The 227,946-nt window shown below is 64.7% G+C and carries 207 protein-coding genes, 5 tRNA genes and 1 pseudogene (2 of these 213 cut by a window edge); 132 read left to right on the forward strand and 81 right to left on the reverse strand.

All coding sequences use genetic code 11. The features are described 5' to 3' along the window. A protein-coding gene (locus M2337_RS07140) for a protein-L-isoaspartate O-methyltransferase family protein (protein WP_264569651.1) crosses the window boundary here: on the reverse strand, positions 1–502 show its 5' portion. The gene continues 152 nt to the left of window position 1, outside the view; the window shows 502 of its 654 coding nt (coding positions 1–502); it begins with the start codon at positions 500–502; its stop codon lies off the left edge, out of view. Positions 503–702: 200 nt separating this feature from the next. On the opposite strand from M2337_RS07140, the gene M2337_RS07145 reads away from it, so the two are divergent. Then, positions 703–776, forward strand: a tRNA-Cys gene (locus tag M2337_RS07145). Positions 777–807: 31 nt separating this feature from the next. Here the strand turns inward: M2337_RS07145 and M2337_RS07150 are convergent. Genes M2337_RS07150 through M2337_RS07160 form a run of 3 tightly spaced genes read right to left on the reverse strand, consistent with a single transcriptional unit; the run spans position 808 to position 6,273 of the window. After that, complete coding sequence (locus tag M2337_RS07150; protein WP_264569652.1) at positions 808–4,047, reverse strand: error-prone DNA polymerase; 3,240 nt, start codon at positions 4,045–4,047, stop codon at positions 808–810. Next, a complete protein-coding gene (locus tag M2337_RS07155; RefSeq protein WP_264569653.1) occupies positions 4,044–5,618 on the reverse strand; it encodes a Y-family DNA polymerase in 1,575 nt (524 codons plus the stop codon). Before M2337_RS07155 ends, M2337_RS07150 begins: the two co-directional genes overlap by 4 nt. Beyond that, positions 5,500–6,273: an ImuA family protein gene (locus tag M2337_RS07160; protein WP_264569654.1), complete on the reverse strand. Its 774-nt coding sequence runs from the start codon at positions 6,271–6,273 to the stop codon at positions 5,500–5,502. The genes M2337_RS07155 and M2337_RS07160 overlap by 119 nt, the downstream gene beginning before the upstream one ends. A 283-nt stretch (positions 6,274–6,556) precedes the next feature. On the opposite strand from M2337_RS07160, the gene M2337_RS07165 reads away from it, so the two are divergent. From M2337_RS07165 to M2337_RS07175, 3 genes are read left to right on the forward strand one after another with little or no spacing between them, the layout of a single operon-like run. After that, on the forward strand, positions 6,557–7,012 hold the full coding sequence (locus M2337_RS07165; protein WP_264569655.1) for a nuclear transport factor 2 family protein: 456 nt from the start codon (positions 6,557–6,559) through the stop codon (positions 7,010–7,012). A 26-nt stretch (positions 7,013–7,038) separates the two neighbouring features. Then, positions 7,039–7,992 carry a hypothetical protein gene (locus M2337_RS07170; RefSeq protein ID WP_264569656.1) on the forward strand — a complete coding sequence of 318 codons (954 nt, stop codon included), beginning with the start codon at positions 7,039–7,041 and terminating at the stop codon, positions 7,990–7,992. Between the two features lie 3 nt (positions 7,993–7,995). Further along, positions 7,996–8,955 (forward strand): hypothetical protein, encoded by a 960-nt coding sequence (locus tag M2337_RS07175; RefSeq protein WP_264569657.1) that lies wholly within the window; start codon positions 7,996–7,998, stop codon positions 8,953–8,955. A gap of 48 nt (positions 8,956–9,003) precedes the next feature. Here M2337_RS07175 and M2337_RS07180 read toward each other — a convergent pair whose 3' ends face one another. Continuing rightward, positions 9,004–10,464: a sulfatase gene (locus tag M2337_RS07180; RefSeq protein WP_264569658.1), complete on the reverse strand. Its 1,461-nt coding sequence runs from the start codon at positions 10,462–10,464 to the stop codon at positions 9,004–9,006. A 100-nt stretch (positions 10,465–10,564) separates the two neighbouring features. On the opposite strand from M2337_RS07180, the gene M2337_RS07185 reads away from it, so the two are divergent. Further along, complete coding sequence (locus tag M2337_RS07185) at positions 10,565–11,509, forward strand: LysR family transcriptional regulator (RefSeq protein WP_264588591.1); 945 nt, start codon at positions 10,565–10,567, stop codon at positions 11,507–11,509. 66 nt (positions 11,510–11,575) lie between these two features. Here M2337_RS07185 and M2337_RS07190 read toward each other — a convergent pair whose 3' ends face one another. Further along, positions 11,576–12,274, reverse strand: a complete 699-nt coding sequence (locus tag M2337_RS07190) for a pirin family protein (RefSeq protein WP_264569660.1) — start codon at positions 12,272–12,274, stop codon at positions 11,576–11,578. 125 nt (positions 12,275–12,399) lie between these two features. On the opposite strand from M2337_RS07190, the gene M2337_RS07195 reads away from it, so the two are divergent. The 3 genes from M2337_RS07195 (at position 12,400) to M2337_RS07205 (ending at position 15,117) form a co-directional block, all read left to right on the forward strand. Beyond that, complete coding sequence (locus M2337_RS07195; protein ID WP_264569661.1) at positions 12,400–13,329, forward strand: LysR family transcriptional regulator; 930 nt, start codon at positions 12,400–12,402, stop codon at positions 13,327–13,329. Between the two features lie 124 nt (positions 13,330–13,453). Further along, positions 13,454–14,341: a hypothetical protein gene (locus M2337_RS07200; RefSeq protein ID WP_264569662.1), complete on the forward strand. Its 888-nt coding sequence runs from the start codon at positions 13,454–13,456 to the stop codon at positions 14,339–14,341. Positions 14,342–14,496: 155 nt separating this feature from the next. Then, positions 14,497–15,117, forward strand: a complete 621-nt coding sequence (locus M2337_RS07205; protein WP_264569663.1) for a nuclear transport factor 2 family protein — start codon at positions 14,497–14,499, stop codon at positions 15,115–15,117. 36 nt (positions 15,118–15,153) lie between these two features. Here M2337_RS07205 and M2337_RS07210 read toward each other — a convergent pair whose 3' ends face one another. The 3 genes from M2337_RS07210 to M2337_RS07220 all read right to left on the reverse strand — a co-directional run bounded on the left by M2337_RS07210 (position 15,154) and on the right by M2337_RS07220 (position 18,069). Next, positions 15,154–15,624, reverse strand: a complete 471-nt coding sequence (locus M2337_RS07210) for a nuclear transport factor 2 family protein (protein ID WP_264569664.1) — start codon at positions 15,622–15,624, stop codon at positions 15,154–15,156. 30 nt (positions 15,625–15,654) lie between these two features. Next, a complete protein-coding gene (locus tag M2337_RS07215; protein ID WP_264569665.1) occupies positions 15,655–16,989 on the reverse strand; it encodes a spinster family MFS transporter in 1,335 nt (444 codons plus the stop codon). A gap of 150 nt (positions 16,990–17,139) precedes the next feature. Further along, positions 17,140–18,069 carry a helix-turn-helix domain-containing protein gene (locus M2337_RS07220; protein WP_264569666.1) on the reverse strand — a complete coding sequence of 310 codons (930 nt, stop codon included), beginning with the start codon at positions 18,067–18,069 and terminating at the stop codon, positions 17,140–17,142. A 206-nt stretch (positions 18,070–18,275) separates the two neighbouring features. Here M2337_RS07220 and M2337_RS07225 point away from each other — a divergent pair, with 206 nt between their 5' ends. Genes M2337_RS07225 through M2337_RS07240 form a run of 4 tightly spaced genes read left to right on the forward strand, consistent with a single transcriptional unit; the run spans position 18,276 to position 22,252 of the window. After that, the gene (locus M2337_RS07225; protein WP_264569667.1) at positions 18,276–19,769 is read left to right on the forward strand and encodes an aldehyde dehydrogenase family protein; all 1,494 of its coding nucleotides are present in this window, start codon (positions 18,276–18,278) and stop codon (positions 19,767–19,769) included. Further along, positions 19,762–20,193 (forward strand): DUF3237 family protein, encoded by a 432-nt coding sequence (locus M2337_RS07230; protein WP_181558938.1) that lies wholly within the window; start codon positions 19,762–19,764, stop codon positions 20,191–20,193. The genes M2337_RS07225 and M2337_RS07230 overlap by 8 nt, the downstream gene beginning before the upstream one ends. A gap of 2 nt (positions 20,194–20,195) precedes the next feature. Next, positions 20,196–20,648: a DUF3237 domain-containing protein gene (locus M2337_RS07235; protein WP_264569668.1), complete on the forward strand. Its 453-nt coding sequence runs from the start codon at positions 20,196–20,198 to the stop codon at positions 20,646–20,648. Positions 20,649–20,650: 2 nt separating this feature from the next. Further along, positions 20,651–22,252 (forward strand): GMC family oxidoreductase, encoded by a 1,602-nt coding sequence (locus tag M2337_RS07240; RefSeq protein ID WP_264569669.1) that lies wholly within the window; start codon positions 20,651–20,653, stop codon positions 22,250–22,252. A gap of 15 nt (positions 22,253–22,267) precedes the next feature. On the opposite strand, the gene M2337_RS07245 is transcribed toward M2337_RS07240, so the two are convergent. Both M2337_RS07245 and M2337_RS07250 read right to left on the reverse strand, forming a co-directional pair. Further along, positions 22,268–23,941: an FAD-dependent oxidoreductase gene (locus M2337_RS07245; RefSeq protein WP_264569670.1), complete on the reverse strand. Its 1,674-nt coding sequence runs from the start codon at positions 23,939–23,941 to the stop codon at positions 22,268–22,270. 91 nt (positions 23,942–24,032) lie between these two features. Then, positions 24,033–26,120, reverse strand: coding sequence for a TonB-dependent receptor plug domain-containing protein (locus tag M2337_RS07250; RefSeq protein ID WP_264569671.1), 2,088 nt, complete (start codon positions 26,118–26,120; stop codon positions 24,033–24,035). Between the two features lie 85 nt (positions 26,121–26,205). On the opposite strand from M2337_RS07250, the gene M2337_RS07255 reads away from it, so the two are divergent. After that, the gene (locus M2337_RS07255; protein WP_264569672.1) at positions 26,206–26,715 is read left to right on the forward strand and encodes a homogentisate 1,2-dioxygenase; all 510 of its coding nucleotides are present in this window, start codon (positions 26,206–26,208) and stop codon (positions 26,713–26,715) included. A 95-nt stretch (positions 26,716–26,810) separates the two neighbouring features. Then, positions 26,811–27,503: a VIT family protein gene (locus M2337_RS07260; RefSeq protein WP_264569673.1), complete on the forward strand. Its 693-nt coding sequence runs from the start codon at positions 26,811–26,813 to the stop codon at positions 27,501–27,503. Between the two features lie 18 nt (positions 27,504–27,521). Here the strand turns inward: M2337_RS07260 and M2337_RS07265 are convergent, their stop codons facing one another. Further along, entirely contained in the window at positions 27,522–28,277 is a 756-nt protein-coding gene (locus tag M2337_RS07265) for a FadR/GntR family transcriptional regulator (protein ID WP_264569674.1), read from the reverse strand. 171 nt (positions 28,278–28,448) lie between these two features. On the opposite strand from M2337_RS07265, the gene M2337_RS07270 reads away from it, so the two are divergent. From M2337_RS07270 to M2337_RS07280, 3 genes are read left to right on the forward strand one after another with little or no spacing between them, the layout of a single operon-like run. Next, positions 28,449–29,786, forward strand: a complete 1,338-nt coding sequence (locus M2337_RS07270; RefSeq protein WP_264569675.1) for a Rieske 2Fe-2S domain-containing protein — start codon at positions 28,449–28,451, stop codon at positions 29,784–29,786. A gap of 9 nt (positions 29,787–29,795) precedes the next feature. After that, on the forward strand, positions 29,796–31,004 hold the full coding sequence (locus M2337_RS07275; protein WP_264569676.1) for a pyridoxal-phosphate-dependent aminotransferase family protein: 1,209 nt from the start codon (positions 29,796–29,798) through the stop codon (positions 31,002–31,004). Positions 31,005–31,043: 39 nt separating this feature from the next. Further along, a complete protein-coding gene (locus M2337_RS07280; protein ID WP_264569677.1) occupies positions 31,044–32,357 on the forward strand; it encodes an MFS transporter in 1,314 nt (437 codons plus the stop codon). A 119-nt stretch (positions 32,358–32,476) separates the two neighbouring features. On the opposite strand, the gene M2337_RS07285 is transcribed toward M2337_RS07280, so the two are convergent. Beyond that, positions 32,477–32,659, reverse strand: a complete 183-nt coding sequence (locus tag M2337_RS07285) for a hypothetical protein (RefSeq protein WP_319799427.1) — start codon at positions 32,657–32,659, stop codon at positions 32,477–32,479. Positions 32,660–32,838: 179 nt separating this feature from the next. After that, complete coding sequence (locus M2337_RS07290) at positions 32,839–34,296, reverse strand: aldehyde dehydrogenase family protein (protein ID WP_264569678.1); 1,458 nt, start codon at positions 34,294–34,296, stop codon at positions 32,839–32,841. A gap of 89 nt (positions 34,297–34,385) precedes the next feature. On the opposite strand from M2337_RS07290, the gene M2337_RS07295 reads away from it, so the two are divergent. Beyond that, positions 34,386–35,465: an aldo/keto reductase gene (locus tag M2337_RS07295; protein ID WP_264569679.1), complete on the forward strand. Its 1,080-nt coding sequence runs from the start codon at positions 34,386–34,388 to the stop codon at positions 35,463–35,465. Between the two features lie 17 nt (positions 35,466–35,482). Here the strand turns inward: M2337_RS07295 and M2337_RS07300 are convergent, their stop codons facing one another. Both M2337_RS07300 and M2337_RS07305 read right to left on the reverse strand, forming a co-directional pair. Next, positions 35,483–36,613, reverse strand: coding sequence for an acyl-CoA dehydrogenase family protein (locus M2337_RS07300; RefSeq protein ID WP_264569680.1), 1,131 nt, complete (start codon positions 36,611–36,613; stop codon positions 35,483–35,485). Then, a complete protein-coding gene (locus tag M2337_RS07305) occupies positions 36,610–37,785 on the reverse strand; it encodes an acyl-CoA dehydrogenase family protein (RefSeq protein WP_264569681.1) in 1,176 nt (391 codons plus the stop codon). The genes M2337_RS07300 and M2337_RS07305 overlap by 4 nt, the downstream gene beginning before the upstream one ends. Before the next feature lie 341 nt (positions 37,786–38,126). Here M2337_RS07305 and M2337_RS07310 point away from each other — a divergent pair, with 341 nt between their 5' ends. From M2337_RS07310 to M2337_RS07370, 13 genes are all read left to right on the forward strand, one after another. Continuing rightward, complete coding sequence (locus M2337_RS07310) at positions 38,127–41,033, forward strand: TonB-dependent receptor plug domain-containing protein (RefSeq protein WP_264569682.1); 2,907 nt, start codon at positions 38,127–38,129, stop codon at positions 41,031–41,033. 108 nt (positions 41,034–41,141) lie between these two features. Then, positions 41,142–43,295: an acetate--CoA ligase family protein gene (locus M2337_RS07315; protein ID WP_264569683.1), complete on the forward strand. Its 2,154-nt coding sequence runs from the start codon at positions 41,142–41,144 to the stop codon at positions 43,293–43,295. A gap of 3 nt (positions 43,296–43,298) precedes the next feature. Then, entirely contained in the window at positions 43,299–44,099 is an 801-nt protein-coding gene (locus M2337_RS07320; RefSeq protein WP_264569684.1) for a crotonase/enoyl-CoA hydratase family protein, read from the forward strand. 3 nt (positions 44,100–44,102) lie between these two features. Next, positions 44,103–45,275, forward strand: coding sequence for a thiolase family protein (locus M2337_RS07325; protein WP_264569685.1), 1,173 nt, complete (start codon positions 44,103–44,105; stop codon positions 45,273–45,275). Positions 45,276–45,280: 5 nt separating this feature from the next. Further along, positions 45,281–45,706 (forward strand): Zn-ribbon domain-containing OB-fold protein, encoded by a 426-nt coding sequence (locus M2337_RS07330; protein WP_264569686.1) that lies wholly within the window; start codon positions 45,281–45,283, stop codon positions 45,704–45,706. A gap of 238 nt (positions 45,707–45,944) precedes the next feature. Continuing rightward, on the forward strand, positions 45,945–46,673 hold the full coding sequence (locus tag M2337_RS07335; RefSeq protein WP_264569687.1) for an SDR family oxidoreductase: 729 nt from the start codon (positions 45,945–45,947) through the stop codon (positions 46,671–46,673). 119 nt (positions 46,674–46,792) lie between these two features. Further along, on the forward strand, positions 46,793–48,133 hold the full coding sequence (locus M2337_RS07340) for an MFS transporter (protein ID WP_264569688.1): 1,341 nt from the start codon (positions 46,793–46,795) through the stop codon (positions 48,131–48,133). Beyond that, positions 48,130–48,888 carry an HD domain-containing protein gene (locus M2337_RS07345; protein WP_264569689.1) on the forward strand — a complete coding sequence of 253 codons (759 nt, stop codon included), beginning with the start codon at positions 48,130–48,132 and terminating at the stop codon, positions 48,886–48,888. Before M2337_RS07340 ends, M2337_RS07345 begins: the two co-directional genes overlap by 4 nt. 108 nt (positions 48,889–48,996) lie before the next feature. After that, positions 48,997–50,007: a protocatechuate 3,4-dioxygenase gene (locus M2337_RS07350; RefSeq protein ID WP_264569690.1), complete on the forward strand. Its 1,011-nt coding sequence runs from the start codon at positions 48,997–48,999 to the stop codon at positions 50,005–50,007. A gap of 25 nt (positions 50,008–50,032) precedes the next feature. Further along, complete coding sequence (locus M2337_RS07355; protein ID WP_264569691.1) at positions 50,033–50,707, forward strand: RraA family protein; 675 nt, start codon at positions 50,033–50,035, stop codon at positions 50,705–50,707. Continuing rightward, complete coding sequence (locus M2337_RS07360; RefSeq protein WP_264569692.1) at positions 50,704–51,360, forward strand: RraA family protein; 657 nt, start codon at positions 50,704–50,706, stop codon at positions 51,358–51,360. Before M2337_RS07355 ends, M2337_RS07360 begins: the two co-directional genes overlap by 4 nt. A 12-nt stretch (positions 51,361–51,372) precedes the next feature. After that, entirely contained in the window at positions 51,373–52,371 is a 999-nt protein-coding gene (locus M2337_RS07365) for an amidohydrolase family protein (RefSeq protein ID WP_181558959.1), read from the forward strand. A gap of 445 nt (positions 52,372–52,816) precedes the next feature. Next, positions 52,817–54,613, forward strand: coding sequence for a hypothetical protein (locus M2337_RS07370; protein WP_264569693.1), 1,797 nt, complete (start codon positions 52,817–52,819; stop codon positions 54,611–54,613). A 431-nt stretch (positions 54,614–55,044) separates the two neighbouring features. Here the strand turns inward: M2337_RS07370 and M2337_RS07375 are convergent, their stop codons facing one another. From M2337_RS07375 to M2337_RS07385, 3 genes are all read right to left on the reverse strand, one after another. Continuing rightward, positions 55,045–55,269: a hypothetical protein gene (locus M2337_RS07375; protein WP_264569694.1), complete on the reverse strand. Its 225-nt coding sequence runs from the start codon at positions 55,267–55,269 to the stop codon at positions 55,045–55,047. Between the two features lie 10 nt (positions 55,270–55,279). After that, the gene (locus M2337_RS07380) at positions 55,280–56,398 is read right to left on the reverse strand and encodes a sensor domain-containing diguanylate cyclase (RefSeq protein ID WP_264569695.1); all 1,119 of its coding nucleotides are present in this window, start codon (positions 56,396–56,398) and stop codon (positions 55,280–55,282) included. A gap of 416 nt (positions 56,399–56,814) precedes the next feature. Further along, positions 56,815–58,089: an aromatic ring-hydroxylating dioxygenase subunit alpha gene (locus M2337_RS07385; RefSeq protein ID WP_264569696.1), complete on the reverse strand. Its 1,275-nt coding sequence runs from the start codon at positions 58,087–58,089 to the stop codon at positions 56,815–56,817. A 189-nt stretch (positions 58,090–58,278) separates the two neighbouring features. Between M2337_RS07385 and M2337_RS07390 the strand changes: the two genes are divergently transcribed. The 3 genes from M2337_RS07390 to M2337_RS07400 all read left to right on the forward strand — a co-directional run bounded on the left by M2337_RS07390 (position 58,279) and on the right by M2337_RS07400 (position 60,944). Continuing rightward, positions 58,279–58,899 (forward strand): MarR family winged helix-turn-helix transcriptional regulator, encoded by a 621-nt coding sequence (locus M2337_RS07390; RefSeq protein ID WP_181558965.1) that lies wholly within the window; start codon positions 58,279–58,281, stop codon positions 58,897–58,899. Positions 58,900–58,982: 83 nt separating this feature from the next. After that, entirely contained in the window at positions 58,983–60,473 is a 1,491-nt protein-coding gene (locus M2337_RS07395) for an aldehyde dehydrogenase family protein (protein WP_264569697.1), read from the forward strand. A 225-nt stretch (positions 60,474–60,698) separates the two neighbouring features. Continuing rightward, positions 60,699–60,944, forward strand: coding sequence for a toxin-antitoxin system HicB family antitoxin (locus tag M2337_RS07400; RefSeq protein ID WP_264569698.1), 246 nt, complete (start codon positions 60,699–60,701; stop codon positions 60,942–60,944). Between the two features lie 61 nt (positions 60,945–61,005). On the opposite strand, the gene M2337_RS07405 is transcribed toward M2337_RS07400, so the two are convergent. Together M2337_RS07405 and M2337_RS07410 are read right to left on the reverse strand one after the other, a co-directional pair. Continuing rightward, positions 61,006–62,424: a reverse transcriptase domain-containing protein gene (locus tag M2337_RS07405; RefSeq protein ID WP_264569699.1), complete on the reverse strand. Its 1,419-nt coding sequence runs from the start codon at positions 62,422–62,424 to the stop codon at positions 61,006–61,008. A 368-nt stretch (positions 62,425–62,792) separates the two neighbouring features. After that, the gene (locus M2337_RS07410) at positions 62,793–64,544 is read right to left on the reverse strand and encodes a thiamine pyrophosphate-requiring protein (protein WP_264569700.1); all 1,752 of its coding nucleotides are present in this window, start codon (positions 64,542–64,544) and stop codon (positions 62,793–62,795) included. Positions 64,545–64,696: 152 nt separating this feature from the next. Between M2337_RS07410 and M2337_RS07415 the strand changes: the two genes are divergently transcribed. The 3 genes from M2337_RS07415 (at position 64,697) to M2337_RS07425 (ending at position 67,279) form a co-directional block, all read left to right on the forward strand. Beyond that, positions 64,697–65,806: a 5-methyltetrahydropteroyltriglutamate--homocysteine S-methyltransferase gene (locus M2337_RS07415; protein WP_264569701.1), complete on the forward strand. Its 1,110-nt coding sequence runs from the start codon at positions 64,697–64,699 to the stop codon at positions 65,804–65,806. Positions 65,807–65,985: 179 nt separating this feature from the next. Then, complete coding sequence (locus M2337_RS07420) at positions 65,986–66,456, forward strand: MarR family winged helix-turn-helix transcriptional regulator (protein WP_264569702.1); 471 nt, start codon at positions 65,986–65,988, stop codon at positions 66,454–66,456. Then, on the forward strand, positions 66,446–67,279 hold the full coding sequence (locus M2337_RS07425) for a p-hydroxycinnamoyl CoA hydratase/lyase (protein ID WP_264569703.1): 834 nt from the start codon (positions 66,446–66,448) through the stop codon (positions 67,277–67,279). The genes M2337_RS07420 and M2337_RS07425 overlap by 11 nt, the downstream gene beginning before the upstream one ends. Before the next feature lie 79 nt (positions 67,280–67,358). On the opposite strand, the gene M2337_RS07430 is transcribed toward M2337_RS07425, so the two are convergent. After that, positions 67,359–68,852, reverse strand: a complete 1,494-nt coding sequence (locus tag M2337_RS07430; RefSeq protein WP_264569704.1) for an FAD-dependent oxidoreductase — start codon at positions 68,850–68,852, stop codon at positions 67,359–67,361. 104 nt (positions 68,853–68,956) lie between these two features. Here M2337_RS07430 and M2337_RS07435 point away from each other — a divergent pair, with 104 nt between their 5' ends. From M2337_RS07435 to M2337_RS07445, 3 genes are all read left to right on the forward strand, one after another. After that, positions 68,957–70,348, forward strand: coding sequence for an FAD-dependent oxidoreductase (locus M2337_RS07435; RefSeq protein ID WP_264569705.1), 1,392 nt, complete (start codon positions 68,957–68,959; stop codon positions 70,346–70,348). A 4-nt stretch (positions 70,349–70,352) separates the two neighbouring features. After that, positions 70,353–71,504, forward strand: a complete 1,152-nt coding sequence (locus tag M2337_RS07440; protein ID WP_264569706.1) for an FAD-dependent oxidoreductase — start codon at positions 70,353–70,355, stop codon at positions 71,502–71,504. 95 nt (positions 71,505–71,599) lie between these two features. Then, on the forward strand, positions 71,600–72,382 hold the full coding sequence (locus M2337_RS07445) for an IclR family transcriptional regulator (protein ID WP_264569707.1): 783 nt from the start codon (positions 71,600–71,602) through the stop codon (positions 72,380–72,382). Between the two features lie 45 nt (positions 72,383–72,427). Here the strand turns inward: M2337_RS07445 and M2337_RS07450 are convergent, their stop codons facing one another. Next, positions 72,428–73,540 (reverse strand): amidohydrolase family protein, encoded by a 1,113-nt coding sequence (locus M2337_RS07450; RefSeq protein ID WP_264569708.1) that lies wholly within the window; start codon positions 73,538–73,540, stop codon positions 72,428–72,430. Between the two features lie 184 nt (positions 73,541–73,724). Here M2337_RS07450 and M2337_RS07455 point away from each other — a divergent pair, with 184 nt between their 5' ends. The 7 genes from M2337_RS07455 to M2337_RS07485 all read left to right on the forward strand — a co-directional run bounded on the left by M2337_RS07455 (position 73,725) and on the right by M2337_RS07485 (position 84,376). Further along, positions 73,725–76,127, forward strand: coding sequence for a TonB-dependent receptor (locus M2337_RS07455; protein WP_264569709.1), 2,403 nt, complete (start codon positions 73,725–73,727; stop codon positions 76,125–76,127). 54 nt (positions 76,128–76,181) lie between these two features. Further along, positions 76,182–77,141, forward strand: coding sequence for a TauD/TfdA dioxygenase family protein (locus M2337_RS07460; protein ID WP_181558976.1), 960 nt, complete (start codon positions 76,182–76,184; stop codon positions 77,139–77,141). A gap of 9 nt (positions 77,142–77,150) precedes the next feature. Then, positions 77,151–78,779 (forward strand): thiamine pyrophosphate-requiring protein, encoded by a 1,629-nt coding sequence (locus M2337_RS07465; protein WP_264569710.1) that lies wholly within the window; start codon positions 77,151–77,153, stop codon positions 78,777–78,779. A 47-nt stretch (positions 78,780–78,826) separates the two neighbouring features. Further along, the gene (locus M2337_RS07470; protein WP_264569711.1) at positions 78,827–80,152 is read left to right on the forward strand and encodes a spinster family MFS transporter; all 1,326 of its coding nucleotides are present in this window, start codon (positions 78,827–78,829) and stop codon (positions 80,150–80,152) included. A gap of 330 nt (positions 80,153–80,482) precedes the next feature. Next, complete coding sequence (locus M2337_RS07475) at positions 80,483–82,858, forward strand: TonB-dependent receptor (RefSeq protein WP_264569712.1); 2,376 nt, start codon at positions 80,483–80,485, stop codon at positions 82,856–82,858. A 100-nt stretch (positions 82,859–82,958) separates the two neighbouring features. Next, positions 82,959–83,684, forward strand: coding sequence for an energy transducer TonB (locus tag M2337_RS07480; protein WP_264569713.1), 726 nt, complete (start codon positions 82,959–82,961; stop codon positions 83,682–83,684). An 8-nt stretch (positions 83,685–83,692) separates the two neighbouring features. After that, complete coding sequence (locus M2337_RS07485) at positions 83,693–84,376, forward strand: Fe2+-dependent dioxygenase (protein WP_264569714.1); 684 nt, start codon at positions 83,693–83,695, stop codon at positions 84,374–84,376. A gap of 25 nt (positions 84,377–84,401) precedes the next feature. Here M2337_RS07485 and M2337_RS07490 read toward each other — a convergent pair whose 3' ends face one another. The 3 genes from M2337_RS07490 to M2337_RS07500 form a co-directional block, all read right to left on the reverse strand. Further along, a complete protein-coding gene (locus tag M2337_RS07490; RefSeq protein WP_264569715.1) occupies positions 84,402–85,562 on the reverse strand; it encodes a PQQ-dependent sugar dehydrogenase in 1,161 nt (386 codons plus the stop codon). A gap of 116 nt (positions 85,563–85,678) precedes the next feature. Then, positions 85,679–86,806, reverse strand: coding sequence for a PQQ-dependent sugar dehydrogenase (locus M2337_RS07495; RefSeq protein WP_264569716.1), 1,128 nt, complete (start codon positions 86,804–86,806; stop codon positions 85,679–85,681). Between the two features lie 199 nt (positions 86,807–87,005). After that, complete coding sequence (locus tag M2337_RS07500) at positions 87,006–87,740, reverse strand: PEPxxWA-CTERM sorting domain-containing protein (protein WP_181558984.1); 735 nt, start codon at positions 87,738–87,740, stop codon at positions 87,006–87,008. A 566-nt stretch (positions 87,741–88,306) separates the two neighbouring features. Here M2337_RS07500 and rimP point away from each other — a divergent pair. From rimP to M2337_RS07535, 7 genes are all read left to right on the forward strand, one after another. Beyond that, positions 88,307–88,858: a ribosome maturation protein RimP gene (rimP, locus tag M2337_RS07505; RefSeq protein WP_181558985.1), complete on the forward strand. Its 552-nt coding sequence runs from the start codon at positions 88,307–88,309 to the stop codon at positions 88,856–88,858. A 5-nt stretch (positions 88,859–88,863) separates the two neighbouring features. Next, entirely contained in the window at positions 88,864–90,471 is a 1,608-nt protein-coding gene (gene nusA / locus M2337_RS07510; protein ID WP_264569717.1) for a transcription termination factor NusA, read from the forward strand. Beyond that, entirely contained in the window at positions 90,471–90,701 is a 231-nt protein-coding gene (locus M2337_RS07515) for a tautomerase family protein (RefSeq protein WP_181558987.1), read from the forward strand. The genes nusA and M2337_RS07515 overlap by 1 nt, the downstream gene beginning before the upstream one ends. A gap of 263 nt (positions 90,702–90,964) precedes the next feature. Continuing rightward, positions 90,965–91,636, forward strand: a complete 672-nt coding sequence (locus M2337_RS07520; RefSeq protein ID WP_264569718.1) for a DUF448 domain-containing protein — start codon at positions 90,965–90,967, stop codon at positions 91,634–91,636. A 67-nt stretch (positions 91,637–91,703) separates the two neighbouring features. Continuing rightward, positions 91,704–94,283, forward strand: a complete 2,580-nt coding sequence (gene infB / locus M2337_RS07525; protein ID WP_264569719.1) for a translation initiation factor IF-2 — start codon at positions 91,704–91,706, stop codon at positions 94,281–94,283. A 29-nt stretch (positions 94,284–94,312) separates the two neighbouring features. Then, positions 94,313–94,702, forward strand: a complete 390-nt coding sequence (rbfA, locus tag M2337_RS07530; RefSeq protein WP_264569720.1) for a 30S ribosome-binding factor RbfA — start codon at positions 94,313–94,315, stop codon at positions 94,700–94,702. A gap of 106 nt (positions 94,703–94,808) precedes the next feature. Further along, the gene (locus M2337_RS07535) at positions 94,809–95,462 is read left to right on the forward strand and encodes a glutathione S-transferase family protein (protein ID WP_264569721.1); all 654 of its coding nucleotides are present in this window, start codon (positions 94,809–94,811) and stop codon (positions 95,460–95,462) included. Positions 95,463–95,476: 14 nt separating this feature from the next. Here M2337_RS07535 and M2337_RS07540 read toward each other — a convergent pair whose 3' ends face one another. The 3 genes from M2337_RS07540 to M2337_RS07550 all read right to left on the reverse strand — a co-directional run bounded on the left by M2337_RS07540 (position 95,477) and on the right by M2337_RS07550 (position 96,400). Next, positions 95,477–95,686 (reverse strand): hypothetical protein, encoded by a 210-nt coding sequence (locus M2337_RS07540; RefSeq protein WP_181558992.1) that lies wholly within the window; start codon positions 95,684–95,686, stop codon positions 95,477–95,479. 67 nt (positions 95,687–95,753) lie between these two features. Further along, positions 95,754–96,089 (reverse strand): DUF6481 family protein, encoded by a 336-nt coding sequence (locus M2337_RS07545; RefSeq protein ID WP_181558993.1) that lies wholly within the window; start codon positions 96,087–96,089, stop codon positions 95,754–95,756. Positions 96,090–96,193: 104 nt separating this feature from the next. Then, a complete protein-coding gene (locus tag M2337_RS07550) occupies positions 96,194–96,400 on the reverse strand; it encodes a cold-shock protein (protein WP_181558994.1) in 207 nt (68 codons plus the stop codon). 250 nt (positions 96,401–96,650) lie between these two features. Between M2337_RS07550 and M2337_RS07555 the strand changes: the two genes are divergently transcribed. Both M2337_RS07555 and M2337_RS07560 read left to right on the forward strand, forming a co-directional pair. Continuing rightward, on the forward strand, positions 96,651–97,244 hold the full coding sequence (locus tag M2337_RS07555; RefSeq protein ID WP_264572207.1) for a thymidine kinase: 594 nt from the start codon (positions 96,651–96,653) through the stop codon (positions 97,242–97,244). A gap of 114 nt (positions 97,245–97,358) precedes the next feature. Then, positions 97,359–97,721: a DUF6491 family protein gene (locus tag M2337_RS07560; protein WP_264569722.1), complete on the forward strand. Its 363-nt coding sequence runs from the start codon at positions 97,359–97,361 to the stop codon at positions 97,719–97,721. A gap of 79 nt (positions 97,722–97,800) precedes the next feature. Here M2337_RS07560 and M2337_RS07565 read toward each other — a convergent pair whose 3' ends face one another. Continuing rightward, positions 97,801–99,156: an aldehyde dehydrogenase family protein gene (locus M2337_RS07565; RefSeq protein ID WP_264569723.1), complete on the reverse strand. Its 1,356-nt coding sequence runs from the start codon at positions 99,154–99,156 to the stop codon at positions 97,801–97,803. A 118-nt stretch (positions 99,157–99,274) separates the two neighbouring features. After that, positions 99,275–100,129, reverse strand: coding sequence for a hypothetical protein (locus M2337_RS07570; protein ID WP_264569724.1), 855 nt, complete (start codon positions 100,127–100,129; stop codon positions 99,275–99,277). Positions 100,130–100,341: 212 nt separating this feature from the next. Here M2337_RS07570 and truB point away from each other — a divergent pair, with 212 nt between their 5' ends. From truB to M2337_RS07590, 4 genes are all read left to right on the forward strand, one after another. Then, entirely contained in the window at positions 100,342–101,328 is a 987-nt protein-coding gene (gene truB, locus M2337_RS07575) for a tRNA pseudouridine(55) synthase TruB (RefSeq protein WP_264572208.1), read from the forward strand. A gap of 18 nt (positions 101,329–101,346) precedes the next feature. After that, entirely contained in the window at positions 101,347–101,616 is a 270-nt protein-coding gene (gene rpsO / locus M2337_RS07580) for a 30S ribosomal protein S15 (RefSeq protein ID WP_181558998.1), read from the forward strand. 268 nt (positions 101,617–101,884) lie between these two features. Then, a complete protein-coding gene (gene pnp / locus M2337_RS07585) occupies positions 101,885–104,215 on the forward strand; it encodes a polyribonucleotide nucleotidyltransferase (protein ID WP_181558999.1) in 2,331 nt (776 codons plus the stop codon). A gap of 180 nt (positions 104,216–104,395) precedes the next feature. Beyond that, a complete protein-coding gene (locus M2337_RS07590; RefSeq protein ID WP_264569725.1) occupies positions 104,396–105,169 on the forward strand; it encodes an HpcH/HpaI aldolase family protein in 774 nt (257 codons plus the stop codon). 27 nt (positions 105,170–105,196) lie between these two features. Here the strand turns inward: M2337_RS07590 and M2337_RS07595 are convergent, their stop codons facing one another. Continuing rightward, entirely contained in the window at positions 105,197–105,370 is a 174-nt protein-coding gene (locus M2337_RS07595; protein WP_264569726.1) for a hypothetical protein, read from the reverse strand. On the opposite strand from M2337_RS07595, the gene M2337_RS07600 reads away from it, so the two are divergent. The 8 genes from M2337_RS07600 (at position 105,360) to M2337_RS07635 (ending at position 117,288) form a co-directional block, all read left to right on the forward strand. Further along, entirely contained in the window at positions 105,360–106,337 is a 978-nt protein-coding gene (locus tag M2337_RS07600; RefSeq protein ID WP_264569727.1) for an ABC transporter substrate-binding protein, read from the forward strand. The genes M2337_RS07595 and M2337_RS07600 overlap by 11 nt on opposite strands. After that, the gene (locus tag M2337_RS07605; RefSeq protein WP_264569728.1) at positions 106,334–108,292 is read left to right on the forward strand and encodes a nuclear transport factor 2 family protein; all 1,959 of its coding nucleotides are present in this window, start codon (positions 106,334–106,336) and stop codon (positions 108,290–108,292) included. Before M2337_RS07600 ends, M2337_RS07605 begins: the two co-directional genes overlap by 4 nt. Before the next feature lie 3 nt (positions 108,293–108,295). Beyond that, on the forward strand, positions 108,296–109,198 hold the full coding sequence (locus M2337_RS07610) for a hypothetical protein (protein ID WP_264569729.1): 903 nt from the start codon (positions 108,296–108,298) through the stop codon (positions 109,196–109,198). A gap of 22 nt (positions 109,199–109,220) precedes the next feature. Continuing rightward, positions 109,221–110,075 (forward strand): amidohydrolase family protein, encoded by an 855-nt coding sequence (locus tag M2337_RS07615; RefSeq protein WP_181559003.1) that lies wholly within the window; start codon positions 109,221–109,223, stop codon positions 110,073–110,075. Positions 110,076–110,084: 9 nt separating this feature from the next. Beyond that, on the forward strand, positions 110,085–110,447 hold the full coding sequence (locus tag M2337_RS07620; protein ID WP_264569730.1) for a twin-arginine translocation signal domain-containing protein: 363 nt from the start codon (positions 110,085–110,087) through the stop codon (positions 110,445–110,447). A gap of 135 nt (positions 110,448–110,582) precedes the next feature. Continuing rightward, on the forward strand, positions 110,583–113,147 hold the full coding sequence (locus M2337_RS07625; protein ID WP_264569731.1) for a TonB-dependent receptor: 2,565 nt from the start codon (positions 110,583–110,585) through the stop codon (positions 113,145–113,147). A 60-nt stretch (positions 113,148–113,207) separates the two neighbouring features. Then, positions 113,208–114,113 carry an amidohydrolase family protein gene (locus M2337_RS07630; RefSeq protein WP_181559006.1) on the forward strand — a complete coding sequence of 302 codons (906 nt, stop codon included), beginning with the start codon at positions 113,208–113,210 and terminating at the stop codon, positions 114,111–114,113. 190 nt (positions 114,114–114,303) lie between these two features. After that, positions 114,304–117,288: a TonB-dependent receptor plug domain-containing protein gene (locus M2337_RS07635; protein ID WP_264569732.1), complete on the forward strand. Its 2,985-nt coding sequence runs from the start codon at positions 114,304–114,306 to the stop codon at positions 117,286–117,288. A gap of 138 nt (positions 117,289–117,426) precedes the next feature. Here M2337_RS07635 and M2337_RS07640 read toward each other — a convergent pair whose 3' ends face one another. The 7 genes from M2337_RS07640 to M2337_RS07670 all read right to left on the reverse strand — a co-directional run bounded on the left by M2337_RS07640 (position 117,427) and on the right by M2337_RS07670 (position 124,689). Then, the gene (locus M2337_RS07640) at positions 117,427–118,362 is read right to left on the reverse strand and encodes a 3-keto-5-aminohexanoate cleavage protein (protein ID WP_264569733.1); all 936 of its coding nucleotides are present in this window, start codon (positions 118,360–118,362) and stop codon (positions 117,427–117,429) included. Positions 118,363–118,370: 8 nt separating this feature from the next. Beyond that, positions 118,371–119,828, reverse strand: coding sequence for an NAD-dependent succinate-semialdehyde dehydrogenase (locus M2337_RS07645; protein ID WP_264569734.1), 1,458 nt, complete (start codon positions 119,826–119,828; stop codon positions 118,371–118,373). 8 nt (positions 119,829–119,836) lie between these two features. Beyond that, complete coding sequence (locus M2337_RS07650) at positions 119,837–120,304, reverse strand: nuclear transport factor 2 family protein (RefSeq protein WP_264569735.1); 468 nt, start codon at positions 120,302–120,304, stop codon at positions 119,837–119,839. Positions 120,305–120,424: 120 nt separating this feature from the next. Beyond that, positions 120,425–121,375: a helix-turn-helix domain-containing protein gene (locus M2337_RS07655; protein WP_181559011.1), complete on the reverse strand. Its 951-nt coding sequence runs from the start codon at positions 121,373–121,375 to the stop codon at positions 120,425–120,427. Positions 121,376–121,474: 99 nt separating this feature from the next. Further along, entirely contained in the window at positions 121,475–122,212 is a 738-nt protein-coding gene (locus M2337_RS07660) for an SDR family NAD(P)-dependent oxidoreductase (protein ID WP_264569736.1), read from the reverse strand. Beyond that, entirely contained in the window at positions 122,209–123,522 is a 1,314-nt protein-coding gene (locus M2337_RS07665) for an MFS transporter (RefSeq protein WP_264569737.1), read from the reverse strand. The genes M2337_RS07660 and M2337_RS07665 overlap by 4 nt, the downstream gene beginning before the upstream one ends. Positions 123,523–123,534: 12 nt before the next feature. Next, the gene (locus M2337_RS07670; RefSeq protein ID WP_264569738.1) at positions 123,535–124,689 is read right to left on the reverse strand and encodes an iron-containing alcohol dehydrogenase; all 1,155 of its coding nucleotides are present in this window, start codon (positions 124,687–124,689) and stop codon (positions 123,535–123,537) included. A 377-nt stretch (positions 124,690–125,066) separates the two neighbouring features. Here M2337_RS07670 and M2337_RS07675 point away from each other — a divergent pair, with 377 nt between their 5' ends. The 7 genes from M2337_RS07675 (at position 125,067) to ligA (ending at position 132,329) form a co-directional block, all read left to right on the forward strand. Beyond that, entirely contained in the window at positions 125,067–125,594 is a 528-nt protein-coding gene (locus M2337_RS07675) for a helix-turn-helix domain-containing protein (RefSeq protein ID WP_264569739.1), read from the forward strand. Between the two features lie 273 nt (positions 125,595–125,867). Continuing rightward, positions 125,868–126,287: a hypothetical protein gene (locus M2337_RS07680; protein ID WP_264569740.1), complete on the forward strand. Its 420-nt coding sequence runs from the start codon at positions 125,868–125,870 to the stop codon at positions 126,285–126,287. 209 nt (positions 126,288–126,496) lie between these two features. Next, on the forward strand, positions 126,497–126,922 hold the full coding sequence (locus M2337_RS07685) for a hypothetical protein (RefSeq protein WP_264569741.1): 426 nt from the start codon (positions 126,497–126,499) through the stop codon (positions 126,920–126,922). A gap of 342 nt (positions 126,923–127,264) precedes the next feature. Then, positions 127,265–128,050 carry an outer membrane protein assembly factor BamD gene (locus M2337_RS07690; protein ID WP_181559017.1) on the forward strand — a complete coding sequence of 262 codons (786 nt, stop codon included), beginning with the start codon at positions 127,265–127,267 and terminating at the stop codon, positions 128,048–128,050. A 72-nt stretch (positions 128,051–128,122) separates the two neighbouring features. Then, positions 128,123–129,787, forward strand: a complete 1,665-nt coding sequence (gene recN, locus M2337_RS07695) for a DNA repair protein RecN (RefSeq protein ID WP_264569742.1) — start codon at positions 128,123–128,125, stop codon at positions 129,785–129,787. Positions 129,788–129,870: 83 nt separating this feature from the next. After that, positions 129,871–130,119, forward strand: coding sequence for a hypothetical protein (locus M2337_RS07700; RefSeq protein WP_264569743.1), 249 nt, complete (start codon positions 129,871–129,873; stop codon positions 130,117–130,119). Between the two features lie 56 nt (positions 130,120–130,175). Then, complete coding sequence (gene ligA / locus M2337_RS07705) at positions 130,176–132,329, forward strand: NAD-dependent DNA ligase LigA (RefSeq protein WP_413716230.1); 2,154 nt, start codon at positions 130,176–130,178, stop codon at positions 132,327–132,329. Positions 132,330–132,341: 12 nt separating this feature from the next. On the opposite strand, the gene M2337_RS07710 is transcribed toward ligA, so the two are convergent. From M2337_RS07710 to M2337_RS07720, 3 genes are all read right to left on the reverse strand, one after another. Next, positions 132,342–133,205, reverse strand: coding sequence for a dienelactone hydrolase family protein (locus M2337_RS07710; protein WP_264569745.1), 864 nt, complete (start codon positions 133,203–133,205; stop codon positions 132,342–132,344). A gap of 74 nt (positions 133,206–133,279) precedes the next feature. Further along, positions 133,280–134,293, reverse strand: a complete 1,014-nt coding sequence (locus M2337_RS07715; RefSeq protein ID WP_264569746.1) for a 50S ribosomal protein L11 methyltransferase — start codon at positions 134,291–134,293, stop codon at positions 133,280–133,282. A 72-nt stretch (positions 134,294–134,365) separates the two neighbouring features. After that, entirely contained in the window at positions 134,366–135,724 is a 1,359-nt protein-coding gene (locus tag M2337_RS07720; protein ID WP_264569747.1) for a methyl-accepting chemotaxis protein, read from the reverse strand. 240 nt (positions 135,725–135,964) lie between these two features. On the opposite strand from M2337_RS07720, the gene sdhC reads away from it, so the two are divergent. The 3 genes from sdhC to sdhA are packed head-to-tail and all read left to right on the forward strand — an operon-like array spanning position 135,965 to position 138,605. Continuing rightward, positions 135,965–136,399, forward strand: a complete 435-nt coding sequence (gene sdhC, locus M2337_RS07725) for a succinate dehydrogenase, cytochrome b556 subunit (RefSeq protein WP_264569748.1) — start codon at positions 135,965–135,967, stop codon at positions 136,397–136,399. Next, positions 136,399–136,788 (forward strand): succinate dehydrogenase, hydrophobic membrane anchor protein, encoded by a 390-nt coding sequence (sdhD, locus tag M2337_RS07730; RefSeq protein WP_181559024.1) that lies wholly within the window; start codon positions 136,399–136,401, stop codon positions 136,786–136,788. The genes sdhC and sdhD overlap by 1 nt, the downstream gene beginning before the upstream one ends. A gap of 2 nt (positions 136,789–136,790) precedes the next feature. After that, positions 136,791–138,605 (forward strand): succinate dehydrogenase flavoprotein subunit, encoded by a 1,815-nt coding sequence (sdhA, locus tag M2337_RS07735; RefSeq protein ID WP_264569749.1) that lies wholly within the window; start codon positions 136,791–136,793, stop codon positions 138,603–138,605. A gap of 163 nt (positions 138,606–138,768) precedes the next feature. On the opposite strand, the gene M2337_RS07740 is transcribed toward sdhA, so the two are convergent. Continuing rightward, positions 138,769–138,930 (reverse strand): YdcH family protein, encoded by a 162-nt coding sequence (locus tag M2337_RS07740; protein ID WP_181561349.1) that lies wholly within the window; start codon positions 138,928–138,930, stop codon positions 138,769–138,771. A gap of 269 nt (positions 138,931–139,199) precedes the next feature. Here M2337_RS07740 and M2337_RS07745 point away from each other — a divergent pair, with 269 nt between their 5' ends. The 4 genes from M2337_RS07745 to M2337_RS07760 all read left to right on the forward strand — a co-directional run bounded on the left by M2337_RS07745 (position 139,200) and on the right by M2337_RS07760 (position 146,395). Beyond that, the gene (locus M2337_RS07745) at positions 139,200–139,400 is read left to right on the forward strand and encodes a YdcH family protein (RefSeq protein ID WP_181559026.1); all 201 of its coding nucleotides are present in this window, start codon (positions 139,200–139,202) and stop codon (positions 139,398–139,400) included. A gap of 108 nt (positions 139,401–139,508) precedes the next feature. Further along, on the forward strand, positions 139,509–139,985 hold the full coding sequence (locus tag M2337_RS07750; RefSeq protein WP_264569750.1) for a DUF1465 family protein: 477 nt from the start codon (positions 139,509–139,511) through the stop codon (positions 139,983–139,985). Positions 139,986–140,123: 138 nt separating this feature from the next. Beyond that, entirely contained in the window at positions 140,124–142,196 is a 2,073-nt protein-coding gene (locus M2337_RS07755) for an autotransporter assembly complex protein TamA (protein WP_264569751.1), read from the forward strand. Then, entirely contained in the window at positions 142,196–146,395 is a 4,200-nt protein-coding gene (locus M2337_RS07760; RefSeq protein ID WP_264569752.1) for a translocation/assembly module TamB domain-containing protein, read from the forward strand. The genes M2337_RS07755 and M2337_RS07760 overlap by 1 nt, the downstream gene beginning before the upstream one ends. Here the strand turns inward: M2337_RS07760 and M2337_RS07765 are convergent. From M2337_RS07765 to map, 4 genes are all read right to left on the reverse strand, one after another. After that, entirely contained in the window at positions 146,389–147,762 is a 1,374-nt protein-coding gene (locus tag M2337_RS07765; RefSeq protein ID WP_264569753.1) for an MATE family efflux transporter, read from the reverse strand. The genes M2337_RS07760 and M2337_RS07765 overlap by 7 nt on opposite strands. Positions 147,763–147,938: 176 nt before the next feature. Further along, positions 147,939–149,351 carry a type I glutamate--ammonia ligase gene (glnA, locus tag M2337_RS07770; RefSeq protein WP_181559031.1) on the reverse strand — a complete coding sequence of 471 codons (1,413 nt, stop codon included), beginning with the start codon at positions 149,349–149,351 and terminating at the stop codon, positions 147,939–147,941. A 62-nt stretch (positions 149,352–149,413) separates the two neighbouring features. Then, positions 149,414–149,752 carry a P-II family nitrogen regulator gene (locus M2337_RS07775; protein ID WP_181559032.1) on the reverse strand — a complete coding sequence of 113 codons (339 nt, stop codon included), beginning with the start codon at positions 149,750–149,752 and terminating at the stop codon, positions 149,414–149,416. A 259-nt stretch (positions 149,753–150,011) separates the two neighbouring features. Then, positions 150,012–150,836: a type I methionyl aminopeptidase gene (gene map / locus M2337_RS07780; protein ID WP_181559033.1), complete on the reverse strand. Its 825-nt coding sequence runs from the start codon at positions 150,834–150,836 to the stop codon at positions 150,012–150,014. A 63-nt stretch (positions 150,837–150,899) separates the two neighbouring features. On the opposite strand from map, the gene M2337_RS07785 reads away from it, so the two are divergent. Both M2337_RS07785 and M2337_RS07790 read left to right on the forward strand, forming a co-directional pair. Then, positions 150,900–151,412 carry a GFA family protein gene (locus M2337_RS07785; protein WP_264569754.1) on the forward strand — a complete coding sequence of 171 codons (513 nt, stop codon included), beginning with the start codon at positions 150,900–150,902 and terminating at the stop codon, positions 151,410–151,412. A 65-nt stretch (positions 151,413–151,477) separates the two neighbouring features. Beyond that, positions 151,478–152,233 carry a competence/damage-inducible protein A gene (locus M2337_RS07790; protein ID WP_264569755.1) on the forward strand — a complete coding sequence of 252 codons (756 nt, stop codon included), beginning with the start codon at positions 151,478–151,480 and terminating at the stop codon, positions 152,231–152,233. 45 nt (positions 152,234–152,278) lie between these two features. On the opposite strand, the gene M2337_RS07795 is transcribed toward M2337_RS07790, so the two are convergent. From M2337_RS07795 to M2337_RS07805, 3 genes are all read right to left on the reverse strand, one after another. Next, positions 152,279–153,097 carry a hypothetical protein gene (locus M2337_RS07795; RefSeq protein WP_264569756.1) on the reverse strand — a complete coding sequence of 273 codons (819 nt, stop codon included), beginning with the start codon at positions 153,095–153,097 and terminating at the stop codon, positions 152,279–152,281. 180 nt (positions 153,098–153,277) lie between these two features. Next, positions 153,278–153,351, reverse strand: a tRNA-Gly gene (locus tag M2337_RS07800). A 190-nt stretch (positions 153,352–153,541) separates the two neighbouring features. Continuing rightward, positions 153,542–153,895, reverse strand: coding sequence for a hypothetical protein (locus M2337_RS07805; protein ID WP_264569757.1), 354 nt, complete (start codon positions 153,893–153,895; stop codon positions 153,542–153,544). A gap of 266 nt (positions 153,896–154,161) precedes the next feature. On the opposite strand from M2337_RS07805, the gene M2337_RS07810 reads away from it, so the two are divergent. Together M2337_RS07810 and M2337_RS07815 are read left to right on the forward strand one after the other, a co-directional pair. Continuing rightward, positions 154,162–154,809 (forward strand): cytochrome c oxidase assembly protein, encoded by a 648-nt coding sequence (locus M2337_RS07810; RefSeq protein ID WP_264588592.1) that lies wholly within the window; start codon positions 154,162–154,164, stop codon positions 154,807–154,809. Then, positions 154,806–155,303, forward strand: coding sequence for a CopD family protein (locus tag M2337_RS07815; RefSeq protein ID WP_264569758.1), 498 nt, complete (start codon positions 154,806–154,808; stop codon positions 155,301–155,303). The genes M2337_RS07810 and M2337_RS07815 overlap by 4 nt, the downstream gene beginning before the upstream one ends. Here the strand turns inward: M2337_RS07815 and M2337_RS07820 are convergent. Continuing rightward, positions 155,273–155,785 (reverse strand): DUF2231 domain-containing protein, encoded by a 513-nt coding sequence (locus M2337_RS07820; protein ID WP_220128507.1) that lies wholly within the window; start codon positions 155,783–155,785, stop codon positions 155,273–155,275. The two genes, M2337_RS07815 and M2337_RS07820, sit on opposite strands and share 31 nt — an antisense overlap. A gap of 36 nt (positions 155,786–155,821) precedes the next feature. On the opposite strand from M2337_RS07820, the gene coxB reads away from it, so the two are divergent. From coxB to M2337_RS07865, 9 genes are all read left to right on the forward strand, one after another. Next, positions 155,822–156,478, forward strand: coding sequence for a cytochrome c oxidase subunit II (coxB, locus tag M2337_RS07825; RefSeq protein WP_264569759.1), 657 nt, complete (start codon positions 155,822–155,824; stop codon positions 156,476–156,478). Further along, a complete protein-coding gene (ctaD, locus tag M2337_RS07830) occupies positions 156,475–158,928 on the forward strand; it encodes a cytochrome c oxidase subunit I (protein ID WP_264569760.1) in 2,454 nt (817 codons plus the stop codon). The genes coxB and ctaD overlap by 4 nt, the downstream gene beginning before the upstream one ends. Next, entirely contained in the window at positions 158,925–159,257 is a 333-nt protein-coding gene (locus M2337_RS07835) for a hypothetical protein (protein WP_264569761.1), read from the forward strand. Before ctaD ends, M2337_RS07835 begins: the two co-directional genes overlap by 4 nt. 226 nt (positions 159,258–159,483) lie before the next feature. Continuing rightward, the gene (locus M2337_RS07840; RefSeq protein ID WP_264569762.1) at positions 159,484–160,521 is read left to right on the forward strand and encodes a hypothetical protein; all 1,038 of its coding nucleotides are present in this window, start codon (positions 159,484–159,486) and stop codon (positions 160,519–160,521) included. After that, entirely contained in the window at positions 160,518–162,308 is a 1,791-nt protein-coding gene (locus tag M2337_RS07845) for an SMP-30/gluconolactonase/LRE family protein (RefSeq protein WP_264569763.1), read from the forward strand. The genes M2337_RS07840 and M2337_RS07845 overlap by 4 nt, the downstream gene beginning before the upstream one ends. Next, complete coding sequence (locus M2337_RS07850; RefSeq protein ID WP_264569764.1) at positions 162,305–163,027, forward strand: nuclear transport factor 2 family protein; 723 nt, start codon at positions 162,305–162,307, stop codon at positions 163,025–163,027. The genes M2337_RS07845 and M2337_RS07850 overlap by 4 nt, the downstream gene beginning before the upstream one ends. Next, positions 163,024–163,821, forward strand: a complete 798-nt coding sequence (locus M2337_RS07855) for a nuclear transport factor 2 family protein (RefSeq protein WP_264569765.1) — start codon at positions 163,024–163,026, stop codon at positions 163,819–163,821. Before M2337_RS07850 ends, M2337_RS07855 begins: the two co-directional genes overlap by 4 nt. Next, positions 163,818–164,612 (forward strand): nuclear transport factor 2 family protein, encoded by a 795-nt coding sequence (locus M2337_RS07860; protein ID WP_264569766.1) that lies wholly within the window; start codon positions 163,818–163,820, stop codon positions 164,610–164,612. Before M2337_RS07855 ends, M2337_RS07860 begins: the two co-directional genes overlap by 4 nt. Positions 164,613–164,617: 5 nt before the next feature. After that, a complete protein-coding gene (locus M2337_RS07865; RefSeq protein WP_264569767.1) occupies positions 164,618–166,756 on the forward strand; it encodes a PQQ-dependent dehydrogenase, methanol/ethanol family in 2,139 nt (712 codons plus the stop codon). 83 nt (positions 166,757–166,839) lie between these two features. Here the strand turns inward: M2337_RS07865 and M2337_RS07870 are convergent, their stop codons facing one another. The 6 genes from M2337_RS07870 to hslV form a co-directional block, all read right to left on the reverse strand. Continuing rightward, the gene (locus M2337_RS07870) at positions 166,840–167,151 is read right to left on the reverse strand and encodes a hypothetical protein (protein WP_264569768.1); all 312 of its coding nucleotides are present in this window, start codon (positions 167,149–167,151) and stop codon (positions 166,840–166,842) included. 132 nt (positions 167,152–167,283) lie between these two features. Then, positions 167,284–169,386, reverse strand: coding sequence for a PQQ-dependent dehydrogenase, methanol/ethanol family (locus tag M2337_RS07875; RefSeq protein WP_264569769.1), 2,103 nt, complete (start codon positions 169,384–169,386; stop codon positions 167,284–167,286). Positions 169,387–169,549: 163 nt separating this feature from the next. Continuing rightward, complete coding sequence (locus M2337_RS07880; RefSeq protein WP_184117242.1) at positions 169,550–170,695, reverse strand: GGDEF domain-containing protein; 1,146 nt, start codon at positions 170,693–170,695, stop codon at positions 169,550–169,552. A gap of 174 nt (positions 170,696–170,869) precedes the next feature. Further along, positions 170,870–171,646: an enoyl-CoA hydratase-related protein gene (locus M2337_RS07885; RefSeq protein WP_264569770.1), complete on the reverse strand. Its 777-nt coding sequence runs from the start codon at positions 171,644–171,646 to the stop codon at positions 170,870–170,872. Positions 171,647–171,674: 28 nt separating this feature from the next. After that, entirely contained in the window at positions 171,675–172,976 is a 1,302-nt protein-coding gene (gene hslU / locus M2337_RS07890; protein ID WP_264569771.1) for an ATP-dependent protease ATPase subunit HslU, read from the reverse strand. A 109-nt stretch (positions 172,977–173,085) separates the two neighbouring features. After that, positions 173,086–173,628, reverse strand: a complete 543-nt coding sequence (gene hslV / locus M2337_RS07895; RefSeq protein WP_264572210.1) for an ATP-dependent protease subunit HslV — start codon at positions 173,626–173,628, stop codon at positions 173,086–173,088. Between the two features lie 162 nt (positions 173,629–173,790). Between hslV and M2337_RS07900 the strand changes: the two genes are divergently transcribed. Continuing rightward, entirely contained in the window at positions 173,791–174,330 is a 540-nt protein-coding gene (locus tag M2337_RS07900; RefSeq protein WP_181559050.1) for a TIGR00645 family protein, read from the forward strand. A gap of 114 nt (positions 174,331–174,444) precedes the next feature. Then, positions 174,445–174,519: transfer RNA gene (locus M2337_RS07905), tRNA-Val, on the forward strand. Positions 174,520–174,814: 295 nt separating this feature from the next. Here M2337_RS07905 and M2337_RS07910 read toward each other — a convergent pair. Together M2337_RS07910 and M2337_RS07915 are read right to left on the reverse strand one after the other, a co-directional pair. Continuing rightward, entirely contained in the window at positions 174,815–176,128 is a 1,314-nt protein-coding gene (locus M2337_RS07910) for a glycosyltransferase family 4 protein (RefSeq protein ID WP_264569772.1), read from the reverse strand. 212 nt (positions 176,129–176,340) lie between these two features. Next, complete coding sequence (locus tag M2337_RS07915) at positions 176,341–176,814, reverse strand: copper chaperone PCu(A)C (RefSeq protein WP_264569773.1); 474 nt, start codon at positions 176,812–176,814, stop codon at positions 176,341–176,343. Between the two features lie 282 nt (positions 176,815–177,096). Here M2337_RS07915 and dnaK point away from each other — a divergent pair, with 282 nt between their 5' ends. After that, the gene (dnaK, locus tag M2337_RS07920) at positions 177,097–179,004 is read left to right on the forward strand and encodes a molecular chaperone DnaK (RefSeq protein WP_181559100.1); all 1,908 of its coding nucleotides are present in this window, start codon (positions 177,097–177,099) and stop codon (positions 179,002–179,004) included. A 71-nt stretch (positions 179,005–179,075) separates the two neighbouring features. Further along, complete coding sequence (gene dnaJ / locus M2337_RS07925; protein WP_264569774.1) at positions 179,076–180,203, forward strand: molecular chaperone DnaJ; 1,128 nt, start codon at positions 179,076–179,078, stop codon at positions 180,201–180,203. A 259-nt stretch (positions 180,204–180,462) separates the two neighbouring features. Here dnaJ and M2337_RS07930 read toward each other — a convergent pair whose 3' ends face one another. Then, positions 180,463–181,188, reverse strand: coding sequence for an SDR family NAD(P)-dependent oxidoreductase (locus M2337_RS07930; protein ID WP_264569775.1), 726 nt, complete (start codon positions 181,186–181,188; stop codon positions 180,463–180,465). A 17-nt stretch (positions 181,189–181,205) separates the two neighbouring features. Next, entirely contained in the window at positions 181,206–182,669 is a 1,464-nt protein-coding gene (purF, locus tag M2337_RS07935) for an amidophosphoribosyltransferase (RefSeq protein WP_264569776.1), read from the reverse strand. Between the two features lie 235 nt (positions 182,670–182,904). On the opposite strand from purF, the gene M2337_RS07940 reads away from it, so the two are divergent. From M2337_RS07940 to M2337_RS07985, 10 genes are all read left to right on the forward strand, one after another. After that, entirely contained in the window at positions 182,905–185,328 is a 2,424-nt protein-coding gene (locus M2337_RS07940) for a membrane-bound PQQ-dependent dehydrogenase, glucose/quinate/shikimate family (RefSeq protein ID WP_264569777.1), read from the forward strand. 169 nt (positions 185,329–185,497) lie between these two features. Next, positions 185,498–186,613 (forward strand): rod shape-determining protein RodA, encoded by a 1,116-nt coding sequence (rodA, locus tag M2337_RS07945; RefSeq protein ID WP_264569778.1) that lies wholly within the window; start codon positions 185,498–185,500, stop codon positions 186,611–186,613. An 83-nt stretch (positions 186,614–186,696) separates the two neighbouring features. Further along, a complete protein-coding gene (gene ccmC, locus M2337_RS07950; protein WP_264569779.1) occupies positions 186,697–187,428 on the forward strand; it encodes a heme ABC transporter permease CcmC in 732 nt (243 codons plus the stop codon). 11 nt (positions 187,429–187,439) lie between these two features. Beyond that, positions 187,440–187,571, forward strand: a complete 132-nt coding sequence (gene ccmD / locus M2337_RS07955; protein ID WP_264569780.1) for a heme exporter protein CcmD — start codon at positions 187,440–187,442, stop codon at positions 187,569–187,571. 1 nt (position 187,572) lies between these two features. After that, positions 187,573–188,064, forward strand: a complete 492-nt coding sequence (ccmE, locus tag M2337_RS07960; RefSeq protein ID WP_264569781.1) for a cytochrome c maturation protein CcmE — start codon at positions 187,573–187,575, stop codon at positions 188,062–188,064. Further along, positions 188,061–190,022 (forward strand): heme lyase CcmF/NrfE family subunit, encoded by a 1,962-nt coding sequence (locus M2337_RS07965; RefSeq protein ID WP_264569782.1) that lies wholly within the window; start codon positions 188,061–188,063, stop codon positions 190,020–190,022. Before ccmE ends, M2337_RS07965 begins: the two co-directional genes overlap by 4 nt. Then, entirely contained in the window at positions 190,019–190,561 is a 543-nt protein-coding gene (locus M2337_RS07970) for a DsbE family thiol:disulfide interchange protein (protein WP_264569783.1), read from the forward strand. The genes M2337_RS07965 and M2337_RS07970 overlap by 4 nt, the downstream gene beginning before the upstream one ends. Then, positions 190,558–190,980 carry a cytochrome c-type biogenesis protein CcmH gene (locus tag M2337_RS07975; RefSeq protein WP_264569784.1) on the forward strand — a complete coding sequence of 141 codons (423 nt, stop codon included), beginning with the start codon at positions 190,558–190,560 and terminating at the stop codon, positions 190,978–190,980. The genes M2337_RS07970 and M2337_RS07975 overlap by 4 nt, the downstream gene beginning before the upstream one ends. Next, positions 190,977–191,681 carry a tetratricopeptide repeat protein gene (locus M2337_RS07980; protein WP_264569785.1) on the forward strand — a complete coding sequence of 235 codons (705 nt, stop codon included), beginning with the start codon at positions 190,977–190,979 and terminating at the stop codon, positions 191,679–191,681. Before M2337_RS07975 ends, M2337_RS07980 begins: the two co-directional genes overlap by 4 nt. A gap of 102 nt (positions 191,682–191,783) precedes the next feature. Next, positions 191,784–193,721 (forward strand): potassium transporter Kup, encoded by a 1,938-nt coding sequence (locus M2337_RS07985; RefSeq protein ID WP_264569786.1) that lies wholly within the window; start codon positions 191,784–191,786, stop codon positions 193,719–193,721. Between the two features lie 233 nt (positions 193,722–193,954). Here M2337_RS07985 and M2337_RS07990 read toward each other — a convergent pair whose 3' ends face one another. Continuing rightward, the gene (locus M2337_RS07990; protein ID WP_264569787.1) at positions 193,955–194,563 is read right to left on the reverse strand and encodes an NTP transferase domain-containing protein; all 609 of its coding nucleotides are present in this window, start codon (positions 194,561–194,563) and stop codon (positions 193,955–193,957) included. After that, complete coding sequence (locus M2337_RS07995) at positions 194,563–195,480, reverse strand: XdhC family protein (protein ID WP_264569788.1); 918 nt, start codon at positions 195,478–195,480, stop codon at positions 194,563–194,565. Before M2337_RS07995 ends, M2337_RS07990 begins: the two co-directional genes overlap by 1 nt. 145 nt (positions 195,481–195,625) lie before the next feature. On the opposite strand from M2337_RS07995, the gene M2337_RS08000 reads away from it, so the two are divergent. The 4 genes from M2337_RS08000 to M2337_RS08015 all read left to right on the forward strand — a co-directional run bounded on the left by M2337_RS08000 (position 195,626) and on the right by M2337_RS08015 (position 199,037). Continuing rightward, a complete protein-coding gene (locus tag M2337_RS08000) occupies positions 195,626–196,099 on the forward strand; it encodes a (2Fe-2S)-binding protein (RefSeq protein ID WP_264569789.1) in 474 nt (157 codons plus the stop codon). After that, on the forward strand, positions 196,096–198,333 hold the full coding sequence (locus tag M2337_RS08005; RefSeq protein WP_264569790.1) for a xanthine dehydrogenase family protein molybdopterin-binding subunit: 2,238 nt from the start codon (positions 196,096–196,098) through the stop codon (positions 198,331–198,333). The genes M2337_RS08000 and M2337_RS08005 overlap by 4 nt, the downstream gene beginning before the upstream one ends. A gap of 75 nt (positions 198,334–198,408) precedes the next feature. Then, positions 198,409–198,684, forward strand: coding sequence for a hypothetical protein (locus M2337_RS08010; RefSeq protein WP_264569791.1), 276 nt, complete (start codon positions 198,409–198,411; stop codon positions 198,682–198,684). Positions 198,685–198,755: 71 nt separating this feature from the next. Then, a complete protein-coding gene (locus M2337_RS08015) occupies positions 198,756–199,037 on the forward strand; it encodes a DUF427 domain-containing protein (RefSeq protein ID WP_264569792.1) in 282 nt (93 codons plus the stop codon). A gap of 9 nt (positions 199,038–199,046) precedes the next feature. On the opposite strand, the gene arsC is transcribed toward M2337_RS08015, so the two are convergent. The 5 genes from arsC to aroQ all read right to left on the reverse strand — a co-directional run bounded on the left by arsC (position 199,047) and on the right by aroQ (position 202,337). Continuing rightward, positions 199,047–199,385: an arsenate reductase (glutaredoxin) gene (arsC, locus tag M2337_RS08020; RefSeq protein WP_264569793.1), complete on the reverse strand. Its 339-nt coding sequence runs from the start codon at positions 199,383–199,385 to the stop codon at positions 199,047–199,049. A gap of 28 nt (positions 199,386–199,413) precedes the next feature. Beyond that, positions 199,414–199,944 carry a GNAT family N-acetyltransferase gene (locus M2337_RS08025; protein WP_264569794.1) on the reverse strand — a complete coding sequence of 177 codons (531 nt, stop codon included), beginning with the start codon at positions 199,942–199,944 and terminating at the stop codon, positions 199,414–199,416. Next, positions 199,941–201,293, reverse strand: coding sequence for an acetyl-CoA carboxylase biotin carboxylase subunit (accC, locus tag M2337_RS08030; RefSeq protein WP_181559119.1), 1,353 nt, complete (start codon positions 201,291–201,293; stop codon positions 199,941–199,943). The genes M2337_RS08025 and accC overlap by 4 nt, the downstream gene beginning before the upstream one ends. Before the next feature lie 13 nt (positions 201,294–201,306). Next, positions 201,307–201,795: an acetyl-CoA carboxylase biotin carboxyl carrier protein gene (gene accB, locus M2337_RS08035; protein ID WP_264569795.1), complete on the reverse strand. Its 489-nt coding sequence runs from the start codon at positions 201,793–201,795 to the stop codon at positions 201,307–201,309. Positions 201,796–201,893: 98 nt separating this feature from the next. Further along, entirely contained in the window at positions 201,894–202,337 is a 444-nt protein-coding gene (gene aroQ, locus M2337_RS08040) for a type II 3-dehydroquinate dehydratase (protein WP_264569796.1), read from the reverse strand. A gap of 91 nt (positions 202,338–202,428) precedes the next feature. Between aroQ and thiS the strand changes: the two genes are divergently transcribed. The 7 genes and pseudogenes from thiS (at position 202,429) to leuC (ending at position 207,388) form a co-directional block, all read left to right on the forward strand. Beyond that, positions 202,429–202,647, forward strand: coding sequence for a sulfur carrier protein ThiS (gene thiS / locus M2337_RS08045; protein WP_413716268.1), 219 nt, complete (start codon positions 202,429–202,431; stop codon positions 202,645–202,647). Further along, positions 202,647–203,042: a hypothetical protein gene (locus M2337_RS08050; RefSeq protein ID WP_264569797.1), complete on the forward strand. Its 396-nt coding sequence runs from the start codon at positions 202,647–202,649 to the stop codon at positions 203,040–203,042. Before thiS ends, M2337_RS08050 begins: the two co-directional genes overlap by 1 nt. A 14-nt stretch (positions 203,043–203,056) precedes the next feature. After that, positions 203,057–203,830, forward strand: a pseudogene (locus M2337_RS08055) (bifunctional sulfur carrier protein/thiazole synthase protein); the annotation flags it as partial. Between the two features lie 117 nt (positions 203,831–203,947). Then, positions 203,948–204,130 carry a CsbD family protein gene (locus tag M2337_RS08060; protein ID WP_264569799.1) on the forward strand — a complete coding sequence of 61 codons (183 nt, stop codon included), beginning with the start codon at positions 203,948–203,950 and terminating at the stop codon, positions 204,128–204,130. Between the two features lie 207 nt (positions 204,131–204,337). After that, positions 204,338–205,045, forward strand: a complete 708-nt coding sequence (locus M2337_RS08065; RefSeq protein WP_264569800.1) for a CoA transferase subunit A — start codon at positions 204,338–204,340, stop codon at positions 205,043–205,045. Next, positions 205,045–205,680 (forward strand): CoA transferase subunit B, encoded by a 636-nt coding sequence (locus M2337_RS08070; protein WP_264569801.1) that lies wholly within the window; start codon positions 205,045–205,047, stop codon positions 205,678–205,680. The genes M2337_RS08065 and M2337_RS08070 overlap by 1 nt, the downstream gene beginning before the upstream one ends. Positions 205,681–205,945: 265 nt before the next feature. Beyond that, positions 205,946–207,388, forward strand: coding sequence for a 3-isopropylmalate dehydratase large subunit (leuC, locus tag M2337_RS08075; RefSeq protein WP_264569802.1), 1,443 nt, complete (start codon positions 205,946–205,948; stop codon positions 207,386–207,388). 171 nt (positions 207,389–207,559) lie between these two features. On the opposite strand, the gene M2337_RS08080 is transcribed toward leuC, so the two are convergent. Beyond that, positions 207,560–208,057 (reverse strand): GNAT family N-acetyltransferase, encoded by a 498-nt coding sequence (locus M2337_RS08080; RefSeq protein WP_264569803.1) that lies wholly within the window; start codon positions 208,055–208,057, stop codon positions 207,560–207,562. Positions 208,058–208,174: 117 nt separating this feature from the next. Here M2337_RS08080 and leuD point away from each other — a divergent pair, with 117 nt between their 5' ends. The 9 genes from leuD (at position 208,175) to nadC (ending at position 215,072) form a co-directional block, all read left to right on the forward strand. Next, positions 208,175–208,768, forward strand: coding sequence for a 3-isopropylmalate dehydratase small subunit (leuD, locus tag M2337_RS08085; protein ID WP_264569804.1), 594 nt, complete (start codon positions 208,175–208,177; stop codon positions 208,766–208,768). 97 nt (positions 208,769–208,865) lie between these two features. Further along, entirely contained in the window at positions 208,866–209,192 is a 327-nt protein-coding gene (locus M2337_RS08090; protein WP_264569805.1) for a DUF1476 domain-containing protein, read from the forward strand. Positions 209,193–209,204: 12 nt separating this feature from the next. Further along, positions 209,205–209,438: a BolA/IbaG family iron-sulfur metabolism protein gene (locus M2337_RS08095; RefSeq protein WP_181559130.1), complete on the forward strand. Its 234-nt coding sequence runs from the start codon at positions 209,205–209,207 to the stop codon at positions 209,436–209,438. 46 nt (positions 209,439–209,484) lie between these two features. Continuing rightward, positions 209,485–209,814, forward strand: coding sequence for a Grx4 family monothiol glutaredoxin (grxD, locus tag M2337_RS08100; protein WP_264569806.1), 330 nt, complete (start codon positions 209,485–209,487; stop codon positions 209,812–209,814). A gap of 304 nt (positions 209,815–210,118) precedes the next feature. Further along, the gene (locus tag M2337_RS08105) at positions 210,119–211,003 is read left to right on the forward strand and encodes an MBL fold metallo-hydrolase (protein WP_413716192.1); all 885 of its coding nucleotides are present in this window, start codon (positions 210,119–210,121) and stop codon (positions 211,001–211,003) included. A 66-nt stretch (positions 211,004–211,069) separates the two neighbouring features. After that, positions 211,070–211,834: a hypothetical protein gene (locus M2337_RS08110; RefSeq protein WP_264569808.1), complete on the forward strand. Its 765-nt coding sequence runs from the start codon at positions 211,070–211,072 to the stop codon at positions 211,832–211,834. A 68-nt stretch (positions 211,835–211,902) separates the two neighbouring features. Further along, positions 211,903–212,898 (forward strand): quinolinate synthase NadA, encoded by a 996-nt coding sequence (gene nadA, locus M2337_RS08115; RefSeq protein WP_264572211.1) that lies wholly within the window; start codon positions 211,903–211,905, stop codon positions 212,896–212,898. A 16-nt stretch (positions 212,899–212,914) separates the two neighbouring features. Then, positions 212,915–214,228, forward strand: a complete 1,314-nt coding sequence (locus M2337_RS08120) for a DUF2254 domain-containing protein (protein WP_264569809.1) — start codon at positions 212,915–212,917, stop codon at positions 214,226–214,228. Next, entirely contained in the window at positions 214,212–215,072 is an 861-nt protein-coding gene (gene nadC, locus M2337_RS08125) for a carboxylating nicotinate-nucleotide diphosphorylase (RefSeq protein WP_264569810.1), read from the forward strand. Before M2337_RS08120 ends, nadC begins: the two co-directional genes overlap by 17 nt. Before the next feature lie 32 nt (positions 215,073–215,104). On the opposite strand, the gene M2337_RS08130 is transcribed toward nadC, so the two are convergent. The 7 genes from M2337_RS08130 to aroA form a co-directional block, all read right to left on the reverse strand. Continuing rightward, on the reverse strand, positions 215,105–215,512 hold the full coding sequence (locus M2337_RS08130; protein WP_264569811.1) for a DUF4112 domain-containing protein: 408 nt from the start codon (positions 215,510–215,512) through the stop codon (positions 215,105–215,107). 77 nt (positions 215,513–215,589) lie between these two features. Beyond that, complete coding sequence (locus tag M2337_RS08135; protein WP_264569812.1) at positions 215,590–217,080, reverse strand: ABC transporter substrate-binding protein; 1,491 nt, start codon at positions 217,078–217,080, stop codon at positions 215,590–215,592. Positions 217,081–217,196: 116 nt separating this feature from the next. Next, positions 217,197–217,283, reverse strand: a tRNA-Leu gene (locus M2337_RS08140). Positions 217,284–217,448: 165 nt separating this feature from the next. After that, entirely contained in the window at positions 217,449–217,733 is a 285-nt protein-coding gene (locus M2337_RS08145; protein WP_181559138.1) for an integration host factor subunit beta, read from the reverse strand. A 213-nt stretch (positions 217,734–217,946) separates the two neighbouring features. Then, the gene (gene rpsA, locus M2337_RS08150; protein WP_181559139.1) at positions 217,947–219,647 is read right to left on the reverse strand and encodes a 30S ribosomal protein S1; all 1,701 of its coding nucleotides are present in this window, start codon (positions 219,645–219,647) and stop codon (positions 217,947–217,949) included. A 176-nt stretch (positions 219,648–219,823) separates the two neighbouring features. Next, entirely contained in the window at positions 219,824–220,453 is a 630-nt protein-coding gene (locus tag M2337_RS08155) for a (d)CMP kinase (protein ID WP_264569813.1), read from the reverse strand. Next, positions 220,450–221,790 (reverse strand): 3-phosphoshikimate 1-carboxyvinyltransferase, encoded by a 1,341-nt coding sequence (aroA, locus tag M2337_RS08160; RefSeq protein WP_264569814.1) that lies wholly within the window; start codon positions 221,788–221,790, stop codon positions 220,450–220,452. The genes M2337_RS08155 and aroA overlap by 4 nt, the downstream gene beginning before the upstream one ends. 172 nt (positions 221,791–221,962) lie before the next feature. On the opposite strand from aroA, the gene M2337_RS08165 reads away from it, so the two are divergent. The 3 genes from M2337_RS08165 (at position 221,963) to M2337_RS08175 (ending at position 224,107) form a co-directional block, all read left to right on the forward strand. Then, on the forward strand, positions 221,963–222,292 hold the full coding sequence (locus tag M2337_RS08165; protein WP_181559142.1) for a TIGR02300 family protein: 330 nt from the start codon (positions 221,963–221,965) through the stop codon (positions 222,290–222,292). A gap of 109 nt (positions 222,293–222,401) precedes the next feature. Beyond that, a tRNA-Ala gene (locus M2337_RS08170) sits at positions 222,402–222,477 on the forward strand. An 88-nt stretch (positions 222,478–222,565) separates the two neighbouring features. Next, positions 222,566–224,107 carry a site-specific integrase gene (locus M2337_RS08175; RefSeq protein ID WP_319799428.1) on the forward strand — a complete coding sequence of 514 codons (1,542 nt, stop codon included), beginning with the start codon at positions 222,566–222,568 and terminating at the stop codon, positions 224,105–224,107. Positions 224,108–224,672: 565 nt separating this feature from the next. Here M2337_RS08175 and M2337_RS08180 read toward each other — a convergent pair. The 5 genes from M2337_RS08180 to M2337_RS08200 all read right to left on the reverse strand — a co-directional run. Further along, entirely contained in the window at positions 224,673–225,410 is a 738-nt protein-coding gene (locus M2337_RS08180) for a hypothetical protein (protein ID WP_264569816.1), read from the reverse strand. A gap of 16 nt (positions 225,411–225,426) precedes the next feature. Continuing rightward, a complete protein-coding gene (locus M2337_RS08185; RefSeq protein WP_264569817.1) occupies positions 225,427–226,098 on the reverse strand; it encodes a hypothetical protein in 672 nt (223 codons plus the stop codon). A gap of 2 nt (positions 226,099–226,100) precedes the next feature. Beyond that, complete coding sequence (locus M2337_RS08190; protein ID WP_264569818.1) at positions 226,101–226,658, reverse strand: hypothetical protein; 558 nt, start codon at positions 226,656–226,658, stop codon at positions 226,101–226,103. A 31-nt stretch (positions 226,659–226,689) separates the two neighbouring features. Continuing rightward, positions 226,690–226,956, reverse strand: a complete 267-nt coding sequence (locus M2337_RS08195) for a hypothetical protein (protein WP_264569819.1) — start codon at positions 226,954–226,956, stop codon at positions 226,690–226,692. 938 nt (positions 226,957–227,894) lie between these two features. After that, positions 227,895–227,946: the final stretch of a recombinase family protein gene (locus M2337_RS08200; protein WP_264569820.1), read on the reverse strand. The gene runs 539 nt beyond the window's last position; only the last 52 of its 591 coding nucleotides appear in the window; its start codon lies beyond the right edge, outside the window; its stop codon occupies positions 227,895–227,897.

Below are 227,946 nucleotides of genomic sequence, written 5' to 3' on the forward strand. Positions count from 1 at the left end.
CGATGCGCAATTGCGCAATGAGCGCCTTGTCCAGCTCCTCGATGGCACCATCGACGAACAGCAGATCATAGGGCGCGCCTTGCGCGAAGCCGGCGGCCAGCGGTCCCTGCTGCAACGTAACGCCGGCATGACCGGCCAAAGCAGCCTTGGCGTGGGCGAACAGCGCGTCATCGTCCTCGATCGCCACCACAGTGCAGCCAAGCCGCGCCAGCAGCGCCGCCGCATAGCCTGTCGCCGCGCCGACCAGCAGCACCTTCTCGCCCGCGCGCGGGGCGGCTTCGACCAGCAGGCGCGCGGTGGCAAGCGGCGGGTTGAGCGCCCGGCCATTGGCCAGCGGCACGGCCCGATCGATATAGGCCGCGCTGCGCCGCTCCTGCGGCACGTAAAGTTCGCGCGGTTCGGCGAGGATCGCTTCGAGGATCACAGGATCGTTGACGTCGCTCGTGCGCAACTGGCTTTCCACCATCGCACGGCGCATCGCCTTGAAAGTCTGCTCGGTCATAAGCTCCCTGATGACATGGCTGTATTGTATGAGCAATACAGTAATTGGCTTTGCCAGCCTCTCTAGCTTTTTTGCACCGCACAGTGAAAAGTTTTTTAATGCCCCTACGCAGTCTGCGCACCTGTCCCGTCCGTCATGGCGCAAAGCAAGTTGCGTTGCCGAATGAATTGAGCTAGCCGCGCTCCCTCGACCACCCCCGAGGCCCGATGGCGGAGTGGTGACGCAGCGGACTGCAAATCCGTATACGCCGGTTCGATTCCGGCTCGGGCCTCCAGGACTTCACACGCACATCCCCAGACGGGCCCTCAGTGGAAGTCGCGCGATTTTGGCAGAATCCTGACATTGCGGGGATGGCCATTGAGGCGGGGGCGCTGGGGGTTGCGGGCTTCGTCGCCGCGCGCGGTTTGCGGGGCCATGGGGGGATGATCGGCGAGGTCATCGAGCATGGCCGTGCGATCGATCACCCGCCGGACCATCAGGTGGACCACGCCTTCCTTGCTCTTCTGAATTTCACCCTCGATCAGCATCAGGCGCGCGGCCATCACGGCGCGGCGCTGCTTGTCGAGATCCCGCGCCCAGAGCAGCGCGTTGACGATCCCCGTTTCGTCCTCGATCGTGATGAACACGGCATTGCCCTTGCCGGGCCGCTGCCGGGTCAGGACCACGCCGGCGACGCGCGCCCTGCGGCCATCGGGCAGCGCATTGGCGGCCGCGCAGGATCGCACGCCTTCGCGGGTCAGCGCAGCGCGCAGAAACTGCATCGGATGCCCCTTCAATGACAGGCGCGCGGTCTGGTAATCGGCCACCACTTCCTCGGAGAGCGGCATGGCGGGCAGGCGCGGATCGGCTTCGCGGCCAAGTTCCGGCGCATCGGCAAAGGCGAACAGCGGCAGCTGGGTTGGCGGCGTGCGGCGCACCTCCCACAAGGCATCGCGGCGCGACTCCGCCAGCGTGCCAAAAGCATCGGCATCGGCCAGCTTGCGCAAGGCCTGGGGAGGCAGGCTGGCCCGCCGGGCGAGATCTTCGATAGAGACGAACGCGCCGTCCTGCCGGGCCTGTGCGATCGTCTCGGCCCATCCTTGCCGGAAGCCGTCGATGCGTGAAAATCCCAGCCGCAGCGCCAGCGCACTGCCGGCCGGTCCTTCCAGCGTGCTATCCCATTCGCTGGCATTCACGTCGACCGCACGGATCTCCACGCCATGCTCCTGCGCATCGCGCACCAGTTGCGCGGGCGCATAGAAGCCCATTGGCTGGCTGTTGAGCAGGGCGCAGGTGAACGCGGCCGGGTGGCGGCATTTCAGCCATGATGAGACATAAGCGAGCCATCCAAAGGCCTGGGCATGGCTTTCGGGAAAGCCATATTCGCCAAAACCCTCAATCTGTTGATAGCAGCGTTCGGCAAAGTCCCGCTCATAGCCGCGCGCGACCATGCCTTCGACCAGCAGGCTCTGGTAATTATGCACCGTCCCGTGATGGCGGAAGGTGGCCATGGCGCGCCGCAACCCATCGGCCTGGGGCGGCGTGAACTTGGCGGCGACGATGGCCAGCTTCATCGCCTGTTCCTGGAATAGCGGCACGCCCAATGTCTTGCCCAGCACCTCGCGCAGCTCGTTGGGATCGTTCGGCGGGGCAGGGCTGGGGAAGACCACGGCCTCCTCCTTGTTGCGGCGGCGCAAATAGGGATGGACCATGCCGCCCTGGATCGGCCCGGGACGGACGATCGCCACCTGAATGACCAGATCGTACAGCTCCTTCGGCCTCATCCTTGGCAGCATGGCGATCTGCGCGCGACTTTCGACCTGAAAGGTGCCGATGCTGTCGCCGCGCTGAAGCATCGCGTAGGTCGCCTTGTCCTCGCGCGGCACCGTGGCCAGCGTCAGGTCCGCCAGGCCATGCGTGCGCAGCAGGTCGAAGCTCTTGCGGATGCAGGTCAGCATCCCGAGCGCCAGCACATCCACCTTCATCAGGCCGAGCGCGTCGATATCGTCCTTGTCCCATTCGATGAAGGTGCGATCGGGCATGGCGCCATTGTGAATGGGCACCAGTTCGTCGAGCCGGCTCTCGGTCAGCACGAATCCGCCGACATGCTGCGAGAGATGGCGGGGATATTCGAGCAGGCGCTCAACCAGCGTGCGCAGTCGGCCGACTTCGGGATTGTCAGGATCAAATCCTGCCTCCTCGATCCGCGGGGAGGGCACCCGGCTACCCCCGGGCGAGCCCCAGATGGTCGAGGCGATCCGCGCGGTCACGTCCTCGGTCAGGCCCAGCGCCTTGCCCACTTCGCGGATCGCGCTGCGCGGACGGTAATGGATCACCGTGGCGGCAATGCCGGCCCGCTCGCGGCCATAGCGGGCATAGATATACTGCATGATTTCCTCGCGGCGCTCATGCTCGAAATCCACGTCGATATCGGGCGGTTCATGGCGCTCTTCCGAGAGGAAGCGCGAAAACAGCAGCTTCTCCCGCACCGGATCAATCGGGGTGATGCCGAGGAAATAGCAGACCAGAGAATTGGCCGCGCTGCCCCGGCCCTGGCACAGGATCGGCTGCTCGAGGCTGCGGGCGTGGCGCACGATATCGTGCACGGTGAGGAAGTAATAAGCGTAGTTCCGCTTGCGGATCAGCGCATATTCCTCGTCCAGCACCTTTTGGTATTTTTCGGGCAGGCCATCGGGGAAATATTCGCGGCCACCCTCCTGCACCAGATGTTCCAGCCAGGCCTGCGGTTGCCAGCCTTCGGGCACCGGTTCGTGCGGATATTCATAGCGCAGGTCATCGAGCGTGAAGGCGATGCGCGAGAGGATGTCGGTGCTGGCCGTCACGGCTTCGGGGCACGTGCGGAACAGGCGGGCGATTTCGGCAGGGGGCTTGAGATGGCGTTCGGCATTGGCGAGCAGGCGTCGACCCGCCGCAGCGATGGTCGTGCCTTCGCGAATGCAGGTCAGGATATCGTGCAGCGGTCGCGCGTCGGGATGATCGTAGAGCGCGTCGCACGTGGCAAGCAGAGGCACGCCGCAAGCCGCGCCGAGAGCCTGGGCTTGCGCCAGTCGTCGCGCATCCGCGCCGCTGCGCTGCATGGTCGCCGCCAGCCACACCGCGCCCGGGCGCGCCTCCCTCAGCCGCTCCAACAGGCTCCGGTCACGCCCGGTGGCGATCAGCAGCAGGTCGTCGGCATGATCGAGCAGATCCGGCAGATCGAGCGTGCAATCACCCTTTTCCGCGCGGCGGTTACCCAGCGTCAGCAGCCGTGTCAGCCGTCCCCAGCCAAGGCGGGTGGCGGGGTAGGCGATGATATCCGGCGTCCCATCCGCAAAGACCAGTCGCGCGCCGACGGCGAGGCGAAAACCGGTGGCAGGCCCGCCGATCTCCCGCCAGGCCACATGCGCGCGCACCACGCCGGCCACCGTGTTGCGATCCGCAATGCCCAGCCCGGCCATGCCCAGATGATGCGCCTGCGCCACCATATGTGCGGGATGCGAGGCGCCGCGCAGGAAGCTGTAATTGGTGGCCGCGACCAGCTCTGCGAAAGGGGGCGGGTCGTTCATGCGAACAGCCCGTGGAGATACCAGTTCGGATCGGGCTTTTCATCATAAAGCCCGTGGCGGAAGATCCAGTAGCGTCGCCCGCGCACGTCCTCGATCCGGTAATAGTCCCGCGTCAGCCCGGCCTTGCCGGGGGCTTCGCCGCCCTTGCGCCGCCACCATTCGGAGGCGATCCGCTCGGGCCCTTCGTAGAGCCGCACCTCGTGCAGCCTGCGTTTCCAGCGGAAACGATGCGGCGGGCCGTCCGGCACTTGCGCGATCACCTCCACCGGCTGCGGCGGATCGAACAGGAACAGCGGCCGCAAGGGTGGCTCGCCCACCGGCGGCGTGGGCCATGGAAGGGGGGCGCGGGCATGGATCGCCGGCAAGGCAAGCTGCGCCTGTTCGGGAATATGGCTGTCCTGCGGCTCAAGGCGACACAGGCTGGCCGGCCCCAGGCGGGTGCTTAACCGGTCGATCAGATCGGCCAGCGCGCCGGCATCCTGCTCGCTGCCATCCAGAGCCGGCTGGCTGGTGCCGAGCGGCTCGGTGACGGGTAGGAACAAGGTGATGCGGTCATAGCCGAAACCGGGGTCGAGCGGATCGGCCAGCGTCCCGATGCGTTCGTCGAACAGGCGCAGCACCGGCGCCGGATCGCGCGTGGGCAGACCGGTCTCGATCGCCAGCCGATGACGCGCCCCATCGCTGCGGAACAATGTCAGCACGAAGCGCCGGCCCCCCAGTCCGCGCTCATCGAGCGTCCGGGCCGCCTCGCGCAGCAGGTCGAGAAAACAGCCGGCGATGCTGGCCTGCAAGGCGACCGGCTCGGCAAAACGGCGCTCGAAATGGAGCGGCTGGGGCTGTGCGAGCGGATCGATCGGCGCCTGCTCCTCGCCCAGCAGGCGGCGCAAGGCGGTCACCGCGTCCGCCCCAAATCGCGCGGCGATGCTCGCGGCGGCCCGTGACGCCAGATCGCCGATGGTCTTCAGCCCGGCCCGGCGCAAGGCGAGCGTCGCCTCTTCGTCCAGCCCCAGCGCCAGCACGGGCAGCGCCCGCAGCGCCTCCCGCTCGTTGGTGACGGGCAGGCGGGCATGACGGGCCAGCGCCTGCGCGCCCTGCGCGGTAGAGGCTGTGGCCATGCGCACGCTCATGCCAATCGCGGCGAAGGCATCCTCGGCCTGCGCGGCCAGGCCTGCCTCGCCGCCGAACAGATGGTCGCTTCCCGCAATATCCAGTGTTATCCCATCGGGCTGGGCGAGGGTGACATGCGGTGACCAGGCGATGCAATGCCGGGCCAGCCGCTGCAGCCAGTGGCGGTCGGCCTCTTCGTCCATGTCGGCCACGATGAGGTCGGGCTGCAGCGCGCGGGCATCGGCCAGCGTCTGGCCGGGTGAGATACCGAGCGCGCGGGCCTGCGCATCGACGGCGCACAGCCGCAATGCGCCCTTGATCTTGGCGACGAGAACCAGCGGCCCGTCAGGCTGCCCGCCGGTCCCCGCGCTGTCGATACCCTGCTGAATCCGCAGCCTTTCTGTGGGCAGGAGCGGAAACCACAGCGCCAGATAGCGCCGCTTCACGGAACAAGCGTCGGTCACGGTCCCACTCCAGCCGCCAGGAAAGGCCGCAAGGGCCGGAACGTTGGCGCAGCAAGGTCACATCGAAGGTCGGCAGTCCGGGCGCATTGCCCGGCAGCGCGAGCGAAGGTGCGGCGGCCACCTGCCAGCGGGTCTGTGCCGCGCTGGGCACGGGCGGCGCGTCAGGGCGCAGCAGCAGCAGCGTCACGCCGGATTTCTCTGCCGCCAGAGTCAGGCGGCGGCTGGCGGTCAGGTCCAGTGCGGGCATCGGCCCCCAGCCTTCCACCACGACTGCGCTCAGGCCAGAGCAGCGCAAGGCATCCACGGCCGCACGCAGCAGGTCCATGCCGTCCCTGACGGTGCCGATCAGCCCCAGGCCGGGGGCGCCGCCCAGTTCGGCCCAGCCATGGCCCTGCGCCACGCCGCCTTTTCGGCTCGCCTGTCGCTCGCGGAGCCACAGCACCTTGCCCTCGGCCTCGCTCAGACCTGTCGCCAGCGAGACGACGAAACCCGCCGCTGCCGCGACATCGTCCACCTCTGCGGCATAGACTTCATGCACCCGCCCGCGCGCCAGCCCGCCGCCCAGCAGCGTATCGATCGCGGCGATGCCGAACGCCTTTCGGGAGGGGGCATCCGGCATCGCGTGATCGCACAAAAGGGCAGGGGCGAGTCTCATATGTTCCTATTATGTTCCTATTCTGAGCAGGGTCAAGGGATCGTTCCGGCAGCTTGTCCGATCGCGGCCCAAGCCACTGGAGTCGAACGATCATTGCTCCGTCACGCCTGCGACAGAGTATCGCAAAGGCGGTTCCTCGCCGGGCATTTCGCTTGACAAGGCAGACCTGCAGGACGGAATAAACTACAACGACGTATCACGATTTATCCGCTGCATGCGGATGTGCGTCATGAGGGGGAGGTCACAGGGGATGCGGTTCAGGTCAGCCGTCGGCAAAGCGCTTATGCTTGCTCTGTTCGGATCGCTCGCCCAAACGGCTGTGGCGGCCGAGAATTGCCCGTCGCCGGGCATGACCAAGGCCGATTTCGAGCGCTATTTCCTCTGTTTCAATGCGAGCGATTATGCCTGCTTCACCAGCTATTACGACGCCGATGTCGTGTTGGTGAAAGGCGGCAAATGGCCTGATCTCAAGGGGCGGGATGCCATCATCGCTTTCTATCGCGACGTCGATGCCCGTGGGCTGCAGGAGCAAGTCACCCCGCACGCCATCGAGGTGCAACCGCAGGGCGCGACGGTCGATCTGGAAGCGCATTTTCAGGCTACCAGCGACTGGCCGGACTTTGGCTCACGGCCCTTGAAGGCGGGCGATGACTGGCGGTTGCGCGGCGTGCTGCTCTACGAGATTCCATGCGGCAAGATCACCCGCATCCGGCCCCGCCCGCGTCCCGTGCAGCCATGATCGCGCGTCCGATCCGAGAGCTGGCCATGATGGCCGCGCTCCTGCTCGCCGCCCCGGCAATGGCTGCCGAAACTGCCGCACCGGCGGCCTGTGACCGCACCTGCCTCACCGAGATCATGGACCAATATCTGGCCGCCATGGTCGCGCGCGCGCCCGCTCGGGCGCCCATGGCAGTGCAATATCGCGCGACGGAGGATGCGCAGGAGGTCCGTCTCGGCGCGGGCCTGTGGCAGACGGCGACAGGCCTCGGCACCTATCGCATCGACCTCGCCGATCCGGTGAGCGGCACCGTCGGCTATATCGGCGAGGTGCTGGAAGGGGAGGGCAAGGTCACCATCGCGCTGCGCCTCAAGGTGGCGGATCGCAAGATCACCGAGGTGGAGACGTTTCTCGGGCGCGGGCGGGTGCCCGGCTCGTCGATCGTGCCGGCGCCGCGCGCGTCGTTCCGCAATATCGTTCCGCCCGCCGAGCGGCTGACCCGCCAGCAGATGATCCAAACGGCCAATGCCAATTTCGACGCGCTGCTCGCGGCCGACGGCTCCCTTTATGCGGAGGATTGCCAGCGGATCGAGAACCGCATGGCGATGAGCGGCAATGCTGAGCTCAACTATCCCATCGGCACGATCCCCGGCGTGCCCAAGCCGCATTTCGGCAGCATGGGCTGCGGCCAGCAGATCAGCCTGCACCTGTTCGACCAGCTCGACGCGGTCGAGCCCCGCCGCTTCCTCCTGCTCGATGAGGAGAAGCAACTCGTCTTCGGCGTCTATGTCATGCGCTGGTACAAGAAGGGCCGGTGCAACGAGGTCCCCGGCTATGGCACGATCTGCCATGACAAGCCGCGCCAGCCGGTCTCATTGCTCAACGCGGAGATCCTCGGCGTGCGCGGCGGCAAGATTCACGAGGTCGAGGCGATCTTCAAATTCGCGCCTTATGAGGCCGACAGCGGCTGGCTGGGCGATCTGCGCGACGGAAAGGACTGACGGATGATCCGCTTTGCATGGCGTGCCACCGCCCTCGCGCTGCTGCTCTCCCCCGGCTTGCCGACGCTGGCACGGGAGGTCGCGCCTGCGTGCGACCGCGCCTGCCTCTATGCGCATGTGGACCGCTATCTCGCCGCCGTCGAGCAGGGGACGCCTGCCGGACTCGACCTTGCACCGGACTTTCGCGCCACCGAGAATGGCGTGCCGGTGGCGCCGGGCGAGGGGCTCTGGCAGACGGTGGATGGCTATAGCAGCTACCAGGCACGGGCCGCCGATGTGGCCGCAGGCCAAGTCGCGGTGCTGGGAGAAGTGAAGGAGGCCGGGAAGACCGTCGGCTATGCCACGCGCCTCAAGATCGTCGCCGGGCGGATCGCGGAAGCCGAGACGGTGATCGGCCGCTCATTCGCGCCGCAGCATCCCTCCATGCCGACCGAGGTCAGAGCAGGCCTGCGCACCATCGTGCCCAAGCGCGAGCGCCTGTCCCGCGCCGAAATGATCGCACTGGCCGACCGGAACTTCGATAACATGCTGCGCAACAAAGGCGATCATTTCGCGCCGGATTGCCAGCGGATCGAAAACCGGATGCCGATGAGCGGCAACCCGCAACTGGCCTATCCCATCACGCCCATTCCCGGCAAAGTGCTGCCGCATTTCGGCAGCATGAGCTGCCAAGCGCAGGTGGAGGCGCACCTGTTCGATACGCTCGATAAGGTCGATCCGCGTCGCACTCTGGTGGTGGATGAGGAGCAGCAGGTGCTGTTCGGCGTGTTTTCCCTGCGCTTCTACGGGCGGACCGAGTGCAACGACATTCCGGGCTATGGTCGCACCTGCCCCGCCAAGCTGAGGGGGCCGATGTCGCTGCTCAGCGGCGAGATGCTGGGCATGCGGGGCGGCAAGGTGCGCGAGGTCGAGCTGATCTTCACGCGCCTGCCTTATGAGGCCGGGCAGGGCTGGGCACCCTGAGCGGACGGGGCCGCAGGACACCCGAGCCTGCCTACCCCGCCACGCCCGTCAGCGCGGCTTGACGCTATTCTCCATCTTGGCGCCGAAGTGATCGGCCAGATCCTTGCCGGTGAAGCCATGGGTTGATGAATCCGGGTCGAGCGGCAGCATCTGGCTGTCCCAGGCGTCATAGGCTGCCTTCACCTGCGCCATTTTCTCCGGCATCCGGTCCTTGAGGTTCGCGCGCTCCATCGGATCGTCGGCGACGTTGAAGAGGAAGCTGTTCTGGAGGATTTTCAGATACTTCCAGTCGCCCATGCGGCAGGCCTGCTGGTCCAGATTCTTGTAGCGCCAGCACAAGGTCCGCTCGCTCTTGCTGGAGGGGTCGGCGAGATAAGGCAGCAGATTGATGCCGTCGCTGGGATAGGCCGGGTCCGGCGCACCGCCGGCCGCCGCGAGCAGGGTCGGCAGCCAGTCCATGGACATCATCACCTGATCGCTGGTCACCCCGGCAGGCACATAGGCCGGCCAGCGCACGATCGCGGGGATGCGAAGGCCACCTTCCAGCAACTCGGTCTTGCGGCCCGTGAACGGCCAGGTGTCGGCGAAGCGCTCGCCGCCATTGTCGCTGGTGAAGATCACGATGGTATCGTCCGCGATGCCAAGGTCGTCCAGCCGCTGCAGAATGCGCCCGACCTGCATATCCAGCCGCGTCACCATCTGCGCATAGATACGCTGCGAGCCGCCGTCATAATGCATCAGCGCCGTCGGCTTGCCATCGGCATCCAGCCTCATGGCCTCGGCCTCGTCGCCCGGCCCCTCCCAGGGCCAGTGCGGCGCATTGACGTGCAGCGAGATGAAGAAGGGCTTGTCCCCCTGCGCAGCGGTGCTGATCGTCTCCAGCGCGCGCTCGGCCAGAAGATCGGTGAGATAGCCCTTCTCGAAGACCTCGCGGTCATCGTCCCACAGGTCGTGCCGACCAGCGAACTTGTGCGTGAAATAATCCACCCCGCCGCCCCGGAAGCCCCAGAAATGGTCATAGCCGCTCTTGAGCGGGCCATATTTGGGCAGCGCGCCCAGATGCCATTTGCCGATCAGCGTCGTCCCATAACCCACCGCCCGCAGCAGCGACGGGAGAGTGGGATGCTCGGGCGGCAGGCCGACAGGGCGCTGGGCGAGCGGCTCCTCAAGGCCGATGGGCAGGCGGTTCTGATAACGCCCGGTGATAAGGCCCGTGCGCGTCGCCGAGCAGACGGCGGAATTGGCATAGCCTTGCAGGAAGCGCATCCCGTCGGCCGCGAGGCTGTCGATCGCCGGGGTTTCATAGTCCCGCCGGCCGTAGCAGGAGAGGTCGGCATAGCCCATGTCGTCGGTCATGATGAACAATATGTTCGGCTGCTTGCGCCGATTGCCCGATGCCTTCTTAGGCCGCGCGGCCCGCGCCGTCGAACCGGCCCCCACCATGCTGGCGCCGATAACGCCCAAAGATTGGCCGAGCACACTGCGGCGAGTCACATCAAGGTCGGTCAACTTGGGTCTCCGTCTGACTTTCGCTCATGTGGCAGCGATTGAACAGGCGAGGCAACAGATGTACGGGCAATGGCATTTATAACGCACAGGTTATGGCTGAATGATGAGTGCCCTGCAAAGCCTGCCATTTACCCTGCGCCAGCTGGTGATCTTCGAGACGCTTGCCGAGACACGCAGTTTTGCCGGCAGCGCCGAATTGCTGGGCATTTCCCAGGCGTCGGTGAGCAGCCAGTTCAAGGCGCTGGAAGCGCAGCTCGGGGTCGCGCTGATGGCCCGCAGCGCGGGGCGGCGCCCCGAACTCACGCCGGAGGGCGAGCGCTTCCTCGCCGACTTGAGGATATTTTCCAGCGCGGCCGATCAACTGGCGGCACACCGTCTGCGCAGGCCCGGCCCGCGCGAGATCGTGCGCTTTCGCATTCTGCTGGGGCAAGGCCTCGCCGATCATTATGTGCGGCCAAGGCTGGACAGGTTTCTGGCGGCCCATCCCCACATCGTTCTGGAGTTCGATACTCGCATTCCGAGCCATGAATCCACGCTCGCGGCGAGCAGTGGAACCTATGACTTCGTGCTGATCCACCAGCCTGCCGATGAGCCCGTGGCGGAAGCGATGCGGTCGCTGGGGCGGGTGTCGGGCGGCATCTTCGGCAACCGCAAACTGGCCGCAGGCCGCGAGGTGCCGCTTTCACCGGAAGAGGTGGCGCGCTTGCCCTTCGCCTTGCCGTCCGGGCGGGACGATGGGGCGGAGCAGCGCCTGCGCCGCAAGCTGGCATCCTTTGGCGTGCAGCCCACCAACATCGTGGCGCGGGTACAGTTTTTCGATGTGATCATCGCCATGGTGGCGCGCGGCCAGGCGGTCGCCAACCTCCCTGCCGCGATGATCCCGCCGGATATGCGGGGCCGGATCGTGCGGCTCTTCCCCCTGCATGACTGGCGCCTCGTCTTCCATCGGCGGGATGCCGAGGCGCAGGCGGACCGGGATGCGGTCGAGCGGCTGTTGCTGGAGAGCGTCGTCAAGAATCGCGCCTATGGCCTGATGCCGGATTGAGGCGCGGCGTCGCGGACGAGCGAACGCCGCGCTGCCGGTGGGTTCGGCAGCGCGGCGTTCCTGCGGTCAGATCACGTCAACGAGGACGATTTCGCTGTCCTCAATGGCCGTGATGCGCAGCACCTCCACATCGCTGATCGCGGCGCCGTCACGGGCATTCACCCGCACGTCCTCGATCTGCACCGCGCCGGTGGCGGGCACCAGATAGGCCTTGCGGTCCTTGCCGAGCGGATACTCCGCCGTCTCGCCGGCACACAGGGTCGCGCCCAGCACGCGTCCATCGGTGCGGATCGGCAGGGCGTCCTCATCCTCGGCATGGCCAGAGGCCAGGGTGACGAACTTGCCCGAGCGCTCGCCCTTGGGGAAAGGCTTGGCGCCCCATTGCGGCGGCTCGCCCTCGCGGGTGGGGATGATCCAGATCTGGAAGATCCGCGTGGTCACATCCTCGAGATTATATTCCGAGTGGCGGATGCCAGTGCCGGCGCTCATCACCTGCACGTCGCCCGCTTCCGTGCGGCCGACATTGCCGAGGCTGTCCTGATGGGTGATCGCGCCCTCGCGGACATAGGTGATGATCTCCATGTCGCGATGCGGATGGGGCGGGAAACCCGTCTGCGGCGCGATGGCATCGTCGTTCCACACCCGCAGGCTGCCGAAGTGGACCCGCGCAGGATCATGGTAGCCAGCAAAGGAGAAGTGGTGATGGGCATCCAGCCAGCCATGGTTGGCGGCGCCGAGGCTATCAAAGGGGCGAAGGTCGATCATCATGTGTCTCCTTGTCAGAGGGAAGGTCGCGGACGTTCTGTCCGGCGTTGGAGACTGATTTAGGGCTTGTGAGCTTTGCTGTTCAGTGGGATAAAATAGACCATTATGTTCGAGAAAGTTGAATAGTGAGCGCGCCCGGCACGCCAACGCTCGATCAGTTGCGCATCTTCCTCGCGGTGGTGGACAGCGGCAGCTTCGCGGCGGCGGGGCGGCGGCTCAACCGCGCCGTGTCCGTCATCAGCTATGGCATCGCCAATCTGGAGGCGCAGCTTGGCCTGACGCTGTTCGAGCGGGAAGGGACGCGCAAGCCGGAGCTGACGGTCGCTGGCCGGGCGCTGCTCGCCGATGCCCGTGCCGTCGCCCATGGCGTGGACGGGCTGCGCGCCCGCGTCAAAGGCCTGCTCGATGGGCTGGAGGCGGAAGTCGATCTGGCCGTTGACGTCATGCTGCCGGCCGAGCGGCTGGGCGCGGTGCTGCGCGCCTTTGCGCGCGAATATCCCACTGTCCAGCTCCGCCTGCATGTCGAGGCGCTTGGTGCTGTCCTCGCGATGGTGCGGGAGGGGCGGGCGATGATCGGCATTTCCGGCCCGCTCGCCATCGGCGCCGATGGGGTGGAATGTGTCGCGGCGGGCTCGGTGCCGCTGGTGCCGGTCGCCGCGCCCGATCATCCGCTGGGGCAAATGGCGCAGATCCCGCCGGGCGCCGGGCGGGATTACACCCAGCTCGTGCTCACCGACCGCTCCCGCGCCACCGATGGGCAGGATTATTCGGTGCTGAGCCCCAAGACCTGGCGGCTGGCCGATCTCGGCGCCAAGCACGCCCTGCTGTGCGAGGGCGTCGGCTGGGGCAACATGCCGCTGCCGATGGTGGAGAGCGATCTCGTCGCCGGCACGCTGGTGCGCCTCGCCATGCCCGATCATCCGGGCGGAACCTACCGCTTTGCTGGCATCTGGCGCCGGGATACGCCGCCCGGCCCGGCGGCTGAATGGCTGATCGCGCAGTTCGTCGAACAGGGGCGGGCCGATGCGGCGCTTGCCGGGATGATCGATCTCTGAACCCTGCCGCATCGGGGTGCGCGCACCGGCAAGTTCCTGCGCAAACAATCGGCTAAGGGCGGAGAGCGTCACCGGACGAGCGATATGGAAGCCCGACCGGCGTTAAAGGAGAGGATGTCTGCGCATGGACAGAGCCGCTTTGCTGGCATTGCTGGATGAGACCGTCGCGTCTCTGGGCGCCAATGATCCCCAGCGCTTGGCCCTCGCGCCCCGGCTGCGCTACACCGAGAACAGCGTCGAATTCCCCTTTGGCGATGGCGCCTGGAAGACGGTGACCGGCATCGGCGAGTATCGCTGGGATGTGGTGGACGTGCGCACCAGCAATGCCGCGCGCTTCGGCGTGCTGGAGGAAAGCGGCGACAAGGCGCTGTTCGTGCTGCGGATCGCGGCGCTGGAGACCGGCGCGCTCGCCGAGATCGAGCTGCTGGTGGCGCGCGCGACGGACAGCGGCGTCCCCTTCCTCAACACCGATCCCGCGCCGCGTCCGGAACTGACCGAGCCGGTCCCGCCCGCCTCCCGCACCGAACGGGCACGGATGCTCTCGCTGGCCGATGGCTATTTCTCCACGCTCGAGCAGAATGACGGCACGCTGCACACCCGCTTCACCGCGGATTGCGAGCGGCGCGAAAATGGCGTGCAGACCACGCACAATCCCCAGCCCGATCTGGCGCCGGTCGCCAGGATGGGCTGCGAGGAGCAGTTCCTGCTCGGCTATTACCGGTTCGACAACTGGATCCGCGCGCGGCGCTATCCGCTGGTGGATGAGGAACAGGGCGTGGTCCTCTGCGGCGGCTTCATCGACCATGACGGGCAGACGCGCGATTATCAGCTCACCAATGGCGAGACGCGCACCGGCTTTTTCCTCCGCCCGCACAGCTTCGCCTATCTGGAAGCCTTCAAGATCCGCGACGATGCCATTTCCGCCGTCGAGGCGGTGTTCCACTTCGTGCCCTACCGGATGCGCTCGCCCTGGGCCCAGGACGAGCGCGATCCGCGGCTGGCGAAGGCCTAAGCTGATGCCACCTGATCCAAATACACTCGTCACCCCGGACTTGATCCGGGGTCCCGCTTTACTGCTGGCCGAAGCCGAAGGCAGCGGGACCCCGGGTCAAGCCCGGGGTGACGACGTGGAATCCATAATATCCCCCGACCCCAAGGAGCACCCCCATGTCCGATGATGTCTCAGCCCTGCGCGAGGAACTGGCGCGTTTGCGGTCCGATCTGACGGCGCTCGCCGCCCGCGCCGACAAGGCCGATCATTATGTCGAGATCTGCAATCTCCAGTGCGCTTATGGCTATTATGTCGACAAGGGCCGCTGGGACGATGCGGCCAAGCTGTTCGCCGAGGATGGCACGCTCGAGCTGGCCGGGCGCGGCGTCTATGTCGGGCGGGAACGAGTGCGGGAATATCTCCACCACTTGCCGCCTTATGGTCCTGGCGTGCTGTACAATCACATGCAGCTCCAGCCGGTCGTTCACATCGATTGTGCGGCGGGCACCGCCAAGGCGCGCTGGCGCACGTTCATGATGGTCGGCGGCGTAGGGCGCGAGGCGCGTTGGGGTGAGGCGACCTATGAGAACAGCTACAAGATCGAGAACGGCAAGTGGCGGATCGCGCAGCTGCACGGCTATATGAACATCTACACCGAATATGATGAGGGCTGGCATCGCGGCGGCGTCCAGCTGCTGCGCTCGATCGACGGGCTGCAGCCCGATCTGCCGCCGACGATGGAGTATGAATCCTACCCCGAGCCGGTGATCGCGCCTTACCATTATAAGGAGGTGTAGGGCGGCCCAGGTCGCCCGCGCGCTGCCGCTCGCCGCTCAGTCGGTGGGCGGCGTGCGCTTGCTATTGGGGTCGAATTTGAGCATCTCCACGCTCTTGAGCGCCGGGTCCCAATGCTCGGCAATCATGCCATTCTCGATGCGGAACAGGTCGAACCAGCTCGTCACATAAGGCTGCCCCTCGGCATCCTTCTCGGGCCGCTCGAACACGCACATTACCATGTCCCGCTCGGCGATCATGTTGACCAGCGGCAGCATGATCCGCTCCTCGATCTCGCGGACCGGGCGCGAGCCCTTGATGAAGTCGACCAGCGGCTGGCGGCCGGAAGCGACATTGGGGTTATGCTGGATATAGCCCTCGGCGATGAATTCGGCGGCCCGGTCGGCATGGCCCGCCTGCAGCACGGTGCGATACATGTCCCAGACGAGGCGCTTGTTGGCTGCGAGCTTGGGATCGTCGCTCTCCAGCAAGGCAAGCTGGTCGTCGCGATCGGTAATGGCCTGACTCATGCGGATCTCCGTTGCAAAATGAGGGCGCGGTCAATGCGCCGTGGCGGTCGCCTGCGCCGCGCGGTGGTTGGTCCGCGCCGCGAGATACAGCATCAGCCCGCCGACCAGGAAGAAGATGGCGAACAGGCCGATGGCATAGCGCAGGCCCAGGGCCGAGGCCGCCGCGCAGGCTGAGCCATGAACCTGTCCGGCAGCCCCGGCGCACTGCGTGGCGAACTGGCTGCCGCCATAGATGAAGCTGGAGGCCATATCGCTGACCACGCCGACCGAGGGCGGTCCCAGCCCCTGACCGAACAGATGGACCATCAGCAGGAACACGGCTGATCCGGTCGCCCGGCTGAAACTGTCCAGCGAGCCGTGCAGCGTCGCGATCGCCGGCCCCATCGCGGTGTAGAAGGAGAAGGAGCCGACCAGCATCAGGGGAATGGCGATGAACAGCATGTTGCTGCTCAGCCCCGCCAGGAAGATCGGTACGCCGATCACGGTGCCGAGCGCCGGGAAGCCAAGCAGCCAGCGGGCATCGCGCCGGGCCATATGCTCGCTGCCATAGCCGCCGAGCAGCGTGCCAAAAAAGGCGGCAATGCCCGAGACGACGCCGAAGACCAGCCCCGCCTGCGCCGCATCCAGCCCGAAATTGCGGGAGAAGAAAGCGGGAAGGAAGGTGTTTACCCCAAAGGCGCCAAGGCTGATGAAGGCGAGGCCTGCGAGCACATAGCGGATGCTCTTGTTGCCAAGCAGAAGCCGCACCACCTGCCAGGTGCCGAGCTTGCCCGATCCGGCGGCGGCAGGGGGCACACTGCGCTCTGGCTCATGCAGGCAGAAGAAGCACAGCAGGGCGATCAGTCCGCCCATCACGCCGAAGAACATGAATGTATCGCGCCAGCCGAAATGCTCGGCAATGGCGCCGCCCGCGAACGATCCGACCAGAGCCGCCACCGGCACGCCGAGCATGTAGAGCGACAGGGCCGAGGCGCGCTTTTCCGGCGGCACCATGTCGGAGATCATCGAGTGCGGCGGCGCCTCGGTCGCCGCGTTGCCCGCCGCCATGCCGCAACGGCACAGGAAGAGCTGGAAGAAGCTGACCGTCGCGCCCGCCAGTGCCGTGAACACCGAGGCGAGCATCAGGAAGCACGCGGTCACCCGCGCGCGGTTGTAGCGTTCCGCCAGGCGCGCAATGGGCACGCTCGCAAAGGCGTTCACCACCGCGAAGGCCGTGCCGCCGAGCAGGCCGATCTGCAGATCGCTGAGCAGGAACTCGGCTTTGATCTTCTCGGCGATCAGCGCGATCATCACGCGGTCGAGGAAGCCGAAGGCGTTGATCGAGGCGAGCAGGATCAGGGCGACGGTGAGCTGTCTTCTGGTCACGTTTATCTGTTCCCGGGTGGCAGGCCTGCGGTCGGCAGGCATCGAGCGGCAGGCCTATCGGGATAGACCCTCAGCGCGACATGCCGATTGGATGGGAGCGCATGGACCTGACTGGTCGTGCTCGCGATCGCGATCCCCCTTCCGGGCCGTTCAGTGCAGCGAGAAGAGATTGCGATAATCGCGCGGCGTAAGGCCGAAGCGCTGTTTGAACGCCCGGCTGAAATGCTGGGAATCGCTAAAGCCCCAAAGGTGGGCGATCTCGGTGATCGAGCGGCGGGCGAGGGCCGGGTCGACCATCTCCTCGCGGCAGCGCTCCAGCCGCCGGTCCCAGATGGCGCGGGCGATGGTGTAGGCCTCGCCCTCGAACAGCTTGTGGATCGAGCGGCTCGACATGCTGAAATCCCGCGCGATGCGCGCGATGCTGAGGTCCGCGTCGGCCAGATGCCGGTCGACATATTCCAGGATCGCGCGCCGCCGGCTTTCGCGCGGGTCGGGCATGGTCAGCACGTCATCGGCATGGATGGTCATGTTGACCAGATGGGCGATCTGGTCGCCGAGCAGCTCGCGGTCCTGCATCCGCAACGTGTTGCCGGTCATCACCGAGGCGCTGACGCTGGCATGAAGAATCTGGGCCGGCCCCCGCAGGAAGCTGCGCGGCTTGCGCCAGCGGTCCAGACTCCAGCGGGGTGCAGCGAGCAGGCTGCACGGCACCGTCACGGCCAATTGACGGCACTGGTCCGGCGCATCGATGGTGTAGGGCACATCCTTGCGCAGCGCGCACCACTGGCCGGCCTGCACATCGTTGTAGAGCCCGCCCTGGCTGATCCGGGCGGCGCCTTCCTCCTGGAACAGCAGCTTCATGGTCGGTGGCGATCGCCGGTCGGCCATGTCGGGCAGGACAAGCCGGTGACTGCCCAGCGAAACGATGCAGAAGCGAAGCGCGCCGAAATCGCCGCCGCGCAGCGATGCCTCGCGATCGTCCGCAAATTCGATGTGGGGCGCCTGCGTGACGGCGCACCATTGCCGGCTGCGCTCGACGCGGCTCGATGCCTTAGTGGTGAAGATGTGCATCCCCGTCATTCCTCTCGCATCCTGGCCGGGGTCTTGCGCCCTCGGTCCGGCTTTTGCGCACGCTAGACCCCATATCGGGGCCTGTCCAGCAGACCGCCACACTGTTGATTTTGTCTCCAGTGCGGCGCTGGTCAGAAAGATGCGTCGCGAGACAAGTTTGCCCGCAAGCGCGCTGATAGCAGGGGCCTCAGCCGCATCATGGACATGTATTTGAGATGACGTTGAAAGTGCCATTGCCCCTTGCCGCCGAGGCGCGTCATTTCATTGGCGGCGCGTGGACGCCCCCTGCGGCGGGCGACCGGCTGCCGGTGGAAAACCCCGCGACCGGTGCGGTCTTTACCGAGGTGGGTGCGGGCACTGCAGCGGATATCGACCAGGCCGTGCAGGCGGCCGAATCGGCGATGGTCGCGGCCCGACGCACGCGCTGGACGCCAGCCCAGCGGCAGGATGCCCTGCTGGCCTTGGCGCAGGCGGTGGAGCGCCATGCCGAGGAGTTCGCGCTGCTCGAAACGCTCGATACCGGCAAGCCGATCAGCAACAGCCGGCGGGTCGACGTGCCCGGCACCGCAGCGACCTTGCGCTATTTCGCTGGCTGGGCGACCAAGCTCACCGGGGAGAGCATGGAGCTTTCCCAGCCCGGCGAGACGACGGCGTATACGCTGCGCGAACCTGTCGGCGTGGTCGGCCACATCATCCCGTGGAATTATCCGCTGATGGGCGCTGCGTTCAAGCTCGGCCCCGCGATTGCGGCGGGCTGCGCGGTGGTGCTCAAGCCGGCGGAACAATCCTCGCTCTCCGCGCTCAAGCTGGCTGAACTGGCTGTGGCTTGCGGCGTGCCGCCCGGCTTCTTCAATGTCGTGACCGGCCTTGGTCCGGTCGTGGGCGCGGCGCTGGTCGATCATCCCGGCGTCGCGAAGATCAGCTTCACCGGGTCGACGGCAACCGGCACCCAGATCGCGGCCGACTGCGCGCGGCAGATGAAGCGGGTGACGGTGGAGCTGGGCGGCAAATCGCCGGTCATCGTCTTTGCCGATGCCGATCTCGATGCCGCCGCGCGCGCCATTGCCATGAACATCTTCTTCAACAGCGGGCAGACCTGCTCGGCCGGCTCGCGCCTGTTCGTGCATCGATCCGTCGCCGATGCGCTGGTGGAGAAGATCGCCCGCATCGGCGCGGCGATGACGATCGGCGATCCGCTCGATCCCGCGACCCAGCTCGGCCCTGTCATCACGCAGGCGCAGCGGGCGCGGATCATGGGCTTTGTCGAGGGCGCCCTCACGCAGGGCGCCAGCCGCGCCGGCGGCGACATCGCCTTGCCGGCGCAAGGCTATTATGTCGCTCCGACGGTGCTCGGCTCCGTTCAGGCAGGCATGGCGGCGGTGGATGAGGAGATTTTCGGTCCCGTGCTGTGCGCGATCCCCTTCGACACCGACGATCTCGACGAAATCGCCGCGCTGGCCAATGCGAGCCGCTATGGCCTCTCCGCCTATGTCTGGACGGGCAGCCTCTCGCGGGCGCATGGCATGGTCAGTCGCCTCCGGGCCGGGACCGTGCGGGTGAACAGCAGCGCCGGCGACATTGCGATGCCCGCGGGCGGCGTCAGGCAATCCGGCTTCGGCCGCGAAAATGGGAGAGCCGGGGTGGAAGCCTATACCGAACTCAAATCCGTGACGATCGCGCACGACCATCAGGCCCGCGATCATGGCTGAGGCAAGCAGCGCGCCCGTGCCCGGCTTCGCGCCCGCCTTCCGCATGACGCCCATGCGCGCTTTCCCGGTCACGGTCGGCGAGATCGCGACCGGTGGTCAGCGCAGCTATGTGTCCATCGGCGGGGGCACCTTCGTAGGCGAGGGGCTTGAGGGCCGGCTGGTCGGCGGCAGCGAGATGCATCTGCTGCGCGCCGATGGCGTCACGGTGGTCGAAGCCTCTTATTATGTCGCCTTCAGCGATGGCAGTTTCGCCCGCTGCTTCGGCAATGGCTATCGCACCCGCGCACCGGATTTCGAGGGGCTGCGGCTCGCTTTGCTGTTCGAGGCGGCCGAGGATGGCGGCGTCGCCCATCTGGCGCGGCTGGCGTTCGTCGCCGAGCAGGCCGAGGGCAGCCCTGTCCTCAATATCGAGAGGATCGTCTGACCATGCGGCTGGAATTCGCTCTGGAAATGCGCATCGGCCTTGGTCCGCGCATGCATATCGAAGTCGCGCAGGGCTACACGCGCGGTGCGGTGCTGATCGGCGAGGGCAGCTTCTCCGGCCCTGGCCTTTCGGGCCGGATCGTCAAGGGCAGCGGCGGCGATTTCCCGCTCGTGCGCCCCGATGGCGGCGGGCGGTTCGAATCGCAATATCTGCTGGAGACGGACGACGGCGCCCATATCCTCAAGCGCAGCACCGGCGTGCGCAGCGCCCCGCCGGAGGTCGTCAAGGCCCTGCTGGCGGGCGAGCAGGTCGATCCGCAAAGCTATTATATGCGCATGACGCCGCGCTTCGAGGCGCCCGCCGGCCCCTATGACTGGCTGAACCGCACGATCTTCGTCGGCGTCGGCCAGCGCAATCCGGAAGGCTCCATTTTCCGGTTCTGGAAAGTCGTCTGAGCGTGGACCGGTTCGATTACATCGTCGTGGGTGCCGGCTCGGCGGGCTGCGTGCTCGCCGCCCGCCTGTCCGAAGATCCGCGCAACCGCGTGCTGCTGCTGGAAGCCGGCGGCAGCGACCGGCGGCTGGACGTGCGCCTGCCGCTGGCAGTCTCCAAGCTGTGGCCCAATCCGGCGCTCACCTGGGGCTTCATGTCGGAGCCGGAGGCGGAGCTGGACGGCCGCCGTCTGCCGGTCGCGCGTGGGCGGATGCTCGGCGGCACGTCCTCGCTGAACGGCATGATGGCGATCCGGGGGCACAAGGCCGATTATGATGGCTGGCGCGATACCGGCCTCACCGACTGGGGCTGGGACGATGTGCTGCCCTGGTTCCGCAAGCTGGAGCGGCACTGGCGCGGCGATACGCCCGAACATGGCGGCAGCGGGCCACTGAGTGTCGAGCCGCACCCGGCACCCAGCCCGCTGATGGCCAATGTGCTGGAGGCGGCCCGGTCGCTCGGCTACCCGATCACGGAGGATTTCAACGGCCCGCGAACCGACGGCTTCGGCATGCCGGATTTCACGACGCGCAACGGTCGCCGCGCCAACACCTCCGAGGCCTATCTGCGCCCTGCGCTCGGCCGACCCAATCTGGAGGTGCGCACCGGCGCCGTGGCGACGCGCGTGCTGCTGCGTGATGGCCGGGCAATCGGCATCGAGGTTTCACGCGACGGGCGGCGGGAAGAAATCCTCGCCGAGCGCGAAGTGCTGCTGGCCGGCGGCGCGATCAACGCGCCGCAATTGCTGCTGCTCTCGGGCATCGGGCCGGGCGCCCATCTGCAGGAGATGGGCCTGGATGTCGCCGTGGAGAGCGGCGAGGTCGGCGCCCATCTGCAGGATCATCCCGGCGCCGGCATGGAGTTCGATCTCGATCCCGCGCTCGCCTTCGACCGGGAATTGCGCTTCGACCGGCTGACCGGCTCGTTCCTGCGCTGGGTGGCAGGGCGCAAGAGCATCATGGGCGCGCCGCCGCTCGCCGCCTCCGCCAATGTTGCGACCGGTGCCGACCCGGATGTGATCGACATGCATTTCCTGCTGATCCCGCTCTCCATGTTCTCGCGGGTCTGGTTCCCCGGCGTGGCCCGGCCGTTCGGGCCGCGCATGGGGGCGATGTGGTCGCTCAATTATCCCAAGAGCCGTGGCTGGCTGAAGCTCGGCTCGCCCGATCCGCTGGCCCATCCGCGCATCGCCTTCAACCTGATGAGCGATCCCGAAGACCAGCGCGCCATGCTCGGCGGCTATCGCGGCCTCGAGGCGCTCATCCGTCAGCCGGCGCTCGCCAAGGTGGTGGGGCAGATGCGGCGGCCGGAGCGGCCTTTGCTGTCGGACGAGGAGGTCATGGCCTATATCCGCGAGACAGCGGCGACGGCCTATCACCCGAGCGGCACCTGCCGCATGGGCAGCGATGCGCAGGCTGTGGTCGACGGGCGCCTGCGGGTGAATGGCGTGGACGGGCTGCGGGTGGTCGATGCCTCCATCTTCCCGCGCCTGCCCGGCGGCAACACCAACCTTCCGGTCATCATGGTCGCCGAGCGCGCTGCGGACTTCATCAGACGCGGAGAGTAGCCGCATCCTGCCGGATCACTCGGCCGGTTCCCTCTCCAGCGGCTGCTCATCGCCAATGTAAAGCAGCGCGCCCTGATCGAGCAGGCGCTGCTGCACGGCACGCACGTCCACCTCTCGCGGCGTAACGCCCGCGCGCACCGCAAGGCTGGCCGCCGCACCCGCCGCCTCGCCCATGGACATGCAGGTCGCCTGATCGCGCACCGCGCCGAGCGCCGCGAAGGTAGCAGACACGCAGCGCCCTGCCACCAGCAGGCCCTCAACGCCCTTGGGCAGCAGGATGCGATAGGGAATGTCGTACGGCGCCTTGAACGGTGAGGCCACGCCGTCGCCCCACAGGCCGGTCACCGAATGCAGGTCCGGCCCGCGCGGCCCGCCCTTGGCGATCACGTCGGGGAAGCGCCGCCCTGCCAGCACATCATCCTCGGTGAGGATATAGTCGCCGACGATCCGCCGGCCTTCGCGCGCGCCGCCGGTGGGGGATTCCATGACGATATAGGCCTCCTCGAAGCCGGGGATGCGCTCGCGCAGGAAGTTGAGATACACCCGGTTGAGCTTGCGCCGATAGATCAGCGACTTGCTCACCTCTTCCTCATTGGTGTGGTCGTACCAGACCTCGTACACGCCGGACATCATCTGCCCGTCGCGCATCTTGCCGTGGCGGAAGATGCCGATGCTGCCAAAGCGCGGCGGCGGATAGACCGGCTCGGTCGCGCCATAGAGCAATGGCACCTTGCCGGCCTTGATATACTCCACCCATTCGCGGTCCAGCCCGGCGGGGAGGGGCACATATTTGCCATCCACCTTGGGTGCCGTCGCCTTGCCCGGGATCGGGCCGCCCGCTGCGGGAGAGAGGCGCAACTTGGGGATGCCGCCGGCCGCGCGGATGCGGTCCACCTCGTCCCAGTCGGTCGGCTGGGCCATGGGCTCGGCGTAGAGCGTCTCGCCCTTGAGTGACTTGTAGGTGTTGACCGGCCGCCCGCCGCCCATCAGCGCGGAGCGCTCGCGGTCCAGCTCGGCGCGCTCTTCTTCACTCAGCAGCGGCTGGTTGCGCAGATAGTCGATCAGCCGGTCGACATCGATGCCGCCGATCTGCATGTCCATCGATCCGCCATGATGGCGCCCGTCTTCCTCGCGGCCATGGTGGAAGGGCGCGCCGGCCCAGGCGGCCACGTCGGCATCGGCCGAGGCGTCGATCACCACATCGGCCAGCACCACCTGGCCGCCCGACTTGTTGCCGATGGCGACGCCCGTCACGCGCCCGTCCTCCACCAGCGTGTCGAACACCACGGTGTTGAACAGGATTTCGACCCCGGCCTCCTCCATCATCTCGTCGAGCAGGCTGGTCATCATGACGGAGTCGGTCGGGTGCCGCGCGATCGGGCTACCCTCGGGCGCGCCGCCCATGGCCTGGATGCGGTGCAGGATCTCCAGCGAAATGCCCTTGACCACCGGCGTGCCGATGCCTTTCTCGATGATATAGCCATTGATGCCGATGCCACCGATGCCGCCCCCGGTCATCATCCCGCCCAGATAGCCGACCCGCTCGATGAGCATCACCCGCGCACCATTGCGCGCCGCGCTCAGCGCCGCGACACAGCCGGCAGGGCCGCCGCCCACGACAACGACGTCCATCGCCTTCGCCGGCGCCAGCGCGGCCACAAACCGCTCGTTATTCCTCTGGACGGCCATGCGCTCTCCTTCGCTCCTATCATTCGGCGAGAGCATATCCCGATAAAGATCATATAGAAAGACAGTATTATTAATTGTGGGGGCAAAGGCGTCAGTAGCGGGCGCTCAGGCTGAGCCACAGCGAGCGGCCCGGTTCGGGGAAGCCATCGGTCAGCACATAATCCCGGTCGAAGAGATTGCGGCCTCCGACGCTGAGCGTGGCCTGCGGCGTCAGCGCATATTCGATGCTCAGCCCGGCCAGCGCATAGCCGCCCGTCTTGTAATAGATGGGCGCGAGGCCGTTGGCGGAGGCGGGCGTGACGGTCGTGCGGCGCGAGGCAAAATCGAGATTGGGGGCGATGCGCAGGGCAGGGACGGGCCGCCAGCCAAAATAGGCAAAGCCCTTATGGCCCGGCACATCGGTGAGCTGGAACGGACGGATCAGGCTGCCCGCCGGCGCCGTGCCGACCCTGAAGTCCCGCTGGATGTAGGAGTAATTGCCGCCCAGCTCGATCTGGTCGCTCAGCTTCACATCCACCGCGACCTCGCCGCCATAATAATGGGCCGATCCATAATTCTCCCGGCGATTGAGGTTGGCCGGCGTGCGGACCGAAACCAGCGCGTCGCTCACCCAGCTGTGGAAGAGCGCTGCGCTGACATGGAGCGGCCCCAGCTGACGCGCGCCGCCGACCTCCAGCGTGGTCGCCCGTTCCGGGTTCAGGGCGGGATTGGGCTCGGCGGTGCCGAACTGGCTGCTGAACCGCTCGAACAGGGTCGGAAAGCGGGCGCGAGACGAGAGCGAGAGATGCGCCGCGCTGCCATGCTCGCCGCGCCAATCCAGCCGCCCTTGCGCGTTCAGCGCATCGACGTTGCGCAGCGGGAAGCTGTAGAGCCGGTTGGCGCCGGTCTGCCCCTGCGGCACTCCATAGTCCTCCGCGCGGTCGAGATCGCGCCAGTCATAGGAGGCGCCCAGCGTCAGCGTCAGGGCGGGCAGCAGGGCGAGGCGGTTCTCCACCGCGATGCTCCAGTTGCGCTCGGCACTGATCTGCACCGGCTCGGCGATGCTGCCGGGCAGGCCCGGCCGGCTGGTCTGGGATTCGCGGTGCTCGTCATGCCGATAATGGAAGGCGAGGGTCAGGCGATTGACGGGCAGCAGGTCCACGCCGAGTTCCGCCGATCCGCCATAGGCCGTGTCCGCATAAGGGCTGTCGAAGGACCGACCCAGCGTCTGGCTGGTCTGGCTGCGATTGTCCCAGGAGCGCAGCAGATTGTCGAAGCGGCTGTAATAAGCCCGCGTCTTGAGCGTCGCCTGATTGCTGAGCGCGGTGGTCGAAAGGACGGACAGCGTGTCGATGGTCCAATAGGGCCAACTCCAGTTGCGCAGCGAGACATTGCTCGTGTCGCTCACATGCAGCGGCGCGTTCTTGCTGCCCTCTTGCCGTGTGTAGCTCAGCACATATTCGTCGGTGGCGTTGGGGGTGACGCCCAGCTTGGCATTCACGCGCCAATCTGATGTGCGGGAGAAGTCGCGCGCGCCGCCGTCCTCGTTCGCGCTGACCGGGTGGAAACCACCGGCAAGCGTCCAGTGATCGGTGAAATTGCGGGCATAGCTCGCCTGCGCGTACCAATGGTCCTGCCGCGTGCCGAGTAGCGCGAAGACGCTGTAGCCACCATAGGCCGCATCGCGGTCGAGATTGAGCGTGGCGCGCGCCTCGGCCTCCACAGCCTTGGTGGGCTTGCGCGTGACGAGATTGATCGCACCGCCCATGGCACCGGGACCATCCAGCACGGAAGCATAGGCCTTCGCGACCTGCACCTCGGCAATGTCCGGCGTGAGGAAGCGGCCGAAATCCAGCCGGTTGTCGGCCGGGAGATAGACGCGGATGCCGTCAATCGAGAGCGGCACCTGAAAGCGGTCGAACCCGCGCACGAACACCAGCCGCTCGTTGCGCGAGCCGCCGCTATTGCCCGCCGACACGCCCGGCAGGAGATTGATCGCATCGTCGAGCTGCACGCGGTTGAAGCGGACCATGGCCTGCTGGTCGAGCGTGTCCGTGCCGAGCAGCCGGTCAGGTCCGGCGGGCGCCGTCACGATGATCTGGCCGAGGCCGAAACTGCCGGCCTCGCTCTCCGGCGCCTGTGCGCGGCCCGTGCCGGACGTGACCAGAATTGCGGCGCCCAGCACCAGTGTCGCTCTCATCAATGGGTCCCCTTTTCTTGTTCGTGATTCGATGTATATACGCGAATACATCGAAAGGACCGACCGTCCAGAGGAGAAGCGGACAATGCGTGTGATGATGGCTCTCGCAATGGCGCTGGCACCGGTGCCGGTTGCCGCTCAGGCGACCGCTGCGGATGCACCCGCCTGCGCGGACGATGCAACTCTGCCGCCTGAATTTGCGGCCTGGCGCAGCGCCGAGCGGGTTGCCAGCGCGACGGAAGCAGCCGTTCAGCTCAAGCCCGGCCAGGCCGTCGATCTCGCCTTGTCGCCTGCGTCGTCTGTCACGTTCGCTGCCGCACCCGAGCGCGCGGCCAAGCCCGGCACCCACGCCGGGATGCTGGCGTTCGACGCCCCGCGCGAGGGCGTCTATCGCGTCGCCTTGGGCGCAGCGGCCTGGCTGGACATGGTGACCAACGGCGCCCGCGTGACCTCCCTCGCGCATGGCCATGGGCCTGCTTGCTCGGGCATCCGCAAGATCGTCGATTTCCGCCTCAAGGCCGGGCGCCACATCCTGCAGACTAGCGGCAGCGAGGCGCCCGTCATCAGAGTGATGATCGTCCCATCACCCGAATGACGTCGGGCCGTCCGTCCGGCCAAGAGCAGATTTCCCCAATCGCCGCGCAGGCCCGGTTCTGATAAAGTTGCGCCGAACTGTGAGGGGGATCATCCATGAGGGCGCATCGGGAATATCATCTTGTTTCGCGTATCGGCTGGCTCCGCGCGGCGGTGCTGGGCGCCAATGACGGTATCGTGTCCACGGCCAGCCTCATCCTCGGCGTGGCGGCGTCAGGGGCGGATCGGTCGGCGCTGATCGTTGCGGGTGCTGCCGGTCTGGTGGCCGGGGCGATGTCGATGGCGGCCGGCGAATATGTCTCGGTCAGCTCGCAGTCCGACACCGAGCGTTCAGACCTCGCGCGCGAAACGCAAGAGCTGGCCACCGCGCCCGAGGCCGAGCTGCAGGAACTCACCGACATTTACGTCGCGCGCGGCGTCGATCCAGCGACGGCGCGGCGCGCGGCCGAGCAGATGATGGCGCATGATGCGCTCGGCGCCCATGCGCGTGACGAGCTGCATATCACCGAGACGACGGCGGCGCGCCCGGTGGTCGCGGCCTTTACCTCCGCCGCGACCTTCACGGCTGGCGCGGCGCTGCCGCTGGTGCTGGCGGCCGTGCTGCCGATGGACCGCATGGTTTGGGGCGAGGCAGCAGGATCGATCCTGTTCCTCGGCCTGCTCGGCGCCATTGGCGCGCGCGCTGGCGGGGCCAAACCCTGGCGGCCGGTGGCGCGGGTGGTCTTCTGGGGCGCGCTTGCCATGGCCCTGACAGCCGGGATCGGGCGGCTGGTCGGGACGAGCGTCTGAGCCGACGGCGTGGACCGCCTAGCTGGCGGGCGTCGCAATCCCCGCCTGATCGCTCAGCTCCTTGAGCCGGTAGAGCATCGACTTGCGCCGATCGAGCAGATGGAGGCGCATCGCCGTGAAGGCGCCCTCACTGTCGCGCGCGGCGATCCGGTCGAAAATGCCCTGCAGCGACTTGTAGCCGATGCGGCTGTTGCGCGGCGAGGCTTCCAGCGCCGTGAACAGGTTGAGCAGCGCATGTTCCAGCGCATGCATGAGCGTCACCAGCGTGCGCGCGCCCGAAGCCTCCACGATGAAGCGGTGGAAGGCAAGGATGCGATCGACCGACTCCCGGCGCGGCAGGTCCGGTTCCATGATCCGCTCCAGCAGCAGCCGCAGCGCCTCGATCTGGTCGTCGGTGATCTTCTCGGCAGCCAGCTCTGCGGCGCGGCATTCGATCCCGATGCGGGCATCGAAAATCTCCTCGGCCGTCACCTGCACGAGCATGAACTGCACCGCCAGGGCGGTGGCGAACTGGTCCGGCTTGCCCTCGGCAATCGTCGCGCCGCCGCCCGCGCCGGTCTTGATCGTCACGACGCCCAGCGCCTCCAGCCGGCCCAGCGCCTCGCGGATCGGCACGCGGCTGGTCTGGAAGGTCTCGGTCAGCTGCGCCTCGGTACCCAGGAACTGGCCGGGCTTGAACTGGCCGGCAAACAGCGCGTCGATCACCTGCGTGACGATGCGCGAGGCGAGCGACTGGCTGCGCACGGAACTGAAAACGGTGTCGGATTCGGCCAAGGGAACAGGCTTTCTCATGTTGGCATCGTCCGCGCGGGGCGGGCGATCGGTCATTCTATATGATGATTTCAATCCTGCCCCGCCCGGCATTGCTTGACAAGCCACGCCGCATCGGATGAAAAAGAATAACTATATTATAGTTTGATCCATTCAAGTGTGGGGGAGGGCGGAATGTCGCCGGAAGACAATGCCTTGCTGACCCAGACCGGCCCCGGCACCCCCATGGGCGCGTTGATGCGGGAATATTGGATCCCCGCTTTCATGCCGGACGAAGTCAAGGCTGGCGGCGCGCCGCTGCGGCTACGGCTGCTCGGGGAGAACTTCCTTGCCTTCCGCTCGCCCGATGGCTCGCTTGGCGTGGTCGATCATCGCTGCGCCCATCGCTGCGCGTCGCTGTTCTACGGGCGCAATGAGGAGGGCGGCATCCGCTGCGTCTACCATGGCTGGAAGTTCGATCGGAATGGCCAGTGCATCGAGATGCCGAGCGAGCCGCCGGAGACCGACTATAAGGACAAGGTGAAGATCCGCGCGCTGCCCGTGGTCGAGCGCTACGGCGTCGCCTGGGTCTATATGGGCACCCGCGCCGAGCCGCCCGCGCTGCCGCATTTCGACTGGGACGAGGTAGAGGCGGGCCAGCCGCTCACCGTCACCTTCATGATGCGCGAGTGCAACTGGCTGCAGGCGCTGGAGGGGGATATCGACACCTGCCATGTCGGCTTCCTGCATCTGGGCGCGGCCACGCCGGACCAGTTCGAGGAAGGCTCGATCAATTATTACAGGCAGATGCGCGAGAATCTTGCGCCGAAATATGAGGCGCTGGAGACCGATTACGGCACCATGTATTGCGCCTATCGCCCGGCCGGGGACAATCTCTATCACCGCATCGGCCAGTTCGCGCTGCCTTTCTGGACCATGGCGCCGTCCGAACCGCTCGACCATATCCGCGCCCGCGCATGGGTGCCGCTGGATGACCATCATGCCATGCTCGTCACCATCGGCGGTCCGCGCACCGGCGCCACGACGCTGACCAAGGCGGGCAAGCCGATCCCCGGCACCACCTCGCCGATCAATTTCCTGCCCAACAGCACCGACTGGCTCGGCCGCTTCCGCATCGATGCCAATCCGCGCAACGATCATCTGATCTCGCGCGAGGCGCAGTCGACGCAGAGCTATAGCGGCATCGAGGCGATCCCGGTGCAGGATCAGGCGGTCACCGAGAGCATGGGGCCGGTGGTAGACCGCACCATGGAGCATCTGGGCACCAGCGACCGGATGATCGTGCTCACCCGCCGGCGGCTCAAATGGGTCGCGACGGCGTTGCGGGACGACGGGGTGGTGCCGCCGGGCGTCGATAATCCGGCCTGCTACCATAATGTCCGCGCCGGCTACGCGCTGCTGCCACCCGAGCAGGATTGGCTCGATTTCTACAATGCGCGCCGCGCGGTCTGGAGCAAGGGGACCGCCGAGCCGGTGGACCGCAAGCGCCGCCTTGCGCCCGCGCCAGCCTGAGGACCGTTCATGCCTGCCACCTCTTCCCATCGCCCCGGCGCGCACTTCCTGCAACTGCCCGGTCCCACGACCACGCCGCAACGGGTGATGGAGGCGATTGCGCGTCCAACCATCAACCATCGCGGGCCTGACTTCCGTGATCTCACGGTCGAGGTGCTGGACGGGATAAGGGGCATCTTCAAGACCGCTGGCCCGGTCATCATCTACCCCTCGTCCGGCACCGGCGCGTGGGAGGCGGCGCTGGTCAACGCGCTCTCGCCGGGCGATGCGGTGCTGATGTACGAGACTGGCTGGTTCGCGACGCTCTGGTGCCGCCTCGCCCGCAAGATCGGCCTGGAGCCCGAGCTGATCCCCGGCGACTGGCGCAGCCCGGTCGATGCCGCAGCCATTGGCGAGCGCCTGCGCGCGGACAAGGCCCATCGCATCAAAGCGGTCTGCGTGGTCCATAACGAGACCTCCACCGGCGTGACCTCAGACATCGCCGCCGTGCGCCGCGCCATCGATGAAGCCGGGCACCCCGCGCTGCTGATGGCCGATCTCGTCTCGTCGCTGGCGTCGGTGGATTATCAGCATGATGCCTGGGGCGTGGATGTCGCAGTCGGCGGCTCGCAAAAGGGGCTGATGCTGCCGCCGGGCCTCTCCTTCAATGCCCTGTCGCAAAAGGCCATCGCGGCGTCGAAATCGGCCGGGATGAGGCGCTCCTATTGGGATTGGGGCGAGATGCTGGAGGCCTATGCCCGGGGCTTTTTCCCCTACACCCCGGCCATCAATCTGCTGCAGGGGCTGTGCGAGGCCATTGCCATGATGCAGGAGGAAGGGCTGGATGCCGTCTTCGCACGTCACCAGCGGGCGGCGCAGGCGACGCGCGCGGCGGTCGCCCAATGGGGCTTCGAGACGCAATGCCGGGATGCCGCCGCCCATTCGCCGGTCCTCACCGCCGTGCGGATGCCGGACGGCCTCTCCGCCGATGCGGTGCGCGAGGCAGCGCTGGAGCGCTGCAACATGAGCCTCGGCAATGGCCTCGGCCAGCTCGATGACCGGGTGTTCCGGATCGGCCATCTCGGTGACTTCAGCGACGCGCTGGTGCTCGGCACCGTCGCCGCGACGGAAGCCGCGCTGGCCTTCGCGGGCGTCCCTTGTCGGGCGGGCGGCACGGAAGCGGCCATCGCCGTGCTGACCGGTCAGGCGCAGCGCGGCGCGCCCGGCCTGGCCGCCTGATCGGGCGAGGGCGGCAAGAGACAGGACGGGAGCGAGGGCATGGCAGGTCGAGCGAGCCTTACAGACAAGATCGCCATCATCCGCGCGACCTGGCGCTATCCGGGCTGGGGGGTGGTCGCCAAGGCGTTCTTCATCTTCCTCATCGCCTTCGGCGCGCCGCTGACCATGCCGTTCGTCTATCCCGAGGTCATGAAGGAGTTCGGCTGGACGCTCACCCAGGCGACGCTCATCTACACCTATAAGAGCCTCACCGGCGCGATCATGGCGATCTTCATCATCGGCCCGCTGGTCGAGCGGATCGGCCTCAAGCTGGTGCTGGTCGGCGCCATGGCGGCCGAGGCCATCGGGCTGGCGGGCTTCCTGTTCGTCCACTCGCTGTGGAGCTATTATGTCGTCGGCTTCATGATCGGCATCGGCCAGGGCGCCGTGATCATTTCGCTGCGCCTGCTCGTCTCGCGCTGGTTCATGCGCAATGTCGGGCTGGCGACAGGCGTGGCGGTCATCGGCACCAGCTTTGGCGGCGTGCTGTTCCCGCTGATGACCAGCCAGCTTATTCCGCTTTATGGCTGGCGCGTCGCCTTTGCCTGTCTGAGCATCGGCATCTTCTGCATTTCCATTCCGCTCGCGCTGTCGGTGCGGTTCAACCCCAGCGAGGCGGACGTGCTGCCCGAGGCGGTGCGGACGAGCGAGCAGGTCAGCAGCGCCCGGCTGCGCGCGGCCGATCTCGGCATCAGCTTCCGCACGATGCTGCGCCAGCACGCCTTCTGGCTGATCGCGCTGGCGACGTTCCTCTCGGCGCTGATCGATCAGGCGCTCTTCCAGCACAGCATCTATTATCTCACTAACGAGATCGGCCTCTCGCGCACCGTCGCGGCCTCGGCCTGGTCGCTCACCTTCCTCATCGGCATCGGCGCCAAATTCGTCGCGGGCATGACGTTCGATCGCTTTTCGGTGAAGGGCGTCGCCGGCTGGAACCTGCTGCTCGGCCTCGCCATCCTGCTGGCGTTGCCGGTGCAGGGGCTGTTCACCGCGCTTGTCTTCACCACCGTGCTGGGCGTGGCGCATGGCGGGCTGACCGTGGATGGCCCGGTCGTCGCCAAGCATGTCTACGGCCCCGGCCTCATGAACCGCCTGCTGCCGGTGCTCGCCGGTTTCAACACCATGGGCTCGGCCTTCGGGCCGGTCGTGCTGGCGAACCTGTACGATCGCACCGGCACCTATCTGGTCGGCTTTGGCGTGTTCATCGGCCTGACGATCGTCGCCGCACTGCTGATGGCGCGCGTCACCCCGGCCTATCTGCTGCGGATTAGGGCCCTGCAGGATAGCGGGTCAGAACGCGCAGCCGATGGCTAATGGCTGCCTAAACAAATTCCAGCCGTTGACTATGCGCTGTCACCCTATGTTGAGCGGCGCGTTTGCTCCCTATCCTGCGTCATTCCCGCGAAGGCGGGAATCCAGTCAAGCTCGCAAGTTCAATCCCAGGGTGACGGCAAGATCCTGCCAATCGGGTTGGCCTGCTCGATCAAATCGAGCTTCCAGGTTCTGCGCCATTTCTTGATCTGCTTTTCGATGAGGTTGGAAGTGACGCCCAGATAGAGCGTACCGTTGCGATGCGACGCCAGCAGATACACTTGGGGATCGATTTCGCGCGTCATTTCAACGTTGCTACTGGATTCCCGCGTTCGCGGGAATGACGAGGTGAGGCAACAATCATGTCCGGACGATCACATGATGAGACAGGCCGACCCGGACAAGTGCCGGACCATCCCCTTGCGCCAGTCATTGATCCGCTTGGCTGAGCGGGAGCGGAGCACCTCCGTCCCGGCGGGCTTCTTCACCCAAGAGGAATCGTGACCGCCTGCATTTCCATATAGGACTGCATCCCCGCGACGCCCTGTTCCCGCCCATAGCCTGAATGCTTGGCGCCACCGAACGGCACGTCGCGGCCATTGCCGCCGTGCCGGTTGACCCAGACCATCCCGGCCTCAAGCTGCCGGGCAATCGCGCCGCCGCCGTCTGTGTCCGCCGTCCACACCGATGCGCCGAGGCCGAATTCGGTGGCGTTGGCGCGGCGGATGACATCCTCGATCTCGTCGAAAGCCAGCACCGGCAGCACCGGGCCGAACTGCTCTTCGCGCACCAGCGGCGCTGCGTCATCCAGTCCGGCGACCACCGTCGGCATGACGAAATAGCCCGGGCCGGACAGCCGCTCGCCGCCGGTGAGGATCTGCGCGCCCGGGGTTGCCCGCACGCCGTCGAGCAGCGCCAGCACCTTCTCGAACTGCATCCGGTTCTGGATCGGCCCCATCTGGCTTTGCGGATCGGTGCCCGGCCCCACGCGGATGGCCGCCGCCCGGCGGGCCAGCGCCTCGACCATCGCCGGGTAAAGCGCGCGATGCACGAACACCCGCTTGATCGCCATGCAGACCTGCCCGCAATTGGCAAAGGCGCTGCGGGCAATGCCCTCGGCGGTGGCTTCCAAATCCGCATCGGGCAGGACAATGGCTGGATCGTTGCCGCCCAGTTCCAGCGTGATGCGCTTGAAGGTGCCTGCCGCGCTGGCCATCACATGCCGGCCGGTCGCCACCGATCCGGTGAAGCTGATCTTGTCCACATCCGGATGCGTCGTCAGCCATACGCCCAGATCATTGCCGCCGCTCAGGATGTTCACCGTGCCCGGGGGCACGATGTCGGCAATCGCCTGGCCGATAGCGAGCGTGGAGAGCGGCGTGAGCGGGGAGGGCTTCAGCACGATGCAATTGCCGGTGTAGAGCGCCTGCGCGATCTTCACGGTGGCCAGCATCACTGGCACGTTCCACGGCGTGATGCCCCCCACCACGCCGAGCGGCCGATAGCGGATTTCCACCCGCTCGCGCGCATCTTCGCGGAGCACGCCGCCGGCGACATCGAAGGCGCTCAACGCCTCGATATGATCGGCCGCACGGCGCACCTCGCCAATGGCGTCGTGCAACGGCTTGCCCTGTTCGGCGGTGAGCAGTGCGCCCAGCGGGTCGGCGACTTCGCGCAGCCGCGCCGCGATCTCGTGGATGACGGCGCGCCGCTCGGTCACATCGCGGGCCGACCAACCGGGGAAGGCGCGGCGCGCGGCGGCGACCGCCCGGTCGAGATCGTGCCGCTGCGCGTCCGGTGACTGCGCAAAGGCGGCACCGGTCGCGGGATCGATCACCGGCATGAACGCCTCTCCCGCCACGATCTCCCCGTCGATCAGCATGCCAGCGGCAAGCTCGGGTGGGGCAAGCAAGGGCTTTTGCGCGGTCAGGCTATCGTTCATGTTGCTTTTGGTCTCCGCTTGGCTCACATCCGGCGATACGCCATAAAGATAATATAGTAGTATAGTTTGAGCAATCGGGAAGGGGTGGAATGTTTGACGATTTCGTGACCTTGGGACGGTCCGGCCTGCGGGTGAGCCGTTACGCGCTCGGCACCTTCAACTTCGGCGGCGCGCAGCCCTGGAGTCTGGACGCCACCGCTGCCGGGCGCCTCATTGCGCAGTATCGCGACCTCGGCGGCAACTTCCTCGATTGCGCGAACAGCTATGGCGGCGGCGACGCCGAGACGATCCTCGGTGAGTATCTCGCCGGCGAGTCCGGCCTGCGCGACCGGCTGGTGATCGCCACCAAATTCGGCTCGAATGTCCGCGATGGCGATCCCAATGCCGGCGGGGGCGGGCGCAAGTCCATCCTGCAAAGCGTCGAAGCCTCGCTGCGCAAGCTCAGGACCGACCGGGTCGATCTGCTCTGGATGCACATTGTCGATCCGCTGACGCCGATGGACGAGACGATGCGCGCGCTCGATGATCTGGTGCGGGCGGGCAAGGTGCTGCATGTCGGCCTTTCCAACATTCCGGCGTGGAAAGTGGCCGAGGCGCACTGGCTGGCGCAGTGGCGCAATCTGGCGCCGGTGATCGGCCTGCAGCTGCAATATTCGCTGATGGAGCGGAATATCGAGATCGAGCATGTACCGCTCGCCCAGGCCTATGGCATGGGCATCGCGGCATGGTCGCCGCTCAAGAGCGGCGCGCTGAGCGGCCGCTACCGGCGCGGCGATGCCAGCAATCATGATGCCGAAGGGCGCGGTTCGTTCCTTGCCCGCATTCTGGATGAGAAGGCCGAGCGCGTGGTGGACGTGGTGCTGCAGGTCGCGGAGCGCCACGGCGCCAGCCCCGCGCAGATCGCACTGGCCTGGCTGCAGGCGCAGCCCTGGGTGATGACGATCCTGCTGGGCGCCAACGATGCCGATCAGCTTGTCGAGAATGCCGCAGCGAGCCGCATCACCCTGTCGGCCGAGGATCTGGCGGCGCTCGATGCCGCCGGGCCTCCCGCGCTGACCTATCCCGCCGACTTTGCGCGGCGTGCCACGGGCTCGATTAGTGGCGGCACCCGCATCAACGGTATCGCGCCACCCACCGGCGGCGGCTCGCCGAGCCAGAGCCGGCGCTAAGGGTTTAAGCTGAGCGCTTAAAGGGCCAGCGCCGCGTAGCGCTCGAGATGGGCGTCGCGGTCGCCATGGGACAGCTCGAACAGGCCCAGCCGGGCGAACAGATGCGCGGCCGGATATTCCTGCACTAGCCCCATGCCGCCATGGAGTTGCACGCACTGCTCGCCGATGAAGCGGGCCGACTCGCCGACCTTCACTTTCGCCGCCGAGACCGCCCGGGCGCGCGCCATCGGGTCGTCCGCCTCGCAGGCGGCGATGGCGGCGGCCGCGATCGGCGCGGCGAGTTCCTGCGCGATGGCCATGTCGACCAGCCGATGCTGGAGCACCTGAAAGGCATCCAGCGGGCGACCGAATTGCCGGCGGGTGTGGGTATGCTCGCGAGCGAGGGCATTCGCCGCCCGCAAGGCGCCAACGGCATCCGCGCAGGCGAGGGCGGTGGCTTCATCGAGCGCGCGGGCCAGTGCCGCCTCGGCGCCCGGCATCCGCGCGGCGGTGGGGACGATGACGTCATCCAGCAAGACGTCGGCGGCACCGGTCCAGTCGAAGCAGCGGGTCGGACGAACGGCCAGATCCGCCGCCGGGACGAGAAACAGCGCCACACCCCCGGCCGTGTTCGCCGAAACGATGAACAGGTCTGCGGTATCCCCGCCCGCCACGGCAACCTTGCGCCCCGAGAGGCGCCAGCCATGCGGATCGGGCGTGGCGTGGGCAGTGATCGGCCGGCCGTAGCCGCCATCGGCTTCCTCATGCGCCAGCACGACGCGGACTGCGCCGCTGCAGATGGCGGGCAGCCATGCCGCCTGCTGGTCCTCGCTGCCGGCCGCCGCCAGCAGTCGCGCACCGATCATCACCGCCGCATAGGGCTCCAGCACCATGGCGCCGCCCATCGTCTCGGCCACCATTGCGAGATCGCCCAGCGTACCGGGGAAGCCGCCATGCCCCTCCGGCAGGGTGAGGGCGAGCAGGCCAAGCTCGGCATAAGCCGCCCAGGCCGCCTGCGATTCCCGCGCGGCGCTCTCATGCGCATCGCGGCGTTGCTCGAAGCTGTAGTGCCGCGCGAGCACGGTTTCGAGTGAGTTGCGCAGCAGGTCGCGAATGTTCGTCTCTTCGGCACCGTTTGCCGGCGCGGCGTCCATCACGGTCGTGTTCATCGGGCTGCCCCCAGGCCAAGCGTTTTGGCGATGATGTTGCGCTGGATTTCGTTCGAGCCGCCATAGATGCTGACGACGCGCGTATCGAAATGGCTCTTGAACAGGCGCCCGAGCCATGGCTTGTCCGCATCGCCAGCGTCCATGGCGGCGTCGGGGGCGAACGGCGCTGCGCTGCGGCCCGCCACCTCGACCAGCAGGCGCGTCAGTCGCTGCTGAAGCTCCGATCCCTTGATCTTGAGCATATTGGCCTCGATCCCCGGGGCGACCCCGGCCCGGGCGCGGTCCAGCATGGCGGTGGCGATGGCCTCCAGCGCATCCAGCTCGATCGCCGCCTCGGCGATGCGCGCGCGGACATGCGGCGCGCCGGCCAGCCCCTGTTCGGCCGCGATCTGCCTCAGCCGCGCCAGCTGGCGGCGGTTGAGGCCGATCCGCGCGATCGACAGCCGCTCGTTGCCGAGCACCACGCGCGAATAGGTCCAGCCTTTATGCGGCTCGCCCACCAGATTTTCGGCGGGCACCCGCACAGTGTCGAAGAACACCTCGTTGGTGGTGTGGGCGCCGTTGAGCAGGATGATCGGGCGAATGTCGATGCCCGGCGTCTTGAGGTCGATGAGCAGCATGGAGATGCCCATTTGCGGCTTGGGCGCATCGGGATCGGTGCGGATCAGCGCGAACATCATGGTCGATTCATGCGCCATGGTCGTCCACATCTTCTGCCCGTTGACCACCCAATGGTCGCCGTCCCGCACGGCGCGAGTCTTGAGCGAGGCGAGGTCGGACCCGGCACCCGGTTCGGAGAAGCCTTGGCACCAGATGTCTTCGCCGGAGAGGATGCGCGGCAGATAATGGGCCTTCTGCTCCGGCGTGCCGTAATGCATCAGCGTCGGGCCGAGCATCTTGAGGCCGAAGGAGCCAAGGTCCGGCGCGCCTTCCTCGGCCAGCGTCTCGGAGAAAATATAGGTCTGGACCGGGCTCCAGCCGGTGCCGCCATGCTCCACCGGCCAGTGCGGCGCCGCCCAGCCGCGCGCGTGCAGCGCCTTGTGCCAGGCGAGCCGCTCCGCTGCGGTGATGCCGACCGCGTTGGTCACTTTCTCGCGCACATCCGCCGGGCACTCCGCCCGCACGAATGCGCGGACCTCTTCGGCAAAAGCCTGCTCGCTTTGCGTGTACATGCCTGTCCTCTCCTTCTCCTTCCCATCATCGCGCGCTCGCAGATAATATCAAGTAGCTTTATATAAAGCGGCTGGAGAATGTTGTTGTCATTAGCATCGATTTGCGCAACAATTGAGTCGTCACCGGATCGGGGCAGAAGGCTGCGCGGTTTGCATCGAGGGCGCCGCCGGCAAGCCTCGGTTTCCGGGGCATTGGGCCGTCATCCAAGCACCTGTTAAAACCCGGCGACCCCAAAAGATAATATAGTATCATTGTTGTTGACACAGCCTTTATGACGCTTAGTCTCGGGCACAATGAAAGGCCGGCAGGCGCAAACCTGCGGCAACAAATAGGAGGGGATATGTCTCGTCGAACATGGTTGCTCGCGTCTGCTGCCGCTTGCACATTTGTCGCCCTGGGGTCTGCCCCGGCGCTCGCGCAGGATGGGCCGGCGCCCCAGGCGCAGGATAACGATGCGCAGGTGCGCGATATCATCATCACCGGCTCGCGCGTGAAGCGCGATGGCTTCCAGGCGCCCACGCCGCTGGTCGTCGTGACCTCCGAGGCGATTGCAGAGCGCGGCGCGGCCAATGTCGGCGACTATCTCAATGAGGTGCCGTCCTTCCGTCCGAGCGTCAGCAACCAGACCAACACCCAATCGTCCAACCTCTCCGGCGCGACCTTCGCCGATCTGCGCGCGCTGGGGAACATCCGTACGCTGGTGCTGGTCGATGGCCGCCGACATGTGCCCACCGCGCCCACCGGGCAGGTGGATCTCAATCTCATGCCCACCGTCATGATCGACCGGGTCGATGTGGTGACGGGCGGCGCCTCGGCCGCCTACGGCTCGGACGCGATTTCCGGCGTCGTCAACGTCATCATGAACAACCGACTGACCGGCTTGAAGGGTGATCTTTCCCTCGGCCTTTCCGAGGAGGGCGATAATTTCGAGCGCCGCATCGGTCTGGCTTTCGGCAGCCCATTTGCCGAGGGTCGCGGCCACTTCGTGATCGGCGGCGAATATGTGAAGTCCGATGGCATCGGCGGCTTCGATGATCGGGCCTGGGGGCGGCGCTACGAGGAGTCCGTTTCCTTCGCCGCCACGCGTCCGGCGGGCACCCCGTCGCGGTCGTTCGAGAGCGGCGTGCGGTTCGTCAATTCGCTCATCGGCGGTGTCATCCTCGGCAACAATGCCGATACCAACCCGGCCAATGGCGTCGATGCGCTGCGCGGCATCTGGTTCCCAGCGCCGGGGCAGGTCGGCAATTTCACCTACGGGCAGGAGTCGGGCGGTTCCTCCTACAATATGTCGAGTTCGCAGGGCACGGCGCCCCGCCTTGGCCATACGCTGGTGCTGCCGGTGGATCGCTACGTGGTCCGCGCGCACCTGAATTATGAACTCAGCGACGCCATCGGCATGTTCGTGGAAGGCAGCTATGGCCGGTCGGGCTCGGATTATTCCGGCCCCATTCCGCGCGATACGGCCGTGAGCGGCGCCAACGCCGTTATCATTCGGCGCGACAACGCCTTTCTCCCGGCCGCCGTGGCATCCATCATGGACGCAAACGGCATCACGTCGTTCGTCATGGGACGGTCGAACCCGGATTTCTCCTCGACACAGATCGTGAACTTCAATTCCACCTATCGCGTGGCTGCCGGACTGAATGGTGATCTTGGCGGTGGCTGGGCGTGGGACGGTTATGTCCAGTATGGCGAGAACAAGCTCGACTCCCAGATCCGCAACATGCGCATCCAGCAGAATTTCCTCTGGGCCTATGATGCGATCAATGTGGGCGGCCAGATCGTCTGCCGCGATACGACCGCACGTGCGCAGGGCTGCGTCCCGTTGAACCTGTTCGGGGTGGGCGCCATGTCGCCGCAGGCGATTGCTTATGTGAATGGCACCCAGTTCCAGAGCATCACCACGACCCAGTTTGTCGGCGCGCTCAACCTTCGCGGTGAGCCCTTCTCCACCTGGGCAGGGCCGGTTTCTCTGGCGGCGGGCGCCGAGTATCGCCGCGATACGGCGCTGAGCGTCGTTGACTCACTGGCGGCGCAACGGCGCTACAATTTCTCCAATCCGCAGCCTTATCAGGGCGCGTTCGCCACCAAGGAAGCTTATGCCGAAGTCGTGGTGCCGCTGGCCCGCGACACGGCGTTCTTCAAGGCGCTCGATCTCAACGGTGCGGTGCGTTACACGGATTATGACGTGTCGGGTGGCGTGACCACCTGGAAGATCGGCGCGACGTGGGACGTGCTGGACGGGCTGCGGTTCCGCGGAACGCGCTCGCGGGACATTCGGGCGCCCAATGCGGCTGAGCTGTTCTCGGTGACCTCCACCCAGTCAACGCTGCGCAATCCGTTCAACGGCGTGTCGCGGTCCTACACGGTGGTCTTCGCGCCCAGCCAGACGCTGGCGCCGGAAAAGGCGGATACCTTCACCGTCGGCGCGGTGGTGTCCCCCTCGTTCCTGCCGGGCTTCTCCGCCTCGATCGATTATTACAATATCAAGATCAACGGCGCGATTGCCAGCTTCCCCGCCCAGCAGATTGTCGACAACTGCTATGCGGAAATCCAGGGCGGCTCGCGCGGCGCCTTCTGCGCCGTGACGGCCCTTTCCGGCACCGGCACCTCCACGGAAATCAACTCGGTGACCGTGCAGTTGCTCAACCTCGCCTCGCTGGAGACGCGCGGCGTGGACTTCGAGATGCAGTACCGCTTCAATGCTGGTCCGGGCCGGGTCACCACGCGCCTGTTCGGCACTTATGTGAAGGATCTGATCTCGGACGATGGGCTGGGCGTCGCGCCCACTCGCAATGCCGCTGGAATCATCCAGACGCGGGGCAGCCGGATCAACCGGGCCGGCCAGCTCGGTGGGTTCACCTCCGGCCTCAATACCGGGGCCACGAGCGTACCGCACTGGCAGATCAACGCCAGCCTCGGCTATGAGACGGATGATTGGGGCACCACGCTCAACGCGCGTTGGATCGACGGCGGTATCGTGGACGCAACCCTCGTTCAGCCCGGCGACCCGGATTATAATTCCGCTTCGCCGATTTCGGTCGGCAACATGAACGTTGCCTCGCGGCTGTATCTGAACTGGTCCGGCAACATCAATCTGATGGAGAGCAACGGCAAGAAGGTGCAGCTCTATGCTGTCATCAACAACCTGCTCGACAAGGAGCCGCCCTTTCCGAACACGCAATTGGCCGGCTTCTATGATCGTATCGGCCGGTCCTACAAGGTCGGCGTGCGCTTCAATTTCTGATCGCTTCGGCAGCGGCCGGCCACGCGTCGGCCGCTGCCTTGACTTACATATTGGGGGCCGCGCTCGCGCGCCCTTTTTCATGGCCCCCTCAGCATGAATGGTGATCCTATGTCTGCGACCGATCTTTCCCCCCGGATCAAACCTGTGCGGGGAGCCGATGCGGTCGCCTTGTTCATGCGCCCCCGCTCGATTGCGGTCATCGGCGTGTCGGCCAAGCCCAAGACGGCGGGGCGGACGGTGCTCGCCAATCTCCAGCTCAACGCCTTTGATGGCGATGTCCATGTCGTCGGCCGGGCGGAGGGGGAGATTGACGGCTATCCCGTGACGCAGAGCATCGACGATCTGCCTGAGGGCGTCGATCTGGCGGTGTTCACCCTGCCCGCAGCGGGCGTGAAGGATGCGCTGGAGGCCTGCGTCAGGCGCGGCGTCAAAGCCGTCACGGTCTTTTCTTCGGGCTTTGCCGAGGCCGGTAATCGGGCGGGGCAGGATGAACTGGTCCGCATTGCCTATGAAGGCAATGTCGCGCTGCTCGGGCCGAACTGCCTCGGTTACACAAACCTTGTGAAGGGCTTGCCCATCGGCTTTGCCAATGCCCGCAAGGTCGCCAAGCTGGCACCGGACGATCCCAATCCGGCCATTGCCATGGTCTCGCAGAGCGGCGGGCTGATGGCCTATGCCAGCACCAATCTCGCCGCACGGCATCTGCCGATGGCCTATACCGTCTCCACCGGAAACGAGGCCGGCATCGGTATCCCAGACTTCATCGATTTCTTCGCGCAGGATGAGGCGACCAAGGTCATTGCCCTGTATCTCGAGGAAGTGCGCGATCCGCAGGCCTTCCTCGCCGCGGCCCGGCGCGCGCAGGCGGCCGGCAAGGCGCTGGTCGCCATTCATCCGGGCCGGGGCGAGAAGGGCAAGGCCGCCATCCAGTCGCACACCGGCGCGCTGGCGGGCGATTATGCCACCATGCAGCTCCATCTCGATCGCGCCGGCGTGGTGCTGGTCGAGACGCTGGAGGAGTGGGTCGATGTGATCGAGCTGCTGGCGCGCTATCCGGTCGCGCCCACCAAGGGCCCCGGTGTGCTCACCTTCTCCGGCGGCTTCTGCGCCATTGCGCACGATTATTTCGAGGCGCTGGACATGGAGATGCCCGCCCTCACCGAGCAGACCCGCAGCGAACTGGCGCCGCAACTCCCCGTCTTCATCCCGCCGCGCAACCCGCTCGATCTCGGCACGCAGGCGATTTTCCAGCCGGAGCTGATCCCGCTCGGCACCAATGCGCTGATGGCGGATGGCAATGTCGGCAGCGTGCTGATCGCCATCAACAGCGGCACGGCGGCCTCGCAGCGCGGCTATGGGCCGATGTTCATCGACAGCCTCAAGGGCAAGGATCGCCCGGCGATCATGGCCTTCCCGGCGCCCGAAATGGATGCCGACTTCGAAGCCTCGGTGCGCGCCAACCGCCTGATCCTCAGCCGCTCCATCGAGCGGTCGATGACGGCGCTGTCTCGCGTCACACGCCATGGCCGCTCGCTGGCGCGCTCGGCGCGCTCGGTCACCCACACGCCCTTTGCCGATCTGCCGACGCTGGGCAGTGGCCCGCAGCCCGAATGGCTCGGCAAGCAGCTGCTGTCCGCCATGGGCATCCGCGTGCCCGCCGGTGGCCTCGCCACGACACTGGAGGAAGCCGAGGCGACCGCCGCCAAGGTCGGCTACCCGCTGGCCATCAAGGCGCAGGCCGGCGCGCTGGCGCACAAGACCGAGGCGGGCGGCGTCATCCTCGGCATTCGTGACGCCGACGAGCTACGCCGCGCCTGGGACGATCTCCACGCCAATGTCGCCCGCGCCCAGCCCGGACTGGTGCTCGATGGCGTGCTGGTCGAGAAAATGGCGCCCAAGGGACTGGAACTGATGATCGGCGCCAAGCGCGATGCCAAATGGGGGCCGGTCGTGCTGGTCGGCCTCGGCGGCATCTGGGTCGAGGCGCTGGGCGATGTGCGCCTGCTCCCGGTCGACATGGCGCAGGAGGATATCGTCGTCGAGCTGATGAAGCTGCGCAGCGCCAAGCTGCTCAAGGGCTTCCGGGGATCACCCCCGGTCGATGTGCAGGCGGTCGCCCACACCGCCGCGCTGATCGGCCGCCTGATGGAAACCATGCCGCAGATCGAGGAGATCGACCTCAACCCCGTCTTCGTGCATCCCCAAGGGGAAGGGCTGACGGCCGTCGATGCCCTCATCATCACCGCTGCGGAGGGCAACTGAACCATGAGCGAGACGCTGGCGACCTATGAGCTGGATGGCGAGATCGCCATCGTCGGTATCAACCGCGCAGCCAAGCGCAATGCGGTGAACACGCAAGTGATGGCGAGCCTGCATGCGGCGTTCGAGCGCGCCGCGTCGGAAGCGCGCGTGGGCATCCTCTTTGGCCATGGCGGCAATTTTTCGGCCGGGCTGGATCTGGCGGAAGCCGCCTCGCGCATGAGCGGCGCCAATCCGCCCAAGCCCTGGGAGCGCGGCCGCTGGACGGTCCCGCTCGATCTCGTCGCGCGCGGGCCGATCCCGTGGATCGCCGCGCTGGAGGGCGCCTGCATCGGCGGCGGGCTGGAGATCGCCTCGGCCTGTCAGGTGCGCGTCGCCGACGAGAGCACCTTCTTCGCCCTGCCGGAGGGCAAGCGCGGCATCTTCGTGGGCGGCGGCGGCGCCGTGCGCATTCAGGGCCTGATGGGCTATGCCCGCATGGCCGACATGATGCTCACCGGCCGCGTGCTGAGCGCCGCCGAGGGGGAGCGCGCCAATCTCTGCCAATATGTCGTGCCCAAGGGCGAGGCGATGGCCAAGGCGAAGGAACTCGCGGCGAGCATCGCCAGCAATGCGCCCAACACCAATTGGGCGGTCTGCGCCGCTCTCCCCCGCATCGGCGACATGAGCCACAGCGACGGGCTGTTCTTCGAAGGGCTGATCGGCGGATCGGCCCGCAGCAGCGAGGGCACCGACCGCATCCGCGCCTTTGTCGAGCGCGGCGAGAACAAGGTCGCCGCGCCGCCTTCCGACCCGGCGAAAGGCTGAGCCATGGCGCTGCGGGACAATGCCATTGTCGGCTATGCGGAGACCAAGATCGTCCTGCGCAGCGAGGTCGATGTCTGGGAGCTGGGCGCCGAGATCCTCGACGGCGTCCTGGAGCAGACCGGCTTCGAGAAGGGCGAGATTGATGGGCTGATCCTCTCATCCTCGTCCACCGGCGCCGGCAACATCTTCTGGTCGCAGACCACGGCCGATCAGCTCGCACTGGAGCTGGATTTCTGCCAGACGGTAGACATTGGCGGTTCCTCGCCGGTCGGCGCGGTGGCACGCGCCGCCGCCGCCATCGATGCCGGGCTCTGCACCACCGTCCTCTGCCTCTTCGCCGATACCGCCGTCGCCGAGAATAATGGCCGCCCGCGCTCCTATGGCGCGGAGTGGACCACGCCTTATGGCTATCTCGGCGCGCCCGCCGCCTTCGGCATGTTGAGCCGCTATTATCATGACAAGTTCGGCCTGGACGAGCGGGCGCTGGGCAAGCTGGCCGTGGCCCAGCGCGAGCACGCCCTGCGCAACGACAAGGCCTGCGAGAAGCTGCGCAAGCCGATCACGGTCGATGATTATTTGCAGTCGCGCATGATCAACGACCCGATCCGCCTGCTCGATTGTGTCATGCCGTGCGATGGCGCCAGCGGGGTGCTGGTCACCAGCCGCAAGCGCGCCGAGCAGCGTGGCCTCACGCGCTGCGCGGTGCTGCGCGGCTATGGCGAGCGCACCAATCTCGGCGCCGCTTCGGCCATCGTCGATCCCACCGTCACCGGCCACCGGCAGGCCGGGGAGCGGGCCTTTGCGCAGGCGGGGCTCACCCCGCGCGATATCGGCTCCTTCCATCCTTATGACGACTTCATCATTGCGATCATGATGCAGTTGGAAATGCTCGGCTTTTGCGCGCACGGGCAGGGAGCGGCGTTCATCCACGAGGCCGATTTCCTCTTCTCCGGCGATCTGCCGCTCAACACCGGCGGCGGCCAGATTTCCGCCGGGCAATGCGGTCTGGCGGGTGGCGGCACCAATCTCGTCGAGGCGGTGCGCCAATTGTTCGGCGATGGCGGCGCGCGGCAGGTGAAGGACCGCCGCCATGCGCTCGTCACCGGCATCGGCGGCATCCCCTATGGGCGGAACTGGAACACCAGCACCGCCCTCATCCTCACGTCGGAGGGCTGAGGCGCATGGCCGATCTCAACGATCTCCTCGATATCGATCGCCCGCTGCCGCCCGAGCGCAGCTTTTCGCGCCCCTATTGGGAAGCGACGCGCGAGAAGAAGCTGCTCATCCAATATGATCGCGTGGCCGACGCCTATCAATTCTACCCGCGCCCCACGAGCATCTACACCGGTCGCCGCGACACTCTGGAATGGCGCGAGGTTTCCGGGCGCGGCACGATCTTCAGCTACACCATCGTCCGCCGCGCCCGCCCGCCGTTCCGCGACAAGGAGCCTTATGTCGTCGCCATGGTCACGCTGGAGGAAGGCGTGAATGTGATGAGCAACATCATCCATTGCAGCGAAGCCGATCTGAAGACCGGGCTGGCGGTGAAGCCCTACTGGCACCCGCTGCCCGATGGTCGCCACCTGCTGCTGTTCGAACCGGCCTGAGACTTCCCCGTCCGATCCTCTTTTGAATGGCCAGAGCGATGACGCCTGCTTAGGCTAGGCGGCGTAGGCAGAACGTGACGGCAATTGGCAGCCCCCCCGTCATTCCCGCGAACGCGGGAATCCAGCTTGGACCTTGCGTCTCGGCGCAGGCGTGGACCTGGATTCCCGCGTTCGCGGGAATGACGAGGGGAGATGGCAGGCCGGTGCATCCGCCGGGCGCAAGGGAGAAGGACGCATCATGAGTTACATCAAGGGCAAGGTCGCGCTGGTCACCGGCGCCAGCTCGGGTCTCGGCGCGGCCATCGCAACCGAATTTGCCGCAGCCGGGGCCTCACTGATCGTCGGCGCACGCCGCAAGGCACCGCTGGATGCGTTCGCGGCCGAGGTTGAAGCGCAGGGCGGGCAGGCGCTCGCCGTGCAGTGCGATGTCTCGCAGGAGGCCGCTGTGCAGGAGATGTTCGCCACCGGCCTCGCGCGGTTCGGGCGCATCGATATTCTCATCAACAATGCCGGCATCGCCGATCACACCCCGACCGATGAACTCTCCTTCGCGCGCTGGTCGGAAGTGATCGACACCAATCTCAACGGCGCTTTCCTGTGCGCGCGGGAGGCGCTGCGGATCATGAAAGGGCAGGGGGCGGGGCGAATGATCCACATCGGCAGCCTCTCCGCGCAGGTGCCTCGCCCGAACACCATTGCTTATGCCGCGAGCAAGTTCGCGCTGGCGGGCATGAACCATTCCCTCGCCATCGATGGGCGCGATCATGGCGTTGCCTCGTCCATCTTCCACCCCGGCATTGTCGGCACCAATCTGGTGCAGAACATGCAGGAGGGCGATCCGCGCGACCGGATCAGCGCCGATGTCGCGGCGCGCGCGGTGCTGGCCATGGCCGATCTGCCCGATCATGTGAACTTCGTCGATGGCACCATATTGCCGCTCAATATGCCATTCCTGGGCCGCGGCTGACCGCGCCCGATATTGTTGTTTCAAGCAACGGAGTTGTTGACAGGTCGATAGGATGCATGGGAAGCTGAGCCGATAAAAAAAGCATGAATCGGCAAGGCTGGCTACGGAGAGGACAGGCGATGGCCACGACACCCGCGACAGGCAAATACTATCCCGGCTGGTGGGTGGTGGCTGCCGGATTCATCATCTTCTTCTTTTCCTTCGGTGGCCCGACCTACTCCATGTCGCTCCTCTATAATGAGGTGATCGCGGAGTTCGGCTGGACCCGCGCAGAGGCCACCGGCATCTATGCCTGGAAAGGCCTCACCGGCGCGCTGGTCGCCATTCTCGTCATCGGGCCGGCGGTGCAGCGCTTCGGGTTGAAACCGGTCTTCCTCACCGTGCTGATCATCCAGGCGCTGGGCTTCTTCACCTTCCTCAACGTCAGCTCCATCGCCACTTACTTTCTCGCCGGCTTCCTCATTGGCCTCGGCCAGGGGGCGGTGCTGCTTTGCATCAAGCTGATGGTGGCGCGCTGGTTCATGCGCAATGTCGGCTTTGCCGGCGCGCTGGCGCTGGTCGGGTCGAGTGCCGGCGGCGTGGTCTTTCCCATCGTCATTGCCGCGCTCATTCCCGAGATCGGCTGGCGCATGACCTATGCGCTGATCGGCGTGTCGATCCTCGCCGTCTCGGTGCCGCTCGTCCTGTTCGTCAAGCAAAACCCGTCGGAAGAGGATCTGCTGCCGGAGACCGCCAATGCCAAGGGCGTGCTGCCCAGCGCAGAGGTGGCGGCGGCGACGCGCGCGGCGGACATCCCGATGAGCTATGCCGAACTGGTGCGCAAGCCGATGTTCTGGGGCATCATGGTCGGCGTGCTGATCATCGCGGGCGTGGATCAGGGCCTGTTCCAGAACATGCAGCTCTATTTCGTGCAGGAAGTCGGTCTGACCCGCGAGACGGCGGCGTGGCTGCTCTCGCTCACCTCGGCCATCGGCCTTGCCTCCAAGTTCATCGCCGGCAAGTTCTTCGATGTCTATTCGGTGAAGGGCATTGCGGCCTGGTATCTGCTCATCGCCGCGATGGTGCTGCTCGCCTTTCAGGTTTCCAGCCTCTCCACCGCGATCATCTTCATCTGCGCGCTGGGTCTCGCCCATGGCGGACTGGTGTGCGAGGGGCCGGTGCTGGCCAAGCATGTCTTCGGGCCGCGCAACATGGACAAGGTTCTGCCCATCGTCACCGGCTGCTTCGCGCTTGGCTCGTCCATCGGCCCGGTGACGCTCGCCTATATCTACGATGTGAACGGCCATTATGTCTGGGGCTTCGCGCTGTTCGCCGCCATGGCGTTCTTCGCGGCGTTCCTGCTCACCTTCGTGCGGCCGCTCTATCGGGACCGGCTGCGGGCCGCGACGCAGACCGGCGTGGGCGAGGGGGCGGGGATGGCAACGCCGCCGGCCACCGCCAAGCCCTCCGCCGCGCTATGAGTGCGCCGGATCTGCACAGCCTCCATGCGCAGGCCGACGCGCTGGAGGAGGAGATGAGCGAGGCGCTGGACGCGATCATCATCAAGTCCACCCTCTACCAGTCCGGCGATGTCGATCCGCGCCTGCCGCGCCCGCCCATCGACAATCCCCGTCGGCTGCCGTTCCTGATGGGGCCGGACCCGCGCCTGCCGCCGATGCCGGAGAAGCCGACGCTGGTGGATTTCTTCCGCTATCGCTTCGGCCCATCCGCGCACGTCTTGCAAAGCGCGAAGCTGGCGCGCGATGCCGGGCATGACGAGAAGATCGTGCTCGCCTGCCTGCTGCATGACATCGCCGTCACCGGCTTTATCCGCGCCGATCATGGCTATTGGGCGGCGCAGTTGATCGAGCCTTATGTCGATCCCGAAGTCAGCTGGGCCGTCCGGGAACATCAGGTGGTGCGCTTCTATCCCGATGAATCGGTCGGCTACGACTATCCCGAGGCCTATATCCGCTTCTTCGGCGCGGATTACCGGCCCGATCCCCATATCGACCGCGCCTATCAGCGCGCCCGCAACCACAAATGGTATATGAGCGCGCGGCTCGTCACGCTCAATGATTTCTACGCTTTCGACCCCAATGTCGTCGTGGATATCGAAGAGTTTACGGACATCATCGGCCGCCATTTCCGCCAGCCGGAGGAAGGGCTTGGCTTCGATGACAGCCCCTCCGCGCACATGTGGCGCACCATCATGATGCCGACGCGCTTTCTCTGAGCGGTCTTGCCGAAAGCGCCCGCCATCGGTTGCTAACCGCATCGATATTGTTTACTGAGTCTACAATTATATGCCCGAGCGGCAACAATCTGGGAGCGGAGCGGAATCATGGCGGAGATCGTGCTGGGAATGTGGACATCGCACGGGCCGACCCTCTCGACCACGCCCGAGCAATGGACCCTGCGCGTCGCGGCCGATCTCAAGCGCCAGCATCCCTTCCGCGGCGCCGAATATAGTTTCGATGAGCTGGTGAAGCTGCGCAGTCACGAGAAGCTGGGTGAGGCCTGCACGCTGCCGGAGCGCGAGCGCCGCTCGGCCGCCTGCCAGAGCGCGATCACCGACATGGCCGATCGTTTCGCCGCCGCGCAGATCGATGTCGCCGTCATCATGGGCAATGACCAGCGCGAGCTGTTTCTGGAGGACGTGACGCCCGCGATCACCGTCTATCTCGGCGAGACGATCTGGGACCAGCCCGCCACCCCCGAGCAGGCCGCGCGGATGCCGCCGGGCATTCACGAGGCGGAGTGGGGCCACAGCCCGCCCGAGCGCCGGGATTATCCCTGCCAGCCCGAGCTCGGCATGCACGTCTGCAAATCGCTGGTGCCGCAGGGCTTCGATCTTGCCGTCTCCAAGAAGCTGCCCGAGCCCGCCGGCCACTGGTCGAGCGGCGCGCCGCATTCGCTCGGCTTCATCTATCGCCAGATCATGCGCGACGCGGTCGTGCCCAACCTGCCGATCCTCATCAACACCTTCTTTCCGCCCAACCAGCCCACCGCCCGCCGCTGCTTCGAGCTGGGGCGCGAGGTCGGCAAGGCGATCCGCAGCTGGAAGCAGGATCTGCGCGTCGCCGTGTTCGGCTCGGGCGGCATGAGCCATTTCGTCATCGACGAGGATTTCGACCGCATGTTCTTCGAGGCGCTGCGCACCCGTGACGCGGAGACGCTCTGCGCCATCGAGGACAAGCACCTCCAGTCCGGCACCTCCGAGCTCAAGACCTGGATCGCCGCCGCCGGCGCGCTGTTCGACACCGATCTCACCGGCGACGTGGTCGGCTATGAGCCCTGCTACCGCTCGGAGGCCGGCACCGGCACCGCCAATGGCTTCGTCGCCTGGCAATAGCCCACGCGTTTTCAAAGGACGGATGATGACAGCAACAGACCCCCATGTCGCGCGGCTGCGCCAGCTGGATGCCTGCGCGGTATCGGACACGCTGGACAAGCTGGGCCTCGCCGGCTGTGTGACCGGGCTGCGCTCCGCCTCGCCGGGCCGCCGCATTGCCGGGCGGGTGCATACGGTCAAGCTCAAGGCCGGCAACGCGCCCGCCGACCGTCCCCCGGTGCATCTGGGCGCCGCCGCCATCGACGCCAGCGGCCCGGACGATGTGATCGTGGTCGAGCAGCGCACCGGCATCGATGCCGGCTGCTGGGGCGGCATCCTGTCGCGCGGCGCGCAGCACAAGGGCGTCGCCGGGGTGATCTGCGAAGGCCTGGCCCGCGATGTCGATGAAGCCCGCGAGATCGGCTTTCCGGTCTTCTGTCGCGGTTATACCGCCCGTACGGCCCGCAACCGCGTCTACGAGGATGCGACGGACGTCCCCGTCACAGTCGGCGATTTCACCATCGAACCCGGTTTCTATGTCATCTGCGATTCCAGCGCGGCGGTGTTCATCGCGCCAGCCGACATCGCCCGCGTGCTCGATGCCGCCGAGGATATCGTCCGCCGCGAGGGCGAGATGACCCGCCGCCTCGCCACCGGCGAGAGCGCCAGCGCCGTGCTCGGCGCCAATTACGAATATATGCTCAAGGGCGACCAACAATGACCGACGACCGCAACGTCACCCGCGCCGCCGCGCTCGATACCGCAACCTTGAGCGATGCGCTCGACCGGCTCGGTATCGTCGGCCAGTGCTACCAGATCGCCGGCCGCGATCCTGATTTTCGCATGGCGGGGCGGGCTTATACGATGCTCTGCGGCCCGGCCTCGACCCCGCCCGGCACGGTGGGCGATTATATCGATGATGTCCCCCCCGGCCATGTCGTCGTCATCGACAATGGCGGCCGCGAGGATGCCACCATCTGGGGCGATATCCTCACCGAGATCGCGCATCGCCGCGGCCTCGCCGGCACCGTGATCGACGGGATCAGCCGCGACGTCTCGCTCTGCCGCGCGCTCGGCTATCCGGTCTTCAGCAAGGGCCACTGGATGCGCACCGGCAAGGATCGGGTGCAGGTGGAAGTCACCAACTGCCCGGTCAACATCGGCGGCGCCCGCGTGGCGCCCGGCGATATCCTGCGCGGCGATCCCGATGGCGTGATCGTCATCCCGCAGGCGCATGAGGAGGCCGTCCTCGCCGCCGCCGAGGAGATCCACGCCGCCGAGGAGAGCATCCGCGCCGCCTGCCGCACCGGCATGCGCCTCGACGAGGCCCGCGCGCAGTTCAAATATCACAGCCTTCAGACACGTCAGAAATAAGGGGATCAGCCGATGATTATCGACTGCCATGGTCACGTCAGCGCTCCGGTGGAGCTTTGGGCCTATAAGGCGAGCCTGCTCGCGCATCGCGGCTCGCACGGGCGCGGGAGCGTCAAGGTGACGGACGAGCAGATCATTGCCGCCGCCCACCACAAGGAGACCTGGCCGGACGGGCACATCGAGCTGCTGCACAATCACGGCACGGACATGCAGCTCATCTCGCCGCGCCCGTTCCAGATGATGAACTCGGCCAAGCCCGCGCGCGTCGTCCACTGGTTCTGCGAGGAGGTGAACACCCTCATCCACCGCCAGTGCACGCTCATCCCGGAGATGTTCATCCCGGTCGCCGGCCTGCCGCAGGTGGCGGGCGAGCCCATCGAGAATGTGTTTGCGGAGATGGATCGCTGCGTCGCCATGGGCTTCAAGGGCTTCCTGCTCAACCCGGACCCCTATGAGAACGGCGCCGAGGAAGCCCCGCCGCTGGGCGACCGTTACTGGTATCCGCTCTACGAGAAGCTGTGCGAGCTGGATCTGCCCGCGCATATCCACGCCACCGGCTCCCAGTCCGAGCGCTCGCCTTATTCGCTGCACTTCATCAATGAAGAGACGATCGCCACCTATAACCTGTGCACCTCATCGGTGTTCGATGATTTTCCGCAGCTCAAGGTGGTGGTGAGCCACGGCGGCGGCGCAATCCCCTATCAGCTCGGCCGCTTCGAATCCCAGTCGCGCCGCACCAAGCACCTCTTCTCCGAGCGCATGGCCAAGCTCTATTTCGATACCGTGCTCTACACCGAAGGCGCCCTGCGCCTGCTCATCGAAACCGTCGGCCCCGAGCGCTGCCTGTTCGGCTCCGAATGCCCCGGCGTCGGCTCCACCATCGATCCCGCCACCGGAAAGCAAATGGACCACATCGCCCCCTTCATCCAGAAATTCGACTTCCTGAGCGACGCCGACAAGAAGCTGATTTTTGAGGATAATGCGCGGAAGGTGTTTAATTTGGAGGTTTGAGGGGGGATTTCGACTGGAGCCTTTCCTTCGGATCGCGGGCACGCAGATTAGCAAGTTGGGATAGGACATTCGATGCGTTGGCGTCGGCTCGCGCCCCCGCTCACGACATCTGGCGTTGCTGATGTGAGCGTCGGCGTTTGCCAGGACCCGCCATCGGGGTCGAACAAACCGGCCGGGCGGCTGTGCGTCGTATCTCTAAACGTTGGACTTCCGTCGCTCCGATCCCGAAAGCGGTCATCCGACCACATGCCGGGCGAATATAAGCTACTGGTGAAGGCGAGCCGTTCGCTGACGGTAATTCTATCGCGGACCTCAACTTATTAGCCCCGGCAGACCCGGCGAGGTTCATTTTTACACCAAGCATCTCTTTACTGCTAAGTTAATTTTGAGTCGTGTGACCTTTTCCTAGGCGCTATCCCTTCTCCAGCAATGACAGGAGTATGGAATGCAAGTTCGGGGACAGGCGAATTTTAAAAATCCGTCGCAAGAGGCTGGGTTAGTATACTTTGTGGAGCGTTTAGAGGAGTTGACCTACGAGTACTCACTCGACAGCTATAAAGCCCCACCCGCAAACCCCCCTGTTTTAATCAAAGAAGCTTTAGATCAGTTAGATGCAATCGAAGCAACTGGCGATGAGGGGATTGGCGCCGCTGCTTACATTGTAAAAGAACTGGCGGATCGTTTAAAAGATAACATCATCAGTCAATCTTTGATTTCGCAAGGCCGAGACGTTCAAAACGGTCTCTCGAATAATGATCGGTCTTCACTCCGGTCACTTCTTCAGGTTCTCACTAAAGAACTTTCTCCCCCGGCATACATATCCAAAGCATTCGAGTTGGTACTGTCTACAGTGCCTTCGAACAAAAAAATGGATATCGACTTTCTCGTAACAGAACTTGTGGCAACCCTTCAAAATGCAGGGATGAGTAGACGGTATATATACCGAACAACAGTTCGGTACTGGTACGATGATGTCGGAGTTGAGAAAAGATCCATATCTGATCTCGCGCCGTTCCTCAAGCTAATATTTTTATATCAGCACGAGTTTGTCGTGTTTTTCAAAGCAAGTCTTCTCGTCGATGAGCTAAAGAACGAGAATTTCGAAGCGTTTCGTATTCAGATACAAGATGAGTTGGACGATGACTTTAAGATGGCTCCGGCGGCCAAGTCTTTCATGAAGCGTAAGGAAAAGGAACGTTTTGTCAGGGTTGCCGGATTCAAGGGCTTTGACCGAGATTCTGCGGTGGAATCGGCTCGAGAAAAGGTGGGCCTTATCCATAACATGTTTCGTGTTTACCACCATAAACAGGACTTCCAGCTCAGTCGCCATGCTATGGTCAAGCAGTGCTGCGAAAGCGAAATAGTCCTGGTTGACGATACAGATAAGGTCATGTTGCATGTTGCAGATGACCGGCCCGGCGCGGCTGCTAGACGCCTCGACAATTTACTTCGCAATTCCGCATTTAGTCGAGGGGCAGACAAGCGTCGCTTCTACAGCATCGCTGGATTTCACGCGATGAGTCTTGAGGCCTCTTCTTTGGAAAACCAAATAATCAATCTGTGGATCGGCCTTGAGACGATTTCGCCTAGCCGGGTGGGTAAGACTAAGATAGACAGTGTCGTAAACGCAATCGTTCCCTGTTTGGGATTGCGTTACTTGGAACGCACCATGGCGGGAGCGGCCACCGATCTAATCACGTGGGATCGTAAGGCGGCCCTACAGCACCTGAAAGCGCCAGCCCCAGGTCCGGAAAGGTCTCTCGCAGAGTATTTAGCTCGGCTGCTACTCGCTGCCGATGAGTCTGCGGTCAATGCTCTATTTCAGGATTTGGGGACGAATGAGCTCCTGAGGCACCGCCTATATAGATTGCGCCGAAATCTAGCTGAACCTACAAAGGCGCTATCTCTCATAGAGTCTCATGAGCAACGGGTAGAGTGGCAAATTCGTCGGATTTATCGGACTAGGAACGCAATTGTTCACAAGGGAGAACTACCCAGTTCTGTGCACTCCGTAATAGACAGTGCTCACTTTTATTTAGATCAGACGATCCAGATCACAAATGAGCTTTCTTGCGGCCCCCAAGGATTCCATTTGTATCGTGACACATTCCATTATCTCCGCCTCGAGTATGAGGCTTATAAACGGGTTTTGCGTAGCGCAGGAGCTTATGGTGACGATGTCTGCACAGGATTGTTTTGGAAGCGGCCACCATTATTATGGCCAAAGGAAATGTTCGGCTGAACATTTCTGTATCAATGCGGAATTTCGATCGAAGCGGCTGGGTTTTTTGAGTAATCTATCGGTGTGATTAAAAAGCGAACGGCATTAAGCGACGGGAGATTTCTGCGAGACATAGCGGCCATTGAATGTCGTCGGTCCGCCCGACCGTCCACCTCGGTCTTTACACGGCGCTGTTCGAATAGGAACTGAACGTCAGCTTCTGGCAAGAGCAGATGTTCAAGCTATGGCATTGGAACGACAGTTTGTCCCAATGTCGGTGGATCGAACGATGCCACAGCCTCGACCTCAACAAAAGACGGACTTCAGGGCACCTTCGAGCGGTCGAAGCGTGGACATGTCCCACCCAAACAAAAGCCCGGCCAGATCACGCCAGCCGGGCCAGTCTGATGCCGAGAGAGGTCGGCTGATCGCGTGCGCGTCGTCCGCCGCCTTCAGGCGTCGACATAGCCCTTATTGTCCTGGCTGATGCGCATCGCCTCCTGCTGCAGCTTCAGCACATGCGCGGGCTGGCCATATTGGAAGATGAAGCGCTTGAGGTGCATCGCACCGCCGGCTTCGATGTCCTCGACGGTCGACCCCTTCATCACGGCGTCGCGGTGGACGGCGTCACCCAATGATGTGTCGCGTGGGGTCAGCCGTGCCGTGCTATCAGTCACCCGCTGGCTATCACGCCGCCAATCCTGCAACGCGATCCCGTCCCTCCGCCTTGGCGTGATACAGCGCCTTGTCGGCCCGGACGACGGCAGGCTCGAACGCTGTTTCGGCCGCTGTCACCTGCGAGAAGCCTATGCTGACACTCCATGATCCCGGTGCGGCGCCAGCGGCGCGGCATCGGTTCATCAGCGCCTCGACGATCAGGCGTTGCCCTTCGCAACTCGCCGGCAGCAGCAGGATGAATTCGTCGCCACCAATGCGTGCGAGAGCGCCGTCTTGAGCCTGTGCGATCCGGCCTGCCTCCTGCGCAATGCCGCGCAAGACGGCGTCGCCTGCCTCATGCCCGTGCAGATCGTTGACGGCCTTGAAATGATCGACATCGATCGCGACGACGGCCGCGCCAGGCGCGAGCAGGCGCTGCTTCTGCACCTCCAGGCCCGCCCTGTTCCACACGCCGGTCAGCGGATCGCGAAGCGCTGCGGCGCGCAGCGCGTCCTGCGCCTGATCGATTGGCAGCACCAGCAAACCAAGATTGATGATGCCGAGCAACGCCTGATCTGCGAGCAGCGGCAGGCTGCCCAGCGAGTGATCGCCCGAGAGCACGCCCAGATCGCCCACCAGCGAAATCAGGAATATGGGGATGTAGGCGAGCAGGCCTGCGCCTGCGATCCGCTGCCCGCGCAATGGGCCCGAGATCATGGCTGTCCCATTGATCGCCATGGCTGCGGTCAGGCCAAGGACATCGGCGATCCGGGGGATTTGGGAGTCTGCCGGGAGCCAGCCTTGGGCCATCAGCAACAGCGGCCCAAGATGGGCAACGCCGATGACCAGCGCCGGCAGCGCCATCCACGGCGCGAGCACGGGCCGGCCCTCGAACCGGCGAACGCCCATGACGGAGACCGTGTTGCTGAAGGCGAGCATCATCAACAGCACCGACGCAGCGCCCATGCCGCGCTCACCCCACAAGGCAAAGCCGATCATCACACCGCCGTAGAGAAGCGCGCTTGCCGACCAGAACAGCAGATAATCATCCGCTTTTCGGCCACGCCAAAGCAGCAGAAATACGATGCCAAAAGCGCTCGTATTCACGAGGCTGCAGAGCTGCAGCGTGTCGATGTCCAGCAGATTCATGATTCATCCGATCTTAAAGCTCTCCTGTCCGAGATCGGGTTAACAATGCGTGATGCCTGCGCATTTCATCGCAGCGGACCACCGCGTTTTGAGATCAGCCGTTCAACGGGCGCCAAGGGCGCGGACGTGGCAGGACGGGGAGGGCGCGGTTGGGTATCGGGCGGACGGAGCGCTCGGCTTACTCAGCTTATCGCCGCCCTGAGCTCCTGCCTGCGCAGGAGCACGGAGGATGAGATCCAAGCTTCACGCTCGCCCAATACCCACAGTGCTCCTGCGCAGGCAGGAGCCCAGGGCGCACCGGACGAACCTCGCAGCCATGCGGCATCCCCCAACAAAAAGCCCGGCCAGATCACGCCAGCCGGGCCAGTCTGATGCCGAGAGAGGTCGGCTGATCGCTCGCGTGTCGTCCGCCGCCTTCAGGCGTCGACATAGCCCTTATTGTCCTGGCTGATGCGCATCGCCTCCTGCTGCAGCTTCAGCACATGCGCGGGCTGGCCATATTGGAAGATGAAGCGCTTGAGGTGCAGCGCGCCGCCGGCTTCGATTTCCTCGGCGGTCATGCCTTCCATCACGGCGTCGCGGTGGATGGTCGGCAAGGGAATCGCCTTGTTGATCGCGGGGTCGCGGATGATCGCCTTGGGGTCTTCGCCGCGGCCGATCTTCTCCATGTCGCGCAGGAACTGGCGGCGCATCATGCCGATGCCCTTGTCGCTGAGGCCGAGATTTTCCTGCGTCCGGTCCGAGATGGTGCCCTGGCCGATCCAGGCGACGAAATCCTGGTTCATCACATGGCTGGTGATCCACTCGCCGCGCTCGTCCTTGATCGGGCCGAACCAGACCGGGATGGATTGCTGCACATAGGGCTCGGCATCGCGCGGCACGCGGGTGAAGAACCAGCCGACGCTCATCATCGTCTCATCGTCGATGGGCACGCGGAATTCGAAATGGTCGCCGGTGAACATCGCATTGGGCCACAGGCACGCGCGGCCGATGGTCCACAGCGGGTTGGTCTCGTCCGTGTCCTCGCGGATGCGGTTGTAGGTGAAGCCATAATCATATTCGCGGAAGTCGATCTTGAGGTGCTTGGGGCCATAGGGGCCGGTCTCGCCGCGCAGGCGCTTGCTCCAATTGGCGTGCATCCACTCGAAGTGGATCGGGTCCATCGAGTTTTCCTGCCCCTGCAGCCAGTTGCAGGGCAGCTCGGAGATGACGATCTGGCGGAAGCCGTTCTTCCACGAGAAGGGCTCCCAGTCCGGCAGCTCGGGCGCGGGGAGGGGGCCCATATAGGCCCAGAGCAGCCCGGCATGGGCGCGGACCGGATAGGCCTTGATCCGCACCTTGTCCTTGTAGCGCCCCTGCGGATTGGCAGTGTCCTCAAAGGGCTGCTCGGTGCAGGCGCCCTGCGCGTCGAACATCCAGCCATGATAGCTGCAGCGCAGCCCATCCGGCTCGACCATGCCGCAGGCCATGTCGGCGCGGCGGTGGGGGCAGTGGCGGTCCATCAGGCCGAACTGGCCGGAGAGATCCTTGTAGAGCACCAGATTCTCGCCCATGATCCGCACCGGCTTGGTGGCGCGCGTCTCGAACTCGCTCTCGCCGGCGATGGGGTGCCAGTAGCGGCGCAGCAGCTCGCCCATCGGCGTGCCGGGGCCGACGCGGGCCAGCTTTTCATTCTGTTCTGCAGCCAGCATGGCGCATCCCTCCTTGGTCATCTGCCGGGAATCCGTGGGGGCGCCCGCGGACTCATTTCGTCTTTGCCAAATCGTTGTCATAGACAACAAAGTGCGTCAAGCCCGTGTTTGCCGCCCGGGCCTTTTTGTTGTGCGCGGGCAGCGGCATCCCTTATACCGGTCCGTTCGAAACCAAGGGGGACCTGTTCTGTGGCCAGAAAGAAGGCCGGCGCATCGGTGGATCGGCCGAGCTTCCGCAACCTGATGACCTTCCGCCTCCATATGGTGGCGCGCTTTTCCGAAGGGATTTCCGAGGAATATTATCGCCGCCACCTGGGGCTCTCGCTGCCGGAATGCCGCGTGATCGGCATCACCGCCAGTTACGGTTCGGTCTCCTTCAAGCAGGTCGCGGCGGATGCGCATCTGGAGAAGAGCTATGCCAGCCGCGTCGTCTCCTCGCTGGTCGAGCGCGGGATTATCGAGAAGCAGGCCAATCCGTCGGACAGCCGCTCGGTGCTGCTCCAGCTCACCGATCATGGCAAGACCGTGCACGAGCAGACCTATGCCCTCGCGCTGCGCCTCAACGAGGTGCTGCAGATGCCCTTCACCCGCAAGCAGAGCGATGATTTTCTGGCGTTTCTCGGCCAGCTGGATCAGCAGCTCAAGCGCGTGAGCGGGGTGGTGGAGGATGTCGATGCGCTGGGCAAGGTGCCCCGCATCGAGAGCGCCCCCGCGCCGGAGACCCGCAGCGACGGCGCCATGATGCTGGACCGCGCCTTCGCCCAGAAGCTGCACGACATGCTCGGCCGCTACCTCGCCGAAAACCCCTGAGCGTTTCGCGCGGCACGATTTCGGGGTTGTAGATTCAAACAACAATATCCATGCTCCTGCGCAAACGAGTCAGGAGATGATGGATGGGCGAGGGAACAGTGCTGGAGCGGCCGGCGAGCGTGGCGGGCGCGGACGCGCATCTCATTGGCGGCAGGCTCGTGCAGGGCGCTTTCGAGGACGGGGGGCGCAGCTTCGCGGTGATCGATCCCGCCACCGGCCGCCCCTTCGCGCTCTGCCCGGAGGCCTCGCAGGCCGATCTCGATGCCGCCGTCGCCGCCGCCCGCGCCGCCTTCCCGGCCTGGGCCGCGCGCACGCCGGAGCATCGCCGCGCGCGCATCCACGCCCTGGCCGACAGCATCGCCGCCGCGGCCGATCGCCTCGCCCCCTTGCTCACCCGCGAGCATGGCAAGCCCATCGAGCAGGCGCGCATGGAGCTGACCGTCGCCGCGCATCACATGAAGCAACTCGCCGCGCTGGAGATCGGCGATGAGGTGCTGCGCGATGATGCGCGCGGCAAGGTGGAGCTGCGCTACCATCCCCTGGGCGTCGTCGGCGCCATCGCGCCGTGGAACTTCCCCATCGCGCTCGCCATGCACAAGGTCGCGCAGGCGCTCTACACCGGCAACACGCTGATCCTGAAGCCCTCGCCCTACACGCCGCTCACCACGCTGGCGGTGGGTGCGCTCGCGGCCGATGTGCTGCCCGCCGGCGTGATGAACGTCCTCGCCGGCGGCAATGATCTGGGCGCCTGGATGACCGCGCATGAGGGGATCGACAAGATCAGCTTCACCGGCTCGGTCGCCACCGGCAAGAAGGTGATGGCCAGCGCTGCCGCCACGCTCAAGCGCATCACGCTGGAGCTGGGCGGCAATGATGCGACGCTGGTGCTGGCCGATGCGGATCTGGACAAGGCCGCCGCCGGCATCGCCCGCAGCGGCTTCTACAATTGCGGGCAGATCTGCATGGCCATCAAGCGCGTCTATGTGGCCGAGCCCGTGCGCGATGCCTTTCTGGAAAAGCTGGTCGAGAAGGTCCGCGCGCTCAAGGTCGGCCCCGGCAGCGAGCCCGGCATGGACATGGGGCCCATCCAGAACCTGCCGCAATATGAGAAGGTGAAGGCCTATCTGGAAGACGCCGTCGCCCGTCCCGGCGCGCAGCTGTTGACGGGCGGGAGCGCTAGCGGGGGGGCGCAGGGCGGCGCGCACGGCGAGGGGGGATATTTCATCGAGCCGACCATCATCGCCGGGCTGGATGAGAGCGTGCCCCTGGTCTGCGAGGAGCAGTTCGGCCCGGTCATGCCCGTGCTCAGCTTCACCAGCGAGGATGAAGCCGTACAACGCGCCAACGCCACCCGCTTCGGCCTCGGCGCCTCCGTCTGGAGCACGGACGAAACCCGCGCCCGCGCCGTCGCCGGGCAACTGATGGCCGGCACCGTCTGGATCAACCGCCACGGCCTCAACGAGTCAGACGTGCCCTTCGGCGGCATGAAGGACTCCGGCTACGGCCGCGAGCATGGCGTGCTGGGGATACGGGCCTATCAGGAACTGCAGGTGGTGAGCCGGCCGGCGGGGTGAGGGGGCTAAAGCCCCCGCGCCGGAACCCGTCCCCGTTCGTGTCGAGCGAAGTCGAGACACCACAGCGCCTGACATCGCCTCCCGCTCATGTCGAGCGAAGTCGAGACACTTCCGACAAAGCGCCGTTCTGTCTCGACTTCCCCTAAAAGCTGCGTCATTTTGCGGGTGGCGGGGTAATCTTCCTGCCGAAGTTGCGGCCCGCGAATCTGGCGAGGGAAGGAGATTATGAGCAAGGCATCTTATCCGCTCAGACTGCCCGCCTCGGTGAGAGCCGCCGCCGAGCGCCTTGCCAAGGAAGACGGTGTGTCGCTCAACCATTGGATTTCCGTTGCGATCGCCCAGAAGATTGGCGTGGTCGAGGCGGCATCCGGTTTCCTCAAGTGCCGCGCCGGTAAGGCTCGGCCAGAGGGCATGCTGCCCTTGCTCCATAAGGCAAAGCGGGAGCGGGCGCCAAGTCAGGACAAAATCTGAGTTGGGGTAGGAACAAGCATAAAAGACAAAAATTTTGGACAAATTCCTCAGTTGCTAAAAGCTACCCAAGCGCCTTTCTGATCTCATGTCCCATCCTCGTACGGACAATTTTCTCATAATTCCTCAACTGGCCACCAATTGGTTTTCCGAGAGGGCCGAAGGCATCCATGGCGCGCTTTGCGTATGTCCAAAATGTCCAAGTGTCATAGCTGCCATGCGGATCGAAATCAGCGACCCGGCCGTATCGTTGCATGAAGCTAGCGGCGTTGAATCGCTGTTCAATGTAAGTTTGATCTTTGCCGGGATACCGCCGCACTAAGGCACGTGCCTCTGCTCGGATCGACTTTGTTACCTTTCTGTACAGCCGTGATAAAGTAGCGTCTCGCAGATATGCTGCCTTTCCGTCGTACCGAAAGCCGAGATATTCTAATCCGTTTCTGCCTTGTTCGCCGTGAAGTTTGACAAACCCCTGTCCACCGGGACCCGGGAAATATCTAAGCACGGAAGTTTTACTTGCCTTAATGACAATTTGCGGTCCGTGATTTTTTATTTCCGTCATTACGAAATCCCTGGCAGCGAAGGCTTCGGGTTCGCCCCCTGGAACAATTATAATAATGTCATCAGAATATCGGTAAAAGACTCCTTTCATAGATTGAACATAGTCTTTCACGATGCTGTCGAAGTCTATCAGGTATATGTTTGCTAGCATATCAGAAATGGGCGAACCCTGGGGGATTCCGAAGTCATTTTTGTTAGTCTCAATCAGACTCGTGAATTTACCGCCCTTTCCGCATATTTTCTCTCTAAACTCTTCGTTGGTGCACAGCTGCCGAGGCATGTCTTTAAACCCGATATTATAAACGGGGACTTTTCCAGAACCTTTTTGCTGCCACGTTAGATATCCTAAGCGTTCGTAGGCGGCATCGCGATCGACGATCGCATATTGGGTGATAGCGCGAAAGACTGCGCGATGATCGGGAGGAAGTTCGCTGCATCCCAGCAAGCTGCACCACTTTTCCTTCAAAATTTCGTGATCAATACTCTCGAAAAACTTACTGATATCAAGTGTTACTACAGCAGCGTCCTCGAAATCTCGGATTACTTTGAAGGCGTCGAGCGCGAAGTCGATGTTCGACTTCCCCTTACCTTCCGGACTGGTAAGCTTTCGATAAGCGATAACATTATCGGAAAGGCCGCGATCCGCTAGGGCCGCTTCATATGGGCACCTGAGAATGTGTCTGTAATAAGAATAGATATAGGCGTCACGCCTGCTCGCGAACCGCAGCGGCCGAACCTTCTTGTCAGGCTTGCCGCCTTGTTTATCACGGAAGGGCTGCCACTTTTCTTCGAACCGCATGAACGGATAGAAGCTGTTGCGAGCAACTGCTTCGGGGTTGCGCACCAACTTTTCGATATCGCGTGGTCGTATCGGTTTATCGAAGTGTGGATAATGCTTGAGTGTCGGAGACCAGTCGACCACATCTACTCCACGAGAGGGGGGAAGAACATCCGCGTCCCTTGCGGAATTTCCTTAATAGGAGCGTTCTTCCCCCAGCACTATTATCTGACGAGCGTTCATGGCACTCTGTGGGGACCTATTCGAACGAATTGTACTATACTGTCGTTGAGGTCGTTCAGACTTTCGTCTGGTCCGATCCCGCTTCCATCTTCATCAGCGAGGTTACTATGAACCTAACTATTCTGAAAATTTCTGTTGACGGTATAAACTATCTACTCCCGCGCGAATTAACGGTTGGGATGTATCTTAAGTAGCATTTTGTCCAATTGTAGTAAACATAGAAATAACGTTTTCAGGACCTGCGGGCGTCGCGATATGGGACTGTTACCTCAAGCCCGCCCCACCTTCACCTCCATCAACACCTGCCGCTTCTCCTCCCGGATCACCCGCGCCGCCTCGCGCAGCGTGTCGGCCAGCGCGGCCGGGTCGGCCACCCGCGCGGTCCAGGCGCGTGAGGCTTCGGCGATCTTGCAGAAGTCGGGCAGCGGCTCGAGCGATGTGATCGGCATCACATTGGCACGCGCCGCGTGGCCTTGGGGGTAGATGCCCAGGGTCGATCCGCGCACCGCGCCCCAGATGCCGTTATTATAGACGATGGTGAGCAGCGGCAGGCCGTGCGCCTCGGCAATCTGGTGGCAGGCGACCGGATTGGCGAACATGTAGCTGCCATCGCCCACCGTCGCGACGACCAGCCGGTCGCGGTCCGCCAGCTGCACGCCCAGCGCGGCGGGGAGCCCCCAGCCGAGCCCGCCGGAAATCGGGTTCTGGAAGAACTGGTCGCCGCGCAGCCCGGTGACGAATTCCGGCTTGGCGCCCAGCTCGCTGACGATGCAGCCCTCCGCGCCGATCAACTCCACCACCGCGCGGGTGACGAAGGCGGCGGACATGGGCGGCCCGGCGCGCACCGCGCTGTCCAGCTGCGCGCGCCGCGCGGCGTGGCGCTCGGCCAGCCGGGCGAAGCGGGCGGAGCGGTCCCGCGCCAATGTCGGAGGGGGCGTCATGGCCTGCATCGCCTCGTCCAGCGCGGCGATGATGTGGGCGGATTCGCCGGTCAGTGCCAGATCGGTGGCAAAGCCGCGCAGGGGCACTTCCAGCTGGTGCGGATCGGCCCCGGCCTGGATCACCGTCGCCTGCTCGGCAAAGCCGTGGCGGTGCGGCAGCCAGGGCACGATGGCATCGAGCACCAGCACCACGTCCGCCGCCGCCAGGTCCTCGCCGGGGTCGAACCCGCCATGCATGGGCGAGGCGCCGTCGATGGAGAGTTGCGAGGGCCAGAACTCGACCACGGGGATCGCGTGGCGCTCCGCAAAGGCGGTGAGCGCGTCGAACCCGCCACCCCGCGCACCCGTCCGGAAGGCGACGATCAGCGGGCGCTCGGCGGCATCGAGCAGCCGCGCGGCTTCCGCCAGATCCTCCGGATGCGGCGCGGCGCGGGCGGGGGCATTGCGCGGCTTGCTGTCGCGATAGGTCGTCACCTCGCACAGCGCCTCGCGCGGCAGGCCGAGATACACCGGGCCGCGCGGGCTGGAGGTGGCGATGGCCACCGCGCGGTCGACCAGCGGGGCGATCTGCTCGGGGCGGGAGAGGGTGGCGTCCCACTTCACCGGCTCGCGCACCATCGCGGTCTGGTCGCGCATGTTCTGGCCCCAGTTGATCGGCGAATTGCGGTGGCCGAGCGGCCCGTGCTCCGTATGCGGGGTGATGCCGCTGGCGAGGATCATCGGCACCTGGTCGGACGCCGCGTTGAGCACGCCCATCACGCAATTGGCCAGGCCCACATTGGTGTGGACCATCACCGCCTGCGGGCGTCCGGTCGCCAGATAATAACCATGCGCCATGCCGAGCGCGGCGGTCTCGTGCGGGATGAGGATGGGCGTGGGCACCTTGAAGTCCGCCACCTGCGCATGGGCAAAGCCCTCGATCACCGGCGCAAAGTCCGTGCCGCCATTGGCGAACAGATATTCGATGCCATTGGCCGCCAGCCGCCGCAGGAAGATCTCGCCCGCCGAAGCCTCGATCATGGGGGCGTCGATATCCGCCGTCTCCGCAGGGGCAGAAACAGGTTGCGCCGGACTGACCATGAAATCTCCTATCTGTGGCAGCTTATTTTGTTGTCATTGATAACGAAAATTGTGGCTGCTGCAAGGAATCGTGCTATTGGCGGGGGGCAGGGATTGTCTCAAATGACGATCATCAAACCCGCATTCTGTTGTTGCCCAAGGGAGAGTTTTGCATGAAGCCAGCGCCGTTCCGAGCCGACCATGTGGGCAGCCTCATCCGCCCGGACTATCTCATCGAAGCCCGGAACAAGAAGGCCGCCGGCGAGCTCAGCGCCGACGAGCTGCTGATCATCCAGCAGGACGCCATCCGCGAGGTCGTGGCGCTGCAGGAAGGCGTCGGCCTCAAGTCAATCACAGACGGCGAGTATAATCGCGGCAGCTGGCACACCGATTTCCTGCTCCGCTTCGCCAATGTCGAACCCTGGCAGTCCAGCCACCGCACCACCTTCCGCAACGAGCAGGGCACGGTCGAGAGCAAGCCGCATACGGTGCGCATCACCGGCAAGCTCAGCCGCCCCAAGCCGATCTTCGTCGAGGACTTCAAGTTCCTCAAGACGGTGACGAAGGAAACGCCCAAGATCACCATTCCCTCGCCCTCGATCATGCACTTCCGCGGCGGGCGCGATGCGATCGACGCTGAGGCTTATCCCACGATGGAGGAGTTCTACGCGGACCTCGCGGCGGTCTACGCCGAGGAGATCGGCGATCTGATCGACGCCGGCTGCCGCTATCTGCAGATCGACGAGACCAACTTCGCCTATCTCTGCGATCCCACCCTGCGCGCGCAGGTGCCGACCAGCATCGGGGAAGATCCGGACGAACTGCCGCACGTCTACGCCAAGCTCATCAACGCGGCGATTGCCGCCAAGCCCGATGATATGGCCGTCTGCATGCACGTCTGCCGGGGCAATTTCGCCGGCCGCTGGGTTGCCGAGGGTGGCTATGATCCGGTTGCCGAAGTCATGTTTAACGAGATGAACATCGACGGCTATTTCCTGGAATATGATTCCGACCGCGCCGGCGGCTTCGAGCCGCTGCGCTTCCTGCCCAAGGGCAAGACGGTGGTGCTGGGCCTGGTCACCACCAAGCGCGGCACCATGGAGAGCCCTGACGAGCTTAAGCGAAGGATCGAGGATGCGGCGAAATATGCCGATATCAGTCAGCTCGCTCTGTCCCCGCAATGCGGCTTCTCCAGCGGCATCGGCGGCAACATGATGGATATCGAGCACGAAAAGGCCAAGCTGGAGCTGGTCGTGCGCGTGGCGGAGGATGTCTGGGGCTGAGGCCGCCACGCTCACTACAGCATATGATTTCTGAGGGGCGGCATCGGCAGGTGCCGCCCTTTCGCATGCGGTGCGGCGAAGGCGAAGCCGGTTGACAGTCAGCGGGATAATTATCAAGAAGCTTTATATAAAGTAGATTGTCAATTTGCCCGACTGTAGGTCAGCGGGAGAGGGGGAGCATGAGCGCGCAGTCGCGATCCGATGAGGGAAGGCCGCGGCGGCTACTCTATCTGCTCAAGCGCGGCTACACCGCCGGCAAGCTGGAGCTGGACGAGGTGGTGCGCGCGCACGGGCTGACGACCAGCGATTTCACGATCCTCTCTTTCCTCAAACGCCTCGCCCCCTGTTCTGCGGCGGAGCTGGCGCGGGTGCAGCGGGTCACGCCGCAGGCCGCCACCCAGCAACTCGCCCAATTGCGCGAGAAGAACCTCATCACCAGCGAGACCAGCGAACTCAACCGCCGGATCTCGCTCATCAGCCTGACACCCGAGGGACAGGCGCGGTTCGAAGCCGTCAACGCCGATGCGCGACGGCTGGAAGAGCAACTCACGGCCGGGCTAGCGGAGCAAGAACGCAAGACATTGCTCGATCTGCTCACCCGCCTGGTCGTGTCCATGGAAGCGAAAGGACAATCCATCGATGACAAGTGAAAACACCTATGAGGCCGTGAAGGTCACGCTGGATGACGGCATCGCATGGGTGTCCCTCAACCGCCCGGCCAAGCGCAATGCGATGAATCCCACGATCAATCGTGAGATGTGGCAGGTGCTCGATGAGTTGGAGGTGCGCGACGATGTCGGTGTCGTCGTGCTGACCGGCGAGGGAGAGGCCTTCTCTGCCGGCATGGACCTCAAGGAATATTTCCGGGAGACCGAGGGCGAATCCGCCATTGTACAGGCCCGCTTTCGCCGCGCCGCGACGGATTGGATGTGGCGGCGCCTGACGCATTATCCCAAGGCCACCATTGCGATGGTCAACGGCTGGTGCTTCGGCGGGGCATTCACGCCGCTGGTCGCCTGCGACCTGGCGATTGCCGCCGACGAGGCCACTTTCGGCCTGTCCGAGATCAACTGGGGGATCATCCCGGCGGGCAACGTCACGCGCGCCGTGGCGCAGGTGATGAACCACCGCGACAGCCTTTATTATATCATGACCGGCGATCCGTTCGACGGGCGCAAGGCGGCGGAAATGGGGCTGGTCAACCGCTCCGTGCCGCTGACCGATCTACGGGCGGAGACCGAGGCGTTGGCGCGCAAGCTACTCTCCAAGAACCCGACCATCCTGCGCCACGCCAAGTCCGCGTTCAAATATGTCGAGCGGCTGGATTGGGACACGTCCGAGGCGATGCTCGGCGCGATGGCTGCGACGGCGGCGGGCCAGGATACCGAGCGTGGGCGCCGCAAGGGCATGACGCAGTTTCTGGACGAAAAGTCCTTCAAGCCCGGCTTGGGCGGGTATCGCCGCGAGGAGTGAGCGGCCTCGCGTTCAAGCGCCGAACCTCACCTGCTCCGCGTCCCCGCCTTGGGCAAGGGGCGCGGGGAGGGCGCCGGTCTCAATCCATCAGGACGTTCAAGCCCCGGCTAGCGAGGGTTTCCCGCACTTGCTGCACCCGGACCTTGCTCCGGTCCAGATTCATGCCGCCTTCGCTCAGCAGGGCGCGCACAGCATCCGTATCGACCAGACGCGGCGAAACGCCGTCGCGCACTGCCACGGCGGCGGCCACACCCGCGGCCTCGCCCATGGCGATGCATTCGGGCATCAACCGCACGCGCTGATGGGCCTCATTGTCGAATGAAACGGTCTTGCCCGCCACCAGCAGATTCTCGATGCCCTGCGGGAGCAGGCAGCGATAAGGCAGGCCCAGCACGACCACCGAGATCGGCATCTCGGTGAGGTCATGGCCCTTGCCGCCCTCGCTGCCATCGGGCTTGTGGCGCACCCAGCCTTTCACATTCGGGCCGCGATAGACCTTGAGCGCGATCTCATCGGCAAAGGTGGCGCCGTCGAAGATGTCGTCGCGGGTGAGCGTGTAATCGCCGATGATCCGGCGGCTGTCCCGCACACCGATTTGCGGCGCCATATCGATCAGGAAGGCGTCCTCCATGCCGGGAATGCGCTTGACGAACGGCAGGAAATCGCGCGCCCGGCGGCGACCTTCGACCTCCGCACCAGTAAGATCGGCGGCATCGGTGGGATCCCGATTGAGCACCTGCACGGCATAGAGATAGCCGATGCCATGGCGCAGATTGGCCGGTGTAGCACCAAAGATCGAGATATGATGGCCGAATGTGCCAGGCAGGGCGCCTTCTTCCTTACCCTGGGCCACCAGCGACTTCCAGCCGGTCAGGTGGACATATTGGGCACCATCGAGTGAATTGGCGGGCGTACCCCACAGCTTGGAGAAATCGTCCGGGTTCGCGCGGGCGTGAGCCTGCATCCGCTCCCAGTCGACGCCGCCCATTCGGCACAACATCATCATGGGTTGTGGGTCCTCGCGCGGATGCATGGCGACGCCGGCACGCGCGGCGACATCGGCATCGCCGCTGGCATCGATGATGACGTCAGCGATAATGGCCTGCCGGCCGGATTTGTTCTCGATGATGACGCCCTTGAGCGCATCCCCCTCACGGATCACGTCGACGACATTGGTGTTGAGCAGGAGATCGACGCCGGCTTCCACCAGCATGTCGAGCACCACCAGCTTGAGCATTTCGGGATCGTAGGCGAGGTTGAAATATTCCGGCAGGAAGGTCTCTGCCGCAGCATCATGCGCGGCGAGGCGCTGCTGCATCTCGCGCAAAATGCCGCTGATATTCTCGCAACTTAGGAATTCAGTGACGAACGACATGGGTCCGGTGCCGCCGACAACGGCGTTGCGCTCGATCAGCAGCACTTCGGCCCCATTGCGTGCGGCGCGGATCGCCGCTGGGTATCCCCCTGCGCCGGCACCGACGACCAGAACCTGCGTGCGCCGTGCCACCGGGATCTCCCGTGCGGCCTCGGTGATGGTTTCCCGTGCGGTGGGAGCCCCGAATCTCTTCTCCATGCAAAAAATAATATAGTCATATGGTTTGAGCCGCAAGCCGCGATGCCGCTTGCAAAGAATATTATAGTTATATAGTTCCGTTCGGCGACAGCAAGGGGTGACGCATGATAGCCGTGGACGAGCAGGAGTGGATCGAGGAGCAGCCGCAAGCGGTGCCGGTGGTTGATCGGGCCGCGGTGCTCGTGTGCGGAGGAGGCGCTGGCGGCGTCGCTGCGGCTGTCGCCGCCGCGCGCAACGGCGCGGACGTGCTGATGATTGAGCGGGATACAACCTTGGGCGGCACCGGGCCGCGCTCGTTCGTCACGGAATATCATCAAGCCTTCTTCACCGGCGGGATCATGAAAGAGGTGATCGAGCGGCTACGCGCCAATGGCGGCGCCGATCCGGACCTGGAGGACGGGCATTTCGCCGTGCCGTTCGACCCCGAAATCCTCAAATTTGTCCTCGCCGAACTGGTGGAGGAAGCCGGCGTGCGTGTGCTGCCGCAGACCTGGGTCACCGATGCGATCGTCGAGGATGGCGCTGTGCGCGGCGTTGTCATTGAGAACAAGGGCGGGCGGCAGGCCGTGCTGGCCGACGTGGTGATTGACGCGACCGGCGATGCCGATGTCGCGGCTCGGGCCGGAGCGCCGATGCAGGAGTATAATCACCCGCAGCCGATGGTCATGCTCTTCCAGATCGGCGGGGTGGATTATCGCCACAGTCAGGATCGCAAGGGCCGCACCGAGATGGTGAAGGCAGCCAAGGCTGCAGGCGTTCTGCTGGACGACGTCTATCTCGACAACTTCTCCAACTTCGGCATCGCGCCTTCCACACGGGCGGGGCAGATGGGCTATATCTACGGCGTCCGTGTGCTGCATCGCGACCCTTATGATGCCGACGAGCTGACGGATGCGGAGGTCCGGGCCCGGCAGGGCGTGCGCGCGTTCATGCCGTTCCTGCGCACTGTGCCGGGATTCGAGGAGGCCTATCTCATCAAGGCAGCGCCGATGATCGGGGTGCGCGATTCCCGGCGGATATTGGGCGACTACACGCTCACGCGCGACGACATATTGGAAGGCCTCTTCCACGCGGATGACATCTTCAAGCGTTACCACCGCCTGCCTGACACGCTTGGCTTCGTGCGTCACCCCTCGGATGGCAGCGAAACGACGGCGGCCTTTCGCGAGCGGCTGGCTAACGCCAAGATGGTCACGTCGGTGTTCGGCGTGCCCTTAGGCTGCCTGATGCCGCAGGGCATCGAGAATCTTCTGGTTGCCGGCAAGACCGTGTCGATGAGCTATGAGGCCCATTCGCGCTGTCGGCAGATCCCTGACTGCATGGCCTTCGGTCAGGCGGCGGGGACGGCGGCGGCGCTGGCTTGCCGGGACGGGGTGACGCTGCGCGAGGTCGCCATCGACGAATTGCAGGCGCTGCTGATCGCGCAGGGCCAGAACCTGGCCGATGGCGCGATCGACATCGGCAAGGCCAAGATCCACAATATGGTGCGGGATTAAGCGGATGAGCACGACGATCATGGAACGCACAGCGGGCGCAACGCGCGGTGAGATCATGCTGCCGGGCCGCCGAACCCCGGTTTATCGCGCGGTCGACGTGCTGGTGTGCGGCGGCGGATTGTCCGGCGTAGCGGCAGCTGTGGCGGCGGCGAGGGGCGGGGCGCGCACGCTGTTGGTGGAGCGCAACGTCGTACTGGGCGGCAATGGCCCCTTGTCCTTCGATATCGCCCTCGCGCCCGCAGCACAGGGCATCGGGACCGAGTTGGTCAGCCAGCTGGAGCGAAGCGGCGAAGCCGGGCCGGACCTTCTCGGCGATGGTCTGGTTCATGATGCCGAGGCGCTCAAATATGCGCTGCTCGATCTCGCGCAGGAGGCGGGGGTGCAACTGCTGCTCTCCAGCTGGGCGGCCGATCCCATTGTGGAAAAGGGCGTCGTGCGGGGCGCGATGGTCGAAAACAAGTCCGGGCGCTTCGCTGTGCCGGCCGGCGTGGTCATCGACGCCACCGGCGATGGCGAACTGGCGATGCGGGCGGGCGCTGCAATGCGCGGGCTGGACGAGCCCGCCAGTATCGCCATGAATTACCGGATTGGCGGCGTCGCGTTCGATGCGGTGCTGGACGGACAAGCGACATGGCCTGCCCGCCTCGCCGAGGCGAAGGCGCGGGGCGTGCTGTCGCCCGATCAGCCGGACCGACTCGTGCTCTATGGGATAACGTCAGCGGGTCGGGGCAGGGGCGTGGCCTATGTGCGCGGGCCATCCATGCAGGTTGATGGGGCGACCAGCGTCGCGCAACTGGGCGCGCAGGAGGCGCGGGCGCGGACATTGATCCGCGAGATCCTGCCGCTCCTGCGGACCCTGCCTGGACTCGAAGCGAGCTTTCTGATCGACGTCGCGGGTGCCATGCAGGCCGCGCGCCTTCGCCATGTCGTGGGCGCACATGTGCTCGGCGTTGAGGATGCGCCACTGAAGAGCGATAGTGCGCTCATCGATGCGGCACTGCGCCCCCGCGAGTTGAGCGGGCTGTTCGTCACCGGGCGGGCTGTCTCTGCCGATCCGCGCGCCTGGGCCACGTTGGGCACGGGCGGATCGTTACAGCTCGGCGAGCGGGCGGGCGCGCTTGCGCTCGCGCATCTGGCAGCGCGGTCTGCTGCCTGATCGCGGCAGAACTCGGCAATGGCGTCAGCGCTGAAGATTTCGTAGAAGACGCTCCCCCGGCAGCGCGGGGTTTGGGGCGGAGCGTCTTCTTTTTCATGGATTCATCGACCAACACCGATCGCGGCTCTGGCGCCCGCATGATTGCGCTGCTCAAACTGATCGGCGAAAGCGACGGCGATTGCGCGCTCAAGGATCTCGCCGCCGGCACGGGAATGCCGGCCAGCAGCGTGCATCGGCTGTTGCAGATGCTGATCCGCGGCGGGTTGGTGGAGCGGGGCGACGGCACATCCTATCGGGCCGGGCGTGAACTGTTCAGGCTGTCCGCCAACATCTTGAGCCGCAGCCATTATGTCGCGGCGGTGCGCCCGTTCCTCCGCACTCTGTGGGCGGGTTGGCAGGAGACGGCGGTATTCTGCACCTATGATGCCCCCCATCACCGCGCCATCGTCTCGGAACGAATCCTCACGCCGCACACGCTGCGTCATGTGCTGGAGCCCTATACTGATCTTTCGCTGACCTGGGGTTCGCTAGGCCGCGCCATTCTCGCCCATCTGGAGTCGGAGGATCTGGCGGCGGCGCTCGCGCAGAGCCCGGTGGGGCCTTTGACCGGCGCCCCAACGCCTCCGCCCGAGGTGCTGGTGGAGGAACTGGCCGCTATTCGTGAGCGGGGCTGCGCAATCTTCTACAGTCAGGAGGCCGATGTCGCGGGCATCGCGGCGGCTGTCTTCCGCAGCGGCAATGCGGTGATTGGGTCGATCGGCCTCACGATGCCGGCCAAGCGCTTCGGCACGATGGACCGCGAGCGCATGGCGAGCGACGTCATGGCGGCAGCGCGCACGCTCAGCGCTACCTTCGGCCACGCCTCCGCCGAGGCCTGACGCCCGCCCTGGCGGTGCCAAGGCGGATCGTCAGGTTAGGCGGGATCAGGCTGGCGGGAGGTGGAAGACCTGCGCGGCATTGCGATGGCAGACCGCCTCGCGTTCTTCTCCGTCCAGCGGCGCGTGGTTGATGAAGGTGACGGAGGGCTCCATCTCCTCATAGGGATAGTCGATCGCCCAAAGCACGCGGTCTACGCCCAGTACGTCGATCGCGTAGCGCAAGGCCGGGCCATGCTCCACGCCGCTGGTGGTGATGTACACGTTGCGCTTCATCACCTCGGAGGGCTTGAGCTTGCTGCCATAGGCATCGCGCCGGCGCTCGAACCAATGATCTGTGCGCCACAGGTGGAACGGGATGTTTTCACCCATATGGCCAATCACGATCTTGAGGTTGGGCAGCTTGTCGAACACACCGCTGAGGATCAGCCGCATGGCATGGGTGCCGGTTTCGGCAGCATAGCCCCAGATCGCCGATTGCAGGCGATGATCGCGGAACGGCTCCGCCATGCCGTCTGACGGGCAGCGGGGATGGATGTAGATCGGCCGGTCGAGCGCGGCGGCGGCCTCCAGGATCGGCATGAACTTGGGATCGTCCAGATACTCGTTATTGGTGTGCGAGTTCACGATGAAGCCGCTGAAACCCAGCTTATTGACGGCGCGCTCCATTTCCTGGGCAGCCCGGGCCGGGTCTTGCGGCGCGAAGGACGCAAGGCCGGCGAAGCGCTTCGGGTGGGCGCGGACCACTTCGGCTAGGCGATCATTGGCAAGCTCGGCCATGGCGACGGCCTGATCGGCGCGGAACATCTGCACGCCCGGCGAGGTGAGCGAAAGGATCTGCATGTCGACACCGAGGCGGTCCATTTCCGCGAGCCGCTCCGTCACGTCGCGCAGGCGGCGAGTGAGGCGGTCCGGTCCGCGAGAACCAAGCGGGTTAATCAGCTGCGCGTCCAGATTGGGCCATGTTCCGGTGGCAAGGTCGGCCAGCGCGTCCTGATGCTCGGCAATCGTCCAAGCTTCCTCCACGGCAATCCGTCGCGCGGGTGCGGCGGCTGGGGGCGGCCGCATCGTGCGCGCCGCTGCGGTGCCGGTCATTGCGCTCATGGCGCCGCCAGCGGCAAGTCCGCCCGCCAGAAGCTGCCGTCGATCGAACTCTGCCATTCATCCCTCCTCATTTTTCTTGGGCGGAAGCTACGGTGGTGCGGCTACAAGTCAACCCATAAGTTCCAAAATACGGAACAAGACTTCTGCAATATGGAATAAATTTGACATGCACGCCTAGCGTCGCCATGGTCCCGCCCCATAACAGCCCGAGGCACGGGCGTTCTGACATTGGAGGAGAGCGATGATGAAGAAGGCAGATCTTTTGTTGCAGGCCGCGAGCGCACTGGCGCTGGGCGCCGCAACCCTGGCGACACCCGCCATGGCGCAGGATGCCCCCGCTCCCCAGCAAAGCGCTCCCGAGAAGGCCGATGCCGATGACATCGTGGTGACCGCGCAGTTCCGCTCGCAGCGTCTGCAGGATGCGCCGCTGGCCATCACCGCCGTCTCTGGCGACATGCTGGAAGCGCGCAGCCAAACGAGCATCGCTCAGGTTGCCGCACAGGCACCCAACGTCAATCTCGCCGAAGCGCCGGCCACCTACGGCCCGTCGATCCAAGCGTTCATTCGTGGCGTCGGCCAATCGGATTCGACGTTCGCGCTGGAGCCGGGCGTCGGCCTCTATGTCGATGACGTCTATTACTCGACGCTGCAGGGCTCGATGCTCGATCTGCTGGACCTCGACCGGGTGGAAATCCTGCGCGGGCCGCAGGGCACGCTTGCCGGGCAAAATTCCATCGGCGGCGCGATCAAGCTCTATTCCAAGAAGCCGGATGGCTCGGGCGGCGGCTATGTCCAGGCAACCTACGGTAGCTTCAACCGCACCGAGGTGCGCGGCGGCCTGAACCTGACGGTCGTGCCCGATCAGCTTTTCCTGCGCGTCTCCGGCGCTGGCGTGAAGAAGGACGGCTACGTCACGCGCTATGATTATCGCTGCACTCACCCGACCTCGCCGGTGCGGACCTTCGCGATTTCCGATAATTGCAAGCTCGGCACGGAGGGCGGCAAGTCCTATGTCGCCGGTCGCGGCACGCTGCGCTGGACGCCCAATGACGCGATCGACATTTCGATCATCGGCGACATCACCCGCGACGACAGCGAGTCCGCGCCCTCCACGCTGCTCTATGTCGGCACGCTGACGGGGCCGGGGTCGAGCGCGACCGCCCCTTATGTCATTGACGGCGTCCGCTATGGTACGGCCACCGGCTCGCCGTTCATCAGCTATTCGCCTTACGGCAATTTCGCGCAGGATACGTTCACGACCAGCCCGTTCGTGAGCTATGAGAATTATCTCAACTATGCCCCGCGTGATGGCACGGCGCCTTATGCGGCGCCAGCGCGTAACTCGCTCGACACCTGGGGCCTCTCAGGCAACATCACCATCGATGTCGGCGATCTAAGTATCACCTCGATCACGGCCTATCGCAGCTACAATTCGGTGTTCACATCGGCCGAGTCCTCGCCGATCAACATTGCGCTGACGGCCAATGACGTGAACCACAACCAGTTCAGCCAGGAACTGCGCGCCAGCGGTGCGATCGGTACGCTGCTGAACTATACGGTGGGCGGCTATTATTTCGAGGGCACCAGCGACGGCGGGTCGCGCGTTCAGCTTCCCACGCTGGAATTCCGGCAGAACGACCATGTCGAATCCCAGACCATTGCGGCCTTCGCCAATGCCGAACTCAATCTGACCGAGAAGCTCACATTGATCGGTGGCCTGCGCTACACGGACATTACCAAGAGCTTCCAATATGCGCGCAAGGGCAATCCGGGGAACATCTATGGCGGCAATGCGCCGCCGTCGCTTGCCCCGCTCGATGGGCTGGTGCGGACGTTCAAGGGCGATCGTCTCGATTATCGCGGTGTCGTCCAGTACCGCTGGACGCCCGACTTCATGACCTATGCGCAGATCGCGACGGGCTTCAAGAGCGGCGGCGCCAATCCGCGGCCGTTCTTCCCGGCGCAGGCGCTGACGCACGATCCCGAGACGCTGACCGCCTATGAGGTTGGCTTCAAGAGCGACCTGTTCGACCGGCTGCTACGCCTGAACGTCTCCGGCTTCCTCAACAAGTATAACGACATTCTCGTCAGCGTCTCGACCTGTCCAACCGTGCCGGCCGCGCCCTGCGCATTGCCGCTCAACGCCGGCAAGGCGGATGTGAAGGGCTTCGAGGTCGAGGCGACGCTGCGCCCGGTTCGCGGCCTGCTGATCGATGCCTCGCTCGGCTATCTGGACTTCGACTACAAGTCGATTTCCGCCATCGGCCAGAGCGCTGGCATCACGCTCGATATGGACGCGCCCTTCGTGCAGGAATGGCGCTGGAGCGTCGGCGGGCAGTACAAGATCGAGCTGGGTGATGCCGGCTCCCTAACCCCGCGCATCGACGTGAATTCGCAGAGCCCCTATTTCTCGACGGCGATCAACCGCGCGCCGTTCAACCAGGTGGAAGGGCGCACGATCGTGAATGCGCGCCTCACTTATCGCGATGTGGCCGAGGATTGGCAGCTGTCGCTGGAAGTCACCAACCTGACTGATCGGCTCTATTATGACGGCCTGTTCGACAATCGCGGATCGACCCAGTCCATCCAGGGGCGCCCGGCGCGTCCGCGGGAATGGGCTGTCACCATCAAGCGCAATTTCTGATAGATGATGACGCCGGCCGGTCTTGCGCCGGGGTCTTGGAAGAGGAGCTTCGAGATGAACATCCAAGTGTCTCACAAGGGGCAGGCCGCCGATCAGGCGACCGGCACGATCGTGGCGGGTTTGCCCATGCCCGAGTTCAAGCGGATCACCGTCGAGCCGATCTCCGGCGCGTGCGGCTGCGAGATCAGCGGTGTGGACCTGCGGGAGCCGTTGGATGACGAGACGCTCGCCGAAGTGATGAAGGCGTTCGAGCATTTTCTGGTCATCGTGTTCCGCGACCAGGATCTGACGCCCGAGCAGCACAAGGCGTTCACGCGCTACTTCGGTCCGATCACCGAACTGCCGCAGGCGCCGACCTATGGCGAGCATCAGGACATGCAGGAAGTGCGCCGAGAAGCGCATGAGCCGGAGAACGTCGTTCCCTCCTTCGAGCACTTCCACACGGACAGCCCGTTCCTGCTGCAGCCGCCGCTCTGCGTGGTGATGCGCGCGCTGGAAGTGCCCAAATTCGGTGGCGATACCGCCTTCTCGAACGGCTACCTCGTCTATGAGCATCTTTCTGATGCCATGAAGGAACTGCTCGACGGGCTCGAGGTCGTTTACTCAGGCAAGGAAATCTGGGCGCGCAATGAGAAGCTGCCGCCCGAGAAGCGCCTGCGCCTGCGTGAGTCGCACGGGTTCAGCGAAGACGAGCTGGAGAATATCCACCCGGCGGTGCGTGTTCACCCGGTCACCGGTCGCAAGGCCCTGTTCGCGACCACGGCCTATTTCAAGCGCTTCGTTGGCTGGACGGAGGCGGAGAGTCAGGCGCTGCTCGGCTATCTCCAGAGCCTTGCCCAGCACCTGCATTATCATTGCCGCGTGAAATGGAAGAAGGACACATTGATTGTCTGGGACAATCGTTTCTTGCTTCATCGTGGCGTCCATGATTTCAAGTACGAACGTCGGCATCTCATCCGCACGACGGTCATGGGCGAGAGGCCGATCGGCCCGAAAGGCCCCAGGAAGGATTGAAATTACCCCATGAAAGTCAGTGCTGCCATCGCCAACATCCTCAAGCGTGAGGGTGTAGACGTCATTTTCGGTTATCCGCGCAACGCCGTGCTGGAGGATGCCGCCGCAATCGGCATCCGCCCGGTCATCGTCCGCCAGGAGCGGACGGGCGTTCACATGGCCGATGCGCTGTCCCGCCTGACGCGGGGCAAGCGCATGGGCGTGTTCGCCATGCAACATGGGCCGGGGACGGAAAATGCCTATGGCGGGGTGGCACAGGCTTACTCCGAATCCGTGCCCGTGTTGGTGCTGCCGCAGGGCTATGCCCGCCGCATCGCCTTCGTGCCGGACAATTTCAATGCCAGCGTATCGATGCGGGATGTGACCAAGCATGCCGAGCCGATCACGGTTGCGGCAGAAACGCAGAACATCATGCGCCGTGCCTTCACGCAGCTGCGCAATGGCCGTCTGCGTCCGGTGCTGGTCGAGATGCCCTGGGACGTGTTGGGCGAAGAAATCGACGCGCCCGAGAGCTATCAGCCGGTGGTCACCACCCGCTACGCGCCCGAGCCGGACGCGGTGAAGCGCGCGGCCGAAGCGCTGGTCGCCGCCAAGCGCCCGGTGATCTACGCCGGGCAGGGCGTGCACTGGGCCGAGGCCTATGAGGAACTGAAGGCGCTGGCCGAGTTGTTGGCCATCCCGGTTTCCACCAGCCTTGAAGGCAAGAGTGCATTCGACGAGACGCATCCACTGGCGCTCGGTTCGGGCGGTGCGGCTATTTCGGGCCAATTGCGGCATTTCCTCGATGAGGCGGACCTCATCTTCGGCATCGGCTGCAGCTTCAGCGAGACGGCGTTCGGCGTGAAGATGCCGCAGGGCAAGCGGGTGATCCATTCGACGCTCGATCCGGCTGACTTCAACAAGAATGTGCCCTGCGAGATGGCGCTGGCCGGCGATGCCAAGCTGACGCTGGGGATGCTGCTCGAGGCGTGCCGCGCGCTGGTGTCAGCGCCACGCGACGCCGGGCCGGTGGCTGCGGAAATCGCCAAGATCGAGAAGGACTGGCTGGCGAAATGGCTGCCGCTGCTAGAGAGCGACGATGCGCCCATCAGTCCCTATCGGGTGCTCTGGGATCTCCAGAAGACGGTGGATGTCGCCAACACCATCATCACCCATGATGCCGGCAGCCCGCGCGATCAGCTGACGCCCTACTGGAAGTCGATCACGCCGCTCAGCTATATCGGCTGGGGCAAGTCCACGCAGCTTGGCTATGGTCTTGGCCTCGCCATGGGCGCCAAGCTCGCCTGCCCGGACAAGCTGTGCATCAACGTATGGGGTGATGCCGCCATCGGCTTTACCGGCATGGACTTCGAGACGGCGGTGCGCGAGCGCCTGCCCATCCTGTCAATCCTGCTCAACAATGAGGCCATGGCCATCGAGCTGCCGGTGATGCCGGTGGCAACCGAGCGCTATCGCGCCACGGATATCTCCGGCCATTACGCCGATTTCGCCAAGGCGCTTGGCGGCCATGGCGAGCGCGTCACGCGCCCGGAAGAGATTGTCCCGGCCATTCACCGCGCGCTGGCCGCGATCGAGGCGGGGCAACCGGCGCTGATCGAATTCATAACCGCGAAGGAAACGCGCGCGTCCCGGCTGTAAAACCGGGCGACGATAAAACTGGGCGACGATAAACTGGGAGAGATGCGATGGCCGAAACGACGGCGCCCCCGACCGGGCCTGGCTCTGGCCCTGAGGGGGGCGTGAAGGATTGGAACTTCAGCGCCGTCTACGGCCTCGGATTCCTCACACTGGTTTCGGCCTTCAACTATCTCGACCGCTCCTTGCTGGGGCTGGCACTGCCCTCCATCAAGTCGGAGATGCACGTCTCGGACACCGCTCTGGGGCTGGTGTCCGGCCTGGCCTTCCTCCTGTTCTATTCCATCCTCGGCGTGCCCATCGCCTGGGCGGCGGATCGCTACAACCGGCGCAATATCATTGCCGTCGGCTTCGCCTTCTGGAGCCTGATGACGATGGTGACCGGCTGGGTGGCCAACATCTGGCAGCTCGCCATCGCGCGCTTCCTCATGGGCGCGGGCGAGGCGTGCGGCATTGCGCCGTCGAATTCGATCATATCCGACCTGTTTCGCGCGGAGCGGCGCCCGCTGGCCTTCTCGATCTTCGGCACGGCCGTCTCGATCTCATCGATTCTCTTCTTCCCCATCGTGGGCTGGGTCGGCCATGAATATGGCTGGCGCGCGATGTTCGTCGTGGCGGGCATGCCGGGCGTATTTCTGGCGCTGCTGTTCTTCCTCACCGTCAAGGAACCCGAACGCGGTGCGTCCGAAGCCAAGCGCATCGAGCGTGCGGCGCGGGAAAGCTTCAAGGCGAGCATGGCCTTTCTCGCCAAGCAGCGTGCCTATGTCTTCCTGGTGATCGGCGCCACGCTGATGGGGCTGAATGTCTTTGCGGCGAGTGTGTGGACGCCGACCTTCCTCACGCGCGTCCATGGCCTGACGCTGGTGGAAGTGGCCGCCACCATCGGCCCGATCCGGGGCGTGTTCGGCGTGGCCGGCGTGGTGCTGGGCGGTTTGCTGATCGACCGGTTGAGCCGCAAGGCCAGCCACTGGCGCATGACCTTGCCGGCGATTAGCTGTCTGCTTGCCGCGCCTGCTGAGCTTATCTTCCTGCTCGCCGAGGATACGGCGGTTTGGCTGGCAGCTTATGCGGCCTCGGCGTTCCTCCTGCTGATCCATCAGGGCCCGGTGTTCGCGGCGGTCATGAGCGTGGCCAAGCTGCGGATGCGCGCTGTCGCAACGTCCATCCTGCTGTTCAGCGCTGCGCTGATCGGGCAGGCGCTCGGCCCGCTGGTCGTGGGCTATCTGAATGACGTGCTGCACCCCACGCTGGGTGATGTGGCCGTGCGCTATTCGATGCTGGTCATCGTCGTGACGGCGCTGTTGGCGGGGGTGATGTTCCTGCTCGCTGGGCGGTCGCTGGAGGCAGACGCGAAGCGGGCCTTGGCGGACGCCTAAGAGGCGAGAAGGGCAGACGCTCGTTCCTCGCTAGATTAGACTGCAGATCACAGACGGGAGTTGGTGGCCGGGTCAGACCCAAGGCTGCCAACTCCCGCGTCGTTTCTGATCACAGACCAGTCGCCGCTCGGCCCAACTGCGGTACCAAGCGCGCGTAAGGACTGCCGATTCAGCACACGCAAGGGAAGTCGCGGTCATCCACGTTGCAGAACCCAAAAGTTGTAAATCTCAACACTGACCGCAAATCATGTGTTGCAAATCACTCGCAATATCCTAATTGGTGCGACCGACTCGCAATAGCGATCGATGACACCAACTGGGGAACGCCGCATGAGTAAATCCGCCAATCTCACTTCCTTTCTCGCGCTTGGCTGCGTCAGCGCCGTCGCGTTTGCAGCGCCGGCTGTCGCGCAGGATGGCGAGCAGGGGCGCCGTCTGGGCGGGATGACCGTGACCGACACGGCCATCGATGAGTCCGAGATCAAGGTCGAGCGGGCAGAGTCGCCCAAATATACGCGCCCGCTGCTGGATACGCCGCAGACGGTGACGGTGATCGGCGCCAAGACGCTGCAGCAGCAGAACCTGCTCACGCTGCGCGAAGTGCTGAGCACCGTGCCCGGCATCACCTTTGGCGCCGGCGAGGGCGGCTTCGGCTATGGCGACCGCATCAACCTGCGCGGCTATTCGGCCAACAACGACATCTCGGTCGATGGCGTGCGCAGCGGCGCAATCATGAACCGCAACGAGACCTATAATATCGAGCAGGTCGAGGTCGCCAATGGCGCGAACTCGGTGTTCAGCGGCGCGGGTTCGGTCGGCGGGTCGATCAATCTGGTGACCAAGAAGCCGCTGGCGGACGACAAGATGTCGGTTCAGGCCGGCGTCGGCACGGACAATTATTATCGCGGCACCGTCGATCTCAACAAGCGCGTGAGCGACATGATCGCCGTGCGACTGAACGCGGTCTACCACAAGAACGACGTGCCCGGGCGGGACGTGGAGTTCTACGAGCGCTGGGGTGTGGCGCCGGCTGTCACCATCGGTATCGATGGCCCGACCAGCCTGACGCTGCAATATGAGCATCTCGACGACAAGGGCATGCCGCAATACGGCCTGCGCTATTATGCGGCTCAGGGCGGCTATCTGCCCGACTTCAACCAAAGCGCTTATTACGGCTTTGCCAATGTCGACACGCAACAGTCTGTGACGGACTCGGTGCAGGCGATTTTCTCGCACGAACTGAGCGACACGGTGAAGGTGCGCAATCTCACCCGCTATGAGAATGTCAGCCAATACACCGTGACCAGCCAGCCGACGGGCACCTTCTGTCTCGCGAACGGCCTGCAGCCGGATGGTAGTGCCTGCACCGTCGCCATTGGCAGCAGCACGCTGGTCGTCCCGGCAGGCTATTATCTGCCGACTGGGGGCCGCGGCACGGCGCGCCACATTCGCAACGAAACCGCCTATAACCAGCTCGACCTGAGCGCCGAATTCGCGACGGGCGGCATCGAGCACACGCTCGTTCTCGGCGGATCGCTGCTGTGGGAGCGTTATACGCTGAACAATGGCAGCATCCTGCGCGCTGCCGACGGCAGCAATCCCTATGCCGCCCCGAATTATTATCCGCTCACCAACATCGCCAACCCCGGCGCCGTACTCACGGGACCGGTCGCACCGGCAGGAACGCTGGCGCGCGTCTATGGCAGCAACATCTACACTGGCCCCCAGAACTACATTCAGACCGGCTACAATGTTGGCGAGCAGACCAGCTATGCGGCCTATTTGTTCGATACCATGAAGCTTTCGGACATGTTCGAGATCAACGGCGGCGTGCGCTATGAGCGGTTCGAGGGATCGACCCAGACGCGCAACGTGACCACCGGCGTGGTGACCGGCCCGTTCGAGGCGAAGAACAATCTCTTCTCCTGGCGTGTCGGTGCGGTGTTCAAACCGATGCCAAACGTCAGCGCCTATGTGGCGGTCGGCAATTCGCGCACACCGTCCAAGGGTTCGGTTGATGGCAGCTGCGCTGTCAACACCTGCAACGTCGAACCGGAATCGGCGAAGAATTACGAAATTGGCGTGAAGGCCGATCTGTTCGACGCCAAGCTGCAACTCGCAGCGGCGGTGTTCCGCAATGAGCGCGACAAGTATCGCGTGGCCTCGGGCGATCCCACGATCCCCGATCAGGTGCTCGATGGCCGCTCGCGGGTGAACGGCGTGTCGCTGAGCGCCACGGGCAACATTACCAAATCCTGGTCGATCTTCGCCAACTACATGTATCTGGATAGCAAGCTGATCCAGGGCGTGTCCGACTTCTGTCTGGCCAATCCGGTGAGCTGCGGCAACACGGTGGCCAATCCCGATCCGACGGCCGGCACGGCCCTCTCGGCGACGCCCAAGCACTCCGGCAGCCTGTTCACCACCTACAAGTTCCCGTTCGGTCTCGAAGTGGGCTATGGCCTGACCTATCAGGGTCGCCACTCGATGAACCCGACCGCGACGCCGGTCTATTATGTGCCGGCCTATACGCTGCATCGGATCATGCTGGCCTATCCGGTGACCGAGCGGCTGCTGGCGCAGGTGAACGTGCAGAACGTGACGGATGAGGACTATGTCACCACCGTGCGGACCAATGTGAACAACAGCTGGGCGCAGCCGGGGGTGGGGCGGTCCGCCGTGTTCAGCCTGACCTACAGCTACTGAGTGTGGGGGGCAGGGGCGAACCGACCCTAAGCGGTTCGCCCCTGATCCACATCAATGATCCGACGCACGTCTGGTAATATTGATTCGCATTATTGACGGAATGGGCCTGGTCGTCGATAGCGGCAGGCGAAAAGGGGTGTCCGCGGTGAACATTTCACACTCGGCAAGTCAGGGGCGCTATGGGCAGGGCAGGCGGTTCAATCCGCTGGTCGTGCTGCTCGTCATCCTGATCCATGCCGGGTTGTTCGCGCTTGTCACCCGCCTCGGGCCCAGTTTCAAGGTCGGCGAGGCGCCCAAGGTCTTCACGGTCAATCTGATCTCTTCGCCGCCGCCTCCGCCGCCCGCCGACGCGCCGCCACCACCGCCCCGCGCGCCCGAGGTGGTGGTACCGCGGCCACAGATCGACATTCCACGGATTGATCCGCCGATGGTGGCCGCAAGGCCGGATATTCCAGTTGTCCCGGTCATAGCACCGGGGCCGCCGGCGCCGCCCCGCCCGGCTGCCGCGCCGATCTCAGTGCCCTCGGTCACCAACGGCGGCGACCTGGGCACGCAAATGGTGGCCGGCAAGGCACCGCGTTACCCCATTGAGAGCCGCCGCAAGCGGGAGCAGGGCGTGGTCCTGCTTGCCTTGACCGTGGGCCTCGATGGTTGCGTGGAAGATATCAGGATCGCCCGCAGCAGCGGTTTCACTCGGCTGGACAAGGCCGCGCTCGATGCCGTCAAGCGCTGGCGCTGGCGGCCCACCTTGCGTGATGGCCAGCCGGTTTTCGTGAAGGGCGTGGTGGAAATCCCCTTCGTCATTCAACCCCAAGACAACGCATAAGGCGCTTCATGCTGATCCCCATTCCAGAGGTGCTCGACGGGCCGACGCTCGCCAAGGTGCGTGATCTCATCGATTCCGCCACGTGGGTGGATGGCAACGTCACCTCGGGCCATCAGTCGGCACTCGCGAAGAACAACCTGCAGTTGCCAGAGGAGGCGCCGCAGGCCGAACAGGCCGGCGAGATCATCCGCGACGCACTGGGCCGCAATCCTTTGTTCATTGCCGCAGCGCTGCCGCTCAAGATCTTTCCGCCCTTGTTCAACAGCTATGCGGGTGGCCAGTCCTTTGGCGTGCATGTCGATAATGCCGTGCGGATCCAGGCCGGCACCGGCTTTCGCGTTCGTTCGGACCTGTCCATGACGGTCTTCCTCGAGCCGCCCGAGGCTTATGATGGCGGTGAACTGACAGTCGAGACGCAATTTGGCGTGCAACAGGTCAAGCTGTCGGCCGGCCATGCCGTGCTTTACCCCTCATCCTCCCTGCATCGGGTGGAGCCGGTGACGCGCGGCCGCCGGGTGGCGAGCTTCTTCTGGCTGCAATCGATGATCCGCGACGATGGCGAGCGGCAAATCCTGTTCGATCTCGACAGCAGCATCCAGCAACTGGCCGTCACGCTGGGGCAGGGCCATGCCGAAGTGATCCGCATGACCGGCGTCTATCATAATCTGCTGCGCCGCTGGGCGGACGCCTAGAGCCAGCGACCGCCCTCAGGCTCGCTCAGCCTTTCGGCGTCAGCTTGAGCATCCGGCCCTTGGGGCTGTCCTCGAGCAGCCAAAGCGCGCCGTCCGGCCCGACCCTCACATTGCGCAACCGCATGCCCATGCGCCAATGGTCGGCCTTGGTCGCCGTTTCGCCATCGAGCGAAATCCGCACCAGCGCCTGCCCCGACAGGCCGGTGATGAACAGCGAGTTCTTCCAGTCCGCGAACAGGTCGGCATTGTAATAAGCCAACGAGGATGGCGCGAGCGATGGGTTCCAGTAGAGCTTGGGCTTCTCGAACCCGTCATCGGCACTGTGGTCCGGGATTGGGCGCTTGTCATAATGGTCGCCATAGGAGCGGATCGGCCAGCCATAATTGGCGCCGGCCTTGACGAGGTTCAGCTCGTCGCCGCCCAGCGGGCCCATTTCGACCTGCCATAAACGATCATTCGCATCGAAGGCGAGGCCGGTCAGATTGCGCTGGCCATAGGTCCAGATGGCGGGATGGAAGCCCTTGGCCGCCAGCGGATTGCCGGCGGCGGGTGTCCCGTCGAGATTGAGATGCAGCACCTTGCCGAGGGTGGACTTGGGATCCTGCGCCGGATCGAACTTGGCGCGCTCGCCATTGGTGAAGAACAGGCTGCGCTTGTCCGGCGCGATGGCGATGCGGCCCGAATAATGGGCACCGCTCGCCATATTGGGCGTGGCGCGGAAGATGACCTTGAGGTCCTTGAGCGCGCCGCCGGCTTCATCGAGCGTGGCGGTCGCCAGCGCGGTGCCGGTTTCCTTGCCTTCGCCAGGCTCGGAAAAGCTGAAATAGATCTGGCGACTGGCGGCGAAGTCCGGCGCGAGCACCACGTCCATCAATGCCGCCTGGCCCTCACTGACGACAGTCGGCGTGCCCAGCAGCACCGTCTTGACGCCCGTGCGCGGATCGAAAAGGACCATCGCGCCGCGCTTCTGGGTCACCAGCTGCTTCCCATCCGGCAGGAAGGCCATCGACCAGGGATAATCGAAGGTTTCGACCTCCGTGATCGTGAAGGGCAGTTGGGAGAGATCGACCTTGGCCGGGCCGGGGGCCGCCGGCGTCGCCGCAGGGGCGGTCTGGGCGAGCGTGGGCGACGCGACGCCCAGGGTCAAAACCGCGCTCAGGGCGATGCGGTGCGGACGGAATGACATAGGCGCTCTTCTCCAGTCGGTCTTTTGTTCCGCCGGCCCATAAGCGGTGGGCCGGCCGGGAGCAATGACCGAGGCCGCGCGCGCCTTGACCGAGCGCGAAGCGGCGCGCGGCTGGATCAGGCTGCGGGCGTCAGCTTGAGGAGGCGGCCATTTTCTCCGTCCTCCAGCAGCCAGATCGCGCCGTCCGGCCCGGCGCGTACGGCACGGATGCGTGCGCCCATGTCCCAGTGATCGGCCTTGGTCGCGGTTTCGCCATCGAGCGCGATGCGGTCGAGCGACTTGCCGGAGAGGCCGGTGATGAACAGCGAGTTCTTCCACTGCGGGAAGAGGTCGGCATTGTAGTAATCCAGTCCCCCGGGCGAGATGGCCGGCACCCAAAAGACCTTCGGCGCTTCATAGCCGTCGCCCGGCTCATGGTCCGGGATGGCCTTGCCGTCATAATGATTGCCCATGGAGGCATTGGGCCAGCCATAATTGAGGCCGGGCTTGATGAGGTTGATCTCATCGCCGTGGCGCGGCCCCATTTCCATTTCCCATAGGCGCCCATCGGCATCGAAGGCGATGCCGAGCAGATTGCGGTGGCCGTAGGACCAAACAGCTGGGTGGAAGCCCTTGGCGGCGAGCGGATTGCCGGCTGCCGGGCTGCCATCAAGGTTGAGGCGCAAGACTTTGCCGAGCGTCGTGCCCGGCTCCTGCGCCGGCGTCATCAACTGGCGATCGCCAGCGGTGAAGAAGAGATGGGTCTTGTCCGGCGAGAAGGCGATTCGGCCGGAATAATGGCCGCCCTTCTCCGAGCGATCATCGCCCCGGAAGATCACCCGCACATCGCTCAGCGCAGCCGCTGTCGGGTCCAGCTTCGCAGTCGCCAGCGCAACGCGGCTTTTCTTACCCTCGGCGGCTTCCGAGAAGCTGAAATAGATCGTCTTGCTGGTCGCATAATCCGGCGCGAGCCGCACATCCATGAGCGCCCCCTGATCGTCGCTCTTCACGCTGGGCGTGCCGCTCACCGTCTGCTTGCGGCCGCTTTGCGGGTCGATCAGGATCAGCGCGCCTTCCTTCTGCGTGACCAGCATGTGCCCGTCCGGCAGGAACTCCATGGCCCATGGCGAGGCGAACTGCGCGACTTCCGTGGTCTGGAACGGTGCGCCGCTTGCCGCCTTGACCTCATCGGGCGCGGACGCGCTGCCGCAGGCGACAATGGCGAGGCTGACGGCGCAGGTCAGGCCGAGCTTACGGACATTCATGGGGCGGATCTCCGGCGAAGGGTGGGATATCCGACCATAGCGACAAGAGCGGCTTGGCGGTAGACCGTTCTATAACAAGAGCTTGGCGCGCGCCGCCCGCCAGAACGCAGCTTGAGTGGCGGGCCTCACCCACGCCCGAGATGCTGACAAAAAAGGGGAGCCGAAGCTCCCCTTTCTCATATCGACTTTTCCTGAACGATCAGGCGAAGCTGATGGTCGCGTTGGTCTTGCGGCGACGCATGGCGTAGCCGGTCACGGCCAGACCGCAGATCATCATGCCCCAGGTGGCCGGCTCAGGAACCGGAGCCGACGTCTGCGTGACGGCGTAAGTGATACCGTTGACCTTGAAGCTGTCGTTGCTCTGCCTGTCATTGAAGGCGGCAGCCACGTAGAACAGGTTGCCGGACAGATTGTTCGGATTGATATCACGGTTCTGGTCCTGACCGTTGCCGCTCGAGTAAATCGAGGTGCCGAACAGCGACGTGAACGTGGAATAGTTCGCGATCGTGAACGTGCTGTTGAAGGCCACGTTGGTGCTGCCGATAGCATAATTGATGTCGGTGTCGCCGAAGCTCACGAGGCCGATCTTATCGACGGTGACCATCTTGTCGAACTGGAACACCAGGATGTCCGTATAGCCGTTATTGTCGACCGTGTGCGAGTCGTCGTTGGGGCCATTGAGGACACCGAGGCCAGGCGTGTAGGCGCCGACGGCAGCCTTCGACAGGGTCGTGTCGTTGAGGCTGTAAGCCGTGACTTCCAGCTTGGTGCCGTCCGACCCGGTATAGGTGCGCACGTTGCCGATGGAGCCATCGCTATTGCCGCCGCTGGTCAGCAAGAAGGTGGCTGCCGAGGCGGACGCCGGCAGCATCGCCGTCGCGGCAATGGTCGCAGCCGACAGCAGTACGGCTTTCCTGAAAGACTTGTGAAACATGATCTATAACTCCCACAGATATTAACTTTCAGGTTTTGCCCCGGAAATGCGTGCGCCCATGACGGGAGTCCGGTAATCCGGGCCCATCTGGCGCTTTGCATCTGTCAAAGGTCACCCCACCTGAGGTCTTGGAGATATCTTTTCCGTTTCAGTCCTGTCAAAGATGTTGATGATCGGTTAACCATCAATTGTGACCCGAAATTGAACAGTTCCACCTGAGTGGAGCGGGCTGGTGGGGCCGTGCGGCCAACCTAAATCGTTCGATTTGCTGGATTCTGTTGTTTACAGTCGCGAAGACCCTCTTTCTTCTAAAGACGTCGGGCGCGGATTTTTTCTGCCGAAGGCCAGAACAGGCACGGTTTTCGATAGCGTAGAGACTGATGAGGGAAAGCGTCTCATCTGAGTGCTGAGCAGATCCATGCAGCTTGCCTTCAACTGCGACTCCGCCTATATGGCCCTTGCTTTCCTGACATCGTTGCGAAGTTGGGGTCGGCGCCGAGAGGGGCCGGCGGCGAAACCCTGTCGCGTGTCCATGTCCGGACGAGGCGCAGGCATAGGGAGTGCGAATGAGCGATATTGCGCGGATCGAGACGGTTGTGGCGTCGGAGGCGAAGGCTCTGGGGCTCGATCTTGTGCGCGTGCTGCTCTTCGGCCAGGGCGATGACCGGACGCTGCAGATCATGGCTGAACGGCCCGATACGCGCCAGCTCAACATCGATGATTGCGCCAGCCTCTCGCGCCGCATCTCGGACAAGTTCGATGCGCTGGAAGAAGCGGGCGATGTGCTCATCGAGGACGCCTATCGTCTGGAGGTCAGCTCGCCGGGTATCGACCGGCCGCTCACCCGCCTCAAGGACTACAGCGACTGGGCCGGGCATGAGGCACGCGTTCATTTCGTGACGCCCATGGAGGATGGCCGCAAGCAGGTGCGCGGCATTCTTGCGGGCATCGAGGGCGAGCAGGTGCTGGTCGATGATCCCAAGGCCGGCCGCATCGTCGTGGACTTTGCCAATATCGACAGCGCCAAGCTGATGCTGACCGATGCGCTGATTTCTGCTACTGTCCCGCTCTCCACCGAGGGCGCGGACGAAATCGTCACCCAGGAACAGGAAGACTGACTCTCATGGCCAACGCCATTTCCGCCAACAAGGCCGAGCTGATTGCCATTGCCAATTCGGTGGCAAGCGAGAAGATGATCGACAAGGCCATCGTCATCGAGGCGATGGAAGACGCGATCCAGCGGTCCGCGCGGGCGCGCTACGGCGCCGAGAACGACATTCGCGCCAAGCTCGATCCCGAGACCGGCGACCTGCGCCTGTGGCGCGTCGTCGAGGTGGTCGAGGTGGTCGAGGACTATTTTAAGCAGGTCGACCTCAAGGCTGCGCAGAAGCTCCAGAAGGATGCCGTGATCGGCGATTTCATCGTCGATCCGCTGCCGCCCGTCGACCTCGGTCGCATCGACGCACAGAGCGCCAAGCAGGTGATCTTCCAGAAGGTGCGCGATGCCGAGCGCGAGCGCCAGTTCGAGGAATTCAAGGATCGCGTGGGTGAGATCATCACCGGCGTCGTCAAGTCGGTCGAGTTCGGCCATGTGGTCGTGAACCTTGGCCGTGCCGAGGGTGTGATCCGCCGCGACCAACAGATCCCGCGCGAAGTCGTTCGCGTCGGCGATCGCGTCCGTGCGCTGATCCTCAATGTGCGCCGCGAGAACCGTGGCCCGCAGATTTTCCTTTCCCGTGCGCACCCCGACTTCATGAAGAAGCTGTTCGCGCAGGAAGTGCCGGAAATCTACGATGGCATCATCACCATCATGGCTGCTGCCCGCGATCCGGGCTCGCGCGCCAAGATCGGCGTGATCAGTCGCGATAGCAGCATCGATCCGGTCGGCGCCTGCGTCGGCATGAAGGGCAGCCGCGTGCAGGCCGTCGTGCAGGAAATGCAGGGCGAGAAGATCGACATCATTCCTTGGAGCGAGGACACGGCGACCTTCGTCGTCAACGCCCTCCAGCCCGCCCAGGTCGCCCGCGTGGTGATCGATGAGGAGGAAGAGCGCATCGAGGTTGTCGTGCCTGACGATCAGCTCAGCCTCGCCATCGGTCGTCGCGGCCAGAACGTCCGTCTTGCCAGCCAGCTCACCGGCAAGGCCATCGACATCATGACCGAGGCGGACGCGAGCGAGAAGCGTCAGCGCGAGTTCGTGCAGCGCTCCGAAATGTTCCAGAACGAGCTGGACGTGGACGAGACGCTCTCGCAGCTGCTGGTGGCCGAAGGCTTCACCGAGCTTGAGGAAGTCGCTTATGTCGGCATCGACGAGTTGGCCTCCATCGAGGGCTTTGACGACGAGCTGGCGCAGGAGCTGCAAAGCCGCGCGCAGGAAGCGCTGGACCGCCGCGAGGCCGCTGCGCGCGAAGAGCGCCGTGCTCTTGGCGTCGACGATGCGCTGGCCGAGATGCCCCACCTCACCGAGGCCATGCTGGTCACGTTGGGCAAGGCCGGCATCAAGACTCTGGACGATCTCGCCGACCTCGCCACCGACGAGCTGGTGGCCAAGAAGCGCAACGACCCGCGGCGTCGCCGCGAAGTCTCCGAGGACAAGGGCGGTATTCTCGCCGAATATGGCCTGAGCGAAGAGCAGGGCAACGAGATCATCATGGCGGCCCGCGCGCACTGGTTCGAGGACGAGCCGGCTGCAGACGCCGCCGCTGACGATGAAGTGGAAGGCAACGCCTGATGCCCTATGTGAAGATCGAGGTGATAGAAGGCGTGACGCGCGAACAGAAGGCGGCTCTGGTCGCCGATGTTACGCGTTCGCTGGTGGATCGCCTCGGCAAGCGGCCCGAGCAGGTGTTCGTCGTCATCGATGAGGTGTCGGCGGACAACTGGGGCGCTGCGGGCATCCTCGTTTCCGAGCGGGAAGCCGCGCAAAGGGAGGTCGCCGATGCTGCGAATTCCTCCCAATGAGAGGCTGAGGCTTCCAATCATCGCTGCGCGCCCGGCTGCTCCTGCGGAAGCGGGGGGCTGGGCTACGCTAAACGAGAAAATGCTCATCCATCCCGTTCGTGTCGAGCGAAGTCGAGACACGATAGGACTGCGCTCGCGTTTCTCGACTTCAGCCTTTCGGCTGAAGTTTATCCTGAGCGCCCGCCTGCGGGCAGTCGAAGGGCTCGACACGAACGGAAGTTTGGAGGCGATGGTCTTAGACGGGCAACTCACAGGAGGTGCCCATGTCTGAGCGTCGCTGCATTCTCTCCAGCACCCACGCCGATCCCGCGGCGCTGATCCGCCTGGCCATTTCGCCCGATGGCGACGTGTTGCCGGATGTCCGCGCGCGGGCGCCGGGGCGCGGCGCCTGGCTGGGTGTCGATCGCGCGACGCTTGAGGAGGCTATGGTCAAGGGCCGGCTGCGCGGCGCATTGGCGCGGGCGTTCAAGGGTGAGCCGCTTACCGTGCCCGACGATCTGGCCGAGCGGATCGCGGTTGCGTTGCGCGATGATTTCATGGCGCGGCTGGGCCTGGAGGCCAAGGCGTCCAATCTCGCCACAGGTTTCGACAAGATCGATGTCGCGGCCCGGCGCGGACAGGTCCGCATGCTGCTCCACGCGGCGGATGCCGGCGATGACGGGGTGCGCAAGCTGGATCAGGCCTGGCGGGTTGGCGAGGAGCGGGAAGGCGAGGAATTTGCCGGTACACGCTTGCCGGTGGACCGCGACGCCCTATCTATGGCATTGGGCAGAAACAATGTCGTCCATATCGCGGTGACAAACGCTGCTGCGGCAGGCCGCCTCTCCGGTCTGCTCGGTCGCTGGCAAAACTATCTGGGATGCGCTAACGCGGCGCCGAGCTCCGGTTCGGCAGTCGTCAGGCATATGGACGATGATCCCGCGCCTCTGGCGTGAGGACGAACGACTCGGGTCACCTCTGCGGGGGTGCGCCGGATGGAAGATGAAGGGTTAGATTGCGTCGATGAGTGACAATAGGGAAGACAAGCCGACTCTGGGCCGTAAACCGCTTGGTCTCAAGCGGACGGTCGAGGCCGGCCAGGTGCAGCAGAGCTTCAGCCACGGCCGGAAAAATACGGTCGTCGTTGAGGTGAAGCGCCGTCGCGTCATCGGCAAACCCGGTGAGGCAGAGACGGCGCGCGCCGTGCCCGAGCAGGCCGCGCCCGTCGCGCCGCCGGCACCGCCGCCGCCGCCCGCCGCCCGTCCTGCGCCGACCCCGGCGCCGGCACCGCGCGCCTCCTCCACGGATAGCCTGATGAGCCGGCAGGAACTGCAGGCCAAGCTGCTGCGCGAGGCCGAGGAAGCCCGCATGGCCGCGCTGGAAGATGCGCGCCGCCGTGAAGAGGCCGCCCGTCTTGCCGCGACCGAGGAAGAGAAGCGCCGCGCTGAAGACAACCGCCGCGCGGAGGAAGAAGCCGAGCGCCAGCGCCAGGAAGTCGAAGCAAAAGCGGCCCAGGCGCCCGCGCAAGAGCCTGCTCCGGCGGCACCTGCGGCTGCAGAGACCGCGGCACCTGCCGAAGAGGCTCCTAAGGCCGCGACTGGCGCGACGCCCGAGCGTCCCGCGCCCCGTCGTTTCACGCCTGTGGCCGCGCCGGTCATCAAGCGTCCGGAACCGGCCAAGGTCGAGCGCAAGAAGGGTGGGGACGATCGTCGTCAGGCTGGCAAGCTCACCGTGAACCGTGCGCTCGCCGATGATGACAGCGCCCGCGCGCGCAGCCTTGCCGCGCTGCGCCGTGCCCGCGAGAAGGAGCGTCGTTCGCACTTCTCTGGCTCGTCACAGCCGCGCGAGAAGCAGTCGCGCGATGTCATCGTGCCGGAGGCGATCACCGTTCAGGAACTCGCCAACCGTATGGCCGAAAAGGGCGCGGACCTCGTCAAGTCTCTCTTCAAGCTGGGCATGGCGGTCACCGTTAACCAGACGATCGACCAGGATACGGCCGAGCTGCTGGTCGAGGAATTCGGCCACCGCATCCAGCGCGTCTCCGATTCCGATATCGAGATCGATACCGCGAGCGACGTCGATGCTGCGGAATCGCTGGTCACGCGTCCTCCGGTCGTCACGATCATGGGCCATGTCGATCACGGCAAGACCTCGCTGCTCGATGCCCTGCGCGGCACCGATGTGGTGGCGGGCGAAGCGGGCGGCATCACCCAGCATATCGGCGCCTATCAGGTGAAGACCAAGGGCGGTGAGATCATCACCTTCCTCGATACGCCGGGCCATGAAGCGTTCACCGAGATGCGCGCACGCGGTGCCAACGTCACCGACATCGTGATCCTGGTGGTCGCGGCGGACGACGGGCTGATGCCGCAGACCATCGAGGCGATCAACCACACCAAGGCCGCCGGCGTGCCGATGATCGTGGCGATCAACAAGGTCGACAAGCCGGACGCCAATCCGCAGCGCGTGCGCGAGCGTCTGCTCGAGCATGAAGTCATCGTCGAGGATATGGGCGGCGACACGCAGGACGTGGAAGTCTCCGCGCTCAAGCGTACCGGCCTCGATGACCTGATCGACAAGATCCTGCTGCAGGCCGAATTGCTGGAGTTGAAGGCCAATCCCGAGCGCGCCGCTGAAGGCACGGTCGTGGAAGCGCAGCTCGACAAGGGCCGTGGTCCGGTCGCGACGATCCTCGTGGGTCGTGGCACGCTCAAGGTCGGCGATATCTTCGTCGTCGGCGAGCATTCGGGCAAAGTCCGCGCCATGGTCAACGACAAGGGTCAGCAGGTGAAGGAAGCTGGGCCTTCGGTTCCGGTCGAGGTGCTTGGCCTTGCCGGCGTGCCGATGGCGGGCGACCAGCTCAGTGTGGTCGAGAGCGAGGCGCGGGCCCGCGAGGTCGCGGCCTATCGTCAGGAGCTGGCGACGCGCAAGCGCACCACGGCGGCCCCGACGAGCTTCGAGCATATGTTCTCGGCGCTCAACACGCAGGTCATCGAATATCCGGTCGTCATCAAGGGCGACGTGCAGGGCACGGTGGAAGCGATCATTGGATCGCTCACCCGCGCCTCCACGGATGAGATCAAGGTGCGCGTGCTCCACTCCGGTGTGGGCGCGATCACCGAGAGCGACGTGACGCTGGCCGCCGCCAGCCGTGCGCCGCTGATCGGCTTCAACGTGCGTCCCAATGCCAAGGCGCGTCAGCTTGCCGAGCGCGACAAGGTCTCGCTGCGTTATTATGACGTGATTTACGACCTCATCGAGGAAGTGAAGCGCGAAATGGCCGGCCAGCTTGCGCCGGAGCGCATCGAGACGGTCATCGGTGCCGCACAGGTCCTTCAGGTCTTCCCGGCCGGCAAGAAGGACAAGGCGGCCGGTTTGCTGGTGCAGGATGGTGTCATCCGCAAGGGCGTCAACGCACGCCTCACGCGCGACAATGTCATCGTCTCGGCAACTACCATCGCCTCGCTGCGGCGCTTCAAGGACGACGTGTCCGAAGTGCGGGCCGGCATGGAGTGCGGTGCGGTGCTCGAGAACACCAACGACATCAAGGTTGGCGATACGCTCGAGCTCTTCGAAGTCGAGGAACGCGCACGGACGCTCTGACGTCCGGCGCGCCGCGAAGGAGGTAAGTCATGCGCGGTTCGGGGGAACCTTCCGTCCGGTTGCTGCGGGTTGGGGAGCAGGTGCGCCATGTGCTGGCGGACGTGCTCCAGCGCGGCGACGTGCATGACGATGTACTCGCCAGTCACGTCGTGACGGTGACGGAAGTGCGCATGTCGCCCGATCTGCGCCATGCGACAGTGTTCGTGAAGCCGTTGCTGGGGCGGGATGAAGAGGTGGTGCTCAAGGCACTGCGCACCAACACCGCCTATCTGCAGCGCGAGGTCGCCAAGCGCGTGAAGATGAAGTTCGCCGCCAAGCTCAAATTCCTCAGCGATGAGAGCTTCGAGGAAGGCAGCCACATCGATGCGATCCTGCGCTCACCCAAGGTCGCGCAGGACATCGTCGACGAAGAGGAGTGAGAGCCCGGCGTGATGATCCGTTGATCGTTCGCGCGCCGGGCTGATCCGGTTGATATTGTCGAGCGCCGCTTGCACGGGCATCATGCGTCCGTCCGGGGGCATTGCCATGACCATTACGATTACTGCGTTTGAGAGTTCGCCGGATCGCGGCCGTGGCCTAGCGCGCGACATGCCGGTCCGCTGGGCGCTGGAGGAAGTGGGGCAGCCCTACGCTGTGAGCCTCGTCTCCTTCGCGGCGATGAAGCAGCCGCCGCACCGCATGCGCCAGCCGTTCGGGCAAATCCCGACTTATGAGGAGGATGGGCTGGTTCTGTTCGAATCCGGCGCCATCGTCTTCCACATTGCCGAGCGGCATGTCGGTCTGTTGCCGACCGATATGGACGGACGGGCGCGCGCGATTGCGTGGATGTTTGCCGCGCTCAGCACGGTGGAGCCGCCGATCCTCGAGCGCGAGACGGCCGGGCATGTCGATCGCGACAAGGATTGGTATGACGCGCGCCTGCCGATGCTGGAAGGCTGTATCCGGGCGCGGCTGGATGACCTCTCCGCGCGGCTCGGCGAGGCCGCGTGGCTGGACGGTGCATTCAGCGCGGGCGATCTGATGATGATAACGGTGCTGCGGCGGCTCGACAGCTCGGATCTGCTGAAGGGCTATCCGGCTCTCTCAGCCTATGTCGCACGCGGCGAGGCGCGGCCCGCCTTCCAGCGTGCCTTCGCGTCGCAGCGGGCGGTGTTCGAGAGGCAATCCACGGCTCGCTGAGCCGGGCGACGCCGTCACTTGGTGGCGTATTGCCCCGGCTCTGCCTTGAACGTGTCACGCGCGAAGGCGCGGGCTTGCGTGGCCGTCGTGAAGGTCTCGTCCTGCAGCGTGGAGGTGACCAGCGGATAGCCCTGCGAATTATAGCGCGTCTCGCGCACCGTCAGGCGGAAATTGCCGCCATCGTCCTTGGTGATGAGGAAGGGTTTGATCGTCTCGCGGCTCATTATCGGCTCCCGGCGGAAAGGGGGGTGAGTGAAGTCTGCGCGGAGCGGAACCGCGCAGGCCCACATCTTATCGGTTCTTGCGCGCGAGGTAGCGCGCGTCGCGGGCGGCCTTGCGTTCGGCTTCGGTGAGTTCGGGCTTTTTCTTTGCCTCTTTGGCTGCCTTTGCAGCGGCGGCTTCCTCAGCCTTGGCCTGCTTGGCGGCCTTGCGCTCTTGCGCGGCCAGCCGGGCCAGGCGATGCTTTTCCTGCTGGGCAGCTTCCTGTGCCTGTGCGGCGGCGGCGCGGGCAGCAGCGACTTCCGGATCGACCGGCGCGCGCGTGCGCAATTTTGCCATCACTTCGTTGCGGGCATCGGCTGCGGCAGCAATGCGTGATTGAAAGTCCGGCTCTTTGTATTTTTTCATGCGTAGAATTCAGCTCCGTTCCGCCACTTTGGGCGAGGAGGCCGGGCGACGATGCCGCCCGGCCCTGTATCTTAAACTGCCCGGTCGTCGGGCAGCCCTTTTCTTCAGACAGCCTGAAGGTTCACGGCCGAAGCCTTGCCGCGCTTGTCATTTTCCAGCTCGTAGGAAATGCGCTGATCCTTCTGCAGGGTGTGCATGCCGGCGCGCTCGACGGCCGAGATGTGCACGAAGGCGTCATTGCCGCCGTCTTCCGGCGCGATGAAACCATAGCCCTTGTCGGCATTGAAAAACTTGACTGTTCCGATGGTCATATTGGGTATCCTTGTTCCCAAATGGTAATCGGGCACGCGCGATGCATTCGCGCGTCCCGGCTTCGTGAGGCTAGATGGGGACAAAGGGGGACGCTGAAGCGGTCCGATATCCGTCAAAGGCGACGTTAAGCCCGTATGGTGTAGCACGATGGCGTTGGAATAGAAAGCGAAAGGGCCGGTCATGGCCGGGCGTGGCCTGCGCGGCGTCTCCCCGCTTGTCGAGAAGGCGCCGCGCAGGCAAAGCTATGGCATGGCCAAGCTCTATTTCTACTACGCCTCGATGAATGCGGGGAAGTCCACCAATCTGCTGCAGGCGGACTTCAATTATCGCGAGCGGGGCATGGCGACGATGCTCTGGACGGCGCAGGGGACGGCGCGGGAGGGTGATCGTGAAGCAGTGGACAGCATCGGCAGCCGGATTGGGCTGCGCGCTGCCGCCAACAGCTTCGATGTGACGACCGATCTGCACGGGCGCATCCAGGCGGCGCATCTCGAAGGGCCGATTGCCTGCGTGCTGGTGGACGAGGCGCAGTTCCTCTCGCCAGAGCAGGTCTGGCAGCTCGCCCGGGTGGCCGACGAGCTCGGCATTCCCGTCCTGTGCTACGGGCTGCGCACCGATTTTCAGGGCAAGCTTTTCCCGGGCTCGGCGGTGCTGCTCGGCATTGCCGATACGTTGGTCGAGCTCAAGGCGGTTTGCCACTGCGGACGCAAGGCAACGATGAACCTGCGGGTGGACGAGCGCGGCGAGGCGGTGCGGGAAGGCGCGCAGACGGAGATTGGCGGCAATGATCGCTATGTCGCGCTGTGCCGGCGGCATTTCAGCGATGCGATGCGGCGATTCTAAAGTTGCGATGAAGCGATATCGCGCAGCGCCGAACGGTTCATCGCCGCTTCACGCGCGTCATGCTATCGTAACGCCATGATCCGGACTCACATCATTATCGGAAGGATGCACGCCATGACCCATTTCAGAAAAGCGATGCTGGCAAGCGCGCTGCTGCTGGCTGGCGCGCCCGTCATTGCCCAGCCGGCCGCGCCGGGCGGCGCCGGCAAGGAAGCGTCGATCCCCTTTGTCGACCAGCGCGGCATTCGCGATTGGCAGGCGGTCAGTGACGATCAGATCTATGTGCAGGCCAGTGGCGGGCAATGGTATCTGGCGACGCTGATGACCGGCGCACCGGACCTGCCCTTTGCCCAATCCATCGGCTTCGAGACCAAGGGCCTCGATCGGCTCGACCGGTTCGGCGCGATTGTCGTGGCTGGCACGCGCTACCCGCTCAAATCGCTGGTCGAGAGCGGGCCGCCGCCGAAGAAGAAGTAAGCCCGCTAGTCCGTCGGCGCGGGATGCGGGAGCGGAGAGGGGCTGCCCCTCCGCTCCGCACAAATGTTCAGCCCGCGTTTCAGGCGGCCGTCTGGTGGATGTACACCGCGCGCTCGTGGCTGAAGGCCTTGAAGCCGAAATAGCCATGATAGCTGCCCATGCCGCTGCCATTGACGCCGCCGAAGGGCAGGCGGTTCTCCAGATAATGCGAGAAGACGCCGTTCACGGTCACGCCGCCTGACGAGGTGCGGTTGAGGATCTTCTGCACATTGGCTTCGTCATTGCTGTAGACATACAGAGCGAGCGGTTTGTCGCGCTCCTCAATGTAGCTGATCGCCTGATCGAGATTGTCGTAGGTCATCACCGGCAGAATGGGCGCGAAAATCTCTTCCTGCAGGATTTTCATCTGCGGATTGACGTCGGTCAGCATGGTCGGGTGGATGGTGCGGTCTTCCGCCTCGAGCACGCCGCCCGCGGCAACGGTGGCGCCCTGCGCCACGGCATCGTCGAACAGGCCTTTCACGCGATTGAAGTTGGCCTGATTGACGACCTGGGCGATGCCTTCCTTCTTGATCTGGCCGTTCTCATAGAGGTTCTTCTCGACGTTCGCCTTGAAGCCCTCGACCAGCTTGGCCTTCTGGTCTTCCTTCACGAACACATAGTCCGGGCAGATGCAGGCCTGGCCGCCGTTGAACTGCTTGGCGCCGGCGAGATCGGCCGCGATCTTCTCGACGTCCGCGCCTTCATCGATGATGACCGGCGACTTGCCGCCTAGCTCCAGCGTGACGCTGGCGAGATGCTTGGCGGCGGCGGCCATCACGATCTTGCCGACCCGCGTGCTGCCGGTGAAGAAGATGTGATTGAACGGCAGGTCGAGCAGTGCGGTGGCGACGCTGACATCGCCCTCGAACACGGCAACCTCATTCTCCTCGAAGACCGACTTCACGATCTTGGCGGCGACCTTCTCGGTGGCCGGGCACAGATCGGTGAGCTTGAGGATGCAGCAATTGCCGGCCGCGACGGCAGCGGCAAGCGGGCCGAAGACGAGGCCGAGCGGAAAGTTCCATGGGCCGAGGATCAGGCAGACGCCGCGCGCTTCATAGATGATCTGGGCGCGGTCGGTCTCCACCTTGGAGGGCGTGACTTCGGTCGGATTCATCCAGTCATCGAGATTGTCGAGAATGAGCTGGATGTTGCCGAGGATGTTCAGCACTTCCGTCACGCGGATTTCCGGCTCGGGCTTGCGGGTATCTTCCAGCACCGCCGCGACGATCTCGTCCGCGTGGGACGCGACCGCGTCCTTAAGCTTGGTCAGCTTCAGGCGACGCTCGGCAGCGGTGGTGGCTTTGACATTCCACTGGTTCGCCTTTTGCAGGGCAAAAACGCGGGCAATGTCATCGGAGATCTGGGAAGCAGTCTGCTGGGTGCCGGTCATGGATCACTCGCCTATATTGGATTGTGGAAGGAATGGCGCCTTGTAGAGGCTTCACGCGCTGCAAGACAAGGCGCTGGTGGCGTCCGCAAGATTTTTTGACAGAGTCATTTCCGGTCGATCACGGCCTGCCTGCGGCGCCGGCAGGACGCTGCTCGTATGAGATTCGGATGCGCACCCATTGGCCGACCAGTACCTTGCCACCGACACGGGGCGGGCGCACGCGGAACTGCCATGCGGCGGCCAGAATCGCGCGGTTGATGTCCGATCCGTTGGGATATTCTGCCACCGGCACGCAATCGGCCACCCGATAGTCGGCAACCGTGCGGCAGGCAATCATGCCCCAGCCCTGGCTACGCGCGGTCGAGAGATAGCCACGCAATTCCTCGGGATAGGGCTCGCGATACCAGCTTGCCGCGTAGAGCGGTTCGCCATTGGGGCCAGTGCCGTCGACCAGCGGTGTATCGGCTGGTTGTCCGGTGTTCGGTGGTCCCATGGGCGTTGCCGGGCGGGCGGGGGCCGGCGGGGCGGGGGCGGCCGGGCGGATCGCGCGAAGATCGACAGCCGCCATCTGGTCCGGCTTCATCTCGATGAAGGCGGGCTTGCGCGGCGCCGGCGGTGTGACGATCGGCTTTGGCTCGGGCTGCTTGGGCGGCTGCGGTGGGTCGGGGACCGGTTCGGGTTGTTGTTCTGGTTCGGGCTGGGCCTCCTCGGGAACGGGCTCGGGTTCAGCCTGCTCCGGCTCGGTCTGTTCAGGTTCGGGCGCAGGGTCGGGCGGGATCGCGACGTCGAATGTCAGGACATTTTTGTCGGGCGCTTCGCGGGCTTCGAAAGGGGAGGGAGCAAAGGCGATAAGCGCCAGCACGATCAGCCCCTCCACCGCTAATGCGAGGAGAAACGCCGTCGCGCGCTCGCCAAATCGGGTCCGGGCCCGTCCGGTCAGACGCTGGAAGCCGGAGCGGATGCTGTAAATCAACGGACCTCAACTGCATTGGCACCGGACTGGGCGTGGCGGGCGGGGGCGCAACCCACCCTTGCGCCTATAAGCATGCCTATGGCTACAATATGAACAGATCAAGGCACGCGCGCCGGCCCTTGCGGCCAGCGGGGCCTGACAGGCGCTATATGCCTCGCTATGGGCAGCCGATGAACGATCCCGACACTATGCCTGACACCGGGCCCAAGCCGCTGCATGGCTGGCTTATCCTCGACAAGCCGCTGGGCCTTGGCTCCACCCAGGCGGTGAGCGCCGTCAAGCGCGCGCTGCGCGAGGCTGGCCTGCCCAAGGCGAAGGTCGGCCATGGCGGCACGCTCGATCCGCTGGCGACAGGCGTGCTGCCCGTGGCGGTGGGGGAGGCGACCAAGCTGGCCGGGCGAATGCTGGACAGCGACAAGATCTACGACTTCACGATTTGCTTCGGCGCGCAGACCGACACGCTCGATCTGGAGGGCGCGGTAATCGCGACCTCCGACGTGCGGCCCACCCTCGCGCAGGTGGAAGCGGTGCTGGCCCAGTTTACCGGCCCGATCGAGCAGGCTCCGCCCGTCTACAGCGCGATCAAGGTGGACGGCCAGCGCGCTTATGATCGCGCGCGGGCGGGCGAAGAGGTGCAGATGAAACTGCGGGCGGTGATTGTTCACGCTCTCTCGGTCAACGCCGCCCCCTCCGTTCGTGTCGAGCGAAGTCGAGACACCGCTGCGTCGCTCGCGGGCATCTCGACTTCGCTCGATGCGAGCGGACGAGGAGAAATGGCGGACGAGGGCGAAACCCTTGAAGTCGTCACCCTCACTGCCCATGTTTCGAAAGGCACCTATATCCGCAGCCTGGCGCGGGACATCGCGCTGGCGCTCGGCACGGTCGGGCATGTGACGATGCTGCGCCGGGTGAAGGCCGGTCCGTTCACCCTGGATCGGGCTATTTCACTGGACATTCTGAGCGATGCTGGTAAAGGGCGCGCCATTGCGCAGCATATGCTGCCATTGACGGCAGGGCTGGACGACATCCCGGCTCTCCCCGTCACCTCGCAGCAGGCGATGGCCTTGAGACAAGGCCGGACACTGCCCGGGGACCCTCGCAAGCAAGGGCTCATGCTGGCAGCCGAGGGCGATACGCCTGTGGCGCTGGTGGAGGCTTTGGGCCCGGAAATCCGGGTCGTGCGGGGCTTCAATCTCTGATTTTGGAAAGGAATGACGATGTCGATTACGGCTGAACGCAAGGCGGAACTGATCAAGGACAATGCCCAGCAAGAGGGCGATACCGGTTCGCCGGAAGTGCAGGTTGCGATCCTCACGGAGCGCATTTCCAACCTCACCGAGCACTTCAAGGGCCACCACAAGGATAATCACAGCCGCCGCGGCCTGCTGATGATGGTCAACAAGCGTCGTTCGCTGCTCGACTATCTCAAGAAGAAGGATGCGGGGCGCTATACCGCTCTCATCGCGAAGCTCGGCCTTCGCAAGTGACCCAATCGTTCGGCCCGCTTCGGCGGGCCGTTTACGTATTGCGTCATCCCCGCACAGGCGGGGATCCAGCACGAGACAGGCGCGGGAGCGCCGTCCAAGGCTGAGATGACAGAACTGGACTCCCGCTTTGGCGGGAGTGACGAGGAGGGGATGGCACTTCGGCCAACCTCTTTGTGGGACGCAAGACTAGTCCCGAACCGCCGCGGGCCGGCTTAGCCCGCACTGCAGCCCCGCCGCGCAATAGGGCCGGTGGGTGGAAGGAAAACCAATGTTTGATGTAAAGACAGTAGAAATCGAGCTGGGCGGAAAGACCCTCAAGCTCGAAACGGGTCGTATTGCCCGTCAGGCCGATGGCGCGGTGCTCGCGACCTATGGCGAAACGGTTGTGCTGTGCGCTGTCACCGCCGCCAAGTCGGTGAAGGAAGGGCAGGATTTCTTCCCGCTCACCGTTCACTATCAGGAGAAATTCTCGGCTGCCGGGCGTATTCCGGGCGGCTTCTTCAAGCGCGAGCGTGGCGCGACGGAAAAGGAGACCTTGGTCTCCCGCCTGATCGATCGCCCGGTGCGTCCGCTGTTCCCGGAAGGGTTCTACAACGAGATCAACGTGATCGCGCAGGTTCTCTCCTTCGATGGCGAGACCGAGCCCGATATTGTGGCGATGATCGCGGCTTCTGCTGCGCTCACCATTTCCGGCGTGCCGTTCATGGGCCCGATCGGCGCCGCGCGCGTCGGCTACAAGGATGGCGAGTATCAGCTCAACCCGAGCCTCGATGAGGTGAAGACCGGCGAGCTGGATCTCGTCGTCGCCGCGACCGACACGGCCGTGATGATGGTGGAATCGGAAGCCAAGGAGCTCTCCGAAGACGTCATGCTCGGCGCCGTCATGTTCGCGCATGATGCCTCGCGCAAGGTCGTCGATGCGATCATCCAGCTGGCCGAGAAGGCCGCCAAGTCGCCATGGGAGATCGACCTCTCCGACAATACGGCGGACATGAAGGCCAAGCTCAAGAAGCTGATCGGCAAGGACATTGCCGCAGCCTACAAGCTGACCGACAAGTCGGCGCGGTCCGGTGCCCTGAACGAAGCCCGCGCCAAGGCGAAGGAAGCGTTCGCGGCTGAGGGCGCGCAGACCCAGATGGTCGCCAACAAGCTCATGAAGAAGCTGGAAGCGGAAATCGTGCGCGGCGCCATCCTCAAGGACGGCCAGCGCATCGACGGTCGCACGACCACGCAGATCCGCCCGATCGAGGCGATGGTGGGCTTCCTGCCCCGCACGCACGGCTCGGCGCTGTTCACGCGCGGCGAGACGCAGGCCATCTGCACGACCACGCTCGGCACCAAGGATTCCGAGCAGATGATCGACGGTCTGACCGGTCTCTCCTACGAGAACTTCATGCTGCACTATAACTTCCCGCCCTATTCGGTCGGTGAAGTGGGCCGCTTCGGCGCGCCAGGTCGTCGTGAAGTCGGCCATGGCAAGCTCGCCTGGCGCGCGCTGCACCCGGTGCTGCCGAGCAAGGACGAGTTCCCCTACACGATCCGCGTGCTCTCCGACATTACGGAGTCCAACGGTTCCTCCTCGATGGCCACCGTCTGCGGCGGTTCGCTCTCGATGATGGACGCCGGGGTGCCCCTGAAGCGTCCGGTTTCCGGCATCGCCATGGGCCTGATCCTGGAAGGCAAGGACTTTGCGGTCCTCAGCGACATTCTGGGTGACGAAGATCACCTCGGCGACATGGACTTCAAGGTCGCCGGTACCTCCGAAGGCATCACCACGATGCAGATGGACATCAAGGTCGCCGGCATCACGCAGGAGATCTTCGAGGTCGCGCTGCGTCAGGCCAAGGACGGCCGCGCCCACATTCTGGGCGAGATGAGCAAGGCGCTGGGCGAAGTCCGCACCGAACTCTCGGCTCATGCCCCGCGCATCGAGACGCTGCAGATCGACAAGAGCAAGATCCGTGAAGTCATCGGCACGGGCGGCAAGGTCATTCGCGAGATCGTCGCGGAGACCGGCGCCAAGGTCGACATCGACGATGAGGGCCTGATCAAGATCAGCTCGTCCGACGTGAACCAGATCGAGGCGGCCAAGGCCTGGATCCTCGGCATCGTCGAGGAAGCGGAAGTCGGCAAGGTCTACAACGGCAAGGTCGTCAATCTGGTCGACTTCGGCGCGTTCGTGAACTTCATGGGCGGCAAGGACGGCCTCGTCCACGTCTCGGAAATCCGCAACGAGCGGGTCGAGAAGGTGGCGGACGTCCTCAAGGAAGGCCAGGAAGTCAAGGTCAAGGTCCTCGAGATTGATCCGCGTGGCAAGGTGCGCCTCTCCATGCGCGTCGTTGACCAGGAAACCGGCGAGGAGCTGGAGGACACCCGTCCTGCCCGCGAACCGCGCGGTGACCGGGGTGATCGGGGTGATCGCGGCGACCGTGGTCCGCGTCGTGACGGCGGTGGCCGTGGCGACCGTGGTCCCCGTCGGGATCGCGGTGGTGACCGTGGCGGCGAGCGTGGTGAACGCGGCCCCCGCCGCGAGCGCAGCGATGATGACGGCCCGGCGCCCGAGTTCGCCCCTGCGTTCTTGAAGCGCGACGACGACTGATCGCCTTCAAAGCGAGATTGAGAGAAGCCCCGCAGCGATGCGGGGCTTTTTTCATGTCTGCGATCCGATCGGGCTTAACGCCTCTGCAAAGACTCCGAGCCGTTCGAGACAAGCGGGCGCCGTCGGCCTGCGCACAGTGGCTTTTTGCGCACCGGTGCAGTGGATCGAACAGGGCGGTCAGTGGAGAATTTCGTAAACTATGCGCTGGAGCGGGCCGCGCAGGGCCGGGGCCTGTTGGGAACATGGGTCAAGCTGCCGTCACTGGAGACGCTGGAGCTGATCGGCCATGCCGGCTTCGATGTCGTAGTGATCGACATGGAGCACGCCCCGCACACTCTCGAGAGGGCCTACACGCTGATCGCAGCTGCGCAGGCGATGGGCATGGCCGCGCTGGTGCGACTGCCAGATCATAGCGGATCGCCGGTCCAGCCCCTGCTGGATGCTGGCGCGGACGGCCTGCTGGTACCGCGCATCATCGACCCAGAAGATGCCCGCGCGGTGTGCCGCAAAATGGTGTTCAGTCCGGCTGGGGAGCGCGGTCTCGGCCTTACTTCGCGCGCCGGTCGCTGGGGCCTGGCGCCGATCCCGGACTATGTCGCGCGGGGCGACGGGCAGTGCCTGCGCATGATCCAGCTTGAGGACTGGGCCAGTCTGGAGCGGACGGCTGAGTTCGCGGCGGTCGAGCATGTGGGCGGCATTTTCATCGGCCATGGCGACCTGTTTCTTTCCAGCGGCAAATCGGCCGCGCATCCCGATGTTGAGGCGCTCACCGCCGCCATGCTCGCCGCGACCAAGCAGGCGGGCCTGCTGTCTGGCGTGGCCGTCGGCACCGCGCAGGAAGCCGCGCCCTATCTGGCGATGGGCTTCTCGCTGGTGATGGTGAGCAATGATGCGATGATGTTCGCCCACGCGGCAGCGCAAACGGTGCAGGCGGTACGGGAAGGGCTGGATTGAGGCGAGCGAGGCGCAGCCCGGCCTGCGCTATTTGTCCTCGACGGAAGCCAGTTTTTCCTCGCGCGGCATCAACGCGCATTTGAATTGCGGCCCGCCAGCGTGCGCGCCTAGCGTGAATGAATAGGGCCGGGCCAGCAGGTTGCGGTGTTGAGGAGGGACGACGGTGCGCACAATCAGGAACACTCTCGCAATGGCGGCCATGCTCGCAGCCGGCGCGCTTCTTCCCGCGAGTGCCACAGCCAAGGATGAGGAGAAGCTGGGGCCGATTGCCGTGTACGGCAATATCCAGACTTTCGAGATCGCGCCCGTGCTCCTGGCGGCCAAGACTTTCTATCCCGATGCTGCCACCGTGAAGATGGGCGGCATTCCCAATCTCGTCGGAGAGCCGATCATTGCCGGCTTCGGCGAGGAAGGCGTGGCGGATGTCGCCACGCATGCCGAAACGCAGGCGCTGCGCTACTCGGTCAAGCATCCCAATCTCCGCATCATCCTGCAGGTGACCGAGGGGCAATATCGCATTGTTGCGCGGAAATCGGCGGGGATCGCGACCGTGGCCGATCTCAAGGGCAAGCGCGTCGCGTCGATCCCGCAGACGTCCTCGGGCTATTTCTTTCACAAGATGCTGGCCCAGGCTGGCCTGTCCTATGACGATATCGAGGTCGTCCGCACGCCCGGCCCGCTCAGCGAAATGACGAAGGCGCTCGCCGAGCGGCGCGTCGATGCCGTGATCATCTGGGAGCCGGAGAGCGAGAACAGCGCGCGCGCCTTGGGTAACGACCTGATCGAGTTCAGCGGCGATGGCGTTTATGCCGAGCAGTTCAACCTCAACAGCACAGCTGAAAATCTCGCCGATCCGATCAAGCGCAAGAAGATCGTCCGCTTCGTCCGTGCCGTGATCGATGCGGCGGCGGCGCTCCGCAAGGACCCTGCAGCGGCGCAGGCCCTGGTGGTGGAGCGGGGTGGCCATTCGGTGGAGGAAGTGCAGACGGCGTGGAAGCACCACGCCTTCAACGCTGATTATCCTGCCGACCTGCTCGATATCATGACTGAGGAAGAACAGTGGCTGGCAGAGCGTGACAAGCGGCCAGCACGGTCGCGTGCACAGCTTGCGAGGCTGATCGACCGCAGCGTCTACGAAGAGGCGCTGGCGCTGGAGCCGACGACGTGAGCGAGCCGGGGCGCATGATCCTCTCGCGACGCGCGATCCTGCTCGGGAGTGCGGCCACGCTGCTGGCGGGCTGCGCAACGTCACGGATGGCGTCAGCGGGGGCGGGCAGTGACGCTGCGGATCTGACTGCGTGCCTCGCGGATGTCCGCGCGATCCGCGAGATCAAACGCCTCCAGCATGTTTGGGCGCATTATGCGCAAGCCGGCCAGTGGCCCGACATGGCGCGTCTGTTCGCCGCTGACGGCCTATGGACCGACGGCACGCAATCCGTGACAGGCCGCACACCCATCGAGGCGCATCTGCGCAGCACGATGGGCGGCGACAGTCGCGGACTGCCGGCAGGGCATCTCAATCTGCGCCTGTTCCTCAGCCCGGTGATTACCCTCGCGCCCGACGGCCAGTCCGCGCGCGGACGCTGGCATGAGGTGGCGATGACGGGCGTGGACGGCCAGTCGGCTGGCTGGGCCGGCGGCATTCACGTGATCGATTATGTCCGCGTCTCCGGCGACGCTGGCGGCATGGGTGGCTGGGCGATTGCGCGGATGCACTATCACCCGCAATTTGCCGGCCCTTATGACAAGGGCTGGACGCATGTTGCGCCCAGCGTGCCGATGGTGCCGTTCCACTATACGCCAGATCAGGCCGGTAATCCGTGGGGCGCTAAGCGTGCCGCACCGAGCCCGCTGCCGGTCCGCGAGATCGCAGGGCAGGCCGATCTGCTGGTCTCGCAGGGGCTGGTGCAGAATCTTCAGGCCGCGTTCGGCTTCTACCTCGACCGCAAGATGGACGACGATATCGTTGATCTGTTCACCGAGGACGCGTTTGTCGACATTGCCGGCACCGGGCAGTTTGTGGGCCATGCCGGCGTCCGCCGTGCGCTCGCGCTGTTCGGCGAGGCCGGTCTGAAGACCGGCGAATTGAACGACCGTCCCCAGCTCATGCCGGTCGTGACGATGGATGCGGGCGGACGTAGCGCCACGGTGCGCAATATCGAGATCGGGATGACCGGTCAGCATGGCGGTGAGACCTATTGGTCGGCGACGATTCAGGATTTCACCTGCGCGCGCGGAGACGATGGCCGCTGGCGTATCACGGCGCTGCGCCGCGTGCCGGTGATGCGCGCGGCTTATGCAAAAGGCTGGCAGACGCCGCTTGCGGCTGGCTTGCCGAGCGTGGCTGCGGCGAGACCGGACCGGCCCTCGCAACTGGCCGACGCCTCCTATCCCGGCCATCGACCCGCAATGGCGCGCTTTGCCGATGCGCTCGCGCCTGCGCCATCCTTTGCCAGCACCGGAGACGCAGCGACACTGCTCGCCCGCGCGGCCGCCTTCGATGGCGCGGAAAACATCGCCGATGCCTATGGCTATTATATCGACGAGTTCCGCTGGGACGACACGGCCGATCTCTTCGCGACCGACGGCTGGAAAGAGCTCTCCTATATCGGCACCTATGTCGGGCGGGAGCGTGTGCGGGGGTCGCTGTTCGGGCGCTATGGCAATGCCGGGCGCTCGGCGGCGTTCATGGCCATCCACCAGAAGACGCAGCCCTATGTGACCGTTTCGGAAGACGGGATGCGCGCCAATATCCGCCTGCGCTTGTTCCAGTTCAACAGCGCCGCCAAGGGGCAGGGGTCGTGGATTTCGGGCATCTACGAGAATCAGGCGGTGCTCGAAAACGGCGTCTGGCGCATTCACGGCATGGATCTCGATTATGTCTGGCTCGCCGATTACGCCGGCGGTTGGGCCGCGATCGTGCCGGGCGCCAGCGAGCGCTATCGCCCCAAGCCCGAGGATGTTGCCAAGAACCCGCCGGATGGCCCGCTGCGCGGCGTCACCTTCGCGCCTTATCCCGCCATCGCCCCGATGGGCTTCCATTTCGCCAATCCGGTGAGCGGCCGCGCTCCCGAGACCTTCCTGCACTGGTCGGACGGCCGCCGCGCCGCCGCCACGGAGTAATTCATGTACGAATCCGACGATCCCCGTTCCCGCCTCTCGACTGCCGCAGCCGGGGGAGCCGCGCCGGCCAGCGCCTTCGGGGCCTCCACTTACGCCCGCTTCTATGAAGAAGCCCCACAGGAGACGGCGCCCGGCCTCAAGACCTGGCTCACGCGTGGGCAGAATTTCGTCGTCGCTTACTCGCAGGCGGAAGAAGGTGCGGTGTTCGAGCGAGCCGGCCAGATCGACGAATATGTCCTGCTGCTGCCGGATGCCCAGAGCGCGCTGACCATCGAGATCGACGGCGTGGCGCACGAGATTGCCGGCAACAGCATCAACTTCGTGCCGCCGGGCGATAGCCGCATCACGGTCCGCTCGGCTGGCCAGATCGTCCGGCTGTTTTCGCTGGAGGCGCAAGATCTGCTTGCGCGGGTCGTCAATCCGCAGGCCTATGCCGGGCCGCATCCGCAGATTCCGCCGTTCCAGCCGTGGCCAGATCCGGTCGATGGGTTCAAGCTGCGCAGCTACAGCCTGGACGTGCCCGACGAGCCGGGGCGCTTCGGCAAGATCTGGCGATGCACCACCTTCATGGTCAACGTCTTCCCGCCGCAGGGGCCGCGCGATGTGACCAAGCTCTCGCCGCATCATCACGATGATTTCGAGCAGTGCTCCCTGGCGCTGCAGGGCGACTATATGCACCATCTGCGCTGGCCATGGACGGCTAACCAGCATGACTGGCGCGACGACGAGCATGAGCGCTGCGGCGCGCCGTCGGTGTGCGTCATTCCGCCCCGCGTCATCCACACCTCCGCGCCGTCCGCGCCCGGTCGTAACGTGCTGGTCGATATCTTCTCGCCCCCGCGTGCCGATTTCTCGGACATGCCCGGCTGGGTGCTGAACGCGGATGAGTATCCGCGCGCGCAATGATGCAGTCGAGGAGGGGGACGAGATGACATCCTTGACCGATGACGCGGTGCGCAATCCTATCATCGATTGCCATGCCCACATCTTTTCGGCGGACATGCCCGTCACCAGCGGCGCGTGGATCACGCCGGACTATGCCTTTACGGCGGATGACCTGCTGGCGCGGATGGACGCGCATGGCATCCATTTCGCGGTGATTTCGGCGCTCAGCATTTCGGGCAGCTACAATGACTATCTGATTTCCGAACTGCGCCGCCATAAAAGGCTGCGCGGCACTGCCATCGTCCCGCCGGGCACGGATTTCTACGTGCTGGAGCGGATGCGCGACGATGGCATCATCGGCATCCGGTTGCAGCTCGCCCGCGCCGAATATCATGCCGATTATCGCAGCGACGAATATCGGCTGCTGTTCCGCCGCGCCCGCGATCTTGGCTGGCATGTCCATGTCGCCATCGAGGGACAGAACCTGCCGCCGGTGCTCGATGCGCTGGTGGAGAGCGGGGTCGACATCGTGATCGACCATTTCGGCCATCCCGATCCGCAGGCGCCGCTCGATTGCGTCGGCTTCCGCGCGATGCTCGATGCGGTCGACAAGGGACATACCTGGGTCAAGCTCTCTGGCGGCTTCCGCCTGCCGGGGCCGGAAGCGTGGCGGGACGACCCCGATGGCGATCTCGAAAGCCTCGCCCAGCATGTCGCGGAACATCTGGTGGCGCGCGTCGGCACCGATCGCCTGCTGTGGGGCAGTGACGCGCCCTTCGTCGGCTACGAACGCCGCATCGGCTACGAGCAGGTGCTGGCCAGCTACCGCCGCTGGGTGCCCAATCCGGCCCAGCGCGCCCAGATTTGCCGGACTGCACTCAAGCTCTATTTTTCCTGATTGGAGACCATGATGACCAACACCCAGCTTTCCCGTCGCGGCTTCATCGGTGCGAGCGGCGGCGCCATCGTCGGCGCGGCCATGGTGCCCGCCGCTCTTCAGGCCGCCGAAGTGCCAGTGCTCCATGCCGATGGCATCCATGATGATACCGATGCGCTGGAGGCGCTGTTCGCCGGTCGGCAGGTGCGGGTCGCGCAGAAGGACGTCGTGGCGCGCTACGAAAACGGCACCGTCCGACTGATCAACGGCCGTTACCTCATGAGCCGGCCCGTGCGCGCGCATGGCGATGCCGCGGTCTATACCGGTCACTGCACCTTCCGCATCGGAGAGGGACCGGCGCTGCCTTATCCGGAACTGCAGCAGTTCGCGTGATGAACGCGGGTTCGTAAACGGCATATGCCGGGCAAGGCGTCGTTCAGTGCCGCATCCGGCAAGATTGGATGATGGAGCCCCTCTAGTGCTCCCCCCGAGGCCAGACATGGCTGCACCAATTCGGGAGGGGATGAGATGAAGAGGACTTTCGGCAAGCTTTCAGCGTCCGCGCTGGCGCTGTGTATAGCGCAGACCGGCCATGCGCAGGTCTCTGAGGCGGACGGCGTTTCCGAGCGTGGCACCGGGATCGCGGACATTGTCGTCACGGCGACCCGTCGCGCGACCAACCTGCAGGATACGCCGATTGCCATCTCGGCGCTGCCGGCAGACGCGCTGATGGAGCAGGGGCTGACCAACGTCGCCGAAATGTCGCGGGTCGTTCCCAACGTCTCCTTCGAGAAGTCGCAGGCGGCATTCGGCCCCGGCATGAGCGCCTTCATCCGGGGCATCGGCTCGAGCGAGACCAATCTGTCGGGCGAGGCGGGCGTCGCCTTCTATATCGACGATGTCTATTATCCGCTGGTCTTCGGCTCCATGTTCGATCTGCTCGATCTGGAGCGGGTCGAGGTGCTGCGCGGCCCGCAAGGCACGCTGTTCGGCCGCAACTCGCTGGCCGGCGCCGTCAACCTCACTACCCGCCGCCCGGTGCTGGGCGAAGCTTCGGGCTATGGCGAGTTCACAGTCGGCAGCTATGACCGCCGCGAGATGCGCGTCGGTATCAATCTGCCGCTCGGATCGACCATGTCGCTCTCTGTCTCCGGTCTGGTCAAGAAGATGACTGGCTACCAGCGGCAGCTCGATTTCCGCTGCGAAATGATCCGCCGGGGCACGCCTCAGCTGGCCGGGCTGTTCCCGACTGCGGATGCCGGCCTGCTCAACAATTCCGACATCAATCCGCCCAAGGATTGCACCATCGGCCATCTGGGTGGTGAGGATGTGCAGGCCATCCGTGGCCAGATCTACTGGGAGCCCACGCCGCGCCTCAAGATCACCGCCGCGCTGGATTATCTCCAGGACAATTCAGAGGCGGCCATGGATAGCGTCGTCGCCATCAATCCGGCCGTCGCAGCCGGCCGCTCCGCGGTCTCGACGCTGTTCAACCGCTGGACGGCACCGGGCGGCCCGACCTTTGCTTATGATAGCCGTTTCATCACCGGCGACCCTTACACAACCTTCGCGACCTTTGCCGATCCAATCGCTGCCGGCACGGCCATTCCCGGCAACACATTCTACAATGGCTCGCCCTTCCGCGGCGGCATTACGCACCCCAGCAACGTTCCGCAGACGAACTGGGGCGGCAATGCGCGGATCGAGTATGAGATCAGCGACAATATCGATGTTGTCGGCATCGTCGGCTATCGCCGCTACGATGGCGTCTTCGGGTTCGATGTCGATGGTTCGCCCGTCGCCATGGAAAACAATCGCAACGATGTGTTCCAGGACGACTGGACCGGCGAAATCCGCCTGATCGGCAAGACCGGCTGGGCCGATTGGGTCGTCGGCGCCTTCTATTATTGGGCGGATGGCGAACAGCGCTTCTCCGGCACGTCGCCGTTCAACAACACGCAGCGTTACCTGTGGAGCCGTTACACGCCGGAGAGCAAGGCGGTCTTCGCCAACGCCACGCTGCGGCCCTTCGGCGATCGCTTTGGCCTGACGCTCGGTGGGCGTTTCTCCAAGGACAAGAAGGGTGTCGATTATCGCAGCGTGCTGGATGGCACGACGGCCACCTCGACGCAGTTCACCATCTCGCCCACCGGCCAGACCGTCTTCAACTTCGACATCAAGGATGAGCGGTTCGACTGGAAGGTCGGCGCGGATTACAAGCTGAGCGAGCGCACGATGATCTACGCGTCCGTGGCCACCGGCGCGCGGCTGCCGGGCTTCAATGCCCGTCCGCTGCAGCCGAGCCAGGTCGCGCAATATCCGGGTGACGAAACCCAGTCGTACGAACTGGGCGTGAAGACCGATCTGTTCGACCGCATGCTGCGGATCAACGCTGCGGCCTTCTATACGGACTACAAGACGCGGCCGACAAGCGTCTCCGGTCAGGAGTATCAGCTCGGGGCGAACGATCAGCCTTTGCCGGGCGGATTCATAGAGATTCCAAATCCGGTCAATGCCGAATTCACGACCTGCCGTCCGTTGACGCAAGCGGAGATCAACGCCGGGACCCCGGGCTATGCCTGCGTCGGTCGCACCTTCTACCAGAACACGCCGGGCAAGGTGAAAGGCTTCGAGTTGGAGCTGGATTTCCGTCCGGTCGAGGGCTTGGCGGTCGGCGGCTCAATCGGCTACCACAAATTCTCGTCGGCCGATCTTGATGCCCGCCCGGCCGGCCAGAACCGGCGCCCGGTGGCGATCCCGGAGCTCAAGGCCAATGCCGGCATCCAGTATGAGTTCGATGCGCCGGCTCTGCAGGGCACGGTCACGCCGCGTGTCGACTGGTTCTACACCGGCAGCCAGGTCTACAGCCCGGACCGTGTAGAGTATAATCAGGACGGCTATTCGCTGGTCAACGCTCGCCTGACCTACGCGAACAAGGAGTATGATTTCTCCATCGCAGCGGGCGTCACCAACGTCTTCAAGCAGTTCTACTGGCGCAACTACTTCATCTACCAGGCCATCGGCTATCCGCAGATCAACGGCCAGCCGGGCGCCCCGCGTGAGTGGTATCTCACCCTGAACAAGCGGTTCTGACCGGAAGGCGGGCGCTGGCCCGCCACCGACCATCAAGCATAGGCGAGAGGAACAAGGTACATGCAGATCATCGACGGTCAGATCCACGAACCCCATATCGGCGGCGGTATGCGCGCCGCCAAGCCCGAAGGCGAGACGATCACGCCGCAGCTTGAAGAGTTCATCAACGTCGAGCTGGCGCGCGAGGCGATCGATTGCGTCGGCGTCGACAAGGCGATTATCTATGCGGGCCGGGCCTTTAATGAAGCCGCGGTGCGCTACTATCCGGACCGGTTCGGAGCGGTCGAAGTGTTCGACCATGCGGCGCCGGACCTGGAGCAGCAGATGGCAGCTTTCAAGAAGAAGCCGGGGATGCTCGCCACGCGCGTGCTGTTCACCAATTACGGGCAGGTCTGGCGCAAGCCGGGCGCGCAGATCGCGGTCAGTCCGCTGGTTAAGCAGGGCGCGTTCGACCGCTATTTCGCTTATGGCGCCAAGTATAAGATCCCGATGTTCGTCGGTGCCCATGAGTTCGGTCACGAGGCCGCGATCTATGCCGAGCGTCACCCGGACATGACGATCATCATCGATCACTACGGGGTCACCCAGTCGATGATCGCGCCGCCCAAGGATCGCTGGGCGAACCTTCCCAAGCTGCTCGACATGGCGCGCTATCCCAATGTCTATGTGAAGCTGTGCGGGATGCCGATCATCTCCAAGGAGGCCTATCCCTATCACGACATCTGGCCATACATTCACAAGATCCTGCACGCCTTCGGCCCGGAACGGTGCCTGTGGGCGAGCGACATGACCCGGCAGCGCTGGGGCACGGAAACGCCGCCGGGTCCCAATGGCTTCCCGCTCCGCAAGGACTGGAAGCCCTATGCGGACGCGCTCTACAGCCTTCTCCACACCAATGAGATTTCGCAGAGTGACAAGGAGTGGATTTTGGGCGGCACGATTAAGCGCGCGCTCAACTGGGCGTAAGAGCACCGCAGCACACCGATGACATCGGAGCCGGGCGATGCCGTCGTCCGGCTCTGTTTGTGCCGAATTCGGCATAAGCTGGATCACTTGGAGATAAGAAGCGGCCCGTTGCGCAATGCGATGGTCCGCATGAGGTCGCGCCCGGCAAAGGTCGTGCGCGCAAAATATACATAATGGGGAGGCCGTACGAATGACTTTGAAAGTGAAAGGACGCGGGGGCGCGTCGCATCTGCTGTGGGCGGCACTGCCGGCGGCGGCGTTGCTGTCAATGCCGGTTCAGGCGCAGGACAGCAGCGGGGCGGAGAGCGCGAGCGAGCAATCCATCGTCGTCACGGGCACGCGGATCCGCAACAACGCCTTTAACGAGCCGACGCCCGCCACGGTGTTCGGCATCGAGCAGACTGAGAAGCTGGGCATCGTGAATGCCGGCGATATCGTCGAGCTTATCCCGCAGAACACGGCGTTCCAGTCGGACGCAACCGCCGGCATCACCGCGGGCGCGAATGTCGGCGCTTCCTATGCGAACCTGCGCGGGCTCAACCCGGATTCCGGCACGCGCACGCTCACGCTGGTCAATTCCCGCCGCTTCGTGCCGACATCGGATGGCGGTGCGGTTGATCTCAACCTCATTCCCACCGCGATGATCAAGCGCGTGGAGACGGTGACGGGCGGCGCATCGGCGGCTTATGGGTCGGATGCGATTGCCGGTGTCGTCAACCTGATCCTCGATACCGAGCTCGAGGGGCTGCGCGGGCAGGTCGATTATGGCCAGACCTTCCGGGGGGATGGCAAGGGGCATCATGGATCGCTCGTCTATGGCACACGCGTCGGCAGCCGCGGCCATATCGTCATCGGCGGCGAATATGAGAAGAAGGACGGCATCGGCGATTGCTCGCTTTCGCGCGACTGGTGTGCGGAAAGCTACGACGTCTTCGTGAATGCCAATAATGTGCTGGCCAACGGCTCGCTCTCGGGCTTCGATCGTCCCGGCACGCCGGGCTATGGTCTGCCCAACTTCATCATCGGCCCCAATTCCAAGCAGGCGTTTAACGATGCGCGCGGCGTGGTTCGCAACCGTGCGCCCGCCGCGCCGGCGGCGCGCAACATCCGCTTCAATGACGACGGCACCGGCATCGTGCAGTTCGATCCGGGCACATACGTCCAATCGTCGCAGACCGGTCCGCGCCAGGGCGGTGACGGCGAATCGACCTATGCAGATTCCGACATCCAGACGCCGGTCGAGCGCTTCGTCGGCTATCTCTCCGGCAAATACGACCTGTCGGACACGGTCGAAGCCTATACCGAAGTCACCTACGCGCATCGCTCCGCCTCCAACAGCGGCGTGACAGCCGGGCCGCGCTCGACCTATTTCGTCCAACCGGATAATGCCTTCCTCCCGGCCTCGCTCAAGACGCTGCTAGCCGGCACCCAGTTCAGCCTCGGCAAGGATGTTGATGCGCAGATCCCGGCGCTCAACTCCGTCACCGCAGATGTCTGGCGCGCGGTGTTTGGCGTCACCGGCGAGATCGGTGGCGGTTGGAACTGGGACGTCTATTATCAGTACGGCCGCAACAAGCGGCACCAGTCGGCCCGCTATTCGCGCGTGAACACCGAGTTCCAATATGGGCTGGACGCCGTGGTCAATCCGGCGACCAACCAGATCGTCTGCCGGGAACTGCTCAAGGCCAATCCCAATCCGCGCGCGCAGGGCTGCGTACCGATGAACCTGTTTGGTCTCGATAATCTCAGCCAGGCGGCCATCGACTACGCCTACCGCCCGGTGGTGGAGGACTTCCTTTATACCCAGCATGTCGCTGCCGCCTCAATCAGCGGCTCGCTGTTCGATGGCTTTGGCGCCGGGCCGGTCGGCGCAGCCACGGGTGTGGAATATCGCAAGGAAAAGGGCGATGTGACCCATGGCGATATCCCCAATTACACCGACTACGCCTTCACCTTTGGCCTCGATTATGGCGGCACCATAGAGGTTCTCGAAACCTTCGGCGAAGTGAGCGTGCCTCTGCTGGCGAACCATCCGTTCCTTGAGACGCTGGAGCTCAACGGCGCCGTACGCTGGACGCGCAACAAGGCGTCGGATGCGTTCACCAGCGAGGAGAAGACGACCGAGGCGGTGAGCTACAAGCTCAGCGGCATCTGGGAAATCGGCGGCGGTGTGCGCCTGCGCGGCTCTCGCTCGCGCGACATCCGCGCTGCGGGCTTCCGCGAGCTGTTCCAGCGGCAGGTGGCAACGGAGGAAGGCTCATCGCAGGGCATCGTCGACAATCCGAACATCGCGGGCGTGGGCAATGACGATCCGACCCCGATCCTGAATGGCGGCAGCTTCGCGCTGACGCCGGAAAAGGCGGATACGACAACGGCGGGCATCGTGTTCCGCCCAAGCTTCATCCCGGGTCTGCGCATGTCGGTCGACTGGTATCAGATCGCGATCGAGGATGCTGTCAGCCGGCTCGGCGGCCAGCAGATCGTCGATTTCTGCGATCAGTTCGACATCTTCTGTGACCGCATCACCTTCGTCTCGCCGACGAACATCTCGTACATCGATGCCCGCCAGGTGAACCTCGGCAGCATGACCGTGCGTGGCCTCGATTTCGAGTTCGACTATACGCTGCGCCTGTCCGACCTTTCGGCCGATTGGGGCGGGGCGCTCAACCTGCGCGTGCTGGCCAACCACCAATATGACTTCAAGGTGCAGGCCGATCCGACGACGCCGGTGATCGATTATGCCGGGCAGACCGGGCCGGTGAGCAGCGGCGGCAACTTCAACCCCGCGCCCTCGTGGATCGTCAACGCGTTCCTGAGCTATGACAGCGGGCCGTTCAACGCCACGGTGAGCATGCGCCGGATCAGCTCGGGCATCTACAATGTCGAGCGGGTTGGGCCGGAAGATGAAGGCTACGACCCGACGCTGCGCAATAGCATCAACACCAACCGCGTGAAGGGAGCGAGCTATTTCGGCCTCGCCATGTCCTATGCGATCCCAGTCGGAAATGGTGGGAACAGCATCGAGGTGTTCGGTGCGATCGACAATATCTTCGACAAGAAGCCGCCGATTGCGCCGGGTGGCGGCGGCCTGGGTGGCTCCAACTATCCGACCAACCCGGTCTATTTCGACACCTTCGGGGCGCGTTTCCGGACCGGCGTGCGGGTCAAATTCTGATCTGACGTCAGCGCTGCAGATGCCAGCCGGGCTTCCGAAAGGAGGCCCGGCTTTCCTCTGTCGAAATGCCCACCCGGCCATTCAGGCCGGGCGGGCACCCAAAATCGATGGAGTTTGAAGGGAGGCCGAAGCTCTGGCTCAGAAGCCGACGGCGTCGCCGCCCTTGAGGCCGAGCAACGCGCGGGCCTCGGCAGGTGTCGCAATCTCGCGGCCCAGGGCTTCGATCACGAGGCGGATACGCTCCACCTGCTGCGCGTTGGAGGTGGCGAGTTCGCCCTTGCCGATGAAAAGGCTGTCTTCCAGCCCGACCCGAACATTGCCCCCGAGCAGCGCGCTCTGGGTGCAGAAGGCGAGCTGATGCCGGCCTGCCGCGAAGGCGGATAACACATAGTTCTCGCCGAACAGGCTGTCGGCAATCGTCACCATATGCGCCAGATTGCGTGGGTCGGCGCCGATGCCGCCCAGGATGCCGAACACGCCCTGGATAAGGAAGGGCGGGTCGATCAGGCCCCGGTCCGCGAAATGGGCGAGCGTGTAGAGATGGCCGATATCATAGCATTCAAACTCGAAGCGCGTGCCGAATTCCCGGCCGACTTCCAGCATGATGCGCTCGATATAGGCATTGTCATTGTACATGATCCGCCCGCGCGCGCCTTCGACATAGGGCTGCTCCCAGTCGTGCTGCCACTGGGTGACCCGCTTGGCCGCGCCGGAGAAATCGAAGATCAGCGGCCCCATGTTGAGCGAGCACAGCTCGGGCCGGGCCTGCTTGGCGCCTTCCAGCCGGTCATCCAGCGACATGGTGGCGCTGCCGCCAGTGGAGATATTCACCACCGCGTCCGTCGCCTGCCGGATGCGGGGCAGGAAGGCCATGAAATCCGCCGCGCGGGGGCTGGGGCTGCCGTCTGCCGGGTTACGGGCATGCAGGTGCAGGATCGCCGCGCCGGCCTCGGCCGCGCCAATGGCGGCCTCCGCAATCTCGTCCGCGCTCACCGGTAGATGCGGCGACATGGAGGGCGTGTGGATCGAGCCGGTCGGCGCGCATGTGATGATGACCTTGGCGTGTTTGCGCATAAGCGGGTCTAAAGTCCTGCGTGACAGAGATATTTGAGGTTTTGATATTCGGCGAGGCCGTGGTGCGAGCCCTCGCGCCCGAGGCCCGACTGCTTGACGCCGCCAAAGGGCGCATAAGGCGTCGAGATGAGGCCGGTGTTGATGCCGACGATGCCGCTCTCCAGATCCCGGCCCACGCGGGCAATCGTCGCCGGATCGCTGGAGCAGAGATAGGCGGCGAGGCCAAATGGCGTATCGTTCGCCAGCCGCACGCCGTCCTCCACGCTGGCAAAGCCGATGACGCCGGCCAGCGGCCCGAAGGTCTCTTCGCGGGTCAGCAGCGCATCCGATGCAACGTCGCCAATCAGCGTCGGCACCGCGATGCGCCCGCCCGGCGATGCGCCCCCGGCAATCAGACGTCCGCCATGGCGCAGCGCATCCTCGCGATGCTCGTCGATCTTGGCAATGGCGCGATCGTCGATCATCGGGCCCACATCGATGCCGTCTTCAAAGCCGTCGCCGGCCTTCATCGTCGCGACCTTGCTACCAAACGCGTCGAGAAAGCGGTCGCGGATGCCATTCTGCACATAGATGCGGTTCGCCGCGACGCAGCTCTGGCCGCCATTACGGAACTTGGCGACCATCGCCGTTTCGACTGCGGTGTCGAGGTCGGCATCATCGAAGATGAGCAGCGGCGCATTGCCGCCCAGTTCGAGGCCGAGCCGCTTGATCGTCGGGGCGCAGGCTTCCGCCAGCATCGCGCCCACCGGGGTCGAGCCGGTGAAGGAGAGTTTGCGGACGATCGGCGATCCGGTCATCACCGGGCCGATAGTCTTGGAATTGCCGGTGACGACGCTGAAAACGCCCGCCGGCACGCCTGCTTCTTCACCCAGCTTGGCAAAGGCCAGTGCCGTGAGCGGCGTCAGCTCGGCCGGCTTGGCGACGATGGTGCAGCCGGCCGCCAGCGCCGGCCCGACCTTGCGCGTGAGCATGGCGAGCGGGAAGTTCCATGGCGTGATCGCCACGCACACGCCGATCGGCTCGCGCTCGACCATCAGGCGGCGGCCGGTCACCGGGGCGGGGATGATCTCGCCCACCGAGCGGGCCGCCTCATCGGCGTAGAATTCGAGGAAGCCGGCGCCATAGTCGACCTCGGCGCGCGATTCCTTGAGCGCCTTCCCATTCTCAAGCGTGATGAGCCGGGCAAAGTCCTCCTTGTGCTGGATGACCAGCTCATACCAGCGCCGCAGGATCGCGCCGCGCTCCTTGGCAGGCCGCCGCGCCCATTGCGGGAAGGCGCGGTTCGCGGCATCGATGGCCTCAGACACTTGCGCTTCGCTGACGCGCGGCACCTGTCCCACGGTCTTGAGCGTATAGGGATCGTCGACGGCGATGGGGTCGCCGCTGCCATCCACCCATTCACCGGCCACATAGGCCTTGGAAAGCAGAAGATCCTTCTCGTCGAGTTCGCCGCGCTGTCTGCTCATGGGCCTGCTCACTTTGCTTCTTGATCGTCCAGGTTCGGATTTGTGATGGGGGTATCACTCTCGAACAAATGCACGAACCGGCGATAGGTGCACAGCCAGCGCCCGGCGGCGCCGCGAACATAGCGGTCGGTCGCCAGCGAGATCGTCACCGGCGGATGGGTGGGGAGGGGACGCACGCCATCGGCGGCATAGAGGAACAGGTAATTGGTCGCTTCCGCGCTGTCCGGCCCGGTGAACCATGCTCGGAAGTTGGTGAAGGCATGGACCGCGAGCCGCTCGCCGCGTTCGGCGCGCCAATCGTAGAATTGCTGGATTTTCGCGCGGCCGTTATAGGAGGCGAACTGGCCGTGGAAGACGGCGTCCTCGGTATAATAATCCGAGGCCTTGCGCCCCTTGTTGGTATCGATCTCGTGCCAATACTCGGTCAGCTGCAGCGACAATATCTGGTTCAGATCAAGCACTTCCCTAGCAACCATTGCGTCTTCCGTCCTCCATGTCTCGCCTGTCGGCGTGGAGACCGGGCTGACATAGAGGTTGCGTCGCCGCTTGCCCGGGCGGGCAGGATGACTTGCTCAGGAAGGCGCCCGCGCGGCTGGTCAGTTCGAGCCAGCGCGCCGGTAATCGCGCGGCGCCATGCCGAAATGTTCGTGGAAGGTGCGGGTGAAATGCGCCGCGCTGTTGAACCCCCAGGCAAAGGCGATCTCGGTCAGCGTATGGCCGGCCCAGGCGGGGTTGCGCAGCTGCTTGCCGCACTCCTCCAGCCGCCGCCGCACGATGTAGCTCGACGCCTTCTCCCCGCGCGAGGCGAAGAGCGTGCGCAGGTAGCGCGGCGAGATGCGCAGCCCCTCGGCGACGCGTGCGGGCGTCAGTTCCGGGTCGCGCAGATTGTCCTCGATGTAGCGAATGACTTCGCTCTGTCGGCCGAGCATCACCGCCGAGCCTTCCGGCTGCTCGTCAAAGCCCATCGCATAGGCCGTGGAGAGCATTTCCAGCACGTGGCGGGCGAAACGGCCATCATGATCGGAATGGAAGCCGCTCTGCACCTGCGTGTTCAGATTTTCGAGCATGGCGGACATGACCGCGGTCAGCCCCACCTCGTGATCGAGCTTGAGGCCGCAGAAGCGCTCGGGCGTCGGCAGGTGCTTCTTGATGAGGCCGGCATCCACGCGCAGCATGATGATCATCGAATTGTCACCGAGCGTGAAGCTGTGCGGCGCCGCGCTGTCGCACAGCACGAAATCACCCTGATCGAGCTGGGCCTGATGCCCGCAATGGTCGAGCACGCTGTTGCCGCGCGCCTGCATCAGGAAGGAATAAAGACGTGGCGCGCCGGGGCGGATGTGGTTGCGCGTCCGCTCGATATGGCTGCGGTTGGCCGCGATGCTGGCGAGCTGGATCGGCCCGAAATGGCTGAGGCTGAGCCGCGCGGCAAACTCATGCCGGTCCGCGGGCGTGAAGTTCACGCGATTGAGCTGCTGCGAATAGAGCTTTGTCCATGCCGCCGCGCGCGTCGATATGGGGAAGGCTTCAGTGCTGTAGGATTCCATGCTTATCCTCTCCGCGTGCCCTCTGTCCTTCTATCGAGGCGTCCCGGCCGCTTTCCTTCAGGGTCAACCATTTCAAGGCGCTTTGCAAGTTTCCCATCGTCACACGCCGCCGGAAACGGCGAGGTTCGCGCCATTCACAAAAGAGGCGTCGGGCGAGAGCAGGTAACGGACCGCCTGCGCGATCTCGTCCGCCTGGGCTGCGCGCTGCATCGGCACGCGGGCGGCGCCGGCGGCCAGCCGCTCGGCGCTCAGCATGTCCGTGGCGACCGGGCCGGGGGAGACGCAGTTGACGCGAATGCCATCGCCGCCGACTTCCCGCGCCAGTCCGGTCATCAGGCTGTCGAGCCCGCCTTTGGATGCGGCATACCAGACATATTCCCCGGCTGACCCATAAGCGGTCGCCCGCGACGAGATGAAGACGATGCCGCCGCCCGCACCGCCGCGCGAGAGGGCCATGCACCGCACGGCCTCACGCGCGGCCAGCATCGCGCCGGTGAGATTGACCGCCATGACGCGCTCGAGGGTTTCCGCCGAGACCTCCGCCAGGGGAGAGGCCTGGCCGGTGATCCCGGCGGAATAGACGAGCGCGCCGATCGGGCCCAGCGCCTGTGCTTGGTCGAACAGCGCAATCAGATCGGCTTCGCGCGCGCTGTCTGCCTGCACCGCGTGGGCCTGACCGCCGGCAGTGGTGACGCTCGCTGCGACGGCCTGCGCCGACGCTGTGTCCCGCGCATAGCTGAACACGACATGGTAGCCGGACGTCGCGAGCAGCCGGACGATGGCGGCGCCGATGCCGCGGCTGCCGCCGATGACGATCGCGATGGGCTGCTGGCTCATGGAGCGGTTGCCTTTGCCTCAATGGGTTGGGGGGCTTCGTCCCGACCGAAGTCATCCAGTGACTGCAGCGCGCGGCCGGCGGTCTCGGGCAGCATCAGCGTTGCGATGAGGGCGCACAGGATGCCGCCCATTCCGACGATGGCCATCGCCGCGCCCAGCGGGATGATGGTGGCCACTAAAGGCACCGTCATGATGAACAGAGCGCTCGCGGCACGGCCGAAATTATAAGCAAAGGCCTGGCCGGTGCCGCGCAGTTCGGTCGGGAACAATTCGGTGAAATAGGGGCCGAAGCTTGCATAGATGCCGAACTGGAAGAAGCCGTAGACGATGCCGAACGGCACGAGGAACCAGACATTCCCGCCCCATGGCCCGAACAGATAGATGGCGGCGGAGATCACGAAGCCGAGGCCGAACAGCCGGAAGGCGTTGCGGCGCCCGACAAAGTCGCTGATCGCGGCGTTGAACAGAAAACCGAAGAAGCCGCCGACGCTGTTGAACATCACGCACAGCCCGGCCATCGCGATGCCGATACCGCGCTCATTGGCGAGGAACACCGTCAGATAGCTGCTCACCGCATAGCCCGCGCCCTGCGCACCGACGGCCAGCAGCGATGCCAAGATGGTGATGCGGACGACCTTGGGCCGGAAGATGCTGGTGAGGCTGGTGCGCTGCCCGGTTTCCTGGGCGCGCTGCTGGGCCTGTTTGAACAGGTCGGAATCGTCGGACCCACGCCGGATGAAGAAGATCAAGGCGGCCGGAATGATGCCGACGAAGAAGGCGAGGCGCCAGCCGATCTCGGGATCGAAGGCGGAGGCGAAAGGTCCGGCGATCAACGCGGCCAGACCGGAGCCGACTGCCGCGCCGCTGTGCAGCGTGCCCAGCGCCTTGCCGCGATGCTTGGGTGAGACGATTTCGCCGAGCAGCACCGCGCCCACCGCCCATTCCGCCCCGAAGCCGATGCCCTGCAACACGCGCAGCACGAGCAGTTGCTCGAAATTCTGGGCAAAGCCGGAGGCGAAGGAGAAGAAGGAGAACCACAGGATAGTGAGCTGCAGGATGCGGGCGCGGCCATAGCGGTCGCACAACCAGCCGCCGATCCAGCCGCCGATCGCCGCCGCGAAATAATTGGCGCTGGCGATGGTCCCGGCCTCGGTCAGCGAGATGCCAAGGCCGACGATGAGCAGCGGGATGAGATACTGATAGACCAGCCCATCCGCGCTATCCATCGCCCAGCCGGCGCTGCACGTCCAGAACACGCGGCGGGTTTTGCGGTCCGCGCCGCGATACCAGGAGAAGAGGTCGGCTTTCATGGGGTGTCGGTCCTATAGCGCAGCTTCGTAGATGGCGCGCGCATCGGATTCGGTGACCTCGCGCGGATTTCTGATGAGCAGTCGTTGCACGGTCATGGCGGCGGCGGCCATCTTGGGCACCGCGTTGGCGCCGATGCCGAAGGCGGACAAGTGCCGCTCGACGCCGATGGCAGCGGAAAGGTGCTCGATCTGCGCGATGCCGGCCAGCGCGTCCGCCTCGTCATTGCCGGTCCGCGCCACGCCTAGGGCGGCAGCGACCTCAGCATAGCGAGCGGGGGCGGCGGGCAGGGTGAAGCGCAGCACATGCGGCAGCAGCAGCGAGTTGGCGACGCCGTGGGGGATGTGGAATTCGCCGCCGAGCGGATAGGCCAGAGCGTGCACTGCCGCGGTGTTGACCGGCCCAAGGCACATGCCGCCAAGATGCGCCGCACGCAGCATGGCATCGCGCGCCTCCAGATCGGTGCCGTCCATGCAGGCCCGTTCGAGATGCCCGGCGATCAGGCGGATGCCTTCGAGCGCCCAGGCATCGACGACGGGATGGGCAAAGCGGTTGGCATAGGCCTCGATGCAATGCGTAAGCGCATCCAGCCCGGTCGCGGCCGTGACGGCGCGGGGCATGGAGACGGTGAGTTCGGCATCCAGATAGGCGAAATCCGGCACCAGATGATCGCTGACCACGCCCTTCTTCAGTTCCGCCGCCACGTCTTCCAGAATGGCGATGGGGGTGACTTCGCTGCCGGTGCCGGCGGTGGTTGGGATGCAGGCGAGCGGAATGGCGCGACCTTGGAGAAGGCCTGTGCCGATGACGTCATCGATGCTCTGCGCGCCATCCATCAGCGCGGCGACGAGTTTGGCGACGTCCATCGCACTGCCGCCGCCCAGTCCGATGATGAAGCCGGCTTGGCTCTCGCGCGCCGTCGCCATGGCAGCCTCGAAATCAGCGAAGGTCGGCTCGCCGGCGATGGCGTCGAAAATCGTGGCGGCGCAGCGGGCTTTGGCCAGTTCGGAGGCGAGTGCTTCGCTGAGCGCACGCAGGGGGCTGCCGGAGACGATCAGCGCGCTTTCGGCGCCGGACGCGACGACATCGGTTGCGCAGGCCGGCAGAAGACCGGCACCGATGCGCACCGCGCGGACATTGCGCAGGCTCAAAAGCTGTTCAGATTGCAAGGCTCACCTCTCCATCCCATCCCGTCTCTCTCTCGGTAGCGCGCGGCGTGCTGTCTTGATCTAGGCGGCAATATGCTTTGCCGCGCTCGTATCGGCACTTGGTGGCGGAGCCAAAGGGCGAAAGGGGCAGGGCTCCGCGCGAGCCGCGGGCTGACGAAGCGCGCCCGGCAGCGGTGCTAACCTCGCCGCGCCTTTTCGACTCCGAAATGGAGGCAATTGATGGAATGCCGGGGGCGGACTGGGTTAGCGTCTCCCGCTTGATCGACAGGAAGGAACCCATGCCACGCTCCGGCACCTTGCAGGGCATAAGACCGGTGCCGCACCGCGCCATTGCAAGCCGCCCAATGACGTGTCCCCGTTGACCGTGGAGGGGCGGGGTGACGGAGCCAGATCGATCCGGCCAAGCGCGCCGTCATCGTGCGGCCCGACTGATTCAGGAAGCTGCAGACCGAATCGAGGCCGCGCGCCATCTGCTTGAGATGGAGCAGGAGGTTGCGGAAGGGGCTGGTGCGAGGCCCTTTGCCGACGGCGCGTTGCCGGTTGGGCTGCTCAGCCACGCGAACGAGCCTATGGCGGTTGCCCATCTGAATGCGGCCCTGGCACTGCGGGGCCATATCTGTGCGCGCCTGCTCCTGCGTCTGATTGCCGAGCCTGACCGGCTGATCCCGCTCGATGAACTTGCGTTGCTCCTGGATCGCGGTGCGATGTCGCGTGCGGCGATCAAGGTTCACATCTCGACGCTGCGGGCTGCGCTCAACGAAAAAGGCCTCGCCGGATCGGCGATCGAGACAGGCCGCCGCAGCTATGCCTTTCGCGCGGCAATGCTGCCGGCGCTGTCCAACATCCTCGAAGCGTGCCGTTTTGGTGCTGATTCCGGCAGGAACGAATCAAAACGGGACAGATGAGGTGGGACCCCATCGCATCGCTCCATCGGCCCGTCCTTTAGCGGTTGACTTCCCGTGATCACGGCGCACAAAGTGAAGCTCGCATAACATAATGTTACCTTAGAAAGCCAAAAAGGCTTCTAAAATTGCAGGGTCGCACCAGATGACAATCGACTTCAAGACATGACGGACCGCCGCTGACTGCCACGCGTTTGAGAATGATGTTGAGGCAGGGATAGGTGAGGCGACACGGGTTCAGCGTGAACCCCGCGAATATCCCAGGGACGGATCGTGATGTTCGATACAGCCAATAAGTCGCGCCCACCGGGCGTGGACGACGATGCGCGCGCTTGTCTGCCGGATGACCCGGTGATCGAGCGGGCGCGGCGTTTGCAGGCCCTCATGGGCCAGCGCAGTGCCCTCTTTCCAGAGCCGGTGATGGCCGATGGCGCCATGGCGGCCATGCTGACGCTGTTCCTTGCCCAGAGCGAGGGGCGGACGGTCTCCCGGGCATCGTTGAACGGCGCGCAGGATCTGTGCAGCGATCCGCAAGACGAGGTGGTTGCATCGCTGATCAAGGCAGGTCTGGTCCGCGCCGGGTCGGCGGGAGCGGGCGGGCCTGCTGTCGGGGAAGACGGTGCGCTCACCCTGACCCCGATGGGATCGGCGCGAATGCGTAATTATCTCGGCGACCATCGCGGTATTGGACAATGAGCGGTCAACCCGACCACCTCACGGGTCTTATTCCCGCCGCTCGGCCCGGTCTTCCCGGCCAGTGAGCGCGGCTGGTGACGGTAGGCTCCTCCTGTCTGGTGGTTACGGGACATGCGCCGGCAGGGGCGGTGGTCTATCCGCCGCCTCTTCTCACAGCGGCGGCGCATCTTTCGCGCGCGGGGTGTTTCCCGCGCGGCGAGGGTAGTGCGATGCCGAATCGAAAGTTTTTTGACGTGCCCAATATCGTGCAACGCGACGCCGCAGCCCGGCCGGACCCGCCGGCTGATCCTCGCACCGCGGAGGCCTCGAGCGTTCTGCGGGCCAAGGCCGGCCGCATGCATATGCTCGGCCGTCTGCGCAGCAAGCATTTCTACACGCCCGTCATGGCCGATCGCGCCATGGACGTGATGCTCTCTCTTTTCGTCGGTGAACTGCAGTCCAGTCCGGTGAGCGACACGGCCCTGGCCGTGGGCAACATGCTCAGCCCGGCTGAGGCCGCTGCAGTGATCGATAAACTGGTCCAAGCGGGGCTGGCCGTCGTTGCGGGTGAAGAACCCGAGCGGCGGACGGTCGGGCTAACGCCCCTCGGGTCCGCGAGGATGCGGAGTTATGTCAGCGACCACCCGGACGTCTGACAGCTTCGCAGGTCGACGACCGGCCTGAACCGTGTGCCGCCATCCCCCACGCTGGCGTGCGCATTCCCCGGTTCGGGTCGGGCGTCGACCGTTTTCTGCTCCGCAAGGTGCAGGCCGCGTCGCCGCTTCCCACCTCCCACACAGAGAGCGGCGGCGCGGTTTGCGGGCAGTGCGCTCGCATGGGAAAAGAGGGGCAAGCGCCCATTCAGCCGCTCTCGTTCAGCGTCGGTTCAACGGGCCGGTCCTTGTTTCGCGTGCCATGCATCATCTGTCTTCTGCCCGTGGCGCAAAGCGCTCATCATTCGCTTGGCGCGGTCCGGTTGCTCGGTTAAGAGGCTGCGCATGACCGTTACACCGCTGCGTCGTGGCCGGCTGATTGCCGCCAGCCTGATCTCACTCGCCTTGCTGGCCGGCTGCGCGCGCAGTTCGAACCGCGTTGATACGCGCTATGTCGCGCGCGACGTTAGCACGCTGTATCTGGCGGGCCAGCAGCGGCTCGACAATGGTCGCTTTGCCGAGGCCGCCGTGCTGTTCGACGAGGTGGAGCGCCAGCATCCTTATTCGCCTTGGGCTCGCCGCGCGCAGCTGATGAGCTCGTTCAGCTATTATGCCGCGCGCAATTATCGCCAGTCGATCCAGTCGGCCCAGCGCTTCCTTTCGATCCATCCGGGCAACCGCGACGCGGCCTATGCCTATTATCTGATCGCCTTATGCTATTATGAGCAGATCAGCGATGTTACGCGCGACCAGAAGCTGACGCTTCAGGCCCGCGATGCGTTGAACGAGCTGGTCCGCCGCTACCCCGATTCGCGCTACGCGTCGGACGCCCGGCTCAAGCTCGATCTGGTGAACGACCATCTCGCCGGCAAGGAAATGGAAGTCGGCCGCTTCTACCAGCGCCGCCGCGAATGGATCGCCGCCGCGATGCGCTTCCGGCAGGTCGTCGACAATTACCAGCAAACCAGCCACACCGCGGAGGCGCTGCACCGTCTGGTCGAGAGCTATCTGGCGCTCGGCATGCCGGAAGAAGCCAAGCGGGCCGCTGCCGTGCTGCAGACCAACTATCCCGATTCGGACTGGTATCAGCGCTCCTACCGCCTGATGACGCAGCACGCTCCGAGCGCCTGATCTCTTTCCGGCGCGTTGCGCTGGCGAAGGCGGGTGACAGCATGAGGGCAATGGATTAGCTCTGCACCGCATATGCTGACCGGCCTCTCGATCCGTAACATCGTGCTCATCGAGGCGCTCGATCTCGTGTTCGAGCGGGGGCTGACTGTGCTCACCGGCGAAACCGGCGCAGGCAAGTCCATCCTGCTGGATGCGCTGGGCTTGGCGCTGGGGATGCGGGCCGATAGCGGCCTCGTACGCGCCGGTGCCGATCAGGCCAGCGTGACCGCGACATTCGATCCGCCGGCGCCCGGTTCGGCCCTGGCCATCCTGCTGGCCGAAAGCGACGTCGCGCAGGAGCCGGGCGAGCCGTTGCTGATCCGCCGCACGCTCAAGGCCGATGGCGGGAGCCGCGCCTTCATCAACGATCAGCCTTGCTCGGCGGCGCTGCTGCGCGATGTCGGCGGCTATCTTGTCGAGATTCACGGCCAGCATGACGAGCGCGGCCTCATCAACCCGCGCGGGCATATGGACCTGCTCGATGCCTTCGGCGGACTGGATGCCGCGGCGGTGCGCACGGCGCACGGCGTCTGGCAGGCTGCGCAGGCGCGGCTCACCGAGGCCCGCGAGACGCTAGAGAGCGCTGCCCGTGAACGCGATTATCTCGCCCATGCTGTGGCGGAGCTGACGGCCTTCGCGCCCGAACCGGGCGAAGAGGAGACGCTCGCCACCGAACGCGCCGACATGCAGAAGGGCGCGCGCCTCACCGAGGACATGGCCGCGCTCGACGATTTGCTCGGCGGATCGGACGGCGCCCTGGCCAAGCTGCGGCAGGCAGCGCGGCGGCTGGACCGGATCGGCGAGGAGCATGAGTTGCTGGCGCAGGCGCTGGCGGCCTTTGATCGCGCCGTGATCGAGGCCAGTGAAGCCGAGGAGCATCTCGCGCGGGCCGGCGAGGCGCTGTCCGTCGATCCCGCACGGCTGGACGCGATTGAGACCCGCCTGTTCGATCTGCGGGCCTTGGCGCGCAAGCATCAGGTCGCGGCCGACGATCTGGCCGATCTTGCGGCGCGGATGACCGATCAGCTCGCGCGGATCGATGCGGGCGAGGCGGGGCTGGCCGATCTTGAACGGGATGTCGCGGCCGCGCGGCAGGCATATGAAGCCGCGGCGCAGGCGCTCAGTGACGGCCGCCGGGAGGCCGCCGCCCGGCTGGACGCGGCGGTGGCCGGCGAACTGGCCCCGCTCAAGCTGGATGCCGCGCGCTTCCGCACCGATGTCGAGCCGCTGCCGGAAGGGCAGTGGCGCGCGTCCGGCAAGGATCGGGTCGAGTTCATGATTTCCACCAACCCCGGCGCGCCCTTCGCGCCGCTGACCAAGATCGCCTCGGGCGGCGAATTGTCGCGCTTCATCCTGTCCCTCAAGGTCGCGCTCGCCGCACAGGGCAGCGCGGGCACGATGATCTTCGACGAGATCGACCGGGGCGTCGGCGGGGCCGTGGCCGGCGCGATTGGTGAGCGGCTGGCACGGCTCTCCGGCGGCGGGCAGGTGATCGTCGTCACTCACTCCCCGCAGGTGGCCGCCCGCGGCGCGGCGCATCTGCTCATCGCCAAATCCTCGCAAGGCACCATCACCCGCACCGGGGTCCATCCGCTCGACGACGCCGAACGCCGCGAGGAAATCGCGCGCATGCTCTCCGGCGCCGAGATCACCAACGAAGCGCGCGCGCAGGCCGAGCGGCTGCTGGAGGGGGTGTGAGGACCGCGGTTTATTTCTGTCGGTTAGTATTTTTGCCGAGCTTGCTGACCGTCGCCTTACTTGCTGGCTGTGCTGGGCCAGTCATGTTCAGGGTGGATGTCGATGAAACGATCATCGGCGGAGAGTTGGTGCTCAACGGTAACGCTGCAAGGTTGATGAAGAACGTCGATGGCGCTTACTGGGCTAAATGGACTGGCGGTGATGCAAGCGGCGAGATCATCATACGATATCCGGATAAAAAGTCAGCGGTGTGCCGGATTGGCTATGTGACAAGCGGGATGGACATTCGGGAATTCGTGGTTCGGCATCGAATATGCGAGCAAATGTTGTGACTGACGCTGTTACCGACTCCCACACCCTCACCGAAGCCGAGGCCGCAAACCGCCTCATGCGGCTCGCGAAGGAAATCGCGCGGCACAACGCGCTCTATCACGCGCATGACGCGCCCGAGATCAGGGATGCCGCCTTCGATGCGCTGGTGCGCGAGAATAATGCGCTGGAGGCGGCCTTCCCGCATTTGATCCGGGCGGACAGCCCCAATCGGCAGGTGGGCGCTTCGGTGGCGACGTCCGCGCTCGCCAAGGTGCGCCACGAGAAGCGCATGATGAGCCTCGACAATGCCTTTGCGGACGAGGACGTGGCGGAATTCGTTGCGCGCGTGCGGCGTTATCTGGCGCTCGGTGAGGACGAGCCGGTGTTGATGACTGCGGAGGACAAGATCGACGGCCTGTCGCTCTCCATCCGCTATGAGGACCGCAAGCTCGTTCGCGCCGCGACGCGCGGCGATGGCGAGGTGGGCGAGGATGTCACGCCCAATGTTGCGCATATCGGCGATATTCCCCGGACCCTGCCCGTCGACGCGCCGGCCATCCTGGAGGTGCGCGGCGAGGTCTATATGGAGAAGGCCGCCTTCACCGCGCTCAATGCGGAACTGATGGACGAGGCGCGCGCGACGGCCGAGGCGCGCGGTGAGGCATTCGACCCCGAGGGCGTGCGCCAGTTCGCCAATCCGCGCAATGCCGCTGCCGGATCGCTGCGCCAGAAGGATGCCAGCGTCACCGCCAGTCGTCCGCTGCGGTTCCTCGCGCATGGCTGGGGCGTGGTCAGCGAGGACGGCCTGCCGGCGGATACGCAATATGGCGTGATGAAGGCGCTGGAGGGCTGGGGCATTCCGGTGTCTCGGCATTTGGTGCTTTGCGATGGCAGCGCGGCGATGTTGGCGCATTATCGCGCCATCCAGCAGCAGCGCGCGGACCTGAATTACGACATCGACGGTGTGGTCTACAAGGTGGACCGGCTGGACTGGCAGGCGCGGCTCGGCTTCGTTGCCAAGGCGCCGCGCTGGGCGATTGCGCATAAATTCCCTGCCGAACAGGCCGAGACGACGTTGGAAGCCATCGACATTCAGGTCGGCCGCACGGGCAAGCTGACGCCGGTGGGCCGGCTCAAGCCGGTCACGGTGGGCGGCGTGGTGGTTCAGAACGTCACGTTACACAATCGCGACGAGATCGCGCGGCTGGGCGTGCGGCCCGGCGACCGGATTCTGGTCCAGCGGGCCGGCGATGTGATCCCGCAAGTGGTGGACAATCTGACGCGCGATGCGGAGCGGGCGCCCTATGTCTTCCCCGATCATTGCCCGGAATGCGGCAGCGAGGCGGTGGCGGAGGAAGGCGAAGTAGATGTGCGCTGCACGGCGGGCCTCATCTGCCCGGCCCAACGCATCGAGCGGCTCAACCATTTCGTCAGTCGCGGCGCGATGGATATCGATGGCTTGGGCGACAAGACCATTCGCGAGTTCTTCGCGCTCGGCTGGCTGGAGCATGGCCCGGCGGACATTTTCCGGCTCAGGCAGCATCGCGCCGATCTGCTGGGCCGCGAGGGCTGGAAGGAGAAGTCGGTCGACAATCTCCTCAAGGCCATCGAGGACCGGCGCGCGCCCGATGCCGCGCGGCTGCTGTTCGGCCTCGGCATTCGCCATGTCGGCGCGGTAACAGCGCGCGATCTGATGAAGGCCTTCGCGACCCTGCCGGTGCTGCAAGCGTGGTCGATGCTTGCCAATGCCGACCGGCTTCCGTTCGCATCGAGCGAAGTCGAGATGCTGATGCGCGAACGGGTCTCGACGTCGCTCGACCCGAACGGGGACGTTGTCCAACAGGCCAAGGCCACGCTCACCGCCATCGAAGGCATCGGCGGCGCCGTTGTCGAGGCGCTCGGCGACTTCTTCCATGAGGAACATAATGTCGCGGCGTGGGACGACCTGCTCGCGCAGGTTTCGCCGCCGCCTTATGTGGTGGATGTGAAGGCCAGCGCCGTCTCGGGCAAGACCATCGTCTTCACCGGCAAGCTGGAGACGATGAGCCGCGATGAAGCCAAGGCGCAGGCCGAGGCGCTGGGCGCCCGGTCGGCCGGATCGGTCAGCGCGTCGACCGATCTGGTGGTGGCCGGGCCGGGCGCCGGCTCCAAGCTCAAGAAAGCCGCCGACCTCGGGATCGAGGTGATCGACGAGGCCGCCTGGACCGAGATCGTGCGGAGCGCCGGCTAGGGCGCCTCCGCGTCAGGCCAGCGCTGTGCGATACATCGCAAGCAACGCGGCCCAGGCCTTTTCCGCCGCGTCATGGTTATAGGCCTGGCTACCGGGCACGCACCAGCCATGGTCGGCGGGGTAGACCTCGACCGTGGCGGTCTTGCCCGCTGCATCGAATGCCTTGCGCAGGATCGTCTTGGATTCCGGCTCCTTGGCATCGTCATTCTGCGCCACCGCGACGAGATAGGTGGCATCGGTCTTGGGGATGAGCAGGTGCGGACTGCTCGGCTGGTCGGTGGTCAGGCCTCCGCCATGGAAGCTGCCGACCGCGCCGATCCGTGCCGAAGCCACAGCGGCGGTGGGGAAGGAGAGCGGACCGCCCATGCAATAGCCCTGCACGCCGGCCTTACGGCCCTTGTCGACCTGCGGCTGCGCGTCGAGGAACGCGAGATAGGCCGCCGCGTCATGATCGACCGCGGCATCGCTCATCGCGGCGCGATAGCCGAACAGGATCTTGCGCGACTCCGGGTTGCTGAAGTCGAATGTCCCGTCGATCACCGGCGCGACGGCATTGCGGTAGAAGGGGTTGGGGACGAGGACCACATAGCCCTCGGCCGCCAGGCGCCGGCCCATCTCGCGGAACACCGGGCGCAGGCCCATTATGTCCGGCCACATCAGCACGGCAGGCCAGGGGCCTGTGCCGGCGGGGTGGAAGAGGGCGGCATCGGCAGAACCGTCGGGCGTTTTGATGGTCACATTCTTCTCGGTGACGTTGGCGACGGCCTGCGCGGTCGCCGCGCCAGCGAAGCCGACGGCGGCGCCGGTAGCCATGAACATGCGCCGGGTGACGCTCCAATCCTCGACCAGGCCCTGATGGATGTCATTGTCGCACATGCCGAATCTCTCCCTCGCAGCGTCAGGCGGGGATGGTCGGTCGGCGCGGGCGCCCTGTCAATGCGCAGCCGGTCTTACCAGCTGCCGAAGCCGGGCGCGGCGCCATGATCGCCCGCGCGCCAGCGCGTCGTGCGGCGCCAGCCGAAGCGATGGCGCTTGCGCAGCACCAGCGTGGGCCAATCGCCGTGATCGAACCGCCAGATCAGCACCATGCCCTGCGCGCGATAGGCAGCCTGCACGCGGCCGGCCTGACTATCCAGCAGGCCCGCCAACATCAGCGTGCCACCCTCGGCGACCTGAGCAGAGAGGCTTGGCGCCAACTCGATCAGCGGCCCGGCGAGAATATTGGCGATGAGCAGGTCATAAGGCGCAAGGCCCTGAATGAGCGGATGCTCGACCCCCGGCGCGGCGACCAGCCGCAACGCCCCCGCGCCGACCCCGAGCGGAACACCGTTCAAATCGGCATTTTCGGCCGAAACGTCTACCGCGACAGGGTCGATGTCCGAGGCGAGCACATGAGCGCGGGGCCACAGACGGTTGGCGGCGAATGCAAGCAGGCCGGTGCCGGTGCCGATGTCCGCAATATTGCCATAGCGCATACCCCGCGCCTTGAGGTCGGCCAGCGCCAGCAGGCAGCCGCGTGTCGTCTCATGCTGGCCGGTGCCGAAGGCGCGGCTGGCGGGGATGAGAAAATCGATGCGGTCGGTGCGCGGGCTGTCCGCACTGTCATGGCGGACATGGAACGGCCCGGCGGTCATCGGTTCCAGGCCGGCCTGGCTCTGCGTCACCCAGTCGGTGTCCGGCAATCGCGCGAGCGTGTAGGGGGTGGCCGCGCCATCGGGCATCAGCGCTGCAATGGCATCGATGGTCGCGCGCGTCGGCTTGGTTTCGAAGATGATGTCGAGCTGCCAGGCATCGGGCTGGCTTTCGTCCGGCTCGCTCGCCAGAATCGCGGGCGGCGAGGGCCAGTCGATGAACAGCGGCTCGGCCTCAAGCTCGAACCGTTCGGCGACCGCGCGCGTGCAGGAAAAGGTCATCTGCCAGGGCATCGCGGGCGCGGCGCTGGACGTGGAGGAACGCTTTGTCATGCCCTCTCTCTAGCCGATTTGGACGGCAAGGGGAGAGAGAATGGGCCGTGCCGCTCGGCCGAAGCGGATTTGTCAGACGGCGCGGCGGATCGGCGGATAAGCCGGCTGCGGCTCTGCCTGGGCGTCGGTCGCCGGTGCCATGGAGACCACGAAATTGGCCGAGCGCGTGCGCAGGGCGCCGAGCAGGTTGCGGACTTCGGTGAAGCCGCTTTCCAGCTCGTCGATCTCCGAGGCGACGATCTCCGTATCCTGCCGGATCGCCGAAATGTTCGATGACATGGAGTCGGCGGCAAGCGCCGTCTCGTCCACGGCAGCGGTAATCATCGTTACGGTTTGCGATTGCGCGTCCATCGCGGTGCGGATGCGCATGCCCATGGTCTGCACGTTGAGCACGGTTTCGCGGATGCGTTCGTTGGTCTCGACCGTATGCCGCGTGGCGTTCTGGATGGCGGCGATCTTCTGCGCGATGTCGTCGGTGGCGTGGGCGGTCTGGCTCGCAAGCGACTTCACTTCCTGCGCGACGACGGCAAAGCCGCGTCCGGCATCGCCGGCGCGCGCGGCCTCGATGGTCGCGTTGAGGGCAAGGAGATTGGTCTGCCCGGCAATATCGCGGATCAGGCCGAGGATCGATTCGATGGACTGGGCGTGATCGCTCAGCGCGGTCGAGACATTCACGGCCTCGCCGGCCTGCTCGGAGGCCAGGGCGGCGACTTCCGCCGCCTGGTCCACTTCGGTGCGGGCTTCCTCGATGGCGCGGATCAGGCCGGAGCTGGTGTGCGCAGCTTCGCGCATAGCGATGGCCGATTGTTCGGCAGCGGCGGCGACTTCGGAAGCCTTATCGAGCATCCCGCGCGTGGCGTTCGAAGATTCGCGGGCCTGTTCGCGCAGGCGCTCGCCCAGTTGCGCGGCCAGATCGATTTGGGTGTTGAGCAATTCGGAGAATTTGTCGCGCTGGCGTTGGCGCTCGATCCGGTCCTGCTCGCGGATCGTGTCGGCGTAAAAGGCGCAGCACACTTCCGCTTGCACCAGCGAGATGAACCGCATGGCGGCCAACAGTTCCGAGCGCTCGTCGCGATCGGCCACGAGCTCCGTCAGGATATCACGGACCTTGTCGACCACGCGGTTGATGATGACGATCTGGGTGCGGATGGAGACATCGCGCGCCAGCATCTTCATGACGCCGGTCCGCGCCATCTCCGTCCATTCTTCTCCGGCGAAATCGCTGAGCAGTGTTCGATGGAAGGTTCTTGCGCCCTGCCGCGTGGCTTCCAGCTCCGCCGGGCCGACCGCCGAAAGGTCGATGCAGGGGAGGTACACCGCCATCGCGGTGTCGCCCAGTTCGTCGATGCGGTCTCCGAGATAAGCCAGGATCTGACGCGCCCGCCCCGGCAATGTCGCTTGGGGGTCGAACTCCTGCAGCCGTTCAGCCATTGAAATCGTGTCGCTTTTTCCTGCGATCATGGCCTCGGTGCCCCTTTTGTCCTGCCATTTGCCGGGTCGTATGGGGTGGCGTGATATCGGCCTTTCGTTAATCGAGGGCTAACACCCTCTGTTTTCCATGTTCATCGGGACCTCAGTCTGCACATTGGTGACATGGCGCCAGCGAGCGTTTGCAGTGCAGCAGCTTTGCGCTAAAGGGGCGCATTCTTTCACGAACAGGACTGCTCGATCATGGCGCAATCCGGGCGAAGGCCGCTTTCCCCGCACCTCACCATCTGGAAGTGGGGCCCGCATATGCTTCTTTCCATCCTCCACCGCGTGACGGGGGATGGCATGGCGATTCTGGGCGGCCTCGGCCTGACTTGGTGGCTGTATGCAGCGGCGAGCGGACCGGCGGCCTATGCGAACTTCCAATATTATGTCTGGCAAGCGGACGCCGGTGATCTGGCTGGCCTGATCGCCAATGTGATCGCGCGCATCGTGCTGATCGGCCTGACCTGGGCGTTCTTCCAGCACATGCTCTCGGGTCTGCGCCATCTGGTGATGGACATGGGCGCGGGCTTTGAGCTGACGGCGAACAAGCGGTGGTCGAAGGTCATTCTCGCCGCCTCGGCGCTGGCGACTGTAGCCTTCTGGGCGTGGATCTTCGTGGGGAGGGCATTCTGATGGGCAGCGGAACCAGACTGGGCCGCGTGCGTGGCCTCGGCTCGGCACGGAGCGGCACGCATCACTGGATCGCCCAGCGCTTCACGGCGATCGGCAATCTGCTGCTGGTGAGCTGGCTGCTGGCCAGCCTGGCGCTGCTGCCGGCGCACGACCATGCGGCCATCACCGGCTGGCTGACCCAGCCCATCGTCGCGGTGCCGATGATGCTGATGATTGTCAGCGTTTTCTATCACATCCGCCTCGGTCTTCAGGTGCTTATCGAGGATTATGTGCATGATGAGGGGCTGAAGTTTGCCACGCTCATCCTGCTGCATTTCTTCGTCATCGGCTGCGCCGCGGTCAGCCTGTTCTCTGTCGCGAAAATCGCCTTGGCCGGAGGGGCGCTCTAATCATGACGCAAGCCTATAAGATCATCGATCACACCTATGACGCCGTCGTCGTCGGCGCCGGCGGCTCGGGCCTGCGCGCCACCATGGGTATTGCCGAGAGCGGCCTCAAGACCGCCTGCATCACCAAGGTGTTCCCGACCCGCAGCCACACGGTCGCGGCCCAGGGCGGCATCGCGGCGAGCCTCGGCAATATGGGGCCGGATCACTGGACCTGGCACATGTACGACACGGTCAAGGGCTCGGACTGGCTCGGCGACCAGGACGCGATCGAATATATGGTGCGTGAGGCGCCGGCGGCGGTCTACGAGCTGGAACATGCCGGCGTGCCGTTCAGCCGCACGCAGGAAGGCAAGATCTACCAGCGCCCGTTCGGCGGCATGATGCAGAATATGGGCGAAGGCCCGCCGGCCCAGCGCACCTGCGCGGCGGCGGACCGTACCGGCCATGCCATGCTGCACGCGCTCTACCAGCAGAGCCTGAAGTATGACGCGGACTTCTTCATTGAATATTTCGCGCTCGACCTGATCATGGAAGACACGCCGGACGGCCCCGTCTGCCGTGGCGTCATCGCACTCTGCATGGACGATGGCACGATCCATCGCTTCCGCGCCCATTGCGTCGTGCTCGCCACCGGCGGCTACGGTCGGGCCTATTTCTCGGCCACCAGCGCCCACACCTGCACGGGTGACGGCGGCGCCATGGTGCTGCGCGCCGGCCTGCCGCTGCAGGATCTGGAATTCGTTCAGTTCCACCCGACCGGCATCTATGGCGCGGGCGTGCTCATCACCGAGGGCGCGCGCGGCGAAGGCGGTTATCTCACCAACTCGGAAGGCGAGCGCTTCATGGAGCGCTATGCCCCCTCCGCCAAGGATCTCGCCTCGCGCGACGTCGTCTCGCGGTCCATGGCGATGGAAATCCGCGAGGGCCGCGGCGTCGGCGCGAACAAGGATCATATCCACCTGCACCTCGATCATATCGATCCCAAGGTGCTGGCCGAGCGCCTGCCCGGCATTACCGAGAGCGGCAAGATCTTCGCGGGCGTGGACCTGACCCGTCAGCCGCTGCCGGTGGTGCCGACCGTCCACTATAATATGGGCGGCATCCCGACCAATTATCATGGCGAGGTCGTCACCCGGAAGGGCGACAATCCCGATCATGTCGTGCCGGGCCTGTTCGCGGTCGGCGAGGCTGCATGCGTGTCGGTACACGGCGCCAATCGCCTCGGCTCAAACAGCCTGATCGATCTCGTGGTGTTCGGCCGCGCGACCGGCAAGCGCATCGCCGAGATCGTGAAGCCTGATACGCCGCACAAGCCGCTGCCCAAGAGCGGCGACGAGCTGGCGCTGGGTCGCCTCGATCATTTCCGCAATGCCAAGGGCGGCACGCCCACGGCACAGATCCGCCTCGACATGCAGCGCACGATGCAGGCCCACGCCGCCGTGTTCCGCACCGAAGAGCTGATGGCGGAAGGTGTCGAAAAGCTCGGCAAGATCTACGAGGGCATGACCGACATCGCGGTCTCCGACCGGTCGCTCATCTGGAACAGCGATCTCGTTGAGACGCTGGAGCTGGACAACCTTATCTCGCAGGCCAGCGTCACCATCCACGGCGCGATTGCCCGCAAGGAAAGTCGCGGTGCCCATGCGCGTGAGGATTATGCCGATCGTGACGATGCCAACTGGATGAAGCACACCCTCGGCTGGTTCGAGGGCTGGGGTGGCAAGGGCGGCAGCGTGAAGCTCGATAGCCGTCCGGTGCATGACTACACGCTGACCGACGACATCGACTATATCGCGCCGAAGAAGCGCGTTTACTGATCGGGTCCATCGCCATGGGGCGCCAACAGAGCGTACCACGCGATGTGGCTCCGGCAGGCGTTTTCAGCTTGGTCGTCGGGGGATCGTCAGTCGTCTGACGATAGCCGGGCTGGCCAGAGCAGGGGCGGCCAGCGCCCCTACCTGGCTGTCATAGCCCTGGCGCTCAGGTCGCTGCGGAAGCGAGTGCCTGTTTGATGCGCAACTTCTCTTTCTTGAGGGTGGCGAGCCGGTAACTGTCCGGCGCAGGACGGGTAATCTCGTCCTTGATCCGGGCCTCCAGCCCGGCATGCTTGGCGTGCAGTGCGGAAACGTGGCTTGTGTCCATCATGTCCTCCTTGGCCATTGCTTCAATGGAGGTTCAGTAGATCACCAATCGCGCCCGCTGTCTCTGGCAATTGCGCGAAGCTGCGATAAATCGAGACCCGTCATGCGGTGTCACGTTCTTTCGTTAAACATTCTTTCTGTGCGCGGACAGAAGCTTGCGGGCAGGCGAAAGAAAAGTCGCTAACCACCTTCTTTTGTTGCGCAGTTGCGCATTGCCGCGCCAAGGGTGCCCTGCCATGTAGGCGTGCCGTTCAGAACTGGGGCGAATCGGTGTTATCGATCGAGGAAATCGAGCAGCGGCTGGAAGCCTTGCGTGTCGAGCATCGCGATCTCGACTGCGCGATTGCGGCTTTGGGTCAGCTTTCCTTGCCCGACCAGCTTCAGCTCGCCCGCCTCAAGAAGCGCAAGCTTCGCCTGCGCGACGAGATCACTATGCTGGAAAACAGCCTGATTCCCGACATTATCGCCTAACCGCCCACGGGTATAAGCGGCCGCCGGATCGACGGGAACACCCATCCAGATGGTATATTGAAGGTTAATCGACCTGACGTTCCGCCCGGCTTGTGGCAGCACAGGCTCATGAACGACTCGATGCCCCCGCATGTGCTTGACCGTCAGCTTGTCGACGCCCTGTATGTAGATGCCATGGTGCTGGCTGATGAGGCGCGCTCCTATTTCGATGATCGCGCCGAGGAGCATCGTCAGTCGCTGGGCCGCATCGGCTGGGTCGATTTCTCCTGCGAATCGATCAAGGTGACGACGCGGTTGATGCACGTCATCGCGTGGCTGCTCACGCAGCGCGCGATCTTCAACGGCGAGATGCGCGAATCCGTGCGGGAGGAGGAGCGCTATCGGCTTGGCCCGGCCGCCCTCACGCCGCTCGACGTCTCGTGCCAGTTCAACGAAGAGATGCGCGCGCTCATCGCCAGCTCCGAGGAGCTCTATGCGCGAGTGGCCCGCCTCGAGCGCCAGTTCCTGGCCCGCAGGTCCCGCTTGTCGGCGATGCCGATCAATCCGGCGCATGTTCTGCTGACGCGGCTTGAACGGGCCTTCTGAGCCGTCCGGCGGGACAGCCCGCCGCAAAACGGTACGTCACGCGCGAATGCTGCTTGCAGTCCTGCGACAAGCTCATAGACAGGCCTGATGCTGCGGCGATCGCGTTTGGGCAGGTGTTCCCGTGCAGGTGGGACTTTCATGGCGATCCTGCTGGCGGCGCAGGGCGCGCTGACGTGCGACCGCGCGCTGGCGCAAACGTCGCCCGGTCAAGCCACCCCAGCGCCCGACTCCGCGCAGGACGCGCTCGATCTCGATGACATGCCCGACATTGGCCTCGACTGGCCTGACCTCGATCAGCCGGGGGAAACTCTGGCAGTGGAGGGCAGTGACGCCGGAGGAGAGGCCGAGCCCGCGCTAGCTGGCGGGCAGGGGACAGCAACGCTTGCAACGCAAGCGCCCGCCGGCACTGAGCCGGACCCCCTAGGCGGCACGGCGGGCGAAGCGGCAGCCCTTGCTGCGCTCGATCCCACGCAGCCGCTGCGTTACCAGCTCAATCTTGAAGGGCTGGGCGATGCCGCCGATCCCATGTTCTACAGCCGGTTCGATGCACTGTCGGCGATGCGGACGGGGGAAGGCGACCGTGCCAGCATCGCGCAGATCCGGCGCCGGGCGCAGACCGATGAGGAACTGCTCGAAGATCTGCTGCGCACGCGGGGCTATTATGAGGGCCGGAGCCGCGCCCGCTTTGGGGTGAGTGGAGCGAGTGATCCCTATGTCCGCGTCGCGCTGCGGGCCGTGCCCGGCCAGCGCTTCGCCCTGAGCGCGGTGGAGGTGTTCGGGCTGGACGGGACGATGGCGGACGGCAAGCCGCTGCGCTCGCTCTTTCCCGTGAAGGTGGGCGACCCGGCCGACACCGACACGATATTGGCTGCGACAAGCGCGCTGCGCGTCAGCCTTGAAGAGGGCGGCTATCCGTTTGCGCAGGTGCGCGAGCCGGTGCTCACTGTCGACCACCAGCAGCGTCAGGCCCTACTCAGCCTCAACGCCGATACCGGTGACTTTCTTCGCTTCGGCTCGATCCGTGTAAACGACGGCGCCCCGTTCGATGCGCGGCACGTGGCCGTCATCAGCCGCTTTTCTCCGGGCGACCCATTCAAGCAAAGTGAACTCACCGATCTCAACCGGGCCATCGTCGCGACCGGGCTGGTCTCCCAGCTCACCATCACGCCCGAAGCGCGGCCCGACCGCGAGGCGGTGGACATCGTCGTGAACATGACCCGCGCGCCGCCACGGACGATCGCCGGGGAAATCGGTTATGGCACGGGCGAAGGCGCGCGCGTGGAAGTGCGCTGGCAGCACCGCAATCTGGTGCCTCCGGAAGGGGCGGTGACGCTGCGCGGCGTGATCGGTACGCAGGAACAGAGCGCGTCCGCGATCTTCCGGCGCAACAATCTGTGGCAGCGCGATCAGGCTCTCAATGGCGAGCTCAGCATCGCCAATGTCGATCAGCCGGCTTATGATGCGCTGACCGCAGGCATCGCCGCGAGCCTGGAAAAGCACACTAACCTGATCTTCCAGAAGGAATGGACGTGGTCCGCCGGCCTTGAGCTGCGTGTCAGCGACGAGCGGCGCCTATATGAGGGGTCGCCCGATCCGGTGCGGCGCCGCTATCTCATTCTCGCCCTGCCCACCAGCCTGACTCATGATGGCAGCGACGATCTGCTCGATCCGCGCAAGGGCTTCCGCCTCGGCGGGCGCCTGTCTCCCGAGCTCTCTTTGCAGGATGGCGCCTTCGGCTATGTCCGCGCGCAGATCGATGGCAGCACCTATATTCCGGTCGGCGAGCGACTGACCATCGCCGGGCGCGCGCGTCTGGGCACCATCGTCGGCGCGTCGGCCGACCGCATTGCGCCGACGCGGCGCTTCTACGCCGGCGGCGGCGCCTCGGTGCGCGGCTATGCCTATCAGGCCATCGGCCCGCGCGACCTCAATAACGATCCGGTGGGCGGGCGCAGCCTTGGCGAAATCTCGCTGGAAGCGCGCTATCGCTTCGGCAGTCTCAACCAGTTCGGCATCGTGCCGTTCATAGATGCCGGGACGATCTCGCCCGATCCCCTGCCCACGATCCGCGAGATGCGCGTCGGTGCCGGCCTCGGCTTTCGGTATTACAGCAACTTCGGGCCGATCCGGATCGATGTCGGCACCCCGCTGAATCCGCAACCGGGCGACTCGCGCATCGGCGTCTATGTGTCGCTGGGGCAGGCATTCTGATGGCCGCGCAAGACGAGCCCCTGCCGGAGGGTGCGTCGGAGCAGGCGCCGCCGCCGCCCCGCCGCAAGCGCTCGCTGCTGCGCTCGGGGTTCAGCCTCTCGGTCATTCTGCTCATCGTAGCGCTGGTGGTGGCGCTCTGGGGTGGGGTGCGCTGGCTGGATAGCGAAGGCGGCCATCGCTTCATCATCCGCAAGATCGCGCAGTGGGAGGCGACCTCCGGCCTGCGCATCACCGTGGGCGCCATTGAGGGGCGCGTCTTCAACGACATGGTGCTGCGCGATGTGCGCTTTTTCGATACGCAAGGGCAGTTCGCCAGGGTCGATCGCGCCGATGTGAGCTGGTATCCGCTCGGCTGGCTCTCCAACCGGCTCGATCTTGATCGGCTGCACATCCATTCGGCCGACCTTTCCCGCCGGCCCGCGCTCAAGCCCTCGACCTCGCCCAAGCAGCCGCTGCTGCCGGGGTTCGACATTCGGCTGGCGGACCTGCGGGTGGACAGGCTGGGCATCGGCCCGGCGGTGTTGGGCGAGGCGCACGTGGTCCGCGCAATTGGCAATGCCGACGTGCGCTCCGGTCGCGCGGTCATCGACCTGCTGGCGACCGCGCCGCGCACGGGCGATGTGCTGCGTGTGGCGCTGGACAGTCGCCCGGACGATCGTCGGTTCGATCTCGATGCGATTGTCGTCGGGCCACAGGGCGGCGTGATCGCGAGTACGCTGGACGCCCAGCAACCGGTTTCGCTTCGCATCCATGGCGATGGCGACTGGCGCCGCTGGAAGGGCCGGCTGACGGCGCTGACCGCCAACCGCCTCACCGCGAACGTCGCACTGACCGCAGTTGAGGGCCGCTATCAGGCGAAGGGGCCGCTGGCGTTGCTCGGCCCGCTCGAACCGCTGACCGCGCTGGGCAGCCAGCAGGCGCAGATCGAGACGGACGTGCGGTTCGACAACCGGCTGCTCTCGGGCACCGCCTCACTGGCGATGCCGGCCGCCAAGCTGACGGCTAATGGCGGTGTGGATTTCGGCCGCAATCGGTTCGATGAGCTGCGCGTTTCGGCGGTGGTCGCGCGGCCCGGCCAATTGGCGAAGGGCGTTGCGGGCCAGTCCGTCAATCTGCGCGCCCGGCTATCCGGCGCATTCGATGCGATGGAGGTGGGGTATCTGCTGACCTCTGCCGAGCTGCGGCAGGGCGGGTTGGCGCTTCGCAACATCCGTCTGGAAGGCGAGGGCCGGCTGAACGGCCCGCGCGGACGCTTCCCCATCCGGCTGACGGCGCAGGCACTGACTGTCGGCCAGCGCGCCGTGGACGAGCGGCTGCGCAATCTCGTCGTTCAGAGCGTGCTGCTGAAGAATGGCGATGATCTGCGCATGGATCGCTCGGACGTGCGGGCGAGCGGTTTTCGCGGGCAGATCGAGGGGCAAGGCAATCTCGGCTCTGGGAGCTATCTCGCGAGTTTTCGCGGCGGTCTGAATGGACTGGAGATTGCCGGACTGGGCCGGCTCGATCTCGATGCCGTGCTGCGGCTGGCCCGGCCTCCGCAAGGGCAGAGCAGCTTTTCCGGCACGGCCCGCGCGACGATGCGGCGGCTCGACAATCGCTTCCTGCTTGGCCTCGGGGAGGGGCTGCCGATCATCACCAGTCAGGTCGGGCTGGCGCCGGGCGGCGGCATCGCGCTGCGCGATCTGCGGCTGGTGGCGCCCGCGCTCACCCTTGTCGGCCAAGGGCGGATCGACGGCTCTGGCCAGCTCGATCTGCGCGGGCAGGGCGAGCATCGCGATTACGGTCCCCTGCAACTGGCGCTCGCCGGGAAGCCGGATCGCCCCCGGGTGGACATCACCCTTGCGCGCCCGCTGCCGGCCGTGGGCCTCGCCAATGTCCACGCGCTGCTGACCCCGGACGATCAGGGCTATGCCGTGACGGTCGAGGGCGGCTCGATGTTCGGCACCTTCGCCGCGACCGGCGCCATCCTGCTGCCGCGCGGTGGCGCCGCGACCATCTCGGTGGCGGATCTGGGGGTTAGCGGCGTCACGGTGCGCGGCGATCTGGTGCCGGTCGATGGCGGCTTGCAGGGCGCCCTGTCGCTCTCCGGTCCCGCCGAGGGCGCGGTGACGCTGGGGATGGTCGATGGCGTGCAGCGCATCGGCTTCGATGTCGACCTGAGCGGCGCCAATTTCACAGGCTCGCCGGGCATCGTCATCAATCGTGGCTCGCTGGAGGGCGAAGCGCTGCTCCGTCCTGGCGCGGTGACGATCAACGCCAATGCGCAGGGTCGCGGCGTGCGCGTTGGTGGCGTGCGGATCGGGCGGTTCGCCGGCGCGCTCAAGCTGGTCAATGGCGAAGGAACGGCCACCGTCTCCATGAACGCGCGGACGGGGCGCAGCTTCGATCTGCAGGCGCGGGCCGGCATCGCGCCGAACCGGATCAGCATCGATCTGGATGGCTCGCTGGATGAGTCGGCGATCCGGCTCGACCGAACGGCGGTGCTCAGCCGGGAAGGGGATGGCTGGCGTCTGGCGCCAGCGACCCTGCGGATGCAGCGCGGCGCCCTGCGCCTGTCCGGCTTTATCGGCGGAACGCGCACGGAGTTGGACGCCACAATGCAGGCCGTGCCGCTGCTGCTGCTCGATCTCGCCAATGACGATCTGGGATTGGGCGGCACCATGGACGGCACGGCGCATTATGTCGCGCCGGTCGACGGGCCGCCGACCGGCAAGCTCAACCTGCGCGTCAAGGGCCTCACTCGCTCTGGCCTGGCGCTCAGCTCAGCGCCGATCGATATGGGCCTTAATGCCGAGCTGGATACGCGCCGGCTGGCAGCCCGCGCCGTGGTGGCGCGTGGCGGCAAGGTGGTCGGCCGCGCGCAGGCGCTGGTGACGCCGCTCGGCAGCGGGTCGCTGAGCCAGCGGCTGTTCCGCTCGCCCTTGCAAGCCCAGTTCCGCTATGCCGGCGATGCCGACACGCTCTGGCGGCTCACCAATGTCGAGATCGTTTCGCTGGGTGGCGATCTTCGCCTCTCCGCCAGCGCCGGCGGCACCTTGTCCGATCCTCGGATCGAGGGGACGCTCTCTACCCGCAATGGCCGCATTACCAGCCCGGTGACCGGCATGGTGATCCGCGATGTGCAGGCAAGTGGCCGGTTCAACGGATCGCAACTGTCGATCCCCGACCTCCAGGGCCGGGCCGGCAGCGGCAAGGTCACCGGCACGGCCGTGTTCGATCTCTCCGCCGAGCGCGGCATCGGCATGGATATCGCGCTGCAGGCAGATCGCGCAGTGCTGATGGACCGCGACGATGTCGGCGCGACAGTGACCGGCCCCGTACGCATCGTCTCCTCCGGCAGCGGGGGCACGATCTCGGGCAATCTGGAGGCTGTCTCCAGCCGCTTCACGCTCGGGCGCGCCAGTTCGTCGACGGAAATCCCGCGTCTGCGTCTGGTGGAGATCAACCGCTCGGGCGATCAGGTGGAGCGGGCGCGGGCGGATGCGCCCTGGCGGCTCGACATTACCGCCAAGGCGCCGCGCGGGCTCATCGTTGAGGGGCTAGGGATGCAGAGCGAATGGTCGGCCGATCTCAAGATCGGCGGGCTGGCGACCGCGCCGGCCTTTTCCGGCGTGGCGACGCTGACGCGCGGCACCTATGATTTCGCGGGGCGCCGGTTCGACCTGCAGGAGGGCCGCCTGACCTTTACCGGCAGCACGCCGGTCAATCCGCGCCTCGATATCCGCGCGGTTGCGGACGTGCAGGATCTGAGCGCGACGATCAACGTCACTGGCACCAGCATGCGGCCGATCATCGCCTTCTCCAGCATTCCGGCGATGGCGCAGGATGAACTGCTCTCCCGCCTGCTGTTCGGCACCTCCATCGCCAATCTCTCGGCGCCTGAGGCGTTGCAACTCGCCTCGGCCGTGGCGGCATTCCAGGGCGGGGGTGGCGGTCTCGACCCGATCAACGCCGTCCGCCGCGCGACCGGTCTCTCGCGGCTGCGTGTGCTGGCGGCCGACACCACGACGGGGCGGCAAACGTCCATCGCCGCCGGCAAGAACATCGGCGATCATCTCTATGTCGAGCTGATTACGGATGGGCAGGGCTATAGCGCCACCAGCATCGAATATCAGATCACCCGCTGGCTGGCCTTGATCTCTACCGTGTCGACCATCGGCCGGCAGAGCGCGGCGGCGCGAATTTCCAAGGATTATTGAGCCGGGACGGGTGTGGTCAGTCGCCGGCGCCAGCTTCCGTGGCGGAACCAGTAGAGGCAGAGCAAGGCCGCCGCGACATTGGCAATCGGGTAGCTCCACCAGATGCCTGCGATGCCCCAGGGGGTGGCATAGGCGATCAGATAGGCGGCCGGCATCTGGAACCCCCATTGCATAATGATCGAGATGATCATGGAGTGGCTCGGGCTGCCCGCGCCCCGGAATGCCCCGAGCAACGCTTGCGGCACGGTGAGTACGCCCAGAAAGGGGAAGTAGACATAGGCGAAGGTCGAGGCGAGGGCGATCACATCCGGTTCGCCCGGCGCCAGTGTCGCCATGATCGCGGGCACGAACGGCAGGTTCATGAGGCCGATCAGCGTCATCCCGCAAAAGCCGAGCCAGGCCGAGAGGCGCGCAGCCTGCTCCGCGCGCTCGGTGAGGCCGGCGCCGATATTCTGGCCGACCACGGCGGCGGTCGCGATGGAGAGGCCGAGCATCGGCGTGAACCAGAAGAATAGCGGCCGCGTCCCCACGCCATAAGCGGCGAGGCCGAGCGTGCCGAAGCTGGCGGCCAGGGCCATGAGCAGCACCGAGCTGAAGGTGCGGATCGCCTGCTCGATGGAGGCAGGCAGGCCAAGGCCAAGCGCCAGGCGGATATGCGACCAGTCTGGCCGGAAATGGCGAGTTCGCACATGCAGGACGGATCGGCCCGAGAGCATGTGGTGGAGCAACACCAGCAGCGCGCCGATCTGCACGATCACCGTCGCCAGCGCGGCCCCGGCAATACCCAGCGCAGGAAACGGCCCGATGCCGAAAATCAGCAGCGGATCGATCAGTGCATTGGCGATGACGCTGCCGATCTGCACGCGCATGGCAAAGCGCACCTCGCCGGCGGCCTGCAACATCGCCTGCATGGCCATGAAGCCGAACATCGGCACCATGCCGATGAAGCGGACGTGCAGATAATCGGTTGCCCGCGCATGGATCGCCGGTTCCACACCGATCAGGGTGAGCACGGCCGACGCCGACAAGGCGCCCGCGAGGGTGAAGGCCAGCGCGACGATGCCGACCATCAGCAGGGTCTGCGCCGCGACATGATCGAGCGCCTCTATGCGCCGCGCACCCATATTCTGCGCGATCAGCACGGCGCCGGCGGTCGATAGGCCTGAGCCCAGGCCGATCAGCACGAAGAACAGCGGGCCGCTGGCGGTCACCGATGCAATTGCGGCCTCGCCGAGCCGACCAACCCAGAAGGCATTGACAATATCGAAGCTGGCCTGCGCGAGATTGGTGACGGTGATCGGCCAGGCTACGCGCAGCAGCACCGTGAGCAGCCGCCCTTCCGTCATCGAGACGCTTCTGCCGCTCATTGTCGCGCGATCCTCCCCCAGCTTTGCTCAGGGGTAGAGAGCGGCCCTGCGGATGACAAGCGACGATGATTCGCGCGCCCTATGCGTGAAGTCGGCGTGGGTCATCGGCATTCACCCACAACAAAAGGCCCGGGATCTTTCGATCCCGGGCCTTCCGTTTCGCTTAATCCTGGGGATCAGGAGCTGTAGTACATGTCGAACTCGACCGGGCTGGGCGCCATTTCCCAGCGGTACACTTCCGGCCACTTCAGCTCGATATAGGCGTCGATCTGGTCCTTGGAGAACACGTCGCCCTTGAGCAGGAAGTCGTGGTCGGCTTCCAGGCTGTTCAGCGCTTCACGCAGCGAGGCGCAAACCGTCGGAACCTGGCTCAACTCCTCGGGCGGCAGGTCGTACAGGTTCTTGTCCATCGCCTCGCCGGGGTGGATCTTGTTCTCGATGCCGTCGAGGCCGGCCATCAGCAGCGCGGCGTAGCACAGATAGGGGTTGGCCATCGCATCGGGGAAGCGGAACTCGACGCGCTTCGCCTTGGCACCCGAACCGTAAGGAATACGGCAGGAAGCCGAGCGGTTGCGGGCCGAATAGGCCAGCAGCACGGGCGCCTCGAAACCGGGGACCAGACGCTTGTAGCTGTTGGTCGTCGGGTTGGTGAAGGCGTTGAGGGCCTTGGCGTGCTTGATGACGCCACCGATGAAGTACAGGCACATGTCGGACAGGCCCGCATAGCCGTTGCCGGCGAACAGCGGATTGCCCTTGTCCCAGATCGAGATGTGGGTGTGCATGCCGGAGCCGTTGTCCTGCGCGATCGGCTTGGGCATGAACGTGGCGCTCTTGCCATAGGCCTGGGCGACCATCATCACGACATACTTGTAGATCTGCATGCGGTCAGCGGTGGTGACGAGCGTGCCGAAGGTGAGGCCCAGCTCGTGCTGCGCAGCGGCCACCTCATGGTGGTGCTTGTCGCAGGGGAGGCCCATTTCGAGCATGGTCGTGACCATCTCGGCGCGGATGTCCGTGCAGGGATCGACCGGCGCGACGGGGAAGTAGCCGCCCTTGGCGCGGGGACGGTGGCCGAGGTTGCCGGCCTCATATTCGCGGCCGGTGTTGGTCGGCAGCTCGATGTCGTCGATCTTGTAGAAGGACTCGTTGTAGTCCGTGTTGAAGCGGACGTCGTCGAACATGAAGAACTCGGCTTCTGGCCCCACATACACGGTGTCGCCGAAACCGGCGGCCTTCACATAGGCCTCGGCGCGCACGGCGGTCGAGCGCGGGTCACGACCGTAGAGTTCGCCGCTCGAGGGCTCGACGATGTTGCAGAACAGGATCATCATCGGCGTCGCGCTGAACGGATCGACATAGACCGCGTCCAGATCGGGCTTCAGGATCATGTCGGACTCGTTGATCGCCTTCCAGCCCTCGATCGAGCTGCCGTCGAACATGAGGCCTTCCTCAAGCTCGTCCTCGCCCAGCACACCGGCGCACATGGTCAGGTGCTGCCACTTGCCCTTGGGATCGGTAAAGCGCAGATCGACCCATTCGATCTCCTTTTCCTCGATCATCTTGAGGATGTCTTTGGGCGTATTGGCCATGAGGATGTTACCTTCTCTTTGGTCTGAGTTGTTGCGGGTCTTCGGTCAGCGAACGGAAACGGTCAGATGGCAGCTTCGTCGAGCTCGCCGGTACGGATGCGCACGGCCTTTTCGACGGGGATGACGAAGATCTTGCCGTCGCCGATGCGGCCCGTCTGTGCGGCGCTGGAGATGGCATCGACCACGCGATCGACGATCTCGTCCGCCACCACCACTTCGAGCTTCACCTTCGGCAGGAAGTCCACGACATATTCGGCGCCGCGATAAAGCTCGGTGTGACCCTTCTGTCGCCCGAAGCCCTTCGCCTCCGTGACGGTGATTCCGGATACGCCGACTTCGTGCAGCGCTTCCTTCACATCATCCAGCTTGAACGGCTTGATGATTGCTTCCACCTTCTTCATGTCAAACGCACCCCTTTGTTTCGCGGTTTGAATGCGGACCGCGGCATGCTGCCCGGACGATTTCGACCCAGGCGACATGCGCGACCGCGCAGGAAATCGGACGCTACAGCGCCCGTTCGCGAATCACCAGCGAAGCATTGGACACTTTGCGACGACTTGTCGATATTGCCCGGATTTCGGGCATTTTGGGCAGCAGTTGCCCAAATAATAGGCACCGATCTGCGCCTATTGAAACACCAGCACCGGATAGCGACCAGCTTCAATAAGGCGGGCGGTGCAAACCCTTGGGGCTGAGCGTGAAAATCTCGCAGCCATCCTCGGTAATGCCGATCGAATGCTCGAACTGCGCCGAGAGCGAGCGGTCGCGCGTGACCGCCGTCCAGCCATCCTCGAGCATCTTCACAGTCGGCTTGCCGGCATTGATCATCGGCTCGATGGTGAAGATCATGCCCGGCCGCAATTCGGGGCCGGTGCCGGGTCGCCCGACATGGATGACCTCGGGCGCGTCATGGAACACCCGGCCGAGGCCGTGGCCGCAGAAATCCCGCACCACGCCATAGCGATGCCGCTCGGCATAGCTCTGGATTGCATGACCGATGTCGCCGAGATGATTGCCAGGCTTGGCCTGCTCGATGCCCAGCATCAGGCAGTCATAGGTCACGTCGACCAGGCGCCGCGCCTTCACCGGTACATCGCCGACCAGGTACATGCGGCTGGTGTCGCCATGCCAGCCCTCGACCAACGGGGTCACGTCGATGTTGACGATGTCGCCGTCCTTGAGCGGCTTGTCGCCCGGCATCCCGTGGCAGATCACATTGTTGAGGCTGATGCAGCAGCTATAGGCATAGCCATGATAGCCCAGTGTCGCGGGGACGGCGCCGGCATCCAGCATCATCTGGCGGATGAAATCATCGATGTCGGAGGTCTTCGCGCCCGGCACGACCAGTGGTACGATCGCATCGAGAATCTCGGCGGCCAGCCGGCCCGCCTTGCGCATTCCGGCAAAGCCCTCCGGGCCATGCAGCTTGATGGCGGAGGTGCGGACGTTCTGGGTTTCGGCGGTCGGCGTGAGATAGGTCGTCATCCGCTCCATATAGGGGGAGGCGTGCGGAAAGGCGATAGGCTTGCCAGGGGAAGGGGGGACGCAATGCAGGACGCTGCCGAAATGGCCGGAGGGGACCTCAGCGGAGGCTGCGCGTGCGGCGCGGCGCGCTATCGCGTTTCGCGCGCGCCGATCTTCGTGAACAATTGCCACTGCCGGCGCTGCCAGGTGCAGACGGCGTCGACGTCGGTCGTCAACATGTTCGTGGAGGCCGAAAGCGTGGGCCTCTTGAGCGGAACGCTCAGCGAGCATGTCGTAAAGGCAGGCAGTGGCGGCGACCATATCATCTGCCGCTGCACGGCATGCGGGACGGCGCTCTGGAGCTATTATCCCCGACTGGGCAGGCTCGGCGCGGGGGTGCGGGTCGGCACGCTGGACGACCCCGCGCGGGTGAAGCTGGACGCAGTGATCTTCACCGCCAGCAAAATGCCATGGACGGCGCTGCCCGAGGATATCCCGTGCTTTGAGGCTACCTACAATCCGGCGGAACTCCTCCCGCCCGACCGTTTCTCGCGCCTTGAGGCGCTCATCGTCCAGCGCGCGGCTGGCGGCGGATGACAGCGCAGGGCAGAAATTTTCCGGTCTCGCTTGGCGCGATGCGGCGCCGGGTCTAAAGCCGGGCGATGAGCGAACGCATCTGGACTGCCGCCCTTCTCGTGATCGGCGACGAGATTCTTTCTGGTCGCACGCAGGACCGCAATGTGGCGCAGATCGGCACCTGGCTGAACGTGCAGGGCATCCGCCTGCGGGAAGTGCGCGTGGTGGGCGATGATGCGGCGGCGATCGGCGAGGCGGTGAATATTCTGCGCGCGCGCAACGATTATCTTTTTACCACGGGCGGCATCGGCCCCACGCACGACGATATCACGGTCGATTCCATTGCGGCTGCCTTGGGCGTGCCCGTGGTCGTCCATCCCGAAGCGCGTGCAATCCTGGAAGCCTATTACGCCTCGCGCGGCGGCATCAACGAGGCGCGGCTGCGCATGGCGCGCGTGCCGGAGGGCGCCGCGCTGGTCCCGAATCATTATTCCGGCGCCCCGGGCATTCAGGTCGGCAACATCTTCATCATGGCCGGTGTGCCGCACATCACGGCAGGCATGCTCGCGGAACTGACCGGCAAGCTCGAGGGCGGCGCGCCGCTGCTCTCGCGCACCATTGGCTGCAATGTCGCCGAAAGCGAGATTGCCGATCAGCTCGCCCAGATCGAGCGGCAGCACGAGGGGTGCCAGATCGGCAGCTATCCCTTCTTCCGCGAAGGCAAGGTCGGGGCCAATTTCGTAGTCCGCGCCACCGATCATGCGCGGCTCGATGCCTGCGTGGACGATCTCAACGCGGCGCTGGTCGCGGCGGGTTTTCAGCCGGTCGACGGCGGTATCTGACGCACAGAGGGCGGCCCGCGCCTGGCGGTGATGCAGGGGCGAGTTCTATCCCGCATACTCCGTCGCGCGAACGAACATCCGCACGAGACGCCGGCGAAGAGCCTGACGCTGGTCGAAATTGTCGACGGTAGCGGCGCGCGCGAGATCCCCGCAACGCCCCGAGAAATGGACTGCCCCGGCATCCTCGGCGCAGCGCGCGAGCCAGCCGGCCGATGTGGCGACGGCGCGGTCATGGATCGTCAGCGCGCGGGTGCAGAGCGCCGGCATGTCGTCGGTGCAGCCCATCGCGAAGGCCAGATAAGCGATATAGTCCGGCGCCCACACATCGTCGGAGATGCCCATGACATCAGCGTCTGGAATGTCGTCCGCAAGGATTTCGCAGCCATTTCCGTCGATGAACGGGCTGTCATTGTGGAGGAAGCAGGCGCGGGACAGGATGTTGAACGCCCTGTCCAACTGTGGTTCGCCGGCCAGACCCCTGCGATAGATGATGCCCAGATATTTGCAGGCATAAGGGCCAATCCCGATGTCGGATGAATCGCAGACGCGCGCCATTTTCTCCTTCGCGGCGCGGTAGTCCCGCAGCATGGTGTTCAGAAAATAGATCTTCCCGGCCTCATAGCAGCCGCCCATCTGAAAACCCGCGTCGCAGGAGGCTTCGTAAGCGACGAGAGCGGCGCGTGCATCGCCCCGCCGTTCCGCCGCGACGCCGGCCTGCCAGCAACTGTCCACGTTCGAGTCTTTCACGCAGGCAGCGGAAGACTGCTCGCCCCCGGACGAGGCCTGCGCCGGCTGGGCAGTCGCTGCGCTCGAGAGAAACATCGCGCCGATCATCATGACGAGGGCTGCCAGCGCTGATCGCATTCTTTGTCTCCCGAGCCGACGAATGGGCCACATCAGTCAGGAAGCGGCCATCACGCGCTGAATCTGCCGACCTCCGCTGCGTGGATCAAGCGCAGTGGAGCGGCCACCCTGAAATGCACCGTGCGAGCGGGAAAATTCAACCGGTTCGGTGGCTTAATGCTGGTAGGAATTTCTGGAAATTGGAGCGGGTGAGGGGAATCGAACCCCCGTCGTCAGCTTGGGAAGCTGCTGCTCTACCATTGAGCTACACCCGCTAATCAGGCGTTTCGCGCTGATCAGGCTGCACCTGTTGCATCGTTTTGGCAACCGCCGCGGCGGCGACGCCTATGGCATAGGCTGGTCACAGCGTCAATTTGCGAACGACGCCGCTCGGCGCCTGACTCTGCCGCGGGGTAACGCATGAGCAGCCGAATAGCGGCCATGAAAAGTCGGGCTTGAACGGTATCAACTTCCCACGGAATCGAGCGTCTCCTTGCCGGCCGCTTTGTGTTTATCGACGTATTTTCCGATGCCGAAACATCCGAAGTCGACCTCAGCCAGGTTGCTTTCACGTTTGATCAAGACGAGCGCTCTGTGCACCGCGACCATCTTGCGACGTCCCTCGACGAGATTTGATAGAGCGGCAGACATATCATCCAACAGAGTTTGGAAGCGCGCCGGCTCAATCACCGTGGTACGTTTTGTTTCGAGGATGCTTGTCGTCAGCCGCGCCAGATCGAGCAGGGCCAGGTCAGTACTGTTGAAGGCGGTTTCGATGTCGGCCGCAATGGTGCGACCACCGGCCTCAGAAATGTCCATAAATCCTCCGAGATGCAGATGTACCGGGTGACGCCGCCAGTGTTAGCCTGGGGACCTTTTCTCGCAAGTGCGCTGCCAGTTCCAGCGGGCGGGAACCCTCATGGATTGGCGGCGTTGGTTCAATTGGTCTGGCATGTGGCGGCGGGGATGCTGCTCATCTCCTCCTGGGACCTTTTCGGGGAAGTATAATCGTCACGAATATCCCTTATTGTGGCGCACCAACGGATCCGAGCCTGCTGCTCCTTAGCTGGAATTTCGATCCCTGGTTGTTGGCCGCCATGCTGGGCGGGACGATCCTGCTGCTCGCGACCATCGGCCGACAGCGGCCCGGTCTCGTGGCTGCCGGTTGCGGCATTCTGCTGGTCGCGTTTGTGTCGCCGCTCTGTGCCCTCGCTAGCGCATTGTTCTCCGCGAGAACCGTGCACCACATTCTGCTCGTCGCCTGCGCGGCGCCGGTCTTTGCGCTTCTTCTGCCGCGCGGGCGCTCCGGCAGCGCGGCGCTGCCCTTCGCTGTATCCACGGGCACGCTCTGGCTTTGGCACATCCCCGCTTTCTACACGGCAGCGCTCAATCATCATGCCCTGTACTGGCTGATGCAGATTTCCCTGCTCGGCACCGCCATCTGGTTCTGGCGCGCGATACTTTCGGCGCGTGCGGCATGGCCTGCCGCGATGGTCACGCTTGCCGCCGGGGTCGGGCAGATGGGCCTGCTGGGCGCCCTGATCACCTTCGCGCCGCGCGTGCTTTATCCCCATCATCGCATCGCGCCCCTCGCTTATGGGATCGATTCCTTACACGATCAGCAGCTTGCCGGGTTGATCATGTGGGTGCCGGCGATGCTGCCTTATGCCGTGATCGCCGGATTGATCGCGCGGCGCGCCTGGAGCGACGGCTGGCGGTGGACGCCCGCGTGACAGCGTGGATTCCGCTCATCAAGGGATTGCACATCGCCGCGATCCTGTTGTGGGCTGCCGGCCTGATCGCCTTGCCGCTGCTGTTGGCGCAGCATGAGCGCGGGCAGGGTCAGCAGGCGTATCAGCGCATCCGCCGCTTCACCCATTATGGCTATACCCATTTGCTGACGCCGGCTGCGGTGGTCGCGGTTTCGGCCGGCACGGCGCTGCTGTTCCTGCGCGAAGTGTTCGTGCCCTGGATGTTCGCCAAGCTGCTGTTTGTAGGGCTGCTGGTCGGGCTGCACGCCTGGATCGGCAATCTCGTCGTGCGGATGGGCGAGCATGGCAATCAGCGTCAGCCCTCGCCGATCCTGCCGCTCGTGCTGCTCGCCCTCCTTCTGTGCGCGGCGATCTTTGCGATCGTGCTGAGCAAGCCTTCTATCGACCTGCCCATGCCGGACTGGCTGACGACGCCGCGCGGCCGTCAATTGCCGGTCGACGAGGTGCCGATTTGATAGTCAAACACCAGCTTGCCGCCATGCCACCCGGCAAAGGCCACGAAAATGGCCGACAGCACGGAGAGCAGCAGGCCATAAGGGAGCACGGCGGATTCATAGCCGGACAGCCGATAACCCCAATTGGCGCCGAGGACAGACAGCAAGGTAATCGCGACGATGAAGTGCGTCCAGCTTGCCGCACGAGCGCGAATACCCGGCACGCTAAGCAGCTCGACCGTTCCCGAAAGGCCGGCGAGCAGGCCCATCAGAAAGGCCATGCCGGTGCTCCACAGCGCCGCGCGCGCCCAGAAGCCGTCTCCGGTCCACCAGTAGAAGAGATCGGCGCCCAGCGCGCAGGCCGCGAGGCCGATCGGGAACGAGACGAGCATGGCGTGAACGGGGTGGCCGGACACGGCGATTTTCGATTCCGCGTCATCGAAGGAGGGGTTCGCGCTGATTGGGTCGGTCAGCGCATCTTCGCGCTGTTCGGTGCTGGGCATGGCCGTCCTTTACGCTGTCTGCGCTCTCGGGTCATAATGCCCGGCGCGGCGTTTTTCTCCAGCGGCTGTGCCGGCCGCTACTCGACGCTAGAGCCCGCAGGGCCGGCGGCGGATGCTATCGCATCCTTGTGGTGGGTCATGCTGGCCGGGGCGGTGGCGATCCTTGTGCTGGTCTGCGCGCTGCTCGCGCTCGCCTTTCGACGCGGCTCACTGGAGCGCCCGACCTCGGCCAAGCGGTGGATCATCGGCGGCGGGCTCATCTTCCCGTCCGTCGTTCTCGTCGCGCTGCTGGCTTATGGTCTGGTCATCGGCGAGCGGCTGCTGCCGCGCAAGGATGCGCAGGCCCTGCGCGTCATCGCCGAAGCGAGCCGGTGGCAGTGGACCTTCACGCGGCCCGGCCGCACCGGCGATGTCGTCAGCCAGGATGTGCTCAACATTCCCGCCGGCCAGCCGGTCGATGTCGAACTGCGGACGCTCGACGTCATTCACGCTTTCTGGGTGCCGCGTCTCGCGGGCAAGATGGATGCCATCCCCGGCCACCGCAATGTCCTGCGCATCGAGGCCAGCGTGCCGGGCGTCTATCATGGTCTGTGCGCCGAGTTTTGCGGCCCCGGGCACACGGGTCACGCCTTCCGCGTCGTCGCGCATGACCCAGCGGGTTGGGCGCGCTTTGTGGCGGGGGAGGGGCAGTGAAGGCGCTCCAGCTTCATCGTGCCCTAGAGCGCATCTGGGGAGCGCCGCGCGGCTGGCGGGGCACCATCTCGACGGTCAATCACAGCGTGATCGGCGTGCGGTTGATGGTAACCGCCTTCATCTTCTTCCTGATCGGCGGCCTGCTGGCGATGCTGATCCGCGCCCAGTTGGCGACGCCGGGCAGCGCCTTTGTCGGGCCGGATATCTACAACCAGCTGTTCACGATGCATGGCAGCATCATGATGTTCCTGTTCGCGATCCCCATGTTCGAAGGGTTCGCGATGTACATGCTCCCTAAGATGCTGGGCGCGCGCGATCTCGCCTTCCCGCGCATCACCGCCTATGGCTGGTGGTGCTATCTGTTCGGCGGCACGATGCTGATCGTGGCGATGCTGCTGGGCATCGCGCCCGATGCGGGCTGGTTCATGTATACGCCGCTCTCGTCCAAACCCTATTCGCCGGGGATCAATTCCGACTTCTGGCTGCTCGGCATCACCTTTGTGGAGATTTCCGCGATGGTGACAGCGGTCGATATCGTCGTCTCGATCCTCAAATTGCGGGCGCCGGGCATGTCGTTGGATCGGATGCCGCTATTCGCCTGGTACATGCTGGTGACGGCGCTGATGATGCTGATCGGCTTCCCGCCGCTCATCCTCGGCTCCATCCTGCTCGAACTGGAACGCGCGTTCGGCTGGCCGTTCTTCGACGCGGCGCGCGGCGGGGACTCCCTGCTGTGGCAGCACCTCTTCTGGCTGTTCGGCCACCCGGAGGTCTACATCATTTTCCTGCCGGCGGCCGGCGCGATCTCGACCATCCTGCCGGTCATGGCGCGGACCCGCATCCTTGGATATGGCTGGATCGTCGCGGCAATCCTCGCCCTCGGCTTCCTGAGTTTCGGGCTGTGGGTCCACCACATGTTCACCGTCGGCATTCCCCATATGGCGCTGGCTTTCTTCTCCGCCGCCTCGACGCTGGTGGCGGTGCCAACCGGCGTACAGATCTTCGCCTGGCTGGGCACGCTATGGGCGGGCCGACCGCAGATGAAGCTGCCGATGCTGTACCTGATCGGCTTCTTTGTCACCTTCGTGATGGGCGGGCTGACCGGCGTGATGGTCGCCATGGTGCCGTTCAACTGGCAGGCGCATGACAGCGCCTTCGTCACCGCGCATCTCCATTATGTGCTGTTCGGCGGCTTCGTCTTCCCGATGCTGGCGGCGGCCTATTACTGGCTCGGGCATTTTACGGGGCGGCAGTATAGCTACACGCTCGGCAAGGCGGCCTTCTGGCTTATCTTCACCGGCTTTCACCTGACCTTTTTTCTGATGCATTTGGTCGGCCTGCTCGGCCAGCCCCGTCGCATCGACAGCTATCCCGCGGGGCTCGGCTGGACGGGCTATAATCTGCTCTCGTCGGTCGGCGGCTTCGTGATGGCGACCGGCGTGGCGCTGTTCGTCATCGATATCGCGCTGCAGATTTTCCACGCGCCGCGCACCCGCCGCAATCCGTGGAATGCGGGCACGCTGGAATGGGCGATGATGCTGCCGCCGCCATCCTACAACATCGCGAGCCTGCCCCATGTCGATGACCGCGAGCCGCTCGAAAAGGCGCCCGACCTTGCGCTTTCGCTAGCGCGCGGGGAGGGCTATCTCGCCGAGCCGCGCCATGGTTGGCGCGAGACGCTGGCCGTCGACACGGCAAGCGGGCGGGTGGAGCACATCGTCGTCCTGCCGGGCAACACGACGCTGCCTTTGTGGACGGCGATGGTTACCGGCAGCTTCTTCCTGCTGATGCTGTTCAAGCTCTACATCTTGACGCCGGTGCCGCTCATCCTGCTGGCGGCGCTTGGCTGGCGCTGGGCGTGGCTCCTTGGCGATAAGCAGGTTCGCGGCGCGCTGCCCATCGGACATGGGGTCGAGGCGCCGCCCCATGCCGAGATAGACGGATCGCCCGGCTGGTGGGGCAGCGTGTTCCTGCTGTTCGCCAACGGCACCTTCTTCGGCGCGCTCCTGTTCGGCCATGCCTTTCTCTGGATCATCGCCCCGAACTGGCCCCCGCCGGCGCTCGTCCTGCCTTCTCTCCCGATTTTTCTGGCGGGGATCGTGGGGGCGGGGATGGCCACGCTGTTCGGCCGCCGCCTGCGCCATGTTGCCATTGCCGGGGGTGGACTGGCGACGTTGCTGGCTGCGTTGATTGTGACCGCCTGGCTGCTGGCCCCCGAGCCCACGCTGCATGCTTATGGGGCGGTGGTGGCCGTACTGCTCGGCTATGCCATGCTGCATGGGGCACTCGCTCTGCTGATCGGCCTGTTCGTCTGGCAACGGCGTCGGGCAGGATATGTGGCCGCCACCCATGGCGCCGAGCCCAGGATCGCGCGGCTCTGGGCGGATTATGCCATTGTCGTCTGCGCCGTCACGCTCATGTGCACCCATCTTCCCGGATTGCTGGCATGACCGCGTTGTTCCGAGCGATGGCAGGGCTGATCGCCTGGGCGGCGGCATTTGCGCTGCTATATGCCGTGCAGGGCCTCGCCTGCGCCTGGGGCTGGGACGATGCCCGACTCGCTAGCGTGAGCGCCGCGCGGGTGGTGCTGGTCGTCATCTACCTGGTTTCGGTCGGCGCGGCGGCATGGTTGTGCTGGGTCTTTCGGCCCCAACCGGTTCGACCCGAGTCCAGCCGCATGGACCTGCTCGCCTGGCTGGCCTTTGCCAGCGCCGTCACCGGTCTGGTCAGCATCTTGTATACCGGCATACCGGTCCTCACCGCGACCATCTGCACTTGAGGGCTCGCCCTCACGGGAGAAGGCCGCCGCCGGACGCGCTGTCGACGCTGGCCCCTCAGGGCGACCTTGATCGAGCCGGACATTCGCCGGGCTGATCTGGAAATCCGCGGCTTTTCCAACCTTCGGCGCGTGACAAGCGCGCGAAACGCCCCTTATGGTGGGCCCGCTCCGTAACAAGCGATCAGTGCAGGCATCGCTGGGCGGAAGGCGACAGGAGGGGAAATTTGTGAGCAACAGGGTTCACCGCTGGCACACGCGGCTGATGGTCGCGGCAGGCGCCGCGCTTCTGGCAACGACGGCGACACCAGCCATGGCGCAGGCCTTTGGCGAGCGCAGTGCGGTCAATATTCCCACGTGCAACCGCGACTGTCTGATCGGCTATGCGCGCGATTACATGGCGGCGCTGGCGAAGAAGGACCCCTCGTCCCTCAAGCTCGCGGCGGACGTGCAGTTTACCGAGAACAATGTCGTCATCCCGATCGGCAAGGGCCTGTGGCGCTCGATCAGCAAGGTCGCGCCGACGGGCCTTGAAGCCGCCGATCCGCTTACCGGGCAGGTCGCCTGGTTTGGCGTCGTGTGGGAGCATGGCGAGCCCGCATATTATGCGATGCGGATGCGCGTGCAGGACGACAAGATCGACCAGATCGAGACGGTCGTGCATCGCCGCACCGGCCTGCCGGCGCCCTTTGGCGATCCGGACAAGGTCGCGCATCACCCTGCCTTCAACGAGGTTCTGCCGCCCGATCAGCGCGTCTCGCGGGCGCGGCTGATCGCGGTGGCGCAGAGCTACTTCAACACCGTCGAGCGTAATGACGGCACGGTGTTTGCGCCGTTCACGGAAGATTGCGGGCGGCTGGAGAACGGCATCAGCACCACCGCGCCGGGCAAGGGCGTTTCCGCCGAGCCGGGCGCGAATGGCAATGCGGCTTCGCTGGCCTCGGGCTGCCTCGAACAGTTCAAGCTCGGCATCTACTACATCAACAAGCGCATCCGCGAGAGGCGCTTCCCTCTCGTCGACGAGGAGCGCGGCGTCGTCATTGCCTCCGGCTTCTTCGATCATGACAATGAGGTGGACCGCTACAAGCTGACCGACGGGCGCGAGATGAAGACCGCGCTCAAATGGCCGAACTCGATCACGCTGCTGGAAGCCTTCCGCGTGAGAGACGGCGCGATTCAGGAGATCGAGGCCGTGTTCACCTATGTGCCCTATTTCATGCACAATCCCTGGGCGACCGGCCGCGAGCATGGGGAGCAGGGCGAATGAGGCGCGCGCTTTTCACCGCAGCTGCGCTCTGCGCGCTCGTCACCGCGCCGGCCATGGCGCAGACATCCACGCCTTGTGACTCCGCCTGCCTCGGCCAGCTCGCCGCCAGCTTCATGACCGCGATGGCCAAGGCCGATCCGGTCGGCGTCGCCTGGTCCGACCCGGTGGTCTACGCCGAGAACAGCGTGCCGGTGCGCATCGGCGAAAGCTCCTGGGTCACGATCAAGGCGGTCGATGATGCGCCGCTGGTGGTGACGGACAGCCAGACTGGCCGCGTCGTCTGGTTCGGCTCTGTCGAGGATCATGGTCAGCCCGGCTTCTACGCCATGGACATGGCGACGGAGGGCGGCAGGATTGCCGCCGTGCAATCCGTCATTCGGCGCAAGCAGGGGCGCCAGCCCTTCGGTGATCCGGTTACCTACGCGCCGGCCAAGAGCCTGACGAGCAGCCTCAGCCCGAAGGCACGCCTGCCGCGCGGTCAGATGAGGGCGCTGGTCGACGCTTATTTCTCCTCTGTTGCCGCGAATGGGGAAAGGCCGGCGGTCAGCTTCGACAAGGGCTGCACGACCATCGAGAATGGCGTGCCGGTGACCGGGCTGCTGGCTACCAAAAGTGCGAAGGATGCCGGCTGCGCGGCGCCTTTGACGCGCGGTCTGTTCGGCGAGGTCGAGGCGCTGCGCCATGAGGTCGTGGCGGTCGACGAGGCACGCGGGCTGGTCGCTGCGATCGGCTATCGCGACCTCTCCGGGGCGCAGATGCAGTTCACCGGGCGGGACGGCCAGAGCTACCCGGCTGAGGCCCATTATGCGCGCACCGTGGGTTTCGTAAGCATCTTCAAGATCGCCAATGGCCGCATCGCGCGGATCGAGACGATCTCCAACGAAGTGCCCTATCTCATGCCCGCGCCCTTCGCGAAGCCGCTGCCGAAGGACATCATCGTCGCGGACAAGGGCGTGTTCCCCGAGAATGCCGACGTCGATTCCAAAGGCAATTTCTACATCAGCAGCTTCAAGGGCAATATCTACCGGGCCGTGCCGGGTGGCGCGCAGGCCGTCGCCTGGATCCGTCCGGACGAGAAGAACAAGCTGGCGGCGGTGCTGGGCGTGCTCGCCGATGAGCGGACCAATACGCTGTGGGCCTGCTCGGTGCCGATGGGGCAGGCGGGTGCGGTGTCCGCGCTCGTCGCCTTCGACCTCGCATCGGGCGATCTCAAGAAGCGCTACGAGATGCCGGCCCCGGCCAGCGCCTGCAACGACATCGCGCTCGCCAAGGATGGCACGGCCTATATCGCCGAGACGACCAATGGGCGCGTCTTCACGCTGGCACCAGGCGCCGAGGCGGTGTCGCTGCTGGTCGAGGATAAGGCCCTGCTCGGCGGTGTCGATGGCATCGCGTTCGGTGAGGATGGCACGCTCTACGTCAACAATGTCCGGCAGAACACGATGCTGCGGGTCAATCGGCGCGCGGATGGCAGCTTTGCCGGCCTGACAAAGCTCAATGTCTCGCAGCCGCTCAACGGCCCGGACGGTCTGCGGCCCATCGGGGGCAATCGCTTCCTGCAGGCCGAAGGGCCGGCAGGGCGGATCAGCCTGCTCACTATCGAAGGAGATGATGTGACCGTGAAACTGCTCAAGGATGGCATGGACGGCGTGCCCGGCGTCACCCACTTCGATGGCTTTGCCTATGCGGTAGAGAGCAAGGGCCGCTTCCTCTTCGATCCCGCCCTCAAGGGGCAGGACCCGGGCGCCTTCGCCTTGCGGGCCGTGCCGATGGGAGAGCTGCGATGAGGCGTGCGGCATCGCTGGGACTGGGGCTGGCGCTGGGGGCGCTGCTCGTCGCGGCCGGGCCGGTGCAGGCGCAGATGCACACGGGCATCGATCGCGAGATCGACACGCTCACCACGCGCGTCGAGAAACTGGAGGGCGCCCGCGCGGTGATGAAGCTGCAGCGCGCCTTTGGCTATTATCTCGACCGGGGCTTGTGGCAGGACGCCGCCGACCTGTTTGCGGACAAGGGCAGCATCGAGATCGGCGCCGATGGTGTCTATATCGGCAAGGACCGCATCCGCGATTATCTGAAGGCCCTGCATGGCGGGCAGGATGGGCTGATCTATGGCCAGCTCAATGAGTGGGTGACGCTCCAGCCGGTCGTGGATGTCGCGCCCGATGGCCGCAGCGCCAAGGCGCGTTGGCGCGACCTCGGGATGCTCGGCCAGCACAAGCAGCACGCCGAGTGGCGCGACGGCATTTACGAGAATGATTATGTGAAGGAAGACGGCGTGTGGAAGATCGCGCGGTTGCACCTCTACATCAATTTCGTGGCGCCTTATGAAAAGGGCTGGGCACGCCTCAAGCCCGGTGAGGGGCTGACACGCAGCGCGGTCAGCAAGGCCATGCCGCCGGATCGCCCATCGACCAGCCCGCGGGCCTTCCCGGATCGCACGCTCCCGCCATTCCACGCGCCCAATCCCGTGACTGGCCAGCCCGTGTCGGAGACCGTGCAATGAGCGCCCGCACCAGCATCATGGCCGCACTGATTGGCGGCCTTGTCATCACGGCACCTGCGCCCGCGGCGGCCCAGAGTGACGCGGCGCTGCGGGGCAAGGTCGCCGCCTATCAGAAGCGGGTGCAGGCGCTGGAGGATCAGCTCGCCATCGAGAACCTCACCGCGACCTTCGGCTATTATTTCGACAAGGGCCTGTGGAACCAGGCGGCGGACCTGTTCACCGCGCGCGGGCAGTTCGAATATGGGCAGCGAGGGGTCTATATCGGTTCGGCGCGCATCCGGCAGGCGATGCTGCTCTTTGGGCCGCAGGGCCTGAGCGCGGGCAGCCTCAATAATCACATGATGCTGCAGCCCATTGTGGTCGTCGCGCCGGATGGCCGCACGGCGACGGGCCGCTGGCAGGGCATGGTGATGCTCGCCCGGCCCGGCGAGAACGGCCGTTGGGGCGTCGGCATCTACGAGAATAAATATGTGAAGGAAGGCGGGGTGTGGAAGTTCGACACGCTGCACTTCTACGTCACCGCCATGACCGATTATGATCTGGGTTTCGCCAAATATGCGATCCAGATGGACGGGCCGAGCGCCTTGTTCCCACCGGACAAACCGCCGACGGAGGTCTACCGCTCCTTCCCGAACGCTTATCTCCCGGCGTTCAGCTACGATCATCCCGTCACCGGCCAGTCGCTCAAGGCGCTGCCGATGGAGGGCGATGACATCGTAGGCCGCCCGGATCGCGGCATGGAGAGCGGCAAGCGCGAAGAGAGCAGCGCAGCAAAGGGAATGAGGCAACCATGATGAACCGGACCCGCATCGTCGCGGCCCTGATCGCCGCGTCCGCCCTGCTTCCTGTGGCGCAGGCCTCGGCGCAAACCGCAGCCGAACGCCTCGCTGCGCTGGATGAGCGCATCACCCGACTGGAAGACCTCAACGCCATCGAGAAGCTGCAGCGGAGCTACGGCTATTTCGTCGACAAGAGCCAGTGGCATCCGCTGTCCGAATTGTTCACCGAGGATGCCACGCTGGAGATCGGCGGCAAGGGCATCTTCCTCGGCAAGGCCCGCGTGCTCGAATATATGCAAAAGGCCTTCGGGCCGGACGGCACCAAGAGGGGCGCGCTCGCCAACCACATGCAGTTCCAGCCGATCCCGGACATTTCCGCGGACGGCAAGACCGGCTGGGTGCGGGCGCGGGCCTTTGTGATGAGCAATGGCGGCTGGGGCCTGCCGCTCTACGAGAATGAGTATCGCAAGGAGAATGGCGTCTGGAAGATCAGCCGCCTGACCGGTCCCTTCACCATGTACACAAGCTGGGAAGGCTGGGGCAAATGGGCGATGAACAATACCTGGCCGGACAAGTTCGATCCGCCGCCGGATCTGCCGCCCTCGGTCGTCTACCTGACCTATCCTGCTTATTACATCGTGCCGTTCCATTATCCCAATCCGGTCTCCGGCAAGGTGTTCACACCGGATCGGGATGAAGTCGGCGCCTATCACCGCCCGCCGGGCACGAAGGCGCAGATGGACTCGCTCAAGGTCGGTCGCTGGGTCGATGGATCGCAGCCGATTGGCCAGCCGCCGAAGGACTGAACGCAATGATGGCGATGTGGAGACGGCCCGCCGGTGCGGTGGGCATAGCCCTGCTGGTTCTGGGCGCGCTGATGGTTGCCTTCATGGCGCAATTGCAGGCCAGCGGCCGGGCCGAGGTCGACAGCGCGCGGATGGCGGCGCAGGCGACCGACGGCACGGACTGGCTGCATGACGGGCGTACTTACAGCGCCCAGCGCTACAGCCCGCTCGACCAGATCAATGCACAGAATGTAAGCCAGCTCGGCATCGCCTGGTATGACGATCTCGATACCTTCCGGGGTGTCGAGGCCACGCCGCTTTATGCCGATGGCGTGCTTTACAACACGCTGCCGTGGAACATCACGATTGCCTATGATGCCCGCACCGGCAAGCGCCTGTGGACTTATGATCCGCAGGTGCAGCGCGAGTTCGGCCGCTATGCCTGCTGCGAGCCGGTGGCGCGGGGCCTCGCGCTGTGGAAGGGCAAGGTCATCATCGCGACGCTGGACGGGCGGGTGATCGCGCTCAATGCGGCGGACGGCAAGCCGGTCTGGTCGGTGCAGAGCACGCCGAAGGACATGCCCTATACCATCACCGGCGCACCGCGCGTGTTCGACGGCAAGGTGGTGGTCGGCAATAGCGGGGGCGACATGGGCATTCGCGGCTTCGTCGCGGCCTATGATGCCGATACCGGCAAGGAAGCCTGGAAATTCTACCTGACCCCGGGCGATCCGGCCAAGGGACCGGATGGCGCCGCGTCCGACAATGTCATGGAGATGATCCGCAAGACATGGTCCGGCGACTATTGGAAGCTGGGCGGCGGTGCCAATGCGTGGGACAGCATCGGCTATGATCCTTCGCTCAAGCTGGTCTATATCGGCACGGGCAACGGGTCGCCGCTCTCCTGGCATTATCGCAGCAACGGCAAGGGCGACAATCTGTTCATCTGCTCCATCGTCGCGGTGAATGTCGAGACCGGCAAATATGCCTGGCACTACCAGATGGTGCCCGAGGAGGACTGGGACTACACCTGCACGCAATCCATCGTCACGGCGGACCTGAAGATCGGCGGGCGCGACCGCAAGGTGCTGATGCAGGCGCCCAAGAACGGCTATTTCTATGTGCTGGACCGCGCGACGGGCGCGTTCATCTCGGCCGGCCAGATTGCGCCGGCGAACTGGACGCTCGGCATCGATCCCAAGACCGGCCGCCCGAAGATGAACCCGGATGCGCATTATGGCCAGGATCCGTTTCTGGTGAAACCGGGGCCGGGCGGCGCGCATAACTGGTTCCCCATGGCCTATAGCCCACGCACAAAGCTGGCTTATTTCCCCCTCTACGAATCCGGCATGGTGTTGGCGCTCGATCCCGATTTCCAGCCCAAGCCGTTCCGCTCCAACGCGGGCTGGGGTGGATACACTGGCGAGGCGGCGAAGAAGCGTGGCGAGCTGATGAAAGAGGCCGTGGCGATGGACAAGGCCTATCTCCTGGCCTGGGATCCGGTGACGCAGAAAGCGGCCTGGAAAATCCCGTTGCCCCGCCACGGCAATGGCGGCGTGATGGTTACGGGCAGCGACCTTGTTTTCGAGGGCACGACACGCCAGACCTTCGCGGCCTTCGATGCCCGCAACGGCAAGCTACTCTGGGAAATGCCGGTGCAGAGCGCACCTGTCGCCGGGCCGATCACCTATACGCTGGATGGCGTGCAATATGTCGCCGTCAACGCTGGTTGGGGCGGGGGCGCCGCCATGGTCGAGCGCGGGCAGGGCATCGAGATGCCACGTGCGCCGGCCCGGCTGATCGTGTTCAAGCTGGGCGGCACGGCGCAGTTGCCTGCACTCCAGCCGGCCGCGAAAGCGCCGGAGCCGCCGCCGCTCCGCGCCAGCGAGGCGCAGGTCGCACGCGGGGCGCAGCTCTTCGCCGAGACCTGCGCGGTGTGCCACGGTCAGCAGGCCATCGGCGGCGTCAAGGATCTGCGGATGATGACCCGCGAGACGCACGCGAAGTTCAACGACATCGTGCTCAAGGGTCTTTATGCCGACAAGGGGATGGCGAGCTTTGCGGACCTCATCTCGGCCGAGGATGCCGAGGCGATCCATGGCTATCTGATCGCGCGGGCCAATGAGGATTGGGGCGGCGTGTCGGACGGGAAGGGGCCGCACTAAGCGCGCCGAACGCCCTCAGCCATAAACAGCAACGCCGGGGTTTTGCCCCGGCGTTTGCGTTTGTGCCGCTGTCGGAGAAGAGCTCAGCTCTCCTCTTGGGCCCCATCATCCTGCGAGCCGATGATGGTCGCGGCCACTAAGATGCCGGCGACGGTCAGCACCGGATTGCGGACCGCAAAGCGAAGGCCGTAGTTGATGAGGCGCGGCGTGACCGCTGCGACCACCATCTTGGCGAGCGTGCGGTTATCCTCATGCTTGATCGATTTGACGATCGGCTGCGCCAGGCGCACGCTGGTCTTGCCCAGGGCGCGGCCGGTCTCGACCGCCTTGTCGGCAATGACCTGCGTCGTGCTTTTCTCATGCTCCACCACCACGGGCAGCTGACGCGGGTTCACGGCCTTGGTCCTCGCGCGGCGCGGGGCTGGGGATTTCGGCTTATCGGTTTTCGCTTGTCTCGTCATGATCTCGTCCCACGCCTGTTGTCTCTCATGGTCTAACGTCGGCGCGGGGTGCCCGTTCCCGTGCCCTTACCAGTCTTCCTGGGCACGGGTGATGAGATAGCCGTGGATGTCTTCGGCCTGCGCCTTGGTCAGCACCCCGCTGAAATTGGGCATGCCCTTGTGGAGCAGGGTTCCGTTCAGCACAATGTCGAGAAAGCCGTCATGTGCATCCTTGCTCATCCGCCTCAGATCCTTGATGCCGCCGACGGCATTGTCGCCATGGCAGCGATTGCAGGTCTCGCCATAGAGAGCCGCGCCGCGCGCGGCGACCTCGGTAGGGATGCGCTGGCGGGGCAGATAGGCGGTCTCTTCCTGCGTCTTCATCGGCGGCAGCGTGACGCCCTTGGCGTCCAGCTTGAACACCAGCAGCTTGGCGGTGGCGAAGCGGAAGGGGCCATCTTTGGCGAGATTATAGACCGGAGAGCCGCCCCAGCCCACATTGAGCGCGATATATTGCTCGCCGTCGATCATATAGGTCATCGCGCCCGCGACGCCGGCCTGATCGACGTTCATTTCCCAGAGCTTCCGGCCATTGTCCGCCCGGTAGATGGCGACGGTCTTGTTGATCGTCGGCTGCACGAGGATGTTACCCGCCGTGGTCAGCACGCCGCCTGAGCCCGGATGCGGATAGGGCACGCGCCAGGCCTCACTCTGGGTTGCCGGGTTCCAGGCGAGCAGATAGCCTTTCTCGCTCGCCATGATCTCGTTCATCAGCTGCTTGCGTAGCTCCGGCTGGTTGGCATGATCGAAGCCGGTGTTGTTGCGCCCGCGCACATATTGATACGCACCGTCCGGCTGGTTGGCGTAGATCGACCCCTGCTCCTGCGCCGAGAGATAGACCAGCCCGGTCTTGGGGCTGTAGCTCATCGGGTGCCAGGTGTGCGCGGCCATCCAGCTCGGGCTCATGATGTGCGGCGTGGTCGTGTTATGCGCGTTGGGCAGCACCACCGGGCGCCCCGTCTTCATGTCGACATGGCTGGCCCATGTGTTGACCGAGACATAGCTCTTGGCCGAGATCAGCGCGCCGGTCGCGCGGTCCAGCACGTAGAAGAAGCCGTTTTTCGGCGCCTGCATGGCCACCTTGCGCAGCTTGCCGTCGATCTTGAGGTCGGCGAGCACGATGGGCTGGGTGCAGGTGTAATCCCAGTCCTCCTCGGGTACCATCTGGTAGTGCCATTTATAGGCGCCCGTGGTCGCATCCACCGCCACCATGGAGCAGAGGAACAGATTGTCGCCCTTGCTGTCGCTGCGATGATGCCAGCTTTGCGGGCTGCCATTGCCGGTGCCGATGTAGACGAGGTTCAGTTCGGGATCGTAGGCGAAGCTGTCCCACGCATTGCCGCCGCCGCCTGTCTCCCAGAATTTGCCGTGCCAGGTCGGCGCGGCGATCTTCATCGCGCTGTCGGAGGCTTCGCCGTCCGGCCCGTTCGCGGGGTTGCCCGGGACGATGTAGAATTTCCACAGTCGCTTCCCGGTCTCGGCATCATAGGCAACCACGAAGCCGCGCGAGCCATAGTCCGCGCCGCCATTGCCGATGATCACCTTGCCGTCATAGACGCGCGGCGCGCCGGTGATCGAATATTGCTCCTTGCGATCGAAGGTCTGCGCGGACCAGAGCTCGGCCCCCGTCTTGCGATCGATGGCGATCAGCCGCCCATCCAGCGCGCCGATAATGATCTTGTTGCCCCAGGCCGCAAGGCCGCGCGAGGAGGGGCCGCAGCAGGCGAGGCCGGCCCATTCCTTGCCGACCTTGGGGTCGTAAACCCACAATTTCTCGCCGGTCTTGGCATTATAGGCCGTGACGACGTTGAAGATATTCTCATTGTAGAGCACGCCATCGATCACCAGCGGGGTGGCTTGCACACCGCGATAGGTGTCGAGATCGTCGAACCAGGCGAGGCCGACGCGATGGGCATTGCGGTCATTGATCTGATTGAGCGGGCTGTAGCGCTGTTCGTCCCAGGTCCGGCTGTAGGATGCCCATTGGCCGGGCTGATCGTCGGCCTTCACCATCTGCGCGTGGCCGATGCCGGCTTCCGGCGCCACCGAAGTGGTGGAGGTCGTCATCTGGCAAGCGCTGGCGCCCAGCAGCGCCGTTGCGGCCAGAATAGCAAGCCCGTGCGTCTTCATATCCTCTCCCGACGTTCGGCCGCCTGCGCGCGATGAGCAGGTGGGGCCGCGCCTTCAGGCTATGCCGCACAAGGCGCGTGAATCCAACGCCGCTGGCTTGACCCGCGCGTCACACTTGTTGACCCAAGTGGCTACCGGGCGGGGCGGAGAATGGACGTGCTGATCAGGCGACGCGGCGGGTGATCGTCTCGACGGCCTCATATTGGGAAATTTCGCCGCCCTGTTTGCTGGTGTAGAGCGCCTTGTCGGCAAGGGCGAGCAGGTCTTCGAGCGCTTCGTCCCGGCCGCGCGACACCACGAAGCCGTGGCCGGTCGAAATCTTGAGGGTCAGCGCGCCGATGCTGAACGGCTGGGTGATCGCCTCCCGGATGCGGGCGGCGAGTTGGGCGGCGTCGTCGGCGTTCACGATGTCATATTGGATGACCGCAAATTCGTCTCCGCCGAGCCGCGCGACGATGTCGCTGTCCCTTATCGTCCGGGCGATGCGCTTGCCGGCAGCGGCGAGCAGGGCATCGCCCACCGGATGACCATGGCGATCGTTGACCGGCTTGAAGTCGTTGAGGTCGAGATAATGGACCGCGACCAGCTTGTTCTCCGCCCCGGAGGCGACGACCTGCTCCCACCACTCGCGCAGCGCGATGCGGTTGGGGAGGGCGGTCAGCGCATCCTTGCGGGCGAGGTGCGAGAAGGCGATGCGCAGCGCAATGTCGTCCGCCGAGCGGTTCTGCTTGCCGCGCAGGCTCTGGATGCCGCTGAGCAGGATCGCCGCCATCACGGCGCCGCTGAGCTTATAGAGAAAGTCGGGTTGCAGCAGCATCGCGGCGATGACTGGCCCGAGCGCCAAGATCATGCTCGGCACGGCGATCCACATCCGCGATCCCATGCCGACAGCGACGCCGGCGCAATAGCTGAGCGAAAGGGCCGCAGCCACCATATGGGTGTCCGCCGAGGGGAGCTGGAGCAGGCGAAAGCCGAAGAGGCCAAGCACAAGGGAAAAGCAGAGATAGGGAATCGCAAAGAGCCGCTCGAGATATCTCGCCTGTTCGATCGTCACCCCTTCGGCATGGATGACCGGTGCGATCAGATGCGCGGACACGAGGCGGGCAACGGACGCAACTGCGCCCAGGATGAGGAGGACGAGGAGGATGCTGTCCCCGGTGCGGTTCAGGATGACCAGCCCCGCAGACAAAAAGCTGATCGTCATGACCAGTGCCGGCGCGAAGGCGTGAAAGAGGCCGCGAATCAGATCGATTTCAACCGCTTCGGGGTGATGACGCAGGGGGCTGCCTCGGCCTTTGATGTTACCCACCCTCACATCTCACATCTTATTTCGGTCAACCACGGAGGGCTCGTCTCATCAAGTCGCGCCGCTCGCCGTGAGCGCTCCACCTAGAGGGTGAAACGTCTCCAAATCTTTAAAGTTGTTATTATTTCTGGCGACCTGTTGTGCCGTGCCTCATCGGCACAGCGCATGGTGACGCGCTTAACGCCCGGTCCACTCCGGCCGGCGTTTTTCCACGAAGGCAGCCATGCCCTCCGCCTTGTCTTCCGTGGATGCGAGGAGTTGGAAGATGCGCCGTTCGCTGACCAGACCCTGGGTGAGTGTGGTTTCGAACGCGAGGTTGACCAGCTCCTTGTTGGCCATGACGGCCAGCGGCGGCATATTGGCGACCGCCTCGGCGGCCTTTAGGGCTTCGTCCAGCAAGTCATCGGCGGGCACGATGCGGGCGACGAGGCCAGCCCGCTCGGCTTCCTCTGCATCCATGCGGCGACCGGTGAGGCACAGGTCCATCGCCTTGGCCTTGCCGACCGCGCGTGTAAGGCGCTGAGAGCCACCCATGCCGGGCGCCACGCCCAAAGTGATTTCCGGCTGGCCGAACTTCGCCGTGTCTGCAGCAATGATGAAGTCCGCCATCATCGCCAGTTCGCATCCGCCGCCGAGCGCGAAGCCGGCGACCGCCGCGATCCACGGCTTGCGCGTCGCGGCGATGCGGCTTGTCCACTGCGCGAACATCTCCGCGCGGTACATGTCGGCGCCGGTCTTATCGGCCATCTCCTTGATGTCCGCGCCGGCGGCGAAGGCTTTCTCGCTGCCGGTGAGGACGAGGCAGCGCTGCGCGTCGTCCGCATCGTAGCCCTCGAATACCGCGATCAGATCGGCCAGCATCTGGCTGTTGAGGGCGTTGAGCGCCTGGGGGCGATTGAGCGTGACCAGCGTGACGGCGCCGCGCTGCTCGACCAGCACTGTCTCATAGCTCATGCGCAATCGCTCCCTTAACGCCTCCGGTTCAGAGGATATATTTGCTCAGGTCCGTGTTCTTGGCGATACCCGAAAGCTGGCGCTCGACATAGCCGGCATCGATGGTGATTGTCTCGCCGGCGCGGGTGTCAGCCTCGAAGCTCACATCCTCCAGCAGCTTTTCCATCACGGTCTGCAGTCGGCGGGCGCCGATATTCTCGACCTGCTCGTTCACGTCGGCGGCGATCTTCGCGATGGCGCGAATGCCGTCCGGCGCGAGCTGGATGGTCACGCCCTCGGTGGCCAGAAGTGCGGCATATTGCTCAGGCAGCGAGGCCTTGGTGTCGGAGAGGATCGCGACGAAATCCTCCTCAGTCAGGCCTTTCAGCTCCACGCGGATCGGCAGGCGGCCCTGCAGTTCCGGCAGCAGGTCGCTCGGCTTGGCGACATGGAAGGCGCCCGAGGCGATGAATAGGATATGGTCGGTCTTGAGCGGGCCATATTTGGTGGCGACCGTCGTGCCCTCGATCAGCGGCAACAGATCGCGCTGGACGCCTTCGCGGCTCACCGATCCGCCGCGCACATCGCTGACCGCGATCTTGTCGATCTCATCGAGGAACACGATGCCGTTCTGCTCGGCCGAAGCAATGGCGACGCGGGCGACATCATCCTGATCGAGCCGCTTGTCCTGCTCCTCCTCGACCAGCTTGTCCCATGCATCGGCCACGCGCATCTTGCGGCGCTTCTTCTGCTGCTGGCCGAGCGCCTTGGACATCATGTCCGACAGGTTGATCATGCCGATATTGCCGCCCATGCCGGGGATTTCCATCGGCGCGGCGGGAGCGTCGGTCACCTCGACTTCCACCTCGACATCGTTCATCTGGTCGCTCTCGATCCGCTGGCGGAAGGAGAGGCGGGTGGCCTCGCTGGCTTCCTTGCCGGTGAGCGCATCGAGCAGCCGGCCCATCGCCGCCTCGCTGGCCGCGCCGCGCACGGCCTCGCGCCGGCGCTCGCGTTCGAGGCGCACGGCTTCCTCCACCAAATCGCGCACGATCTGCTCCACGTCGCGGCCGACATAGCCGACCTCGGTAAACTTGGTCGCTTCCACCTTGATGAACGGCGCATCGGCCAGCTTGGCGAGGCGTCGGCTGATCTCGGTCTTGCCGCAGCCCGTGGGGCCGATCATGAGGATGTTCTTCGGCGTCACCTCGTCGCGCAGCTCGGCGGGCAGCTTCTGCCGCCGCCAGCGATTGCGCAGGGCCACGGCGACAGCGCGCTTCGCTTCGGCCTGGCCGATGATGTGCGCATCCAGCGCGGTGACGATGGCTTTGGGAGTGAGATTATCGTTCATAAGGGTGCTTTGAAATCCGTTCGTGTCGAGCGAAGTCGAGACACGTTGAGGCCGGTCTGTCCGTCTCTCGACTTCGCTTGAGACGAACGGGGTGAGGCGGGGCGAGGTATCAGGTGGCGCTGTCCAGCGTCTCGATAGTCAGGCTGTCATTTGTGTAGACGCAGATTTCCGCCGCGATCTTCATGGCCTTGCGGGCCAGCGTCTCGGCGTCTTTCTCATAATCCTGCAGCGCCCGCGCGGCGGAGAGCGCGTAATTGCCGCCCGATCCGATCGCCGCGATGCCTTCCAGCGGCTCCAGCACGTCGCCATTGCCGGTAAGGATCAAGGTCGTGTCCTTGTCCGCCACGATCATCATGGCCTCGAGATTGCGCAGATATTTGTCCGTCCGCCAGTCTTTCGCCAGTTCCACGGCGGCGCGCATCAGTTGGCCGTTGTGGCGCTCCAGCTTGCTCTCCAGCCGCTCGAAGAGCGTGAAGGCATCGGCGGTGGCTCCGGCAAAGCCGCCGATCACACTGCCATCATGCAGGCGGCGGACCTTGCGGGCATTGGGTTTCATGACTGTCTGCCCCATCGAGACCTGGCCATCGCCGATGACGACGACCTTTCCTGATGCGCGGACGGAGAGGATGGTGGTGCCGTGCCAGACCGGCATGGCGCTGTGCGGGGTGTCTGCCATGCGCCGCGATATGGGTGAGGGGAACCGGCCATGCAAGCGGCAGCCGGTCGGTCGAACACGCGCGGTATCCGATGATAGCGGCGCGGGCGCCAGAATCGGGGATGACAGGGCTCGGGCAGCCCATTATCTGGCGCCGCCATGACACCTGCCGATCCCAACGCTCCGCTCCGTCCGCTGCCGCTGCTGATCTTCGGGTCGCGCTGGCTTCAGCTCCCGCTGTATCTGGGCCTCATCGTCGCGCAATGCGTCTATGTGTTCCTGTTCATCAAGGAGCTGATCCACCTCGTCCTCCACGCCTATGAGTTCACCGAGCAGCAGATCATGCTGATGGTGCTCGGGCTGATCGACGTGGTGATGATCTCCAACCTGCTGATCATGGTCATCGTTGGCGGCTATGAGACCTTCGTGTCCCGGCTCGGCCTGCAGGGCCATCGCGACCAGCCGGAGTGGCTCAGCCATGTGAATGCCGGCGTGCTCAAGGTGAAACTGGCGATGGCGATCATCGGCATTTCCTCCATCCACCTGCTGCGCACCTTCATTGAGGCCGGCGCCATGGGCACGCCCGCGGCTCGCGTGACGAGCGAGGGGGTGATGTGGCAGGCGATCATCCACGGCCTCTTCATCATATCCGCCATCGGCATCGCCTATGTCGACCGGATGACGCAAACCAAGCACTGAGGCGAAGCGCGGTGTCGCGCTGGTGGTCCCGAGGAATCGCACGGCAGGCCGATACAGCGGCTTGACATGCCGCCCCTCAATCGCCAAAGCGCTCGCCTCCGCGATTGGATCGCCGGGCGCGTAGCTCAGTGGTAGAGCACACCCTTCACACGGGTGGGGTCGCAAGTTCAATCCTTGCCGCGCCCACCATTAAAAGCCCTGATTTCAAGGGCTTTTAATGCACATTTCCGAGCGAATGAAAAAACCGCTTTTCCGGGGCAGACCAAAAACAAAGGTCTCTTCCGTGGGCTGATCGGTACAAATCCCGTACAGCATTTCACGCCGGTTTGCGGGCTCTAAGCCGAATACATGCGGCGCCGATCTTCGCTCCCTCATCGACGACGATCAGCACCTTGCCCCTGGCCAAGGATAGCTTGGGAGTGATTTTCGATGGCACTTGTCACATGCTCGGGGGCAGGCCGTCGGTCGCCTCTATCCGGCCAGACTAGGCGCAGGGTTTGAAATCGCTGTCACGGCGCGCGCCCTCAAGGCCTGTCCCGCTGATGGGAGCTTCGACGCCCCGAGGTTCGGCTCGACAATATAGCTTCATCAGCGATGCCCGATGAGCGAACACGGCTTCGTCGTTCATGTGCGCACCATCCTGAGCCGCCCGGCCGATCAACGCCGCGAGGGCAGCCCGATCGCGCCCCAGCCGGACCAGTTCAGCCGCTAAAGCCTGAGGATCCATGGGGGTGAGCACGCCGCCACCGTGGCCGGAAATCAAATCCTGAGGATATGCTGACCCATAACCGACTATGGGTGTTCCAGACGCCAGCGCCTCGATCAGGTTTCGCGGAGATTCAGGTGTCAGGTGACAAAACGGCATCAGATGCGCCGCGCGCAACTTATCCAGCAACTCCGATCGATCGACAAGGAGGCCGGGGAATTCGATCTGTTCCTCAAGCCCTTGCGCCAGCACTTTTGCGCGTGCCTCTTCCCGTTGCGGGCCATCGCCAAACCACTGGGCATGAAACGCCACGCCGGCCTCTTTGACGAGACGGAGCGTTTCTATCCAGTCCATGACACCTTTATCGGGGTGAAACCGCCCAATGTAGATCAGACGCAGAGGGCCCTGCTCGACGTCGCGTATTTTGCGGTTCAGGCTTTCGTCCGAGATTTTGTCGTGCGGCTTCAAATGGATGTCGTGCACAAGAAACGAATTGGCGTTGAACCCACGATAAGTCTGGTAGCAATCATTGCCGTGGAACAGGCCAAGCGCTGCCGAACCAATCGCGCGACGCTCCAGGCATCGCGCGAGGCCCGCATTCACAAGCCTGACAAAGCGCCGGACGCCCGACGCTCTGAGGGCGTCGATGCGCATGACTTCCGACTCGACCCTGTCCGTCCACACGGCGACCTTCCGTCCTCGGCGAGCGGCCATCAGCGCCGCAACGGCGGCCCAGTCTCCCCATGCCCCGCCAAGGGCACAATGGAGGAACGCGTGGCTGTCGATCAGGCGTGACAATTTGGCACGCATCTCTGGATAGGCCTTGGCAAAGGAAAGTGGCGTCCACGCTCGCGGCATCAGCTCAACGGCAAGATTTGGTCCCAAGCCAAGCCCTGCGATCGAAACGCTGTCCGCAGGAGGGGGAGCGTTCACGACCTTCACGCACAATGTCATCTGGCCGAAATGGCGAATCCACTGGTGCAGGCCATTCGCCGCCTGCTGCTCAATGAAGACATCGCCTTCGTACTGATGAACGAGAAGGGGCAGGATAAGGAGCAAGCCGCCCGACGGTTTGCTTGCCACGTCTTCCATCAACCGACCTCACCACATTTCTCCGCCCAGCCGCCCCATAAAGCGAGCGTGCGCGGCAGCAAGTCTCTAGCTCGGCAAGTATTAAATCCGTTCTAATGTCGGAGATCGTTTCGCTATCAGACGGGGCGCACGTTCAGTCCGTGCCTGCGCCCCCTATCGCAGGGCCGTCATGCCCATCTCCCCATCATATTCCTGGACAGGCTAAGCCCAGCTCAGTGGCCGCTATGGTCTTCCATGCCGGCCATCGCGCCCTCCGCGTCCGGCTGTTGCACGATGGCGTCGGCGAGAATGCGCTGGCCGTTGGAGAAGATGAATGTGAACGTCATCTTCTTGTCCTCAAGCGCCTGCGGGTTGATCGACCACAGCATGAGGTGCTTGCCGCCCGGTTCGAATTTCACTGTCGCGCCGGCGGGCACGTCCACAGTCTTCACTGGGCGCATGGAGGCGACGCCGTCCTTGGTGCTGCTCTCGTGAATTTCCACACGCACGGCCTCGTCGGTCAGCACGTCGCGCAGCACGACATCATCGGCGCCGCCGTGGATCGTGAAATAGGCCGCAGAGGGGGCATTGGGATTGGGGTTAAGGCGCAGGAAGCCGCCATCGACATCCAGCGGCGGCGGGTCGCTGCACGCGGCGAGCGTCGCCAGCATCGCGGCTGCGACGAGGAGCGAGGAGGGCTTGTGCATGTGCGGTCTCCGGGAGGCTTGTTATCTCGCGCGGCTTTAGACCCGGCGATCTACGCCGCCAAGCAAAACAGGGCCGGCTTGCTCGGGCGAGCATCTCCTGACCTGTCCGGCCGGGCCTGCCGTGCGCGCTTGGGGCAGCTAAATCATCTCGGGACTTGTTGCGCGAAAACACCCTCCTATATCGGCGCGGTCAACGGGGTGGTTTCGGCCTGAGTGCGGAGCCGCCCCGGCAGCGGCCCAATTCCGGGCGCTCAACTACACATGGGGTACAAGAGGGCAAATATGGCTAAGGTTATCGGTATTGATCTCGGCACCACGAACAGCTGCGTCGCCGTGATGGACGGCGGCAAGCCGAAAGTGATCGAGAATGCGGAAGGCGCGCGCACCACGCCCTCCATCGTGGCATTCGCCAAGGATGGCGAGCGGCTCATTGGCCAGCCGGCCAAGCGTCAGGCCGTGACCAATCCGGACAACACCGTTTATGCCGTCAAGCGCCTGATCGGTCGCCGGTTCGACGATCCGCTGACCAAGAAGGACATGGAGCTGGTCCCCTACAACATTGCCAAGGGTCCCAATGGCGACGCCTGGGTGAATGCTGGCGGGCAGGACTACAGCCCCTCGCAGATTTCCGCCTTCATCCTGCAGAAGATGAAGGAAACCGCCGAGAGCTATCTCGGTGAGACCGTGACGCAGGCCGTGATTACCGTGCCGGCCTACTTCAACGACGCGCAGCGCCAGGCGACCAAGGACGCCGGCCAGATTGCGGGCCTTGAAGTGCTGCGCATCATCAACGAGCCGACCGCAGCGGCGCTCGCCTATGGGCTTGAGAAGAGCGAAGGCAAGACCATCGCGGTCTATGACCTTGGTGGCGGCACCTTCGACATCTCGATCCTCGAGATCGGCGATGGCGTATTCGAGGTGAAGTCGACCAATGGCGATACCTTCCTTGGCGGTGAGGACTTCGACTCCAAGATCGTCGAATATCTCGCTGATGGCTTCAAGAAGGACGAAGGCATCGACCTGCGCGGCGACAAGCTGGCGCTGCAGCGCCTGAAGGAAGCCGCCGAGAAGGCCAAGATCGAGCTTTCCAGCGCGCAGACGACGGAAGTGAACCTGCCGTTCATCACCGCCGATGCGACTGGTCCCAAGCACTTGGTCAAGACCATCACCCGTGCCGACCTTGAGCGGCTGGTCGAGGCGCTCATCAAGCGCACGCTCGAGCCCTGCAAGAAGGCGATTGCGGACGCAGGCGTTTCCTCCAGCGAGATCAGCGACGTCGTGCTCGTCGGCGGCATGACCCGCATGCCCCGCGTGCGCGAAGTGGTGAAGGAGTTCTTCGGCAAAGAGCCGCACACCGGCGTCAACCCGGATGAAGTGGTCGCCATGGGCGCCGCCATTCAGGCCGGCGTGCTGCAGGGCGACGTCAAGGACGTGCTGCTGCTCGACGTGACGCCGCTGTCGCTGGGCATTGAGACGCTGGGTGGCGTGTTCACCCGCATGATCGATCGTAACACCACGATCCCGGCCAAGAAGAGCCAGGTTTACTCGACGGCTGACGACAATCAGCAGGCAGTGACCATCCGCGTCTTCCAGGGCGAGCGTGAAATGGCGGCGGACAACAAGCTGCTCGGCCAGTTCGATCTGGTCGGCATTCCGCCGGCGCCGCGCGGCGTGCCGCAGATCGAGGTCACGTTCGACATCGACGCCAACGGCATCGTGAACGTCTCTGCCAAGGACAAGGGCACCGGCAAGGAGCAGCAGATCAAGATCCAGGCTTCTGGTGGTCTGAGCGATTCCGACATCGACCAGATGGTCAAGGATGCCGAGCGCTTTGCCGAGGAAGACAAGAAGCGTCGTGAGGGCGCCGAGGCGAAGAACAACGCCGAGAGCCTGATCCACACCACGGAGCGCCAGCTCGCCGAGCATGGCGACAAGGTGGACGAGGCGCTTAAGGGCGAGATCGAGGCGGCTGTCACCGCGGCCAAGAGCGCGGTCGAGGGCGGCGATGTCGAGGCCATGAAGACCAAGACCCAGGAACTGGCACAGGTCTCCATGAAACTCGGTCAGGCGATCTACGAGAAGGAGCAGGCTGCGGCCGCGTCTCCGGGCGCCGAAGGCACGGCCCAGAAGGCTGATGATGACGTCGTCGACGCCGAGTTCTCGGAAGTCGACGAAGACAACAAAGCCTGATTGAACGGAAATGACGCCCGGCCGGCCCGTGAACTGGCCGGCCGGGCGATTGCTTGGGACTGCTGCGGGGCATGAGTAGCAAAATCGATTATTACGAGCTGCTCGAAGTCGAGCGGACGGCGGATGGCGCGACGATCAAGTCGGCCTATCGCAAGCTGGCCATGCAGTGTCATCCGGATCGCAATCCGGGCTGCAAGGAGAGCGAAGCCAAGTTCAAGGCGATCAACGAGGCCTATGACTGCCTGAAGGACGAGCAGAAGCGCGCGGCTTATGATCGCTTCGGCCACGCCGCTTTCGAGCAGGGCGGCATGGGCGGCGGACGGGGCGGACAGGCCGGCTTCTCCGATTTCTCCGATATTTTCGAGACGATCTTCGGCGATGGTTTTGGCGGCGGTGGCCGGCAACAGACGCGGCGCGGCGCGGACCTGCGCTACGACATGGAAATCTCGCTGGAAGATGCCTTCCATGGCCGCGACACGACCATCGAGATCGATGTCTCCACCCAGTGCGACGCTTGCGATGGTAGCGGCGCGGAGCCGGGGACCAGCGTGGAAAGCTGCCCGACCTGCGGTGGCCACGGCAAGGTGCGGGCGCAGCAGGGCTTCTTCGTCATCGAGCGGACCTGCCCGAGCTGCCATGGCGCGGGCCAGCGGATCAAGTCGCCCTGTCGCGCCTGTCGCGGGGAGGGGCGTGTGGACAAGCGCCGTTCGCTGGACGTGAAGGTGCCGGCTGGTGTGGACGGAGGCACACGCATTCGCCTCACCGGGCAAGGCGAGGCCGGACCGCGCGGCGCGCCGGCCGGCGATCTCTATATTTTCCTGCATGTGAAGCGGCACCAGATTTTCGAGCGGGACGGCACCAACCTGTTCTGCCGCGTGCCGATCAGCTTCACGCTCGCGGCATTGGGCGGCACCATCGAGGTACCGGGCTTGGACGGCGAGGATCATGAAATCCGCATTCCCGCCGGCATTCAATCCGGCAAGCAACTGCGCCAGCGCGGCGCCGGTATGCCGGTCCTGAATGCGCGCGGCCGGGGCGATCTGGTCATCCAGATCGAGGTGGAAACGCCCACCAAACTCTCGGCCCGGCAGAAGGAATTGCTGGAGGAGTTCCGCGCCACCGAGACGGGCGAGGAATGCCCGCAGTCCAGCGGGTTTTTCAGCAAGATCAAGAATGTGTGGAGCGATTTGACGGAGTGATCTGAGCGGGTGGCGGGATTGTCGGAGCGCTTGTCAAAGCGCTGGTCAATCCGCCGTCGTGGAGCTCTGCTACCCTAGGCTCCTGCCTGCGCAGGAGCACAGCTTGGGCTTAACGGCTCACTTGTACGCCCGATCAAACGTCCACGCGGTGATGCTCCACACCACCTTGTGCTCCTGCGCATGCAGGAGCCCAGGGCGCAAAAGCACTGCCCCAAATCGTTGATCGAGTAAGCCCGGCCCTAAACGCCGGCCGCCACTCTTACCGCGGCAGATCGACCCGCGTGCCGTCGGCCGTATCGCTGACCACCAGATCGGCAATCGCACGACCGACCACGTCCGGTGTCTTGAGCGTGGCCGGGTCTTCGCCCGGATAGGCGCGTGCGCGCATGGTGGTGCGGGTGGGGCCGGGGTTGACGATGTGAGTGCGGACCTTGGAAATCTTGGTGACTTCCTGCCCATAGGCGCTCACCAGCACGTCCTGCGCCGCCTTGGAGGCGCCATAGGCGCCCCAATAAGCGCGGGGCGCCGTCGCGACGCCAGTGGAGAGGGCTACGACGCGTGCGTCGCTGCTCTTGCGCAGCATGGGGTCGAAGGCCGCGATCAACGCCTGGGTCGAGGCAATGTTGAGCGTGAGCTGCCGGGCAAATTCCTTGGTGTCGATGGCCGTCACGGCGGCAAGCGTGCCCAGCGTGGCAGCATTGAGCACCAGCACGTCAAGCGCTTCCCAGCGCCCGCTGATCGCCGTGGCCAGGCGCCCGATGCTCTCCCCGTCGGTCAGGTCGAGCGGGGCGATGGTGGCGCTGCCGCCAGCGGCGTGGATTTGCTCTTCCACCGCTTCAAGATCCGGCACGGACCGCGCGACCAGAACCACATGCGCCCCATCGCGCGCGAGTTCGATAGCGGTGGCCGCGCCGATGCCCCGGCTGGCGCCGGTGACGAGGGCAAGGCGCCCGGCCAGGGGCCGGTTGTCGGTCGTGTCGGTCATGCTGTCTCCGCTCCGGCTCAGACCACGCGTTCGCGCAGCAGTTCGAGCTGGTTCACTTCGGCCTGATCGTCGAAGTCGGTGAGGGTGGTGGGATAATCGCCGGTGAAGCAGGCATCGCAATATTGCGGCATATCATCGTTGCGGCGGGCCTCGCCGATCGCCCGGTAAAGGCCTTCGATCGACACGAAGGCGAGGCTGTCGGCATGAATGAACGAACACATCTGCGAGACGTCCATGCGATGCGCGAGCAACTTGGCGCGCTCGGGCGTATCGACGCCGTAGAAGCAGCTATGCCGGGTCGGCGGGCTGGCGATGCGCATGTGCACATCCTTGGCGCCGGCCTCGCGCATCATCTGCACGATCTTGAGGCTGGTGGTGCCGCGCACGATCGAATCGTCGATCAGCACGATGCGCTTGCCGGCGATCAGCGCCCGATTGGCGTTGTGCTTGAGCTTCACGCCCAGATGGCGAACCTTGTCGCCCGGCTGGATGAAGGTGCGGCCAACATAATGCGAGCGGATGATGCCCAGCTCGAACGGAATGCCGGATTGCTGCGCATAGCCGATGGCGGCAGGCACGCCGCTATCCGGCACGGGAATCACGAGATCGGCATCGACTGGGCTCTCGATGGCCAGCTGTGCGCCAATGCCCTTGCGGACCGAATAGACGCTGCTGCCGTCGACGATAGAATCCGGCCGCGAGAAATAGACATGTTCGAAGATGCAGGGGCGGGCCTGCGCCGTCTCGCCAAAGGGGCGGTGCGAGCGGATTTCGCCGCCCTGCGTCACCACGATCAGCTCGCCGGGCTCGACCTGCCGGATATATTCCGCGCCGACCACATCGAACGCCACAGTCTCGGAAGCGAAGATGATCGCATCGCCCAGCCGGCCCATCACCAGCGGACGGATGCCGAGCGGATCGCGGCAGGCGATCAGGCCCTCGCGCGTCAGGCAGATGAGCGAATAGGCGCCCTCGACCTGCTTGAGCGCATCGATGAAGCGATCCAGCAGGGTCCGGTAACGCGATTTGGCGACGAGGTGGATGATCACTTCGGTATCGCTGGTCGATTGGAAGATCGCGCCATCGCGCACCAGCCGCTTGCGCAGGTTCATCGCGTTGGAGATGTTGCCATTGTGAGCGATGGCGAAGCCGCCCGAGGACAGCTCGGCATAGAGCGGCTGGACGTTGCGCAACGCGGTCTCGCCGGTGGTCGAATAGCGCACATGGCCGCAGGCGACATGGCCGGCGAGCTGGCGGATCACATCGTCCTTGTCGAAGTTGCCCGCGACATGGCCCATGGCCCGGTGGGTGTGGAACTCCTCACCGTCCCAGCTGGTGATGCCGGCGGCTTCCTGCCCACGATGCTGCAGGGCGTGAAGGCCCAGCGCCACCATGGCGGAGGCTGTGTCGGCGCCATATACGCCAAAAACGCCGCACTCTTCGCGCAGCTTGTCGTCATCAAATGGGTGCGTGGTCAGCATGGCTCTACTCATAGCCGACGGGGTGCGATTCCCGCCGCGTCGCGATCCTCGTTGCCGGCCATATAGGAGCGTCAAACTGCTTTGTCGCCCCATTGTCGCAAGAAAGGTGGTGAATGCCCCGGGTTGGGCGAAGGCAGACCCTCCATAAGCCCGTGAAGCTGCCAAAATTGGCGAAGGGCATAAAGTTCGGAACCATGCCACCCGGAGGCTGTTTCCCTTGCAAAAGGAGATCGCCATGCCGGTTGATTGGACGTCCCGCGCGCGTGCTCGCTCCCTCTTCGCAACCATCGTCGGCGCGATTATCGCGCTGGTCGGCCTTGTGCTGGCTATCGGCGGCGCATGGCTCGCGGTGCTGGGTGGCAGCCTCTATTACCTCATTGCCGGGGTGCTCCTCGGTCTGGCGGGCTTTCTCCTCATCCGACAGCGGGTGCTGGGCGTTTGGGTCTATCTCGCGGCTTATGGACTTTCGATCATCTGGGGGCTGGCGGAGGCCGGGCTCGATGGGTGGGCGCTGATTCCCTTCACCGTCGGCCCGACGGTGCTCCTGATCCTTGTGCTGCTGACCTTGCCGGTGCTCCAGCCCGAGCGCTGGCAATGGCGCTTGCCGATTATGGCGAGCGTGGCAGCCGTGCTTGTGCTGGCCGTGGGTGGCGTGGTGATCTCCCGCCTCAACCTTCCTGACGTCGGCACGATGCCGGCGCGGCTTGCCTCGACGGTGGCCGATCCCTCGCTATTGCGGCCCGGGACGGACTGGCCGGCTTATGGCGGCAGCTACGCAGCGCAGCGTTATTCTCCGCTCGGCCAGATCGCGCCGGCCAATGTCGGAAAATTGCAGCGCGCCTGGGTGTTCCACACCGGCGATCTGCCCGAGGATATGGCCGACAACAAATATGGCGCCGAAACGACGCCGCTGAAGGTCGGCAATACGCTCTATCTGTGCTCGGCCACTAATATTCTCATCGCGCTCGATCCGGCGACCGGTCAGCAGCGCTGGCGCTACGATCCCAAGGTCGATCATGCGTGGATTCCCTACACGGCCGCGTGCCGGGGCGTCGCTTATTATGCTGTGCCGCAAGCCACGGAAGGGCAGGCCTGCGCGACGCGGATCATCGAGGGTACGCTGGATGGCCGCCTGATCGCCGTGGATGCACGGACCGGGCGGCCATGCGCCGACTTCGGCGAGAACGGCGCGGTCGATATCAAGCGCGGCATGGGCAAGGTGGTGCCGGGCATGGTCTCGATCACATCGCCGCCCACGATCGTGCAAGGCGTCATCGTGACCGGGCACCAAGTGCTGGATGGGCAAAAGCGGGATGCGCCGTCCGGCGTCATCCAAGGCTATGATGCGGTCACGGGCGAGAAGCGCTGGGCTTGGGACATGCTCAATCCGGATTGGGCGGGCGATCCGCCGGCCGGGCAGGAATATGCGCGCGGCACGCCCAATATGTGGACCATCGCCAGCGGCGATGAGTCGCTGGGCCTCGTGTATCTGCCGATGGGCAATTCCGCGGTGGATTACTGGAGCGGAAGCCGCAGCCCGCAGGAGGACAATTTTTCTTCCTCGCTGGTTGCGCTGGACGTGACGACCGGCAAGCCGCGCTGGCGCTTCCAGACCGTGCATCGGGACGTGTGGGACTATGATCTCGGCGCGCAGGCCACGCTGGTCGATTTCCCCAATGGCTCCGGCACGGTGCCGGCGCTGATCCTGCCGAGCAAGCAGGGCGAAATCTATGTGCTGGACCGTCGCACCGGCCAGCCGATCTTTCCGGTGCAGGAGCGGGCGGTGCCGCGCACCGGCGTGGAGCCGCAGCGGCGCAGCCCCACCCAGCCTTATTCCACCTACCACACGCTTGCCTTCCCGGACCTCAAGGAAAGCGACATGTGGGGTATGTCCCCCATCGACCAGATGGTGTGTCGCATCCAATATCGGCAGGCGGAATATCGCGGGCGATACACCCCTCCGACGGCGGACAAGCACTTCGTCGAATATCCGGGCTATAATGGCGGCACGGACTGGGGCGGCCTCGCCATCGATCCGGTACGCGGCGTGATCCTCGCCAACTACAATAATATGCCCAACTATAATCGCCTGGTGCCGCGCGCCGAGGCGGACCGTCGGGGCTTCCCGGCGCCGCGTGGTGATGAGAAGGCGCGGGGCGGCAGCATGAGCGAGGGCGGCGGGCATGGCTCGCAAGACCCGCAGGCCGGCTCGCCCTATGCCATCTCGGTGAACGCCGGCTGGCGGCTGTCGCTGACTGGCCTGCTGTGCAAGCGCCCGCCTTATGGCGGTATCCGCGCGATCGACATGCGGACGGGCCAGACGATCTGGGATCGCCCCTTCGGCACCGCGCGGCGCAATGGCCCCTGGGGGATTCCGTCAATGCTTCCCGTCAACATCGGCACGCCGAACAATGGCGGCGCGGTGGTCACGGCTGGCGGTGTGGCCTTCATCGCCGCAGCGACGGACAATCTGATCCGCGCCATCGACATCGAGACGGGCAAGACGCTCTGGCAGGATACGCTGCCGGCGGGCGGTCAGGCGACGCCGAGCGTGTATGAGGTGAACGGCAAGCAGTATCTCGTCATCATGGCGGGCGGGCACCATTTCATGGAGACGCCGATTGGCGATGAAGTGATCGCCTACGCCCTGCCGGGATGAGAATGGGAGGAAACATGGCTTCGGCAGATCGGGCGTGGCAAGCTCGCTCGATCTGCCGACCGCTTGCCTGAGGCGAAGGGGTGAAGCGCGTGCTTTCACTGGAGGCGGAAAGGCATTAGGCGGGGAGGGCAACGTCGCCTTCCCAAACTCCGGTTCAAGATCCCGCCTCATGATGCTCGTGCATGTCCCGCCTGCGATCGCCAACCAGTCCTGGCGTGCCATCGGCATCGTAACGGCGCTGGCGGTGGTCGGCGCGCTCGCACTCTATTCCATGGCTGGTGGTTCGATGGTGCCGTGGGCCGGTGCGCATCTGCTGCGCTTTGCGCTGTTTCTGATCCTGGCACTGGTGATTTCCTACATCCCCTCCGAGCAGTTCAAGCCGCTGCTCTTCCCGGCCTATCTGGCGAGTCTCGCGCTGCTCATCATTGTGCTGATGATGGGCATCGTGGGGGGCGGGGCGCGGAGCTGGCTCAATCTCGGCTTCATGCAGTTGCAGCCCTCCGAGTTCGTGCGGCTGGCCGTGATCGGCATGGTCGCGCGATTCTACGAGATGTTGCCGCCCGCCGCGACGCGCTCCTTCACGGCGCTATGGCCACCGGTCGCGCTCACGGTGGTGCCCTTCGCGCTCATCCTGCTCCAGCCGGATCTCGGCACCGGCATGATGCTGGTGCTGTCTGTGGCGGTCGTGACCTTTCTCGCGGGATTGCCGCTGCGGCTCTATGCGGCGGCGGGCGCGGCCGCGATCGTGCTGATCCCGGTGATCTACAGCTTCCTGCTGCCGCACCAGCAGCGGCGCGTGACGATTTTCATGAACCCGGAGGCCGATCCGCTGGGCGCGGGCTATCACATCACCCAGTCGGTCATCGCCATTGGCTCGGGCGGCTTCTTCGGCAAGGGCTATCTGCAAGGCAGTCAGAGCCATCTCCATTATCTTCCTGAGTCGCATACCGATTTCATTTTTCCGGCCATAACCGAGGAGTGGGGGCTGCTCGGCGCGACGGTCATCATCGCCTTGTTCTGGCTGCTGCTGCTCTGGGGCATGAATGTCGCGCGGGATGCGGCCAGCCGCTTCGACCAGCTGCTGGCGGCGGGACTGACCTGTAGCCTGTTCCTCTACATCTCCATCAACATGATGATGGTCGTCGGCTTCGCGCCGGTGGTCGGCCTGCCTCTGCCGCTCGTCTCCTATGGCGGCTCCGCGATGCTCTCGATCATGATCTCGCTGGGGCTGTTGATGGGCATCGACCGCAAGACCCGCAAGCGCGCCAACCCCTATCTGCGCTGAGCGCGGCGCGGGGTCACATGCGGCGTCACATTCTCTGGCCAAAGCCACTGGCGCGCCTGCCCCGCTGCCTCTAAAGGGGCGGGATGCACGTCCTTGCGAACCCGCGACGTTTCCTGGCGATTGCCGTGCCTGCGACGCCCTGGTGCTTCTGGGGCGGCATCCTCCTGATTCTCGCCGGGTGCTGGGCCGGGCTGTTCATGGCGCCGGCGGATTATCTGCAGGGCCACAGCTTCCGCATCCTCTACATTCATGTGCCGGCGGCCTGGCTGGGCATGGGCGGCTGGAGTGGCCTGACCATCGCGGCGATCATGCAGCTCGTCTGGCGTCACCCGCTGGCGAGCGTTGCCGGCCGCGCCATTGCTGTGCCGGGGGCGGTTTTTACCGCCTTGTGCCTCGCCACCGGATCGATCTGGGGGCGGCCTACCTGGGGGACATGGTGGGAGTGGGACGGACGCCTGACCTCCATGCTGCTGCTGCTGTTCCTCTACATCGGCTATATCGCGCTGGCGCGCGCCAGCGTGGAGCGGGGCGATGCTGGCGGTGTCAGCCGCGTGACGGCGATCTATGCGCTCATCGGCGCGCTCAACCTGCCGATCATCCATTATTCAGTCGTGTGGTGGAACAGTCTCCACCAGGCCAAGAGCATCAGCGTGGTCGGCATGAGCAGCAGCATCGCGCCCTCCATGCTCTGGCCGCTTGGCTTGACGGTGCTCGGCTTTACCCTCTGGTTCACAGCGATCGTGCTGCTGCGGATGCGGGCGATGCTGGCGGAAAATCGGATCGAGGCGCGGTTGCGCCGGATGTCGCGGGGCTGAGGGCGTATATCATGAATCCCTGGCCTTTTGTGATTGCGGCTTATGGCCTCACCTTGGTTGCGACGGTTGCGACCAGCCTGTGGGCTTGGGCTCGCGCGCGGCAGGCGGAGCGCCGGGCGCGGGATTTGCTGGAGCGGGATTGAAATGGTTGCGGTGTCATCCAACAGAGCAGGGAACAAAGCTGGCCCCAAGCGCAAGCATCAGCGCCTCATCCTCGTGGTGCTGGCGCTGGCCGCGATGATCGGGGGCGTGCTGCTGGCCATGTCCGCGCTGCGCTCGCAGGCTGCCTATTTCTACACGCCCGCCGAAGCGCTGGCCGCCAAGGTCGAGCCGGGCCGCGCGATTCGTCTGGGTGGCATGGTCGAAGCGGGCAGTATCAAGCGCCACGCCAACGGAACGACGGTGGATTTCCGCCTGACCGACGGCAAGGCAACCGTGCCGGCTTCCTTCACCGGCATCACGCCCGACCTCTTTGCCGAGAACAGCGGCGCGGTGGCGGAAGGTGCCTTTGGGGAAGACGGCGTGTTCCGAGCCACCAACATCCTCGCCAAGCATGATGAGCGCTACATGCCGCGCGAGATGGAGGGCATCAAATATGATCCGCAGACCCATCAGGTGGATGCAAGCGGCCAATGATCGCTGAAGCCGGCCTTGCCGCCCTGTGGCTCGCGGCCACGCTCGCCGGCCTGCAATTGCTGCTCGCCTGGTTGGCCGTTGCACGCGGTAATGCCGATGCGGCGCGCTTCATCCGGCCGCTGGCGGTCGCGCAGGGCGTGCTGGCGGGTCTCGCCATGGCGCTGCTCATCGTCCTGTTCCTGATCTCCGACATGTCGGTCTATCTGGTCGCGGCGAACAGCCATTCGCTCAAGCCGTTCATCTACAAATTCGCCGGCGCCTGGGGCAATCACGAGGGCTCGATGCTGCTCTGGGTGGCAGTGATGAGCCTTGCCGGCGGCGCGGTGGCGCTGTTCGAGCGCAGTCTCGACCGCGCGACCCATTTCGCGACGCTCGGCGCGCAGGCGGCGATCAGCCTTGGCTTCTATGCCTTCCTGCTGTTTGCCTCCAATCCCTTCCAGCGCCTCAATCCCCCGGCGGTCGAGGGGCAGGGGCTCAATCCATTGTTGCAGGACCCCGGTCTCGCCTTCCATCCGCCGACGCTTTATTTTGGCTATGTCGGCCTGTCCGTAGCCTTCTCCTTCGCGGTGGGCGCGCTGCTCACCCGGCAGGTGGATGCCCGCTTCGCCCGTGCGATCCGGCCGTGGGTGCTGGGTGCCTGGGTCCTGCTGACCATCGGCATCGCGGCCGGCTCCTACTGGGCTTATTATGAACTGGGCTGGGGTGGCTGGTGGTTCTGGGATCCGGTCGAAAATGCCTCGCTCATGCCGTGGCTGGCGGCGACGGCGCTGCTCCATAGCGCCTCGGTCCTCGCCGCGCGCGATGCGTTGCGCGCGTGGACGGTGATGCTGGCAGTGGTCGCTTTCGCAATGTCGATGATCGGCACCTTCCTCGTGCGCTCGGGCATCCTGACCAGCGTCCACGCCTTCGCGGTCGATCCCACGCGCGGCAGCTTCATCCTCATTCTGCTCGGCCTCTATATCGGCGGCGCGCTCGCGCTGTTCGCTATGCGGGTCCACACGGTCAACGAGGGCGCGCGGTTTGATCCGCTGAGCCGCGAGGCGCTGCTCGTCGTCAACAATCTGCTGCTGTGCGTGATCCTGGGGCTGGTGCTCATCGGCACGCTCTATCCGCTGCTGACCGAAATGCTGGGCCAGAGCGTCTCTGTCGGTCCGCCCTATTTCAACGCGGTGATCGGTCCGATCACGCTGGTGCTGATGGCCGCGCTGGTCGTGGGACCACTGCTGCGTTGGCGGCGGGACGAGTCGGGCGCGGCGCTGCGGCGTTCGGCTCCCGCGATTGGCGCTGCCGTGGTTACGCTGATCGCCGTGCTGCTGTTTGCGGACCGCCCGATCGGCTGGTTGCCGCTGCTGGGCCTGGTCATGGCAGCCGCCGTTGCCGTGGCCAGCGTTGCGCCGCTCTGGAAGCGCCATCTGCGGCGCACGCCGATGTTCACTTATGGCATGGTGATCGCGCATCTGGGCTGCGCAGTCAGCCTGGCCGGCATGGCGAGCGAATCGGCCTTCTCATCCGAGCGGCTGGCGGCTGCAGCGCCGGGGGACTCTTTCGAGATCGCCGGCTACACCGTGACCATGGAAGGGGTGCGGCCCTATGCCGGGCCGAACTGGACGGCCATGGAAGCGCAGCTTGTCGTGCGGCGGGGCGACAAGGTGATCGGCACCGCGCGGCCGCAGGCCCGCTATTTTACCGATCCGCCGACGCCGACCAACGAGTCCGTCCAGCTCACCCGCTGGAACGGCCAACTCTATCTGGTGCTGGGTGAAGCGCTCGAAAATGGCCGTTGGCAGTTGCGCATCTGGTGGAAGCCGTTCGTCACGCTGATCTGGGGCGGCGCCGGCCTGATCGCGCTGGGTGGCGCGCTGGCGCTGGTCGGCCGGGTGCGGCGCGAGCGCAAGCAGGCGCGGATCGCGCGCGCATCTGGCGCCGCTGCGGAGCATCCGCAGGAGGCGCTGGCATGACGTTCGGCAAGCGCTCGCTCATCCTGTGGGTTCCGCTGATCGCCTATGTGATTTTCCTCGGCGTGGCCTCGCTCGGCCTCAACCGTGAGCAGCAGACGGTGGTGCAATCGCGGATGATCGGCAAGCCAGTGCCGCCAATGGACCTGCCGGCCGGCGCCTCCAGTCGCCCGACGCTCTCCACCAAGGCGATGGCGGACGGGCAGCCGCGGCTGCTCAACATCTTCGCCAGCTGGTGCGTGCCCTGCATCGCCGAGGCGCCGGTGCTCCTGCAACTCGCCCAGCGCGGCGTGCCGATCGATGGCGTCGCGATCCGCGATGCCCGGGCCGATGTGGACGACTTCCTCACGCGCCACGGTAATCCTTATCAGCGCATCGGGCTGGACGAGCGCAGTGCCCTGCAGTTCTATATGGGCTCTTCCGGGGTGCCGGAGACGTTCGTGGTCGATGGCAAGGGCATCATCCGCTACCAGCATATCGGCGTGATCGGCCCGCAGGATGTGGACATGATCCTCGCCAAGCTGCGCGAGGCGCGGTCATGAGAGGCGCGCTGATCCTGTCGGCGTTGCTCGCCATCCTACCAGCCCCTGTGTTCGCGCAGACCGCACTGCCGCCCGCACCCTATGCCAATCGCCAGCTCGACGATCCGGCGCTGGAGGCTAAGGCGACGGAGCTGATGCACACGATTCGCTGCCTGACCTGCCAGAGCCAGTCCATTGCGGACAGCGACGCGAGCATGGCGGCGGACCTGCGCTCGATCATTCGCGAGCGCATCGCGGCGGGCGAAGACCCTGAGGCCATTCGCGCCTGGCTCATCGAGCGCTATGGGGATTGGATCAGCTACAAGCCGACCGCCGATCCCATTCTCTGGCCGCTCTGGGCGGCACCGCTGATGCTGCTGGGCGCGGGCGGGGCGCTGGCATATGGGCGGATGCGCCGCCGCAAGGGAGCGAAGGCATGACCGGCCTGTTGATCGCAGCGGGCATCGCGCTCATGGTCGGCATCGGCATCATGCTGGGTGCGCGCCTGCCGCTCCGCCATGCCGCGCCGGTTGCCACTGCGATGCTGCTCGGCCTCGCCGGCTATGCCTGGCAGGGCAGTCCGGGTCTGGCCGACAAGCCGGTCGCGGCGAACGACTCGCGCGTGAAGTTCGACGAGGCGCTGGCCAAGAAGCGCTCGGAAATCGGCGAGCGGCTGACGGGTGCGACGAAATGGCTTGTCGTGTCCGATGCGCTCGCCCGCAAGGGCAACACCGCCGGCGCCGCCAATGTGCTGCTCTCGGGCCTGAGGGAATATCCCGATGACGCGAACATCTGGGTGGGGCTGGGCAATGCCCTTGTCGCGCATGGCAATGGCACGCTGACGCCTGCGGCGGATTATGCCTTCGCGCAGGCCCTGCATTTCCAGCCGGACGGCGTTTCTCCCAATTATTTCTATGGGCTTGCCCTGGCGGAATCGGGTCAGTTCGACCGCGCGCGCGATGTCTGGCTGAAGCTGGCAGCGCGCCTGCCGGAGGATTTCGAGCTGCGTGAGGAACTGATCCGCAACGTGGCGTTGCTCAATGCGCTCATCGAGCGGCGCGATGCCATGGCGCAGGGTGGCCCATCTCAGGGCGATGCCCCGCAGGCTGGGGCGCCCCAAAGCGGAAATGCCGGCCCCTGATGGTGCGTTGCGTGCCTCTCGACGAAGTGCTAGGGCGCCGCGCGTTCAGGGCAGGGCCTGGGCAAGGGAAGCGCGATTGATGATTGCGAGTCAGGCGGGCAAGTGAGCCCCACCGATCAGCCACGAGACTTTGCGGCGGGGAATCCGGCGGCCGCTGGTCATGGGCATGGCCCGGATAGCCTGCGCAAGATGGCGCTGGCGGCGATGGGTATTGTCTTTGGCGATATCGGCACCAGCCCGATCTACGCCTTCCGCGAGACGTTCGCCGGCCACCACCCGCTCGCGCCTGATGCGCTGCATATCTACGGCGTGCTCAGCCTGATCTTCTGGTCGATGATGATCGTCGTGACGATCAAATATGTCTCGATCATCATGCGGGCCGACAACAAGGGGCAGGGCGGCAGTCTGGCGCTGCTCGCGCTGGTGAACCGCCGCAGCGGCCGCAAGCGCTGGACCGGGCCGATCGTGATCCTCGGCGTCTTCGCGACCGCACTCTTCTACGGCGATTCGATGATCACCCCGGCCATGTCCGTGCTGTCCGCGTCGGAAGGTCTCATCACCGTCAACGCGCATTTCGCGCCACTGGTTTTGCCGATCTCCGTGGCGATCCTTATCGGCCTGTTCGCTATCCAGTCGCGCGGAACGGCGCGGGTCGGCCAGCTTTTCGGGCCGATCATGCTGGTCTATTTTGCGACGCTTGCGGGCCTCGGCATCATGCATATCGCGACCGATCCGGCGATCCTGCTGGCGCTCAATCCCTGGTATGCCTTCCAGTTCTTCCTGACCGACAAGTTGCTGGCCTTCCTCGCGCTCGGCTCCGTCGTGCTCGCCGTCACCGGCGCGGAAGCGCTCTATGCGGATATGGGGCATTTCGGCCGCAATCCGATCCGGGTCTCCTGGCTGTTCTTCGTGCTGCCCGGCCTCATGCTCAATTATCTGGGGCAGGGGGCGTTCATCCTCTCTCTGCCGGCGGATCAGGTTGATCACGCGATCCGCAATCCCTTCTTCCTGCTCGCGCCGGAAAACTTCCGCCTGCCGCTCGTCATCCTCGCTATTGTCGCGACGATCATTGCCAGCCAGGCCGTCATTACCGGCGCCTTTTCGCTCACCCAGCAGGCGATCCAGCTCGGCTTCATTCCGCGCCTCAAGATCAAGCACACCAGCGCCAGCGCGCAGGGCCAGATCTATATCCCAGTAATCAACTGGGGCCTGATGGTGATGGTGATCCTGCTGGTGCTGTCCTTCCGCTCCTCCAGCAATCTCGCCGCGGCCTATGGCATCGCGGTGACGGGCGCGATGTTCATCGACACCTGCCTCCTTGCGGTGTTGCTGCTCTCGCTGTGGAAATGGAACCGCCTGCTGGCCTATGGCGCGCTGGCGATCTTCTTCATCGTCGACATCGCGTATTTCGGCGCCAATCTGACCAAAGTGCCGGATGGCGGCTGGTTCCCGCTGCTGGTCGGCCTGGTGATCTTCACCATGCTCACCACCTGGGCCAAGGGACGCGGGTTGATGGTCGATCGCTTGAGCGAAGCGGCCATGCCGATCCCGGTTTTCGTCGCCTCGGCTGCCAACAGCGCCGTGCGCGTGCAGGGCACGGCCGTGTTCATGACCTCCACCTCGGACGGCGTGCCGCATGCGCTGCTGCATAATCTCAAGCACAACAAGGTGCTGCACGAGCGGGTCGTGCTGCTGACGGTCAAGGTGCTCGACGTGCCGACGGTCGATGCCTCCTATCGCTATCAGGTCGAGGATCTCGGGCGCGGTTTCTATCGGGTGCTGATCCATTACGGCTTCATGGAAGAGGCCGATGTGCCTGCCGCGCTGGCGATGGTGGAAGGCTGCGGCCAGCCTTTCCGCATGATCGAGACGAGCTTCTTCCTCACGCGCCAGACCCTGCTGCCGGCCGCCCGGCCCGGCATGCCGATCTGGCGCGAAAAGCTCTTCGCCTGGATGCTGCGCAACGCGGAAAGCCCGATGGAGTTTTTCCGCCTGCCGACCAACCGTGTGATCGAACTGGGGAGCCAGCTGGAGATTTAGGGGGTGGCGTCGAGAGGGGCATCGCTCCGCAACTCGAAACCTTCTCTCGGGCTCCTGCGAAGGCAGGAGCCCAGGGCGGCGAAGCGCTTCCATCAATCAGCCGACTTGAACCCGATACGCTCGGCCTGTTCGCGAACTCTCTCTATACGTTGCCGGGGGTTCTCGAACGCCCTGGGCTCCTGCCTTCGCAGGAGCACGGGGAGGGTGATGCTGCCGGGATTTTGAGAGTGCGCTCAGTCCGGAGCTTTGCTCTCCGTGTTCGCTACCATCGCCCGCGCCCACGCGAGGTCTTCCGGCGTATCGACATCCAGCAGCAGCCGTGCGTCGGCGTTCACCAGCGCAGACCCTGTGGCGAGCCCCTGCGCACCCCGATCTCCTTCAAGCGCTTGGAGATCAGCGAAAGCCCGCGCCGGAAACAGCGCGGGCGGTTGAGCAACGCCTTCGGGCGAACAAGAGAAGACAGCGGACGCTCCATCCGTCGCAAACTGCCCAAGCACCGCATCCAGATGCTCGGCCGTGACAAACGGCATATCCGCGAGCAGCACCATCAACGCCGAGGCTCCGGCTTCCTGCGCCGCCGCCGCCGCCAGACCCAAAGAGTGCGCCATCCCCACTTCTGGCCGAGAATTGACGACCAGCCGATATTTCGGTGCATGGCTTCCCCAGTCCACGCCCGCCGGCGCCACCAGCAGATGATGGGTCGCCTCTACCGTCAGCCCGGTCTCAGCCGCCCAGCCGATCAATGCGCGTCCGCCGAGGTCCGCCACCAGCTTGTCCGCCGTGCCGAAGCGGATCGAGCGCCCCGCCGCCAGCAGCGCCACGGCGAGGCCGGGCAGCGCCATCAGCGGGCCCCGCGAAAGGCCGCGACCATGCCGGCGGCGATGGAGAGGGCAATCTCCTGCGGACCAAGGCCGCCGATCGGCAGGCCGGCCGGCCCGTCCACCCGGCGCAGCTCGTCCGCGCTTACCCCCGCCGCCGCGAGCCGCTCCAGCCGCCGCGCATGATTGGCACGCGATCCGAGCGCGCCGATATAGCCGGTCGACTGCGCCAGCGCGGCGATCAGGGCCGGGTCATCGATCTTGATGTCGTGGCTGAGCGTGACCACCGCGCAGGCGGCATTCGGCGCGAAGCTGGCGACGGCATCGTCCGGCCAGGCGTCGCTCAGCGTCACGCCGGGGAAGCGCTCGGCGCTCAGGAAGCGTTCGCGTGGGTCGTTGACCGTCACCGCCATTCCGAGCGTCTGCGCGATGGCGGCCAGCGCCTGGCCGATCTGCACCGCGCCGACGATCAGCAGCTTGCGCGCCGGCTCATAGAGATTGACGAACTGCCCCGCCTGCGTCCCCAGCCGGGCCTTGCCAGTCGCAAGGTCAGTGGAGATCGCAACCGCCTTGCCCGCCGCGCGCGCCTGCGCGATCGCCTCGAACAGCGCCGGCGCAAAGCCCACCTCGCTCACCGGCTGGACCAGTACGCCGATCTGCCCGCCGCAGGGCAGGCCGGGCTCCCATATGCTGGGGTCGGTGCTGCCGAAATAGCGCAGGCCGGTCTCGCCCTTCGTAAGCGCGCGCTCGGCCATGGCGAACACGTCATATTCCACGCAGCCGCCCGAGATCGATCCGGCAAAGCGTCCATCTGCCGCAATGAGCATATGCCCGCCGCGCGGCCTTGGCGCGGAGCCGGAGGCTTCCACGACGGTGGCGAGCGCCATGGGCTGGCCGGCCCAGTCGCGCGCGGCGGCGATGATGGCATCGATATCGTTCAAGCGCTCGTCCTGTATCGGGGTGGGGGCAGGGGAGCCGCTGCCATCTCTCGCCAGCCTCATTATTGCAAGCCTACGGACATTGACAACCGGGCGAGAGCAACGGCAATGTCGCTGTTCATCGAGACATTGCGGAGGGAGAAGCGGCATGGCCACCGAACTGATGGTCAACGGGCAAAAAAGGCAGGTCGAATCCGACCCCAAGAAGCCGCTGCTCTGGGTGCTTCGTGAAGATCTGGACATGGTCGGCACCAAGTTCGGCTGCGGCATGGCGCTGTGCGGCGCCTGCACGGTGATGATCGACGGGCAGGCCGTGCGCTCCTGCACCACGCCGGTTGGCACGGCGGCAGGCAAGCAGATCACGACCATCGAGCATGTCGCGACCACGCCGGTCGGCAAGGCCGTGAGCGAGGCGTGGACCCAGCTCGACGTGCCGCAATGCGGTTACTGCCAGGCGGGGCAGATCGTCTCCGCGACGGCGTTGCTCGCCAAGACGCCCAAGCCCACCGATCAGCAGATCGATGCAGCGATGAGCGGCAATATCTGCCGCTGCGCGACCTATTTGCGCATTCGCAAGGCCATCAAGCAGGCCGCCGGCATCGAAGAGGGAGCCGCCGCATGAACGCGCCCCTCAACATGAACCGCCGCGGGCTGCTCAAGGCGACGCTGGTCGGCGGCGCGGTGCTGGCCTTCGATGCGCGCTTCGCCTTCGCGCAGGCGCCGGGCGAGAAGGCGGTCATCATCAACGCCTATATCCGCGTACTGCCGGACAACCGCTTCGTTATCGGCTCCAAGAACCCTGAGATCGGCCAGGGCGTCAAGACGATGCTGCCGATGCTCATCGCCGAGGAACTGGATGTCGATTGGGCGCAGGTTACAGCCGAGACGACCATTGCCGACGAGAAGACCTACGGCATGCAGGTCGCTGGCGGCAGCTTCACCACGCCGATGAACTATATGCCCATGCGCCAGATCGGCGCAGCGGCGCGTCAGATGTTCATCAAGGCGGCGGCAGCGCGCTGGGGCGTGCCGGAGGCGACGCTCTCCACCGGCGGCGGCCGCGTCTCGCAGACGTCCGGTTCGCCGACGGCCAAACACAGCGTGACCTATGCCGAGCTGGCGGCGGAAGCAGCGAAAATCGCGGCGCCGGACCTCAAGACCGTGCCGCTCAAGGACCCGGCGAGCTTCAAGATCATCGGCAAGTCCAAGATTGGCGTCGATACGCCGGCCATCGTCGCGGGCAAGCCTTTGTTCGGCATCGACGTGAAGAAGCCCGGCCTGCTCCATGCCGCGATCGAGGCGTGCCCGGCTTATGGCGGCACGCTCACCAGCTTTGATGAGGCGGCGGTGAAGGCGCTTCCCGGCATCATCGCCGTGGTGCCGCTCAACAGCGGCTACAATCCCAAGGGGCCGCATGATGCGGTGGCGATCGTGGCGGAAAGCTGGTGGGGCGCCAATCAGGCGCGCTCGGCCCTGAAGCCTGTGTGGAACATGGAGGCGCAGAAGCGCTTCTCCAGCGCGGCTTTCAAGGCTTCGGCCGAAGCCAAGATGGCTGCTGCGCCGGAAGGCTCGATCCACAAGGCCGGCGATGCCGCCAAGGCCATGGCGAGCGCGGCAAAGACCGTTACGGCGCGCTATGAATATCCCTACATCGCCCACGCAACGCTTGAGCCGCAGAACTGCACCGCGCTGTTCAAGGACGGCAAGATCGAGTTCTGGGCACCCACCCAGCTCCCGGCGGATGGGCGCAAGGTGGTGTCCGAGGCGCTCGGCATCGCGCCGGAGGCGATCACCATTCACATGACGCGCATCGGTGGCGGCTTCGGCCGGCGGCTGATGAACGATTACATGGCGCAGGTCGCGCAGATCGCCAAGGCGCTGCCCGGTCGGCCGATCAAGATGATCTGGACCCGCACCGACGATCTGCGTCACGATTTCTTCCGGCCCGGCGGCTGGCATGATTTCAAGGCGGGCATCGATGGCTCGGGCAAGCTCGTGGCCTTCACCGACCATTTCATCACTTATGGCAAGGATGGCAAGCCGGACACCGGTGCCGCCATGACCGCGACGGAATTTCCGGCGCCGCTGTTGGCGGATGTCGATCTCTCGGTCTCCTATGTCGAGAGCAACGTGCCGACGGGCTATCTGCGCGCGCCGAGCTCCAATGCACTGGCCTTTGCGTTCCAGAGCTTCCTCGATGAGGTGGCACTGGCCGGCGGTCTCGACCTGCCCGAACTGATGCGCCGCACGCTGGGCGAGGCGCGGCTGATGAAGCATGGCAACCGCCCCGGCATGGATGGCAGCGTGCCCGAGTTCAACACGGGCCGTGCCCGCGCGGTGATCGACAAGGTCTGCCAGATGGCGGGCTGGAAAGGCCGCACCGGCGGGGATGCCGGGGACGGCGTGCGCAAGGGCCGGGGCTTCGGCTTCTATTACAGCCATCGCGGCTATTTCGCCGAAGTGGTGGACGTGACCGTCGCCAAGACCGGGAAGGTCAGCGTCGACAAGGTCTGGGTTGCGGGCGATGTCGGCCGGCAGATCATCAACCCCATCAACGCGCTGCATCAGGCGCAGGGCGCGGTGATCGACGGGCTGGGCCAGGCGCTGTCCGGCCAGAAGATCGAGATCAAGGATGGCGCGGCCAACCGCACCAACTTCCACGATTACCCGTTGCCCCGCATCGTCGATGCACCGGCGGACGTGGTGGTCGAATGGGTGATCTCGGACAATGATACGACCGGCCTCGGCGAACCGGCTCTGCCGCCGGTGATCCCGGCGATCATCAACGCCATCTTCGCCGCCACTGGCAAGCGCATCCGCTCGCTTCCCGTGGTCCCTGCAGATCTGGCGGTCTGAGGAGAGGATGGGGGGAGGAGGTTTCTTCCCCCTAGCTCGTTCATGAAAAGGGGTCCAACTACGGACATGCCCTGTATGAAATTTGCACTGCTTTTCTTGTGTTTCTCAATCGCTGCTTGTGGAAGCGGCGATAGAGTTTCCGGAAAGGACGGCCTGATACGGCAGGTGCAGAATAATCGCGTAGGAACGGATACGGACTACTGGATCGAGATGAAGAACATGGACGGTGAATGGGAACGCACCGGCTTAATCTTTGGCTACGTTGATGACAGTGGCGAATGCAAAAAGGCGGTCTCTGGATTGAAAAGTGTCAATTATGCCCGGGAGTATCGTTGCGCCCCTGCTAACTGATTGCCTGTTCTAACAAGTCTCGAGCTTAACTGCCTGGTTGCGCCTCCCGATCACACTTAAGGAGACACCGCATGGTCGAAGCCCGCTGGAACGGCGCCGTCATTGCCCGCAGTGACGACACGGTCGTCGTGGAAGGGAACCACTATTTCCCCGCCGATGCCGTCGATCCCGCCGTCCTCCGCCCGAGTGACACCACGACAGTCTGCTCGTGGAAGGGTACAGCGCATTATTATAGCTTGCACGTGGCCGGCGCCGACAATCCGGATGCCGCCTGGTACTATCCCGATCCCAAGCCCGAGGCGGAAGCAATCCGCGACCGCATCGCCTTCTGGAAAGGCGTAGAGGTCGGCTGAGCGGTCGCCTTACAGGATCTCCCGCACCGCCTCCGGAGGACGGCCCAGCCGCACGCCTTTTTCGGTCGCCACCAGCGGGCGTTCGATCAGGATGGGGTCGGCAGCCATGGCGTCGAGGATGGCGGCGTCGTCCGCGTCCTTGAGGGCCTTGGCGCCGTCCTCGGCCTTGCGCAGGCCCTCGCGCGGGGTGAGGTCCGCGCGCTGATAGAGGGCAGCGAGCGTGTCGCGGCTCGGCGGGGCCTTGAGATATTCGACGATCTCCACCTCGACGCCCGGCGTTTCCTGCAGGATCGCCAGTGCCTCGCGGGATTTCGAGCAGCGGGGGTTGTGGTAGATGGTCGCCTTCATCGCCTGATCCTTTTCGTTTGCCCGTCCGTCAGGCCGGCTGGTCGTCGCCGGGCAATGCCCGCTGCATGTAGATGGTGTCCAGCCAGCGGCCGAATTTATAGCCGACCTTCTCCATGCGTCCTGCGTGGCGGAAGCCTTGGCCGGCGTGGAGCGCGACCGAGGCGTCCTCGCCGCCGGCGATCACGCCGAGCATCTGGGTGAAGCCTGCCGCGCCGGCGGCCGGGATCAGCGCCGCCAGCAGCGCTCTACCGATGCCTTGGCCGGTCTTCGCGGGATGGAGATAGACGCTGTCTTCGCAGGCATGAGCGTAGGCGGGGCGGTCGCGGAATTGCGCGGCATAGGCATAGCCGATCACCGCGCCGTCCTCATCTTCCGCGACGATGAAGGGCCAGCCCCGTGTCGCCAGATACGCGATCTTCTCGCGCCATTGCTCGGCCGTGGGCGCCTGCGTATCGAAGGTCGCTGTGCCATGCTGCACATGATGGGCGTAGATCGCCGTGATGGCCTCCGCATCCGCCGGGGCGACCGGACGGATGCGCAGTGGCGGTTGCCCGCTCAATCGACCTTCTGCCGCTCCAGCCATTCTTCCAGCCACTTGATGCTGTAATCGCCATTCTGCACGTCCGGGTCAGCGATGAGCTTCTGGTGCAGGGGAATGGTCGTCTTCATGCCCTCGATGACATACTCCTCAAGCGCGCGCTTGAGGCGCATCAGGCAGCCCTCGCGGGTGCGGCCGTATACGATCAGCTTGCCGATCATGCTGTCATAATAAGGCGGCACGCTATAGCCCTGATAGAGCGCGCTTTCGACGCGCACATGCATGCCGCCGGGGACGTGGAGCATCTGCACCTTGCCGGGGGAGGGCATGAACGTCACCGGGTCTTCCGCATTGATGCGGCACTCAATGGCGTGGCCGTGGAATTCCAGCTCGTCCTGCGTCACCGAGAGCGGCTTGCCCTCGGCAATGCGAATCTGCTCGCGCACCAGATCGAAGCCGGTGATCATCTCCGTCACCGGATGTTCCACCTGAATGCGGGTGTTCATCTCGATGAAGTAGAATTCGCCATTCTCGTACAGGAACTCGATGGTCCCCGCGCCGCGATAGCCCATGTCGGCCATCGCCTTGGCCACGAGCGTGCCCATGCGGTTGCGCTCAGCCGATGAGATGACCGGGGAGGGCGCTTCCTCCAGCACCTTCTGGTGGCGGCGCTGCAGCGAGCAGTCGCGCTCGCCCAGATGGATGGCATTGCCCTTGCCGTCGCCGAAAATCTGGAACTCGATATGGCGCGGATTGCCGAGATATTTTTCCATGTAGACGGTGTCGTCGCCGAACGCCGCCTTGGCCTCGCTCTTGGCCTGGGACATCAGGCTCTCGAACTCGTCTTCGGTGGGGACAACCTTCATGCCGCGCCCGCCGCCGCCGGAGGCCGCTTTCACGAGCACCGGATAGCCGATCTCTCTCGCGCGCTGCTTGGCGTCTGCAATGTCCTCGATCGCGCCGTCGGTGCCCGGCACAAGCGGCAGGCCGAGCGCGCCGGCGGTGCGCTTGGCTTCCACCTTGTCGCCCATCACGCGGATATGCTCGGGCTTGGGGCCGACGAAGATGATGTCATGCGCTTCCACGATTTCCGCGAAACGCTCATTTTCGGACAGGAAGCCATAGCCCGGATGGATCGCATCCGCGCCCGAGATTTCGGCGGCGGAAATGATCGCGGGAATGTTGAGATAACTGTCTTTCGCAGCGGGGGGGCCGATGCAGATGGCTTCGTCGGCCAAGCGCACATGCATGGCGTCCGCGTCCGCGGTCGAATGCACGGCCACCGTCTTGATGCCCATCTCATGGCAGGCTCGGTGGATGCGCAGGGCGATCTCGCCGCGATTGGCGATCAGCAGCTTCTCGATGCTCATGGCTGGCGTGTCCTCAGGCGACCACGATCAGCGGCTGGTCATATTCGACCGGCTGGCCGTTTTCGACCAGCACAGCCTGGACCGTGCCGGCAGAGGGCGCAGTGATCGGGTTCATGACCTTCATGGCCTCGACGATCAGCAGGGTCTGGCCCGCCTTCACCGCGTCACCGACCTTGACGAAGCCGGGGGCGTCCGGCTCAGGCGTCAGGTAGCAGGTGCCGACCATCGGCGATTTGATCGTGCCGGCGGCGGGACCGGCCGCGGGGGCCGGTGCAGCGCTTTCCACGGGCGCAGCAGCAGCCACCGGGGCCGCCGGTGCGGGCGCCGCGGCCATCGGCGCATAGGTCGCGCTCTGGGCGGCGGGGGTGCGGGCGACGCGGATCTTGCGGTCGCCGTCTTCCACCTCAATCTCGGTGAGGTTCGTCGCGTCCAGCATTTTCGCCAGTTCGCGCACCAGCTTAACGTCCACCTGCATCGAGCCTTCGTTGGTCTTGTCGGCCATTGGTCTTCCCTTTGAGAAAGCTTTATTCTGTTCTGGAGTGGGGCTGGGGCCTATTGCCCTTCGCCCGATAAGGCAACCGTTTGCACGCCCTGTCTGGTTCAATCCATCTCAAGCGCCGCTTCCAGCGCTAGCATATAGGAGAGCGCGCCGAAGCCCGCGATGGATCCGCGCGCGGCCATGCCGACATAGCTATGATGGCGGAAGCTCTCCCGCGCGGCGGGGTTGGAGAGGTGAACCTCGATCACTGGCACGGTGATGGATTTGATCGCATCGTGCAGCGCCACGGAAGTGTGCGTGAGGCCGCCGGCGTTCAGGATGACGGCCATCGCTGCTTCCGCATTGGCCTGATGCAGCCAGTCGATCAGATGACCCTCATGGTTGGACTGGCGGAAATCCAGCTCCACGCTGGCGCGCCGGGCCTCGTCTTCCATGCGGTCGGCAATGTCGTCGAGCGTATCATAGCCATAGATTTCCGGCTCGCGCGTGCCGAGCAGGTTGAGATTGGGGCCATTGAGGACATAGATTTTTCGCGCGGCAGTCATGGGGCCATCCGGTCCTTGTTGGTTGCGAGCCTTGGGCTCCACCCTATATGGCGTGGCGAACGGCTCTCAAAGCGAAAGGTGAACACACGGCATGAGCGCGGACGGAACGATCGGCATCCGGGTCAATGGCGAGCATCGCCGCGTGCGCGCCGGACACAGCATCGCGCATCTGGCCAATGAGCTTGGGCTGGCGCCCGAGAAGGTCGCCGTCGAGCGCAATCTGGAGGTGGTGCCCCGCGCGAAGCTGGCCGATGTGATCGTCGAGGATGGCGATGAGCTGGAGATCGTGCACTTCGTCGGCGGGGGGTGATGGGGATGATTAAGGCTTACAATTGCAATCTCTCCGGGCCACCCGTTGATCTGGGAGAGGTCGACAAGGCGGGCGCGCTTGCATTGATTGGAGAGCGCTGGCCATTTGCAGATGTGGTTTTCGAAGACGCCGAAGAGGCTGTCGCCAGAACGATGTTCGGTTTTTCGCGGAGTGATCAGGACTTCATTGAAATCAATCTGGCGAGTGTAAACCTAGTTACGGTGCGTCACGAAATGAGATCTGCCGGTGTGCTGAGTTGGTTGTTCGGACCTCGGCCCTATCTGGTGGAATTGAACGGACGTCTGGCGCTTGAGGCGCTTGTAACTGCTTATGCGACGAGCACAGAGCAATGCATGGAAATCATGCGATCTTATCCTAATAAGGCGACAAGATGACTAAAATGACCAACATCGCCGATGATAGCTGGAGCGTGGCCGGGCGCACCTTCCGCTCGCGGCTGATCGTCGGGACAGGCAAATATCGCGATTTCGCCGAGAACGCCGCCGCGGTTGAGGCGTCGGGCGCGGAGATCGTCACCGTGGCGGTGCGCCGGGTGAATGTGTCCGACCCCAAGGCACCGATGCTCACCGACTTCATCGACCCCAAGAAGATCACCTATCTGCCGAACACCGCCGGCTGCTTCACGGCTGAAGACGCGATCCGCACGCTGCGGCTTGCGCGCGAGGCGGGCGGCTGGGATCTGGTGAAGCTGGAAGTGCTGGGCGAAGCCCGCACGCTTTACCCGAACATGGTCGAGACCATCCGTGCGACGGAAATTCTCGCCAAGGAGGGCTTCAAGCCGATGGTCTACTGCACCGACGACCCAATCGCCGCGCAGCAGCTGGAGAGTGCGGGCGCGGTGGCGATCATGCCGCTTGGCGCGCCCATCGGCTCGGGCCTGGGCCTCCAGAACCGGGTGACCATCCGTCTGATCGTGGAAGGCACCAAGCTCCCGGTGCTGGTCGATGCCGGCGTCGGCACGGCTTCCGATGCAGCGGTGGCGATGGAGCTGGGCTGCACCGGCGTACTGATGAACACCGCCATTGCAGAAGCCAAGAACCCGGTGCTGATGGCGGCCGCGATGAAGGCGTCGGTCGAAGCTGGGCGCATGGCCTACCTCGCCGGGCGCATGGGGCGACGCATGTATGCCGACCCCTCAAGTCCGCTCGCTGGCTTGATCTGAGCCAAGCGCGGCCAACCGCTGGTCGTATTTGTCGGAACCAGCCGCCTCCCAACTCGTTTGATTTTCAGACGGTCGGATCGTCCGGCCGTAGCAAAATTCAGCGATTGGAGACCTATCATGGGTGAATTGATCGACAAGGCCAAGGGCGCCGCGAACGAGGCGGTCGGCAAGGCCAAGCAGGAGATCGGCAAGCAGCGCAACGATCCCGATCAGCAGGCGGAAGGTCTCGGTCAGGAGCTCAAGGGCAAGGGCCAAGGCCTCAAGGGCTCCGTGAAGGGAGCCCTCGGCGACCGGGTCTGACCCCAAGCCGTAACGCTCAAGCGTTTTTGATGAAGGTCGTACTCGCAGAAGCGAGTGCGGCCTTCATTGTTTATGTCCGAGCAGGCACCGATCACCCGGTGCGGTTCGGTTTCCCTACCGCCTCGTGCAATCCGGGCATTTGACCGTCCGGTCCCGCGCTCTTATGGGCGGATCAGCTTTCGCTCCATCCGTGCCAAGGAGACACGCGTGAAGAAACTCTATCCCGATGCTGCAGCCGCTCTCGATGGCCTGCTCCACGACGGAATGCTCATTTGCGCCGGCGGGTTCGGCCTGTGCGGAATCCCCGAGCGCCTGATCGACGCGATCCGCGATTCTGGCGTGAAGGATCTCACCTTCGCCTCCAACAACGCCGGCATCGACGGCGAAGGGCTGGGCAAGCTGCTGCGCACCCGCCAGGTGAAGAAGATGATTTCGTCCTATGTCGGCGAGAACAAGGAGTTCGAGCGGCAATATCTGGCAGGCGAGCTGGAGGTGGAGTTCTGTCCGCAGGGCACGCTGGCCGAGCGCTGCCGGGCCGGCGGTGCGGGCATTCCGGGCTTCTACACCAAGACCGGTGTGGGCACGCAAGTTGCCGAGGGCAAGGAAACCAAGATTTTCGATGGGCAGGAATATGTGCTCGAGCGCGGCATCTATGCCGATCTGTGCATCATCAAGGGCTGGAAGGCCGATGAAGCGGGCAATCTGATTTTCCGCAAGACCGCGCGGAATTTTAACCAGCCGATGGCCACCGCCGGCAAGATCTGCGTCGCGGAAGTCGAGGAAGTGGTGCCCGTGGGCAGCCTCGATCCGGACAGCATCCATCTGCCCGGCATCTATGTGAAGCGCATGATCGTCGGCGCGCCCTATGACAAGAAGATCGAATTCCGCACTGTCCGCGAAAGGGAGGCCGCATAATGGGCTGGTCACGCGATGAAATGGCCGCGCGCGCCGCGAAGGAGCTGCAGGACGGCTTCTATGTGAATCTCGGCATCGGCATCCCGACGCTGGTCGCCAATCACATCCCGCCGGGCGTGGAGGTGACGCTGCAGAGCGAGAACGGCATGCTCGGCATCGGCCCGTTCCCTTATGATGACGAGGTCGATCCCGATCTCATCAATGCCGGCAAGCAGACGATCAGCGAACTGCCGAGCAGCGTCTATTTCTCCAGCGCGGACAGCTTCGCGATGATCCGCGGCGGCCACATCGATCTCACCGTGCTGGGGGCGATGGAAGTCTCCGAAAAGGGCGACATCGCCAACTGGATGATCCCCGGCAAAATGATCAAGGGCATGGGCGGCGCGATGGACCTCGTCGCCGGCGTCAAGAAGATCATCGTGGTCATGGAGCACACCGCCAAGGACGGCAGCCCCAAGTTCATCCCGGAATGCACGCTGCCGCTCACCGGCCGGGACGTGGTGGACATGATCGTTACCGATCTTTGCGTCTTCCAGCGCGCTTCGCACGATCAGCCGTTCCGCCTCGTGGAGCTGGCGCCGGGTGTTACCGCTGAGGAAGTCGCGGCCAAGACGACGGCGCATTACGTTTCGTAGGGCGTCGGGTTAGCGCGTGGTAGTCACCTCTTCTCTTCGGAGGAGGGGCGGTTCCGAGCGCTCCGCTGCCCCGCCAACACTCCGCATCCCGGACTTGATCCGGGATGACGCTTCTTGTTCAGCGATCGCGCACCAGGCAGCGGAACGCCCGGATCAAGTCCGCGCCGACGAGAGGAGGAGCGCCGCGCGCGGCATTGAAACGGAGTTCAACCGCCCGATATTGGGGCTTCCCCCCCGACGGCGACAGATGTAGGGCAGCCCCATTATGACCCAGGCCCGCACCCTTTATGAGAAGATCTGGGACGCGCACGTCGTCGAGAAGCGCGACGATGGCACGTGCCTGATCTATATCGACCGCCACCTCGTCCATGAAGTGACCAGCCCGCAGGCGTTCGAGGGGCTCCGCCTTGCCGGGCGCAAGGTGCGCCGGCCCGATCTCACACTGGCTGTGCCGGATCATAACGTGCCGACCACGGCCCGCGTGGATGCGCAGGGCAATCGCATTCCTATCGTCAACAAGGAAAGCGCGCAGCAGCTCGCCGCGCTGGAGCGCAATGCGCCCGAGTTCGGCATCCGCTATTTCGGCGCGACCGATATCAATCAGGGCATCGTCCACGTCGTCGGCCCCGAGCAGGGCTTCACCTTGCCCGGCATGACTCTGGTCTGCGGGGATAGCCACACGGCCGCGCACGGCGCGCTGGGCGCGCTGGCGTTCGGCATCGGCACCAGCGAGGTCGAGCATGTGCTCGCCACGCAGACGTTGCTGCTCAAGCCGAGCAAGACGCTCGCCATCGAGGTCGAGGGCGAGCTGGGCTATGGCGTCACCGCCAAGGACGTGATCCTCGCCGTCATCGGCCGCATCGGCACCGCCGGCGGCACCGGCCATGTCATGGAATTCCGCGGCTCGACTTTCCGCGCCATGAGCATCGAGAGCCGGCTGACCGTCGCCAATATGGCGATCGAGGGTGGCGCGCGCTCGGGACTCTTTGCGCCGGACGAGAAGACGTTCGAATACATCAAGGGCCGCCCGATGGCGCCGCAGGGTGCCGATTGGGATCGCGCCGTCGCCTATTGGCGCACGCTGGTCACGGACGAAGGCGCGGTGTTCGACAAGCATGTGCGGCTGGAGGCGAGCGAGATCGCACCGACCGTCACCTGGGGCACCAGCCCCGAGGACGTGGTGCCGATCACCGGCGTCGTGCCCGATCCGGAGAGCTTCGAGGACCCCTCCAAGCGGGAAGCTGCGGCCAAGTCGCTCGCCTATATGGGCCTCAACGCCGGCCAGCGCATGGAAGACGTGCCGGTCGAGCATATCTTCATCGGCAGCTGCACCAACAGCCGCATCGAGGATCTGCGCGCGGCCGCGTCGGTGCTCAAGGGCCGCAAGGTTGCCGACGGCATCAAGCAGGCGCTGATCGTGCCCGGCTCCGGTCTGGTCAAGCATCAGGCCGAGGCTGAGGGGCTGGATCGCATCTTCATTGAGGCCGGGTTCGAATGGCGCGAGCCGGGCTGCTCCATGTGCCTGGGCATGAATCCGGATCGTGTTCCCAGTGGCGAGCGTTGTGCCTCTACGAGCAACCGCAACTTCATGGGTCGGCAGGGGCCGGGTGCGCGCACCCATCTCGTCTCGCCGGTGATGGCCGCCGCCGCCGCGATCAGGGGTCGACTTGCGGACGTTCGCGAACTAATGGTGCCCGAGCAAGCGTAAGGGGACGCAATGAAAGTCATTTTCTGGATTTTGGTCGCCGGTGCTCTCGGCAGCGCCGCCATGGCCATGGGCCTCGGCCAGTCCGTCGCTGTGCCCGCAAAGGCGGAAAAGCCGGCCGCGCGCTGAGTTGAGGACGACGTTAGACGGGTGCGGACTTCTCAATCTGCGCTGTCAGGCCATCGAAACACGCAGCTTCATGCGGCGACAAGTCTCGTCATAACCGGCCGGATCGGGCGCTTCGACCACCTCGAAGCCTTGCGAGGCCCAAAAGCTGTCTGCGCCATTGACGGCCGTCAGCCAGATTTCATCAACACCCTCGAGACGCGCCTGCGCAACGACCAGCGCCAGCGCAGTGCGCCCGGCGCCACTGCCGCGCGCGTCGGGCAGCAGGGCAAGATCGTGCAGATAATAGCTGCCGGGGTTCTCGGGAATGGCGCCCAATGGGGCATTGAAGGCGGGCACGCTGTTCCCTTCCCAAGGGTGGGCGACAAGATAGCCGAGCACGCGCCCGGCATCCTCGAAGACGAAACAGCCCGCCGGATGCAGGCCGAGGCGCTCGGCGTAGATCGCTTCATCCTCGGTATAGTGGCCATGGACCGCATCGGAGATCGCCTTGACTGCCGCCATGTCACTGGCGCGCATCGGCCGCCATGTGCCGCTTGTTGCCATTGCCTCATCTCCTCCGCACATCGCCGTCGGCCGCCTGCATATCGGGTCGGCATCTTGACGCAAGCGCGCACATCCGCCACTTGACCGGTCAAACAGCCCGTCATCAGCAGGACCAGCATGGAACCCGTCACCACCGTCGAAGGTCGCGCCTATCCCTTCGGCCTGAAGAATGTCGATACCGACATCATCATTCCGGCCGAATGGCTCAAGACCATCAGCCGCACGGGCCTGGGCAAAGGCGCGTTCGAGGCGCTGCGCAAGGAGCCGGGCAATGTGTTCGACGACCCGCGCTATGCCGGTGCGCCGATCATCGTGGCGGGCGACAATTTCGGCTGCGGGTCGAGCCGCGAACATGCCGCCTGGGCGCTGATCGACATGGGCGTGCGGGCCGTCATCGCGCCGAGCTTCTCGGATATTTTCTCCGGCAATGCCTTCAAGAACGGCATCCTGACCGTCGTGTTGCCGCAGGAAGCGGTCGACCGGTTGCTGGAGGTCGCCAAGACCGATCCGATCAGCATCGACCTTGAGAACCAGTCGGTGACGACGCCGTTTCAGGACCGCTTCACCTTCGAGATCGACCCGTTCCGCAAGAGCTGCCTGCTGGGCGGGCTCGACGAGATCGGCCTGACGATGGCGCAGGGCGATACCATCGGCATGTTCGAAGCGCGCGATGCGCAGACGCGGCCCTGGCTGGTGCCGGCGGCCGCCTGAATTCGACGCGGCGGGACTTCCGGCGCGTTGCCAAGGGAGCGCCTGCTTCCTAAGTAGAACCTCTATTCAGTTACCTCCAGATGAAGGTGCGTCTTTCATGAGTTCATTCGACGATCGCGAGAAGGCGTTCGAAACCAAGTTCGCCATGGATCAGGAACTCGCGTTCCGGGTCGCTGCCCGGCGCAACCGCCTGCTGGGCGAGTGGGCGGCCGGCCTGATGGGGCTGACCAAGGAAGAGACCGATGCCTATGCCAAGGCGGTCGTCCAGGCGGACTTCGAGGAAGCCGGCGATGAGGACGTGATCCGCAAGGTGATGGGCGATCTCGTATCGGCCGGTGTGGACATGGACGAGCAGCGCGTGCGCGCGGCGCTGAGCGACAAGGCCGCCGAGGCGCGTCGCCAGTTCATGCAGGAAGAGAATTGAGGGGCTTTTGACATGCCCATGGCGGCTGGCGATATCGAGGCGATGATCCTCGCGGCTTTCCCGGATGCGACGGTGGAGATCACCGATCTGGCCGGCGATGGCGACCATTATGCGGCGCGGGTCACCTCCGAGAGCTTTCGGGGGATGAATCGCATTGCCCAGCAGCGTGCGGTCTATGCCGCGCTGGGCGGGCGCATGGGCGGAGAGCTTCACGCCTTGCAACTGACCACGGCCGTTCCCAACTGATAGCGCAGCGCCGGCATCGCGCCGCACTGCTGCCCGGAGACCAGACATGACCGACCCCGTCCACGCCCGCATCGCCGATATCGTCGGCAAGAACGATGTCGTGCTCTTCATGAAAGGCACGCCCTTGTTCCCACAATGCGGGTTCTCGAGCCGCGCCATTGCCATTCTGGAACGGCTCGGCGCGCCCTTCGAGAGCGTGGATGTGCTGCAGGATCAGGAGATCCGCCAGGGCATCAAAAGCTTTTCCGACTGGCCGACCATTCCCCAGCTTTACGTAAAGGGCGAGTTCCTTGGCGGGTCGGACATCATGATGGAAATGTACGAGGCGGGCGAGCTCAAGCAGCTTCTCACAGAGCAGGGCGTCATCGCCGCCTGATCGGATTCCATTTGGTTCTTCAAGCGGGCGCGGGGCAAAAAGCCCGGCGCCCGTTTTGCGTTCGGGCGCCGGAGTTCGGAGGGATTGGGAGACAAAAGGATTGGGGGACAGGCAAGAAGACCGGGTGCCCGTCCCCCAAAGCGGGTGTGTCGACAAGAAGAGCAAGCGCCGTGCCAGTTTCTCCGGGTGAGGGAAGCGGGCGGCGACGCTGGTTAAGGGCGGGGCAAGAGGTTGCGACCTGTAAAGCGCTCCGACAGTTTCGCTTGCGCCTTGCAATGGGCGGCGGCCGTGACACATGGAAGAGATGATGCCTGCTGCCCCCAGTCTCGCCGCCGACACCGGCCGGGTCATGCGCCTGTCGCCGCTGGTGCAGCGCGTGCTGGCACCCAATCCCTCGCCCTTCACTTTTGAGGGGACGCAGACCTATCTGGTGGGCAACAGCGACCTTGCCGTAATCGATCCCGGCCCGGATGATCCCGCCCATTTGGATGCACTGGAAGCGGCGGTTGCCGGTCGCCCCGTCATTGCTATCGCCTGCACCCACACCCATCGCGATCACAGCCCGGCGGCGCGGCCGCTGGCACAGCGCATTGGCGCGCCGATCATCGGCTGCGCGCCGCTGACGCTGGAGGATGACGGGCCGCGCGCCGATGCGGCATTCGACCCCGATTACAGTCCCGACCGGGTGCTCGCGGAGGGCGAGCAAATCGTGGGCACGGGCTGGACTCTTACGGCGCTGGCGACGCCCGGCCACACCTCCAATCATCTGTGCTACGCGCTCGAGGAAGAAGCGGCGCTGTTCACCGGCGACCATGTGATGAGCTGGTCTACGAGCGTCGTCTCGCCGCCGGATGGCGACATGAGCGATTATCTCGCCTCGTTGGAGCGTCTCGTCGCCCGCTCGGACAGCATCTATTATCCAGCCCATGGCGAACCGGTGACGCAGCCCCAGCGCTTCGCTCGCGGCATGCTGGGGCATCGGCGGATGCGGGAAGGGCAGATCCTGCGCATTCTGGAGCGGCAGGGCGCTGTCACCATCCCGGATTTCGTCGCGAGCATGTATGTGGGCCTCAATCCGCGCCTGCATGGCGCCGCCGGACGATCCGTGCTGGCCCATCTCATCGATCTGCAACGGCGGGGGCTGGTAGAGGATAGTGCTGACGGGGTCTGGGCGAGGGTGCTGATTTAGGCGCTTGACGGAAGGCGCGAACAGGATCAGCTTCCCCGCCGTCCAGGCAACGGTGGGGGGACCGTCATGGCAACACTTGCTTCAGGCATCAGATCCGAGATCGAGCGCGAGCGCAGCTTCTTCCTCAAATTGGCGCTGGCGATGGCCTTTGTCATTGTGGCGGGCTTCTCATTCAATGTCGCCGCCGGCCGCTCGACCTTCGCCGCGCCGCTGCTGCTTCATGTCCACGCACTGGTTTTCTTCGGCTGGCTGGTTCTTTTCGTCGCCCAATCTTTTCTGGCGGCTAGCGGCTCGGTGCGCCTGCACCGGCGACTTGGTCTGCTCGCGCTGCTCTGGGTGCCGGTCATGGTCGTGCTGGGTCTGGCGGTGACGCGTCATTCGGTGCGCGCAATCGGCGGGCCTCCTTTCTTCGATACTAATGAATTTCTCTTCGGCAACAGCATCGGCCTGCTGGCTTTCGCGCTCACCGTGGGTGCGGCGCTCGTCATGCGCGCGCGTCCCGACTGGCACCGGCGGCTGATGTGCGGCGCCATGGCCGGGCTGACCGGCCCCGGCTTCGGGCGGCTGCTGCCGATGCCGTTCCTCATCCCCTGGGGCTGGTGGGTCGCGGCTGTCGTGGCGCCCATGATGTTTATCCTGGCCGGCATGGTGTGGGACTGGCGGCGCAAAGGACGGGTCCACGCTGCATGGCTGTGGGGAGCGGGCATCCTGATTGGCAGTCAGCTCGTGGCCGATGCCATCGCCTACAGCCCGATGGGCCTTGCCATCACGCGCGATATGGTCGCCGGGACACCCGGCGCGATGCGCGATATGCGGGCCTTCTTCCCCTGAGCGCGGTTAGAGGTTGATCGCCGGGCGCTTCGTGGCCATCTCCCCCGCATGACAAAGGAGATTCGGTGATGGATGCACGCGGCGGGATCGGCGGAAGTCTTGCGGGGCTGGACCTGCTGGAGGAGATCAATCGCCTGCGCAAGGAGCGCAACGCGGTCATCCTCGCGCATTACTACCAGAAGCCGCAGATCCAAGACCTGGCCGACTTTGTGGGCGACAGCCTGGAGCTGTCCCGCAAGGCGGCGGAGACGGATGCGGACGTGATCGCATTTTGCGGTGTACGCTTCATGGCCGAGACGGCGAAGATCCTCAGCCCCGAGAAGATCGTGATCCTGCCGGACATGGACGCCGGCTGCAGCCTGGAAGACAGCTGCCCGCCCGCGCAGTTCAAGGCCTTCCGCGAGGCCCATCCCGATCATATCGCGCTCAGCTACATCAATTGCTCGGCGGAGGTGAAGGCGCTCAGCGACATTATCGTCACCAGCTCGTCTGCCGAGAAAATCCTGAGCAAGCTCCCCAAGGACCAGAAGATCATCTTCGGGCCGGACAAGCATCTGGGTGGCTATATAGCGCGCAAGCTGGGGCGTGAGATGCTGCTCTGGCCGGGCGTGTGCATCGTGCATGAGAGCTTCAGCGAGACCGAGCTGCTCAAGCTCAAGGCCATGCACCCCGGCGCGCCCGTCGCGGCGCACCCGGAATGCCCGCCGGCTATTATCGATCATGCCGATTATGTCGGCTCGACCAGCGGCATCCTGCAATATGCCAAGGATATGCCGGGCGACACGCTGATTGTTGCGACCGAGCCGCACATCATCCACCAGATGGAAAAGGCGATCCCCCAAAAGCGCTTCGTCGGCGCGCCGGGTGCGGACGGCAACTGCAATTGCAACGTCTGCCCCTATATGGCGCTCAACACGCTGGAGAAGCTCTACATCGCGCTCCGCGATCTCCAGCCGCGCATCGAGATGGATGAGCAGCTGCGGGTCGCCGCGAAGAAGAGCCTCGATCGCATGCTGGATCTTGCCAGCGATACGGTCGGGCAGGGCGACGTGGGAGCTCGGTGAGCGGGGAACCGCCCCGGTGATCGTCCGCCTGCGCTCGCTCTGGCTGAACGTTAACGCGAGCTACTGGTTTTATCCGGCGCTATTCACGATGCTCGCCCTCGCGCTGGCGATCGTCACTATCGCCATCGATCGCTCGGGGCAGGCCGCCCATCTCGTCAAGTTCGTGGATGCCGCGCGGCCGGAGGGGGCGCGCAATGTCCTCAACGTGATTGCCGGATCGATGATCGGCGTGGCGTCGACCGTTTTCTCGATCACCATTGCCGCCGTGGTCTATGCCTCGGGTAATTACGGCCCGCGCCTGCTCATCAATTTCATGGAAGATCGCGGCAACCAGCTCTCGCTGGCGACGTTCATCGGCACGTTCGTCTATGCCGTTATGGTCCTCCGGGTCGTCCGGGAGGCGGCGGAATCCAGTGTCGATGTGGGGTTCGTGCCGCAACTCTCGCTGGTCATCGCCACCGGCCTGATGCTGATTTCCATCGGCGTGCTGGTCTTCTTCCTCAATCATGTGCCCGCCAGCATCCGCATCAATTCCGTACTTGAGGAGATCGGACGGCGCCTGACCAAGGAAGTGCGCCAGCGCTTTCCGAAAGAGGGCGACGATGTGGAGATGATGGCGTTGTCCGACGGGCAGATCGTGCCGGCGACGGGCCGCGGCTACATCCAGATCGTCGATTTCTCGGGCCTGGCTGACGTTGCCCGCGAGCACAAATGCCGCGTGGTCATGCGCCTGCGTCCCGGCGATTTTGTCCATCCCGAGATTGGCTTGATGTCCGTCCACGGCTGTCATGTGGATGATGAGATGGCCGAGCAGTTGCGGGACTGTTTCTCCCTCGCTGGATTTCGGTCTCCGGCGCAGGACATCGAATTTCTGATCGACGAGCTGGTCGAGATTGGCTTGCGCGCCCTGTCGCCTGGCATCAACGATCCCTTCACGGCGGTGACCGCGATGCATTGGCTCGGCGCTTCGATGAGCGAACTTGCCCGGCGCGATCTGCGCAGCAGGCCGGGAGAGGAAGAAGAAGACTGGCAGCGTGTCATTCCGCTCGATGACGATTTCGATCATTTCCTGCGGCGCGGTTTCGGCTCCCTGCGCTCGGCCGCCGCGACCAGCCCTATTGCCGCGGCGCAGTTTCTCGATTGTCTGCTGGGCATTTCCTCCGGCCTCGCTTCGCAGCCCCGGCGGGAGGCGCTGCGGCTGGAAGGCGAGCGGTTGATGGCGCAGGCGCGGATCGCGCTGGCCGGTCCCTCCCTCGCCGAGCTTGAGGAACGCTCTTGCGCTTTCGAGGCGGCGATGAAAAAGCGAGCGCATCATGCCCTTCACACTTGACCGCTTCGACCTCGACGCCTTCGTCGCCGCCACCCTCGCCGAGGACCTTGATGGTCCTGTAAACGGGGGCGGGCGGGATGTGACGTCGCAGAGCGTCATTCCCGCCGATGCGGTGTTCAGCGGCGTCATGGACAGTCGCGACGCGGTGACGGTTGCGGGCCTGCCGTTGGCCGAAGCCTTCTTCCGTGCGCTCGATCCCGATGTCGAGATCACGCTGCTCGTCACGGATGGTGATCAGGTGCCGGCCGGCACTGACCTGATGCGCCTGAAGGGCCGCGCACGCGGGATGCTCACGGCGGAGCGGTCGGCGCTCAACACCGTCCAGCACTTGACCGGCATCGCCACGATGACGCGGGCCTATGTGGACCGCATCGCCGGCACCGGGGCGACGCTGCTCGATACGCGCAAGACCATCCCCGGCCTGCGAGTGCTGGAGAAATATGCCACGCGCATGGGCGGCGCGAAAAACCACCGCATGGGCCTGTGGGATGCGGCGATGATAAAGGACAATCACGTCGCCGTCGCCGGTTCGGTGGAAGAGGCCGTCCGTCGCGCGGTTGCCGCCGGGATTGCCGAGGTAATCGTGGAGGTCGACCGGATCGACCAGATCGAGCCGGCCATCGCGGCCGGGGCGACCCATCTGCTGCTCGACAACATGTCGCCGGGCGTTCTGCGCGGCGCTGTCACGCTGGTTGGAAAGCGCGTGCCCACGGAGGCCTCTGGCGGGGTTACGCTGGAGACCATCCGTGCCATCGCCAGCACCGGCGTCGATTATGTCAGCGTCGGGAGGTTGACCCAATCGGCGCCAGCGGCGGATATCGGCCTCGATTTCAGCAACATTTAGGCTCACGGCGCCGACGAACAACGCCTGCTTGTTTAGCCTTCGATAATCGCTGTCTGGGGATGGTGCTTGTCGAGATGCTTGCGGATGATCCGCAGGTTGCGCGTGTTCGAGCGGAACATGACGTCGAAGGCATCGCCGACCAGCGGAACCGCGCCGATTGCGGTGTCGAAGGCGACATTGCCGCTCATCCGTAGCAACTGCCAGCGCGGCATCCCGAGATTACGGGCCTCCCATACAATCCATGCGCCCATGGCCGCTGCGAGAAGATCGCCGACGATGGGAATGATGCCGAGCATGGCGTCTAGCCCGACGCGGATGCGCGTTCCGGGGACGACCATCGCATTTTCGAGCACCTGCTCCATCATCTCGATGCGCCGCCGCACCGCATGAGGATCGCGGCCAAGCCGCGAACCGGCGAGGCTCTCAAACTGTCTCGCCATCTCTTCAGCGGCGTTATGCGGTCTCGCCCGGGCCATTCACGTTCCTTTGCAGGCTGCTTTGCTGGCAGCGCGAAGGATTAGTTGGGGACGGTGATCAGCGCATTCAATGGATGAACCCCGCGCGAGGAGGGTTTGAAGTTGGTGAGCCGCTGCCCGACGAGCGACCAGCGGATGGGGCGACCGAGCGGAATGAACCCGCTGAACGCCACCGTCGCTTCCTCGGCTTCTGCCAGCAATTGAGCGCGCTCCTCGTCATTCTGGTTCTTGCGGGCCTCGGCGAGGCGGCTGGCCACGCGCGGATCGCACAGGAGCCCGGCCGAACAATCGAGGCGCGCGAGATACCAGAACGCGCTGTCGAAGGGCGCGACCTCGTCGATCAGCCGCAGATCGGCGGGCTGATCGATGGCCACGCGATCGAGTTGCAATCCGGCCTGTCCAAAGTCCTGAATCAGGCGCAGGAACAGCACGGAGGCGCCTGATCCGTCCGGCAAGGCGATCCGTAGAACCGGCGGATCGCCCTTGTCCGCCCGCCAGCGGTCGATGATCCGCCGGGCGGATTCGACGCGCTCCTCGCGCGAGCGGCCGGACCATGCCGGTGCGCTCGGCAGGCGGTTCAGTTCGTAAGAGGCCGGGAGCGGGTAGGTGGCGGTCCGCCAGCCCGGCAGGCCCAGAACCTCGGCGAGCTTGTCCCGGTCGACAAGGCGCGCGAGCGCGTCGCGCACCGGTGCGTCTGCCAAGAAGGACGAGGTGCTCGTAAAGGCGAGGCCGAACAGGCCCTCGACCGGGTCGACCTGCGCGTCAGCCATGTTGAGGCCGGCCGCGGCGATCAAGGGGAGGTGCTGGAAGCGCCCGCCCAGCACGAGATCGGTATGGCGAGCGCGGAAGCGAACGAGAGCCAGCGACGCGCGCTCGGCGCGCACTTCCCGTCGCTCGACCGGGGGCGCGGCTTCGCTCTCGGGCTCGCCCTCGGTCGGCTCCTCGATCGCGGCTGTCGCGGGCGCCAGGACGACCGGTCCGCCCTTGGCAACCGGCTCGCGGCGATAGGGGCCGGTGCCGTCGCCTGAGCGGGTCATTACCGCAAGGTCCGGCTGGGCGAGCAATTGCAGGAAGGCGGGGAGGCTCATGTCGAGCCTTATTTCGATGACCCGGTCGGTCATCGCGCGCACATCGGGGGTAAGGCCCGCCAGCAACAGCGGATTGGCGCGCATCCGCTCACGCAGCAGTCGGGCGACCTCATCGGCATGGACCGGCTTGCCGTCCGCCCAGTGCAGCCGCTTCAGCCGGAAGATGTAGCTCTGGCCGCCATCCTCGACGATCCAGCTTTCCGCCAGCGCGCCGACAATGTCGCCGCGCGCGTCGAAGCTGAGCAGCCCTTGTGCGGTCGAGGCGAGGATCAGCCGGGCTGCCGGTGCATTGCCGTGGCGCAGCGGCTGGGCGAGCGCCTCGCTCTGGCCGATCACGTCCACCCGAACGGTGCGGTTATCGCGCGGGCTGTTGCATCCCGCCATGGCGAGCACGGCCAATGCCAGGAGGGGGCGGACCCAGGTTCGCGCGGGGCGGGTGCCCATCGCCTTTCACTCCCTGTTCGGACAAGAATCCATCGACGTTACAGGGAGGCCGTAGCCTGCCGACGCGATTCGTCCAACCATGGCTGCGCTTGAAAGGGGCGCCATCGCATTCGCTATGGTGCGGACGGCGGGACTTGAACCCGCACTCTCAGATGAGAAGCAGATTTTAAGTCTGCTGCGTCTACCGATTTCGCCACGTCCGCAAGCACATGGGGATGCGCGAACGCCCATGCCATGCACGGCAGGACGGTTCCAGCCCTTATCAAGCGCCGGGTGAAGGACATGCCGTGCGCAGAACGACCGCAACCCGGCCGATGCGCTGCCGCATGGCCGGGCTGCCGGATTGTCAAAGGCTCAGGTGAGGGTGCTCAGTCGCCGGCATTCAGGCGAATGCGCATTTCCTTACCGGGCTTGAAGTGCGGCACGCGCTTGGGCGGCACCACCACCGAATCGCCGGTGCGGGGATTGCGCCCCGTGCGGCCGTCTCGGGCGCGGGTGGTGAAAGCACCGAATCCGCGCAGTTCTACCCGGCCCCCTTCGGCCAGGCGCGCGGTGATCGAGTCGAAAACGATATCCACGATGCGGTCGACTTCCTGCCCGCTGAGGTCAGGATGAAGAAGCGCAAGCTTTTGAACGAGCTGAGAACGAATCATCTCTGCTACTTTCCGAAAAGGCCGAAGCCGTCCCCCATAATCCGGAAGTGCCCCGAGTCCCCCTTCGTTGCGTTTTCCGTGACTCGCGCGATGCGCCAACATCAGCGTGCAATCAAGAAAAATCCCCGCAGAACGCCGCAAACGGAGCGGGCCGGCCGATTACTCGACCGGCCCACTGCCGCAATTATTAGAGGGTGGGAAAAGCCCCGGCGATCAATTCTTCGCCTTGAGCGCCTCGCCCAGAATGTCGCCCAGCGACGCGCCGCTGTCGGACGAACCGTACTGCGCGACAGCCTGCTTCTCTTCGGCGATCTGGAGCGCCTTGACCGAGAAGTTCGGCTTCTTGGAACGGTCGAAACCGATCACCAGCGCGTCGAACTTCTGGCCGACCTGGAAGCGCTCGGGGCGCTGCTCGTCGCGGTCGCGGCCAAGGTCGCTGCGCTTGATGAAGCCGGTGACGCCGTCGTCGCCAGCCTGAACCTCCAGGCCGCCGTCGCGGACTTCCAGAACGGTCACGGTCACGGTCTCGTTCTTGTTGAGGCCGGTGCCACGCACCGCGCCAGCTGCCGGCGCGCCCTTTTCGAGCTGCTTCATGCCGAGGCTGATGCGCTCCTTCTCGACGTCCACGTCAAGCACGATGGCCTGAACGGTCTCGCCCTTGCGGTGCAGATTGAGCGCGTCCTCGCCGGAGATGCCCCACGCGATGTCGGACATGTGGACCATGCCGTCGACGTCGCCGTCCAGGCCGATGAACAGGCCGAACTCGGTGGCGTTCTTGACTTCGCCCTCGACCTGGCTGCCGACCGGGTGACGCTCGGCAAAGCTCTCCCAGGGGTTGGACTGGGCCTGCTTGAGGCCAAGGCTGATGCGACGCTTCTCGGCATCAACCTCGAGCACCAGAACTTCCACTTCCTGGCTCGTCGAAACGATCTTGCCGGGGTGGACGTTCTTCTTGGTCCAGGACATTTCCGAAACGTGGACCAGACCCTCGATGCCGGGCTCCAGCTCGACGAACGCACCATATTCGGTGATGTTCGTGACGCGGCCGGAGAGCTTGGCGCCGATCGGGTACTTGGCCGATGCGCCTTCCCACGGATCGCTCTCGAGCTGCTTCATGCCGAGGCTGATGCGCTGCGTGTCGCGGTTGATGCGGATGATCTGCACCTTCACCGTGTCGCCGATGTTGATCATCTCGCTCGGGTGGTTGATCCGCTTGTAGCTGAGGTCGGTGACGTGCAGCAGGCCGTCAATGCCGCCCAGATCAACGAACGCACCGTAATCGGTGATGTTCTTGACCACGCCCTCGATGATCTGGCCTTCGCTCAGCGTCTGGATGAGGCCGCTGCGCTGCTCGGCGCGGGTCTCTTCCAGGATCGCGCGACGCGACACGACGATGTTGCCACGACGACGGTCCATCTTGAGGATCTGGAAGGGCTGCGGAATGTCCATGAGCGGGGTGACGTCGCGCACGGGGCGGATATCGACCTGGCTGCCGGGAAGGAAGGCCACGGCGCCGTCGAGATCGACGGTGAAGCCGCCCTTGACGCGGCCGAAGATGACACCCTCAACGCGGGCGCTCTCGGCGAATTCGGATTCCAGCTTGTCCCACGCGGCTTCGCGGCGGGCGCGGTCGCGCGAGAGCATGGCCTCGCCATTGCTGTTCTCGACACGGTCGACATAGACCTCGACTTCGTCGCCAACCTTCAGATCGGCCTTCTGGCCGGGCATGGCGAACTCGCGCAGCGGCACGCGGCCTTCGCTCTTGAGGCCCACGTCGATGACGGCGAGGTCGTTTTCGATGCCGGTGACGGTGCCCTTGACCACGCGGCCTTCAAAGCCGCCGTCTGCACCACCAAGAGATTCATTGAGAAGCGCGGCAAAATCATCGCGCGTCGGGTTTGCCTGAGAGGCCATGTAAGAGTTCCTTCAAGTCGTTGCTGGCCAACCGGTTGTCTCCGGTGGTCTTTGGCCAAACTGCCCGAACGACCTCATGCCGGCCGGGCATTCACCAGGCGGCGCGAAGGCGATCACTCGTGCTTTGGGAAAAGCAAAAGGGCGCCTCGCAACGCGAAGCGCCTCATCCAAGCCGTCTAATGGCGACTCTTCAGGCGAGCGTCCACCAGCGCGATCGCATGCTGAACGGCGGCGTCTATACTCAAATTGCTGGTATCCAGCAAGTCCGCATCTTGGGCCTGCTTCAGGGGCGCATCGGCGCGCTGCATGTCCCGCGCGTCACGCTCGGCGAGGTCGGCGGAGAGAGCCTCCAGCGCGACGGGATGGCCATGGGCGGTGAGCTCCGCATGGCGGCGCTGCGCGCGCACCGCAAGGCTGGCGGTGACGAACAATTTGGCGTCGGCATCCGGCGCGATCACCGTGCCGATATCCCGCCCGTCGAGCACCGCGCCGCCCGGCTGTGCGGCGAAGGCACGCTGCCGCTCCAGCAGCGCCGCGCGCACCTGCGGGTGACGCGAGACGCGGCTGGCAAGCGGGCCGGCTTCCTCCGACCGCAGTGCCGGATCGGCAAGCAGGCTATCCGGAAAAGCACAGGCTGCTGCGGCATCGGCCGGATTGTCGGCGTCCCCGCCCTGCCGCGCGACTGTCACGCCGACGGCGCGATACAGCAAGCCCGTGTCGAGATGGGGCAGGCCGTAATGCCGCGCCAGCGCCCGCGCGATCGTGCCCTTGCCGGAGGCAGCGGGACCATCGACGGCAATGATCATGCCGCGCCCTTGAGCGTGGCCAGCATGTCGGTGAAGCCGGGAAAGCTCGTCGCGACCGGGCTCATATCGTCGATGATGAGGCCGCCGCGCGTGTGATGACCGGCGACCGCGAAGCTCATCGCGATGCGGTGATCGAGATCGGCACCGATCGTCGGCGGTTCATTGCCGCCGTCCAGCGGCTCACCACCGCGCCCGTGGATGATGAGGCCGTCGGGTGTCTCCTCTACCGACACGCCGAGGCGGGCGAGGCCCTGCGCCATCAGGGCGAGTCGGTCCGATTCCTTTACGCGTAACTCGTCCAGCCCGGTGGTGCGGGTGGTGCCCTGTGCGCAGGCCGCCGCGACGAAGAAGATCGGAAATTCATCGATCATGCTCGGCGCGACCTCGGGCGGCACGTCGATGCCTGTGAGCGTGCTGTGGCGCGCGACGATATCCGCGACCGGCTCGCCACCGACTTCCCGCTGGTTGGTCAGCGTAAGGTCCGCGCCCATCGCCTGCAGCATGGCGAACAGGCCGGTGCGGGTCGGGTTCATGCCGACATTGGTGACGGTGATGTCCGATCCCGGCGTGATCAGCGCCGCGACCACGGGGAAGGCGGCGGAGGAGGGGTCGCCCGGCACCACCAATGTCTGCGGCTCGAGTTCCGCCTCACCGGTTAGCGAGATGATCCGCGTGCCGTCCGCCTCGGTCTCCACGGTCAGGTCCACCCCGAAGCCGCGCAGCATCCGCTCACTGTGGTCGCGCGTCGGCACCGGCTCGATGACGCGGGTGATGCCCGGCGTATTGAGTCCGGCCAGCAGCACCGCCGATTTGACCTGCGCCGAGGCGACCGGCAGCCGGTACTCGATCGGCACCGCTGGGGCGATGCCGCGCATGGTGAGAGGCAGGCGGCCGCCCGGCGAGGTCATGAACTCGGCGCCCATCAGCCCGAGCGGTGTGGTGACGCGGCCCATCGGGCGCTTGCTCAGCGAGGCATCGCCCACGAAGGTCGCGGTGAGATCATGGCTCGCCAGCAGGCCCATCAGCAGGCGGGTCGAGGTGCCGCTATTGCCCATGTCGAGCGCGGTTGCGGGCTGCGTCAGGCTGCCGACGCCGACGCCATGAATGCGCCACACGCCATCCTCGCCGCGCGTGATCTGCGCGCCGAGCGCGCGCATCGCCGCCGCCGTCGCCAGCACGTCCTCGCCCTCCAGCAGGCCGGAGACGCGGCTCTCGCCCACCGCCAGCGCGGACAGCATCAGGGATCGGTGGGAAATGCTCTTGTCACCGGGCACGGTCACCGTGCCACGCAGCGGAGCGCCAGGCTCGAAGAGCATGTTGCGCGCAATGTCAGTCATGAAAATCAGGTCCGAAAAATGGCCGTCGCTGCGCGGAGCAGGAGGGCGGGCAATAAAAATGGCGAACTGCTTTTGACAGTGCCCGCCCGCTATGGCAAGGCGCCCCACACTTCGCGGCAGGCCTGCCTGTCCGCGCACTTGGCTATTACTCTCTGGAAGGATGAGGCGGCACATGGTGAAGCCTGAATGGGGATCGAAGCGGACCTGCCCCAAATGCGCAACGCGCTTCTATGATCTGGGCAAGGACGAGCCCGTGACATGCATCGAATGCGGCAACGTCTGGACGCCCGAGCCCGTGCTCAAGTCCAAGCAGCCGCTGCCCTTCGAGGAAGCGCCGCAGAAGGTCGCGGCCGGTGCGGATACGGAAAGCACGGCGGACGATGATCTGGACATCGACATCGACGTCGATGAGGCCGAAGGCTCGCCCGACAACGACGTCGATCTCGGCGGCGATGACGATCTCGGCGTCGATGCCGGCGACGATAACGACGAAGAAAACTGAGCGCGCAGGAAAGATTGCGCGCCATAAAAAATGGACTTGCAGCGAGGCAGAGCCTGACCTAAAGGCAGCGCCTCGCCGCGACGGACCCACCGTCGCCGCTGCAATGATCGGGGCCGTAGCTCAGCTGGGAGAGCGCTACACTGGCAGTGTAGAGGTCAGGGGTTCGATCCCCCTCGGCTCCACCATTTGTACTAGGGTTCTGAAAACCCTAGAAATTATTGGAATTTAAGGCTTTTTAACGAGCGTCTAGTACAAACGTACAGGACGAAAGCCATGTGTTCATATCTTCACCGCGCGGCCCACGGGGTCTATTATTTCCGCATGGGCGTCCCCGTGGAACTGCGTCCGTATATGGATCGCAAGCGCGAGCTTAAGGTGTCGCTGGGGACTAAGGACCGTGACACTGCGAAAGGGATGATCCCCGATCATACCAAGGCCGCGCTGAGCATGTTGGGCAAGGCTCGGGCTTCTCTTAACGCTGCCAGTTCGCCTGCCCCAAAGCCAACGCCGCCCAAATCCCAAGCTCAAACTGATCGTGAGCGGGAGGAATGGGAGTATGAGCAGGGGCAGGATGGGCTGCGCTCTGCTGAGTTTGACCGCTTGGACGGTGAGGCCGACGAGCTTGCCGAATATGAGAAGCGCCTAGCCTTAGAGCCAATGGGGGCTAGGTTGCTCGCTGAGATGCAGGAGCAGGTTGCGCTTGCCCGCTTGGATGGGGCGGCTGAGCTTCGTCTCAAGCTTCAAAATCGGCACGCATCGGAAAGCCAAAATCAGGCCGTAGAGAAGGGGCCTGTCACCAGCGGCAAGGGCCTGTTCCTAGATGGCGACATTTTGGACCGCTGGGCCGCTGAGCGTGGCGTGGTCGCCAAGGGCAAGGATACTCATAAGTCCGTGGCTGAATGGTTCTATGCCCGGACAGAGCGTAAGTCCGTTGAGCTTATCACTAGGCAGGACGTGTTAGCTTTCAAGGATAAGCTACTGAGCGAAGGTCAGTCTGTCTCCAATACGAACATGAAGCTATCGCGCCTTCGCACCTTGCTCGGCTGGGCATACCAGAATGATCTAACGCCTGCGAACGTTGCTGATGGTATTAGCGTGAAGGTCGCAGATGCCGGTAAGAACAAGCGGCTACCGTTCTCTCTTGCAGAGCTACAGGCCATTTTTGCCAGCCCCGTCTATGCCCAAGGCTTGCGCCCCAAGCGAGGGAAGGGGGAAGCGGCTTATTGGCTTCCCTTGCTCGCATTGTTCACAGGTGCGCGGCTTGAGGAAATTGGCCAGCTTAGGGTGCCCGATGTGCAGAAGCATGACTATCCCGATCAGGATGGCAACATGCTGGCCGGTTGGTTCCTACATATCACAGAAAGCACAGATGAGCGTGGGCAGGCCAATAGGATCAAGAATGCCGCCAGCGAACGGCTAGTGCCTGTGCATCCAGAATTGGAGCGCCTAGGCTTTATCGATTACGTGACTGGCCTCAGCGATCAAGGGGGCAGGGTGTTCCCCGACCTTGTGCCGAATATTTATGGACGCCTTACAGCCAAGTGGGGCGAATGGTTTGGGCCGTATCTGCGAAAGGTCTGTGGCGTCACCGATAGCCGTAAGGTGTTTCACTCCTTCCGACATACCTTCAAGGATTACATGCGTCGTGCAGGCATCGCGGAAGGTATCCAGCGCCAGTTGATGGGGCATTCCGGCAAGGACGTAGCCGATGGGTATGGGAGTGGGTACGATCTCCACGCCCTCACGGTCGCATTGATGACTTACAGAGTGCCGGGATTGAAACTGCCGGGGGTAGCAGGATCAAACACCCTCTAAATTGCGCTGCGCAGACTAGCAGATGTGTTCTTGTAATGTTCCGGTGTCCGAGTGCCGTTTCGTGGCGTTGGACTTCGTGGAGCTTCTGAGGCCTTCATACAGACCGGGTAATTCTGAGAAGCTGGCAGCACGGTTTCAGCGATGATAGGTGGATATCCTAGCGAACGAACACCAAGGAACGCGGGTAATGATGTCAACTATCGCAGCAGGACTAATTGCAAGCGTTGACCTTCTCTGTACCGTTACGCTTGCAACTCCTGTTAACGTCCCTCCCGTGGGAGCCGTTGAGCATCTGCGCATTGATGGAAATTCGCTGCGCTGGTGCGAAGGTGATTGTTTCCGAACGCGCATTGTCAGGTTTTATGAGGATACTATTTCTCTTGAACACCTTGATGTCGTAGCTGGCATGAAGACTATCGACACGATCAACCGGAGGACAGGTCAGCGCGTGTTTATGTGGACCGGAAGGCCGGATATGGAGCGTATGATAGCGTATGATTGTGAGGTGAAACCCTTTTCAGGTTTCCCCCCCAAAAAATTCTAGCATCGCGAAGGCCTGTCAGTGTCAGGCATCCGATCCTATCGGCACGCCAGCTTCTCGCCGCGCCTGTACGCCAGTCGGGACCGCTCGGTAGCCCATCTCGGTCTTGATATATTCGATACCACCCAGCGGGACGCCAGCCTCTCTACGGGCCTGCTCGCCGGTCGGACGGGGCCGATACCCCATCTCAGACTGGAGGTAGCCTAGAGGGGCCTGTGCGGCCTGCTGAGGCTGTGCCGTGGGCGCGATCTGGGACGGGTTGCCGAACTGGAATGAACTTGGCTGCGGCGCGGCTGGCTCTGCGGGAGCCTGTGCCTCAGGCTGGTACGGTTCGGCTGAGAATGCTTCCTCCGTCACGCCCAAGGCGGACTGGATATCCCAATAGAGCGTATCGGCCTCGGTCGCATCGCCATTGCGGATTGCGAGCGCCTTGGCATCCTCAACGATCATAGGTGCAAGGCCTTCTAGCTGCCCCTCATCCCCGGTTGCATTGTAGTGATTGAGGGCGGCGTCATACTTGCTCAGGGTGGCATCGTCACTCTTGCCCACAAGCTCCAGCGCGATCTCAAGGGTATTGCGCATGGAGGGGACGTTGAGTGCGAAGGCTTCAAGGGCTTTGGTGTAAGCAATAGCAGCAGGGTAGCCCTCAGCCATGCGAGCCTTAGCGGCATTCTGGACAGCGCGGGGATTATGCCCATGCAGGGCGATCAACGACAAGGCAGCATTGGCCTTGACCCGCTGACGTGGTGTCAGTGCAGTCATGTTCTTATTCCTATGATTAAATGTGAGGATCGGTAGGGCAACTATTGAAGGGGGCTAGCTCGCCGCTCCATATGCGTCCGACAAGATGCTTATAGGCGAGGTAAAGCGTAGGCTGGTCGAGGCCGGGGCTGCCAGCAGCTTCCCACTCCGCAATCGTCTCGTTGACCACAAGCAGTGCCTCGAACCGACTATCTGGGGACAGGTCGTCGAGTAGGGTTGCAACGTCTTGGCTTGCAGGGATGCGACGGGTTTCAACACCGGCATCCTTCCATAGCTGTGCCCTGTACAGGACAAGGCTGGTATAAATGACAGCCTCAGGGTTTGAGCAAGCATGGCCCGGTGCGGTCAGGCCATTACAAGCCCATCGCTGGGCAGCAGCTAGTTTTGCAACGGCGGCAACCGTGTCCCCGTAAGGCCCGCAACTTGATGTTAGCTGCTCAATCGAGGCAGGCCATTTGGGCATCGGCTGGCGCTGACTGGCCTTCTGCTCAAGCCACCGATCCCTGACGCCAATGGCAGGCTTGCTCTCTGAGGCAACGAGCGCAGCCGCTTTCTTGTCTGCCACATACTTCGCACGGCGGGCCTTGTTGGCCTTGAGCCGTTCTCGCTCTAGCGGTCTGCGCTTCTTGGCACGGGCGCGGCTTGCCTCAATGGCAGCTCGATCCTGCCCCTTTGAAAGAGCGGCCACAATCAGGCTGCCGCACTTGGCGCAGTGTAGATGCCAGCCCAGTTGTCCACCCGCATTGCAGGCCGGAACAGGCCACGCCGTTTCCCTGTGAAATACTCATTGAAGGCAGCGCGGGGATCACCGGGAGCCAGTGCCATGATATCAGCGGGGATCGCCTCGGGCCGCATGAACACAAGATACTCATAGGCATCATCAGCAAGAGCCGTGAAGCCATTGCAGCGGTGGCGGGTCGGGACAGCCTCCCTCAGTCGGTAATCATAAGACAGCTTAGTATAGTCTATGGTGAAATTGGCGCGCAGCAGATTGCCATCGGCATTGCTGGGATAGCTGACTGTCACACTGATATCGGAGAACTCAGCAAGGCGCTTGGTCCGTGCCGCCTCAGCCTCATCTGCCAGCGCAGTTGCATAGCGCTCCTGGCCCTCAGCAATAGCCGCCTCAATCTCAGCAGCCTTAGCGATAGCGGGCTTACCCATCACATCGATAGCAGCTTTCACAGCCCGCAAATCAGCGCGCAGGGTTTCGATCTCAGCCGCGATAGCAGCCGAGCTTGCATTCATAGTCATTGGCAAAGTCCTTAAATGGGGAGTTTCAGGCTGAGGGCTTAGGAGCAAAGATGCCCACCTTGCGCCGCTCATCCCGGTAGGTGTTGGTGCTACGGTTATCCCGGTCATACACGGCCATGACGGCAGCTATGGAAGGTCGCCCATTTGGCTTGCGCAGTGCAGCCTCAGGCACAGGGACGCCGAGCAATTCGAGCGCCATGCGGAAGCCAGATACAATCCGGCGATCAGCAGTAGATAGGTAGGAAGCAATCTGCGGAGTGCGCAGGACAGCCTCATCAATATGGGTAGCCATAAGGCTCCTTTCATGGCGGACAGGTTGTCCAAATAAGTGAGAGAGATGCCGCTCATGGATGCGTCGGAACTGGAGGCACGGAAGCGGCGAGGGATTGGACAGGAAGTCCAAAAGCATAGGCATCCCTCAGAATGCTCAGCGCTTAGGCACAAGGCTTAGCCGACCCTATGTCACTCACCATACCAGCCCGGATAAAAGCATGGGCATGATGGGCACTGAGCAATCTGAAGGATGGGGATAGTCACTCTCAGGGAATGACATGCAGGGCTTATTCAAGGACAAGCCATAGAGTAGGGATATCTCTAATCGATCTAATATCAGTAGTTAATAATATGATCCGGATTAGGTAGTTATTGGATGTATCCCGTCTCGTTCCCCTCTCTTACATATAGATGCAGCTTTTGCTGAACCTACGTAAATCTGGGAAACAGCAGATACATCCTTGGTATGATCCGTCATAGGTCAGCCATTGGATTGTATTGCCCGTCTCGTTTGACGCTCACACTAGAAGCCCTAGGGCATCTAATGCGCCCTCAGCCTTACGGCCTACATGCGTCATGATGTTTATAGACCTCCCGGTCCCGGCGCTGGCTTTACAGACGCTGCGTTATGATAGGTTGTGAGGCCGTACTGGCCGATGCTCTGTGCTAGTGTGTCTGCATTCAAATTAAATGCTGTTATGCGTTAATGTACCAAATCAGACTTGGTTCTGTGTTTGTATGCATCAAATCAGATGCGGGTATTGGATTAGTGTACCAATTCAAATGCGGTTGTGCGTGTATGTACCAATTCATCCGTCGGTATGCTTGACTGTACTAAATCACTCAATCCAAACGGACATAACAGCGGGTATATGTAAGTGTGTCTGCATTCACCTACTGTACTATTTGAATAATACACCATGCGAATAGATGCTCCTTCTGCTAATAGGTAGGCATTTATCGTTCTGGCATCAGTAAGCGCTTTTCAACGCGCTGAATGGCAGACCTG

It is taken from the genome of Sphingobium sp. B2D3A (assembly GCF_025961795.1).
Lineage (GTDB): Bacteria > Pseudomonadota > Alphaproteobacteria > Sphingomonadales > Sphingomonadaceae > Sphingobium.

Coding starts and splice junctions, on each gene's coding strand:
- sdhD (WP_181559024.1), top strand. CDS start 136,399: ATGGGCAGCGGAACCAGACTGGGCCGCGTGCGTGGCCTCGGCTCGGCA.
- M2337_RS07720 (WP_264569747.1), bottom strand. CDS start 135,724: ATGGCTGAACGGCTGCAGGAGTTCGACCCCCAAGCGACATTGCCGGGG.
- M2337_RS07475 (WP_264569712.1), top strand. CDS start 80,483: ATGAGTAAATCCGCCAATCTCACTTCCTTTCTCGCGCTTGGCTGCGTC.
- M2337_RS07630 (WP_181559006.1), top strand. CDS start 113,208: ATGCAGATCATCGACGGTCAGATCCACGAACCCCATATCGGCGGCGGT.
- M2337_RS07990 (WP_264569787.1), bottom strand. CDS start 194,563: ATGGCGCTGCCCGGCCTCGCCGTGGCGCTGCTGGCGGCGGGGCGCTCG.
- map (WP_181559033.1), bottom strand. CDS start 150,836: ATGACGACCTATCTCACGCCGACCGCCGAAACCCAGAACGTCCGCACC.
- M2337_RS07760 (WP_264569752.1), top strand. CDS start 142,196: ATGGCCGCGCAAGACGAGCCCCTGCCGGAGGGTGCGTCGGAGCAGGCG.
- dnaJ (WP_264569774.1), top strand. CDS start 179,076: ATGAGTAGCAAAATCGATTATTACGAGCTGCTCGAAGTCGAGCGGACG.
- M2337_RS07385 (WP_264569696.1), bottom strand. CDS start 58,089: ATGCTGGCTGCAGAACAGAATGAAAAGCTGGCCCGCGTCGGCCCCGGC.
- M2337_RS07750 (WP_264569750.1), top strand. CDS start 139,509: ATGAACGACTCGATGCCCCCGCATGTGCTTGACCGTCAGCTTGTCGAC.
- M2337_RS07410 (WP_264569700.1), bottom strand. CDS start 64,544: ATGGTCAGTCCGGCGCAACCTGTTTCTGCCCCTGCGGAGACGGCGGAT.
- M2337_RS07335 (WP_264569687.1), top strand. CDS start 45,945: ATGAGTTACATCAAGGGCAAGGTCGCGCTGGTCACCGGCGCCAGCTCG.
- M2337_RS07450 (WP_264569708.1), bottom strand. CDS start 73,540: ATGGCAGAGTTCGATCGACGGCAGCTTCTGGCGGGCGGACTTGCCGCT.
- M2337_RS07805 (WP_264569757.1), bottom strand. CDS start 153,895: ATGGACATTTCTGAGGCCGGTGGTCGCACCATTGCGGCCGACATCGAA.
- M2337_RS07315 (WP_264569683.1), top strand. CDS start 41,142: ATGTCTGCGACCGATCTTTCCCCCCGGATCAAACCTGTGCGGGGAGCC.
- aroA (WP_264569814.1), bottom strand. CDS start 221,790: ATGACTGACATTGCGCGCAACATGCTCTTCGAGCCTGGCGCTCCGCTG.
- M2337_RS07965 (WP_264569782.1), top strand. CDS start 188,061: ATGATCGCTGAAGCCGGCCTTGCCGCCCTGTGGCTCGCGGCCACGCTC.
- M2337_RS07170 (WP_264569656.1), top strand. CDS start 7,039: ATGATGGCCGCGCTCCTGCTCGCCGCCCCGGCAATGGCTGCCGAAACT.
- M2337_RS07345 (WP_264569689.1), top strand. CDS start 48,130: ATGAGTGCGCCGGATCTGCACAGCCTCCATGCGCAGGCCGACGCGCTG.
- pnp (WP_181558999.1), top strand. CDS start 101,885: ATGTTTGATGTAAAGACAGTAGAAATCGAGCTGGGCGGAAAGACCCTC.
- sdhA (WP_264569749.1), top strand. CDS start 136,791: ATGACGCAAGCCTATAAGATCATCGATCACACCTATGACGCCGTCGTC.
- M2337_RS07260 (WP_264569673.1), top strand. CDS start 26,811: ATGAGGGCGCATCGGGAATATCATCTTGTTTCGCGTATCGGCTGGCTC.
- rimP (WP_181558985.1), top strand. CDS start 88,307: ATGAGCGATATTGCGCGGATCGAGACGGTTGTGGCGTCGGAGGCGAAG.
- M2337_RS07875 (WP_264569769.1), bottom strand. CDS start 169,386: ATGAAGACGCACGGGCTTGCTATTCTGGCCGCAACGGCGCTGCTGGGC.
- M2337_RS07755 (WP_264569751.1), top strand. CDS start 140,124: ATGGCGATCCTGCTGGCGGCGCAGGGCGCGCTGACGTGCGACCGCGCG.
- rpsA (WP_181559139.1), bottom strand. CDS start 219,647: ATGGCCTCTCAGGCAAACCCGACGCGCGATGATTTTGCCGCGCTTCTC.
- M2337_RS07515 (WP_181558987.1), top strand. CDS start 90,471: ATGCCCTATGTGAAGATCGAGGTGATAGAAGGCGTGACGCGCGAACAG.
- recN (WP_264569742.1), top strand. CDS start 128,123: ATGCTGACCGGCCTCTCGATCCGTAACATCGTGCTCATCGAGGCGCTC.
- M2337_RS08105 (WP_413716192.1), top strand. CDS start 210,119: ATGATGCCTGCTGCCCCCAGTCTCGCCGCCGACACCGGCCGGGTCATG.
- M2337_RS07665 (WP_264569737.1), bottom strand. CDS start 123,522: ATGAAAGCCGACCTCTTCTCCTGGTATCGCGGCGCGGACCGCAAAACC.
- M2337_RS07640 (WP_264569733.1), bottom strand. CDS start 118,362: ATGCGCAAACACGCCAAGGTCATCATCACATGCGCGCCGACCGGCTCG.
- M2337_RS07400 (WP_264569698.1), top strand. CDS start 60,699: ATGAGCAAGGCATCTTATCCGCTCAGACTGCCCGCCTCGGTGAGAGCC.
- M2337_RS08095 (WP_181559130.1), top strand. CDS start 209,205: ATGCCCATGGCGGCTGGCGATATCGAGGCGATGATCCTCGCGGCTTTC.
- M2337_RS08175 (WP_319799428.1), top strand. CDS start 222,566: ATGTGTTCATATCTTCACCGCGCGGCCCACGGGGTCTATTATTTCCGC.
- M2337_RS07225 (WP_264569667.1), top strand. CDS start 18,276: ATGACGTTGAAAGTGCCATTGCCCCTTGCCGCCGAGGCGCGTCATTTC.
- M2337_RS07455 (WP_264569709.1), top strand. CDS start 73,725: ATGATGAAGAAGGCAGATCTTTTGTTGCAGGCCGCGAGCGCACTGGCG.
- M2337_RS07310 (WP_264569682.1), top strand. CDS start 38,127: ATGTCTCGTCGAACATGGTTGCTCGCGTCTGCTGCCGCTTGCACATTT.
- sdhC (WP_264569748.1), top strand. CDS start 135,965: ATGGCGCAATCCGGGCGAAGGCCGCTTTCCCCGCACCTCACCATCTGG.
- M2337_RS07480 (WP_264569713.1), top strand. CDS start 82,959: ATGGGCCTGGTCGTCGATAGCGGCAGGCGAAAAGGGGTGTCCGCGGTG.
- M2337_RS08180 (WP_264569816.1), bottom strand. CDS start 225,410: ATGACTGCACTGACACCACGTCAGCGGGTCAAGGCCAATGCTGCCTTG.
- M2337_RS07420 (WP_264569702.1), top strand. CDS start 65,986: ATGAGCGCGCAGTCGCGATCCGATGAGGGAAGGCCGCGGCGGCTACTC.
- M2337_RS07900 (WP_181559050.1), top strand. CDS start 173,791: ATGACACCTGCCGATCCCAACGCTCCGCTCCGTCCGCTGCCGCTGCTG.
- M2337_RS07710 (WP_264569745.1), bottom strand. CDS start 133,205: ATGTGCGACAATGACATCCATCAGGGCCTGGTCGAGGATTGGAGCGTC.
- leuD (WP_264569804.1), top strand. CDS start 208,175: ATGGAACCCGTCACCACCGTCGAAGGTCGCGCCTATCCCTTCGGCCTG.
- M2337_RS07930 (WP_264569775.1), bottom strand. CDS start 181,188: ATGACCGACACGACCGACAACCGGCCCCTGGCCGGGCGCCTTGCCCTC.
- M2337_RS08130 (WP_264569811.1), bottom strand. CDS start 215,512: ATGGCGAGACAGTTTGAGAGCCTCGCCGGTTCGCGGCTTGGCCGCGAT.
- M2337_RS07860 (WP_264569766.1), top strand. CDS start 163,818: ATGATGAACCGGACCCGCATCGTCGCGGCCCTGATCGCCGCGTCCGCC.
- M2337_RS07970 (WP_264569783.1), top strand. CDS start 190,019: ATGACGTTCGGCAAGCGCTCGCTCATCCTGTGGGTTCCGCTGATCGCC.
- M2337_RS07635 (WP_264569732.1), top strand. CDS start 114,304: ATGACTTTGAAAGTGAAAGGACGCGGGGGCGCGTCGCATCTGCTGTGG.
- coxB (WP_264569759.1), top strand. CDS start 155,822: ATGCCCGGCGCGGCGTTTTTCTCCAGCGGCTGTGCCGGCCGCTACTCG.
- M2337_RS07595 (WP_264569726.1), bottom strand. CDS start 105,370: ATGGCCGCCATTGCGAGAGTGTTCCTGATTGTGCGCACCGTCGTCCCT.
- M2337_RS08090 (WP_264569805.1), top strand. CDS start 208,866: ATGAGTTCATTCGACGATCGCGAGAAGGCGTTCGAAACCAAGTTCGCC.
- M2337_RS07185 (WP_264588591.1), top strand. CDS start 10,565: ATGATGAGTGCCCTGCAAAGCCTGCCATTTACCCTGCGCCAGCTGGTG.
- M2337_RS07465 (WP_264569710.1), top strand. CDS start 77,151: ATGAAAGTCAGTGCTGCCATCGCCAACATCCTCAAGCGTGAGGGTGTA.
- M2337_RS07150 (WP_264569652.1), bottom strand. CDS start 4,047: ATGAACGACCCGCCCCCTTTCGCAGAGCTGGTCGCGGCCACCAATTAC.
- M2337_RS07445 (WP_264569707.1), top strand. CDS start 71,600: ATGGATTCATCGACCAACACCGATCGCGGCTCTGGCGCCCGCATGATT.
- M2337_RS07285 (WP_319799427.1), bottom strand. CDS start 32,659: ATGACGCGCGAAATCGATCCCCAAGTGTATCTGCTGGCGTCGCATCGC.
- M2337_RS07280 (WP_264569677.1), top strand. CDS start 31,044: ATGGCAGGTCGAGCGAGCCTTACAGACAAGATCGCCATCATCCGCGCG.
- M2337_RS07785 (WP_264569754.1), top strand. CDS start 150,900: ATGCAGGACGCTGCCGAAATGGCCGGAGGGGACCTCAGCGGAGGCTGC.
- M2337_RS07250 (WP_264569671.1), bottom strand. CDS start 26,120: ATGAGAGCGACACTGGTGCTGGGCGCCGCAATTCTGGTCACGTCCGGC.
- M2337_RS07470 (WP_264569711.1), top strand. CDS start 78,827: ATGGCCGAAACGACGGCGCCCCCGACCGGGCCTGGCTCTGGCCCTGAG.
- accB (WP_264569795.1), bottom strand. CDS start 201,795: ATGGCCGACAAGACCAACGAAGGCTCGATGCAGGTGGACGTTAAGCTG.
- M2337_RS08060 (WP_264569799.1), top strand. CDS start 203,948: ATGGGTGAATTGATCGACAAGGCCAAGGGCGCCGCGAACGAGGCGGTC.
- rpsO (WP_181558998.1), top strand. CDS start 101,347: ATGTCGATTACGGCTGAACGCAAGGCGGAACTGATCAAGGACAATGCC.
- M2337_RS07610 (WP_264569729.1), top strand. CDS start 108,296: ATGTACGAATCCGACGATCCCCGTTCCCGCCTCTCGACTGCCGCAGCC.
- M2337_RS07680 (WP_264569740.1), top strand. CDS start 125,868: ATGTTCGATACAGCCAATAAGTCGCGCCCACCGGGCGTGGACGACGAT.
- M2337_RS07790 (WP_264569755.1), top strand. CDS start 151,478: ATGAGCGAACGCATCTGGACTGCCGCCCTTCTCGTGATCGGCGACGAG.
- M2337_RS07340 (WP_264569688.1), top strand. CDS start 46,793: ATGGCCACGACACCCGCGACAGGCAAATACTATCCCGGCTGGTGGGTG.
- leuC (WP_264569802.1), top strand. CDS start 205,946: ATGACCCAGGCCCGCACCCTTTATGAGAAGATCTGGGACGCGCACGTC.
- M2337_RS07520 (WP_264569718.1), top strand. CDS start 90,965: ATGTCTGAGCGTCGCTGCATTCTCTCCAGCACCCACGCCGATCCCGCG.
- M2337_RS07650 (WP_264569735.1), bottom strand. CDS start 120,304: ATGGTTGCTAGGGAAGTGCTTGATCTGAACCAGATATTGTCGCTGCAG.
- M2337_RS07540 (WP_181558992.1), bottom strand. CDS start 95,686: ATGAGCCGCGAGACGATCAAACCCTTCCTCATCACCAAGGACGATGGC.
- M2337_RS07270 (WP_264569675.1), top strand. CDS start 28,449: ATGTCGCCGGAAGACAATGCCTTGCTGACCCAGACCGGCCCCGGCACC.
- M2337_RS07305 (WP_264569681.1), bottom strand. CDS start 37,785: ATGTACACGCAAAGCGAGCAGGCTTTTGCCGAAGAGGTCCGCGCATTC.
- M2337_RS07565 (WP_264569723.1), bottom strand. CDS start 99,156: ATGACCGGCACCCAGCAGACTGCTTCCCAGATCTCCGATGACATTGCC.
- arsC (WP_264569793.1), bottom strand. CDS start 199,385: ATGAAGGCGACCATCTACCACAACCCCCGCTGCTCGAAATCCCGCGAG.
- M2337_RS07490 (WP_264569715.1), bottom strand. CDS start 85,562: ATGTCATTCCGTCCGCACCGCATCGCCCTGAGCGCGGTTTTGACCCTG.
- M2337_RS07740 (WP_181561349.1), bottom strand. CDS start 138,930: ATGGACACAAGCCACGTTTCCGCACTGCACGCCAAGCATGCCGGGCTG.
- M2337_RS07165 (WP_264569655.1), top strand. CDS start 6,557: ATGCTTGCTCTGTTCGGATCGCTCGCCCAAACGGCTGTGGCGGCCGAG.
- M2337_RS07255 (WP_264569672.1), top strand. CDS start 26,206: ATGCGTGTGATGATGGCTCTCGCAATGGCGCTGGCACCGGTGCCGGTT.
- M2337_RS07625 (WP_264569731.1), top strand. CDS start 110,583: ATGAAGAGGACTTTCGGCAAGCTTTCAGCGTCCGCGCTGGCGCTGTGT.
- M2337_RS07660 (WP_264569736.1), bottom strand. CDS start 122,212: ATGAGCCAGCAGCCCATCGCGATCGTCATCGGCGGCAGCCGCGGCATC.
- M2337_RS07220 (WP_264569666.1), bottom strand. CDS start 18,069: ATGACGGGGATGCACATCTTCACCACTAAGGCATCGAGCCGCGTCGAG.
- M2337_RS07685 (WP_264569741.1), top strand. CDS start 126,497: ATGCCGAATCGAAAGTTTTTTGACGTGCCCAATATCGTGCAACGCGAC.
- M2337_RS07500 (WP_181558984.1), bottom strand. CDS start 87,740: ATGTTTCACAAGTCTTTCAGGAAAGCCGTACTGCTGTCGGCTGCGACC.
- M2337_RS07655 (WP_181559011.1), bottom strand. CDS start 121,375: ATGGAATCCTACAGCACTGAAGCCTTCCCCATATCGACGCGCGCGGCG.
- ccmC (WP_264569779.1), top strand. CDS start 186,697: ATGCACGTCCTTGCGAACCCGCGACGTTTCCTGGCGATTGCCGTGCCT.
- M2337_RS07485 (WP_264569714.1), top strand. CDS start 83,693: ATGCTGATCCCCATTCCAGAGGTGCTCGACGGGCCGACGCTCGCCAAG.
- M2337_RS07210 (WP_264569664.1), bottom strand. CDS start 15,624: ATGAGTCAGGCCATTACCGATCGCGACGACCAGCTTGCCTTGCTGGAG.
- M2337_RS07615 (WP_181559003.1), top strand. CDS start 109,221: ATGACATCCTTGACCGATGACGCGGTGCGCAATCCTATCATCGATTGC.
- accC (WP_181559119.1), bottom strand. CDS start 201,293: ATGAGCATCGAGAAGCTGCTGATCGCCAATCGCGGCGAGATCGCCCTG.
- M2337_RS07330 (WP_264569686.1), top strand. CDS start 45,281: ATGGCCGATCTCAACGATCTCCTCGATATCGATCGCCCGCTGCCGCCC.
- M2337_RS08165 (WP_181559142.1), top strand. CDS start 221,963: ATGGTGAAGCCTGAATGGGGATCGAAGCGGACCTGCCCCAAATGCGCA.
- M2337_RS07915 (WP_264569773.1), bottom strand. CDS start 176,814: ATGCACAAGCCCTCCTCGCTCCTCGTCGCAGCCGCGATGCTGGCGACG.
- M2337_RS08135 (WP_264569812.1), bottom strand. CDS start 217,080: ATGGGCACCCGCCCCGCGCGAACCTGGGTCCGCCCCCTCCTGGCATTG.
- M2337_RS07300 (WP_264569680.1), bottom strand. CDS start 36,613: ATGAACACGACCGTGATGGACGCCGCGCCGGCAAACGGTGCCGAAGAG.
- glnA (WP_181559031.1), bottom strand. CDS start 149,351: ATGGCCAATACGCCCAAAGACATCCTCAAGATGATCGAGGAAAAGGAG.
- M2337_RS07645 (WP_264569734.1), bottom strand. CDS start 119,828: ATGAGCAGACAGCGCGGCGAACTCGACGAGAAGGATCTTCTGCTTTCC.
- M2337_RS07600 (WP_264569727.1), top strand. CDS start 105,360: ATGGCGGCCATGCTCGCAGCCGGCGCGCTTCTTCCCGCGAGTGCCACA.
- M2337_RS07365 (WP_181558959.1), top strand. CDS start 51,373: ATGATTATCGACTGCCATGGTCACGTCAGCGCTCCGGTGGAGCTTTGG.
- M2337_RS07235 (WP_264569668.1), top strand. CDS start 20,196: ATGCGGCTGGAATTCGCTCTGGAAATGCGCATCGGCCTTGGTCCGCGC.
- aroQ (WP_264569796.1), bottom strand. CDS start 202,337: ATGACTGCCGCGCGAAAAATCTATGTCCTCAATGGCCCCAATCTCAAC.
- M2337_RS07160 (WP_264569654.1), bottom strand. CDS start 6,273: ATGAGACTCGCCCCTGCCCTTTTGTGCGATCACGCGATGCCGGATGCC.
- nusA (WP_264569717.1), top strand. CDS start 88,864: ATGGCCAACGCCATTTCCGCCAACAAGGCCGAGCTGATTGCCATTGCC.
- M2337_RS07440 (WP_264569706.1), top strand. CDS start 70,353: ATGAGCACGACGATCATGGAACGCACAGCGGGCGCAACGCGCGGTGAG.
- M2337_RS08050 (WP_264569797.1), top strand. CDS start 202,647: ATGGGGATGATTAAGGCTTACAATTGCAATCTCTCCGGGCCACCCGTT.
- M2337_RS07620 (WP_264569730.1), top strand. CDS start 110,085: ATGATGACCAACACCCAGCTTTCCCGTCGCGGCTTCATCGGTGCGAGC.
- M2337_RS08010 (WP_264569791.1), top strand. CDS start 198,409: ATGAAATTTGCACTGCTTTTCTTGTGTTTCTCAATCGCTGCTTGTGGA.
- M2337_RS07320 (WP_264569684.1), top strand. CDS start 43,299: ATGAGCGAGACGCTGGCGACCTATGAGCTGGATGGCGAGATCGCCATC.
- M2337_RS07495 (WP_264569716.1), bottom strand. CDS start 86,806: ATGAATGTCCGTAAGCTCGGCCTGACCTGCGCCGTCAGCCTCGCCATT.
- M2337_RS07230 (WP_181558938.1), top strand. CDS start 19,762: ATGGCTGAGGCAAGCAGCGCGCCCGTGCCCGGCTTCGCGCCCGCCTTC.
- M2337_RS07175 (WP_264569657.1), top strand. CDS start 7,996: ATGATCCGCTTTGCATGGCGTGCCACCGCCCTCGCGCTGCTGCTCTCC.
- M2337_RS08005 (WP_264569790.1), top strand. CDS start 196,096: ATGAACGCGCCCCTCAACATGAACCGCCGCGGGCTGCTCAAGGCGACG.
- M2337_RS07290 (WP_264569678.1), bottom strand. CDS start 34,296: ATGAACGATAGCCTGACCGCGCAAAAGCCCTTGCTTGCCCCACCCGAG.
- M2337_RS07415 (WP_264569701.1), top strand. CDS start 64,697: ATGAAGCCAGCGCCGTTCCGAGCCGACCATGTGGGCAGCCTCATCCGC.
- M2337_RS07975 (WP_264569784.1), top strand. CDS start 190,558: ATGAGAGGCGCGCTGATCCTGTCGGCGTTGCTCGCCATCCTACCAGCC.
- rodA (WP_264569778.1), top strand. CDS start 185,498: ATGATGCTCGTGCATGTCCCGCCTGCGATCGCCAACCAGTCCTGGCGT.
- M2337_RS07545 (WP_181558993.1), bottom strand. CDS start 96,089: ATGAAAAAATACAAAGAGCCGGACTTTCAATCACGCATTGCTGCCGCA.
- infB (WP_264569719.1), top strand. CDS start 91,704: ATGAGTGACAATAGGGAAGACAAGCCGACTCTGGGCCGTAAACCGCTT.
- M2337_RS07775 (WP_181559032.1), bottom strand. CDS start 149,752: ATGAAGAAGGTGGAAGCAATCATCAAGCCGTTCAAGCTGGATGATGTG.
- M2337_RS07360 (WP_264569692.1), top strand. CDS start 50,704: ATGACCGACGACCGCAACGTCACCCGCGCCGCCGCGCTCGATACCGCA.
- M2337_RS07820 (WP_220128507.1), bottom strand. CDS start 155,785: ATGCCCAGCACCGAACAGCGCGAAGATGCGCTGACCGACCCAATCAGC.
- nadC (WP_264569810.1), top strand. CDS start 214,212: ATGCCCTTCACACTTGACCGCTTCGACCTCGACGCCTTCGTCGCCGCC.
- M2337_RS08015 (WP_264569792.1), top strand. CDS start 198,756: ATGGTCGAAGCCCGCTGGAACGGCGCCGTCATTGCCCGCAGTGACGAC.
- M2337_RS07325 (WP_264569685.1), top strand. CDS start 44,103: ATGGCGCTGCGGGACAATGCCATTGTCGGCTATGCGGAGACCAAGATC.
- rbfA (WP_264569720.1), top strand. CDS start 94,313: ATGCGCGGTTCGGGGGAACCTTCCGTCCGGTTGCTGCGGGTTGGGGAG.
- M2337_RS07715 (WP_264569746.1), bottom strand. CDS start 134,293: ATGACAAAGCGTTCCTCCACGTCCAGCGCCGCGCCCGCGATGCCCTGG.
- M2337_RS07555 (WP_264572207.1), top strand. CDS start 96,651: ATGGCCAAGCTCTATTTCTACTACGCCTCGATGAATGCGGGGAAGTCC.
- M2337_RS07980 (WP_264569785.1), top strand. CDS start 190,977: ATGACCGGCCTGTTGATCGCAGCGGGCATCGCGCTCATGGTCGGCATC.
- M2337_RS07205 (WP_264569663.1), top strand. CDS start 14,497: ATGTCCGATGATGTCTCAGCCCTGCGCGAGGAACTGGCGCGTTTGCGG.
- ligA (WP_413716230.1), top strand. CDS start 130,176: ATGCGGCTCGCGAAGGAAATCGCGCGGCACAACGCGCTCTATCACGCG.
- M2337_RS07550 (WP_181558994.1), bottom strand. CDS start 96,400: ATGACCATCGGAACAGTCAAGTTTTTCAATGCCGACAAGGGCTATGGT.
- M2337_RS08190 (WP_264569818.1), bottom strand. CDS start 226,658: ATGAATGCAAGCTCGGCTGCTATCGCGGCTGAGATCGAAACCCTGCGC.
- M2337_RS08110 (WP_264569808.1), top strand. CDS start 211,070: ATGGCAACACTTGCTTCAGGCATCAGATCCGAGATCGAGCGCGAGCGC.
- M2337_RS07845 (WP_264569763.1), top strand. CDS start 160,518: ATGAGGCGCGCGCTTTTCACCGCAGCTGCGCTCTGCGCGCTCGTCACC.
- M2337_RS07380 (WP_264569695.1), bottom strand. CDS start 56,398: ATGAATCTGCTGGACATCGACACGCTGCAGCTCTGCAGCCTCGTGAAT.
- M2337_RS07355 (WP_264569691.1), top strand. CDS start 50,033: ATGACAGCAACAGACCCCCATGTCGCGCGGCTGCGCCAGCTGGATGCC.
- M2337_RS07245 (WP_264569670.1), bottom strand. CDS start 23,941: ATGGCCGTCCAGAGGAATAACGAGCGGTTTGTGGCCGCGCTGGCGCCG.
- ccmD (WP_264569780.1), top strand. CDS start 187,440: ATGAATCCCTGGCCTTTTGTGATTGCGGCTTATGGCCTCACCTTGGTT.
- M2337_RS07795 (WP_264569756.1), bottom strand. CDS start 153,097: ATGCGATCAGCGCTGGCAGCCCTCGTCATGATGATCGGCGCGATGTTT.
- M2337_RS07430 (WP_264569704.1), bottom strand. CDS start 68,852: ATGGAGAAGAGATTCGGGGCTCCCACCGCACGGGAAACCATCACCGAG.
- M2337_RS08145 (WP_181559138.1), bottom strand. CDS start 217,733: ATGATTCGTTCTCAGCTCGTTCAAAAGCTTGCGCTTCTTCATCCTGAC.
- M2337_RS08080 (WP_264569803.1), bottom strand. CDS start 208,057: ATGGCAACAAGCGGCACATGGCGGCCGATGCGCGCCAGTGACATGGCG.
- M2337_RS07435 (WP_264569705.1), top strand. CDS start 68,957: ATGATAGCCGTGGACGAGCAGGAGTGGATCGAGGAGCAGCCGCAAGCG.
- M2337_RS07700 (WP_264569743.1), top strand. CDS start 129,871: ATGTTCAGGGTGGATGTCGATGAAACGATCATCGGCGGAGAGTTGGTG.
- M2337_RS08195 (WP_264569819.1), bottom strand. CDS start 226,956: ATGGCTACCCATATTGATGAGGCTGTCCTGCGCACTCCGCAGATTGCT.
- dnaK (WP_181559100.1), top strand. CDS start 177,097: ATGGCTAAGGTTATCGGTATTGATCTCGGCACCACGAACAGCTGCGTC.
- M2337_RS07370 (WP_264569693.1), top strand. CDS start 52,817: ATGCAAGTTCGGGGACAGGCGAATTTTAAAAATCCGTCGCAAGAGGCT.
- M2337_RS07295 (WP_264569679.1), top strand. CDS start 34,386: ATGTTTGACGATTTCGTGACCTTGGGACGGTCCGGCCTGCGGGTGAGC.
- M2337_RS07190 (WP_264569660.1), bottom strand. CDS start 12,274: ATGATCGACCTTCGCCCCTTTGATAGCCTCGGCGCCGCCAACCATGGC.
- M2337_RS07535 (WP_264569721.1), top strand. CDS start 94,809: ATGACCATTACGATTACTGCGTTTGAGAGTTCGCCGGATCGCGGCCGT.
- hslV (WP_264572210.1), bottom strand. CDS start 173,628: ATGCCGGTCTGGCACGGCACCACCATCCTCTCCGTCCGCGCATCAGGA.
- M2337_RS07850 (WP_264569764.1), top strand. CDS start 162,305: ATGAGGCGTGCGGCATCGCTGGGACTGGGGCTGGCGCTGGGGGCGCTG.
- ccmE (WP_264569781.1), top strand. CDS start 187,573: ATGGTTGCGGTGTCATCCAACAGAGCAGGGAACAAAGCTGGCCCCAAG.
- M2337_RS07690 (WP_181559017.1), top strand. CDS start 127,265: ATGACCGTTACACCGCTGCGTCGTGGCCGGCTGATTGCCGCCAGCCTG.
- M2337_RS08155 (WP_264569813.1), bottom strand. CDS start 220,453: ATGATCATTGCCGTCGATGGTCCCGCTGCCTCCGGCAAGGGCACGATC.
- M2337_RS07910 (WP_264569772.1), bottom strand. CDS start 176,128: ATGGAAGACGTGGCAAGCAAACCGTCGGGCGGCTTGCTCCTTATCCTG.
- M2337_RS07765 (WP_264569753.1), bottom strand. CDS start 147,762: ATGAGCGGCAGAAGCGTCTCGATGACGGAAGGGCGGCTGCTCACGGTG.
- M2337_RS07940 (WP_264569777.1), top strand. CDS start 182,905: ATGCCGGTTGATTGGACGTCCCGCGCGCGTGCTCGCTCCCTCTTCGCA.
- M2337_RS07460 (WP_181558976.1), top strand. CDS start 76,182: ATGAACATCCAAGTGTCTCACAAGGGGCAGGCCGCCGATCAGGCGACC.
- M2337_RS07425 (WP_264569703.1), top strand. CDS start 66,446: ATGACAAGTGAAAACACCTATGAGGCCGTGAAGGTCACGCTGGATGAC.
- M2337_RS07855 (WP_264569765.1), top strand. CDS start 163,024: ATGAGCGCCCGCACCAGCATCATGGCCGCACTGATTGGCGGCCTTGTC.
- M2337_RS07885 (WP_264569770.1), bottom strand. CDS start 171,646: ATGAGCTATGAGACAGTGCTGGTCGAGCAGCGCGGCGCCGTCACGCTG.
- M2337_RS07275 (WP_264569676.1), top strand. CDS start 29,796: ATGCCTGCCACCTCTTCCCATCGCCCCGGCGCGCACTTCCTGCAACTG.
- nadA (WP_264572211.1), top strand. CDS start 211,903: ATGGATGCACGCGGCGGGATCGGCGGAAGTCTTGCGGGGCTGGACCTG.
- thiS (WP_413716268.1), top strand. CDS start 202,429: ATGAGCGCGGACGGAACGATCGGCATCCGGGTCAATGGCGAGCATCGC.
- M2337_RS07395 (WP_264569697.1), top strand. CDS start 58,983: ATGGGCGAGGGAACAGTGCTGGAGCGGCCGGCGAGCGTGGCGGGCGCG.
- M2337_RS07560 (WP_264569722.1), top strand. CDS start 97,359: ATGACCCATTTCAGAAAAGCGATGCTGGCAAGCGCGCTGCTGCTGGCT.
- M2337_RS07200 (WP_264569662.1), top strand. CDS start 13,454: ATGGACAGAGCCGCTTTGCTGGCATTGCTGGATGAGACCGTCGCGTCT.
- grxD (WP_264569806.1), top strand. CDS start 209,485: ATGACCGACCCCGTCCACGCCCGCATCGCCGATATCGTCGGCAAGAAC.
- M2337_RS07835 (WP_264569761.1), top strand. CDS start 158,925: ATGACCGCGTTGTTCCGAGCGATGGCAGGGCTGATCGCCTGGGCGGCG.
- M2337_RS07350 (WP_264569690.1), top strand. CDS start 48,997: ATGGCGGAGATCGTGCTGGGAATGTGGACATCGCACGGGCCGACCCTC.
- hslU (WP_264569771.1), bottom strand. CDS start 172,976: ATGAACGATAATCTCACTCCCAAAGCCATCGTCACCGCGCTGGATGCG.
- M2337_RS08070 (WP_264569801.1), top strand. CDS start 205,045: ATGGGCTGGTCACGCGATGAAATGGCCGCGCGCGCCGCGAAGGAGCTG.
- M2337_RS07865 (WP_264569767.1), top strand. CDS start 164,618: ATGATGGCGATGTGGAGACGGCCCGCCGGTGCGGTGGGCATAGCCCTG.
- M2337_RS08000 (WP_264569789.1), top strand. CDS start 195,626: ATGGCCACCGAACTGATGGTCAACGGGCAAAAAAGGCAGGTCGAATCC.
- purF (WP_264569776.1), bottom strand. CDS start 182,669: ATGCTGACCACGCACCCATTTGATGACGACAAGCTGCGCGAAGAGTGC.